The organism is Pseudoflavitalea rhizosphaerae, assembly GCF_003991355.1.
In the GTDB taxonomy this organism is placed as follows: Bacteria; Bacteroidota; Bacteroidia; order Chitinophagales; family Chitinophagaceae; genus Pseudobacter; species Pseudobacter rhizosphaerae.
Map to the genome: position 1 here is coordinate 461372 of NZ_RCSU01000001.1, position 230686 is coordinate 692057.

The following is a 230686-nucleotide window of genomic DNA, read 5'->3' on the forward strand; positions in this document are numbered from 1 at the left end:
ACTCCACCGCCAAAGGCGCAGTAATGGCTATGACGCTCTCCGTTGCCAAAGATTATGTGAAAGATAATATCCGCTGCAATTCCGTATCGCCTGCCCGGGTGCATACACCATTTGTAGACGGGTTCCTCAAAAACAATTACCCCGGCCAGGAAGCCGAAATGTTCGAGAAGCTGTCCAAAACACAACCCATCGGGCGCATGGCTTCTCCCGATGAGATCGCCGGCCTGGTGCTGTATCTCGCCAGCGATGAAGCCGGATTCATCACCGGTTGCGATTACCCCATCGATGGCGGCTTCATAAAACTGAACAGCTGATGCGCGTTGCTATATTTGTACCCTGTTATGTAGACCAGTTCTATCCCAAAGTAGCAATCGCCACAATGAAGCTGCTTACAGAACTGGGCGTGGAGGTTGAATTTCCACCCAATCAAACCTGCTGTGGACAACCAATGGCCAATGGCGGTTTTGAAGATTACACAAAAGGTTGCAACCGGAATTTCGTGCAGAATTTTTCGGGGTACGATTATATAGTAAGCCCCTCCGGCAGTTGTGTACTGCATGTGAAGGATCACCTGCATGATGATAAAGATGAAGCAACGGCCACCACTATACGCCAGCGCGTATTTGAGCTCTGTGAGTTCCTCACAGATGTATTGAAAGTAACGGCTCTGAACAGTCGCTTTTCCGGAAAAGTGGCGCTGCACCAGGGTTGTCACGGACAACGTGGATTGCAGCTGGGCTCGTCCAGTGAAAGGATGCTCCCCTTCTTTTCCAAGCCAATGCAATTGCTGCAGCTGGTAGAAGGAATTGAAATGGTTCCTTTGAACAGGGGCGATGAATGCTGTGGGTTCGGCGGCACTTTCTGTGTTACAGAAGAAGCTGTTTCCGTTGCCATGGGCAATTCAAAACTGAAGGATTACCGGAAGAATGGCGCAGAAGTACTCACCGGAACGGATATGAGCTGTCTCATGCACCAGGAAGGATTGATAAGAAGACAACAATTACCTATCAGGGTAATGCATATTGCTGAAATACTTGCGGGCGAACCAACATAACAGGGAGTGGCCAGTCGCTCGCCTCTGGCGAGTGACTTGTATTTAGTCGCCTCCGGCGACGCGGTGTTCGCCGGAGGCGAACAATTAGAAGTCACTCGCCAGAGGCGAGCGACTGGCCACTCCGAAATGAAATGATAAATAAAATGAGTTTCACCCATCATTCACATCCCGATGCTGCAAAGGACTTCGTCAAAAACACGGAGCGCATGCAATGGCATGATGAAGCCCTCTGGTTTGTGCGAGCAAAACGCGACCGCATTGCGCATACTGTTGCCGATTGGGAGGAACTGCGCAACCAGGCTTCCGCCATCAAGGGGCATACCCTCTCTAACCTGGACGTATACCTGCAACAGTTCGAGGAGCAGGCACTAGCCAATGGCGTGCAGGTACACTGGGCAGCCGATGCCAAAGCACATAATGAAATCCTGCTGCAATTGCTGAAAGAACATAATGCCAGGAAGATCGTGAAGAGCAAGAGCATGCTTACCGAGGAATGTCATCTCAATCCATTCCTGGAGGAACATGGCATTGAAGTGGTGGATACCGATCTCGGCGAACGCATCGTTCAACTAAGAAAAGAACCACCCAGCCATATCGTGCTGCCCGCCATTCATATCAAGAAGGAGGAAGTGGGTGAATTGTTCCATGAGCATCTTGGTACCGAGGCTGGCGCATCGGATCCGCAGTATCTCACCAGCGCTGCGCGTGAACATCTACGTCAGAAATTCCTGGCGGCCGATGCCGCCATTACCGGCGTTAATTTTGCTGTGGCCGAAACCGGCGCTTTCGTGGTTTGCACCAATGAAGGCAATGCAGATCTTGGCGCACATCTCGCCAAGTTACATATCGCCTGTATGGGCATCGAGAAGGTGATACCGAAAACGAATGATCTCGGCGTATTCCTGCGATTACTGGCAAGAAGCGCTACCGGCCAGGCCATTACCACTTACAACAGTCATTTCCGCAAAGCCGCTCCCGGCGCGGAGCTGCATATTATCATCGTAGACAATGGCCGCACTACACAACTGGGCCGCGACGCTTTCCGCAATTCACTGAAATGCATCCGTTGCGGGGCCTGCATGAATACCTGCCCCGTTTACCGCAGGAGCGGCGGACACAGTTATCACAATGCGGTGGCTGGTCCTATCGGTGCGATACTGGCCCCGAATATAGATATGAAACAATATGCCGATCTTCCTTTCGCCAGCACACTTTGCGGAAGCTGCTCGGATGTTTGCCCGGTGAAGATCGATATCCATAACCAGCTTTACCAGTGGCGTCAGGTGCTCACCCGCGATGGTCATGCTCCGGCAACCAAAAAAGTCGCGATGAAAATTATGGGCAATGTACTGTCATCCCCTAAAAAATATTCCATTTCGGGTAGGCTGGCCCGTAAGTTCCTGAAATGGTTCCCGGGCCTGTCTGTAAACAAACGGATCAACCCCTGGGGCAAACAAAGGGAACTTCCGGAAGTTCCGGAACAAAGTTTCCGCGAATGGTTCCGGCAACAGCAAAATAAAAAACAACAAAAGTGAGCAGGCAACAAATACTGGACGCTATCAGGAAAAACAAGCCGGCATTGGTTGCTGCGCCCGCCTCCTTTCAGTACCTTCCATCTGTGGAGGAACTGGTACCAGCCTTCATTGCATCGCTGGAACCTGTGGGTGGCGCCGTGATCACATTGAAAGCGAGAAATGAAATTGCAGCAGCCGTGCAGGAACATTACCCGCAGATGACGCACATCGCCGATTTCGTGAACCATCCGCGCAACAGCAACCAGGCCTTGCTGCACGATGCCGCCAGCATTGAAGTAGCCGTACTGGAAGGCAGACTGGGCGTGGCCGAGAACGGCGCCATCTGGTTGCAGGAATCAGATTGCATCAGCAGAGCATTGCCCTTTATTACACAGCACCTGGTGCTGGTGCTGGAAAAAACCAAAATAGTGGACACAATGCATTCTGCGTATGCGCAGATCGATACCACCAGGGAAGGGTTCGGTGTTTTCATCGCCGGTCCGTCAAAGACCGCCGATATCGAACAATCCCTTGTCATCGGCGCTCACGGAGCAAAAAGCCTGCTGGTGCTGCTCATTGGATAAATAAACAAAATCAAACACTACTAAACAGATAGAAAAATGAAACTGATCCGTTTTGGAAACCCCGGCCAGGAAAAACCCGGCGTTGTGATCGACAACAAACGTTACGATGTAAGCCAGCTTGTGCGTGATTTTGATGAAGACTTCTTTGCCGGCAATGGCATTGACAACCTGAAAGCCGCGCTGGACAAGAACCCCGGCCTTCCTGAAGTAGCCGCCGGTGTTCGCTGGGCCAGCCCCGTTTCCAGACCATCAAAGATCATATGCATCGGGCTGAACTATGCCGACCATGCTGCCGAAAGCAATATGGCCGCACCCGCCGAACCCGTGGTCTTCTTCAAAGCCACTTCAGCCCTCTGCGGCCCCAATGACGATGTGATGGTCCCACGCAACAGCATGAAGACGGACTGGGAAGTGGAACTGAGCGTGGTGATCGGCAAAAAGGCAAGCTATGTTGATGAAGCCGAGGCAATGGATCATGTTGCCGGCTACTGCCTGCACAACGATTACAGCGAACGCGAATTCCAGTTGGAGCGCGGCGGTCAGTGGGTGAAAGGGAAAAGCTGCGATACTTTTGCTCCACTCGGCCCATGGATCGCCACCAAAGATGAGATAGAAGATGTGAACAATCTTCGTTTATGGCTCTCCGTGAATGGGAAGATGATGCAGGACGGCAATACCAGCAACCTCATCTTCAAAGTGCCTTTTTTGGTACATTATCTCAGCCAGTTCATGACCCTGCTGCCGGGAGATGTGATCTCCACCGGTACGCCTGCGGGTGTGGGACTCGGACAAAAACCGGAACCTGTTTATATCAAGGCAGGTGATGTGATGGAACTGGGAATAGATGGATTGGGAACGAGCAAACAAACGGCGGTTGCCTGGAAGAAATAGACAGCGTGCCGGCAGTCGCTCGCCTCCGGCGAGTGACTTGTATTAGTTCGCCTCCGGCGAACACTGTGTCGCCAGAGGCGACGGAACAAAAGTCACTCGCCGGAGGCGAGCGACTGCCAGCCCTCCGAACTCTTAAAATAATTCTATGGACCTTCAACTTCAGCATAAAGTAATCCCGGTAACCGGCGGCGCCAAAGGCATCGGCGAAGGCATTGCCCTCGTACTCGCAAAAGAAGGCGCCATCCCCGTGATCATCGGGCGCAAGTCCGCCGATAACCAGAAAGTAGTGGACACTATCACTGCCAGTGGAGGCAAAGCCTGGCAGGTGGAAGCAGAGCTAACCGACCCTGCTTCCAGCGAGTACGCCGTCAAAGCCATTTTAAAGCAGTTTGGGCGCATCGATGGCCTGGTGAACAATGCCGGCGTCAACGACGGCGTTAGTCTCGAAAACGGCAACTATGATGCTTTCATGGCATCGCTTCATAAGAACCTCGTGCATTATTTCCTGATGGCGCATTATGCATTGCCCGCACTCAAAGAAAGCAAAGGCGCTATCGTTAATATCAGTTCCAAAACTGCAGATACCGGTCAGGGCGGCACTTCGGCCTATGCCGCTTCCAATGGAGGACGCAATGCACTCACCCGCGAATGGGCCGTGGAGCTGCTCCCCTTCGGTATCCGCGTGAATGCCATAGTGGTGGCGGAATGCTATACCCCGCTCTACCAGACCTGGATCAACAGCTTGCCCAATCCTGAGGAAAAACTGGCCTCCATCGTTCAGAATATACCGTTAGGAAACCGGATGACCACGGCAGAAGAGATCGCCAATACTACAGCCTTCCTGTTGTCTGAAAAAAGCAGCCATACCACCGGGCAGCTGCTTTATGTGGACGGAGGTTATGTGCATCTCGACAGATCGCTGTGACCGGATTCCGTTATATTGCAGCTTCATTCAAAAGCGGACGTATGCAACCAATTCGTACAGCACTCTGTTCATTCGGCATGTCGGGCAAAATTTTCCATGCGCCCTTCATCCATCAGAACCCCCATTACCAGCTCTATGGTGTTTGGGAAAGAAGCAAAAAGATCGCTGCCGATCTCTATCCCGGCATCATCAGTTACGATAATTACGAAGCCATCCTGGCCGATCCTAATATCGACCTTGTGGTGGTGAACACACCCAATATCACCCATTTCGATTATACGAAAAAAGCATTACTCGCCGGCAAACATGTAGTGGTGGAAAAACCTTTCACCGTTACCGTTGCCGAAGCCATCGAACTGGAAGAGCTGGCAGTGAAGCAAGACAGGATACTATCGGTATACCAGAACCGAAGGTTCGACAGCGATATCCGCACCGTACGCCGCGTGATCGAAGAAGGCTCACTCGGACAAATAGTGGAAGCGGAGATCCATTACGACCGGTACAACCTGGTGCTCAGTCCCAAGCCCCATAAGGAAATTGCCGTACAGGGCACAGGCGTACTCTATGATCTCGGGCCGCATGTAATTGACCAGGCCCTCGTACTCTTCGGAATGCCCGATGCACTCTTTGCAGACATCACCCATCAACGCCCCGGCTCGCAGGTGGATGATTATTTCGAGATCATCTTCTTCTACCCACACATGAGGGTAAGACTGAAGAGCGGTTATGTAGTGATGGAACCCATTCCCGCATACGCCATCCACGGCACCAGCGGCTCCTTACTCAAACCCAGGGCTGACCCGCAGGAGATAAAGCTCAATGCCGGCCTGCTCCCCGAAGATGATACCTGGGGCGTGGAAGACCCCGCAGCAGCAGGATTACTGCATACAAACATCGATGGACAACCGAAAAAGATCTCCGTAAGATCGGAAGCGGGAAATTATGGCGCTTTCTATGAGGGCCTGTACGATGCCATCCAGAATAACATTTTCGAAGACAAATTCGTTCCTGCCAGCGCAGGCACCAATGTGATCCGTATCATCGAAGCGGCTTACAAAAGCAGGGATGAAAAAAGAATCATCGAATTATAAAAAAGCTAGTATGAAACCTTTTCGCATTCTTTTCTTTGCAGCAGCTTCGCTGATGCTTGTGCAATCCTGTTCAGTAGCGCAACCCAAAGGCGCACAAACCAAAACAGTATTGCTCGATTACTATTTCAACAATGAATACAAAAAGGATAAGTCCGGCAATATGGTGCGCTTCCACTATACCTGGGAAGATCCCACCAACAGTGGTTTCAGCATGTGGGGCGAAAGATTCCGCGTTGCCGGCGCCTTAACGGACTCACTGCCTGTTGCTCCCTCCAGGGAGAACCTGGCCAAAGCCAGTGTTTATATCATTGTGGATGCCGATACGGAGAAAGAAACCGCGCAGCCGAATTATATACAGTCAGAACATATCACGGCCATCACTGAATGGGTGAAGAAGGGCGGCGTACTGGTGATGCTGGCCAATGATTCCGGCAATGCGGAATTCAAACACTTCAATCAGCTCGCCAATAAGTTCGGTATCCACTTCAATGAAGACAGGTACCACCTTGTGTTCAACAACAAATATGAGCAGGGTGCATTTGATGTTCCTGCCAATCACCCTTTGCTTCCCAATGCCAGGAAGATCTTCCTGAAAGAGCTGAGTACGCTTACCGTGCAAAAGCCCGCCAGGTCTGTATTCTCAGATAATGGTCATGTGATCATGGCAGTTGCGGAATTTGGAAAAGGGAAAGTACTGGCAATCGGGGACCCCTGGATCTACAATGAATATATCGATGGCAAAAGACTGCCCGCAGAATATGAGAACCCGCAGGCCGCCACCGATCTCGCCAATTGGTTATTGAAGCAGGCTAAATAATATTTCGTTTAAGGGGCCAGGTAAGCTCCGTCTACCGGATAGTAAGCTCCCGTAACAAAACTGGCTTTGGAAGAACTGAGCCAGAGCACCAGCTCGGCCACTTCTTCCGGCTTGCCCAGTCTCCCGATCGGATGGAGGGCTACCAGACCTTTCATTTGTTCCTCAGACATTTTTGCCAGCAGCGGTGTTTCAATGAATCCCGGGCCAACGGCCACTACACGGATCCCTTTGGCCGAGTATTCGATAGCAGCGGCTTTGGTGAGGCCCACCACGCCATGCTTGGCAGCAACATATGCAGGCGATCCGGCAAAGCCCACCGAACCCAGGATGCTGGCCATGTTCACGATCACACCACCATTGGATTGCAGCATCGCCGGGATCTGGTATCGCATTCCATAGAATACTCCGCTGAGATTGATGGCAATCACTTTATCCCAGCCATCTACGGGGTACTCACCGGTAGGCGCAGAAGGACCGCCAATACCAGCATTATTACAGGCAATATGCAAACCTCCGTATGTATCCACTGCTTCCTTTACCAGCATTTCATTGTCTGCCGGTTTGGAAGAATCCGCTTTCACGAATTTCGCTTTGCCCCCGGCTTTCACAATCACATCCACTGTTTCCTGTCCACCCTTCTCATCCAGGTCTGCTACAATCACCGATGCGCCGTTGGCCGCATAGAGTTCGGCCACAGCCCTACCAATGCCGGACGAAGCGCCGGTCACAATTGCTGATTTGTTGCTGAGCAATGACATAACCATTGATTTAATTGATGAAAAAATGCGGGTAGAATTTCGGGGGGAGGGGCCACACTTTGAGAAAGTTACAACATTTCCATCAATTAGCTATTACGGGAAGATTATGGTCTGCGGAAGACATTCGATCCTCCCAAGCCTTTCATCATAAGATCGATCTCATCATCATGTACATCCTTGCGCATGAAAGCGCCCATCTCTTTCCGGTAGGCTTCCCTGGCCTCTGTCATGGAGTATATTTTTTCTTTTTTTGCAGGTGCAGGAGCCACTAACAACCTTTCGTCCACTTCAAGTTGAATTTTAGTTGCAAACCAGGTGGTATACATCCTGGGAATGGCCAGTCCCAGTATCATCCCGGGCAGGCCGGCAAAGATCTCAGGGCCGCCCTGCGGAACGATCTCCGGACAATAGAAAGCCACCACATAGATACTGTCCATCATCACACCAATGGCTTTGCGGCATTTGAATCCTGCGATCACACGCGTTTCATCATCTATCTTCCAGCGAAGCCGCGTAACGGAATCCTCGAATATTTTATCGGAAGTAATGGAAGAACCTTTGAAAGTGGATACACCAGCGGAAATATCAGTAAAAATGGAAGTTCCTTCGCCACCCATGAAAGGATCTGAGCCAATGCGTTTGTACAATGTTTTATCGCCATTGAACAGCAACTGTTTTTTGGTTACATAGAACTCCTGGCCACCGTCACCTCCCATCATCATCACACGGTCTTCCTTCCCTTTGAACATCTCTTCGAACATCCTTTTGGTATTCACTTTCACTTCAAACTCGATGCTGCCTTTGGTGAGAAAATCCTGTGCATTGACGCTAAAGCAGGTGAACAGAACGAATATATGTAGTATGAACTTATTCATGATCGAAAGGATAATTGATTAGAGTTTACCAAGAAAATTCCAGGAAAGTGAAACCATAAAATAACGACGCAACACAAAGCCATTGCTTTCACTCCAGTTGGCGCCATCGATACTCCGCTGATATCCCGTAGCCTTGTTGAGGATATCGTTCACGGAAGCTTTCAGCACAAGGCTTTCATTCTGCAGGAATTTTTTCTGGATATTCGCATTCCAGGTTACTACATTCACACTGCTGGCAAAGGAACCATTACCGGGATTGAAAGAACCCATCAGGTCTGTTCCGATTTCCAGTTTCCAGGGAAGCGAGACAGAGCCGGCAAAATTATGCGTGTGGTGGAAATTATTGGAATTCACAGCGCCCTTCAATTCCGAGCGCCCCCTGGAGAAACCGAAATTGGAATTCAATGACAGGTTGAATATTTCCTTGAAGTCATACCTGAAATTCGAATTGATCCCAAAGCTGGTATTGAACATCCTGAACAACTCCCCGTTCTGGATATTGTAACTGCCAAAATTTGAGAAATTGAAACCACCGCCGATATTGATGCCTTTGCTACGCCATCCTTTAGACAGGTTCACCATGGCATTCACGCCCGGCAACCCATCCACATTCATAAACTTGCTCACCCTGCCCTGCTCGCTGATAGTGGTGGCATTGGTGATCACATTGGTATTGAGCGAACCTGACAAATTCACCATCAGCATCAACTCTCGCCTTAAATTGTATTTATTAAATGAAAACGACAGGTTATTGTTGAATCCAGGCACCAGGTCCGGGTTACCTTCCTGCACCACAAGTTGATTGGCAGTTCTGCGCAATGGCTGCAACTGCTCCATGGAAGGCTGTACGGTAGCGCCGGAGTAATTGATATGAAGACTGGTGGTGAGACTGAAATTGTAAGAGGCCCTGAAGTACGGCGCCAGGTTGGTAAAAGTTCTTTTCCTCGTTTCATCCGCATCCAGGTTGAATTGTTTCAGCCCGGTGAGGAATACCTTCGATCCTACACCTATCAACCACTTCCTTGTTTTATAGTTGATGCCCGCTCCTGCTATCTGCGTAAGGGATGTGAAATCGAAATTATTACTGAGACTGTCTACGCGGTCGTCATACTTTCCATTGCTGCCATTCATCGTATTGAAGCGGCTTTCAGACATGCGGACCTTCAGGCCATACTCGAACTGCGTGTACCATTTCTCATTAAAGCGATTGGTGAGACTGGCCCTTCCGCCATAGCCTTCATAATTTTCAGTGGAAGCCTGCAGCCTGTCGAGCGACTGCGCCCTGGTCTGCTCACCAGTCACTCCATCGAAGAAAGCATTTTCAGTCAGGGCGCGATTGTTCGCACGCGTATCGGAATATTCCTGCTCGAAAGTAACATTGAGCTTACCCGCGATCTTCGGCATATCCCTTAAGATACTCACGGAAGATTTGAGCGACTGGTCATCGGTGATCTCATTCTCTTCCGAGGCGCTGCTGTTCACAACGATATTCCTGAAATTGGCGGAGGAGGTAGCGGTGTTCCTGTCGATCTCCTTTCTTCCTTTGCTACCGGCCACCTTCACCATCATGCTGGTAAAGGTATCCAGCTTCACTCCTACTTGTCCTGACAGGTTATGACCAAAACCTTCGCTTCTATCCGAACGGCTGTCTTTATCGAGGAAGCTTAATGTGTCTGTACTTTTTGTGAAGCGTGTGCTGTTACCCCATCCATCGCCGGTATGTGTGCGAAGGCGGTAATTGCCCATAAGTTCGTTCTTGTTATCGCTCCCCCATTTGTTGGAAAAATGTGCGCCACCATTGAGAATAGAAGGCAGGCCACTTCCGCTGTACTGACCGATACTTTCCGATTGTGATTTGTTGGCTACCATCATGCCTACACCGTCTTCGATATAATCCATCGATTCCCCTCCTGCCCGGCTCAGCACTTCCGAGCTGAAATCGCGACTCATACTTTTGGATGCGATGCCAAACACACCTGCTTTCAGTGGTCCCCTGAAAGCGCCCACCATGAGTTCATGTTCGTAGTTACCATCGCCATTGGCGCCGGTGGATACTTTCCCGAAATAGCCGTTTTTGGCGCTGCTCTTCATTTTGAGGTTGATGGTTTTTGTTTTTTTACCATCATCAAAACCAGTGAGCGTAGCCATATCGCTTTTCTTGTCAAATACCTGTACTCTATCAACTGCATTGGCGCGGAGATATTGTGCGGCAAATTTTGGATCGTCTGTAAAGAACTCATCTCCATCCACCAGGAGTTTTTTCACTTCCTGTCCCTGTGCCGTAACGGCCCCGCTCCTGCTCACCTCAATGCCCGGTAATCTCTTGAGGAGCGCCTGCACATTGGCGCCGGGTTTTACAGCAAAACTGTCTGCCGTGTATTCAAGGGTATCACCCCGCATGCGCATGGCGCGTCCGGCAGTGACCACTACTTCCTGCATCAGTTTCGCTTCCGTGATCATGGAAATATAACCGAGATCGATGATGCTGGTATCACTGATATCCAGTTCCTGCAAGAAATCCGCCATGCGCGGATAAGAGATCAGCAGTGTATACTTTCCGGCAGGGATCTTCGAAATGGAAAATCCGCCATCCGCACCGGCCCGCCAGGAGCGGTACAGCGTAGTATCACTGAGATCGATGAGCGCAACAATGGAATTGTGTAATTTCTTGTTTTCAGAGGAGTCGATCACTTTCCCTTTCAGAATATTCTGGGAAAGCGCAGGTGTGGTCATACAGATAACAACCAGGAGCTGCAAGGTTTTGGCTATACGTTTTTGCATTCAGTTTGTGCTAAGGGTGGCCAAATATAAACGCATTCCCTGATCTACGAAACCCTTCATGGATGGTTTAAGAAGTTTAAAGATATTATTAACAAACGCCTTAATTTTGACCGGCGTATGGCTGTACACATTACATCCCTCAATTCCGGCAGCAATGGCAATTGCTATTATATCGGCAATAGCACCGAAGCAGTGCTGATTGACGCCGGCATCAGTTGCAGGGAAACAGAAAAAAGAATGAAGCGTCTGGGACTGGAGATATCTGTTGTGAAAGCCATCTTTGTTACCCACGAACACGCTGATCATATCACAGGCATTTCTGTATTGTCTAAGAAACATTCCTTGCCTGTATATATTACCGATGCCACCATGCGGGCCAGCCGCATCAGCGTGGCTCCTTCCCTCTTACACTCATTTACTGCCGGCTCCACCATCAGCATCGGAAATTTACAGGTGACTGCTTTCAAAAAATACCATGACGCTTCTGATCCCCATAGTTTTATGGTGAGCGATGGGCAGGTGAATATCGGCATCATCACGGATATAGGACATGCCTGTAAGGAAGTGGTGAATTGTTTTACGCAGTGCCATGCCGTTTTCCTGGAAAGCAATTATTGCGATGACATGCTGGCGAACAGCGATTATCCCTGGCATCTCAAAAAACGTATCAGCAGCGATCATGGTCACCTCAGCAATGCAGCGGCCCTGGAGTTGTTCACTTCTTACAGGAGCAGGCACCTGAGCCATTTGATCTTATCGCACCTTTCAAAGAATAATAACAAACCCGAACTGGTGAATGAATTGTTCAGCGCGCAAGCCGGAGGAACGAAGATTGTAGTAGCAAGCCGGTATGAAGAATCCGAACTGTTCTTTGTAGATGGGAAAGAAGTGGAAGGGAATGAAATGCTACAGCTGAATAAGACCACCAGGATACAATCAAAAGACAATAGCCAGCTGTCCTTGTTTTAATTACTGCAATATTTACTTTGGGTGTTGGCAGTCGCTCGCCTCTGGCGAGTGACTTATATTTAGTCGCCTCCGGCGACGCGGTGTTCGCCGGAGGCGAACAAACAGAAGTCACTCGCCAGAGGCGAGCGACTGGGCACACGCTAAATTTTCTGCAACACAAAAAAATGGGCCAGCCATACCCGGCCAGCCCTACTTTCTGTAAAACTATCTCGAACTGCAACAAAAAAATTACCTGTTGATCTGCTCCGTGTAAGTGCTCTCGAATATCTTATCCGCATTGTTTGCTTCAAAGCCATCACGACGATGCTCCCTGGCAACATCATTCGCATCCAGGTGCGCAAACTGCGGCAATACCCTTCGCTCTGCAAACTCCACGTAACTTCCTGCGATCGCCATTTTTTCTCCGTTGGCAAACTCCACTTCATTCACCGGCGCAACGGTACTGCTCTGCAACAGCAAGCCATCAGCACTGGTCTTGATGACGCCGCCTGAAGTATTCAGTTTAATACCGATGGATTCCAGCAGTTGATTGAACTGCTCCAGTTTATTGAAAGGTGACTGTAACGCATGAACGCTGATAGTATAATGGTTGAGATAGTATCTGTTGTAGATCACCCACGCAGCATACTCGCTCTCCTGCAGCAACCTGCTGTAATCCGCTTTGGTGGGCGTATTCCAGAGTGGCTTGTGCAGGAATTCACCTACCGCTTCACCATCCTGGAGATCGAGGCCATCCACCGGATCGGCAGTGATGCCATCTGTGTATTTATGAATGATAGCCTGTGCTTCAGCCGACAGGTCCTGCACACGCAGCTCACTCACAAAGATGCGCGGATAAGCCGGCGTTGGAGGAGCGTACCAGTAAGCATCCAGTTTCTTCTCCTTGAAGAAATAGGGGTCCATCTTTTTATACCCGTTGGCCAGGAAGATCTTTTCCAGTGATGCCATGCCCAGGTGCGGAACGCCGAGGGTCCTGAAAGCGATGTGATCATTCACGATCTCATCCTGAGAAGCAATGATCCCCTTATTGATCAATGCTTCCGTGATCTTCTTCACATCAGGAACATTGTTCATGTACCGCTCAAACAAAATACTCATGAAGCGGTCCAAAGGGGTTTGTGCATTGAAGTTCATATAAAAAGTATTTCAGGATACAAATTTCGTTACTTTTATAGTTAGTAATAATTCATATTGGTAAACGAATGTTAAGTATCATTAACCAGATAGAATTCCGTCATCTCTCCTATTTCAAGGTCCTGGCGGAAGAACTGCATTTCCGGAAGGCCGCAGAAAAGCTTTTCATCTCCCCTTCCGCCCTGAGCCAGCAGATCAGCCAGCTGGAAGATATCCTCAAGACCGAACTCTTTGAGCGAACCAATAAGAAAGTGAGCTTAACCGATGCAGGTAATCTTTTATACACGGAAGTAACACAGTTGTTCAACAAACTGAACAGCACTGTCAATAACCTGGAATTATTGAAGAAGGGAAGCAGCGGGCAGATCGGGATCGGCTTTGTTGCGTCGGCCGTTCAATCCATTTTACCCGGACTGCTGAAGCGGTTCAACAAAGAATGTCCCGGTATCAAATTCCAACTGGAAGAGCTAACCAATAAGGAGCAACTCGCGGCCTTGCAGCAAGATGAGATCGATATCGGCTTCATGCGCTCCAACCAGGTATCGGAAAATATGATGATCAGGAGTGTGCTGCGCGAAACATTTTCGCTGGTGCTACCGGTGAACCATTCCATGACTTCACGCAGGTTCAGAAATATCGGGCAATTGAAAGATGAAAGCTTTATCCTCTTTCCCAATGATCAGAGCCAGCTATATTACCAGCAGATCTTGCATCTCTGCGCCGATCACGGCTTTGTTCCGAAGATCTCTCATAAAGCCATTCATGCCCCTGCCATTTTCAAGCTGGTGGAAAATGAAATGGGACTGTCCATTCTTCCAACATCCCTGGCCAGCGGAAATGTGCCGGGCGTACGTTTCATTGAATTGAAAAATATCCCGCAACAAACAGAGCTGTATGCCGTATGGAAAAAAGAAAACAGTAATCCTGCACTGAAATATTTCCTGCAGTTGATGGAAGAGAGAAAAAAATAGGGCTGGCCCCAGCAGGAAGCCAGCCCGGATCATCAGACCTGATCCATTATTTTTTCACCGAAAAGGTATAGATACTTGTTGTACGATACGTTCTGCCCGGCTCCAGTAATGTACTGGGAAAGCCTGGCTGATTGGGCGAATCGGGGAAATGCTGCGTCTCAAAACAGAAAGCGGTGCGGAACAGGTCAGGGCCGCTTCGCAACTGATTCTTTCCCTGCATGAAATTTCCTGAATAGAATTGCATACCCGGCTCTTCCGTGTATACCCGCATGAAAATACCTGTTTTATCTCCGAGCGCATTGGCCACTTCACGCATGCCAGTTCCCTTCAATACATAGTTGTGATCATATCCTTTTCCGATCAGCAATTGCACATGCGGTTCATTGATACGCTGACCAATGCTGGTGGGTGTATTGAAATCGAAGGGTGATCCAGCTACCGCCTCCGGCTTACCAATCGGGATCAGTGTACTGTCAACCGGCGTATAAGCATCTGCGTTGATCTGTATGATATGGCTATCCACCGTTCCACTTCCTTCGCCGTTGAGGTTCCAGAACGCATGGTTGGTGAGGTTCACAACTGTTGTTTTATCTGTAGTGGCCTCATATTCCATTCTCAGCTCATTGTTATCTGTGAGTGTATAAGTGACTTTCGTATTAAGGGTTCCGGGAAATCCTTCATCACCATCAGGTGAAACATAAGTGAAAACTACTGTATGCTCATTGGACTGTTCTGCTTTCCAGACTTTGCTTTGAAAACCATTGCGGCCACCATGCAAAGCATTGGGACCATTGTTGATGGTTAACTGATATCCCTTACCGTTGATAGCAAAACGACCGCCTTTGATGCGGTTGCCGTAACGGCCGATAGTGGCGCCGTAATATGGTTCCGTACTGGCCGCATACTGCGCAGCACTGTTGAAGCCCAGTACGATGCCCGTAGGCTTTCCATCCTTATCGGGCATGGTAAAACTGATCAGCCTCGCTCCTTCGGGAATGAATACTGCTTCAAACTGGTTTTTGTTACGGAGTGTGATCGTTTTCTTTCCTGTAGGTTGCTGTGAACAACTGATCATCATACTTAGCGCAATTAACGTAAAGATTAATTTCATCTGGCATTACTTTTTCCGCCGGCTCGAATCCCGGATCACGGGAATGGGCTCCAGCATGATCTTTTGCTGAGCGATCGTTTTGGAACTGCTGTCCAGCAACTGCAGTAGCAGGTCTGTCGCTTCTTTACCCATCGTCACTGTCTGCTGATCGAAAGTAGTAAGCGATGGAGTAATATGCTCGCCGAACATTTCATTCGCAAAGCCCACCACGCCTATATCCTGCGGTACTTTTTTGCCCATTGCCTTCAGTTGTTTGAGTGCGCCTAGGGCGGTAAAGTCTTCCACGGCAAAAATGGCATCCGGTGGTTCCGGTAAGCGCATAAGCAGCTCCGTTGCCTGCTGACCTGATCCGATGCTCACATAACCTTCTACTACCAGCGCCGGATCGAAGGGGACCTTATGCGCCTTCAATGCAGCCTGGTACCCCTGCAGCCTTTTTTTAAATACATCCATATGCGCAGGGCCGGAAATATGCGCGATCCTTTTGTATCCCTGCTTCAACAACTCTTCTGTAGCGGCATATCCACCCCTGAAATCATCCACCACTACAGCGGGAATGTCCAGCTCCTCTTTGGCGCGGTCGAAGAACACGATGGGAATTCCCTGTTCCCTGATATCGAGGAAATGATCATATTCTGTAGTGTCTTTGGCAATGGAGACCAGGATGCCGTCTACCCTTGCATGTAAAAAAGTTTCCAGTCCCTTTCTCTCCTGCTCATGCGATTCATTACTCTGGTAGATGAGTACATTGTAACCTTTCTCATTGGCGAGCTTCTCAATGCCATGCACAACCGAACCGAAGAAATTGATCTCTGCGCTGGGTATGATCACGCCGATCAGGTTGCTCTTTCCGGAGCGAAGCGAAGAAGCGATATTGTTCCGCTTATACTGAAGCTTGCGGGCTGTTTTCTCCACCAGCTTCCGTGTTTTCTCACTGATAGCAGGATGCCCGTTCAAGGCGCGGGACACGGTGGCCGGCGCAATGGACAATTTCCGGGCAATATCAGCTATGGTTACTTTGTGTGACAAGTATGCAAACGTTTGCACGAAAATAGGGTTTATTTGAATTTTTGCAAGCCGGAATCTGCATTTGACAACCATGTTTATTGTTTGGCAAATCCGCCTGAACCCAGGAGGATCGCGATTAATACAGCTTCCGGCTATAATAATTCGTATATTCATATTCCCTCCTATCTCTCACCATTAAAACCTGTACTATGCTATTGAAAGATCAGCTGCAACAGCTAAGCACGGAAAAAGGCTATCCATGTGTAACCATCTCCCTGGCCACCCACCGGACCTTCCCCGATCACAATGCAGACAGCATAGCCCTGAAGAACCTGGTGAACGAAGCAACCAACAGGTTGCTCAAAGAATTCGATAAAAGAGATATCAGTCCATTGCTGGAAGTCTTGCAGCAAATGGAAAAGAAGATCGATCATACGTACAACTCAGATGGTTTGTACATTTTTATCTCGAAAAATGTAAACAGCTATATCCGCACCATCTGGCCACCCACAGAAAATCGGGTGGATATCGACGATAAGTTTGCGCTGCGCGATATCATCAAGGCCTTCAATCGTTCCGCTGACTATCTCATCCTCTACCTGGAGCAGGCCCGCGCACACCTCTACGAAACGCTGAACGACAGGTTCCAGCATGAAGTGAAGGAGAATGGCTTCCCCTTCCCCGCCAATCCATATTACAGCACAGACCGCCTCAAAGGCAGCGATCCCAAACAACTCGATACTTATACCCGTGAATATTTCAATATCATCGACAAGGCGGTGAACAAAGTTTGCGCCGGGACAAAACTCCCTGTGGTAGTTGCCACCACGCGCGAGAACTTCGATCTCCTGAAACAGGTAGCAGACAGGCCATCTGTTTACATAGAGCATTTCTCCACCAATCATCACCATGATCAGTTCCAGCAGCTCGCAGCGGAGGCCTGGGAGCTGGTGAAACAGAACCAGCACAACACACGAGCAGCCGCTATCGATGAAATGCTGCAGGCCGTGAACGCAGGCAAAGTAGTAACGGACCTGCAGGAGATCTGGCGCGCCGCCGGTGAAGGCCGCGGCGACCTCCTGATCACGCACAATGATTATCGAGAGCCCGCCAGCATGGTAAACAATTTACTGGAAGTGAATGAAGATGCAGGAACACCCGGGGTAACAGATGATATCGTGAACGATATCGTATGGGAAGTGATCTCGAAAAATGGAAGAGTGTATTTCACCAGTCAGGCCGAATTAGAGCAACTGGGGCCGATTGCGTTGAAGGTGAGGTATTAAACGAAATATTCTTAATTGCACCAAATAGGGGCTGACTAAAAAGGCAGAGAGCTGGCAGTCGCTCGCCTCCCGGCGAGTGACTTCTATTTGTTCGCCTCCGGCGAACACCGCGTCGCCAGAGGCGACTGAACAAAACTCACTCGCCGGGAGGCGAGCGAGTGGGCTCCCCGAAATGCTAAGATGGTAGCTTTTTAGTCAGCCCCTTTCCTGTTATTTTATCGCTGCCACATTCTTCAATACCTGCACCAGGGAAGAAGCACTGGCAAGTTCTTTCGCAGTAAAATCCCTTATAAAACGAAACACTTTCCCTTCCCTGTCGATTATCAGGAATTGAGGGAAAGCCTGGAGTCCATAATACCGGATCAGGTTGTTTTGAGCTCCTTCTCCATTCGTATACAGGTTTATAACATGCGGGGAAGTGTATTCATCTTTATACACACTTTTCATCCAACTTGCCCGGGATCTGTCTACACATACGCTCACAAATGCTATATCCTGCTCATTACGCAATTCAGCTTCCGCATTCCTGAGCACCTTTTCATAAACACCGGCGCAGGCACCGCAACCTGTAAACCAAAAATCAATGAATATCACCTTCCCTTTCAGATCTACCAACTGCACCAGCTTACCGCTGGTATCGCTCAATTGAAAATTAAAAGCGGGGCGACCTTCCAGTTTTGCATATAGTCTGTTCAGTTCAACAATGTTCTCTTTACCGGAAATATTACTTAACTCCGCATCAAATCCTGAAAAGCCTTCAAAGGAGGAATCGAGACGAAGTGCTGTGATCAGCAGTTTCTCTCTCAGATCTCCATGGTAATTATCAACGATCCATTGTATTACCTGTTCCACATCTTCTTCGCCAGACTGCAGGAACGTTTTAAACCTGGCCTTTTTATACAAAAAATGAACATAGCTAACCAGTGAAGTGGCAACTGTATCAGGAACGGGACCAAGCCTGACTTGCAATGAATCCATATAGGATAGATAAGATTGAATGTACCTTTCCCGCGCCACATCATCCAGCTTTTCCACATCGCTTTTCCAAAAATTTTTAATCCGGTAGAAAAAAGCTCCGGGTAACAACTTACACATGATCTGTGTTTTGAATAACTCATAATAATAGGCAGGCAAAACAGTACGATGTTGCTCAAGTGTAGCAATAGCGCGCTCTAATTTTTCCTGAACTGGATTAATAAAAATTCCCGCGCTGTTGATATACAGGATGCCTGAGGTTGGTTTTAAATAAGCGGCAGCTATTGCCTGCCAGGCAATACATTTTTCCGCACCAATGCCGCTAATATGCAGATCATAATCAAAGGTGAAGGATTCAGTTATGTGCAATTCCGGATGCTTCCTCGTAACAGTCATTTTTATTGCGTCACCAATCTCGAAAGGATATTCAGGAATGAACGACAAATAAGTATATACCGATCCATACATCCTATGGCCAGGTGGAGTTTTTTGCGAAATATAAAACTTACCACGCCGGGCGCTGGAAGAGATATCAAAACGGAAAACACTGTCCTCATCCCGGCCGGCTGCATGCATAACAGGATCGCCGTAATAAGTATCAGTACAAAACAGGTAAAGGGAGTCAATTACCAATTTGTCTTTGAATGCTACACTAACCTGGAATTGCTTCTGTGCAAAAACTGCCTGGCTTAATGTCAACGCGAAAAATAAAAAAAAGATATATGTCTTCATACGCGATCAGTCATTTTGTGGAATTCCATTGATGTTGACTTCCAGTTCAGGGATCCGTAATACATACCGCTTATCATTGGGCGGCAGTGAGTATACATTACCGTTATAGATATGCTTTACTGTAGTCATAAAGCGGGGATCCATATTCAGTCGTCGCAGATCTTCCCATCGCAGTTGTCCCGTAAAAGGAAGTTCTTTTCTGCGCTCCTGCAATACCAATTTCAATGCATCATCTTCCGTAGCAGCCGTGAATGGAGTAAAAACCGCCGACTTATCCCATCGTTTTGCAAGTAATGTATTCAGATCATCGAGAGCGCCTGTTACATCTCCCTTTCTTGCTTTGCATTCGGCGCTTATCAAATACACTTCATTGGTGGCAATTCCTGCAAACTGGGTATAAGTTCCGGTATAAGCGCCGGTAAATCGCGCCCTTCCCTGATTGTCTTGTATGAAAAGTAGTTTTTTACGGAGATCAGACTCATCGTAAGACCGGTATAATAAGCTATCAACATACGACACATTGAATGCAGGCCAGATGGAAGAATATGTTTGGCCGGCGGCATAAAAGATCACTTCCGGATTGTAACCTATATTGGAGTAGGCAGGAAAACGGTAAGTATTTCCGGGCTGAATGATGCTACTATTGTAATCCAGGAGGCTGTCATTCTCCTGCAATGTTTTGCCCGCATACAAAGCAGCGCTATCATAGCTCTGCATCTGCAAATACACTTTTGCCAACAGTGCCTTCGCAGCCACACGCGAGGGCCTGGTGCAATACAGCTGCGTGACGGGCATTAATGCAGCAGCCGTCTTCAGGTCCTTTATCACCTGGTCGTATGTTTCCTGTACCGTTGACCGCATGGTAACGATGTTGGGATCGGAAAGAAGCCGGAGCTGAATACCAGGATCTTCTTTCGCCGTAGTTGCAACATAAGCTTTGCAATACAATTGCGAAAGGAGAAAAAACATAAAACTGCGGTGAAAAAGCGCCTGACCTTTCATGTTATTCACATCTCCGTTTGCCGGGAATGCACCATTGGCCAATCCTTCAAGCACCAGGTTCACTGCAGCTATCCTGGTATATGAGCTTGAAAAAGCGCCATGCGTATTATGCTGGTAGGCCGTAAGTGAGAAAAGATACAAATTGCGTTCATCCTGATTAAGGGACCCAATATTTTGATCCGGTATGTAAAAATTATCGGAAGCTACCTGGCCAAATACCGGGTAGTTCGAATTGAGGGTGGTGGTATTATCCAGGATTGCCTGGTAATCTGAAAGTGTGGCTGGCATAACATTCGATTTATTATTTTTTACATCCAGCCAGTTATCAATCTTTTTACATCCGCAGGTGAAAACTATCATTACTACTATCAATATTCTGATCATATCAATTTTTTTAGATTTACAAACTAACCCGGAAGCCTGCGCTCAGGGTAAACGGCGCTGGCAGTACCGGTGAGCCCAGGGTTTCAGTAATATCAGGATCCACCCCAAGTTTATTCGCCCGCCAGAGTATACCTATATTACTTCCGTATAAATAAAGCTGTACACTCTCAAAGTGTTTTCTTTTCCGGTTTTTGTTAGTGAGGGTATAACCAATACGCAGATCCTCCAGCCGGATATGATCCGCTTTATTGACCAACAACTCCGAGTACCTGTAGAAATTATTTCTCTGTGCATTCGATGGATATACCAGCGATGGCACCTGTGTTTCCAGCTCATCACCTGGTTGCTGCCAGCGTTTATCAAAATCGCTGTGGCGCCCCGGGCTACTGCTTACAATATCTGCATAATTGAGTGAGCCGGTGGAAGCCCTGAAATAATAACCCAGCTTATACACTATGTTGAATGAAAGCGAAAATCCTTTCCAGTGAAAATCGTTTCGAAAAGCACCAAATAACCGGGGTCGTGAAGTACCGTTAAATACAAGGCTGTCGGGATGATTGTTATTGGCGATAGCCGTATAATCCTTGCTTACTTTGCCGTTCAAATAACCCCGGGGATCTCCCGTTTGCGGGTCCAATCCTGCCACATGATAACTAAAGATGCTATACAAGGGCTTTCCGGGAATTCCGATAGCTGTAGGAGAAGTACCCTGTATATTCAATTTGGTGCGATCATATTCAACAACTTTATCCCGGATGGTATTTACAATCAGTGTTGGCTGCCAGGTGACTGCTCCGAAACGGACCTTTCCCTTTAATTGAATATCGAAGCCATAGGTCCTGGTACTTGCTGAATTCCCAAAGAATTCCCTGAATCCAATGGAAGGAGCGATCGGTTGAGCCTGGATGAGATCAAGCCCATCTTTTCTGAACCATTCGATGGAACCACCAAACTGATCGCCAGTGAAGGAAAAATCCATTCCTATATTGAAGGTCCGGATCTTTTCCCAGGTGAGATAAGGGTTGGGGGCTGTCAGGTCGAAGATCGAGGTGGCCCCGGTGAGCGAACTGGTGAGAAAAGTTCCGGTTGTATATGCAGCCCTTTGATAAACATTGCCACTATATCCATAACTGCCACGAAGGCGCAGATAAGGCAGCAATATTGAATGGTAAAAGGGTTCACGGCTTAACTCCCAGCTCATACCCGCTGACCAAAGCGGGGAGAACTTATTATTGATAGCTGCACCAAATAAATTGGCGCCATCACGCCTTCCGCTTACTGTAAGCACATACCGGTTTTTATAAGACCATGCTGCATTACTATAAAATGAAATAAAGCGATTAAGCATGCCATATATATTAGCTTCCGGAGCTTCTATATAAGCAGATCCCGAAGGATTCACAGGCAAACCCGCGGAGTAATTAATATTGGTTGCAGACGTACCGCGCTCTTCATCATATCCATACAATTTTACATTATGGCCGGATGTTTTCAACTCCCGCAATTCGATACCGGCAATGGCAGTTACCGCATGGTCTTGATGGAATTTCTGGTCGAAATTCAATTGCGCCCGCAGGTTACTGGCACTCCAGTCGGCTTGTGAAAGATCAAGCAAACCACCCCTGGGCACCTGGTAGGTAAATGTGCCGGTTGCTGCATTCCGGATAGAAAAGCGATTCACCAGGTCCCTTGCTTCATATGATTCCTGGCTACGGTAATCGTTATTGGTGATCTTTTGTTGTTCATTTTGGAACTGGATATCGGCGCTAAGAAAAGAAGTGAACGAATATTTCATACCGGCCTTCAACAGAATGTTTTCATTCCTGCTGTATCGGTCCATATGATTCAATTCATCCAACGGAACGTATTGCCAGTTCATGAATCCAAGAGCAGCAGCACTTTCCACATATTGTGTACGATAATCCTTTACCATCGGAACCGGATTTCCCTGATCGTTCACCAGTTGTGCATAAGGATAGGTGGAGAGATAATTGATATCAGGGATATTATTATTTTCAGCACGGTTGATGCCATAATTAATACCGACATTAAATTCCATTTTTTTCACCGGCACATAACTCATGAATGAGGTCAATGCGAGCCTGCTCAGCCCAATGCCCTGTAAGTTTGCAGTATTCTTATCAAAGCCGCCAGAAAAAGCATAAGCCAGGTTATGACTGCCACCTCTCATTTCCACGCTATACTGCTGGGCAACTGATCGCCTGTAGAGGTACTTTTTAAAGTCGTCCCGAATATCCTGCTGTTTTAATGCATTCAATTGTGCAGCAGCCTCCTCATCAGTAATGGCTCCCGATCTCCTCAAAGCCATGATCTCAACCGATGGGGTAATTGCCGGCCATGAAAACGAATTATTCAGACTGGCATCATAGTAACCTTTGCTAAATAAATATTCTTCCGCCGCAATAAAACTGCCGGCTGGCAGAAAGCTTCTGTTATACGAGAGATCGGGCTTGCTGCCTTGCGTAAGATTAGCTGTAAAGCTTACCTTCATGGGCTGATTCAGCATACCCTTTTTGGAGGTAATAACAATCACCCCATTCCCCGCCCTCGCTCCCCAGATAGAGCTGGCAGACGCATCCTTTAGAATAGTAATACTTTCAATGTTATTAGGATTTATATTGCCAAGGTCCCCTTCGTAAGGGAAATTGTCAAGCACAATAAGCGGGTCCTTGCTCAACTGAAGATTGTCGGCCATCGAGCTCTCTCCACGCACGCGTATGCCAAGATTTCTGTTCAACGGATTGGTGCTGGCCATGGCCGACTGATGCTCCGTATAGGGTAACCCGGAGTTGGGGAAGAATACGCCGTTGGCAACACCTTTGAGGCGGTCGAGGATATTGGTGCTGACGCTTCTGTTCAATAATGTATTGTTCACCTGAGTAAAGGAACCGGTTGCGCGTTCAATGGGGACCTTCTGGTAGCCGGTGCTAATCACAGTTACTGTTTCCGATTCAATGATCTTTGTTTTACCTACTAATTTAAGTTCCGATTTTCCATTCAGTTTTGTTTCAAATGATTCGATACTGACGCCTGTAATGACCAGGGTTGCCTGATCGTCCACATCTGTTAATTCGAATTCTCCATTATTATCCGTTGTTGTTCCTTTATTCGTTCCTTTTACCTGCACACTTGCTATTACGGGTTCTCCCTTCTCATTTGTTACCCGCCCGCGAATGACAACTGGAATCAGAGGAATTAACTGTTGGCTCAAAGAATCAAATGTTGGTGGTCTTTTCCTGACAATCACCATTTTTCCGACAATAGAAAATTCCAGCGGTTGCGATGCAAAAACCTCTTCAAGAAATCGCCTGAGCGGCATATTCACAGCTTTAATTGTCAATGGCCTGGTGTTGCCAAGCCACAACTTGTTGTAAATAATTCCGAAGTCTGTCTGGTTTCTGACCGCGGTAAACACCTCACGAAGTGTAGCGTCCTTACCAGAGAATGTGATGGTTTGTGAAACAGTCTTTCCGGACACATGCAATCCCACAGCCAATAAAAGAATAGCAGTCATTCGCATAATGCGCAGTAGTTGGGTTAAAAACATACCTTTGCCTTGGTTTTAGGTTACTAAATCAGTGACAGAAAACTTACGCCGGGTCAGGAGTCCAATCTGGGCCCGGTTTCTTTTTTTTGATTACCTTATTTTATGTACAAGTTTTTTCCTTTCTTTTCATATTTTACTTCGAGGTTATTTAATAACAGTAACACTTCGGAGAGTTTAAGGTCCCTGGGAACACGTCCTTCCAATACCAGGTCAGGAACTTTTCCTTCATAAACAATTTCTATATCATACCAGCGGGATAACTGCCTTAACATTCCCGCGAGACTGGTATTATCAAAATTGAAAAAACCATTCTTCCACGCGATATCCTTATCTATTTCAGCCCTCACCCTTCTACCGTTCTCAAATGCCTCACCAGGTTTTATGATCATATTATTTACTTTGATGGCCCCTTCAATTAATGTTGTTCTGAAAGCAGGTTCATCTTTGTAATTATTTATATTGAGACTGGTGCCAAGTACTTCCACCTGATTATTTCCTGATCTGATGAGGAAAGGTTTTGCTTTATCTTTTGCTATTTCCAGATAGGCTTCCCCAGACAATTCTATCTGCCGGGTGGAAGTATTGAATGAAGTGGGAAATGTGATGGAGCTCGCAGCATTCAACCACACTTTAGTACCATCCGCCAGGCTCAATTTATACTGACCTCCTTTGGGAGTTGATACAGTATTGAACACCATCTTCTGTGAAGCTGTATAGTCCAGTTCTCCATCGTTATTGCCTATAGACAATTCCCCTTCAGCAATCGTATTTCCTGTACTGGAATCCAATTTTACTTTCCGGCCATCGGACAATGTCAGGATAGCTTTATCTTCTCCCGGAAATTCATCTTCAAAAACGGAGGATGACTGGTCAGCCGCCAGTTCCGTTTTTCTATTTTCAGAGGTATTAAAATAGATATAGGTAGCCGCTCCGAAACTGATCAATAGTACGGCTGCCCAACGAACCCAGGCAGCCTGCAGAAAATGTACACGGCGTGCAGGTATTTCAGGTTTAATCTCTTTTAAGAATTGGTCATACCTGTTTTCTGCATTTTCTCCGAACGTATGTAATTGGGCAAGCGCAGCGATAATATGGTCCGTATCACCCAGCTCATTGATCAGCAATTCCCTTTCAGGAGACAACTGTTGCCATTCATTAATATATGCCTGCTCTTCCGGCAACAAAATTTCTCCATTCACGATCTTTTGCAGAATAGTGAAGGTCAGGGAATCTGTTGAGCTGAAAATGGGATTATTCACATCAATACAACAGGTGAACTATCCTTTCGTTACAAGAAAATAGTAAAAAATCAAAGTAGTGGTTGAAAATCCTTTCTTAACCAATGCGGACTTAAGCATATTAATTGCCCGGAACTTGCGAATACGCAGATTTTCATTGGTAAGCTGTAATTGAGATGCCACTTGAGCTGGAGGGATTTCTTCGAGATAAAGTAATTTCAGCACTTCCCGATACATGGATGGTAATTTGTCGATTTCTTCATAAACAGAAACCATCAATTCAGAAAAAAGCATCCTGCTTTCAACAAAAGCCGGTTCATTGCTCTCCCGCCTTGCCATTTCTTTTTTGTACTTGCTCCTGATCTCAACATGCTCAAGAATATTTAATGCAGCGTTTTTTGCTGACACAAACAAATAAGCTCTCAATTCTGCAATGGATTGAAATTTCTGCCGGTTTTTCCAAATTTTCACAAAAGCCTCCTGGGTAATGTCCTCCGCCTGTAATTTGTCTTTTACGATCTCATTACAGAAGAAAACAAGTGGCTTATAATGGGCCATGTAAACCTGCCGGATCGCCTGCTCATCCTCTTCACGAAAGAGTCGAATCAGATCCTGATCATTATATGAAATATTCTTTTCCAAAATTGCTGGTGATAAAGACCTGTATCTCAAAAGAATTACAAATTTAAGGATACTTAGCTTCTTTTCAGGAACACTTTGCGCACAAGGGACATATTCGATTTATTTATACTTTTTCCGGAAATGGTAAACCGGTTTTCCTTTTCAGGGCCGGCTTTGATTCCGTTCTGCTTCAACTTTGCGCGCAAATAACCAACATGAAAAAGATATTTGTTGCGCTTGTATTGCTCACTGCAGGCAGCACATCACTGACTGCCCGGCAACTGGCTGCCATCGAAACAGCGCCGCCTGTTACTGAAGATGGCAATGCCATTGTAAAAGGGACCATCAGAACTGCAGATGGAAGCCCGGCCGCCTATGTGAGCGTAGTATTGAAAGGCACCAGCAAATTCACTACCACAGATGAAGACGGCAATTTCCAATTCACCCGGATAAACTCCGGAACTTATACACTGGAGATCTCACTTGTTGGACTCGAAACAATCGAAGAAAGTTTTTCAGTGCAAGAGAAAGAAACCCTTGCCCTTAATATACAACTGAAAGAAAATTCAAAACAACTGGAAAGCGTAATCGTGGAAGGCCGCAGGAACCTGAATGGCCGCCCCGTTACCATCGGGAAATTGCCCATTGCGCCGCTTGACCTTCCACAGGCCATTACAGTGATAGGTCAGCACACACTGAAAGAGCAGCAGTCAATGCGCCTCAGCGATGTGATCAAAAACGTGAACGGCATTTATCTCGGCACTGCCCGTGGAAGTACCCAGGAAACCTTTTATGGAAGAGGATACAGTTTGGGAGCGAATAATATGTTCAAGAACGGGGCCAGGCTGAACACAGGAACAATGCCAGAGATCAGCGGACTGGACAGAGTGGAAATCCTGAAAGGATCTGCAGCCATCCTCTACGGGAATGTTGCACCCGGCGGTATTCTCAACATGGTCACCAAGAAACCGAAATTCAATTTCGGTGGAGAAGTAAGCATGCGCGCCGGCTCCTATGATCTTTACAAGCCCTCCATCGATGTATACGGCCCCCTCAGCAAATCAGTAGCCTACCGTATCAATGGCACTTATGAAAAAGCGAACAGCTTTCGCGACGACGTAAGCTCTACCCGCTATTATGTAAATCCATCTTTTCTCTTTAAGCTGTCTGAAAGAACAGAACTGATCCTGGAAGGAGATTATCTCTATCATAAATTCACACCAGATTTCGGTATCGGCTCTATAGGCGACAGCAACCTCGCCCCTGCTGCCCGTAACCAGTTTTTCGGAACGCCCTGGCAATATGCAAAATCACAGCAGACAACCGGGACCGCCAGTATCAAACACCAGTTGAATGATAGCTGGACCATCAATGGGACCCTGTCTATTCAAAACTACAACCGCGATTATTTCTCTGCCGAGCGCATTCAATGGTCCGGCAAACAGGAAACATACGGCGATTGGAAGCGCCCACTCGGCAGAACTTATACCGAAGAAAATTATTACCTGGCCCAGGCCTTTGTGAATGGTAAATTCAAAACCGGGATTTTTGATCATACCTTACTGGCAGGCATAGACGCAGATCAGATCAAGACCATTGGTAAGGCATTCCAGATTGAAGGCGGTACTACATATGATGTGATCAACCTGTTCGATGCTTCCAAATATACCCGGCGCACAGACATGCCCAACACCTGGGATACGGCAAGAACAAAGGCTCCTGTTGTCCGCTTTGGCGCTTATGTTCAGGACCTGATCCAGTTGGGAGAAAAATGGAATCTGCTTGCAGGGGTCCGCTGGAGCATTCAGGATGCCAAAGGCATAGATACCATGCGTTACAACATGATCAACAAAAAGGATACTGCATTTTCAGGAAGGACCAGAACAAATAAAGCCTTCTCCCCAAGGGTTGGGATCGTATACAAGCCCATTCCCACCACTGCGGTATTTGCCAGTTATTCCAATTCATTTACCATCAACAGCGGATCCGATCTTGATGGCAATCCGGTTAAACCCTCCATTGTGGACCAGTTTGAACTGGGCATCAAAAATGATCTGTTCAATAACAAACTCTCCATTAACGTAACAGCCTACAGGATCATCAATCATAATCTCGCCCAGATGGCGCCATTCCTGAAGGACGGAACAGCCAACAATAACAATCTCATTAAAGAACTGACAGGAGAAACCACCAGTGATGGCGTGGAACTGGATATTACCGCACATCCCGTTCAGGGAATGAATATCATAGCCGGATACAGTTATAACAATATGCGTTACACGAAAACCGATTCTGCCGGAAGTAACTTTGTTGAAGGCCAGCGCCTGGTGAACAGTCCCGCACATACCGCCAATGCTTCCCTCTTTTATACTTTCTCAGGGAAAGCCCTGAAAGGCTTGAAGCTTGGCGCTACAGCAGTTTATATCGGTGACCGGGTAGCAGGATGGAATAATACATTCGCCAACCAGAAAGCGGGTATCAACAGGCGTATACCTGTTAATGGATATTCAACCCTTGACCTCACTGCAGGATACACCTGGAAGAACATTTCAATACTGGCCAAAGTAATCAACCTGTTCAATGAACTGAACTATATCGTTCACGAAAACTACAGCGTGAACCCGATCGCACCGCGACAATTACTGGCAACCATCGCTTACAGGTTTTGATCATATTCGAATGCAAAAAAAGTTCGCCCTGCTTTTCAGAGGCAGGGCGAATTTTCTCTTACAGTATTCAGGAATGGTACAACAACATCACAATAACAGCCCCGGAAATAGTCAGCAATATATTGGCTACTGCATAGGTAACGGTATAACCCAATGCCGGGATCTTACTCTTCACTGCATCCTGAACCGCCAGCAGCGCCGCTGATTCATCATGTGCGCCCGCGCAGGCGCCCAGCGCAATGGCTGGATGGAATTTGAAAACATATCTGGCGAGGTACAAAGCCAGCAACATCGGCAGAATACTGAGGATCACACCGGCGATGAACAGGTTCAGGCCTTCCTGTTGCAATCCCATTACAAAGCCGCTGCTGCTGCTGATACCAACAATGGCAATGAACATATGGAGTCCCAGTTTCTGCAACAACCATACACCCGGCGCAGGAATATTACCGAATACCGGGCGCCTTGTGCGCAACCAGCCGAAAAAAAGTCCTGCTATCAGCGAGCCGCCGCTGGTACTGATGCTGAGCGGGATATCGCCTGCCTTCACAGACAATGCACCCACCAGTGAACCGATCACGATACCGATGCCCACATAAACGATATCTGTTTCGATTCCTGATTTCTCTTTGTAACCGATCTTCTTTACTGCATTGTTCAGGTCTTCCTTCACACCCACAAGTTCCAGCATATCACCTTTTTCAATAGTAGTTCGATATGTTATAGGAATTTCAATTCCCGCTCTCGTGAGCTTGCGAACCCCCACGCCATGCACAGAATCCCTTCTGCGTAATGCACCAAGACTATGACCAAGGATCGATTTCTTTACAGCGATCACATTAGCCACTTCTATCGGGAAACTCAGCAGTTCAGAATCCATGATCTCTTCTCCGAGAAATTCTTCCGCACCCACGATCTGCGATCTTTGTCCACTTACTGCAATCACATCATTCAATTCCAGTTTGGTATCCGGCGAAACTTCCACCACTTCTCCTTTGCGGCGGATACGTTGTACATACACCGGCTTTTGGCTGTTCACCATATAATCTTCCAATGCTTTCACACTGATGCCTTCCCTGAAAAGTTCGCTGGTGAGTTTGTATGCGCGGAAAGCCACCTTATCATATGCGGTAGTAATATTCTCTCCATCCTCTCCGGCCGAACCCATTTCAGCTTCCAGCTCTCTGGCTTTCTCTGCTACATTTCCGCCAAGCAACACAGGACCGATCACAGAGAGAAACCAGGCGGTACCAGCCGTTCCGAAAATATAAGTGACGGCATAGGCCACCGCAATCTGGTCTGTCCAGTCTTTCCTCAGTCCTTCAGTAATATTGAGCTTGCTGATGGAATCGCCTGCCACCCCGATGATGGCGCTGCAGGTATTGGCGCCTGATAATAATCCTGCTCCTGTGCCGGGAGAAAATCCAAATAATAACGCCAATACATAAGCGAGAGCAAGACTGGTAATACAAATAGTTGCCGAGAACAATGCCTGGCCCAGTCCATCTTTCTTCAATCCCTGGAAGAATTGCGGGCCGATGCTGTAGCCCATGGAAAAAAGGAAAAGAAGAAAGAAGATCGATTTGCTTTCAGCCGGTATACTGATATCCCATTGCCCCACGAGTATGCCTACCAGCAGTACCGAGGTAACAGTGCCCAGGGTGAATTTTCCAACTTTCAGTTTACCGATGAAAAAACCCGCTGCGAGTACAAAAAAAACAGCAATCTCGGGATAGTGCCTAAGCGTTTCTTTAAGCCATTCCATGGATGGTGATTTAATTGAAAGCTTACGGCCAGGGATGTTCGAGGAGGTTGAGAATCAGTCCGGCAGGGCTGCCCGGGACGTTCGTTCAACAAATTACAGTTTTATACAATACTGTTAACAATTATTTTGGTACCTTTGCCTCACTTATTACTTCCTCCCTCCTATTTTGACTTCATTCCATTCAATATTTGAGGTATGAGATTGTAAGCCGGGTAATGTGCCGCAACAGGCTGGCAGCTTACCAATCTTTATTCATTTTAAATCAGTATTCAATTGTTATTCGAGCAATTACCAATTGCAGCGCCCATATTGAAGGCGTTGGCAGAACAAGGGTACAGTAACCCTACTCCCATTCAGGAACAGTCGATCCCCGTTATACTGCAGCAGAAAGATATTCTGGGCTGCGCACGTACAGGCACCGGCAAAACCGCAGCATTCGCCATTCCCATCATCCAGTTACTGGCTGAAGAAAAAGCGAAAGCGCCCGTAAAAGGAATCCGCGCTCTGGTACTCACTCCCACCCGTGAACTGGCATTACAGATCCAGGAAAGCTTCGATGCTTATGGTAAGTATACCAATCTCAGGCAGGTGGTGATCTTCGGCGGCGTTTCCCAGCAATCGCAGGTGAACGACCTCCGCAAAGGCTGCGATATTCTCGTAGCCACTCCGGGCCGGCTGTTAGACCTGATGCAGCAAAACATCATCAGCATCAGCCAGATCAGGATCCTGGTACTGGACGAAGCAGACCGCATGCTTGACATGGGCTTTATTCACGACGTGAAAAAAGTGATAGCGAAGATCCCCGCACAAAGACAAACATTGTTCTTCTCCGCCACCATGGCGCCGGAGATCAGGAAACTCTCCGATACCATTCTGAAAGAACCGGTATACGTGCAGGTGACACCTGTTGCATCTACAGCAGAAACAGTGGAACAAACACTGTACTATGTAGACAAAAAGAACAAGAATCCCCTGCTGGTGCATATCCTGAAAGATCCGGCCATCACATCATCCATTGTATTCAGCCGTACCAAGCATGGCGCCAACAAGATCGCGAAAGCGCTTTCCAATGCAGGCATCCGGGCGGAAGCCATTCACGGCAACAAATCACAGGCAGCGCGTCAGCGTGCGCTCCAGTTGCTGAAAGAAAGAGAGATCCGCGTACTGGTGGCCACAGATATCGCAGCACGTGGTATCGATGTGGAAGAACTCAGTCATGTTATCAACTATGATCTTCCCAATATTCCGGAAACTTATGTTCACCGGATCGGAAGAACCGGACGCGCAGGCGCAAGCGGTCTCGCCATTTCATTCTGCGACCAGGAAGAAAGAGAGTTCCTCCGCGATATCCAGAAGCTGATCAAAAAGAATGTTCCTGTTATTGCAGAACATCCTTTCAAACCAGGCAGCCCTATCGTGAAAGAACCAGTGTTAGCGCAGGCTCCGGCCATTGCCAAAACACAGGCAGGCTCCAAACCCCTGCAGCACCACAATCAGCAAAGCAGGAATAATAGAAACCGGAACAAATCCAGGCAGGTGCAGGGTGAAACACGTAACACCAATAACGGCCGTCAACAACAGCCACAGGTGAAACAGCAACAGAACCAGGGTCAGCAACCACAACCGCAAAGACCGGTTATTACACAGGCCACTAACGGCAATGCACAACAGAAAATAGTGGTACAGAAGGCGCAACCTGTGATGCAACAGCAACAAAAACCAGCTGTTCAGCAACAGGGCAACAGGCCTCAGCCTGCCCATCAGAAATCTGGTGAGCGTCCAAAACAGCAGCAACAGGCCCAGCAGCCTAAACCGAAATACGACTACAGCAACAAGCCTGCAGCCAATACGGAATTGAACCAGGCCCCTTCTTCCTTCAAACTGAAGAACCGCTTCGGTAATTCAGAAGACGAAGCGGAACGCTGGTAATCACTGAATGTTCTTGCAAAAAAAGCTCCGTTGCCGGAGCTTTTTTTTGTTGCAGGAATGGATAAATGGAAAAGTGAATAGCTGAACTGCAGGAAATTTGTAGTATTTTGATACATCAACCTGAACTGTATGAGCGAAACTACCCGCAGAACCTTTCTTACTACCACAGCTGCACTCTGTGCAGGCTCTGTTACTGCCGCCGGCCCATTCCCGGTAGCTGGAAAACAACATCCCGTAGCGCATCATGTTTTCTTCTGGCTGAAAAATTCAGGTAATGAAGCCGACAGGAAAAAACTGACAGAAGGCATAAAAACACTGAAGGCCATCGATACTGTTGGCGAACTCCATGTTGGCATAGTTGCCTCTACAGAAAAACGTGATGTGGTTGACAATAGCTGGGATGTATCAGAACTGATCTTCTTCAAAGACCTGGCAGCACAGGCTGCTTACCAGGTGCATCCTGTTCATCAGGCTTTCATCAAAAATTATGGACATCTCTGGAGCAAAGTGATCGTTTACGACGCAACCGAAGTTTAATCGCTCACAACACTCGCCGGGAGACAGGCAACTGCCGCACTCCGTTAATTGAAAGAAAGCAGATTGCCTTTGCGGATCACAGTCTGAGGCGAAAAGAGAACGGATATATCCAGCAAAGGATCACTATTCAAAATAAGCAGGTCTGCCCGCATACCAGGCCGCGGTCATGCAATCCCGTTACCCTGGCACTGTTCACCGTGGCCGCCTGAATGATGGCTGCATTGCTGAGACCTGCATCCGAACGAAGATGTTTCAGCTCATCCAGCAGAGGCACAACTTCATTGCCGGCGGGATACTTTTCCAAGATCCATTCAGTGTCTTGCTGTACCCAGCGATGCGCCCATATGTACAGGAGGTTATAATGCTCTTTATACAAAGCAAGAAAAGCAGCGTGGTCTCCTTCGCAGAAAGCAGCCCAACGGGTGGTATCATAAAGGTTGGCGGTCATGCCGGTTTTTGGGAACGGGGGCTAAATGTATAAAGAAAATCCTATATCAGAATAAGGCGCTTCAGGATAATAAATCTGCAGTTCGTAGTAAAGCTGTGCGGTACAGGGTTAGAGATATTATATTTGGTACCATGCAACCCTTATTCCCCTTCACCCTGATCGCCATATTGGCGATGAGCCAGTTCCCTCTGGCAGCAACTGCTCAAGAGGCTTCCACTGAAAATGTGGCGGCAGTCACATTTTTTACACCGGGCTTCAGCTATGAACTAAAGACCGGGCAGTATCAAACATTGTATGCAACTGCATTCATGAATATTGCCGCATCTTTTTTCGCCAGCACTGAAACGGGCACTGAGTCCAGCTTCTATTTCGATCCGGCCATCAACCTGCAATACCGGTTCTATTACAATTTCGAGAAAAGGGAACAACGCAACAGGCGCACGGAAAAGAACAGCGCCAATTTCTTTGCTCTTTCCGGCGGTACTGTTTTCTCCAAAATGCGAATGAGTAGCAGCTATTTTGAAGAAGGTTCACGGAGACCGGTGTACCATGTTGCCGGTATCTGGGGCATGCAGCGCAATATGCAGGGCAGACTGAACATGAACTTCTACGCAGGGCTCGGTTACCGTTGGGCAACATCTACGTATCCACTATCTGATGGAGGTATGGGAAAAGAAAACCATGGGCGGCTGACCGTTCCCTTTGAAATTGGATTGGGCATCTGGCTGGGCCAAAGAGAATAAACTTTATTTCTTTAAGAATAGATATCCCAGATAATTGTATGGTATCACACCTCCCAGTGCCGGCACTGCTGCAATAGGACGTCCTATTACCAGCCGCTTTTCTGAAACTTCAAATACTGTAAATGACAAGCCATCATTTCCATCGCCAATTATCAATTGTTTCTTAAGTGGATCATAGAAATACTTAGCGTTGTTGTATTTGGTAAAAATACTTTTATCAATATCACAAGTGGCATTAAGATCCACAAAGAATTTTCCATCCTTGAATGTCAACTGATCATCCAAATCGCATTCCAGCCAGGGACTGAATAAAATAAATTCACCATAAGTTCCTGGCCTGGTATGTTCGTCGGCTAATGCGGGTTGCCAGGAATTATTTTCCAGTAACCATTCAGGAGAATCATTGCTGTTCTTTTTACAGGAAAAGCTTACAAGAATAAGGATAAAAAGAAACGCAGGCATTAATTTTCTTCTATTCATATTTCCATTTTTCTATCTGTCCTCAAAAATGGCATAAACAGCAAAAGATGCCAGCCAGTGGTCTCCGCCATAATTGCCGGAAGTTACATGCGGCAAAGTATGATGCAGGAATTCTTCTGCGGTTGCATTGAAGAGCTTTTTGTAAGGGTGGCTGGCGGGCAAATCTTTGGCGATTCCCTTCATACACCAGGCACGGCTCAGGCTGAGCCCGTCAAGGTGCACGATCTGGTAATCCGTACGGTCGCTCACCTGCGGCATTTTGGTGATATTATCGATGCCATCCTTTGTATAGAAACTGTTGAACCATTTCAGGAATTCTTCTTTTGGCAATACCCTGCGCATCAGGTCTGCGATCTCCAGGCTGGGCGACAGAAAATCTGTACCATCTGGTTCCATATAAGCGGGTGTATGTTTGTTGCCGAGATAATAATCTTTGCTACGTTGTTTGATCAGCGCTGCAAACTCAGGCTGATTGAGCGCATTGGCCCAGTCGAGCGCAAACACCAGTCCGAATGCCGTATTGGGATGCACTCCTGTACGGTTGGGATAAGTTTGTTTGGGAAGATATTTCGTCCAGAGTTCTTTGATGGTTTGCGTAAGTGGTTGCAGGCTGGTATACCATTGTTTGCCGAGGGGATCCTTCCAGGTGAAGAGTTCTTCATCCAGCTTCAGCAGCCACGCCCATCCGTAAGTACGTTCCCAGGAAGACGACACTTTGTATTTTGAGAAATAAGCAGCTTCTTCTTTCATTTTTTCAAGCTGGAAACTGTTGCTGAGGATAGCGATGATCTTATCACGGTCTGGCATATCCGGAAATGTTTTCAGCAATTTCACCAGCATCCAGTGGCCATGCACGGAAGAATGCCAGTCGAAACATCCGTAGAAAACCGGATGCAGCTGATGGGGAAGCAGCACGTGGTCAGTAGCAGAGTCGGAAGTATGACTGGTCTTATTGGGCCATTCATTGTTGATGCAATGTAAAGGCAATGAAGCCAGTTTTGCAGCTACTTCCTTACTGAATAAATTCCTGTTACCTGTTTGCGCTTGCATAGATACTTGTAAAAGTACGGCAACTGACAGGATGAGCGTATGGATTTTCATCCGGTAAAAATAAGGATTGACCGCAGCAAATCAATAATAAAAGAAGCTGGCCATTTGTGCAGCTTTCATCTCCGTATCCGCACCATCCAGCAGGTAATGAAGTTCGCGCAGGGCGGGCCTTTCCAGCAGCAGGTCCATACCCTGGTTAAAAGCAGGCACTTTGACCGGCTCACCAGGTTTCAATGCTGCAGACTTGAAATAGAGGCCGGCCACCACTTCACAGAATAATGTAAAAGTAAAAGTATCGAACATGAATGCTGCATTGCGCATTCTAACCTGGTAAGTATTACACTGCACACATTGCATAACATACACTTCATCATCGGTTTTGTACCACATCCTGAAATTGCACATGCTGTTCTTTTTTTAAAGATGCCAACAAACCGTCAATCCGGTTTGCAAATCAGGGAAAAACAGTTTTCGCAATTGGGAAACTTCACTATCCGTAATTATTTGAGCCTCCCGAAGGCTGGGAATGGCGCCATGCCAGTTCAGCTTATCTTGTCAAAACGCGCAACGAAAAGGCCCCTGCAATATTGTACCTCTACTACTTTCAAATTCCCGCAGTCTTTTTTATTTTGCGCCTGATTTTTATTTAGCACGAATAAACCCTTACCAAATGAAACAAATTCACGTACTTCTGCTGGCGTCCTTCGCCTTCCTCTTCTCCTGTTCCAAAGACGACAACAATGGGCCGTCTGACCAGGAGCAAGCAGCAGAACTTCAGGCCAGCATTGCTGCCAAATGGGAGCTTGATCCTGCTGCGATCGAATCCTTATTATCGAAAAATGTAGTAACGCAACCTGTTACCGTCAATTGTTTCGTCAAAGTTTTGAAAGGCAGTCTTAATAACAACGTTCAAACCGATGATGTAGATCCCGGCCCCGGTACACCCATTCTCACTTTCATGGAATTCTATAGTGATAGTTCATTCATCATATCTAATAATGGAAGTCTTTTGCTGGAAGGAAAATTCAAAGCCGTTTCGGGTGATTCCATCCTGCTTACGCCATTAGGCTCACTGGGTGGCATCAAGATCGTGGATGGAAAACTTGAAGGCAGGCTGCATGCTGATGAACTTCAAAAAACAGTGAATATCATTGGCACAAAGGTCGCTTCAATTACTGAATCTGCCCGAACCACCCTGTTTTGCAGGGAATGGTATCTCGCCAGGGAAGAAGATTATGAAGATGCTTATGACGATTATACTGATTACTTAACCATCCGCATTAGCAATAATGGTACTTATCTTGTAAAACTTTACAAGGATAACGAATTACAGGAAGCATTGGTGCAGGGTTGGAAATGGTATGATAACGACGAGACTAAATTCCATTATTTTCCTCTTGACAATCCGCAAGATTTAGGTACCGTCACGGTTCGCGATCTGACCAAAGATGTACTGAAAGCTACTGAATACTATGATTCAGATGGAATTCCGGGCGATGAAACATTCAACTGGACGTTTTATCCCGTAAAAAAATAAACCTGTGGCGGGAAGCAAAGGCACAGGCTTTATAAGCTGATCCCTCTCTTCCATGGGATGAAATCATCCTGGCTCAATCTTACGGCATTCACTACTTTTTCGCCACTGGCTACTGCTATTACGTACTCGAGTATGCGCTCGCCACATTGCCCGATGGTTTCATTGCCGTCAATGATAGTACCGGCATTGATATCGATAATATCCGGCATCCTGTTGTACAAAGCTGTATTGCTCGATATCTTCACCACCGGTGCAATCGGATTACCGGTAGGCGTTCCCAATCCGGTAGTGAAAAGCACAACAGTTGCGCCGGCGCCCACTTCAGCAGTGGTGCTCTCTACATCATTGCCTGGTGTACAAAGTAAATTGAGTCCTGCCTTGCGCACTACTTCAGGATAATCCAGCACGGCAGCTACCGCAGATGTACCACCTTTTTTTGCTGCACCTGCTGATTTCATGGCATCGGTGATCAGGCCATCCCTGATATTTCCGGGCGATGGGTTCATATCGAAACCTGAACCCGCCGCTACAGCGCTGGCTCCGTATGCGCGCATCAGCTGGATAAAACGTTCTGCATCGCGCACATCGGAACAACGATCACTGATCTCCTGCTCTACGCCACAAAGCTCAGGGAACTCGGAGAGGATCACAGAACCACCGGCACTGACCAACAGATCGGAGGCATGGCCGATCGCAGGGTTGGCGGAGATGCCGGAGAAACCATCCGAACCACCACATTCCAGTCCGACCACCAGTTTGCTGATGGGGGCAGGTTTGCGGGTTTGCTGATTGGCGATGATCAGCCCTTCAAATGTGCGTTTCATCGCAAGTTCGATCAGGTCTGTTTCCTTACCCACCGCCTGCTGCTCGAAAATATAAAGCGGCTTATCAAATGAAGGTGATCTCTTTTCGATCTCTTCCTTAAGCATCGCCACCTGTGCATTCTGACAACCGAGACTGAGCACTGTAGCCCCCGCTACATTGGGATGAGTGATATAACCCGCCAGCAGTCCGCATAAAGTTTGCGCATCCTGCCGGATGCCGCCACAGCCACCTGTATGTGAAAGGAACTTAATACCGTCTACATTCTTGAAAACAGGACTTTTTGCAATTGCCTGCGCAGGTTCATTCAGACTGATGGTTTCCACATCCACGCCGTTCTCCATGGCAGCCACCAGTTGTTTGGTGAATGCACGGTATTTTGGCGGATGCGCATATCCCAGTTCTTCCAGCAATGCATCTTTCAGTACTTCCACATTCCTGTTTTCGCAAAACACCAACGGCACTACCAGCCAGTAGTTGCCGGTGCCCACACTGCCATCGCTCCGGTGGTAGCCCATGAAAGTCCTGTCTTTCCAGGATGGACCGATTTCCGTTTTCGAGTGCACTTCTTTCCTGGTTTCAGACAGCGCATAGGCTGCTGATGCATGTTTGAGATTGGAGGTGGTGATGCGGGAGCCTGCGGCAAGCGGCTCAGTGCTCTTACCTACCAATACGCCATACATGATTACAGCCGCACCTTTGTTTAAGTCAGCAGTAATAAATTTATGTTTGGCGGCCACATCATCCATTAACGTATATTCAACACCGTTATATAAAATCTTCTCGCCCTTTTTAAGGTCCTGCAGGGCTACCAGCACATTGTCCTTCGGATGCACTTTCAATACTTTCTGCTTCATGGTAATTCCATTTATCCCCTGATTGGTTTCATTTTGCCGAATGATGAGAGTTGGGTGGACAGCACCACTCCCGGATCGGCCTTACTGAATGATAATATTTTCTGAACGCTCTTGTTATTGGTTTCGATGCACCAGTTCCGGTAAGATTCCGTGATCACCAGTAACTCATCTTTATATCCGGTGATCTTTTCCAGTTCCTGCTGTTGTTGTGGACTGACGGAACTCAGCACCATGCGGTCTGCCACTGAATTACAAAAATGGTTGGATGCTTCCAGCCAGTCGAGAAAAGCAGTTTCCAGCCCGTTCTGGTGCGCCAGCTCCAGCACAATGGCATCAAGTCCTTTCGCTTGTTCCGCGCCTGTGGAATGAATGATCACCAGACCGCTGCCGGCTGCGCCATTGAAATGTTTGAACCGGTGATACATAAATGCCAGCAGTTTCCCGGGGAAGGATTTTGGTGGCTGCCAGTGTACATTATCTTTTTTCAGAACCAGGTCTGCAGCATTGGTCTGTGCCACTACTACCTGCATTCCAGGATTGGCAGCACATCTCAGGATCAGGTCCCAGTGCAGGCTTTCATTCAAAGCACGACTGATAGCAGCATTGATGACGAAGCTGGCAGTTGTTCCAGTTTTTGCAACAGCTCTTTCGCAAATAGTGTACAGACCATCCTGCGCCATCAGTTGATCCGTTTCATCACCTGAAGTAACGGCAACGATGCGTCCGTTGAAGATACCCTTCCTGTTGGCTTTATCGATGCACCAGGCAGGTAGTCCACACAGGAGCGCACCAGAACCAAACTGCAGCACCCTTTCCGGCAATTCGAATATCGCGGCAGGAGGAACAGACACTGCTTTTGTTTTTATCTTTTTGAGGTTCCTTTTGTTCAGCGAAAATGGTATGGTCCTTTTAACTGTCATGGTCTCCCTCCTGTCTGCCGCATCAATTCCATTTCTGCCGCACATTTGATGAATGCTCCCATTCCTTTGGGATCATTGGTGATTACCGGTTCTTTGACATAATATTCGTAACTGCCATCACGATAAGGATTGCCGCCCAGTCCGGATACCGCTACAGTTCCTTTCAGGTTGAATCCTCCGTTTGTATCTTTTTCTATGAATTCATTGATAATACCTTCAAAGCCTTTCTGAACGGCCTTGCTGCAGGAAGCAGGCAGGTAATTCATCCTTACGCCTTTGGCCAGCGTGTAAACGATCATGCTGCTGGCGGAAGATTCGTGGTAATTACCGGGAGCATTCTTCTTGTCTACCACATCCCACCAGGTCCCGGAACCGGCGTCCTGGTATTTAACAATTGCTTTGGCATAACGGTTCAAAATACCGATGATGGAATCCCTGCCGGGATGATTGGCGGGAAAATAATCCAGCGCATCCACCATTGCCATGCCATACCAGCCGAGTGCGCGGCCCCAGAAATTGGGCGATTGCCCAGTTTTCTTGTTTGCCCAGCGTTGTTCACGTGATTCGTCCCAGCCATGATAGAGCAGGCCGGTCTTTTTATCGCGTGCATTGTGTTCCATCAGTACAAACTGGCGGGTGATATCATTGAAGGCTTCGGGCTCATTGAAGAGTTTTGCGTATTGCGCGTAGAAAGGCTGACCCATGTAAAGCCCATCCAGCCACATCTGCCAGGGATAGACCTGCTTATGCCAGAAGCCGCCGGATTTGGTGCGGGGATGGTGACGAAGCTGGTCTCTCAGCAGGTCTGCCGCTTTCCTGTATTTCTGATTTCCAGTTTCTTCATACAGGAAAAGGATATTCTTTCCATTGTTCACATGATCTATATTGAACTCATCTTTCTTATATCCCTTTATCTTTCCACTCTGGTCGATATAGAAGTCCATCATCTTTTTGATATAATTGAAGTACTCTTGTTGCTGGTTCTGTTTCCAAACAGCTTCCATTCCTTTCAGGATCACGCCCAGGTCGTATCGCCACTTGGCGGTCTTATCCCCTTCGAGCGCAAAGGAATCAGGCCAGATGTGCATTACGGTCTGGCTCAGCTTCTCTCCCCAGGTATTGGCGCTGGCGCGGGAAGACTGCCACTGAATATTTTCCAATTTTATACCACTGGTGTCTACCGCTTCAAGGTAAGAACCCGTTACAAAGCGCATATTCCTTAATGTTATATTCTTCACCGGCATTTCAGGAAGCCCGCGCAGGAAAACGGCTTTAGGCGCGCCATTCACCACCACATTACTGATGCTGATATTTCGGAACTCAGGGGTTCCTTCGCTTACAGGTAACAGTTGGGCGCGCGGGGTTTCCCTTTTCTCACCGGAAAGAGGAACAGGGTCCTTTGCCATATAATACATATCGAAGAGAATAGCTTCACCAACGATATCTCGCATGGCGATCTGATCGATGAAGATATTCTCTACCAATCCACCACGACCACGCGCAGATTTGAAACGCAGGCCGATATCCGTTCCAATGAAAGTGCAGTTGCTGACATGGATATTCCTTACGCCGCCGCTCATTTCACTGCCTACCACAAATCCGCCGTGCGCGTGATAGACCACGCAGTTCCTGATGATCAAATCCTGTGTGGGTATTCCTCTTTTTCTTCCGGCTTCGTCCCTTCCGCTTTTCATGCAGAGGGCATCGTCGCCCACATCAAATACCGAGTTTTCGATCAGTACATTTTTACAGCTTTCCACATCAATACCATCACCATTCTGTGCATACCAGGGATTTCGCACTGTGATATTACGCACAACAATGTCTTCACTCATCAGGGGATGCAAACACCAGGCGGGCGAGTTCTGGATGATCAATCCTTCCAGCAGGATGCGTTTACAATTGGTCAGCACCAGTAAATTAGGACGAAGGAAATCTTTTACATTATTGTAGAATGCAGCATCCTTTCCGGGTTCGATTGCGCCGGGATTCTTCAGCAGGGAACCTTTATAGGAGCTGATGCTGGGATACCAGGTACGTTTGTCTTCACTAAGCATACCACCGGAAGCAAGGAGGGATTTCCACTGGCTCCCGGTGAGCTTATCCCGCTTCACCATTCTCCAGGCATCGCCGCCGCCGTCGATGATACCATTCCCGGTAAGCGCGATATTCTCCTGTCCGGTTGCCGATATGGGGCTTTGATTTCGCATCTGTGGCAGCCCTTCCCAATTGCCTTCCACCAGCGGGTACTGGCTAAAGTCTGTAGTAAACTGCAATAATGCATTGTATTGCAAATGCAGGTTCACATTGCTTTTCAGTGTAACCGGCCCGGAGATCCATAATCCCGCGGGGACCACTACCACACCGCCGCCTTTTGCCGCAACAGCATCGATAGCATTGTTGATGGCCTTAGTACAAAGTGTTGATCCGTCTGATTTGGCGCCGAATGCCGTTATCAGCACAGTGTCTTTCTTAAAGGATGTTTCCCTGATCACCGGTAACTGTTGCGCCTGCAACACACCGGCGCCAGCCATCAGCAAAACCCATATCGAAACAAATCTTTTTTTCATTATTCCTTTATTTGAGATCAATGTTTTTATGAATGCGGAACCAGTCGATCAGCGCATGTCCTGCATCGTTAGTAGTAAAAGTCCTGGAACAGAATAATCCCAGTTTCGCTCCCACCCATTTGCCGGGTTTGGCTGTAAAAATGCTTTCTATCAATGTGAATTGATTTCCATCTGTGCTGTAACTGAACCGGCAGATACCGCCTTTGGTAACCATTACGCGGAGATAAAGATCTTTGGAACCGATCTTTGTGAGTTCCCTGTTTTTCGGTCCTGTTTTCTTCTCTGCATTTTCGCAAACAGTATACACGAGGTATTGACCATCTTCACGGGCCTGCAATTCCAGAGCGGCATAATCCAAACCCAATACTACCAGTCCTGTTTTTTCCTGTAGTTTTTTGGGCGAAGGATGGAAGCTGAGTTTGGTGGTGGCAGTGAATTCTTCCGCCGGGAATTTCTGTAACAGGAGATTGGGCAGGTCCCAGAGATTCTTTGCATCATCGGGTTGCTGCACAGAATAAAGGCGCAGTCCGCCTTTGATCGCATCGGAAAAACTCCAGGTAGCAGCGGGGTTTGCCTGCCATTGCCACTGCAACCCCAACGATGTATCATTGAATTCATCGGAGTCAGGTGGCGTGATGGTGCCATAAGGAGACTTCCCTGAAGGTTTTTTATGAATTAAAACCGGTTCTCCTTTTCCATCTCCGTCTTTATCCATGCCGATCACCGGCCAGTTGTTCACCCAACGCATCGGTTGCAGGTGCACGATACGGCCATAAGCATCTTTGTCCTGGAAATGCAGGAACCAGTCTTGCCCTGTTGGTGTATTCACCCAGGCGCCCTGGTGCGGGCCATTGATGGGAGAACTGCCCTGGTCCATTACCACTTTCCTTTCGTAGGGACCATAAATATTTTTTGAACGTAGCACCAGTTGCCAGCCTGTAGACACGCCACCTGCCGGCGCGAAAATATAATAGTAGCCATTGCGTTTGTAGAACTTCGGTCCTTCGATAGTAGGATCCGTATCATGGCCATCATACACCAGTCTTCCCGCGTCCAGCACTTTAGTGCCGGCGGCATTCAACTTCTTCACCACTATGATGCTCTTGATGCCTGCCCGGCTGCCGGCATATGCATGCACCAGGTATACATCACCGTTATCATCCCACAAAGGGCAGGGATCGATCAATCCCCTGCCACCTTCTACCAACACAGGCTCCGTCCATGGACCGGCAGGATGTTTTGCTTTAATGAGATAGACCCCGAAATCAGGATCGGGATAATAAATGTAAAACTCGCCATTGTGGAAGCGGATGGATGGCGCCCATACGCCGTTACCATGTTGTGGCTTGCTGAATACCTCCGGCGGGATTTGTTTCGGTAATGCATAAGCGATCAGCTTCCAGTTCACAAGATCGCGTGAATGCAGGACCGGCAATCCAGGCGCCGCATTGAAACTGCTGGCCGTCATGTAGAAATCCTCCCCTACCCTTACGGCATCGGGATCAGAATAGTCAGCATGCAGAACAGGATTCTTATAAGTACCATCACCATTATCGGCTACCCAAACCTGTGATACGGAAGATGCCGGCTTCTGTTGAGCCGGCAATGCAAATGGACAGGCCAGCATCATCAGCGCAAGCGCCTGCTGTAGTATGGTATGTTTCATGGCAGTTTCCAATCGCCTAAAATATTTTCAAGGGTGTATAATGAAGCTTCGTCTTCTGTGAGTTGATGGCTCCAGCCTACGCGTTTGCTGTTATTGGCGCCGGGGCCATTATTATTGAATTCAGCGTAAACTGTGGTGCGCTCCGCATCGGGCTTGCCCCAGTTATGCCAACCCTCCGGTCGGACCATGGTGCCCAGCCGGCAACTGATGAAAGCAGTTTTGGCGAATGGCCTCCAGGGCCTGCCGAGGTAGTAAGAATTTGCCGGAGCATCACCAGTGATATTGCACTGAAAGAATACGTATCCGAATTTCTTGTTCTCCGGGGTGGAAGCTGCAGTTATATACCCCCCTTTCTTACAGAAGATAGTACAATTGACGAACACGGCAGTGGATGCACCGAAGATAAAATCCACCGTTCCTTCGATATAGCAGTTCTCATAATATTGTCGGCTCTCATAGCCATAAGTGTAGAGCGTATCCTGGAAGCCGAGGAAGCGGCAATTTTTAAACATCGCCCTGTCGCCCGCAACCAGAACTGCTACTGCCTGCCCTACCGGTCCGGAAGAATTTTCAAAGGTGATATTCTCTGCTGTGAAATCTTTTCCGTAGATATAAAAACTGGAAGAGCCGGAAGTACCGATCTCTTCGCCGAATACATTTTTCTTGCTGGCAAAATCATCGTAGGTAAGGATGGTGCTGTCTTTGCTCTCTCCGATAAAATGCACCAGGCTCTTGCTTTCCGCCAGTACCAGTTTTTCTTTATACACACCATTCCTGATGAAGATCACGGTTTCTTTGCGGCGCATATCAGGTACCGCATTGATGGCTTCCTGGATGGTTTTGAAATTGCCGGAGCCATCCTTCGCTACTACAAAATCATATTTCTTCCCGGCCTGGTTTTGCTGTGCATGTACCGGATGCATCAATAGCAGTAGTATGGCGCTTACAAATAGATTCATATTATTTGATTTGTGACACTACGATCCTGGATGCCAGTTCAGGTTCCAGCGTTCTCAGATCGGCCAGCACCAGCTGTGCCACCAGCCTGGCGCCAAGTTCGTTGAAATGCGTATTATCATTCCTCCCATTGGGATAGTTGGGATGCTCACCCGGAGCCAGTTGCAGGAAGAGCCATTTTGAATTTTCCTTTCCGAACTGCTGGTAAAGCGCGCGGCTCCTGGTATCCAGATCGATGAAACTCACTTTCCGGGCATCCGCAATTTCTTTCACCAGTGGTGAGTAAGCCTCATGGGTTTGAATGGCATTTCCTGCTGCATCGAACCTGCGGCGGGATACGGGGGAGATGAGCACAGGTATTGCCCCTTTTGACCTGGCCTCACTGATGAAGCGTATAAGATTGGCGCGGTACTCATCAGGCGTTGTATATCTTTCTACTTTTTCCTTTGCTTCATCGTTGTGACCGAACTGGACCAATACATAATCACCTGCCTTCACATTATCGATCAAACGCTGCCAGTGACCTTCAGAGATAAATGTTTTAGTGCTTCTCCCGTTTTTTGCACGATTGTCTACAGCAACTGTACTATCGAAAAAATGGACAAAAGGCATTCCCCATCCGTTCTCCGGGAACACTTTCGATTCTTTCACTGACATGGTGGAATCACCAGCCAGGAAAACAGTGAGTTTCTTTTTTTGTTGCAGGCTGAATGCCATCAGCAACAGGCAACAGGGTAGCAATAGTTTCATCATCTCATTTATTTTTCGTCTACAAGGCTATTGAGATAGACCTCAATATTGGTGTATTGTTTGCTCAGTTTGAAAGAGGAAGCTTCTGCGGCATTGGATGGGTCCAGTCCGTTTTTCTTTTCCCACTCATCGGGGATGCCATCCTGGTCTTTGTCTTCCTGCGCGGGCAGTGATTGCAGCTCCGGCCATCCGCCTACTTCCGTCTGAGAATTGATGATACCATTCTTTTCCGGTCCATCATTCATTTTTCCATTTTTTATCCCATCGATGATGCGGGTATCCACGGCATCGCGTTTGAAGCTGGCTCCTGCTTTTGCCAACACCAGTTCTCTTGCACGTTCAGCCGATTGTTCCGTAATGCTCACAAAAGGAATGGGCTGACCGCTGCGCGCATCCTGCCAGTGTGGCCCCTGCACGCCTCCTGCCCAGTTATCAGCCGTAACAGCGGGAAAGCCTTTTACAAAATTACCTGCTACATAGAATTTACCGCTGGGTGTATCAGCGGGATTGAGTATGCGGTTGGCTACCGATTTGCGTGTAGCCGGACCGGCCTCATAATAATTGCTGACCATATTGTGATTGCCGCCTTCGCCACCATAACTGCTGTTGAAAGACCAGTTCACAATTACATTATTCCTGAAGTCCACTTGTTCAGGTTTCTCTACATTCAGAAAACGCGCGCCGTTGAAGCGCGGGTTACGGCTGGTATTATGTGCCAGGAGATTGTGGTGGAAGCTGGCGCCCTTGCCGCCCCAGATGCCGCCATATCCATGCGCTCCCTTGAAATGCACGCTATGGTGCAGGCTTTCGGCAATGATGCACCATTGCATGGTGAAGTTCTCGTTATTGTAGAAAGATGCGTTCTCATCCACGGCCCAGCTCATGGAGCAATGGTCCACGATGATATCCTTGTGGCCTGTGCCATTGAAGGCGTCATCGGCCTGTTTTCGTTCATCACCCAGCCGGAAACGCAGGTAACGTACTATCACGTTATCGGCATTGATGCTGCAAACATAGTTCCGGATACAAATACCATCACCGGGCGCTGATTGCCCGGCGATGGTAATATTTCCATATTTGATTTTAAGTGGTGATTCCAGTGCGATGGTCCCCGATACGGTGAATACAATGATGCGCGGGAATTTTGCGTTGATGGCTTCACGCAGGGACCCGGGACCGGCATCATTGAGATTGGTGACCAGTAACACGCGTCCTCCTCTTCCCCCGGTAGTGAATTTCCCGAAGCCTTCTGCGCCGGGAAAGGCCGGAACACCGGAAGATATATTTTGCTCCGCCGTTTGCCGGGCCATGCAGCCCGTTACAACAGCACAGCTCAGGAAGAGGAAGAGAATATATTTCACACGGTACATCATCATTTTCGTTTGTTCATGAAAGTTATCAATAGCCTGGATTCTGGGCCAGCCTTCCCTGGTAAGAATCCATAGTGGCCTGATCAAATGGGAACAATTCACTTTTGTTGGGTGTGAAGAAATAGGCGATGCCATCGATATAATGTACACTACCGGTTCCCACGTTCAACGTGTTGTTGGTCCTTACAAGGTCTTGCCTCCAGTTCACATTGCTATACCCGGTTGGCGCTGTGGCTTCATTGGGCTTGTACAGGGAACCATAGATCTCATATTCTTCTCCATTGTTCTTATAATACAGCCGCAGGGGAATATCAGCATATTTCCCTGTTGCATCCCTAAGGTCGCGGAGTTCCTGGCGGATCTCTCCGTATACCGGGTTCATTCTTTTATCCAGCAGGTTCCAGCGGATGAGATCATATTTGCGGATCCCTTCACCACCGAATTCCAGCCAGCGCTCATTCACAATGGCATTGAAGAAACCGGCCTTATCTGCAGGTGTGGTCCCGATCTTGTCTTCGTTACCCCTGTAAGCGCGCTTGCGCACTTCTTCAAATGCAGCGATCGCTTCAGCAGTGGGCGCTCCATTGATCTCGTTCACAGCTTCCGCATACATGAGCAATACATCGGAAAAGCGAATGAAACTCCAGTTATAACCTACATTGAGGGCTTGTCCGGGCAGTAGCGGGTTTCTCCAGTCCCTTCTATATTTCCCATTGGTAACGGCAGTAAGGGCCTGCGGCCTTTTCACATTGGTACCCTGCACCTGGTAGAGGCCGAAAGTGGATTCAATCCTTGTATCCACAGAATCGAAAGCATAAAAATAAATAGGCAATGCAGCAATACCTCCACCACCGGGACCATAACGGGAAGCCCCATCCGTACGCACACCATCATAGTTGGCCATGCGACTATCTGAATTATTATTACCTCCTCCCGCACCGGCTTCGAAGATGATCTCTCCCTGCGGATCGTATTGGAAAGCGCTCAGCGTTTTCCAGATGCTGGTGAAATTAGGATTGAGGGTATGCTGGTCTCTTCTCGCCATAAGATCTGCACATTCATCTCTTGCGATCCCGTAAAATTTGAGATAATCCGGTCTGCGTTCCATCGTTCTGGTATCATTGCGGAGAGAATATCCGCCACGGAAGAGTGCCAGCTTTGCCCGGAGCGCTTTTACAGCGCCTTTTGTGATCCTTTCATTCCTCACAGCCACTTCTGTTCTCCAGGGTACCAGTTCTGCTGCAACGCCCAGGTCTGCGATCAGCTTATCGTATGTACTATCCCGGTTGGAACGGGGAATATACAGATTCGTCCTTTTGTAGGCCGGCTCCATCGGTGCAGGCACATCTCCCCAGTTCCTGATCAGCTCAAACAAATATTGTGCTCGGAGCGTCAGCGCTTCGCCATACAATCTTCTCAGGTCTCTTTTTTCTATTTCAGTTCCATTCTCATATTGTCCCATAAGAGGAATCTGCTCGATACAGAGATTGGCTTTTTCAAGGCCACTGTACAACTGGTTGAAAGGGTTACGGATCTCGTTGTTGGAGAAAAGCAACTGGTACCTGCCGACACCACGGCGGCCGTTGTCCAGGCCACCGGTGGTCATCATATCATCTGAATCGTATGGATAGTACAGATTGAGACGGATGCCATATCCATTATCCCCCATCAGCTCATCGTACACACCGATGATTGCGGTAGTGGCGTTGGATACATCGGAGAAGGCCTGCGAGAGATCGTATTCCGAAGCCGCTTTTACTTCCATGTATTTCCGGCAACTGCCGGCAAATGCAGCAACGGCCATCAGCAGGCCCAGCAGTTGTACATGATAAAATCGGGTTTTCATATCAAAAGCTTTTTTGTAATGATTAAAATGTAAGGTTCAATCCGAATACCCAGGTGGTGGAACGTGGGTAAGCCGCAAAATCAACACCAGGGGTCAAAGGATTATTCCTTCTGGCCGTTACTTCGGGATCATATCCGCTGTAGTTGGTCCAGTTGTATAAATTGTTCACGGTGGCGTACACACGAAAATTGGAGATCTTCGCTTTGGTGCTGATCTTTTTCGGGATGGTGTAACCAAGCGTGATATTATTCAACCGGAGGAATGAACCATCTTCTATTGCATAGCTGGTAGCGAAATACCTGTTGGCATTGGTAGGCGTCCAGATCTTCGGATTGGGATTGAGTTTGGCAAGTTCCGTTGGATCGGTCACCAGGTTGCCGTTATCATCGATATTCCTCCAGCGGCCTTTCATTACGGAAAGCAGGTTGGAATGAGGGAAGCTGCCGTCTGACCACTCGATCTTATTGGCATTGTATACATCATTACCTACCACAAAGTTCACAAACACGCTGAGGTCCCAGTTCTTGTACTGGAACTGGTTGTTCCATCCGCCAGTGAACCTGGGATTGGCATTACCGATCACAACGCGGTCTGAATCACTGGTGATCCTGCCGTCCCCATTGATGTCCCGGATCTTCATGGTGCCTGGTCTTACAGTACCGGTGATGGCATTGGGATTGGCGATGCCTGCCTTCAGCGTGTATACGCCGGTGCCGGCATTGTAATCGAAATCTGAAATCTGGAACATGCCCTCAGTAACAAAACCGTACATGAGGCCAACAGGCTGACCTACTTTCACAAGGAAATCATCGGCGCCATCAGATCCCTGCCAGCCGGCACTTCGTGTTTGCTGATCAATACCGCCCAGGTTCTCTACGCGGTTCCTGTTGAATGAGATATTGAAATTGGAGTTCCAGGTAAAGTCTTTACGCTGCACAGGAATGGCATTCAATTGAAACTCCCATCCCCTGTTGGAGGTAGCGCCGATATTTTGTAACTGTGATGTATAACCGTTTGTTGGAGGAATAGCTACAGAGAGCAACAGATCATTCCCTTTGTTGTGATAATAATCAACCGAGAACTGGATCCTGTTGCTGAGGAACCCGAGATCGAGGCCGATGCTCCGGGAAACGGTCTTCTCCCATTTCAGGTTTTCATTGGCGAGTGCAGGAGGCTCAAAGCCAGGGAGGATGGTATGGTTCAGCGCATACTCACCGGTAACGCCGTAGAGCTGCATGTACAACAGGTCGCCAATACGGTTGTTGCCGGCTACGCCAAAGCCGCCACGGACCTTGGCATCTGAAAGCCAGGCGATATCACTGAACATCTTTTCTTCAATAAGGCGATAGGCAATGGAGCCTGAAGGGAAGATAAGCAGTCCGTTATCATACTTGAATTTGCTTGACCTGTCGGCACGAATCGTGAATTGGGCCAGCAGCCTGTTGTTCCAGTCGTAGTTCACCCTGCTGAACAGCGAGAAGATGCGGCTGGGCGGTGTTTCACTGCTCACTGGCCGGGGTTGCTGGAATCCTGACGGAGGAGATCCCAGTCCCATATTGGCGAGGGCTTTTTCTGCGGAGATATCTGCCGGGAAATACCTGGTTTCAGTAGAGTTCGATTTGGCTTTTGTTTCATAGATCTCCTGCCCTACCAGCACATCGATGGCATGTTCTCCAAACTTTGGCAAAGTGTACTGCAGTGTATTGGAATTATTGAAAGTGGTGGAATTCTGTTGCGCGATACTGGCAACAGGCAATGAAGCATTATTGCGTGCAGTATTGGTGTATTTGTTGTAGAAAAGATCAGTACGCTGGTTATTGTTATCGAAACCCCAGGTTGACCTGAATACCAGGTTCTTCATGAGATTATAGGAGAAATAACCGCTAAGATTAACCGCTTTGGTATATTGCCTGCGGTACTCTGCCTGCGTGAGCAACACGGGATTGGTCATATTGGCGGAGGTCCTGTAGAGTTCTTCATCGAAATCATCCACAGATGGAACATTGGGAGAAGCAAAGGGCCTGTATTGTATGCTGTGACGAAGACGATTGGTAGTGCGTGTACCACTGTTGGTGGTGCCTGCGCCGCGAATGGTCTGGTCGAGATAGCGTGTGGTGAAACCGATCTTCGCTTTGTTGGAAATCTTATGATCGATCTTGAAGTTCACGAGTTTCCTGTCGAAGCCAGATTCCAGCAGGATACCATCTTCTTTGTTGCTGGTGAGGCTGAGATTGAAAGTGGTGGATTGTGAACCGCCGCTGACAGCCACATTGTGGTTCTGGTAACCGGCCTTCCTGCCAAACACTTCTTCCTGCCAGTTGATGAAGGGTATGTCCTTGTATACATTTAGCGTATCCCAGGTGGAACCATAAACACGGTTAAAGCTGGTATCGCCGATGAGTTTATTCCTTTCATATTGCCACATTACAAAGTCATAAGGATTGAGCACATCCATTTTTTTCGAGATCTCCCTCCATCCGAATGCACCATTGTAGGTGACATTGGTTTTACCTGCTTTACCGGATTTGGTGGTGATGATCACTACGCCATTGGCGCCGCGGGCGCCGTAAATGGCGGTGGTGGCCGCATCTTTCAATACGTCTACACTTGCAATGTCCTGCGGGGAGATAAAAGAGAGCGCATTCTCTACCTGGATCCCATCCACGATATAAATAGGTGCATTGTCCTGTGTAATGGAGCCGCCTCCGCGGATACGGATCAGTACATCTGCACCCGGGGTGCCTTCGGTGCTGGTTACCTGAACGCCGGCAAGCCGGCCGGTGAGAGCTTCAGCAGCGGAGGAAAGAGGAACATCGCGCAATTGTTTGGAGTTGACGGAAGAGACGGAACCTGTGAGATCGCGTCTGCGCACAGTTCCGTAACCGATCACCACCACATCTTCGAGTGCGGTGGCAGTCCGGCTTAAAGTAATGTTGATGATCTTTCCTGTTTCGGCAGTCACTGTCTGTGATGAATAACCGAGAAGACTGATGGTCAGTGTTAATTTCCTGGGGGCGTTTGCAGGAATGTTCAAAGTGAACTCGCCCCTGTCGTTTGTTTTGGTGCCGCCGGTATTTCCCGGGAGTGTTACAGAAACATCTGATAGCGCAGCGCCGGTACTGTCGTCTGTGACCCGGCCTTTGATCTGGTTGGTCTGCGCCAAAGAAATTGTCTGTAACCCTGCAACCAGGAGCAACAGCAGAGAAAGGTGCTTCATATGGCTTTTTTTATATTGAGCAAACGTAAAAACAGTCAATCTTTAACTGTATAATTGTCGCGGATACAGTTATTTCTCTTATCAATGCTAATCAGATATTTTTATACCTGAACGGTGCCTGTATCTTTTTATTTACGCAATCGTTCCCGGCAACGATGCCAGCCAGTTGCGAATCTCAGGCAAGCTGTAACTTACTATCCTGCCGCAACTGAAAAGATGTATATTTAACTCCTGTAAACTGCGTTCCAACGCAATTGACCGCTTATGAAATTTGAAGCAGTAACCATCAAAGACATTGCCCGGGCCCTGGGCCTGAGCACTTCAACGGTATCGAGAGCGTTGAGGGATAGTTATGAGATCAGCCAGGAAACCAAACAGCTGGTGCTGGACTGTGCAGAGAAACTCAATTACCAGCCGAATCCCATCGCATTAAGCCTGAAAGAAAAACGCAGCCGCTCCATCGGCGTGGTGGTCTGCGAAGTAGCCAATAATTTCTTTTCACAGATCATCAATGGTATCGAATCCATTTCCTACAGCAAGGGCTACAATGTGATCATCTCACAGAGCCACGAATCCTACGAGCGGGAAGTGATCGATCTCCGGTATTTATCTTCCCGTTCCGTAGATGGATTGCTGATCTCCGTGTCTACCGAAACCAATGATATCAGCCATTTGAAAGCACTGCACGAACGCGGTCTTCCTATCGTATTCTTCGATCGAATCACCGAAGAGATCAAAACGCACAGTGTGATAGTGGACAATTTCAAAGGCGCATATGAAGCTACGGAGCACCTGGTGAAGAATGGATACCGACGTATTGCCGCCATTGCCAATTCCGAGTTCCTCAATATCACCAGTGAAAGACTGGCTGGCTACAAGGAAGCCTTGATCACAAACGGGCTTACACCCGGCGATACTTATATCAAACATTGCTTCTACGGCGGCATGGTTTTCTCGGAGATCGAAGATGCCGTGAACCGGCTCTTCACCCTGAAACAGAAACCTGATGCGATCTTCACTACCAGCGACAAACTCACAACGGGTCTGCTCAAAACACTGAAGCGCCGCGGGCTTTGCGTTCCGGATGATATTGCCGTTGTTGGTTTTTCCAATACAGATATCGCAGAATTGCTAAATCCATCGCTTACCGTGGTGCGTCAGCCGGCTTACGAGATCGGACAGGCAGCCACCGAGTTGTTGATTCAGCTGATCGAGAGTAAAAGACCGATAAAGCAATTCGAGAAACGCGTTCTCACGCCACAATTGATTACCGGAGATTCATCTGCACCCAAAAAGAAAAAATAATAGCCTTGAAGTATACCGCATTCATTGCCGACGATGAGGTCCGAAGCAGGGAGCTGTTGCAAAACCTCCTCGAAGAACTCTGTCCCGAACTGACCGTTACCGGAGCTGCCGCCACTGTTGATGAAGCAGTGAAAAGCATACACCAGTTACAACCGCAGATACTTTTTCTCGATATAGAAATGCATCCCGGTACGGGTTTCGACATATTGCAGAAACTAAGTGCTTCAGTTTCCGCGCAGGTGATCTTCACCACCGCCTACGATCAATATGCCATCAGGGCTTTACGCATCAGTGCTGTGGACTATCTGCTCAAGCCAATCGACGTGCAGGAGCTTCAGAGCGCTGTTCAGAAAGCCATCCGGCAGATCAACAACAAACAACCCCAACAACAATTGCAGCACCTGCTGCAAAACCTGGTTAAACAGCAACAGGATTATACCATTAGCCTGTCAACTTCCGAAGGACTTGAATTCATCCCAATAGCATCGGTACTGCACCTGGAGGCCAACGGCGCCTATACCGTTTTTTACCTGAAAGAGAACAGGAAGATCATGGTGAGCAAGAACCTGAAAGAATATGAATCGATCCTGGCGGAGCATGGGTTCTTCCGTGTACACAATTCACATCTCATCAACCTGAAAGAAGTGAAACGCTACCTGAAAACAGATGGTGGTTATGTAGTGATGAACGATGATACCAACATTTCCATTTCTCCACGTAAAAAAGAGGAATTGCTTCAGCTCCTGTCCGGAAGGGCCTTGTAGCATCCCATAATATTGTCTTTTTCACAAAAGAAATCCCCGGCGCAATGCCGGGGATTCATATTTGTACCAAAGATAAAAGCGGTTACAGCTGGATCATCTTCGACATTTTCTTTCCATCGATCACATAGTGAAGGATGTAAGCGCCGGAGGAGATGCCCTGGATCTCAACCTGCTGCTGCTGCACATTGCGGCTCATCAACAGGCGACCACTCACATCATATACCTGGATCATGGCGGGAACAGAGCCGTTGAAGAACAACACAGTTCCGCTGCCCTTGCGTATTATGCTTACACTGGATGTAGTTTCGCTTTTGCGGACCACTGCCAGTTTAGAATAGGTACGGATGCCATTCACTTCGTTTGCCTGTATGCGGTAGAACCTGCTGGTAAAGTTCAGATCGCTGTGCCGGAAGCTGAATACACGCGTATTCTCAGGAGCTGAAACAGATCCGGCAGTACTCCAGTTACGGCCATTGTCGCTATACTGCACATCAAAATTCAACAGGCCTGTAATATCGCCCATGGCCCAGTTGAGGTGAACATAATTGTTCTCCAGTGCGGCAACGAAATTAGTGAAGGTAACAGGGAGTACAGCTCCGGCCTGGGTTGCAGTGATCTGATCATAGATCTGACCTGTGGCAGTGTAAGACACGAAATTTGCTCCGGGGTCCACCGTACTGGAACTGGTAGTGGTCCAGGCAGAACCTGTCCGGTAAGCCACCTGTAATGAGCCTTCCGGGTTACCCGCCAGTTCGGCATCATCATAGAAGATGCCCACTTCTCCATTGTAAGTTGGAAGCGGATTGGAAAAATTGTACACCCGGGTAATACTGAGTGCACCACCAGGTCCTGTAATGGAACTGTAGCTCTTGGTGAGATTGGTGTTGCTGACAGTAGTATTTGTGCTGGGTTCAAGAACCAGGCTGTCTACAAAGAAGGTTGTACCACTTTGGATGACCATCGATTCTGTAGGCCCTACACTCAACTGGGAACTGCCCTGCAGCCAAAGCAACGCGCTGCATATGCTAAGTAATAGGTATCGCATTTTCTGAATTTTAGGTGAATGAATAAACTACAGGCAGGATCATTCAACCCTTTGAATGGTGAGACCTGCGCCCTGAGAGCCGCTCAAAAGGGTTGCTGCACCTAATAATCCAAAGAACTGGAGAGAGAGCTGATCACCGGCAGCCAATGTAACTACAGCTTCAGCAGCAAATTGGCTGAGCGATACACCCGGATTAATCGTGAGCGCCGGAACACCCGTTCCATTAACTGTTACCCGGCTGTTCAACAACAAACCGGCAGTGAGGTTTGCCCTGTAAGCAATCCGATAACGTCCCGCCTGTGTAACAGTGAATACTTCATTAGCACCGTTTACTGTAACATTGGGCCCCAGGTTCTGCGCATCGGGTAATGGGATATTACTGCCACCCAATACTACCGCAATTATGGAACCGGATGTATTGGCAGCAAATCCGGTAGACTGACCGAAAGATAACAGATCACCAGCTGTAGCCAGCCTGAGCCAGGCTCCGCTGATGCGAATCCATAAGCCGATAGCCGCATCTGTCTGATACACCATCAACCCTTCAGCAGGCGCACCTATTGCCACACGTTGAGCTGCTGTCATTCTTGGAATCAATACCCCTTTTGTAGTTGAAGTCACATCTAAAATGGAACTTGCCGCAGGTGAAGTAGTCCCGATACCCACCTGGGCATTCAGGTTGACAATTGTTGCCATAAACAATGTCACGAGGATGCATAGTTGTTTTTTCATAGCAAATATCAAATGGTTAAAAAATACAAATACAGCATGGTAGTGTAAAAACCATTACTGTCAAGGCATACGTGTAACCTGAACATTGCTACTTGCAGAAACCCGGAGCCAGTTGGAGGGGAATTGAACACTTGTCATTCAATTGGAAATGACGAGCTAAGATACAGAGTTTGTTTATAAATAAGCATATTATGAAAATGAAAATCCTTCAATACCCGCATCAGGTCAGTGTTTTAGAGCCACAGGTTTTGAAAACTGATTTTGTTTAAGAATGTTTCAACAACAACTATATAACTTTCACACCAGCAACACTGTATTAGTTGTTATTACCATTTTCTTATTCAATTGAGCAAGAAATTACGCAGTGCTTTGGACAATGTGTAATTCTTAACAATGAACAGCTCAGCCATTCGCTGGCACAGGAATTATATCATTATAACATGTAAAAGCCATGAAACTTATGAAACAACTACTCTTCCTGTTGGCAGCCGCCTTCATCATCAGTTGTAATAACAGCAACAGAACAGCATCTGAAAGTACAGACAGTACCAATTATATAGCAACTGCTCCCGTTCAGAACAATAATAACGATACAATTGCTTCTTCGGGTCATCAACCGGATGCTTCCACTACGGGCCCCGCGATCGATAATACACCACTCGATAGAAACAGCAGCGTCTTTGCTACTGAAGCAGCATCTGGCGGTATGATGGAAGTTACGCTTGGTCAGTTGGCGCAACAAAAAGCAAGCAATCCCCGTGTACAAGCTTTTGCCGCCATGATGGTTTCCGATCATTCCAAAGTGAACACCGAGTTGCAGAATATTGCAGCAGCAAAACATTTCCAATTGCCTTCATCCCTGGAAAAACACCAGCAACAGATCTACGAGATCAGCAAGAAAGAAGGAAAGGAATTCGATAAGGCATATATGAAGATGATGGTGAATGATCACGGGAAAGATGTAAAAGCATTTGAGAAGGCAGCAGCCAGTTCTTCAGACAGTACCATCAAAGGTTTTGCATCAAGAACACTGCCAGTGTTGCAAATGCACCTGGATTCAGCAAGGGCCATCAGCGAATCAATGAAATAGCAGAATTAATCAGAACAGGATCAGCGCCTGCGGATTAAACAGGCGCTGGTCTAATTTATGCATTGGCTGTGCTCAGTTGTTTCACCGTTTTGCTTGCTCCCAGTTGATACCAGGTATTGAATGCATCATCGAATGCTTTGAATACAGCATCAATGATCATTACGGCATTTTTACTTTCTTCTTCCGATGGCTGATAATTGTTGTAGGAGGCGCTTTCCTGTTCTTCATTGGTTTTCTCCATGGCATGGTCAGCCTCAGCATGCGCATGTAACTGACCGAAATACTCCAGTTCATCCTGACGCCCCATGGTATGCACCAGGCTGAACATAGGCTCATTGAAACAATCGAAGGTTGCTTCCAGCGCCTCGATCAGGACCAGCTTATAAAAAGGAGTATCGAACTGCTTCGCCAGGTGGATGCTCCTGTACACCACTTCACGGGTGGCTTCCCAGGGCTCAGACCAAACCAGGGTGAACAATTCAGTGGGTGGAATGGACAGGAATTCTTTGCCAAAGCTGATACGCTCCAGGTCTTTCAGGTACCATTGCCAGTGATAGGAATCTTCTTCGCAATGCACATTCACGCTTTGCTGCATAGGATTGTCACTGCCTTCATCCTTCATTTCATTGAGAATGTCTTTAAAGCCCATCACAAAAAACAACATGGCCGGCGTAAAGGCCAGTCTAGATTCCATGGTGAGTGATTCATCTCCCACCATCTTAACCAGGGCGGATTGTTTCAGGTCTTTCTTTCTTGCTTCCAGTGTTTGAATGATTGCTTGCATCATTTTTGAATTTTGCCACCTAAACTAAAGCAAGCATATCTTATGCGAATGCAGATAGGTAGTGATACGGCTGGAATGATCGTCAAACTGCCGGGTTTTCTCTCCCGGACCACCTGCAGGCATTTGAAAGCCTGTCCGGCGTTCAGGAACTTTCGTTAAATTGTATGACCATCCCCTTCACTCCTCATCCGGAGAATTTGACAGCATTCATTCATCGAATTAATACTATCATTCTTATGATCCTTGAGAAGAATACACCCGCTCCCGCGTTCGAACTGTACACAAAGCCTGATCAGCAATTGAAGCTGAGCGATTTCAAAGGCAAGAAGCTGATCCTGGCATTTTATCCTGCTGACTGGAGCCCTGTTTGCAGTGATCAGATGAGCCTTTACAATGAAACACGCCGCCTGTTCCATAAATACAATGCAGAAGTATTGGGTATTTCTGTAGACAGCAAATGGTGCCATCTCGCTTTTACAGAGAACAGGAAGATCCATTTCCCCCTGCTGGCGGATTTTGAGCCAAAGGGAGCGGTCAGCAAATTGTACGGCGCTTATAATGAAGACACAGGAGAAAGCCGCAGGGCTTTGTTTGTAATAGACGAGAACGGCATCATTCAGTGGAGCCATCTCTCGCCGGACGGAGTCAATCCGGGAGCCGATGGCATTCTGGATGCACTGGAAGCAATGGACAATCAAAAAAAATAAACACTATGTCTGCACTCAGGGTCCCCGTTTCAGAAAAAGACCATTATACCGGTGATGCACAAGCAAAGAATGTATTGGTTGAGTATGGTGATTACCCGGGAAAAAAGTGGATAGTTATAATGAAACTTATGGATCGCTGGCTGAGTTGCTGAAATGAATTTAATAAAAAAAAGCCCCGTCAGTGTATACTAACGCGGCCATCTATGCGAAATAAAATATTACAGGTTATCTTTTGCAATCACAGACCAGTCTTTATTCCTGTAGCCATTCTCAATCCATTTGTCCATTTCCTTAGCCACAGCGGGTATTACCGTAAGTGTTTTACCGCCCCTCGCGGCTTCTTCCATCATCAAACGTGCATCCTTACGCGCCATCTGCAATTCCCAGCTGGGATTATCGTAATCTGCCGCCAGGATCCTTTTGAGACGAGCGGGAGCTGCTGCGCCGGGATTCCATTCATTGAACAGATCGGTGATCACGGAAGCAGGCAGGTCCATTGCTTTGGCCGTGGCCAGCATGTCTGAGAAACCACCGGAGAGCGTGATCAGGAACATATTACCGAGCAGTTTTACACCTGCGGCTTTGCCGATTCGGTCGCCGAGATTGATCACTTTACCCGTCATGCTTTCCAGCCAGGGCAAAACTTTCTGAGCAATAGCCTGATCGCCGGAGATCAGCATTACGCCAGATCCTTCGAGTGCATTGGCAGGCCCCATGAATACAGGCACATGCACATACGTAATATTTTTGGCGGCCCATTCCTGAGTACGTTTAATGGCGCCTTCCACGGAAGTGGTGGTATGATCGATGATAACGGTGCCTGGTGAAAATCCGGGTGCGGCCTGCAACAACACTTCATCCACTACACCATCGTCTGACAAGGTTATGTGCACGCGTTCTGCACCGCGGACTGCATCCACTATTGAACCGCATGCTTTTGCGCCGGACGCTTCCAGCGCCTTTGCTTTTTCCGCCGTTCTGTTCCATACCTGAACCGATTCTCCTTTCTTCAGTAATGCTTTTGTGAAGTTGGACCCCAATAGTCCCATCCCTATGAATGCAATCATGATTGAATAGTTTGTTCCAAATGTAATGAACTTTTCAGTTAACGGGCTATAGCGGCAATGGGACCATCTTCGATTGCTTCATCGGCTTCACTTCTTTACAGCATGTTTGATTTCGATCCACACAGGAGCATGATCGCTGGTTTTCTCCCAGCCGCGCACCTGTCTGTCCACATCTGCTGACAATAATTTCTTATCGAAATGATGGCTCAGGAGAAAGTGATCGATACGCAATCCAGCATTGCGTCCCCAGGCATTCCTGAAATAATCCCAGAAAGTATAGATCTTTTCTCCGGGATGCATTTTTCGCAGGGCGTCCGTCCAGCCCTGCGCCACCAGTTTGGCATATGCCTCCCGCGATTCAGGGAAGAAGAGCGCATCTTTTGTCCAGCTTTCAGGTTTGTACACATCCATTTCAGTTGGTATCACATTGTAATCACCTGCCAGTATCACGGGAATATCTTCTTTGAGTAATTTCTTTGCATGTGCTGTGAGCCTTTCGAACCAGGCCAGTTTGTAATCGAATTTCGGTCCGGGCGCCGGATTGCCATTGGGAAGATAGAGGCAACCGATGCGAAGTCCGTTTATGTTTGCTTCGATATAACGGCTGTGCAGATCTTCCGGGTCGCCGGGCAATGCTCTTCTTACTTCAACTGGTTCTCCCACTTTGCTGAGGATGGCAACGCCGTTCCAGCTTTTTTGTCCGTGCCAGATGGCCTGGTAACCCAGTTCTTCGATGGCCTGCAACGGAAATTTTTCCTGCGGGGCTTTCAATTCCTGGAGGCAGGCAATATCCGGAGCCGATTCTTTCAACCAGCGTAACAACACCGGCAGCCGGCCATTCACTCCGTTCACGTTGTAGGTAGCGATCTTCATGTGTATAAATTACAGAATATTTATGAAGAGGATTGATGCAGTAAAAATTCTACAGCAAATTTCATGCACATCAATACTGCATGGATCAATAAATTATAAGTTCAATAATTGGGGTGTGACAGAAAAAAAATCGAATGTGCAAAAGACGTTCATAAATAGTAAGCGTAAAACAAGGGATATTCTGCCCGGAAAAGAGTTATATGATATGTACAACTCCTAGTTGAAAAATAGTACTTTTTATGATAAAAACCAGCCAGGTCTTTAGCCCCGGGAACTTTTTCGTTTTCCCACAGGTGCCACATGCACCAACATACGCATTTGTCAACCGAATTGCGGCCTACTATACATAACACCACCTTCCACTACATCCGCTCATTCCCTGCTTAGTTGTAGATAAAACGAATCACAAACTACAACTTCTTAAAAAATGTCCAATACCAATTCAGAAACAGGCCGTTTCAACAATCAGTTGCTCGTGGAGCTTTACAAAACCAGGTTCAGGGCCATCGCTTATAAAATGTCGGCTTATGAAGATATTGAAGGAGCGAAATTAATTGCGTCAGAAACCTTCCACACCATTTACGACAAGTGTGAAAAGGGAGAACTCATATTCAATACAATTGATGAAGGTTATGCATACTGGCTTAAAAGTGCAACAAACAAAGCATATAATCAGTATGCCACTAAAACAGAAAGGCTGGGAAGCCCGCATCTTCTTTCGAAAGATGATCTGGACTTTGCCTCCACCGAGGATTTCAGGATCGTTGTGGAGGAACTGAAGAAAATGCTGCAGGGCCTGGACGAGAAATACAGGCTGGTATTGACTTACCGGTTCCTGGAGGGAATGAGAAGTAAAGAAATTGCTGAATTGATGGGTCTCTCTCCAGAAGTGGTCCGTCAACGTCAGTCAAGAGGGCTCAGGATGCTGCGTCAAAATCTGAAAGACAATCCCAACAGGCAACAGATGATGGGAGATTACCTGTATAAGCTGCTATTGTTATTGATTCTCCATCAGCAAGTAGAAATAAATCAGCCGGACCCTGTCACAAACAGGCCATTTTCCCTCTTTAGTAATATAGTTACAACTAGCAGGGAAAATGAACAAGTATGAATTATTAAGAGAGATTTCCGTTAAGATCATGTCCGGTATTCCGCTTACTCCAGGAGAGGAGCTGGAATGGGATAGCTGGAGAAGGCAGGAACATATCCGGCAGTACCTGGCATCGAGAGCGGCGGAAAGATGGAAAATATTCAGTGAGATCGAGGTGGAACCATGGAATGAATTCAGTGAACGAATGGGCATAGTTGCTCATACAGAAAAAGTGAGGCCAGTCTTTGCCTGGCAGCAATGGTGCATTGCTGCCGCCATCATACTTTTTTGTTCTTTCATTGGCTGGTATCTTTTACATAACTGGCACAAGCAAACGCCGGCAACCATCAGTGAAAAAGCCATCATTCTGGTGCTTCCGGACCAAAGTTCAATAAACCTTGATGCCCGGAAACCATCCACATCTTTCGACCATGGTAATTTCAGGATCTGTTTTGACAGCGGACAGGTATGTTTCCGGAAAAGAAAAACAATCATTGCAGATACCGGTACATATAGAGTGATCACGCCTGCGGGGAAAACCTGCAGGATCTTATTGAGCGATAGCAGCCTGATCACGCTCAACAACAAGTCAGAATTGATTTTCTCTCCAATGTACGATTTTCGGAACAGGGATCTTGAATTGAAAGGAGAAGGGTTCTTTGATGTCAGGTCCAATCCCAACCTGTCATTCCAGGTCCGTGTACGCAATACCGTACATGAAGTATTAGGAACATCATTCCTGATCAGTGGTTTTGAAAATGATCCACTGATTACTACCACCCTTTATGCAGGCGGATTGAGAATCACTTCCGGGAAAAACCAGGTACTGTTAAAAGACAGTCAACAGGTAGTTATCGATCCTGTCAGGCATGTTATTCATCCGGTTGGTCTGCCTGATCTTGGGAATGCCAGCGCATGGCGTGGTGACTATTTCTCTAACCGGAAAACAAAGATCCTGTTGACTGACCTGTTCAGAAAGATCGAGCGCTGGTACGATATCAGGATCATTTACGACGACAATATCACCAACGAGTCTCTTACCATTGGGAGGATCAGCCGGAAGATGCCCGCAGACTCTGTGCTGAACCTGCTGAAAGGACCGGGTGCATTTGATTTCGTCAAAAAAGAAGACGGTTATCATATAAGATATTCCCGGCAACCATAAACCTATCCTCTAAACATCCCCGAACTGTACAGGTTAAGGCAGTATGACAGATAACTTATCTGTGTCCCCTACTCAGTTCTTATGATGTAATTAAGCTGACTTTATCCTTGAAAGGTGACTCTTTCAATGCACATTATTGTGCCATTATTAAACCTTAGTCGCTTATCACTATGATGCTGTCAGCTGCATTTGCAGCTGGCAGGCCAGTGGCTTCTTTCCAGAAACCAGTTGGAGCTTAGAAAAATCAGATTAATTCATCAACTTAACTGACATGAAATTACTGACACAGGGACCTTTCCTGTTAATGCTTCTTTTCGGTTATACAGGAGCGTTTGCCCAGCCACATAAATGGCCGGACACTTCTCAAACGATCACTGTAAAAAAGCAGGTCCGATTTGAAGAACTGATGGATAGGGTCCGCGCCCAAACGAATTTCGACCCCATCTACCCAAGGATCCCTGACGACACACTTTATTTTGAAACTGAACGAATCAGCATCGGTTATCTGATCCGGAAGGTTTGCGGAAAATTCAGCCTGGAAGTTGAATTCATGCCGCCATTCTATATGCAGTTCAGCAGGACCAGACGCGATCCCGGAACAATCATCCTGGAAGGAAGCGTTGTAACAGAATCGGGAGAGCCGCTTCCGGGCGCCTCTGTTCAAAATCTTACAACCAAAACTGTGATCGTTACAAGGAACGATGGTCTGTTCTCACTCAGTTCAGTTGGGAAATCAACCAGGTTCATGGTCAGCTGTGTGGGATACAGCCCGAAATTCTTCACGCCTGCATCATCAGAACATCGCACCATTGTATTGACTCGCGAATACACGGTGATGAACAGCATCAACAACAAAGCAACAGCACGTTCTATTTACAACAAAAAACCGGGCGACTGGCGATCCGTAAAAGGCACACAGCTTCCGAGAACTTACAATGTATTGCAGGGTATGAAAGGACTGATGCCAGGCTTGCAGGTATCAAACTCCAGTGGGTTTCCCAACAGTACACCGGATATACGTTTCCACGGGGATGTTGCCATAAGCAATGAACCAGGCAAAAGCAATCTGAGCAAGAATGATCCGCTTGTGCTGCTCAATGGCATTCCATTACCGGCAGGTGTTTTACCAATTGGACGCAATACTTCGGCAGCAGGTGATCCCACACTGGTCCATGAAGGCAATGGAATAAACATGCTTAGCCAGTTAAATTTAGAAGATATCGCAGAGATCATTGTACTGAGGGATGCTGCTGCGATTGCAGCTTATGGGCCACGTGCCGCCAACGGCGCCATATTGATCAATACCAGGATCGCCAATGGCGCAGAAGATCCGCAGGTCACTTTCAAATATGCTGCAGGCCGGCACAGTACTTCGAAGACCCCTCACATGCTGACCACCGAACAATACAGGTGGCTCCGCGAAACATACCTGGCCAATGGCGGCCCGCTTACAGACACTTTCAAAGCGCAGGAACTCAAACTCTGGAATCCTGACAGAAATATAAACTGGAGTGAAGAGGTACTGGGCAATACGGGTCAATCACAAAACCTCCACGTTTCCGTTTCAGGCGGCGACTCCATTCAAAAGGTCACGGCAGGTACCGGGTATTATGAACAGCAAAGCGTTCTCCCGGTGAAATTTCCCCTGACCAGGCTCACGCAATATCTAACGGGCATCTTCACACCTGATAAAAGACTTACACTGAATATAAGTTTCAATGCTGCTACCAGCCGGGATGAACTTCCCTTCAACAATCCTATGTCCCTGATCAGACTGGCCCCGAATGCGCCATATCCCTTTAAGGGCAATCAACTTGTTTTTGAAGAGAACAACCTGCCTTTCATTAATCCATATGGCGCTTTTAAAAACACATACATTGCTCATACCTCCTCTGCCCAGCTAAGCAGCTCCCTGGATTATATTCTATCACCCGTGTTTAATTTTCAACTGACTGCAGGTGCTCATCAAACGATCATTAATGAAAGGAACCAATATCCTATTGCCGCTCAACCTAACCTGATCGATTCCTCTTATTTCGAAAAATCAACTACTGCATACAATTCTGCGATCATCGAACCGCAGTTGCATTTTCACAAGAGAGATTCCCTTCGTCATTTCCGGATAAATAACTGGACTGGAATAACCCTGCAATCAAAATCCGTTCATTGGTCCGAGTACCAATCCACCAAATTCGCCAGCGATGCGGCTATGAGAAGTGATCTTACCAATCAACAGGGAATCACTAACAGGGGAAATGGCAAACAGCAAATAACAGGTTTGTATAACCGTAGTTATATGAACTTTAACAACAATCATGCTTTTTCGCTTTCCGGCAGACTGGACGAAAGCAGGATCAATGGCATTGGAAAACCTTTGTTCAGCTGGTCAATGGGCTACGACTTGTATTTCGCACAGAAGGGAAAAGAAAGACCCAGGATGATCAGGGGAGGAAATCTGAAATTTTCTATTGGCAAGGTGGCGGCAGACGGATCGCAGAATTATGGATATGTGAACAGAAAGGATAGTACCGGCAGACCAGAGTCGCCGGACAGAGCCACCAATATCAACAGACAAGTAACACTAATATCACAATTAGGACTCCAGCTGAATATTTTGGATTGGCTGTCTGTGGCAGGTACTTATTTTCACAACAGAACCTCATCCGGTTTATCAACAACCAGGTATTCGGAAAATGACAGCCTTTTTGCCAATAGACATGCTGTAATAGTAAGGAACAGCGGATTGGAACTGGAGTTGCAGGCTGAGATACTGGAAAGTAGCAGAAAATTTTGGAATGCGAGACTCTTCATAACCATCCCCAGAAACAAATTGCTCAAATTTACAGATATACAAAATTCAGACTTTAATCAATTACTCAATGAAGGTGAAGCCATCTCATCCATACTGGGATATAAAGTCTATAGTATTGATCCTGCCAACAACCAATACGTTTATGTTGATGTAAACAAAGATGGAATTATGAGTTACCCGGAAGATGCTACGATAGTCAGTTTTAATCAGCCTAAATGGTTTGCAAGCCTGATCAACAATATAAAGTTGAATGATTTTGGTCTGGACCTGGTTTTGGAAGCAAGATCACAAACTCTGTTGAATCCGGTTTTTACTTCATTCGAAAACACCTCTCCGGGTCGATTCCCTGCAGGTGGCCTGGCTAATCATTCGCAGGCATTAATGGCCCCATCTGTAGTAAAGTTTTTTGGGAATAGCCCTTCAGCTAGGAAGTTGATCAATGATGTAAAGAGAAGCGACCTTATGTATGGACAGGCAACCTATATAAATCTAAGCGCACTGAAAATTAGTTACAGGATACCAGTTCACAAAATGCCAAAATTGATACTCACTTCGGCAACTGTTTATTGTGAAGTACAAAATGCATTTACCTGCAGCAAATACAAATTTGCAGATCCGTTGATTGCAAGTCCCAATGCCATGCCATCGCTTAGATCGATCATTTTCGGAGTTCATTTCACGCCATGATCAACGAATATCAATACATATTACTATAGATGACTGTTGTAACCAGGGGATTGAAATACCCCCACTCATATTCTAACATACCTCCACCTCCGCCAGTTGAACTAAAGTTATAGCCAGGGTGCGCAAGTCGCAGCCTCGCCAACTCATCTGCCAATGACCTCACAGAACCTACCGGGATTGTATAGTCCCAGTCATAATACCAGGTATAATTCACCAAAGCTTGCTGCTTCTGTTCAAATGCAATATCTCCAGCTTCAATTTTGTTATGCGTGAACAGACAGGCCATCATTAGAACAATAGCCAGGGATAAAGTTCTCATGGTGTATTTTTTAAAATTATGAAGATTATGATATCAGCAAGAATAATGGGTACAATAGATTTCCTGGAGTTGCCGGATTGGAGATGGATTATTTTATAAAGACACGGCAATTCGTTTAAAAGACACCTGGCCAGAATAAAAAACGGCAGAAATCTCTTCTGCCGTTTTTTATTCTATCCTGTTGTCGGATGGAACTCATATTGCAGTCCTCTGATAAAGTCCCGCAGCTGCAGGGGCGGGCGCCCTAATATTTTTTCGAGATCATTACTGGTATGGGATAATTCACCTGAGCTGATGCCAGAAGCCATGCTGCAGAGCAATGCTGCCAGATCAGCATCGATGGGTAATGATTGTAAAACCGCGCTGTACTCTTCTTCAGAGATACTGATATACCGGCAACAAAGCCGCTTCTCCTGCCGAAGCATTTCGCAAACATCATAGAACGACCAGGCTCCTGAACCGGTGATCTCATAGATCCTGTTCCTGTCGCTTCCACTGGTGATCAGTATCGCCAGCGCTTCAGCAATATCGTTCCTCGATACAAAACTCACACGCGCGTATCTGGCCGGATAACAGATATCACCTCCTTCAAACACTTCCCCGGCCAGTTGCAGGATCAGCTCCATATACAAACCATTCCTCAGGAACGTGTACTGCATTCCGGATTCCCTGATGGCAGCTTCTGTTGCAGCAGCCTGTCGCGAGCAGGTAAAGTCCGCTGTTGCATCGGCCTGCAGACTACTGGTATAGAAAATATGCTGCACGCCTGCCCTCTTTGCAGCTTCCACAACATTCAGTTCCTGTCTCACACCTGCATCGCCGGTGCTGGTGGCGGATATCTGTAACAGTGTATGTATACCGTTGAAAGCAGCTTCCAGCTTATCCGGCTCTTCATAATCGGCCTGGCGTACCTGCACAAGGTTGTTCCACAAACCATGAGCAGATGGAGGGTTCCGTACAACGGCTACAAGCCGGGACGGAGAGATCTTATCTAGCAGATAGTCAATGGTGGCCCTCCCCAACTGTCCGTTTGCTCCTGTAATGGCTATCATTTTTTTTAACGCAAAACTACCGGCGGGGAAAGCAGCAAAATAGAATAAAACCGACAGCTGCTCAGATTTTCCACTCCGGGTAATTTTCCACTACCTCAGTGGCCCTCTTCAACCAGGCATTAGGCGTAACGCCGGCAAATTCGCGGAACTCACGGATAAAATGGCTCTGGTCCGCATATCCATATCCGTAAGAAATGTCGGATAATTTATCATAGCCGTTATTGCGCAGGGAGGTAAGTGATGCCTGGAAGCGGCAAACACGCGCAAAGAGTTTGGGAGACATACCGATATTGGCCCGGAACAGGCGTTCCAGCGATCTTTCAGACAAGTTCAGTTCTTCCTGCAACAACTTCAGCAGGTTGGTGCCGGGGTCCATCAGGAGTTGCACGGATGCGTAAGCCGCCGCCCGGCTGCTTTTATAGGGATTGCTCCTGATCCTGCGCAGCAGGTATTCACAGAGCAATTGAATGCAGTGATCGTTATCAGCGCTGTTCAGCAATAGTTCGGATACCCGGTCCCGTTGCAGCAGGTCAGCATCTACATACTTATTGGTAATATCGATGGAGTCGATGCCGAAAACGGATTTCACCGCATCCGGCTGCAATACCACCCCGATATTCCTGAAATTACCCACGCTGGTATTGTAATCATTCCGGGTGGATTGCCCGTAAAGAAAGAAAAAGGGAAAGCGGTTGTCATTCACATCGTAGAAGCTGCGTGAAAACTGCAACACCAGTCCGGGTGCTCCATCAGCCACTATCTTGTAGGTTTTGACGGAACCATCTTCTTCACTGGAATCAAATACCCAGAAATACCGGACATATGGTTCGAGTTCAGGAGGCGGCGCTATCTGATAATAATTCATACCGGTATTATTTCGAGCGGGTCCAGACGGTTGTTCTGCCGAACATGGAAATGCCTACATATCCGCGGATATTGAGTTTATCTCCATTTAAGGTCATTTTGCAACTATAGGTCTTCCCACTTTTTGGATCGTATATTTTTCCATCAGTATAAACACCATCATCATAAATAAAGTTGGTGAGGATCACAAGATCTTTCAGATTTCTTGCCCTGAGGTCCGGATTGGGGTTCTTTTCGTCCTTCCGGGGAGTTTTCCCATCCTCCATATACATCCTGGCGGACCAGATAAGTTTCCCGAAGTATTTATTTCCTGTTTTATAGATTTCTATTTTTCCATCTTTCTCTTCACTGAGCCATTGTCCCAGCGCTTCGTTGGCCTGCTGGCTCCGGGCGGCCAGGGAAGTGAATGCAGTGAATAAGGAGAGCAATATGAGTTGTTTCATACACGGACCATTTAGTTAGTAATTTACTGAAATAGGTGTAAACCGACTTCAGTAATTACTGCCACTGCTATTCTGACCGGCAACTACGGTCCAATACCGGAAAACGACCAATGAACAACAATAAACCTCCTTCCGTGCAGCAATTGCATAGGCATCATACTACCCCAATATACTTTTGAAACAAAATTGAGTTTATGAAGAGAAGTTTTTCATTCCTGTTACTTATAATGGGAATTTGTTTCATCGCATGCTCCTGTTCAAAGGACAAAGACAAAGAGGAAGGCAATTACGGCAATCATCCCCGCACTACCATTCCTGACGATCTCGTTGGTTACTGGCTCGCCGGTTCCACTTCCATCGGAAATTTCTGGGGATATGATGGCAGCTACCAGGGCGCCGCATTTGAACTGGCCAACGGTTATATGCTGTTCAAGGATGGACGCGCACGCGAATACTTCTATTACACCAACACCAGTTATGGATGCAGAAGCCAGGTACTGGGATACAAGGAAGGAACAGTGGAAATTGATGTAGCTAACCAAACATTCAAATTCTATCCCAACAGTGGCAATTACAGGAATTACTCAAGCTGTAACAGTTCAGGTAATGGTAAAACGAAAACTTATGGAAAAGAAGAATTGTACCCGGCCGTGAAAACATTTTATGAAGAAGTGGAATTCAGGAAAGAAAATGGAAAGGTCAAATCCTGGCATATTCATTATGATGACGGGTCTTCGCTGGATTTTGTAAAGACTCAGGAGCCAAAGAAACAATAGCAGGTTGGGGGCTGACTAAAAAGGTCAGAGAGCTGGCAGTCGCTCGCCTCCCGGCGAGTGACTTGTATTTGTTCGCCTCCGGCGAACACCGCGTCGCCAGAGGCGACTGAATAAAACTCACTCGCCGGGAGGCGAGCGAGTGGGTTCCCCGAAATTCTAAGATGGTAGCTTTTTAGTCAGTCCCTCTACTATGCCATACGCTTTTACTGCCTGAGTCACACTGCCTCCCCGGAATTTGGCGTACTTTCGCGCCATGAACAATGCTACGTTTTCCATCGAAACCACGCTGAATAATTTACGGATCAATGAATTGAACGAGATGCAGCTCGCATCCCTGGAGGCCAATAAAACACCCCAGGATATCGTATTGCTCTCTGATACCGGTTCTGGCAAAACCCTTTCTTTCCTGCTTCCCATTGCAGAAAAACTGGACCGAAGCAAACTATACACCCAGGCGCTGATCATTGCACCTTCCCGCGAACTGGCCCTGCAGATAGAGCAAGTATTCAAAAAAATGGGAACAGGCTTCAAGATCACCTGCTGCTATGGCGGGCACCTGAGGGAAACAGAGGAGAACAACCTGAAGCAGGCCCCGGCCCTGATTGTTGGAACACCCGGCAGGCTTGCCGATCATATCCGCCGCAACAATATCGATACAACTCATATTGAAACCCTGGTGCTGGATGAATTCGACAAAGCCCTGGAACAGGGTTTTGAAGATGAGATGTCTTTCATCATCCAGTCCATTCCCGCATTGAAAAAAAGGATCCTCACTTCCGCCACGGAAGCAGTGGAAATCCCGGGTTTCGTGGGACTGCAGGATGATGCGGTAAGAATCAATTTCCTTACCGGCAAGAAGTCGCCCGCACTGGAAGTGAAAATGGTTTGGAGTGATGATAAAGACAAATCAGAAACCCTGTTCAAACTGATCTGCGCACTTGGTAACCGCTCTACTGTTATATTCTGCAACCAGCGCGAATTTGTAGAACAGGTAAGCGCCATGTTGAAAGAAAATGGAATAGTGAACGTATTCTACCACGGTGCGATGGAACAAAGGGAACGAGACAGCGCCCTTTGCAAGTTCCGCAACGGCAGCTCCAATGTACTTGTAACAACCGACCTTGCTGCTCGCGGCCTGGATATCCCCAATATCCGCTACATCATTCACTTCCAGCTTCCGGACACAAAAGAAACTTTCACACACCGTAATGGCCGTACAGCACGTATGGACGCCAGCGGAACGGCCATCCTCATACTGGCGCCACATGAAAGGCTACCAGAATTCATCACGCCCGCGCCAACTGTGATAGAGCTGCCGGAAAAAGCGGAAATACCCGATAAGCCGGTATGGACTACCCTCTTCATCGCAGCAGGGAAAAAAGACAAGGTGAATAAAGTGGACATCGTTGGCTTCCTCACCAATAAAGGACAACTGAAGAAAGAAGATGTGGGATTGATAGAGGTGAAAGATTTCTTCTCCTTTGTAGCCATCCGTAAATCCAGGGCCAGCCATACTTTGAACCTGGTGCAATCAGAGAAGATCAAGAATAAGAAAGTGAAAATCGATATCGCGAAATAACCTAACCGTCTAATTCATAAACCAGCTATAATTGGACAATTCAATCAGTTTAAACAAATTCATCAGCGATACGGGCTATTGTTCCCGTCGTGAAGCAGATAACCTGATCAGGGAAGGGAGAGTACTGCTCAATGACCAGGTTGCAGTGACGGGTAACCGGTTCAGCCCCGGTGATATAGTGGAAGTGGATGGCAGCCTGATCACACCTGATAACAAGGGGAAACGTGTTTACCTCGCATTGAACAAACCCGTGGGAATTACTTCCACTACTGAAGAAAATGTAAAAGGGAACATCATTTCATTTGTAGGTTATCCCAAACGCATCTTTCCCATCGGAAGGCTGGATAAGGATTCGGAAGGATTGATCTTCCTTACCAATGATGGCGATATCATCAATAAGATCCTGCGTGCAGGGAACAGTCATGAAAAAGAATATATCGTTCGTGTGAACAAGGCCGTTGATCCTCCTTTTGCACAAAGGATGTCTGGTGGCCTGCCGATCATGGGCACTACTACCCTTCCCTGCAAAGTTCATATGATCAACCGGCAGACATTCCGGATCATACTAACGCAGGGGCTTAACCGCCAGATCAGGCGTATGGTAGAATACCTGGGTTATTCGGTGGTGGGCCTTCAGCGCGTAAGGATCATGAATATCAGTCTCGGCAATCTGCCAACGGGTAAATGGCGTAACCTGAGCGATGCCGAAGTGAATATGCTGAAAGAAGCAGTGTCCCATTCAACAGGAACTGCTGAGAAAAAAGAAAAGAAGAAATCCTTCAGCGGTCCGCCCGCAGCGAAACAATCCAATAACAAATCCGGTCACGGCCATCAAACAGCTTCCCGCAAGAATAAACCTGCAACTCAAAAAGATAAAGCCGGAAATAAGGAAAGGGACGGATCGAAACAAAAAAAAGAGAAGCCCGGGTTTAAAGAAAGACCAGGCTTCAAAGACAAGTCATTCTCTAAAAACACTGCCTTCAAAGAAAAAGGGGCCTCCGGAAGCAGAACCCGGGGATCAGGAAAAGTGAAAAACAATAAAGGCAGGAACCGTTCCGGCAGACGGTAATCTACCCTGCATTTTCCGTCAAACCGATATAGGTAGTGAAACTCAACAACAGGAAATAATTGATATCATACCCATGTTCCTGCAGGAATTCCCTGATCAATTGAAGAGAACTCGTTAAAGTATTCTTTACAGTATTATTGGAGAGGCCCAGTTTCTCCGCGATCTCAGGAATAGTAAGCCCATCATGGCGGCTCAGTTCATAGATCCGTTTTCGCTGAGGCGATAGATTTTCCACTGCCCTGGCAATGGCTGCCATCAATTGATGCAGGTGCAGGGTCTCTTCAGTATCATTATGCTTATGTTGTGCATTGCCACCAATTACATTTTTCGCATTTTCTTCCGTAACGGAGCGTTTCATGTAATTGAATATGATATTGGAACTGATGCGGAATACCCAGGCTTTGGGGAATTCCACCTCCGGCAGCTTATCGCGCTGCAGCCAAACCCGTAAGAAAGTTTCCTGTATGATCTCGTCCACTTCCCTGTCAGAAACGGAAAAACGTTTCAGGAAAGAAGCCAGTTGCGGTACATAAGCACGGTAGATCCTTTCAAATGCAGCCTCATCCCCTTCCGCGATCTGCCGGAATAACCATCTTTCGTCAGTATGTTGAGTATCCAGGGACATTGTAAGACCTCATTAATAAGTGGTAAATGTAAAAATAAAAACAGGATCCGGGCCTTCGTCCATAATCTCAGAAAAAAAATTATCTTTTTTTTGTTCCTGATTAGTCCTTCTTCCCTGTTCAGTTTACTCATGTTACAGTGAAGGCTTTCAGATCAAAAAAACAACAGCATCCATGGCATCATCATCGCTTGAAAACCTCTTATCGAAGTTCGCTGCCAACGGCCTAAGCGAAGAGGAGCGGCGGCACCTCGCCTCCCTTTTGCAGCAGGAATCGGTACAACAGGATATGGTAGATATTGTTCAGGACTGGATGTTGAAAGAAGTTGCGTCCGAACTTTTTGATGAAGCGCGGTTCATGCCAATGCTGAAAAAACTTCTTGAATCTGACAAGCCGGTCAGAAAAGGAATGCTGCAACAATTGCGCAAACCATGGCTGCGTTATGCAGCAGCGGCTGTATTGCTGGCAGCGCTGGTCTCAACCATTTCGATCATCGTGCAGAAGAATAGCAAGGAAACGATACAGCGCACCGCAAACGATCAGCAAGCCCCTACCCCCGGCGGCAATCATGCAACCCTCACCTTGTCTGATGGAAGAAAAATAATACTCGATAGCGCGCAGGGTAATATCATGCAGCAAGGCCGTTTCCTGGTGACCAATGAAAATGGAAAACTCGACTATGAAGGCGCCTCAGGAAAAATAGAAAACCATACATTGTCTACCCCCCGCGGCGGACAATACCAACTAAGATTGCCCGATGGCACGCAGGTTTGGTTGAACACCGCGTCCAGCATCAGCTTCCCCACCAGTTTCAATGGAGTCAACCGTAGTGTGACCATCACCGGTGAAGCATATTTTGAAGTGGCGAAGAACAAAGACATGCCCTTTATCGTGAATGTAAACAACAAGGCTTCCGTGGAAGTATTGGGCACACACTTCAATATAAGATCCTATCCTGAAGAATCGGCCATCAAAACCACCCTGCTTGAAGGAAAAGTGAAAGTGCTGGCGGCAGGTGATAACAAACAGTCTGCAATATTACAACCAGGAGAACAGGCCAACATAAAGAATGAACAACTGCAGGTGCATCAATACATAGACGTCGATGCAACAGTGGCCTGGAAAGCAGGACTCTTCGATTTCTCAGAAGCAGATCTGCCCATAGTGATGAGGGAATTGTCGAGATGGTACAATATCGAAGTCCGTTATGAAGGCCCGCTCCCCACTGATCTGTACGAAGGGAGGATCCCGATGAGCGCCAGCCTTGAAGATGTACTGAAACTACTTGAAAAAAATGATGTCCGCTTCCGCCTCAAAGGGAAAACCCTCACTGTGCTGACCGGTAAGAATAAATAAACCATTCCATTATTCCATCAACCTTATCCGGCAACGCCCGCTGACATGCGGGTAAGATTCCTGTAAACTGCTTATTTGCACAAGACCTAAAACCAAAGTTCATGCTTCGGACTGCTAAAAAAATGCTACGGCTCTGTTGCCTGCTGCCCTTCATGCTGGCATTGTCATTCACCGCTGCTGCACAAACGGTAACGCTCAAGGCAAATGATATGCCGCTGAAGAAAGTATTTGCCGCCATCGAAAAACAAACCGGCTATACATTCTTTTACAAAACCCGGCTGTTGAAAGAGGCCACAAGGGTTTCAGTGAACTTCCGGAACACACCACTCGGCGAGGCCCTGGAACAATTGTTTGCCAATCAACCCATCACTTACAGTATCGCCGGCAAGATGATCACACTGGAAGCAAAGCAACCGCTTTCCATCAATCCCACACCTGTAGCGCACGAAGGTGAAGTGGTGGTGTTCCCCTCCATCGGCGGCACCGTATTCGAAGAAAGCACCAACAAGATGCTGGAAGGTGTAACCGTTTCCGTGGCCGGCTCCGGCAAAACCACCATGACGGATGCCAGGGGGAATTTTTCGCTGAAAAGTGTGAAGTCGGATGATGTACTGGTCCTCACCAGTATCGGTTATACGAAACAGACAATTCCCGTCAACGGGCAACCGCTTTTTTATATTTCAATGAAACCCGCCATCACGGTGCTTGACCAGGCCATCGTACAGGGATATGGCACTACCACCAGGCGATTGGGCACGGGTAATATCGGGAAAGTATCCGGGGCAGAGATCGCTAAACAGCCGGTGCTCAATCCCATACTGGCTTTGCAGGGCAGGGTGCCGGGATTGGTTGTAACGCAATCAACGGGCTTTGCCAGTTCACCGGTGAACGTGCGCATCAGGGGGATCAACAACCTGAATAAATTTACCAATCCCCTTTATGTGATCGACAATGTGCCGGTGAACGAGAATTTCAACCCGCTCAGCAATGCCTATACTACCAACGGCATGAGTTCTCTTTTCTTCATGAACCCTAACGATATCGAAAGTATAGAAGTATTGAAAGATGCCGATGCCACAGCCATCTATGGCTCGAGAGGCGCCAATGGTGTGATACTGATCACCACCAAAAAAGGAAAAGCAGGTCCCACACAGTTCATGGCCAGCATCAACCAGGGCATCACACGTATAACAAGATACTGGGACATGCTGGACACCGAACAATACCTTCAGTTGCGCCGCGAAGCGCTGGCCAATGATGGCATTACACCCAGCGGCACCAACGCGCCGGACCTGGTGCTCTGGGACCAAAAAAGAAATACCAACTGGCAAAAAGAGCTTTGGGGAAATGCAGGTAAAGTCACCAGCATCACGGCCGGCTTTTCCGGCGGCGACCAGCAAAACACGTTCAGGGTGGGCGCAGGATATAACCGGGCCACCAATATCACCGCCATATCAGGGTCCACGCAAAGGGCAACACTGGCCCTGGCCCTTAACCACAAATCACTCAACCAGAAATTATCCTTCACCTTGTCTGCCAATTATGGCTACAGTTTCGTGGATGTAGTATCGGGCACCGGCAATGCAAAACTGGCGCCCAATGCCCCGGCAATACTGGACAAAAACGGCAATCCCAACTGGGCTGAATGGAATGCAGACGGATTGCTCGACATCTATCCCTTCAGCAACCTCTTCACGAGCAATCCGCAAAAATCGAATTCACTCAGCGCCAGTGCATCCATCTCCTATGTGTTACTGAAAGGGCTTACCATCAACCTCGGCATCGGCCATAACCTGAATATCGATAATAACAGCAACTACCAACCGAAAAGATCTCAGAACCCGTATAAGGCACAATCCGGTATCGCCACTTTCAATACGGCCAAAGGCGCCGGTTTTTCCGTGGAGCCGGGCATCAGCTACAATACCGTTTTCGGAAAACATAACCTGGGACTGTTGTTCGGCGGCACTTTGAATACTTCCGAATCCCATTCCTCTATCCAGACAGGACTTGGCTATACAGACGACAACCTGCTGTATTCCATCAACAATGCGGTCACTACTTATTCTCAGGACAACTATGCCCAATACAAATATGCCGGCCTCTATGCGCGTGTTTCGTATAACTATGACGGTAAGTATGTAGTGAACCTGAATGCGCGGAGGGACGGTTCATCCAGGTTTGCACCGGGAAAGCAATATGGAAATTTCGGCGCTATCGGCCTGGCCTGGATCGCATCGGAAGAGGAATGGATGAAGAATATATTGCCCGAAGCCATCAGCTTTATCAAGTTCAGGGGTAGTTATGGGATCACGGGAAGCGATGGTGTGGGCGATTACCAGTACCTCTCTTTATGGTCTTCCGTGATTGCCAATAACAGGCTGCCTCTCTATGATGATGAACAGGCTTATGCCCCCTACAACCCTCCCAACCAGGTATACCAATGGCAGACCGATAAGAAAATGGAAGTCGCTTTTGAACTGGGTTTGCTGAGAGACAGCCGGCTGGTGCTCTCCGTGGCCCATTACCGGAACCGCGCGGGAGATCAGATCATCGACTATCCATTGGGGTTATATACCGGCTTCGGTAAAGTGATCACCAATATGCCTGCCCTTATCGGGAACAACGGATGGGAATTTGCTGTCAGCGGGCGACTGATCAGCACGCCGGACCTGAACTGGTCCGCCAGTTTCAATATCGGCCTGAACAGGAACAAACTGCTTTCCTATCCTGGCCTGGATAAATCCCCTTTTGCCAATACCTATATCATCGGCAAACCGCTTTCTGCAGAATTCAAGATCCACTATACAGGTATCAGTCCACTTACCGGAGAATATACCTTTGAAGACTACGACAAAAATGGCATTGCCCAGCAGGGTGGCGCCACTGGCGGAGGAGACTCTTACATTGCTGTTGACCGCGCTCCAAAATTCAGCGGAGGCTTCGGAACCAATATCAGTTACAAGACTTTGTCCGTTAGCCTTTTCTTCAATTTCACCAAACAGATTGGAGAGAACCTGTACAGCCGGCTGGCCATGCAATCTGCAGAGCTCAACAACAACCAGTCGAAGGAGGTGTTCAACAATCGCTGGCAGCAACCCGGCGATATAGCGCGGTATCCAAAATTCACTACCCAATTCAAGGCTTCCAATTCGAGCTTTGCTGCATCGGACGGGGCTTTCACGGATGGATCCTACCTGCGGCTCGGCAATGTGGCCGTTTCCTGGTCGCTGCCACAGCGATGGCTTTCCAGGGTGAGGTTGAAGAACTGCTCCATGAATGTAAACACCCAGAACCTTTTCATTATTACAAAGTACAAGGGTATGGACCCGGAGATCCAGAATTTCGGTGGCATGCCTCCCACTAAAGTGATCAATGCCGGACTTTCTTTCACCTTCTAATTCACCTGACATGATTTCAAAAACTAAATACATTCCACTATTCCTGTTTGTTTCTATCATTTTTCTGCCCGGTTGCAGCAAGCTGGTGAATATCGACGAACCTGTGGATAGGGTCACTGCCGAAAAATTGTTCTCTACGGATGAAGGCGCCAGGTCTGCTATGGCCGGCGTGTATTCTTCCATGATCAATGGACCCGACGGCACCAATTTCATAGGTGGATTATTCAGCTTGTTTGCAGGGGGCGAGAGTACTTATCTCGGCGCTTTGTCTGCCGATGAGATGGTGATGGGGTTTTCAGTTTCTCCTTACAACACCAATCATATTGTTGTGGGCGAAGGGCTCACTGGTCCATCTGATGCTCTCTGGGCTTCCGCATACGCTGCCGTCAATGGCTGTAATGCAGTGATCGACGGCATTGCAGCTTCCACCTCTGCACAGTTGAGGCAGGAAACAAGGACCAGGCTTACCGCTGAAGCCAGGTTTGTGAGAGCCTTCTCCTATTTCTATCTCATCAATTTCTTTGGAGACGTGCCGCTGGCGCTTTTATCCGATCCATTTCAAATGAGGAATCTGAAACGTTCACCAGTAAACGAAGTTTACGATCAGATCATCAAAGACCTGAAAGCGGCACAGGCTGACCTGCCCGCGGATTATGCCATCAGCAAGGGCCGCCGCATCAGGGCCACCAAATGGTCTGCTACAGCATTGCTGGCAAGGGTGTATCTCTACACCGGGAATTATCCCGGCGCAGTGGAACAGTCAACAGCGCTGATCAACAATACAACGCTGTTCGGCCTGGAAACCATGAATAGTGTATTCCTAACCGGTAGTAAAGAAGCTATCTGGCAGCTGCAGCAAAACATTAACAATTCTCGTGGCGGCAATTCAACGGATGAAGGATATTTCTTCCTGCCCAACCCCCTGAACGAAGGCCCCATCGGCATTTACATGGCCAGCTCATTGGTGAATGCATTTGAAAGCGGCGACCAACGTAAAAACGACTGGGTGGGCGTTACCCGCTTCACACTCTTTCCACCCGATGAAACAGTAGCATATTATCCTTACAAATATAAGACCGGCACTCATAACCTGGAAGTGGGCGGTGCAGCGGCTGAATATTATATGGTGCTGCGCCTCGCGGAACAATACCTTATCAGGGCTGAAGCAAGGGCCAATGGCGCCGGAACTCACAATGATGCCATTGACGATCTCAATGCACTCCGAAACAGGGCCGGTCTTGATGACCTCCCCTATTCCATCGCACCGGATCAATTGAAGGCAGCCATTGCACAGGAATGGAGGATCGAATATTTCTGCGAGTGGGGGCATCGCTGGTTCAACCTGAAAAGAACAAAAACCGCCCGCGAAGTTCTATCCGTGATCCCTTACAAACAACCCTGGGCCGGTGATCACCAGTTACTGTATCCGGTTCCCCCAAACGACACCCTGTACAATGCAGCCATCCATCAAAATCCCGGTTACTGATATCATCAAAACTACAACCATGAAATTTCCAAAAATATCCAGCTGGCTTATGATACTGTGTGCAGGAACCGCCATCACAGCCTGTTCCAAAGATGATGCAGTACCGCACACTGCCGTTATCACTATCGCGAATGCCATGGGCGGCGCCTATGCCTTACAGTTTGCTGAAATGCCCACCAATGAGCCTTTAACGTATAATGAAAGCAGGCGGTACAGTTCACATAATGGCAACTTCCATTTTAAACCTTTTGTTCGGGATGAAGCCACCTATGAGCCCATCAAACCGGCCCTGTACGAACTCAATATCCCCGTTTCATTGAACAGCATCCAAACCCTGTTCCTCGCCGGAAACCTCCACCAGCCGGATACATTCCTGGTAAAGGATGAACCTCTCACATTCGCCATTGAAGACAGCAGCATGAGTTTCCGTTTTGTGAACCTCTCACCCGGAAGCGCACCCGTAAGTGTGAATTTGCAGGGAGCGGCCAATGGGTCAGAAGTAAGCAGCCTCGGCTATAAGAACATCACGGCATTCAGGAAATACAAGGCCGATGCCAGCGTCGGCCAATATGTGTTTGAATTCAGGGATGCTGCAACTGGCGAATTGCTGACCACCTTCCCTGTTTATAGCATCAACGAAACCGGTAATGAGAATGCGCCCAATCTCTGGCGCCGCAGGAATTTCACCATCGTGTTCGACGGAAATCCCGGCACAGGACAGGATTGGCCGCAGGCCGCCTTTATGGTAAATTACAATTAATATAACGCAGAAGCCCATACGATGAGCAGCATTTTAAGAACAGAGAACCTGGCCCACAAGTACAGCGATAACTGGGCCATCCGCGACATCAATATCGAAATTGCGCAGGCAGGCATCATTGGATTGCTGGGCTCCAACGGAGCGGGCAAGTCCACCACCATGAATATCATTTGCGGTGTGCTTAATCAAACAGCAGGGAGTGTATATATCGATGACATCGATCTCCGGAGAGATCCGAAAGCTGCCCGCAGGCAGATCGGTTTCCTTCCGCAGAACCCGCCGCTGTACCTCGATCTCACCATCGATGAATACCTCGTGTACAGCGCGCACCTGCGCCTGATGGAAAAAGAGAAAATAAGACAGGCAGTGGAAGAAGTGAAAGAACGTTGCGGCCTGGGACATTTCAGTTCACGACTGATCCGCAATCTGTCCGGGGGCTACCGGCAACGCGTGGGCATTGCACAGGCCATCATCCATAAACCCAAACTGGTGGTGCTGGATGAGCCCACCAATGGTCTCGATCCCAACCAACTGATAGAAGCCCGCAAGCTCATCAGGGAAATTTCTCAGGATCATACAGTATTGTTATCGTCCCACATCCTTTCTGAGATCAACCTGCTTTGCCAGGAGATCATCATGATCGAATCAGGACGCATCATCTTCTCGGATTCCATGGACGCTTTCAACAATTATGTACAAGCCAAATCCATTTTGCTGCGAGTAGACAACCCGCCTCCCATTCACGAACTCAAACAGGTAACAGGCGTGGCGCAGGCCGAATACATCACTACCAATCAGGCCAGGGTTTGGTTCAGCAATGGCCAGGACGATATTGCTGAAAAGCTGGCTGGCGCTGCTCTTGCAGGCGGATGGAAACTGCGCGAGATCAGTTTCGATAAACACCTGCTGGACGATATCTTCAAAGAGCTGTCCACCCAGCGGACCCAATGATAGCCTTCCTGCTTACCGATCAATAAATAACTTCTCATGAAGCTGATACTTAGAATAGCTCAGAACGAGCTAAGGAGTCTTTTCTATGCCCCTGTAGCATGGTTTCTCACCATCGTATTCATGGCGCTCTGCGCGTTCTACTATACGGGCAACCTGTACAGTTTGGCTAAACTGGCTGAACATATCTATTCCAATTTTCCATTCTGGGCAGCCAAGTCAACCGAATCATTTACAGAAAGTCTTTACCTGAGCAACAATGGCATATTCGTTCATGTACTCACGAATATTTATCTCTTTGTTCCACTCCTCACCATGAATGTGATCAACAGGGAATTCAATGGCGGCACTATCAAACTGCTCTACTCTTCTCCTGCCAGCGTTCACCAGGTGGTATTGGGAAAATACCTGGCGCTGATGGCATACAATCTGCTGCTGGTAGGTATTGTAAGCATATTTATTTTGTCCGGTTTCTTCAGCACCATCCATCTCGACTATGGCAGACTGTTATGTGCGTTACTGGCCTTCTACCTGCTGCTCTGCGCACTGACATCCATCGGATTTTTCATGTCCGCCATTACCAACTACCCGATCGTATCCGCCATCGCCAGTTTTACGGTACTGGCCATCCTCAGCAGGATCGGCTCTCTCTGGCAGGAGTACCACCTGGTAAGGGATATCACCTGGTTCCTATCCATTTCAGGCCGCACAGAAAAGATGGTGAAGGGACTGATAGTATCAAGAGACATTGTGTATTATCTCGTGATCATTGGTATTTTCATTGGCTTTACTATTTTAAAACTGAAATTCAGCAGACAATCCAAACCCTGGTATGCCAGGGCCCTTGGCTATACCGCGATACTCGCAGCAGGCCTGCTGACCGGTTATATTTTTTCCCTGCCCCGCTTCACTTTTTATTATGATGGTACGGCCAGGAAGATCAACACCATCCATCCCAATACACAGGCCAATTTCAAACGCCTGTCGGAGGGTCCGCTCACAGTAACGCTTTATTCCAACCTGATCGAAGGGAATCCATTCGGATTTCCCAGGTCGAGGAACGCATACATCAACAATATGTGGGAACCCTATCAGCGTTTTAAAAAAGATATCGAATTCAAATACGAATACTATTATGATTATGATCCTTCGATGGACGATAGTCTGGTCTACAAAACATTTCCGGGTAAGAACCTGCCGGAGATAGCAGCGCTGAATGCCAAACTGCAGAAGATGCCCTTATCGTTTTTCAAAACACCGGAACAAATGCGCCGTAGCATCGATCTCAGTACTATGGGATACAAACTCACCATGAAACTCGAATACAAGGGCAGATCCGAATTCCTGCGTTGCTATGAAGACGGATGGCCCGATGAACAGAATGTGAATGCAGCTTTCAGCAGGCTACTGAATGATGAGATGCCCAAAGTATCCTACATAACCGGCGAACTGGAACGCAGCATTTACAAAAAAGGAGAAAGGGAATATCATTCCCATAGCATCATGGAAGAGAACCGGGGCGCACTGGTGAACATCGGTTTCGATGCAGATACGGTGAACCTTTCCACGCAGAACATCGATCCAAAAACAGATATCCTGGTGCTGGCCGATCCAAAGATGGAACTGAGCACCGTTGTGCTGGACAAGATCAGGAATTATATCCGCAGCGGCCGCAATATGCTGATACTGGGAGAGCCAGGCAAACAATACGTATTGAACCCCTTGCTCAAAGAAACAGGTGTGCAACTGATGCCCGGAGAGATCGTGCAGCCCGGACCGAATGAAACGGCAGAGAAAGTTACGCCGAGGATCGTACTGCCCGGATTGAGTCTCGCAGCAGATGCACTGCTCCTGCGTTACAAAATGTACTGGGAAAAGAATGTTCCTGACGACAGCCTCACCATGCTCACGCCCGGTGTAACAGCTGTTAAAGCCGACTCCGGCGCCGGCTTCAACATAAAACCGCTTGCCCTCACTTCGCCGGGCCGGGCATGGCTGAAAGCCGGCAAGCTGGTGTCCGATTCCATTGCACCCAAATTCTCTCCGGAAGAAGGTGATCAGCAAGATGCATTCGCTACCGGCATTCAACTGACCCGGCAGATTAACGGACATGAACAGAGGATCATCATAACAGGCGATGCCGACCATATCAGCAACAGTAGAGGATATGGCCATACCGTATTCCCCTGTTACAGCTGGCTTTGCTACAATCAGTTCCCTGTGTATACCCCTATACCTTTTGCGAAGGACAATTACGTTACCATCCGGCCCCGCAGGGCTGCGATCGAAAAATTCGTTTACCAGTGGGCGTTACCAGGAGCCATGTTGCTATGGGGAACCATATTGTTAATCAGAAGGAGGAGAAAATAAAATAACAAACATGAAGGTAATATTGAAAATAGCCGGCAATGAATTGAGGACCTTATTCTATTCACCCATTGCCTGGTTTACATTGATCGTTTTCTGGGTGCAGGTTGCAGTGATCTTCACCGGCTCCATCAGCTCCACTGCCAATTACCAGGAGATCATGGAACAGAACAGTCCCCTGTATAAAGGGATGCCTGCCTCGTTGACCATGGGGATCTTCATCAGGAACGGATTCTTTCAAACCGTCATCAGGAACCTGTACCTTTTCATTCCACTGCTCACCATGGGTTTGATCAGCAATGAAGTCAACAGCGGCTCCGTGAAGTTGCTGTACTCCTCTCCTGTTCAGGTGCGGCAGATCGTACTGGGAAAATACCTGGGCATTGTTTCTTATTGTTTGTTGCTCCTGGGTATTGTTGCCGCTTTTGTGATCACAGGTATGGCCAATATACGGCATGTTGATTACGGCATGCTATTATCGGCACTGCTTGGCTTTTACCTGATCGTTTGTGCCTATGCCGCAATCGGATTGCTCATGTCCGCACTGACCAATTACCAGATCGTGTCAGCGCTCAGCTGTTTTGTGACGCTTTTCTTCCTCGGCTATATTGGTTTTCTCTGGCAGAAATATGATATACTCAGGGACCTCACTTACCAGATCTCTTTACAGAACCGTACGGAAAAAATGGTATTGGGACTGATCACCACCAAAGACCTGATCTACTTCATTATCGTGTCCGGCATGTTTGTAGCTTTTACAATGATAAAACTGAAGTCGGGCCGTGAAATGAAACCCTGGTACATAAAGACTGCCCGCTACCTCGGCGTTCTCTCCGTAACCGTGTTGATAGGTTATTTGAGCTCGAGGCCGGCGATCACCGGTTACTTCGACACTACGGCCGGCAAGATCAACACCATCCATCCGCGTACCCAGGAACTGCTCAAACAATTTGGCGACAGTACCCTGGAAGTAACGCTGTACACCAACCTCCTGGGTTCCGGCTTCGGTTATGGACTGCCGGAAAATCGCAACAGCGATTACCTCGGTGGCCTCTGGGATCCATTTCTCCGGTTCAGGCCCGATATAAAATTCAAATATGAATACTATTACGATACAGACCCCGAAGCAACGGACAGCGTGTATTACAAATCCTTCCCGGGAAAAAGCCTGGCGCAGATCGCAGCGGAAAGTGCAGATGCCATGGATATCGATTTCTCCCTGTTCAGGTCACCCGAAGAAATGCGAAAAACGATCGACCTGAAACCGGAAGCCTACCGGCTCGTATTGAAACTAAGCTATAAGGGACGAACAGAATTTGTGCGCACATTCGACGATCCTGAATTCTGGCCAAACGAGACCAACCTGGCTGCGGCTTTCAAGAGGCTGACCGAACCAAAAGCATCAAAGGTTTATTTTGTAAGCGGACAACTCGAACGCAGTATCCATAAATCAGGAGAAAGGGAATACGGCGTTCATTCCGGATTGAAATTAAGCAGGTATGCGCTGGTGAATATTGGCTTCGATGCAGACACGATCAATCTTGACCAGCGCGATATTCCTGCCGATGCAGATCTTCTGGTGATCGCTGATCCCAAAACAGCATTCAGCGATATCGTTTTCAACAAACTGAAACAATACATCGATAATGGCGGCAATTGCATGATAGCCGGAGAACCTGGCAAACAACCGGTATTGAATCCGTTATTGCAGCAACTGGGAGTGCAGCTGATGGATGGACAACTGGTGGCGCCCACTGAAGATGAAACGCCCGATAAAATTGTGGCCTTCCTTTCTTCCGATGCCAGCGGTCTTTCAGAGAAACAGTCAGACATCATGCAGTACAAAGCAGCTGCCAGGGACAGCAGTTTCCTGCTGATGCCGGGCGCTACAGCCATCCGGACCATCCATAGCGATACATTCGATATTCAGCCACTCGCCGGCACTTTACCGAACAGCGCCTGGCTTAAGACCGGCAGGCTGATTGTGGACTCCACACTGCCTGACTTCAATGCAGCAGCAGGCGATCTCAGGCAGGCAAGTTTTCCCACCATTGTGCAACTCACCAAACAGCTCGGCAACAAAGAGCAGCGCATTATCGTGTACGGAGACGCAGACCTGATGAGCAATACCAGGCTGGGCCTCAACCTGCCCTTTGTGATGGAGCCCTATAGCTGGATGGTGTACAACCGCCATCCCCTCTACCTGCCCAGGCCTGCGCCAAAGGATCTCTTCCTGGATATTTCAGCAAGAGGCGCGCAGATACAGCGGATCGCTTATGTATGGGTGTTACCCGGCATTGCCATCCTGCTGGCGGCCATTTTACTGATCAGAAGAAAAAGACAATAATATGCACAGCTATCTCACCACAGATGAACAAACCATTGAAGACCTCGGGATCTTCGGCAGGCATAACAGCAATACCATTTATGCCATTTACAATCGCGCCAGCACAAGAGGCGGCGCCGCATTGCTGGAGGAAATGTTCCGCCATCCACTGGCAGACGCTGAAGCCATCAACAGGAGAAGCAGTATTATCGGGCATTTCGCCCGGCTTGGTCTCAATTTCCCATACAATGTTTCCTTGTTCGATATGATGGAAAAGTATTTACTCGATCCCGGCGAAAATACCAGACAGGCCCGTCAACAGGGTGTTACAGGCGAGAAAGAAATTCAAAACGGTGTAGGAGCCGTGATCGAGTTCATCCATATCACCAGATCCTTTGCAGAGAGCCCCGGAATAACCGGCATTTCAGAATACAATGATGAAAGGGAATCGATCCTTCGATTATTACAGCATCCTGAGCTGGAACCGGTATTGCGTGAAAATGGAAAAGGGAAATTGTCATATGCAGCTGTAACCGCCTACGACAGTTTGTTCAGGGGCAAGCAAAGTGCACAGCTCGCCCGGCTGTTGCAGCATATCTATTTGCTGGACCTCTACATTTCAGTGGCCGCTGTAGCATCCGCGCGGAAATTCATCTTCCCCAAAGCTTTGCCGAAAGGGACCTGCACATTGAATATCCGGGAACTCTATCATCCCGGCCTGACCAATCCTGTAAGCAATGATATCAGCATGCATGCACAACGCCATGTGATCTTCCTCACCGGCGCAAATATGGCAGGCAAATCCACTTTCCTGCGGGCGCTGAGCACTGCGCTGTACCTGGCCCATATGGGATTTCCGGTAGCTGCGCAACAAATGGAGTTTTCGGTTATGGATTGTATTTATACCACCATCAACCTGCCGGATAATCTCGGCATCGGGGCCAGCCATTTCTATGCCGAAGTACTGAGAGTGAAAAAAATGGCTACAGAACTGAAGGCTGGCAAGTCCTGTTTTATCCTTTTCGATGAGCTCTTCCGCGGCACCAACGTAAAGGATGCGCATGAAGCTACAGTGGCCGTCATCAAAGGATTTTCCGGCAAACGGAATAGCCTCTTCATCGTTTCTTCTCATATCATGGAAGCGGGGGAAGATCTGGAACAACAAAATGGTACAGCCTTCCTTTTTCTGCCTACACGTATGAACGGATATGTTCCGGAATACACTTACAAACTGGAAAGAGGTATCACGGATGATCGTCATGGTATGTTCATCATCCGGAATGAAGGCATTCTGGATACATTGAAGAACGGAAAAAAAATACAACAAATACATTAGCGAATCAGTTCAATCTCTCAACTCGGTATAGTCATGAATTTTAGTATCGACAAACAAACACAGGATGAACTGAACCTGATGGGAAAATTCCGCCAGGGTTCTGTTTACCATTTATTCAGTCGTGTTAAAACGCAGGGGGGAGAGCGGTTGCTGGAGCAAATGTTCCGGCAGCCGCTTACCAGCCACCAGGAGATCAATACCCGCAGCAGCATTTTCCGCTCTTTCGGGGAGGCGGCAGTGGTATTCCCTTTCGATCCTCAACAGGTATCGCTGATGCGTGAATTCCTGGATGCCGGCAGCAGCAAAAGCGCAGGAAGGATCCTCGTGAATGCTGTGGTAAAAAAAACAATGGCATCATTGACCCGCGACACAGCCTATAAAAAGAATTTGCGGGGATTGCAGGCCGCTATCGTAACACTGAACAAATGCCACAGCTTTCTTGGGTCACTGCAAACGATCAATGCGCCTTTTTCGGAACGCGTGAAGGAGATCAGTCAGTTGCTATCCGGCAAAGAGCTCACGGCTATCAGGGATACAGATATTTACAGGGCCTTACCATTAAAAAAACTGGTTTCGTTCAACTATATCCTGAAAGTGAAATTCAGCAGGGAAATGGAAAACATTCTCCATTTCATTCATGAGACCGATGTATATATCTCGGTGAGCGATACAGCCCGTCAAAAGGAGTTCGGCTATGCAACTGCTTTCCCGGCTGAGAACAACCTGCTTGACGCTACAGGGCTTCGCCATCCCTGTATCGATGCAGCAATAGGGAATAATATAAAAATGGATAGCAGCAGCAATATCCTCTTCCTCACCGGGGCCAATATGGCGGGCAAATCAACACTCATGAAATCTGTGGGCATCGGGATGTATCTCGCGCATATGGGATTTCCCGTGGCTGCGACAAAAATGGAATTCTCAGTAAGGGAAGGACTGTATTCATCCATAAATGTGGCGGACAATATCGGATTGGGCTACAGTCATTTCTATGCAGAAGTAGTGCGGGTGAAACAGGCTGCAGACGCCACTGCCGGCGGAAAGAGGCTGATGCTCCTGTTCGACGAACTATTCAAGGGAACGAATGTGAAAGACGCTTATGACGGCACACTCGCTGTTACGCAAGGCTTTGCTGAATACAGGGAATGTTTGTTCATTGTAAGCACCCATATCATTGAAGTGGGCGAAGCATTGAACGAGCGGCACAATATCCGTTTCGTTTACATGCCCACTGTTATGGAAGGACATAAACCCAGGTATACTTATCGGTTGAAGGAAGGCATTACGGAAGACAGGCAGGGAATGATGATCATCGCCAATGAAGGCATACTGGAAATGTTGAATGAAGAGGCATCCGGGCAATAGAAATGCGTGCTGTGATCAAAATCAGAACTAGTGTTTGGGGATCAGTCCTTTTTTTTATAATAGCAAGAATGAAAAATTGAAACATTAAATTGCAGCCCAAATACCCATTATGAAAATGTTGTTCAGGTGCTTTTGCAGCCTTCTACTCCTGCCTCCTGCGTTTCAGTCCTGTAATTCTGCCGGTCACCCATCCCCTCTTGCTGAGCAAAATACAGCATTCGACCTGGAAAAGATCTACTTTACAGAAAACGTGCCTGTGCTCTATTCCAGCAATATCGAAGTGGAAGAAGGCGTCAGGTACGATAGCGCCCGCGATGGACAACTCACAGACAACATGCTACGCTACAGGATCAGCAATACCATCACCGAAGCCCTGAAACTGACGGTTCCGCAGCAAGAATTTGGCTACCTGTTCAGAAGCCCGCAGATGGATAAACTGGCTAAATTCCAGAATATCTATTTCCAAAAACTCTCTACCTTAACGGACAAAAACAAAATACCTGTTGCTTATTATGCCGAGTCCGAGTTCAAGGATGCGAAAGAAAGGAAACAAGTGATCGAAGCCTTCAAAAAAGAATACGGTAATCCTGTCTATTCATTTCTCATCAGCTCTGAATTCAACCAATGCTCATATGAATGGCAACTTAAAGACCGCACTATCCAGATTGAAACCTCCAATGGCATCAGTGTTACTTTCGGCGGCAGAGACACGGCGGCAAAGCAGACAAAATATTATTCGCTCCGCATGCTGATCATCAACAATCAATTCAAGTCCGCCATCCATGATGCGCATATCTATGAGTTCCCTGATAAGATCATGTACGATGGCAAACTACATTCCTATAAAGATTTCCAGTTTGAGAAGAAGCAGGTATTCAGGGACCCATTCCTGCTGAACAGCACAAATGAAACATATGTCAGGGATGAATTCGGGGAGTTCGACATCAACCGTGCGGCAGAAGACGAATAAGATTGAGGAGCCTGGATTTTGGAGAACCATCTGATTTTTCATACTTTTCACTTACAGCTACACTTCAACGCCAATCATCAACCATGAAGAATATTTTCCGACACGAAGTGAGTGAAGAGATCATTCAAAGGATCAACCCACTGCAAACAGAAAGAGTATATAATATACCTGAATGAAGCAACGATAAGTTGATCTTAGACGTTACGCATAAAAAATGGGGCTGACTTTTGGTCAACCCCATTTGCATTAATTGTTTGCCGCTAATGAGATCATTGATACACTCTTACCCAATCCACTTCCATCGTCTGCGGGAATATGCTGTCATCGACTCCCATCTTCCCACCCCAATTACCACCAATTGCCAAGTTCAGCAACAAATGGAAAGGTTGGTCGAATGGCCATTCCTTGTGCGATTTTTTCTCGTTATGAAAAGTGAAATAATGCTCTTTGTCTACATAGATCCTGATCTCATTTTCACTCCATTCCAGGGTATACACGTGGAAGGCTTCGGATAGGTCTTTGCGTGAGGTCTTTGTACCTTTCTGAGTTCCGATCACATGGTTGTAAGCTTCTGTATGCACGGTCCCGAATACAGAATCCGGCAGGTAACCTACATGCTCCATGATATCGATCTCACCACTTTCCGGCCAGCCTCCGTATTTCCAGTCGGTTGGCAGCATCCAGATGGCTGGCCATACACCGCGCCCTTTGGGGAGTTTCGCTTTTATCTCAAACCGGCCGTATTTCCAGTCACCTTTGTTCTTGCTCACCAGTCTTGCAGAAGTATACTTCGATCCGTTATAATCCTCTTTGATAGCAGTGATGCTCAATACGCCGTTCTTTACCGAAGCGTTCTCCAGTCTCTTTTCCGTGTAGTACTGTTTTTCATTATTACCCCAGCCGGCGCCGCCAACATCATAACTCCATTTGGAATTATCGGGCAATCCGGTGTAATTGAATTCATCGCTCCAGACCAGCTTTGCATATTTGCCGTTTTCGTCTTTTTGGGCTTTCATACATAACCAAAAAGTAACAGCAACAAGCGTCAGAATTATGGTGATCTTTTTCACTATCTACTATTTAGTATAAAATAATCTGTTACTGGTATCCCGGGTTTTGATGATCTTTCATGGCAGGGTTACGACCTATAGCGCTTAATGGAATAGGCAACAGGTAGTTCTTGTTCTTGTCGAACTTCCATTGCGGTGCGCCTGAAGGAACGGCATTGATCCTTTCATAAGTATAAGCGCCGGGGCTGCCGGTGATCTTCATTCCGTGCATTACATGATTGAGATTCACTTCAGCAATTTCCCAGCGGATCAGATCGAAATAACGCTTACCCTCAAATGCCAGTTCTACCCTTCTCTCCCTGCGGATCAGCTGTCGCATTTCATCCTGCGTGGCGCCGGGGTATACATCTGTGAAGGTTGGGATGCCGGCTCTTGTTCTAACCTCATCCAAAGCGGCGTATACAGAGGCATCCGGGCCTACTGCTTCATTTTGTGCTTCTGCATAATTAAGCAGTACTTCCGCATAACGGAAATAATAATAGTTCTGGGCGCTGGTACCACCCTGGAAAATATTAACGGTAGTGTCCATGCGCTTTTTGGTGCAGTAACCGGTATTGGTATTATCTGTTGCATCTGCCAGATCGATGGAATTGTTACCGGATCCTACAGCGCTTAAGAATACTTCTCCGTTAAATGTGTTGCCATTGTACAATATCGATTGTTTGAAACGCGGTTCCCTGTTAGCGTAGGGATTATCCTCATCGTAACCAGAACCCGGATCATCGATGGCCATACCGTTTGCCATTGCATATTCATCTACCAATTCCTGTGTTGGAGTGGAGCCACCCCAGCTAAGCCATCTTGCGCCCACATTATTGGGGCCCTGGTAGCCGATGATATTGCTGCCTTTCTTTATGGTAAGGTATTCACGGTACAAAATACCTTCATTGTTAGCATTTCCGGTGGTAAAGAAAAGCTCATCGTATTTGGGGTACAGCGCATATCCCAATTGCATCACCTGCTTATTGGTAGCTGCTGCAGTTGCCCACCTGGTTTTATCATTGGTGGGGTTATTGCGTTTGCTGGCGAAGAAAACTTCCACCCATCCTTTAATGGTCAAAGCAGCTCCTTTTGTAATTTTTCCTTTTCCATCATTACCATTATTGGCCGGCAATGCCGCTGCCGCTTCCCCCAGTTCTGTTTGAAGAAACTGGAAAGTTTCATCAAAACCTGCGCGGGGGTGAAAGATGGCATCACCGTCCTGGTCCCGCCTGTCTGGTTTTGTGATGATGGGAACACCACCATACAACATCCATAGCTGGTGATAGAAAAATGCACGAAGCACACGCGCTTCTGCTATCTTTTTGTCCTTGAAATCCTGGGAAAGTGTTGTTGATTCTTCAACCCCCTGAATAAACACATTACATTTCCTCACTCTTGAATACAATGTGCCCCAGTCCAGCCACATGGTGGCGGAAGACCAGTCATAAAAAAGAACTGTAGATGGGTTGATGGTCGTTTTGTTCCGGGCTGTTTGCGAACTGATATTCCAGTTGAAGCCAGTCATGAGGTCATCCGTCCAGGAATCGAATGGCTCAAATATGAAATTATTCAGGTCAGGCAGATTGCTGTATACATCATTCAATACAAGGTCTGCCGATGATTCGGTGGCATAGGCCGTTGCGCCGTCTACCGCTCCTGTATTGGGTACTTCCAGGAAGTCGTCCTTTTTGCAGGCGGTAAATAAGGTAGCGCAAACAACGCCCACCATCAGAAGTCTGCTACTATATATTGTAAGTTTCATTGTGAACGTAATTTTGAGTTAGATTAAAATTGTACCCTCAGACCGGCAGTGATTGCTTTTTGTGTAGGGAAGTACCATCCTCTTTCATTGCTGATCTCAGGATCAAAGTTTTCAAATGGCGTCCAGGTGATGAGATTCTGACCTGAGAGGTAAACAGAAACCATGCTCATACCCCACTTTGCGGTTAGGCTGGCAGGTAAGGTATAGGTAAGAGTTCCGGTTCTCAGTCTCATGTAGGCAAGGCTCCTTTGCCAAAAGGTGGAGGTTTGCGTGGTGTTGGCGCTCGGAGTAGTGGTCATCCTTGGATATTTCGCATCACGGTTATCCGGTGTCCAGTAATCGAGTGCAGTAACAGGCGCATTTTTGTTGTTGTCGAATGCCCACGCAGCGCTGCTGAAGATCTGGATTTCCCTTTGACCCACTCCCTGGAAAAGCAGGGAAAGCTCAAAGTTCCTGTATCTGACATTGGGAGTAAATCCGTAGATAATACCCGGGTAACCGGTTGGGTGGCCCATAGCTATGCGGTCGTTATTATCTATCACACCGTCAGGTTTACCATTTGGGCCGCTGATATCGGCATAGCGGATATCTCCGGGAAATAACTCTCCGGCAAATGGTTGTTTTGGAATTTCGTCTTTCAATACGCCAGGGCTTTTAAAATCATCTTCATTAAAGTACCCCAGCGCCTTGTATCCGAATTGTACCCCCAACGGTCTGCCGGTTCTCCTGAGATTCGGGTTATCGAAAGTAGCAGGATCCTCAAAAATCTCCACCATCTTATTCCTGACATACGTGAAATTACCGGTGAAGCCTACACGCCAATCTTTATTGATATTGTAATTACTGGAAAGCGTCAGCTCAAAACCACGGTTTTCCATAACACCTGCATTCACCTGGGCCAGGCCTACACCATATTCTACAGGCACCAAAACATTAGGTTCAATCAGCATGTTTGCCCTGCGTTCATAAAAATAATCGGCTTCAATATTCAACAGGCCATTCCACAATCTGGCTTCAAAACCGATATCGGTTTTTGCAGCCTTTTCCCAGGTGATATTAGGATTAGGTTCATTCCTTTCGTACAGACCTTGTGTTTGTGTACCATTCAGGATAGCTGAACTGCTATACAAGGTATAGCCTGTCTGGTATTGGTAAGGCTGATAGGGATTGCCTGGAAGGTTGGCGGACTGTCCCCAGGAAGCTCTCAATTTCAGTTCATTCAGCCAGGTTATATCCTGCATGAATTTCTCTTCCGACAAACGCCATCCTGCTGAAAACGCCGGAAAAAAGCCGAATCTTTTACCTGGAGCAAATGAGTAATGACCATCATACCTGCCTGAAGCTTCGAGTAAGTATTTGCTGTCGAATCCATAAGTTACCCTGTACACAAGGGAGCGCTGTTTGGTGCCCATCGAATTACCATCGTTGGAAAGATCAGATTCCCCGCTTCCTCCAGCAAACAGTTCCTGGATCGGGAGATTATAGTTCTGCCTTCCTGCGCTGAATCTTTCAGAAGTTGTTTTTCTTGCTTCAAGCACCACTAAACCAGTAACAGCACTTCTTCCAAAATTCCCGGCGTAATTGATGTATCCCTGATAAGTGAATGCCTGGGTCTGCCTGTACTCCTGGCTGAAGGAAGGCAGGGAGCCAGGTAATATTTCATTATAAACAAGTGGATTTTTAGAAGTATCAACCGAATAATGCACAAATCCCTGGTACCAGCTTCTCCTGTTACTTACAATGCCGCTGTTGTCGGAATTGTAAGGGTCATAGGGATTAAAATCATAAGAGCCTACAAACTTTACACTCAATCCTTTCAGGGGAAGTTTTTGTTCGATAGCAACCTGGCTGAGCAATGTGTTACCTGTAATCCGTTGGTAGCTTGGATTGTCGTAGAAATTAGCATAGATATAAGGATGCAGCCCGTTGCTGTATATCAAAGGAGTGCTGTTGGTATTGGTATTGATCAGGTTCTCAAACAGGGATTGGTTATTATACCCGGCGCCGGTAAGGTTCCTTTTTTCAACGCGTCCATTCAACGACAATGAAACCAGGGTGGTTTTGGTGGCCTGCACCTGCATATTACCGGAAACATTATAGCGCTGGAATTTGATACCGGGGAACATGCCTTCCTGGTTCAGATAGCCAAATCCCATCGCATACCTGACAGCATCCGTACCACCGCTGAGTGAAAGACTATGACTGGTAATGAGTGTATTTTTAGAGATCATATCACCGATCGGATCTATATTGGGGTATTTGTCAGGTTCAGATCCATCCCGAAACTTCTGCAATACTTCATCACTGAACACTGGACCAGCGCCTGCATTTTTGGCTCCTTCATTCTTCAGGAGTCCATAATGATAGGCGTCTACAAATTTTGTTTTGACTGTGGGATTCTGAAACCCAACATAGCCTTCATAAGCGAACACCGGTTTACCTGCTTTACCCTGCCTGGTGGTGACCAGTATTACGCCATTGGCGCCACCCAAACCATAAGGTGCTACAGCAGCGGCATCTTTCAAAATGGAAATGGTTTCGATATCAGCCGGGTTCAGCTGGCTGAAATTCCTTGGCACTCCATCCACAATCAGCAAAGGGGCCGTATTGCCATTGGTTCCAATACCCCGGATCAGAATGCGGGAGGCATCATTACCCGCCTGGCCACTACCCTGGGTAAAGAGTACGCCGGCGGCCCTACCTCCCAATGCGTTGGTCAGGTCCCCTACGGGCTGGCTTTTCATATCGTTGCCCCTGATACTTGCAACGGAGGATGTAAGGGAAGTTTTCTTCTGAGTGCCATAGCCTACAATAACCACTTCATCCAGTTTACCATCAGTTGATTCCAATGCAAATTCCTGCGGACCACTGGCGGTGATCACTCTTTCCAGCGTAACCATACCGATAAAAGATACTACCAGTGTGCTTCCGCTTCCTGGTACAGCAATCGAAAAGGAACCATCGGCGCCGGAGAGGGCAGATACAGCACCACCTTTTACAGCAATGCTGGCGCCTTGTAATGGCTCGCCGGTTAACTTGTTGATTACCTTACCGGTTACCTGTAATGCTTGAGAAAAACCGCTAAGAGGGAGAAAAAAGATTAGTAGAACGGTGCATAATAGCAATGTAATATTACGTCTCATAAGCAAACAATTGTTGGCAGCTAAAGAATTAAGTTTCGATACAGATATAAAGCTATTCAAATTTGCTTTGATACTACTTCCAGGCACTACGTCATCACTACGCCACAATCAACAAAAGCTGGAAAATGCACCACTTCAATGATACTTCATTTGATATTTATGGGATCTGCTGAGACGGTACCAACCGTTGAATAGTTGCCGGAAAGCGGGAGAATTAGTTTGGCGGGATGATATGGAGGTGGAAGATAAATGATTGCCGGAAAGAGGCATACCTGAGGGTAAGGGGGCGGCGTGAGTATGCGGGGCAGGATAACTGAAAGTAAACTGAAGGCTGGCCAACCACCAGCCTCCTTATACCAGCGCCGGATCAGGAAAGCACAGGTTTCCTCTTCCTGATGATATCCACAATTCCTTCATTTTCGATAATGGTCATGCCATGCCGGTCTGCTGTTACACCTTTCTTTAGGGTGTAAGTATATCCAGGCACTGTGCCATTCATTACAGTTGGCAGGTAAACAAACTGGAGATTGGAGCAATGTTCCTCCAGGGGCACTGCAACTTCTATGATATGGGTGGAAATGATGAAACAGCATTTCCTGTATGCGGCAAACGCTTCGGTAACGGAAAGCGTGGCATCGTAGGCGTCCTTCACATTGGTGCCTTTGAACAGTTCATCAAAGATCACCACCATTCGTTTGCCGGAACTTACAGTCTCCGCTACCATCTTTACCCTTCTCACCTCCGCATAAAAATGACTGAAGCCCTGTTCCAGGTTGTCTGGCACGTTGATGCTCGTATAAAGGCCGTCACGGACGGAGAATTCCATGGAAGCCGCCGCCACGGGAAATCCCATATGAGCCAGGAAAACCGCAATGGCAAATGACTTCATAAAAGTCGACTTACCGGCCATATTGGCCCCGGTAAGAAAGAGAACGTTGTTTTCATGGCTCATGCTTACCGTGTTCCCAACCGCCTTTTTAATACCCGGATGACGGCAGTCGTTTATTCGCATGCAATCCGATGTTGCCGGCAGAGCATGGGCAAATACCCATCCCCTTTCCCTGGCTGTGGCTGCCACAGCAATACATAGATCGAGCCGGTACACGGCTTCCAACACTTTTTCCATTTCCTGCCTGAGATGGAAGCGCAGGAGGTTATCGTACCGGATGAGCCTGCCCAGTGGCAGGCGCCGTTTACCCGATTCCACTTCTAACCACTTCAGTTCAGGTTGGTGCAGGACCCGGCAGGCAGCATCGAAACTGCTATCCGGCAATCCACCCTGCGCGCTCATGATATCGCTGAAGCATAACCGTAAAGCGTTCAACGCTTCTACACCCTGGTAAAAGCTTTCTGCAAACTGGTGAAAGTCTTTGTTCAGTCCTATTCCCAGTGCTATCCGCTTGCCCAAAACGGTAAGCGGCGCGGCGAGGCGATGCCCCGACCCACCGGAGCCAAGATAGTTCTCCAGCAGTTCCATGGAAGCACCGCTAACGGGGAACTTCCTGTTGATCTCCACAAACCGGCTGAAAAGCGCTGCCCTCTTGTTGATGGCATCGGCATCTGTCAGCGGACTACGGAAATATGACTCCAACAGCCGCTCGCCGCCTGCTGTCTTCACTTGGTTGAACATGCCAAATACAGCATTGGGTTTGTATTTCCCCAACAGGTTCAGGTCTTCGATAGTTTGCTTGTCTATTAAAAAGCTCATACTTGTTTCATTTAAAATTGGCCGTTCTGCAAAATATCCAGGATGCCTTCGTTATTGATGATCACCATACCATGGCGGTCTGATGTTATGCCCTGCTCCAGCTTGCGGGTATACACAGGCTGACTGCCTTCCATCAGCGTAGGCAGGTACACAAACTGGATATTACTGCACTCTTCCATCAGTTTTTCTCCGGCCTCCATGATATGTGTAGACACCACAAACATGCAATTGGACTGGCTTGCAAATGCTGCCGTGATGGCCACAGTGGCCTCATAAGCGTCTTTTACATTGGTGCCCCTGAACAACTCATCAAAAATGATGAACAGGTTTTTGGCGTGTTCCAGTTCCGTGGCCATTTTCTTCACCCGCAATACTTCCGTATAAAAATGGCTATAGCCCATATTGAGGTTATCAGGCAGGTTGATGGTGGTGAGCAATCCGTCACAAACAGAAAAACGCATGTGCGTTGCCGGTACAGGGAACCCAACATGCGCCAGGAAAACGGCTATTCCCAGCGATTTCATGAATGTAGACTTCCCGGCCATATTGGCGCCAGTGAGAAACACGATATTGGAATCCGGTTTCATTTCAATATCATTGGCTACCGGCTTTGCCAGTTTCGGATGATATAATCCTTCTATTTCCATGAGATGCAATTCACTGGCTAACGGTTCCGGAAACACGAAACCACGGTCCCGGGCTACCGTAGCTGTTGAAATGTACACATCAAGCGTATAAACGCTATCCAATATCTTCCTCACTTCCGTAATATGCACAAAACGAAGCAGGCGGTCGTACCCTGTTGCTTTTTCATAATCGATCTTCACCGGTAGTTTCTCCTGCAGCATTTCTTTGAAATGCGGCTGCCCCAGAATATCCTGCACTTCCCGGATAGCAGTGGCATAGGGAGTATCCTGCGCTGCTTCCTTCAGGGAGTCCGTGAATTGCTGAAGGAGGATGAAGAGTTCAATGATGGAGGTGATGCCTTTCAGCAGTTGCTGATAAGCGGTATCTGCTCCTATCACCTGGTTGAACTTCCGGCCCAGGGTATTGTTCTGAGCAGAAAGCCGGCTTCTTTCATCAGTGTCTGCCAGATAACTTTCTGCCGCATCAAACAGCTCTCCCCTGAAAGGGAAAGCTGCCTGATGACGGAGAAAAAAGCGGATGGTGCTGCTTCTCGCATTGATATCTTGCAGGCTGGCCAGCGGATACCGGAAAAACTGTTCAAGAATGGCAGCGCCGCCGCGGGTATGGGTACGGTTAAAGATCGAGTATACGGCATCGTTATCCCTTCTGCCAAAAATATTGAGATCGTCCAGTGTTTGTTTATCGATGATCAAACTCATAGCTACATGTATTTATCTTCCTTTCCTTCTCAACCAGATAATGGTGCCGCAGCACATCAGGGCAATGGGGAACAACCATTTCAGGCTGAAGCCGGCAATGGCCCAGGAGGTCTTGCCCAGTTTCAATGCATTGTCTGGCAAAGGCGGACGGCGCATATCGATGGGCAGTTCATCATCGGTGAGCCAGAAGAAGGCGCCACTGATGAAATTGAAATTTGCGGGAGATACATCTTTCCGGTTCATCATCAGCTCTCCATTGCTTAAATAATCGGCATCTCCCACTACCACTATTTTCTGTTCCCTGCCATTCACTTTCCTCGACAAGGCAATGGCGGTTGCATAGGAGCGCTCTGCTTCTCCTGCTGCGGTGTTCAGCTTAATGGTATCGTCTATAAAATTCTTTGTTTCCAGTTCATTCCAGCCGCCGGTTGAGTCGCTCGTAAACAACGGCACCACTTCAAAACCTTTATCGGTGGCATATTCCACTCCTACTGCGGTTTTCATAGGCAGCACCTGTTCATACCTGCGGATGGCGCCAAAATGGAAAGCGATCTTTTCCGACTGGCGGGTAGGATTGAGCAATAAAAGGTCCGGCTGGAATTTTTTGCTGGGTTTCACCAGCATACCTGGCAGGAATTTCACGCCAATGGATTCCATCATTGGGTTCATTACTTCCTGCCTGCCGGGTTCGCCGGCAATGATCAGGTTACCACCGCGATCGATGTATTGCTGCAGGTAGTTCATTTCTCCGGGGGAAAGCGGCTTGCGGGGCTCGGCAATCAGCAGGATGCGGATATGTGCCGGGATCTCTTTATCCAGCATCACATTTTCGAAATCGAATCCCTGGTTGATCAGCGCATGCCGGAAGGTTTTTTCCTGCGCGAACATATTGTAGCCCCTGTCTGCTTCTGCATTGCTGGACCTTTCACCGTGCCCTGTCAGGAATCCAACGGTAGGCAGCTTGTCTATTACCAGTCTCTTAAAGGCAGCAGTGATCTCAGTTTCGGAGGGCAGGCGCATCATATCGTTGTAAATGCGAAGGAAGGTTTGTTTTCCATTTTCTCTTTCCAGGCTGCGTACAAACCTGAATCCTTCAGGCGCCAGGTCTACTTTGGAACTGAATTTGGAATAAGGGTAGATGGGGAATTTATAATCGAACAACTTGGTGAGGGTATCCATCAGTTGTTCGCCATTGAGGGTTGGATATTGTTTATCCAGTTGCTTGTTCTCTGTTTTTTCGTAATAGTATTCATACTTCAGCTTTATACCGGGTTTGAACCGGGTATATTGTTTGAACCTGTCTACATCATATTTATACTGGCTCGGTTGTGCAATCCAGTTATTCTCTTCCAGCATATTGGTGTAGGTGGTGATGGTGAGCCCGTCTTTGAGGTGGCTCAATACTTCCTGGCTGCTTTTGGTAAGGGTATTGGTTTTGGTGCGGGTGGCGTCATAGAAGGTCATCAGCTTTGGTTTGGCGCTGAAATACCCCAGCAGCATGGCTCCCACAAAAATACCTGCAAACCTGCCAAGCGTTACATACCAGGGTTTCTTCTGGCGACCGCTCTGGAGTTTTACTATACAGAAGCCGATGAACAATGCAATAACGATCAGGAAATAAAGCAGGTCTTCACTGGTGATCAGGCCGGCAATGAAATTATCACAGCGGCCTGAAATGGCCAGCCAGTAGGTGATGTCCCGTACAAATTCGATTTCCTGCCCTACGGATTTCACATAATTGAGTACTGCAAAAATGCCGAGGGTCCCCATGGCGGACACTACGGTGTAAGACGTGAGTGAGCTCATAAAAAGGCCGATGGCCGCATAGGCGCAGGTGAGCAGGAACAGTCCCAGCAGCCCAGTCAGGATCAGCGGTATGTCTACCATTTTGATGGTAACGGAAGCAAATATGCCATACACCGCCAATATTCCTGTCATTACAAATGCATACACCACCAGCGCCAGGTATTTTCCGAAAATGATCTGGCGGCTGTTGAGTGGGGAGGAATACAGTAATTTGATGGAACCACTGCTGAACTCGCGGCTCATGATACCCATGGTCAGCAGGGGGATGTACAGGAAGATGTATTGCTGCACAAGGGTGAAAGTGCCCTGGATACCACCGAAGGTACTGGCCGTAGCACTCCATAATTTCCATCCGATCAATTGCCGTCTCATCATTCCACTGAAAATATTATGGAATATCAGGCCGGTCTGGAAAGCAAAGATCACGATGATCAGCCAGGCAATTGGCGAGAAGAACAACTGCTTCAGTTCCGCCTTTGCTATCTTGATAATAGGTTTCATAGTAATTAAAGGGTTTACTCAGATTTATTGGTTGACAATGCGGCGAATACGTTTTCGAGCGACATCTTCTCCAGTGAGATTTCCAATAGCCGCCATTTCTGTTGCACGCTGGTTTCGATGATCCTTTCCATGGTATCATGCGCCTCTGCATATTGAACCCTGTAGCGGATACCTCCGAGGTGTTCTGCATTCAGTACGCCGGGTATAGCCAGTAACTGTTCCATCGGCGGCGGTGCAATCATCGATAACATAATGGTGCTGGGGAGGATGTAATTATCAAACTCTTCAATGGAGCCGGCAAAGGCAACGGTACCCTGGTTGATCATCCAGATATTGTCGCACAGCGCCTGCACTTCCTGGAGGATATGGGTAGACAGCACAACCGTTCTTTCTTCTGCGATCTCGCGGATCAGGTTGCGCACTTCCAGGATCTGGTTTGGATCGAGGCCATTGGTAGGTTCATCCATCACTACAAAACCGGGTTTATGGATGATGGCCTGTGCAATGCCCACCCGCTGCTGGTAGCCGCCGGAGAGGTTCCGGATCAATCTTTTCCTGAAATGGGTGATGCCTACTTTTTCCATGGATTCATCTACGGCTTCCTTCACTTTTTTTTCTTCCATCAGCCGCATATGGGCGGTGTGTTCCAGGTATTCCTCTACTGTGAGGTCTACCAGCAGCGGAGGTTTCTGTGGCAGGAAACCGATGTGTTGCTTGGCACGCACAGGATCCAGCCGCATATTGATGCCCCTGATAAAGATCTCACCCTGCGTTTGTTTCAGCACACCGCACATGATATTCATGATGGTGGATTTGCCGGCGCCATTGGCGCCGAGCAATCCATAGATCCCATTTTTTGTAAGTTCGAAATTGATGTTCTTAACTGCCCATTGCACGGCATAGCGGTGCGAAAGGCCTTCCACCTTTACAATAGATTCGTTCATATGTAATAGTTATATACGGATTGATTAACCGGGATATCTTCTGAGAACGTATTCGAAATAAGAGCCCCATTTCCAGGCCATGTCTACCACATTGCCCACATTGGGTACGGTGTACAGGATACCTGTGGCACCAGGATTGGCAGCGCCCAACACTTCGTTCTTCAGGCTGCAGATTGAAAACCTCCCATTATCCAGGAGTACGCCAATCTCGCCGGAGACGGCATCGGATACGATCTTTTTGATATTGCCTGTACCGAAATCGTGGTAGAGGGCGATGATCTTCGTATTCACATCATAGAAGTACAGTTTACTGCCTTCTCCGAAGAATAGATAGGTTGAATTGAATATCCTGTGGTAAACGGTATTGTCGCTTACGATGCCATTGCCTGCAAAGACTTCCTGCTGGTGTTCGCTTACTTCAACAGCTGTATACTTCATTGCCAGGCGGTAGTTCTGCATGATATACTCGCCCGTTGCATCATTCCTGATGATGTTGATGAAATAAACGCCATTGGCATAGTCGCCGCAGTATTTCAAAGTATACCCTGCCTGGTTGTTCAGGCTCACCCATCCGGCAGGAGGTGTAGCGCCTGTAGCATCTCGCAGATACATCTTTCCACCAACATAGCTGTTATCGCCACTGGTGGCATAGAGCCCAATAAAACGTTTGTTCAGGTCGTCATAGAGGTACACGATCTCTGATTTATCATAGGCTGTTTCCACCAGTTCGGAAATGTGCGCGCCGCCGCCTTCGAAATAAATCGGCACATCAATGAAAAGTCCATCATGGATGCCGCCCATCATTCTCGAATTGCGTTTCCAGTAGATATTCCCATCTGATCCATGCATATAATTCACGGAACCTCCATCTATATAATTCAGCGGCGTGGATCCATTGGGGAAAACAGAACCAGGGAATGAATTGCGGAACGACAACACTTTCGAAAAATCATCTCCATTGAGAAAGACCGGCGTATTGTCCTGCAGCACCAGTACCTGGTCTTTCGAATAATCGGTGAATGCACGGGTAACCAGTTTCCGTGGATTGCTGCCCAGCGGATTATTGGGAAACATATTATCATAGAGATCAGGATAATATTTGTACTCATAGTAAGTAACATTGTTCGGGTCTTTCTTTGCATCGCGGCGCACAAAGCTTAGTCCTGATTTTCCATTATTGTTCAGCAGGAATAACCAACCGGCCTTATAGGGCGATACCACCTGCACCTGCATGGCAAAGCGGGTAGTGATGCCCGTTGCCTTTTCCTTTACATACAGATAGATCATTACATACCCGGAAAGGTCTGGCGGGTACCGGAGGTTCCGTTCCCTGGACACCACGGAGTCTACCTGCCGCCATTCATATTCAAAGGCGGTGGTATCGCGGTCAGGATATTTCCAGGTGATCACCGGGTCCACCCGCAGGGTATCGCCCAGGATCACCGGGGTAGCTGAGGTGGTTTTAATGCTTTGGATCTGGTTGTAATCGATCAGGTCATAATTGCCTTTATCTTTGTAACAAGACTGAAACCCTGCCACCGCAAACACCAGGATCAGCCATAGTTTGATATACTGTTTCATGTAATTTGAATTAGTGGGTTAACTAGCCGCCAATCATTTCAACGGTCATTTCTTCTCCATTCTCTTCATACACGGTCCTTCCCGCATCTTTTTCCTGCAGGAGATAATTCTTCAGCTTCATGGTGTAATAGCGCACTTCATCGATATTGGCGCCATCAATCTCAGAGAGGCCGGTTACCTGGATGAAGAGGCTGTATTTCTTATCGGAGTATTCTCCGAGGTAGTACCATTCCACATTCTGGTTCCACCAGTCGGGCCTGGCAATTACATTGGAGATATTGAGGATCGATACACAATAATCGATCTGTCCGTACTGTAGTTCATCGGTAGATTCGATCTTCAAAACCAAACGAACCGGCTTCACTGCCAGGTCAGGCAGTTTTTTAACGGTGATCCAGGCTGTATCCGTTGTTTTGTTTGCCTTTAGAGTAAAACTGGAAGGCAGGCTGTAATGGGCCGGTGTGGCGGTTGTCAGTTCATCGGCCACGGAGATCTTGTACTGCCGGTCCTTGTCGGAAGGGTTCCCCACCAGCTCAATCACCAGTGGGGTCTGCGCTTCATCTTCATTGGGCAGGGCAAGGAATGAGAACATGGAAGAGTCTGCATAGCTCTTGTTGAATTGTATATGGTTGCCGGACCCGTACCGCATGATATCATCTTTTTTACAGGATGGCATCAATGCGAGCAGTACCAGCATGCTTATTAGGTTGCGGAATATTTTCATGATGCTGCTTTTTAAAGTAGATAGGCTGTTTCACTCAGGGGTAAGGGAGCATACCAGTCTTCGGGAGACATGATGATGTCGCTGTCTCCATTGAAGATGTTCCTGTTCAGGCGCTTGAACAGGAAGAATGTTTGACCCTCCGTGAGATTTTCACGGATGATATCATTCACCAGCCTGTTCATGAGTTCTTCCGGACTGATATTGTCATTGATCTTTGTTTTGGCGCCCCTGCTAAGCCGGAGACTATTAAGTATGGTTACGGCATCGGTCACATTTCCCTGGCGTGCATAGCACTCGATGAGGATATGGTACATTTCCGTGAATCGCATCACCGGTAGTAATGGTCCCTGCCATTTGGCATTATTGGTGGCATTGTAAGAAGTTCCCTGAGGCCGCATCCAGGTGATGTAACGCTGGTCTCCGTAGCGGTTGTACCAGCCTACAAGCCTGAAATCATCTGCATCGCCTTCGAAGAGCTTGTTCATGTAAGCGGGTGGTATCCGGTAAGCCTGGTTGGCAATGCCAGAGGATTGTATCTGTGCATCGAAAAAATTATAGTTCTGGGTATTCGAAAAAGAGAGCACCAATTCCTCTGGTCTCTTGGGATAAATAAAGTCAACATCGGTTATTTGTCCCTGGTAGCTGGAGCTGGTCCAGGTGAACCAATTCCTTTTTTGTGCATCGTATACGATCTTTGCGTTTTGAAATGCCGGACCATATTCTCCTTTGTACATGTATACACGAGCCAGTAGTCCGGTGGCCGCAAAGTAGTTCATCCTTTGTGCTCTGAAATTGAAGAAATCGCCTTGCGGCAGCGGGACCCAGGAGCCCGGATTCCTGATCCTGCCCACGCCTGAACGCATCACATTGCGCAGGTAAATGGTATCTACTTTTTCAAGCAGGTTGCGGGACTGTGTAAGGTCTTCAATGATATGGGTGAAAGTAGTGGCCATGTTGCCACGAACCGGTTGCGGATCGGGATATTGGGTCACATAAGGAATGGCCTCACCACCATAACCGGTAACCGGCGCCGGGGCAAAAAGCCGCAGCAGGTCAAAATGGACCATGGCCCTGACACCATACATTTCTCCCAGGATCATATTCTTTTCGTTGGCGCTTTCTGCAAAAAAGCTGCTGTCTTTATCGATCACCTGCTGGATGATATTATTGCAGTTGGCTAGAGTCCTGTAGGCGCGCTGCCAGATCGCATCCATAATGGACTGCGCATTGGATACTTCCCAGTTGAAGCGGGCAGCTTCGCGGCTGTCGTAAGGTACATTGTTGATATCATAATTATAGGCCATGGCGCTGACCAGGCCATAGCTGAGGTTCTTGCCATATAGCTCTGGGTCAGACAACAGCTTGTACACGCCATTCACGGCAACGCGTACACCTTCGCCGTCTTTGAACATCGTTTCCTCCAATACCTTGTTGCTGGAATTGACGTCGAGGAATTTCTTGCACGACATATTTAGCAGTACAGGCAGCAACACCAGTAGTTTCCAGTAATGTTTTGATTGCATAATGAAGCGTTTTAGAAAGATGCGTTGATGGTGAGCGTGAACGTTCTGGCGTAAGGGTAATCGAGCCCCATTTCACGTTTAATGGAAGAGAAGCGCGCCACATCGTTCATCAGCAAAGTGGTTCTCAGGAAGCTCATGCCGAATTTCCTTTTCAGCCAGGCAGCATTGAAATCATATCCCAGGGAAAGCGAATTGAACAATACTGTATTGTTCCGCTGCAGGAAACGGGAAGTGGGCCTGGTTACAAAATAGCGGTCCTGTATCGCTTTGAGGGTGGAAACATCGCCTGGTTTCTGCCATCTTTCCGTAAGCACCCGCTTGTCTGCATTGAAATAGGCAAGGTTGGCATTCTCCACATTGTCTACCAAAGTCTGATTGTAGAGATCTCCGCCGAACTCAAACATGAAAGTGGTGAACAGGGTAAATTGCCTGTACCTGGCATTGATACCAAAGGTTCCCTGTGCGCGCGGCTCGGCATCTCCGATGGGCTGCTGGTCCATCGGGCTCCAGTCATAAGTGATGGAGCCATCGGGTTTCATGAATACTTCTTTCCCATTGGCCGGATTGATGCCCAGTGAACGCATACCGTAGATGGTTGTGAGGGAACTTCCTTCCTCATACTTCATGATCGGTTTGGCAAATTTGGCATTCTGCTCATTGTAGAACAGGATCAGTGATGGGTTCTTGCTATTGTTGTAACCACCATAATATTCATCGATGCGGTTATTGTAGCGTTTCATCGATTGCGCAATTTTCATGATCTGGTTCCTGTTATGCGCCAGGTTGCCGATCAGTACAAAATTGAAGTCCTTTGTATTGATCAGGTTCAGGTTGGTTTTGATCTCAAATCCTTTGTTCAATACTTCCCCGATATTATCCCTGTACACTGTGAATCCTGAAGACGAGGGAATGGATACATCCGTGATCAGGTCATAGGTTCTCTTCCTGTAGTAGTTGACCTCCACATTGTATCTTTTGAACAACGTGATATTGGCTCCGAAATTCCAGCTCACCTGTTTTTCCCAGGTAAGCCTTTTATTGCCCATATAAGTAAGGCTGGAACCGATGCCGGTGGGATACCAGTCGTCCAGCATGATCTCATACGTGTTCCTGGCCATGAAGGGGGAGAAATTGGATTTACCTGTTTGCCCAATATTGGCTGTGAGCCTGAACATATTGATGGCAGGGTTTCCTTTGAGGTAGGTAGTATTGTGCAGGTTGATGCCGGTGCCTACGGACCAGAATGGCGCCCATTTGTTTTCTGTGCCGAACTCCGATGAACCATCCATACGGAATGACCCATCAAAGAGCCAGATATTATTCAGGCTGTAATTGATTGTAGCAAATGTGCCCAACAGCCTGGTGATATTATCGTTCAGTTCCGGTTTCCTTGTGATCTCGTAAGCATAGGAAGGCGAATTGAAAGTCCGGTTTGCAAAGCCCTTGTACAAAGCAGTAACAAACTCAGAGCGGCTGGACCTTCCGTTCACACCGGCAGAAACATTGATATTGTGTATATCGATATTCCTGTTGTAAGAAGCGAACAGGTTACTGTTCCAATTGACATTCCTGGTGGAAGTCTGGTTCAGTTCGCCTTTGGTGAAGAGGTCCGCTCTTCCGTACAAAGCCGATTCCGGTGAAATGAATTTGTTGGTGGAAGCGTCTTTGTATTCCACGGCAAACTGTCCTTTGATGAAAAGGAATTTGGTAACAAACCAGTTGGCGGTAAAGTTGTTGGTCCATTCCTGGTAGCGGGCCCTGTCGAAACTCCCTACAGTGGATTCATACATGGGGTTGAGTACCTGTCTGCCATTATAGTTGGGAAATTCCTTTACATACTTACCGGTGTTCTCATTGTACATATTGAAATATGGCTGCAGGCGGCTGTAGTCGCTGAATTTTCCGTAAGGCGATTCTTCTGATGTAACCACATCAAAATAAGTCTGGTTGCGGAACTGCAGTTTGGTAGTCTGGTATTGCAATGTAAGTCCTGCTCCCAATCTCTTTCGGTAAGAATCTTTCATCACCCCATTCTGGTTATCGTATTTCAGGTCCAGGCCAACCCGCATTCCCTGGGAGCCGCCTTCGATGTATACATTGTGCCGGTGGTTCATCATGGTGCTGAGGGGTTGCGACAACCAGTAGGTATTCACACCTTTCAACACTTCGTTCTTTTTCTGCTGCATTTGCCACAGTCCTTCTATCAGGTTGGATGTATAGTAGGGATCTGTAACCGGAACATTGGGCTCGTAGATCTTTGCTGCATATTCCGCATCCAGCTTCTCTTGTGCATTCATCATGTTATAACTGCTCAGATCAGGCGCCGTGATGGAATAGTTGCCATTGTAATTGACGCGGAATTCACCTGGTCTGGGCAATACAGTTTCTATCACTACCACGCCATTGGAAGCACGTGAACCATACATGGCTGTTGCTGCCGCATCTTTGAGAATGGTGATATTGCTGATGCGGTTGATGTCCAGATCATATACCTTTTCCACCGTTACTTCAAACCCATCCATGATGAAGATGGGGGTATTGGGGTTGTTCTTCAATGCAAACTGGGAAGCGGCAGAGCTGCCGGACTGTATCTTGTCGAGTTCTTTTACGCCAGGAAATCCAGACTGGCCGCGGATATAAAATTCAGGCAGCACATTGGGATTGGAACCCATGATATTGTTTTGCATGATACGGAAAGAAGGATCGTATACCTGTAATGCGCCGATCACATTGTTGGCTGTTACTTTCTGGAGATCAGCCTTGGTGATCTGAGTATAGGTGCCGGTGAAACTTTCTTTTCGTACATTGCCATAGCCTGTTACCACAATATCCGTGAGCGTAGATTCTTTTTGCTTCAGGGTTATTTTCCCGTTGGCTGGGAATTCCTTCACTTTGATCTCCCTGTTCTGGAAATTGATGTGTGAGAAAATTAGTACATCATCCGGACCTGTATTGATGGAGAACTTTCCTTTGCTGTCTGATGATACGCCTGTATTTTTTCCTTTGATCCGGATACTGGCTCCTTCAACTGCACTGCCATTCTCTCCCAGTACTGTGCCGGAAATGAGTTGCCGTACAGACGATTCCAGGGTTATTCCCGGCAGAATGATTTTTTCCGTTGAAGCAGTAGCATGGTGAGATGGGGTATTTTTCTCTACCAGGAAAATAGTGCGATCGATCATCCGGTACCCGATGGGTTGATCTCTCATGATCAGTTCCATAAAATCAGCCAGGGGCATATCCACTGCGGAGATGGTTACCGGGTCTGTATGCCTGAGCAAACTTGATTTTCCGAATACAGTAAATCCTGTTTGTTTTTTGATCAGGTTAAAAACCCTGGTCAGTGGCAGGTCTTTCCCTGAAATAGATACCGTTTGCGATCTTGTACCTGCTGAAACATGCAGGCAGCCAACCAGTAAGATCAGGGCAGTTAATTTCATTATGGTTTTGATTTTTCTCCCAGGTCCCTGAAACCTGATGCAGGAAAGATTCAACCTGGAATGTGTTTTGGTTAAAACCCGGAAAATGCCTGATCCATGATCCGACCGGACATAGTTTTCCCGGCTACGTAAAGCATTTTTTTGCATACTTTCGCATTAGTTTTGGTTAAGAAAAGATTCTCGTTTCGAATGTTTGAATAGCCGGAACTGCTTCGTGAAAACGATGCCAGACCGTTACACCTTCCACGTGTAACGGTTTTTCAATTCCGGTAAATCGTTCAATATGTGATTGGCTAAATACTCATATTACTTTCTGTTATGGCGATAAGATCAGTTTTCTTCCACTGTCGAGACGGATATTCACACCCAGTTTCATTTCCTGCAGTGCCAGCAAAAGTTCTCCCAGGTTCACATTGCGGCTCATTTCACCAAAGAACATCACATCAGGCACACCGTTCTCATATACTACGCTGATATCATACCATCGTTCCAGTTGTTTCATCACCTGCCGGATGGAAGCGCCTTCGAAATTGAAATAGCCATTCTTCCAGGCCATCACTTTTTCAATATCAGCATGCTGTACCAGCATTTGTGCCTGACCAGCACCGGCAGGCTTTACAAGTCCCTGCTGGCCGGGACGCAACAGTTGTCCATTGCCAGCTACATCATCCGTTGCAATACTCCTGTTAACCGCTCTGACTCTTACGGCGCCCTGCAAAAGAGTGGTAATGGCTGCACCTTCATCCATATAGCCGTCTATATTGAAATGTGTGCCCAGTACTTCCACTTCAGCAATATTGTTCAATTCAACAATGAAGGGTTTGCGTGCGTCTTGCGCCACTTCAAAATAAGCCTCTCCGGTAACTATCACCCGGCGCTCACCGTTGGTGAAAGCGATGGGATATTGAATGGAACTTGCTGCATTCAACCAAACGCCTGTTCCGTCAGGCAACCTGAGTTGAAACTGTCTGCCCTTGGGGGTAGACATAGTATTGTATACAGGCGCAACTTCAGATGATTTGTTGGTGAGATAGCTGAGCCTGCCATCTATCAACTCCACCCTTGTGCCGCTCTGTGTTGCCACCAATCCATTACTCAGACTGTCCAGCACCACTTTTGTTCCATCTGCCAGCGTCAGGATGGCGCCGGAAGTACCAGGCGCAATATCCGAAGGCGAAACAAACACAGTCTGCGACTCAGTACCAGCGAATTTCCACCAGGCCAGGACGCCTGCCAGCACCAATACTACCGATGCCGCGGAAATCCATCTGAAGAGGTAATTAGTACGTTTAACTTCTACAGGATCCATATCAACAACACTCCTCTCTGATCCTGCTTTCATCAGCACTTCCCTGAATTGCTGTTCAATATCCATTCCTGCGGTAAGATCAGGGAAGTCTACTGCTTCCAGTTGTTCCCGCAATGCTGCATCCAGCACAATAGCGTTGGCTGGCTCCCGCACCAGTTGCAGAAATTCTTCCAGTTCTACCCCGGTCAGCTCATCCCTGATAAACTTTTGCAAAAGGTCATTGAATAGGGTCATCCTCTCTTGATTAATAATTGTAGGAAGGTTGGCTAATGAATTAAATAACAGGTCAACGCAATGGCGTCTACTATAACAGACACAAACTAACAATGATAGGACCCTGTGTTGATGGAAATATTTTTTACAGGTACAGCACCATCCAAAGGAATATGGCCACTGAAAAGGAATATTTATCGAGATAATTGCGGAGCGAGAGAATGGCGCTTACCATATAATTCTTCACTGTCCGTTGTGAAAGTCCGGTAGCAACAGCAATTTCAGCATGGGTGAGCCCCTGGAACCTGCTCAGCTTGAAAACCTTTTGTTGTTGCGGCGTCAGCTGACTGATGCCTGCTTCGATGATATGGGATGCCTCCTTCAGCTCCAGGCTGGCTGCAGGATCAGATAAGGAATCGGCAAAATATTCCTTCAGGTATTCATCAAAGGTGCCGGTGAAAACTTCACGTCTTAATTTATTGAGGATATGGTTCCTGGCAGCAGTAAGCAGGTAAGCCTTGAACTCCCTGACTTCTTTCAGGAGTTCCTTTTTCATCCACAGATGGGCAAATACTTCCTGGGCGGCATCTTCCGCCACTTCGGGCGACTTGGCAAAGATCAGGGCAACAGAATAAACACGGGGCCAGTATTGCTGGAATACTATCCTGAACGCCTGTTCGTCTCCCCGCGCAACCCGGTTTACCAGCTCCACTTCGTTATGATTTGTATAATCAGCCAACCAAAACCAATTTTTAAGAGTACAATTTGCAACTATACTAAAAAAAACGTGGAAGCAGTCAGAATATTTTGACTAATAAGGTAAGCAGGAAGCCGGATCAATTGAAAAAGGCGCCGACTTTCGCGGCGCCTTTTTCATTCTGCTACTCTCAATCTATTTTTTTATGAACTTACCACTCCATTTATATTCCGCTCCCCTTATTTCGATATAATAAGTACCGGGAGGTAAAAGGGTAAGGTTCAGCTCTTCTGTTTGTCCGCCTTTCACAAGCTGTGCCCTGGCCTGGTGAACGGTATTACCCAGCATATTGGTAACCCGGATCACTGCCGCAGTATTTACCGGACTTTGAATATTCAGTTTAAGAATATTGGTCACAGGCACGGGATACAACCTCACATCCATGGCTTCGCTATTGAAGCGGACAAATCGAATATCAGAGTATTTCACTCTTCCATCCAGGTCCTGCTGGCGGATGCGATAATAATTGATCTTGCTCAGCGGATCGCGGTCCGTAAGGGTATAGAGTTTTTCATTCACAGGTGCGGGGTTGAAAGGAACGAAGCCAATGCTGTTCCAATTGCGGCCATCAGCAGAGCGTTCGATATGATAACCGCTCACGTTGATCTCGTCGGCCACTTTCCAGGCGAGCTTCACGTCATTGCCTGATTTGGCGGCTTCAAAACTGATGAACCGCACCGGCAGCGGCGCCATATTGGTCACCAGGTTCAGAACATTCCTGCCGAGGCCACCGTTGTCTATGAAGGATGCTGTTCCAATTGGCAGCCCCAGGTCAGTGAGAACTACCTCCACACAGGAGGGGCATACCCAGCCGGCGGGCAGTGAAAATTCATACAAGAGCACAGTACCACCGGTACTGATACTTTGTACATTTTCCACGGTGCCGGTCACCTGGAAATACCAGTAACCATCATCGGGCATACCAAAGGCAGTGAGATCGAACATAGCGAGGTCAAGGCCCGCATTGATGAAGTCGCGCGGTTCAGCGCCTGTAAAAGCTGTCGCCTCGTCAGTCACTTCCGGTGTGGTGGCCGGCGGCGCTACTGTTGGCGCCGGATTGGTAGCTGATTTTGGAATGCGCCAGGTGATATTCATGGCGGACCAGGCATTGTTTGGCGCGATATCAAACCCCGGTGCGGTAGCTGTTCCTATGAACTGGATCTTGTTGCCTCCAACATTCATTACAGTAACATCCAGCATCTGCGCCTGCTGCACCTGGAATATCATTACCAGCAATGCCAGTAGTGATAGTTTCTTTATAATTCTTTTCATACTGTTCTGTTTTAAGAACGGGCCGGACGGCATTTGAAAGCCGCCCGGCCTGTTTATCATGGTAATTGTTCCCTGATGATATAAGATGTAATACCGAATGTATTGCCCGGATGCGTTTTCACATTGCTGATGATGATCGCATGATCGGAAGGTGTAGCCGTATAGAAAATATTGCCATCGAGATTCACATCAAGCAGGCTGTACACACTTACATACCCGGTGTAAGCAGGTGACTGAGTAGTATTGCCGGCATGATTGAGTACAGCATTGGCAACCGGCGTTACATCCGATGGCGCAGCGGAATGCCTGATGGTCTGATCCGCATTCACATTACCTGCCCAGAGCGCCATTACTCCACCGCCCAGGTCTTTACGCGCATGCGTGCCGTAAGTAGCCGTAGACGCCTGTGTGAAATCGATGGTGCCGGTGCCGGAACTGAAATCGACCGGGCTGGCAGACATGATGCCCAGGTGGTTGCGATGACGGATAGCCACATAATAATTGGCAGATGGCGCATTGAAGAATGATAACGGCGTTGTATAGCTGCTATCAACGATATCGCCGTTGCTGAGCAGGAAGCCGGCCCTTTCTTCCACCACGGTGGCAGGATTGGCGGCATCCCTCAGTTCTACCCTCACCCAATCCACCACCTGCGCCACTGCATCATTGGGACTAACGGAAGGCGTAGTGTTCAATCCGTAAGGATCGGTATCCGGCAGCACTGCTGCTGTTTTCAAACCTGTGTTCATTGAACTGCCATTCCATGCCCCCTGTAAGATCGCTTTGGCATTGAGCCTGAGCGACTGCGGCCCTACAGCCAGTGTGAACACTGCATTGTGACTCAGTGAAGTTACATTTGCGAAGCTCACTGTATTACCGGCATAGGTATTTGCAGGAATCTGCGTGATGGTTCCTGTAGTGAAGTCGCCGTCGCCATCTGTATCGATCAACAGCGTGAAATCCGCCACATCATTTCCATTATGTGTGATGCCTGTGAGATCGAATTCCATGCTTACAGACTGGATCTGGTTATTGAAATTGGTTATACTTGTTTTCCACTCCTGCGTCAGACGTTGGCTGAATAGTGCAGGCAGGTCTGTATTAGTAGTGGTGAGCGCTGTTGAATTGCTTCCCCAGATCATATAGGCGGCATCATTGGTGAATGTGCTGGTGTTAGCAGGGTTATCGCTTGCGATATTACCCAAACCAATTGCCAGGATGGATCCTGCCTGAATACTTTTCGCCTGTTTCTGGTTCAGTCCTTCGATATCATCACGGCCGATACCGGCTATATTCTGGTTATGCGTTGCATTGGCGGCGCCGTCCCATACTACTGTTCCGGCAGTGCTGAGGTAATTGCGGTAAGGCGTTGTCTGATCCATCGTATAACCATTCCTGATAGCCAGGTAAGTAGACACGCGCTGACGTTCAACATCCGTGAGCACCCTGTCGAACATGATCACTTCTGTAACCGGACCGCTCCAGTACTCAGCACCCCAAACACTGTTACCGATCCTTGCTCCGGTGGTTCCGGTAGTCCAGGCTTTATTGGCAGGAGTAGCCACTGGCAGCATTTTACTGTACAGGTTGGCCTGGCCGCCTGCACCTGCCCATGTACCGAACATCTCATTGGTTACATTAGGCAACCAGAAATTAGGAGCGGTGATGAGATCATTGTTCCAGCCAACAAAATAACCAGCCTGTGCTCCTGCGGCGGCCAGACCTGATCCAAGGTTCTGTCCGTTGGAGCCCCAACTGATGATATAACGGGTAGTGGTGGGAGCAACTGATGGTTTACCTACACCAATCACTGTTCTGGCTGTAGTGCCTGTTGGCAGTTTGGTTACATCCAGGTTCATGAAATCGGCAGTGCCATCGAAACTCACAACAGGATTGTAATTGATATTGTCAGTTACATTATTGTTGAATAATGGTTGAAGGCCTGCAGTAACCTGGTTGGCATTGTTCACTTCATTACCATAGTCCACCCAGAGGTCCACCGGCGTACCGTCTGTATTGTTTTGAATTCCCTGGTCTGCGCGCATCCAGAGACTGGTAGCGCCTACACCACCGGGTGATTTGATGAACGCTGCGATAGTGAAATACTGTCCATCGTTCAGATCTGCTTTGGCTGCCCAATGTTTCTTTCCATTGATGGTAATATCATACAATGGAATATAAGTATCGGTGTTGTCGAAGACATCATCATTACTAACTACCAGGTAAGATTCGCGCGGATTAGGTAAAGCATCAAAAGGAATAGCCACTTCCACTTCACCTACTGTACCCGATTCCTGTACTTTCCAGATGCGGGTCATGCGGTAGTTGACGTCAGGCATTCCTGTAATGGAAGTCTTGAATGTTGCAGCGCCATTGTCATCACCCCAGATGAGGTAAGACTTATCTGCCGTGAAACTGTTGGTGTTGCTGGTATTGTTTTCAGAGAAAGCGCCCAGAGCGATGGCAACACGCAGGCGACTGCTGTCGCTATTGCGGCTTTGCTTTTGCTCCAGTCCTTCCAGGTCATCACGGCCGATGCCGGTGATACTGTTCTTGTATACGGAATTGACAGTGGCATTCCAGATCACAGAAGCATCTGTTGCCAGGTAATCCGTAGCAACGGTTTGACTGAGCGAAACACCATATTTGATGCTCATATAAGTTTCCACCTGTTGTTGCTCTGTTGGCGTAAGCGTTCTGTCGTATACTACGATATCGCCCAGTGATCCATTATAAAAGAGCCCTCCGCCATTCAATACGTTGTCACCAATATACGCTGTTGGCTGCGAAGCGGTATTGAGTGGCTGGTTACCTACGGCGATCAATGAACTTGTGATACCTGCACCATTCCATCTCATCTGAGTGGCGGCATTGGTGGTGCCGGCTGCGTTGGTGAACACGGTAATACCAGGAACAAGTGTATTGGTGGCCGTGTTACCGTAACGGCTGTTGGAAATTTCGAGGGAACGTTGGTTCCCGCCAATTTCCATGGTATACCGGGTACCAGTACCCGCAGCTGCCTGATCACCCCAACTGAGCAGTCCCCTGCCGGCAGTTGCTGCGTTGCCTGTTGCAGCGATCACTGTCCTGGCTGAAGTGCCCAGCGGCAGTTTGGTCCCATCCAGTATCATTCGCTGGCTGGCGCCATCGAATTTCACAACGGGGTTGAAGTTGACATTGGAAACCGAGTTGTTCGCAAATCCAGGTTGATTGGCGGTTGTAGCTTGTACAGCATTGTTGATGTCCGCACCGAAATCATTCCAGTCACTGATGCCTGCACCATCTACAGTAGAAGATGTTCCGTAATCTGCGCGCAGCCAGAGCGTGTTGCCTGCAACACCTCCCGGAATTTTCAGGTCGTTCGCGAAAGTGAAGTACTGTCCACTGCTGAGGTCAACTGTTGCTGCATAGTGAACTTTGTTCTCTATGGTAACAGGGTCCAGTTTTATCAGCACATCTGTACCATCGAACACGGCATCATTACTTACAATTATATATGCAGCGCCAGGGTTCGCCAGTGCACTCGCAGGAATTGCCACTTGTACATCACCGATAGTGCCGGTTTCCTGTACTTTCCAAACCCTTGCCATACGGTAGTTGACGAGCGCTGTACCGCTGACTGCCGTGCGGAAGTTAACGGCGGCATTATCATCTCCCCAAACCAGGTAAGATTTATCATTCGAGAATATATTGGTATTAGCGGAATTGGTTGAATCGATATTACCTAAACCAATGGCCACCTGTAATCCTGCATTGATACTGCGCGATTGTTTCTGATTCAGTATCTCTTCATCATCCCGGCCAATACCCGCGATATTGTTCTTATGCGTTGCGTTGGCAGCCGCGTCCCACACTGTGGTAGTACCATCTGTGGCGATATAACTGGTATTACCGCTGTTGAGGGTAAGACCATATTTTATTGCCAGGTAAGTATTCACGCGTTGGACCTCGCCTGTAGTAAGTGCTGTATTGTAGATGATCAGTTCCGGAAAGCGGCCATTGAAGTTGGTAGCGATATTAAACGGATTGTTGCTACCGGTGTACGGTGTATTTACATTACCCGTTGCCACACTGGCGCCGTTCTTGAGTATCTCCTGCTTGTTCGCTGCAAGTGAATTATCGCTGAGGCCCGTCCAGATATTTACCTGGCCATTGATATTACCTGCATTGTAGGTAAGCCTGCTGGCCGGATACGGAGGATCCCAGTACACTACATTATCTCCCCAGGTAGCATGCAGGTTGAAGGAGGTGCCGGCGCCTGCTGTAGTCTCATTGAAGAGGATGGCATTGAGCGCTGTGGCCTGGCTGTTCACCGCGAAAGCCGCGGCGGCAGTATAAGTACCTGTTTTCAGGATGGATTCACCAGCCATGGTATAACCAACTCCGCCAAACTTCATTACCGGGTTGAAATTGATATTGGCAGCGCTGTTGTTCAACCAGGTAGGTTGAAGAGCAGTGTTCGCCTGCTTCAGGATATTACTATATGCGCTGATATCATTCCAGTCGCTTACCAGCGTATTGTTTACAGTGGAGGAGCTTCCCACATCTGCGCGCAACCAGATGGAATGACCGGAAACGCCGCCCGGAGATTTCAATGGAGCGCCGAAGGTGAAGTAAATTCCATCTGCAAATAAGGAGGAAGAAAGTGTTACCGTTCCATCAGCAGCAACCGGCACTTCCTGATCGATGGTGGCGAAATTCTCATCGGTACTGATCAGGAGATAATTGTCAACACCCAGTGGTTTTACCTTCAGTGTGATGTCCTGATCAGTCCAGTTTGTTTTCTGCACTTTCCAAACCCTTGCCATCCTGCGGGTCACATTGGCGCTTCCACTAATGGTGACCGTAAAATTGGCCGCACTCAAACCATTATCGCCAAACACGAAGAAAGACCTGTCGTTAGTAATGGTATTGGTATTGCTTTCATTGGTCACTGCTATGGATGAGCCCAGCGCCAGTGTTACGAAGCCAGTATCCACAGAGAGGGACTGTTTGGTGTTCAACGCAGTGCTGTCGTCCCTTCCGATACCGGTGATCCGTTTATTGTAAATACCATTGGTTGTATGGTCCCAGTATGTAATTCCATTGCTTGCCAGGTAACTGGCTCCCGGCGTCTGATGGAGTGTGATGCCATATTTAAGCGCCAGGTAAGATTCTACAGACTGACGCTCTGCATCGGAGACCACACGATCATACACGATCACTTCGGAAATATTCCCCTGCCAGAAGAATGCCCTGGACGCAATGGTGCGGGAACCGATGGACACCAGGTCGGCAGCAGTGGATGGACTCAGGCTGATAGATCCCTGACCATCCAGCTTAAAGTTCTGGTACAGTTTTACACCGTTAGCCAGATTATTTTGTGTTGCGGTGAACAGGTAAGGCCTGTTTTCTACAAAGATACTCGTGCCTGACGCGCCCTGAACGGCCGCATTGTTTTCGAGATAATTCATGGCGCCTCCTGCCATCCTGAATTCCATGCCCACAGCTGATCCTACTGCACCGCTGCCAATCAAATCCCTGACAGTGCTGAAACCGCCTCCTGATCCTGCTACAAAGATGGTAGAACTGTCAGGATGTACACGTGTGGTAGTGATATCCAGGAAGTCGTCTGTACCATCGAATTTCAAACCGTAGTTGAAGTTGATGGCTTTTGCATCGGTTGCAGGTTGAGCAGTAGTGACGCCCTGCATGGCTTCGTGCCCATATCCTGAATAATCCTTCCAGGAGCTGCCGGAAGTCTGGCCATCATCGGCACGCAGCCAGAAGTTGAGGCCTTTGTTTACACCATTGGGTCCCTTGATGTCTTTTGCGAATGTGAAGTATACGCCATCTGCGAGATCGCTGGTATTGAGCGTAACGGTACTGTCTGCATTCATTACATAACGGGTGTCTGCTGCATCGAACACTTCATCGGCACTAACGATCAGGTAAGTACCGGCATTACCGCCGCGCAATTTGAATGTGACAGACTGATCATCCCAGTTGGCCGTTTTATCTACCTTAAAGATCCTTGTCATGCGGTTGGTAAGCCCTGACTGACCTGTAATCGCTGTCAGGAACTTTCCGGATGCGCCATTATCGCTGATGAGGAAGAAAGATTTGTCGTTGGTGATGGTTGCAGTGTTGGCTGCATTGCTTGTTGCTACGGCATTGCCGAGTGCAATTGTTACCAGCCCTGTATCCACACTCACTGATTGTTTTTGATTGAGCTCGGAAAGATCATCTCGCCCGATACCAGTGATATGCTTGTTGTAAACACCATTGGTAGCAGCATTCCAATACACCGTTGCATCAGAAGCTGTGTAACCGGTAACACCAGTCAGATTTAGCGTAACACCATATTTGAGGGCGAGATAGGATTCGATACGAATCCTGTCAGCCACTGGCATGCCGGCATTGGTGATATCTTTATAGATGATCAGTTCAGGAATATTACCCGTGAAATAATCCACACCATGGTACACACCGATATTGGTAGAATAGTTGCCACCGTTGTTGACACCGAAATTCCTGTGTGTATTGTCGGATGCAAGTGTATTGCGATCGCGGTAGAAGCTCATATGATCAACGCTCTTCACGAAGCTCCAAACATTGGCTTTGTTGAGGCTGCCACCCCATGGAGCAGTTTGTCTCCAGCCCCAGGGCGCATCCCATTGTGCATTGCCTGCATTATGTGGAGATGCAATAACAGCATATCCGTTAGTGGTCATCTGGTTGAACAGTGCGCCATTATTCGCAACCGGAATGGAAGACACACCGAAGATGGCGATATTGTTCATATTGCCATTGCCCAACACGGAAATGGAAGGATCAATTGTATTTCCAAGTCCGAAGTATTGACCCGGCGTAAAGGTAGCAGTAGGGTTGAAGTTCATGCCATTGGCAGAAACACCTGGCCTGTTGGGAATTCCGGGAGCAGGCAGGTTGATGCCACGTCCGCTGTAATCATCCCATTTCACTCCTGACAATCCATAGTCACCACGGTACCAGGCGCCGATTCCATTCACTACCCCACCCGGACCTTTGAGTTCGTTGGCGAAAGTGAAGTAAGCATTGTTCGGAAGCAGACTGGTATTCAGCGTGATGGTCCGGCCGGTCATGGGCAGTGCAAGGTCACCGGCCCCAAAGCTGGCGTCTGTACTGACCAGGAGATAACGGGGAGCAGTAGCCGCCGAATCCGTACTGAAGGTGATATCCTGATCGGTCCAGTTCGTCTTCTGTACTTTCCAGGTACGGGCCATCGCTACGTTCACGCCGGGGATGCCCGTCACGTTCACAGTATATTGTTTAGCTCCACTGGTATTGCCTGTAACGAAGAAAGACAGGTCCGTTGCAATGTTTCCTGCGTTGGAAGCATTGCTGACAGCAATGGCATTACCCAGCGCAAGAGTGAGGTATTTATCCCCGGTGCTAACAGATTGTTTTTGCAACAGCGTACTGCCATTGTCTCTTCCAATACCTGTAATATTGAAATTGTATCCGTTGTTCAGCGTGGCATCCCAAAATTTGGAGCCGTCACTGGCGAGATAATCAACCGGCGTTCCGGGGGTCAATGTAATTCCATATTTCAATGCCAGGTAAGATTCTATCTGCTGGCGTTGTGTATTGGAAGTAGTTGCAGAATTATTATACACGATCAGCTCTGCTATCTTTCCATTGAAAAATCCACCTCCGGGATGAGAGCCTGCATAGAATTGGCTGTTATTGCCGGCGATGCTATTCAGGGGACCAACATGGCTTGCCACCGTGACCCTGTTCCGGTTGCTGCTCATGCCCGAAGGAGATCGAAGGAAACTCCAGAGATAAGGCGTATTCACAGTACCACCCCATGGCGCCTGCACCCTGTAACCATAAGGAGCATCGAAATATACAATACCATCTCCCCAGGGCACGTGTGCAAGGACTGGTTGTCCGTTACTCACCATCTCGCCAAACAATGCCTGATTCTGTATGCCATCGGTGATGGATACAGCATAGATCTGAACATTGTTCACACCTGGTCCGGTGAAGAGGGAGGGACTGATCAGGTTATCGTTGCTGCCATCGAATTTCAGGGCAGGATTGAAGTTGATCACGGAAGGCAAAACAGAAGCCTGCCTTTCAGCAATTGTTTGTCCGGCGCCGTTACCATTGCCACTGGCATCGTTCCAGGCATTACCATTGGCGGAGCCGTCATCAGCACGCAACCATAAGGCGATACCTGCACTCACATTTCCCGGCCCTTTGATTGTGCTGGCAATGGTGAAGTAAGATCCGTCGGGCAACTGGGATGAATTGAGCGTTACTTCCCCATTGGCATCCAGCGCCAGTTCCTGGCTGATAGCACCGAATGCAGGATCAGAACTGATGAGCAGGTAATTATTGCTTCCGCTTCCTTTCACTTTCAGCGTGATGTTCTGATCTGCCCAGCCAGCTGATTTCTGTACTTTCCAAACACGCGCCATCCGTTGGTTCACATTGGTTCCGGTAACAGCTGTGGCCAGTTTGATACTTGCATTATTGTCTGCAAAAAAGAGGAATGTTTTATCTGCTGTTACAGTATTGGTATTGGCAGGATTGGAGATCATCACGGTATTGCCCAGGGCAATGGTTACGATGCCTGTATCTGCACTCAGTGATTGTTTCTGGTGCAGCATGGTGCAATCATCTTTACCGATCCCCGTGATCCGGTACTGGTAACCTGTATTGGCGGATGCAGTCCACATCAGCGTAGTGCCATCGGAAGCAACATAATCTGTAAGGCCGCCATTCAGTGTGATACCATACTTCAGGGCCATATAGGATTCCAGCCTTTGTATTTCTGCCGGAGTAAGATCACGGTTATAGATGAACACTTCCGGTACGAATACTTTACTGAAATTACTGAAGGTAGAGCCGCCTACATCCAGGCTCCAGGCAGTTCCGTTTGAAGCCGCACCAGAGCTCAGCAAGATGCCATTGCCTTTGAACTCATATGCACCGCTACCGGCGCTTGCGCGTTTGAGCGAATATAATTTTGTGTGATTGGTGATGGCGCTGGTATTCCTTTGCCAGCTTTCGATATGCAAGCCGTTTTCGCCGTTTGCATACCAGCCGATCAGTTTGTTACCGGTATAGCTGCTGAACACCCTGCCGTTCTGCGAACCTTCCAGTTTACCAAGTCCCATTATGGTGTAGGTTGTAGTAACGGCAGCACCGGCAGGAACATTATGAGCATCATTGCCATCATAATAAAATGCCTTGTTGAAATTCACCAAACCTGTAGTATCGTCGGGATCTCCCACAACAGTCATGTTGTTGCCGTTTCCACTTACATCTCCCCATTTTGTTCCATTCACACCCATATCGGCCCTGTACCAGGCGAGGATGCCATTATTGATGCAGGCGGGCGCTTTCGTTCCCAGGGGAATGCTGTTGCCAAATTCTGAAGTACCGCAATTATTTGCCGGGATCCGCAAAGTGGCCGTCCAGAAACCAACGCCTGTAGCGCCAGGGCCTGTATTGTAATTGATGGTTTGCGTGGTAGCGCCGGCAGACAGACCAGAAATTGAAGTAACGAAGTACTGCCCGCTTTTTGATGAAGTGCCCGCATCGTTGGCGTAGATATCTACCGTGTATTGAGCGCCCACACTGATATCGGGGATGGTTAGTTGTAGTTGATATTGCCCGGCGCCTAAACTTGTTGAAGACGCCAGTACTGGTGTGCGGCCTGCAGCGCTGGTATAGGAACAGTTCCCGCCCGGCAACGAAATACCGGCTGCTCCATTATTATATATAGAGTTGTCGGAGATAACTACTTTGTTCGGCGCTTCATTATTGATGCCTGCGCCTCCATTATCACGGACCACAGAACCTGTTACCTGTATATCCGTAACACCCGCGCCACCATAAAGCCATATGCCATGATTGGCATTGCCGATGATCGTATCCCCGGTAATATCGATGTCCGATACAGCATTGGCTGCATTGATCACAATACCCGATCTTGTACCATTTTTAAAGGAAGAGTTTACTATATCCACATTGGTCCGGGGCATATTGTAATAGAACTCGATGCCATCAACGTTGTTGGTAAACTTACAATTGTTCACAAGGAAATTGGTACTGGCAGCCACTGCATATACACCATCTATATCAAATTCATTGAATTGATTATTTTCCAGCGTTATGTCAGTGGTGGCTCCGATGAAGGCCAGGCCAATGTCTGAATCCCTGGTCACCGTAAGCCTGTCTCCATCGAAAACGCTGTTTGTAATGGAAACGGTTTTGGCTGTGCTTTCGAAACGGACAAATTGACCGCCAACAGCTGCACCAGGCGTAGGATGACTGATATTACACTGATCTATGGTAATATTTTCCGCAGCACCATTGAACCATATGCTGTAAATATCCACATCCTTCAGCGTCACATTTTCCAGGGTGACACCGTTGGTGGTATTATCGAAACGGATAGCGTAATCACCTTCATCGGCTGTAGCCAGTACATTGAGATCGATGAATGAGTTCCTGATCCTGATATCGGTGTTCACAAAATCAGAATAGAAACCAAGCGCCACTCCGCTATACATTGAATCGATGGAAATATTATTCAGTTCGATATTGTTGGCTGTTTCAATAACGCCACCCGTATTATCCAGCACAATACCATTTAGGAATCCGCTAATGCTGCTGTTAGTGAAGGTCCAGCCATTCACGGATGCATCCCTGAACACAATAGCCTCTCCTCCCCTGGTATTATTCTGTGTTGTCAGGTGGATATTATCCATTACCAGGTTGGTATGCGTTCCTCCGGAAAAATTGAAAGCCCTTCCGTTATAGCTGCCGCTGACCGGTTCAACATCTGATGACCAGATATTCCGTATCGTAAGATTGGTGGAGCTACCTGCAACATTGACCAGCGCATTGAGTAAATTACCCGTACTGCTGCTGGTTCTGATGTTCTCGATGAGAACGCCTGTGGTATTGGCGCGGACGAAGAAGTTGATATCTCCACTGTTGGTAAGTGCAAAATTCTTTACCACCACATTATCGGCACTGATATCAAAGGGGTTAATGATCTGGTTAGTCCCGTTGGAATTGATGGTGATCTTATTTTCGCCATCGATACTCACAGTCTGAGTGATCTGAGGAAGAGAACTCAACAATGTGATCTGACCATACACCACAAATTTGATGGTGTGTGGCCCTGCTCCTGCTGCATTTACATCCAGCATGGCCTGCCGGAGGGATCCGGACCCGCTGTCATTTGTATTGGTAACGATAAAGTCAGCAGCGTTAGCAAGCAAAGTAAAAAAGAGAAAGAAGAGGGAAAGAACTGTTTTTTTAAGGTTTAACAATAGGCATAATGGCTTATGGGACCGGGTTTTGACCCGACCGCTCAAATTGGTTGTGGTTTTCATATGAACCTGTGATTAGTGTTTTTGAAGACTGTCCGTCAGCACAGTCACACGAACACATAAAATTAGAGGATATAAGTTTTCTTTAGTATAGATCGAATTCGATATCTACGTAGAATAAATTCTATAGTGTTCAAAAAGTACGTCAACAAAAAAGCCCCGGCGAACCGGGGCTCAACAAGATCAGCCTTTCAGCATTTCCAATATTCCTTCATTCCTGATGATCAGCATTCCCTGCCTGTCTTCCGTAATACCCTGCTCCAATTTATACGTATAACGGGGTCGTACGCCTTCCATCACAGTAGGCATGAATACGAACTGTATATTATTCTTCTGCATCAGCGCCTCTCCCACTTCTATTATATGGGTTGATACGATGAACAGGCATTCCTGGTATTCAGCAAAAGCTTCCGTTACTGCCAGCGTACCATCATAAGCGTCCTTCACATTGGTGCCTTTGAACAGTTCATCAAACATCAGCAACAATCGCTTTCCGCTGGCAGCAGCATCGGCAGCCTGTTTTACCCTTACCACCTCTGCATAGAAATGGCTATAGCCCAAACCGATATTGTCCGCCACATTGATGGAGGAATAAAGTCCGTCCCTTACTGAGAACTTCATGGCGGCTGCTGCAACAGGGAACCCCATATGCGCTATGTAAAGCGCTATCCCCACCGATTTCATCAAGGTGGATTTACCAGCCATATTGGCGCCTGTTAAGAAAACCACATTCTGCTTTTCATCCATGTTGACGATATTCCCTACCGCTCCATCGATACAGGGATGCCTGAGTTCACCGGCAGACAGGATATTGGCCTCCGGGGCCAATGCTATAGCGTACCTGAACTTTTTCTGCTTTGCCACATTACTAACGGCAATGTTCAGATCAATTTCATAAATGAACTGCATCAGGTCTTCGATTTCACCCTTCATCCTGTTTTGTAACAAATGCTCATAAAATGCAAGCGTCTTAACCGGTAATGCTGCATATATATCCAGGTTGCGGAGATTGGCCAGGTGTTTATCGTTCAGTATCCTCCTGACCTTCTCCATACGCTGATCGAATGCCCCCAGCGAACTCCTGACCGATCCCAGGAATGTATCACACCTGTTGAGCGTAACGATACATGCCTGCAGGCCCTGTACTGATTTCCTGTATCGCTCATCGCGGGTAAGGCCCGACAAAACCTTTTTGAAAGCTGTTTTCACCAGTACCATTCCGGCATTGCTGCCGGAATCGCTGTCGATATACTCTTGCATCTGAACAAGCTGCTGTTCATCGAAAGGGAATTGCAGGTCCGCTTCCTGGAATTTCAGGAATACATTACTGCGTGCATTGATCAGGTCTGCATTTGTAAGTGGATGCCTGAACATTTCATCCAGCAGACGTTCCCCTCCCCTTGTTTTCACTTTATTGAAAAGATGGTAAACAGATCCCTGGCGGAACTTTCCCATCAGGTTCAATTCGTCCAGCGTTTGTTTATCTGTATTGAAACTCATTTTTGTATTATTTTATCAGCGTGTGCCCAGTCGCTCGCCTCCGGCGAGTGACTTTTATTGGTTCGCCTCCGGCGAATACTATGTCGCCGGAGGCGACAAAATAGTGGTCACTCGCCAGAGGCGAGCGACTGCTGCACCCTGAAGATTTATTGGACTGCGCGTTTGCGGCCATGCTCCAGTGTTTCAAGAATACCTTCATTGCGGATGATGATCATACCATGCCGATCGGCTGTAATGCCGGTTTCCAATTTATAGGTATACTCCGGAGTAATCCCCTTCATCCTGGTGGGCAGGTATTGAAATCCTACAGAAGGATGCTTCGATAATTGTTCTCCGGCTTCCACTATATGGGAAGAAATAACAAACAGGCTGTTCTTCCTTCCGGCAAAGGCCAAACTGACCGCCACTGTTGCTTCATGTGCATCTTTTACATTCGTACCGCGGAACAATTCATCAAAAACAATGAAAAGCGATTTGCCCATGGCCAGCTCTGAAGCCACTTTTTTTACCCTCAGCACTTCAGCATAGAAATGACTGGCCCCGATCCCCAGGTTATCAGGCAGGTTCACCGTGGTATAAATGCCATCCATAACCGAAAACTCTATTGCCGCTGCCGCCACGGGGAATCCCATATGTGCAACATACAAAGCCGTACTCAGCGAACGAAGAAAGGTGGATTTCCCTGCCATATTTGCGCCGGTGAGGAAGATGAGGTTCTTCTCCGGATGCAGCGATACATCATTTGCTACGGGGTTTGTCAAACCCGGATGATACACGCCTTTCACTTTCAGGATGGCCTGCCCTTTCTCCAGGGCCTTCGCGAATACATATTTTCTTTCCCTCGCCACCCTGGCTACGGACAGGTATACATCCAGGTTATAGATGAACGTTAGTAATTTTTCGATCTTGGCCTTTTCCCGCACCCTGAATAGCAGGTCGTAGGCAGTGACGGCGCCAAATGCGATCCTGCTTTTCGCTTTTTCCCGGAATACGGGCTCAAAAGCCGCGTCTGTGAGGAGTTCTATGATTTTGATCCTTTCTGGCTGCCAGGCCTCGTTGGCAAGTACTTCCGTTCTTTCCACGAAAGCGCTGACCAGTTGCATCAATTCAATTACCGACATTACACCATTGGCTACGTCTTTCTCACTCAAAACTGATTGTGAACCGGCTTGTTTTCCCTGATCATCAGCCACCAGGTATTTCTCCGCCATGTCGAATATGGCAGCTCCGAAAGGGAATGGTATATTCTTTTCAGCAAAATGTTTGATAATGCTGCTTCTGGTATTGATCATTTTCATATCGGAAAGCGGCGTGCGGAACATTTGTTCCAATACTACCTGTCCTCCGCGGGTATGGGTTTGATTGTACAGGTCATAAATTCCACCCTGCTCACGTTTTCCGAAGATCCGGATATCCTCGATCGTTTGTTCGTCTGTATACAGGTTCATGATTTTTTATTGGCGTTTACGGCGTACGAGCAATATGATTCCTGTCAACAATATTATTCCCGGCAACACATACACGAACATGATATGCATCATTTCTGCAGTTGAGGGAGTAATGGTCAGCAAATTGTCTTTATGGGGTTCCGCGGGCGTGTACACCGGAAACCTGTTGGCGTCGAGCCAGCTGTAAGTGGCGCGCACCAGCTGATTTCCACCAACCCGGAGATTACTCATGAAGTCGGCATCCCCGGCTATTAAAATCCGTTGCTCCCTGTTGTTCACTTTTCTGGTGAGGGCTACAGCGCTATTGAATTCATCCATCCGGAAATCCCCTTCCTGCGCATTGAACACGGGCGCTGACGAATCGGTGACCAGCGTACCCATTTTAACCCAGGTATTTCTGCCGGCATGCGTCAACACCGGATGAACGGCAAATGCACCGGAATCGATACTTGCAATACCTGAAACACCGGGCATAAGCACTCTTACAGTATCCCAATTATTACGCAGGAACAGCAACATCTGCTCTTCCGCCAGCCCGGCTGTGAACCTGGAATAGAATGGCATGGTATGATGAGGCATTTCATAACTGGTAACCTCCACCAGGGTCCCATCCATGATTTTTACGCCCATTTGCGCCAGTACAGGGTTCAGCACCTGTTGTTTGCCCGGTTCGCCCAATACAATCATATTCCCCCCGGCATCCACATATTTCCTGATCTTATCCTTTACCGTACCGGAAAGCATCACTTTGGGATCAGCCAGTACCAGCATACTGGCATCTGCAGGTATACCACTCGTTTCCAGGGAAACCGAATCCACATCAAAACCAAGGTTGATCAGCGCCTCACGGTTGATCTTATCGATGGTATGGCTATAATATTCACGCTCCCCTGACTTATAAATATTTCTTTCCAGGTTACCTGTGGTATAGTAAACCTTGCTCTTCTCATTGGTGGTCAAATGCGTGAGCACTGCTGCAATATTGCTTTGATCAGGCCAGAACCGGGTATCCGGGAAGGTCCTGAGAATAGCAGAACGGCCTTTGTATTTCACTACCATCACCAGCCTCTTCATTTCATCTGTCAGGCCCGGAACGTCATTAAGAAGGCCGGGCTTTTTAAACCTGTTTACACTGATCTCATAAAAGCCAGCCATTTCTTTCGCAATCTCATGGATATTCTTTCCCGGAAAATTCCTGAACATGGCGCTGTCGCCTTTCGTAATATCATAGTAGTACTCATACTTCAGTTTGATATTTGGTTTGAAGCGGATATATTTTTCCCAGAGCGTCCACAAATATGTATTCCGGGCTTCGGGTAATCCCATGTCAATTCCATCTCCGAGAAGATTCGCATACAGGGTCACTTCTATCGGCTCGTCCCCCATATCTTTCAGGATCTGCTGTAGTTTCGGATGAATAGTATTTTCCTGGGTGGCCGTTGTATCCAGGTAACCGATCAATCCTGGTCTGGATGTAATATATCCGATCATAAGTGCCACAATCAATACTGTTACATACCTGCCTGCTTTCACAAACCAGGGCTTCGATTCCCTGGTCCCTTTCAACTTGAGCAGTGTAAAAGACAGGAACAGCCCAACTATCACGATAAAATATGCAAGATCACTGGTGGTAACAAGCCCCTTTAGCATTTTTGTTGTTCTGCCGGTAATAGAAAGGAAATAGGTCAGGTCACGAACAAAATCATAACGCTGCCAGAGCCCGCCGATATGACTCAGAATAAACACTACCGTGAAACTGGCTACAGCCGCTACTATCTGGTAATTGGTGAGGCTAGACATGAACATGCCGATGGCAGTATAAGCACACATCAGCAGATAGAACCCCAGCGCGGAAGAGAGCAGAATGCCAACATCAGTAGAAACGATACTGGCTCCCCCTGCAATCATAAAAATCCCCAGCACACACAGCAATATCAGGTTATAGATCATAATAGCGATGTATTTGCCGAATACGATTTGCCGCAGTTTTACAGGTGAGGAATAAAGCAGTTTCACCGTTCCTGTATTCACTTCCCGGCTGATCAGCCCCATCGTCAACAGGGGAACAAAGAGAAAAAGATTCTCCAGTACGTTGGAAAAAATCCCGTCTTTATCCAGGAACAATAATTGTGTAAGTGATCGTCCGAAATCCTTGAACAATGGGTTATTCCGCTGCGCCAGGTCCTGGTACTTCGATATCATTAGCAGCGGCTTTGTAAAAAAGATAGCCCCCTGCACCGTGAATGCGATGGTGAGGAACCATGCCACGGGAGAATAGAAAAGATTGCGAAGCTCGGTCTTCGCTATACTAAGCGTTTTTTTCATACGGTTACAGATTAATTGGGGGATTTTGAGAGTTGTTTGAAGATATCATCCAGCAGGCCTTTCTCCAGGTGGATCTCCTGAAGATTCCAACCCAACTGCACACTGGCCTTTACAATTTTTTCCGTGACGGTCTTATCTCCATCGAACCAGATCCTGACCTGCCCATTGCTGATGTATTCCATCCTGGAAATGCCAGTTACCTGCTGCAGCTCCGGTATGGATGGAGGATTTTCAAACCGCACCAGCAATGTATTCGGTTGTGCATAATTGTTAAAGGCATCCATTGAATCAGAAAAAATGATCCTGCCAGCTTCGATCATAATGATCTCCCTGCAGAGCAACTGTATCTCCGATAGAATATGGGAAGACAGCAGCACTGTATGGTCAATGGCAATTTCCCTGATGAGTTTCCTTGCTTCAATCAGTTGATTGGGGTCAAGGCCATTGGTAGGTTCATCCATTACTACCAGCTTGGGTTTGTGCACGATAGCCTGCGCAATGCCTACACGCTGTTTGTATCCGCCGGAAAGATTACCGATCAGTCTTCTGCTGAAATGTGTAATACCTACCCGTTCCTTCGCTTCATCAACAGCCGCCCTCAGTTTTGATTTTTCAACTGACCTTAATTTTGCTGCATAGGTGAGGTATTCGTCCACGGTGAGGTCTGTATACACGGGAGGTTGCTGCGGAAGGAAACCGATATTGGCTTTAGCATTTTCCGGATCTTTCCTGGTATCACTGCCATTGATGTATACGGTGCCTTCAGTTTGGTTCAGCACGCCGCAGAGAATATTCATGGTGGTGGATTTGCCCGCTCCGTTTGAGCCCAACAATCCGATCACCCCGGTTTGGCTAATCTCTATATTTATGTCACGGATCGCCCAGGAGCTGCTGTATTTGTGCGACAGCCGCTCAATTTTCAATATACTGCTCATAAAGATGCTTGATTATTTAGATAGGTAAAACGCCGGACCTCTACCTCCGGCAGGTTTTAATTTGGACTGTAAGATTCATACAGGGCAACGGTTTGCGATGAAGGAACATCTGTTGCACCCATCAGAACAATAGTAAGGTTGCGGTATCGTCTCCTGTTAGGCTGTAAATTTGTTCCGGAAGCATCGATATCAGCCAGTGTATAAGTTTGCAGCACATCGCCGGTAGCCGCATCCCTGAACTCGAACACGTAACTGCTTACCCCGGCATTGGCTTCATATTTTGTGAATGGTGTTACCCGCTTGTAAGCAAGGGAAGCTTGCTCTGACCCATTTGGTTCTCCCTGCACATTGATGCTAACAGGTCCGGCTCCTTTCAACAGGTTCACAAAGCGTATACCCATGGTGCTGTCTTCCACCGGATGCGAAAGCGGCATATCAGTAGTAAAAAGCGTATCGGGTTCTGTGATGGTGCCCGCCAGGAAAAGCGTATTCATCGTACCCGGCTTCAGGTCAAGAATCACTTTAATTACCGGGCTGCTATGCACGGTGGTATCCGGATAGCGGTAAACAGCCAAAGGCTGTAAACCGCTATAGGAACCGGATTGATTGAATACAGAGTACGTGGCGTAATTGATCTTCATGGCTGCTGTATAACTTTGCAAAGGTTGTCCTCCGCTGAAATTAGGTACCAGGTAGGGAGTGCTGCCCACCATTCCGTTAACCAGTGTAAGAGAGGCTGCTCCGGTAACTGTTTTTTCCTTGGAGCAGGAAGTAATGATCAGCAGGAGAAATAACCCTGATATATATGCGAATAATTTTTCTTTTTTCATAACCGCGAATTTTATTAGATCACAGGAGATGAGCGTCATTCTTTAATAACCCTTATTTTGTTTGAGTGCGGAATTCACTCTCAGCTCTGAAGGTGGGATTGGATACAATAGCTGGTCATCTCCCTTCCAGGGTTGTTTCAATGGGATCTGGGAAAGCAGTGATGCAGCCTTACCGGTACGTTTGAGGTCCAGCCAGCGATGGCCCCATTCTGCAAATAATTCCGTTTGTCTTTCCTTTTCAACGGCTGCTTTTACCTGTTGTTCCGTTAATCCTTCAGGTAGCAGGTCTATATCAGCCCTTTGCCGGACCTTATTGAGATCATCGATAGCGGCAGCCGGACCGCCGCCTGCCCCATTGGCCTGTGCTTCTGCATGGATCAGGTACATTTCTGCAAGGCGGAGCCCCGTGTAATATTCGGAAGGGTCCATGCCCGGCACAGAATTGTGTAAGCCCAGTTTGTATTTATGGGGGAACCAGGTGATGCCCGGTGGCATTCCTGATACAGTAGAATTATCTGTTTGGTCAATCCATTGTATCCTGCGTTTATCGTTCGGCTCAAAAGCATCCAGCAATTGATCTGTTATGCAATAGAATGCCGGGCCGGTCCCCCAGGGAGACGGGATGAATGCATTACCTTCCTTTGTGGCATTTCTCGTGATAGGATGATCTGTTGTCTGCTTCAGTTGCCAGATAGCTTCCTTACTGGTGGGAGCAAATACATTATCGAGGTTATCTTCAAGATCAAACAATCCCTGTTGATCGATCACAGCCCTGGCTTCGATCAGCGCCTGCGGATAGTTTTTCAGATAAAGATGAACGCGGGCCAGTAAAGCGGTGGCCGCCCATTTATTTGGACGGATCCTTTCCTGCAAAGGACCGGAAGCTGAATAGTCTTCCGGTAATGCAGACTGTGCAGCATTCAGATCATCGATGATCTGGTTGTACACTTCCTGCTGCGGTGTCCTGGGCATCCGCTGGGTTTTATTGAAATCCACCGTCAGGGCCAGCGGCACATCACCAAACAAATTGGTAAGGTAGAAGAAGGAAAAAGCGCGGATGAATTTAGCTTCGCCTGTCAATCTTTTTCTTGCATGCGCACTAAGCGTGGAAGCTTCTGATTCCTCTATCCCTTCGATGATTGAATTGGCCTGGTAAATGATATTGTAAGCAGACACCCAAATCTCTTTTGTAGGGACATTGTCTGCAAGCAGGTTATTGGTGTTGACCTGGAAATAAGAAGCGGATACTGCGCCATAATACGCATACAGCTCATCAGCAGAAAGGCCTCCTGCAATAGAAACGCCACCATTGCTGAAATAGTTATCGGAATTCACCATCAGAGAGTACATGGCGGCAGCGGCCATTTCAGCCTGGTCGTCCGAACTGAAAACATCTTTTGTAGTGATGCTATTGATAGGGTCCTGCACTTCCAGTAATTTCTTACAGGAAAAACTGCATAAACAGCAAAGGAGCCCGATGAATACAACCGCTATCTTTTTTATGAACCTGAACATAAGTGACGGTTTAAAAGTTGAGAGAAATGCCAGATGCAATGGTCAGCGGCATGGGCAGCGCACTGAAAAGGGAACCGGGGTCCAGTCCTTTGTACCTGGTGATGGTGAACAAATTTTGCAGGGTCAGGAAAACGGAGCAACTATGAAGGCCCGCCCGCCTGCTGAGCTTATCCGGCAAACTGTAATTGATGTTTACATTATTCAACCTGAGGAAGGACGCATCCGTATAGGCTCCGGTAGAATTGCTGAACTGGATATCGCTATTGGAAGTAAGCGAAGTTAGCCGCGGGTATGCTGCAATGTCTCCAGGTTTTTTCCAGCGCCCTTCATAGACTTCCACCGGTATATTTCCCATCACTCCTCCCCATCCTGTGAAGGCAGCCACTCCAAGCCCCTTTGTATAATTGAAGCTCAAGCTGAGATCCAGGCGCTTATAACTTAGCTGAACACCTGCCCCGCCATTGAAATCCGGGTTGAGGTCAACGGGTACATAACGGTCATCCGAACCCGAACCCGGAGGCCGGCTGTTATTGATGGAGATCATTCCATCATGATTGAAGTCGGCATAACTGCGCTGCCCGTCAAGCGGGTTGATGCCCAGGTAATTCAGCAGGTATACTGCATTGAGGGATTCTCCCACTTTGAATATATTGTAAAAAGGAGAGAACTCGAAGTCAGGATAGGAAACCAGTTTGTTCCTGGTAAAACCCAGGTTGAAATTGGCAGAGAGCCTGAAATCCTTTCCCTGGATGATATTGCCTCTCAGATTGAATTCCCATCCTGTATTCAGCACATTGGCGGGAGAATTGGCGGTTACAGAAGTGAAGCCTGTATAAGCTGGGGTAGGCATACCCGTTATCTGGTTGTCACTGTTGTTCCTGAAATAACTAACAGAAAGATTGATCAGGTCTTTCATGAACCAGAGATCGATATCCGCTCCCATTTTTTTATTCGTGGACCATTGATATATCTGGTTCACGGCCTGGAATGGAGCCAGCGGTGTTACATTATTGTAATTAAAAGAATTGTATGGCACCGTCCAGCGGGTCATATGATCATAGGCGCCTGCACCACGGCCGCCTGTGATGCCGTAATTGGTAGCCAGTTTCACAGTACTTATCCAGGCGGGCATGAACTTCTTCACCCATGGCTCTTCCGTTGCAATCCAGGCAAGTCCTGCCGACCCGAAAGTTCCGTACTGCCTTCCCGGACCAAATGTGGAGGACCCTGATCTGTTACCAGTGATATTCAGGATGTATTTGTTTTCCCAGATATACCTCACGCTTCCATGAACATCCAGGTATCTTTCCTGTGAGAAATCATCCTGGTTACTGGTAAAGGGGGCAAAACTGATGGACGAAAGAAGCCCGTCGTTCGTATACCCAAATCCACTGGTGGTTTGCGCGTTGGTAGCGGAATTCTGCAATGTACCTCCCAGTAATACTTCCAATCTTCCGTTACCGATAAATTTCGTGTAAGTAAGCTCCGGGTCCACATTCCAGTTATTGAGTCTTGTGCTGCCCAGGATCAGGGTACCCATGGGTGATAATAAAGGGTTTTGCGATGCAATGGAAATAACAGAATTGTTATTATTGTGCATGATATTGTAGCCTGCACGGATACCAACAACCAACCCTTTCATCACAGTATAATTCAAACCAATGCCACTGGTCAGAAAATTGGAACCGGATACGGAAGGGTTCAGTACTGCTCCGAAAGGAAAAAGATAACCGATCCCTGCTGCATTCCAGTCTTTATAATTAAGTCGCGAATCTTCATCGTATACCGCCGGTGCATTGGGAGGCAAGGTGGTTAAACCAGGCATCGGGATGGAGTTCACGGAAGTATAAGCGTAATTAGCCGAGAATGAAATATTCAGTTTCTGGTCCTGGCTCTTATGATTGAGGCTCATGGTTACATTGAAACGTTTATTGGAACCATTGAGCGTGGTGATCTCTTTGCCGTTATCAAAATTACCTGCCAGTCTGAAACTGGTACGGTCATCGCCTCCGGCCAGGGAAACCCCGGCAGCAGTTTGCTGTGCTGTTCCCCACAGTTCATCCTGCCAGTTGGTGTAACGGTTGTTATCGAAACCGAGAATATCCGGGGCAGACGCAAGTGACAAACTGATACCATCATTCTTCAATGCTTCCCTGCGCATATCCAGGTACTGACGGGTATCCAGCATTTTCCAGCGCCTGTTAACCACACTAATATCCTGCCTGAGGTAAAGATCAAGTTTCGTTTTACCTGGCTTTCCCTTTTTAGTGGTGATCAACACCACCCCATTGGCGCCTCTCGATCCATAAATGGAAGTGGCATCGGCATCTTTCAATACGGTAATACTTTCTATATCCCGTGGATTAATGCTGAACAAAGGGCTCTGTCCTCCTGTAACAGCACTGATCCCCGCCTGTACAAAACCTGGTGAACCACGTTCATAACTGGCGTTGGTGGTGGTGTTGGTCATATTGAGTACAATCAGCGGCACGCCATCTATAACATATAACGGATCAGAAACGATATTCGGATTAAGTGTATTCCTTCCCCTGATCTCGATCTTTACAGGAGAGCTTGCGTATCCTTTCGTTGGCGTGACGGTCATTCCGGGCACCCTGCCCTGCAATGCCAGCAACGGGTTCATTACCGGTTGTTTGCTGATCTCTTCACCGGAAACCTTGATGATATTTCCAGTAGCAAACCGGGTGCTTGTTTTTCCATATCCTCTCACTACTTCTTCATCGAGCATACTGATGGCAAGCGGCAATCGGATCACAATGGTTCCCATATCTTCCTTTATCAGCATCTCTCTGGAAGAATACCCTATAAAGCTGAACACCAGCACACTATTCACCGGGATTGCAGGTATATTGAACTGACCTCTCACATTGGTGATCACACTTTTTCCGGTCGACTTTACAGTAACGGAAGCTTCAGAGAGCGGCTGATTGTTCTCTCCGAATACCACGCCTTCAACAGCCATCATCTTTACTACCGGTGTGGTATCAGCGAAAACAGGTGGAGGCAACGACTGTTTCCTGGAAATAACGATGGTCTTTTTCTGGAACAGGTAACGGAAGGGTTGATCTTCCATCAGTTTCAGCAGGAATTTTTCCAGTGGCAGATCCACCGCATTGATGGTAACCGGCCTTGCAATTTTCAATAAGTCTTCATCGAAAAAGAATACATAACCCGTTTGTTTTTCAACCGAATTGAAAACTTTTTCGATCGGGATGTCCTTTCCGGAAAAACTGACAGTTTGAGAGTGAGCGCCGGCGGCGGCCTGCAGGCATACGCACAGCAATAAGATGGAAGTGAATTGCATCACTAGCAGCGTTTTGGTGAAGCAACGGCGCCCCCATAGGGCTGACCTTGCAATCAGATCCTTAAAATGCATACTTTTGCATGGTTTGGGTGATTGAATGACGTACCTGGCGGTATGTTGATATTCAGGTTACCCAAGCTCTTTCCGGAAGTGGTCCAACACTTCCGGTTTTCATTTGGACAACCTTTTATGTTCAGCCCCTCAGGGCATTTTTTTTTGATACTATTTTGTAACAACCAATGTTCTTCCTTCTATCCTGAATTTCACGCCCACTTCCTGCAAGATCACCAGCACCTGCGACAGGTTCAGGTCTTTTGTGATCTTTCCCCGGAATGAACGGTCGGGGACTTCTCCTTCAAACTTCACGTCGATATCGTACCATCGTGATAACTGCCTCAACACAGCAGAGAGATTGGTATGATTGAAATTGAACTGTCCGTTTTTCCAGGCTATTACCTGTTCAAGATCCACTCCTTTCTCTACTGTAATTCCGGCTCCCTGCATACGCGCCTGCTGACCGGGCTGCAATACAACTTCTTCTCCTTTCCTGCTGTCTGATCTCACCTTCACGGCGCCTTCCAGCAATGTGGTATTCTGCGTGTATTCGTCGGGATAGGCATTCACGTTGAAACTGGTGCCCAGCACCTGGATGGTTTGTCCGGATGACCTGACAAGAAAAGGTTTCCTTTCATCCCCGGCCACTTCAAAATACACTTCACCGGTGATGTCCACCATCCTGCTGTCGCCCGCAAATGATACCGGGAAACGAATGGAAGACAGTGCATTCAGCCAAACCTTTGTGCCATCAGACAATGTCAGCGCCGCCGATTGTTGTCCAACTGCCGTGGAAAGGGTATTATAGATCAGTACGGGAGTGGTATTGCCGGAATAGGTGATGGCGCCATTATTATTCGTCACATTCGTTTTCCCTTCCAGCGCCAGTTCCCCGGTTGATGAGCTATCGAGAACAATCCGGCGGCCATCCGAGAGCGTTAGTATAGCGCTGGTAGTGCCTGGCAAAGCATCATTCTTCAATTCAGTACTGACAATTTTTGTTGCCGACTTTTGTTGCTGGTACAGGAAATATCCTCCAGCCCCTATCAATAACAGCACCGCTGCAGCCCATCCCCATCTGAAACGGCGTACCAGCGGCACAATGGCGCCTTCCGTTTTTTTATCTTCCTCCAGTAGTTGAACGGCCTGTTGCAGCTTCTCCATTACTTCAGCTGGCATTTCCGGATAGCCCGCATGAAAACTTTGCAGGGAGCGGCATTCAGACAGCAGTGAATGAAAAGTGGCAGCGTCTGCATCACTATACCATTGCAGGAATAAGATCTCGTCCTCTTCTGACAGCGTACCGGCAGAATATCCTTCTATGAGCGATATGATTTTTTCCTTTTCCATAACAGGTTAACCATATTACTGACAACCGGGGAATGAAAACAGACACCCCCGGATGAATATTTTTTTAATAAAAGAATAATAAAAGAAGGAACATCATATCTCCCGCATGCAATCTGATGTATTCCTTCACAAAGTCCATGGCGGCATACAGGTGTTTCTTTACAGCGGAAACACTGATGCCCAGCGTTGCGCCGATCTCCTCCAGCGTAAGCCGCTCCTGGGTTTTCAATAAGAAAATTCGCCGTTTCTGCTCAGTTAATAAACTGATAGCCTTCTGTGCAGTTTGATAATACTGTTTGAATAATAATGCCTGGTCCGGCGAAGCCCCTGCATTGGAGATGGTTTGATCTGAAAGCGCCTGAACAATTTTTTGTCCTGTTTTCTTTCTTTTGAGCAGATTGAAGAGCAGATTTTTAGCCAGCACATATACATAATCCTCAAAGGAGCGTACCATACTTAATGTCTCCCTGGATTGCCAGACTTTCAGGAAAGCTTCATGGATCACTTCCTGCGCATCCTCCGTAGAACGCGCAATGAAAAAGAGCGAAGTGAATAAGCGTGGATAATAAAAAGTGTACAAGCTGCTAAACGCCTGCTGATCGCCCTCTGAAGCCTGCCTGATCAGCTTGTCTTCATCGGGGATTCGGTTTGAAGGGATGATATCAGGATGCTGCTGCGGCATGAAGCTGGTGAATGCGAGCAGGCAATATACAGATTTTGTGATAGAGTGATCTGTATATTCTCAAAACGGGCCGCTGCAAAATGAAGACAGGATCAACTTCCCTTACCAGCGCAAAGTCGCAGGAACTCGTCTTTTCTCCTGTTGGATACTTCAATGGTAGACTGATCGCTCATGGTTACGAAGCCTCCCTGCGTACGGCTATATTTCAGCATATGGTGAAGATTGATCAGGTGGGAATGATGCACCCTGAAAAAATCATGAGCACTCAACAGGTCTTCAAAGTATTTGAGTGTTCTGGACACCACGTATTTCTGACCGGAAGTATGATAGATAAAGGTATAATTGATGTCTGCCTGGCACCTGATGATATCAGCCACTTCCAAAAAGATATACCCGTCTGTTGTAGGCACACTTATCCTTTTGGGTTTCTGACCGGCAAGCACATGCGATAATAGTACATTCACCTTGCCTGACAGGGCTTCTTTTTCTACCTGAAGCATCGCCTTTTGCATGGCGGCTTCCAGTTCGGCAGCGGCCACGGGTTTCAACAGGTAGTCAATGGCGCTGAACCGGATAGCTTCAATGGCATATTGCTCATAGGCCGTGGAAAAGATCAGGCTGAAATCCCGGTAAGAGAGTTTGCGCAATATATCAAAACCCGTTTGATCTTTGAGTTGCACATCCAGGAACAGGATATCCGGCTGCAGCGTTTCTATTCCTTTAATGGCAGCATCTGCCTCCCGGAAGGAGGTAACAGAAGAGATCTTCCCGCTGAATTTTTCCAGCAAGTGTACAAGACTGTCTATGCAATGTTGTTCATCATCTACGATGGCTATTTTCATGTGCAGTTCCAATTAAAATCTCAAAATAACCGGCAGCCTTATTTCCACACAGGTGCCTCCGTTGTTTGCTTTATCGGTGATCTTCAGGCTGCCATTACCATTGTATTGTTTATTGATGATGGCCAGGCGGCTTTCTGTGATTGCGATGCCAAGCGACTTCCGTTCATGCCCGGCCTTACTGTTCCTGCCGCAGCCATTATCGTCCACTACACATAACAGTCCCGCTCCCTCCCGGTGAATGCCGATCCGGATGAGCCCCTTATCTTCTTTGGCTGCAAACCCATGCCAGATGCTGTTCTCGATGAAGGGCTGCAACAGCAACGGGGGCATCATTACATTGTCTTTCTCCAATCCGTCATCTACAGCGATCTCGTAGGTGAACTGTTCTTTCAATCTTTTCATTTCAGTTTGCATGTAAAGTTCCAGGAAAGACAATTCTTCCTGCAGGGTGATCTCTTTCTGCCGGGAATACTCCAATGTCATCCGCATCAGGCTGGCAAAGGAAGACAGGTATTCCCTTGCCTCTACGGCAGGATGCTTCAGGATATAATCACCAACTGAGTTGAGCGAGTTGAATATGAAATGAGGGCTAAGCTGGGCTCTCAGCGCTTTCAATTCAGTTTCCGCCACCATCACATTGTGTGCGGCTTCCTGTTGTTTGAACAACATATCCCTGCGCCGTTTGTACAGGATAAAACCAAAGATGCCCGCCAGCAGGAGCCCGCTGCCACCCAGCAGCACTGCGTTCTTCATGGTGGTCTGCCGTTGGATAGCTGCCTGCGCCATCGTTTCTTTTTTCTCGAAATCGAAGCTCATTTGTTTCCTGGTAAGCGCTCTTGCTTTTTCCTCGTTGAAAATAGTATCATGAAGGATTACATGCCGCTTGTACGCGGACAGTGCTTGGGCAGCATCGCCCATTCGTTCGTAAGTATGACTGATCATTTCGAGGGCTTCGCTTTCACGTAAGGGAATGCCGCTTTCCTGTGCAGCCAGCAGCGCTTCCTGCTGCAGCGCCAGCACATCCGGCAGGTGTGAGCGTCCGGTGAACATACTGTCTTTGCAATTGCTCAGGGCTATCAGCGCAATGGAGAGATTCCCCTTGTCGTTCTTTTCCCGGTAAATGGCCACTGCTTTTTCCAGGTAAAGGATGGCGCTGTCCGGCTGCTGCATACGGCTGAGAACGATGCCGGTATTGGTAAGGTCCGACGCCAACCGAAGCTGATTACCGATTGCCAGGTTGATGTTCATTGCCTTCTCATAAAAACCGATCGCTTTCCCTGGTTCCCCCATGAGATCGAATAAAGAACCGATATTTGAATAGCCAAGTGCCATACCGCGCCTGTCTCCCATCGAACTATATAATTGCAGCGCCTGTTCTTCGTATTTCATCGCCCTTGAATATTCACCCTGGTTCTTGTACACAAGTCCGATATTGAGTTGGATGCTGGCCTCCAATGAACCGTTGTCCGGCGCATTCACTTTGCTGGCATTGAAGAAGGCGTCCAGTGCCCGGCGATAATCGTTCAGCGTCAGGAAAACTGTACCCATATTGTTGAGGGAATGACGGACCCCTTCCTGGTGACCAAGGTCCCTGAAAACAGACAGTGCTTCCTCATGGTCGCGCAGTGCTTCCACGTACTTACCGATGGCATAATAATTCAACGCCCGGTTATTGAGGGTTTTCGCATAGCTGAGCCTGTTACCCGATTCATTGTAAAGTGCCAGCGCTTTGTTACTGGCATCCATAGCAAGAGAGTCTTTTCCCAGGGCCCAGTAATTGGTCCCCTGACGGCTATAGGCCACGGCCAGTCCCTGTTTATTTTTCAATTTACCTGCCAGCAACGCTGCTTCGGCAGCCATCCGCAAGCCTTCTTCCGGATCTGCGGAATGGTACAGGAAAGACAGTTCATTCAACCATTTCAGCCGGACGGTATCGGCATGCCGGTGCTGCGCCAGGAGCGCCTTCAGTGAATCGATGGCAGGAGGTAATTCCTGGGCAGCGGCTTTACTGGCAAGGGACAGGAAGACCGGTATGAACAGGGGCCATTTCATGATAGAGTCAAATATACAGTTGTTGTCAACAAATAAGTGAAACCACCCACTTAATCATTGCATGTTCTCAGTTATTCATTCTGGCTTGCCCGGTCCTGGCCAGGTTGATAATTTCGAACAAATAGCCTACCGATGACAAGTTTACTCAAAGCCCCGGTCCTGGTCCTCTGCCTTTTAGTTTCCATTTTGAAAGCTGGTGCGCAGGAAACCGGCAAGAACCCTACATTGAAAGAATCCGTTGAATCCATCCGCAACCTCTTCAAAAAGAAAAATGGCGGGGGAGAACAGAACGGTAACCCTCTATCCGAACAGTCATCATTGAACTATCAACACCTGAAGGGCGGCAGCATATCCCCGAATGTAGTTTACATCGATGCAGACAGGATGACCAACTTCAGTGATGGAAAAGCCATCATACACAAAGGCAACTCCACTGCCATGATCAACAGCAAGGGAGAACAGGTGATCCCTTTCAACAAATACAGGTTCTTCGCAATCGACAATACCTATGTGGAGTACCCCACTGAAGTATTTGCCAATGGCCTGTTCCAGTACGCAGCCAATAACAATGAAGGATATACGCATTTCATGAATGCGGCTGGCAAAGAAATAACCGGTCCATCCATTGAAAACAGTTCTGCTTTGACGTACACCAACAATAAATCCCTCCTTGTAAAAAGCAAAACGCTCTATAACAAGCCTAAGGACCGGCAGGGGCACTACCCTCAAGTATTTTACTATATCACTAAAGAGAATAAACTATTCCAGCTGGAAAAAGCACTTACCTATATCCGTGATGGCATCGGAATTATAAACGCTTATGTAAACGGCGGCTGGAAACTGGGATATGTTCGTCTGACCGGAGAAGCCGTTACCGGTATCATTTTCGACAAAGCAAACCCCTTCAACAATGGCATGGCGGTAGTGGGGCAAAAAGACCAGTATGGCATCATGAAATATGGATACATCAACGAAAAAGGAAAGCTGGTAGTTCCATTCATGTTCTCGCAAGAGCCCGGCAGTTTTTCAGGAGGCTTTGCCAAAGTGAAGCCCAAAGACAAAACCGGGTTCGAATACGGGTACATCAATAAACAGGGTAAGCTCGTTTTGACCCAGACCACGGCAGATAAAAAACATTACGGCGGAACCTTCAATGAATTTGGAAACTTTCAGCCATATGGGATCTGCGTAACGCAGGACCTGCGTTACGTAATGGATACCTCCTTCAGGATACAATCCAAAGATGCTTTTTTTGCAAGTTTCGGCATCAAGGGCATCGCCCATTTCAAAGGCGCCTATTACGACAAGGGGAGTGGGAAAAGAACAACCAGTCCCGCACCATTTAACGTGAAAGGAGAACCCAACCCAAAAATCTATTTTTCCATTAATCCATCCGCCAGTATCGGCTTCATCAACCTCAGCACGAAAACAGTAGTATTGCCTGCCTTTTCAAGGATCGGTTATTTTGATCCCGTTTCCGGCCTGGCTTATGCAGAGATAGACAATATCGTCACCAAAGGAGGTCATAAAGGAATTGAAACTACCAAAGGTTATATTAATGAGCGCGGTGAATGGGTGATCCTGCAAAGCAAAGGAAGCCAATGGTAAATCTTTAGAAACCAAATTATCCAATATAGTGAAAAACGTTGCTCAGATTTGATTGCAAACAATTAAAATACTTTTTGTAGATTGAATTCATATGTCTGCGAACCGGCTATACAAAATACTGGCCCTGGTTTGGTTGATGAGTATAACAGTGACCAGCCCCGCCTTTGGGCAACAGCTGAAACAGGAGGATGCCTGCCTGCTATATTGCAATACCTGGAACTTCCTGAAATATACGCACCCGCAGATGGCTGCGGGCTGCGTCAATGCAGATTCACTTTTCCTCGCAGACATGCCCAAAGTGCTGGAAATAGCCAACCGGCAGGGATTGAACACGCTGTTGCTACAACTACTTGAACGATTCCCCGTTCCGGCTGAACAGGCCGCCGAAAGTACTGATGCCGGTGATCTTCTAACCAGTAATTTCAATCTGGACTGGTTCCTGCACAACCGCCTTCTCAGCCCCGCGAACCGGTTGAAACTACAAGCGCTCTGGCGGCACCGTTATACCGGGAAAGCCAGTTATTATTTGCCTGCACTGAGTTACGATGCAGAAATACCCCACGAACCCGCCTACCCTTTTGCCAAAGCTGAAAGCATCCCGCCCCTTTATCGCCTGCTGGCCCTGGCCAAGCTGCAGGGAGCCGCAGATTATCTCTTTCCACACAAGTACCTGATGCCGCGAAATTTTAACGAGGCGCTCAAAGAAGCCTTCCCGGTGATGCTATCTGCCAACAGCCGTGAACAATATGAACGTACGCTGCTGAAATTGACAGCGCTTTTCCGGGATACGCACAGCTTCGGTTTCTACAAGCAGTTAGAGTTTAAAAAATCCATTTTTAAAAATGCGTGTTACCCGCCCTTTACATATCATGTATTTGATGATGGGGTTCTGGTGACCGGCCTTATCCTGGAGCAGTCCTGCATCAGTGCAGAATTGCAAAAAGGCGACTACATTACCGCGATCAACGGCCAACCCGTAAAGCAAAAAATAGAGGATTTATCGGCACTGCTTTCCGCTTCCAATCACCAGGCACTGGTACACCGCCTCTCTGATTACGTGCCTAATTTACTTTGGGGATCCGACTCTGCTACCTTTCATCTAAGCGTCCGGCGCGGGTGGCAAAAATTTCTTTGCCACCTTGACTTTCCCGGTAACGGACAACCGAAAGACCTGGCCAGCATCAGCCGGCATCTGTCTGCAGCGGCCACGAAGAAATCCGTCAGTGACCAATTAACCTTACTGGACGATAGTATCGTTTACTTCAGGACCAATGATACTTACCGGCTGATCGCCAACTCAGCGGATGAACAGATCGACCAGCATATGGATTCATTGCTGGCCACCGCCGGTAAAATGAAAGGAATCATTTTTGACATGCGTGGTTACCCGGACTGGGGCGGTTTTGTATATACTTATATCTTCAGGAAATTTGGCTCCGTACCACATTTTTACGCCCGGTACTATGAACTGAATAAACAAAAATTAGGCACTTATATCCTCAGACAGGACACTGCCACCTATTATGCGCCTGGTCTGCCGGTACACAATGCGCCTTACCAGGGTAACGTAGTAATCATCGTCAACAGTGAAACCCTCAGCCAGAGCGAATGGAACACCATGAACCTGCAAGCCGTATTCCCGAACGCCATCACTATCGGTGAACAAACTGCCGGCGCCGATGGCGACATCAAAAAGCTAAACCTGCCGGGTGGGTATGTGTTTGAATTTACAGGTAATGCCATCTTTTACAACAATGGCCGCGAAGCGCAGCAGAATGGAGTCCGGATCAACCGGTTGTTGCCCCGCACCAGGGAAAGCCTGCTTTCAGGCAACGACAACCAGTTGGAAGCAGCGATCAGCCTGGGATAAACTTTGAATTATAGTATCAAGTTAAGCAAGAAAAAAGGCGCAGTTGGAACTGCGCCTTTTGTGACTCCGTCAGGATTCAAACCTGAAACCTTCTGATCCGTAGTCAGATGCTCTATTCAGTTGAGCTACGGAGCCTTTTGATTCTCACCGACTTCTTTTTGTCATCAGCGGGGTGCAAAAATAAGGGAATTTTTAATTTCAATAAACAGATTTCTAAGTTTTTTTGATAAAATATTGATCCCCATACTCAAAGCCAACTACTCTATCTCCGGAAATGCAGGCCGGACAAGGGCAAAAGCCATTCAATTTTTTTCTGATTATTTTTACTCCATGAAGCTCCAACTCTGGACGATCGGCAAAAAACACGAAAGCTACGTAGAACAAGGCATCAGCGATTTCACCAATCGTATCTCCAACTACTACCCTGTTCAATGGCATATCATTCCCGGCCCCAAAAATGCCGCTACACTCAGTGAATCCGACCTCAAGAAAAAAGAAGGCGAGATCATCCTCAACTTACTTCAGAAAGATGATTACCTGGTGGCGCTCGACGAACGCGGCAAACAATTCAGTTCAGAAAAACTGGCGCAGTTCATAGAAACACGAGCGGCTGATCGCGTGAGGAACCTGGTCTTTCTGATCGGCGGAGCATATGGGATCGATGAGGCAGTGATGAAAAGATCGAATTACCAGTGGAGCTTGAGTCAACTCGTTTTCCCCCATCAGCTGGTAAGATTGATACTGGCAGAACAGATCTACCGCGCCTGCACCATCACACGCAATGAAAAATATCATCATAAATAAACATATCCACCAAAATCTCAGGTATTCCACACGGGTATGAATATTCTACATTTTAAGTAGATTTGTTCCTTAACAGTTACTCAATGAGCATTACGCTAATTATCATTATCATTACCTGTATTGTGTCGTTCACCGCATTCACCAATGGAAAAGTGTACGACGATCTTATCTTCTATCCCCCATCCGTAACTTACGATAAACAATGGTACCGCTTCTTCAGCTGTGGACTGATCCATGCAGACTGGGCCCACCTTATCTTCAATATGTGGGCATTGTATCTTTTCGGCACACAGCTGGAACAGGCTTTCCTGGAGGTATTCGGACAAATGGGCAAAATTTTCTATCTCCTTCTTTATATATCATCCCTCTTCTTCTGTCTGCTGCCCACCTATGCCAAACACAAGGACGACAGCAGCTATCGCAGCCTGGGTGCATCAGGAGCGGTATCGGCAGTGATCTTTGCAGCCATCCTGTATGTGCCGCTCATGAACCTGCGATTCTTCTTCATACCCATCGATATCAAAGGATTTATTTTCGGCGCGCTGTATCTTATTATCTCTTCTTACCTCGACAAAAGAGGCGGGGATAACGTGAACCACTCTGCGCATATCTATGGAGGATTGTACGGGATCGCCTTCTTTATCGTGATGGCCTATGCGTTTTCCGACTATCCCGTATTGCAAATGTTCATCGCGCAGATCCAATCCTGGTTAGGCAGTTTCTAATGTGATCGTAAGGATCTTCTTTGTGGAGTTCGTGACCTTGAAGCGATCATCTATCCGCATGCCCACTACCCAAATGATCTTTTTGTTCATCTCCAGTACCCAGACTTTTTCCTTGGCAGTGGCGCTGAGCTTTTGATCTATGAGGAAACGGGCTACTTTCTTTTTCTTCTGCATGCCGAGCGGATAGAAATAGTCGCCTTTTTTCCAGGGACGAAGGATAAATGGGAACCGGATATGCTTTGAATCGAGCGCAGCGATGGTCGGATCCGCACTCAATAAGAAATGCTCAACTGTGCTTTCTTCCAGTATGATCTTTCCATTCCTAAAGCTGGTGGTTCCCGTGCTTTCAATGAGCAGATGTTGGGCATCATCAGCTACCAGTGGTGCAATGATCAGCCATTTCCGGTTACGGATGATTCTATGGGTAGATGATTGTACGTATTTCCCGGTTTCACTGTTCAACAAAGCAACTACTTCGGTTACCTGTGCTGGTGAGAAGTCATATTCTTTGATGATTTCGTACACGATGGTGTTCAATGGCTCCGCCTTCGCCAGTTTTAATACCGGGATATGTGTTTCATTTCCTTTTATTTCCAGTAACTTCTTTGTATGCATGTTGATGGCCTGATGGTACAGGCTTTCTATTTCACGGAATCTTTGAATATTGGCCGCGAGGTTTTCTGATACCTGGGGATAAATTTCCTGCAAAACCGGGATCAGCTGATGTCGCAGATAATTGCGTGCGTATTTATCCGAGGCATTGGAGCTGTCTTCCACCCATTGTAAATTTTTTACTTCAGCATATGCCTGCAGATCAGCACGGGATGCAAACAATAGTGGACGGACCAGTTTATCCTGTTTTGGTAAGATCCCCCTCAAACCGGCAATACCAGTGCCTTTGAAGAAATTCATCAAAATGGTTTCGATGTTATCATCGCGGTGATGGGCAGTGAGAATAAAATCTGCTACATGAGCATCAAGCAGAGAGAAGAACCAGTTGTAACGAAGTTCACGTGCAGCCACCTGAGCAGAGATCTTCTTTTCTTTTGCGTAAGCCTCTGTATCGAATTTTTGAACCAGAACTTTTTTACTGTATTTCGAAGCGAGCTCGCGGACGAATTGTTCGTCACGTTCGCTTTCGGCGCCGCGGAGTTGAAAATTACAATGAGCGAGGATCACATCAAAGCCGGTTGCAATGCAGAGATCGGTCAGCACCACGGAATCAAGACCGCCGCTTACAGCCAGCAACAGTTTGTTGCCGGGCAGGAAGAGCTGTTCTTTATGAATGAATGATTGGAATGATAAAAGAAAATCCATTAATTAAGTATAAGACATCAAATTCTTGCAATTAACCTCCTTAAATCAATTATTCATGCTACCCAGTTATTTTCTCAGGTACTCTTCGACCATTTTTCCTAGAACTTTTTTTAACTCAGGCATATTGGGATACAAGTTCATTTCAGCTTCATTTATTAAGTCTATACAGCTCTTTTCTATTAATTCGTTCCTTTCTGAATTTGACCTAAAGGTTTCTCTTATACCTGGCAGCCCACTAACAGAAGAAGGCCTAATGGGCTTGTTTTTGTATTCTTCAATTAGGGTTTCGGCTCTTCTAGTAAAGCGTTGCGTATATTGATTTATCATTTGAGAAGATCATTAATTACTCTAAAATCAAGTCTGAAAACAATGGATTTTTTAACCTTATGTGATCATACTTCGCATCTTTTCTCTACTCATCCATCAACTCATCATAAGCCATCCTCAATTCATTCATCGCATGCCTGTCGCCCGCTTTCTGCGCTGCCGCCAATCCCTTTTCATACCATTCCAGCGCCTGCGTCCTCTCTCCCAACCTTTCCATCAATTTCGCCAACTGGTAATAGCTGCCAATATACCCGGGGTCCCGCTGCAATAATGTCTCCCACACACGTCTGGCCTCAGCATCCTGCCCCATCGCCAGCATTTCCATCGCCAGCGCATGGTTCAAAAAGCTGTCTTCAGGACTGGAAGCCAGCATCTGCCTCAATTTATCGATCCTTTCCATCTTTTTCCCACAATTAATTTTTACTAATCCTTTCAAAACTATCTTTGCGACACTTATATTTGTTCCAGCATTGGTTGCATAAACAACCATTTAAGGGAAACTTAATACAATCTTAAATACTTCGCTAATGAAGATCTTAGTATGTATCAGCAAAACGCCGGACACAACGGCAAAAATAGCCTTCACTGATAACAATACGAAATTTGCACAGGATGGCGTTCAATGGATCATCAATCCATACGATGAGTGGTATGCACTGGTCCGTGCAATCGAACTGAAAGAGAAAGACCCTTCCACCGTGCTGCACCTCGTGAATGTAGGAGGCGCTGATGCTGATGTTGTCATCCGTAAAGCGCTTGCGCTGGGTGGAGATGAAGCGATCCGTGTGAATGCAGACAGCCAGGACAGTTTCTATATCGCCAGCCAGATTGCCGAAGTGGCCAAATCCGGCGGCTATGACCTCGTTTTCACCGGCCGTGAGACCATCGACTACAATGGTTCATCCATCGGCGGTATGGTGGCCGAACTTCTGGGTCTCCCCTATGTATCCCTCGCTACCAAATTTGAACTGAATGGCACAACGGCCACGATCACCCGCGAAATTGAAGGCGGAGAAGAGATCTGCGAAGTGCAGTTACCTGTTGCGGTTAGTTGCCAGAAAGGAATGGCAGAACAACGCATTCCCAATATGAAAGGCATCATGGGCGCACGCACCAAGCCTCTCAAAGTGGTGGAGCCTGCTGCTGTAGATGCACTCACTTCTATCGTGAGCTTTGAGCTCCCTCCTGCAAAAGCAGGTGTGAAACTGATCCCTGCAGACAATCCGGAGGAACTGGTAAGACTGCTTCACGAAGAAGCCAAAGTGATCTAAGCCTTTCAGCAACATCATTCTTTTACTTCAATTCAACACAACGATATGTCAGTTTTAATCTTCATAGACCAGGCCGAAGGCCATATCAAGAAAGCTTCCCTGGAAGCCATGAGTTATGGCGCAAAAGTGGCCGCCCAACTGGGAACCACAGCCGAAGGTATTGTGCTGGGTTCCATAACTGAAGACCTCGCAGCATTGGGTAAATATGGCATCAAAAAGGTGCATCATGTAAACAATCCTGCACTGGACCATTTCGATGCGCAAATTTTCACCCACGCCATTGCAGAAGGCGTGAAAGCCACCGGCGCCGATGTGGTGATCTTCAGTAATAACGTAGACGGCAAGGCCATTGCGCCACGCCTCAGCGCACAACTCAAAGCAGGACTGGTTTCCGGAGCAGTTGCCCTGCCCGATACCAGCAATGGATTTGTAGTGAAGAAAAACGTTTTCTCCGGCAAGGCATTCGCCAATATCGCTATCACTACTCCTGTAAAGATTATTGCTCTCAACCCCAACTCATACAAAGTGGAAACTACTGAAGGCGTTGCCGAAGTGGCCGCCCTCAATGTGAATGTTGAAGCGCCTAAAGTGAAAGTGACTGCCGTGAACAAGGTGACAGGTGAGATCCCGCTCAGCGAAGCCGAGATCGTAGTGAGTGGCGGCCGTGGTTTAAAAGGACCCGAGAACTGGGGCTTTATCACAGACCTGGCCCATGTACTGGGAGCAGCCACAGCCTGCAGCCGCCCTGTGGCTGATGCGCACTGGCGCCCGCACCATGAGCATGTTGGTCAGACTGGCCTCGCAATTGCACCGAACCTCTACATTGCCGTGGGCATCTCAGGCGCTATTCAGCACCTGGCGGGTGTGAACCGCAGCAAAGTGATAGTAGTGATCAATAAAGATCCTGAAGCGCCCTTCTTCAAAGCCGCCGATTACGGTATCGTAGGTGATGCTTTTGAAGTGATGCCCAAGATCATTGAAGCCGCAAAAAAAGTGAAAGGAATGGCCTAAATCCATTTCTCCAATAATATCAGAATCTAGTTAAGCGGTTGTTATGCAACCGCTTACTTTTTTGGACAAAAAGCCTTAGTTTCGTGTCTCCGTATGAAGAAAATAGAGTTGGAAATAGTTGCACTATCACATAGTATAACCCAGACGCATTCTTACGCTGTAGTGCTGGGTGAGGTAAATGGGCTCCGCCGTTTACCCATTGTGATCGGGGGCTTTGAAGCCCAGGCCATTGCTGTGGCGCTGGAAAAAATGCATCCAAGCCGTCCGCTCACTCATGATCTCATGAAGAATTTCATGAATGCTTTCACTATCGATCTGCAGGAGATCGTTATCTGTGACCTGCAGGAAGGCATCTTCTACTCCAAACTTATTTGCGTAAGCGAACACGATACCGTGGAAATCGATTCCCGTACTTCCGATGCGCTGGCCCTGGCCGTTCGCTTCGGTTGTCCTATTTATACCTACGAGAACATCCTGGAAAGCGCCGGCATCCTCATGGAAGATCCTTCCGGCAAGAAGAAAACGCCAAGAGAAGCCGTAGCCGCTGAAGCCAGTTCCGGCAGCAGCAGCACTGGTCATGATGATCTCAAAGCTATGAGCATCGACGAACTGCATACCCTCCTGAACGAAGTACTGGAACAGGAAGATTATATCCGGGCCATCGCCATCCGTGATGAGATCAACAGCCGGAAAAAAGGCAGATAATATCCCATACAGGAATGATCAGCTTTCCCAATTGTAAGATCAACCTCGGCCTCCATATACTTGGCAAAAGGAATGATGGATACCACGATCTGGCAACGGTGTTCTATCCATTGCCCGTGAAAGACGTGCTGGAGATCGTGAAAGCTCCTGCCCTCCAACTTTCCGTTACAGGGATTCCTGTTGGCGGCCCCCCTGAAAAAAATCTCTGTGTGAAAGCCTGGGAACTGCTGAAGGCAGATTTTCCGGACCTCTCCCCCGTTACTATCTGCCTCCATAAGAATATTCCCATGGGCGCAGGACTGGGGGGCGGATCCGCCGATGGCGCTTTCATGCTCAGCCTGCTCAACAATAAATTCAACCTGCAGCTCAGCAAAAAGGAACTGCTGCAATACGCGCTGCAACTCGGCAGCGACTGTCCGTTTTTCATTCATAACCAGCCCTGCCTGGCAACTGGTCGTGGTGAAGTACTTACACCTCTTGCGTTAGACCTTGGTAATTATTCATTCCTGCTGGTGCATCCGGGAGTTCATGTAAATACCGCCTGGGCATTTTCGCAGGTACATCCTACCGGTAATGGCACAGCGCTGGAAGCTATCGTGCAACAACCGGTGGAAACCTGGAAAGATCAACTCATCAATGATTTCGAAGCGCCTGTAATAAGCCATCATCCTGAATTACAGGAGATCAAACACAGGCTCTATGATGCAGGCGCGATATATGCTTCCATGTCTGGAAGCGGTTCTGCTTTCTATGGCATTTTCCCGAAGGACCAATTGCCTGGGATCGAATGGCCATCTGCATACAGCGTGTTCTTCAACCGCTGATTTCGCCCTTCCCGCATTTTTTTGTACCTTCGCTTCAAATCAGTTCATATCAGAACTAATATTCACATATCAGCATTCCTTCATTTCAATCTCGATTTCCTCAACCATCGAGGTTAGTTGCTGGTGTTCCGGTGCCACTTCGCACCGGGCAGTTTCCCCTGTCTGATCAATTCATCTTTTCTATCAGTATTCTTTGCAGGATACGCCCGTAAAATCGATTCGTATGCAAGCAACAGTTTCATCCTCTGCCAGAGAGCAGCACTACCTGAATTTGGAAGATAAATTCGGCGCACACAATTATCACCCTCTTCCCGTTGTTCTTGAACGCGGACAAGGTGTGCACGTGTGGGACGTAGATGGCAAACGTTATTTTGATTTCCTCAGCGGTTATTCTGCCGTTAACCAGGGACATTGCCATCCCGGTATCGTTGCTGCCCTGATAGAGCAGGCGCAGAAATTGACGCTCACCAGCCGCGCCTTCCACAGTTCACTTTTGGGCGAGTATGCGCAATTCATCACAGAATATTTCGGGTACAATAAAGTGTTGCCTGTGAATACCGGTGTGGAAGCAGTGGAAACAGCCATCAAGCTTTGCCGCCGCTGGGGATACGAAGTGAAAGGGATCGAAGAGAACAAAGCAGTGATCATCGTCTGTTCCAATAATTTCCACGGCCGCACCAGCACCGTAATCTCGTTCAGCTCCGACCCTTCAGCAAGAAAAGGATTTGGTCCGTTCATGCAGGGATTCGTGAGTATTCCATTCAATAACCTCGATGCATTGAGCGAAGCTTTGAAAGATAAGAATGTTGCCGGCTTCCTCGTGGAACCGATCCAGGGCGAAGCAGGTGTAGTAGTACCTGATGCTGGTTATCTCGCCAAAGCAAAGCAATTCTGCGCAGACGCCAATGTATTGTTCATTGCCGATGAAATACAAACAGGTCTCAGCAGAACAGGAAAAATGCTGGCATGCGATCATGAAAATGTAAGACCCGATATCCTGGTCCTCGGAAAAGCACTGAGTGGCGGCATCATGCCTGTATCAGCCGTGCTGGCTGATGACGAGATCATGCTTACCATCAAACCCGGAGAACACGGCTCCACATATGGAGGCAATCCGCTGGCCTGCAAAGTGGCCATCGCAGCACTTACTGTGCTGAAAAATGAAAAGATGGCGGAGAATGCGGAAAAGATGGGCGAACTGCTCCGTCAGCAATTACGCGATCTCCGGTCGCCCCATATCAAACTGATCCGCGGCAAAGGATTATTGAATGCTATCGTGATCAGTCACAAGAATACCGATGCTGCCTGGGATCTCTGCCTGGCGATGAAAGAGAATGGTATACTGGCCAAGCCAACGCATGGCGACAAGATCAGGTTAGCCCCACCGTTAGTGATCACAGCAGATGAGATCGAAGAATGTGTGCAACTGATCGGAAAAAGTCTTAAAGTGCTTGACTAATTAAATGGAATAATGAACAAATTACTGAACGGCTACCGGCCGTTCTTTTTTTGCTCTGGCAGTTTGGTGTCCGGGAACACTGCCATCAACAGCATTACAATTGAAGAGACGGCTACCAGCCAGATCCCTGCTTTTTTCTCAGGACAAATACCACGATAGCAACCTGTATACACCAGGAAGCACCTGATGGCAAAAGCCACTATGATAGCCGTGAAGAGCAGGTTCCAGCGCTTGGCCCATACACGTGGGATCAAAAAGAAGATGGATGCAATGATGGCAAAGGTCACAAAGAATTTTCCCGGCCTTCCGTAAAGATTGTTCTCGGAAAAGAAACCGGTGAAGTTCTTTTGTACATCAGGGTGATAGGTCCAGGGAATAAAGCAGGCGATCACAAGTGTAATTGCCGCCAGAATGCCGATCCATTGCGAGTATTTCATGGCGGCAAAAATAATTGATTTTATTGATCAGTTGCCGAGACGGTCGGCCAATACTTTTTCGAAATCGTTTCCCCCAATTATTCTTCCCTCCGGGTCAAGCAGGAAAAGAAGCGGCACATAGGAAATCCTGTATAACCTGGCAACCTCACCTTGTTCGCCCTGCACATCACTGCCCTGCTTCCAGGGTACTTTATCAGCTTCAACAGCATTGATCCAGTCCCTTGCATTTTTGTCGATCGATACACCAAGGATAGTAAAGCCTTTATCCTTGTATTTATTATAGACTTCCGTTAGTTCAGGTATGGCTGCCCGGCAGGGTTTGCACCAGCTGGCCCAAAAGTCGATCAATACATACTTTCCGCGGTAATCAGACAGCTTCCAGCTGTTACCGCCGGGATCCTGCACCTTGAAATCAGGAGCTATCCCCCCGGGGCGCAGCGCCATTTCGCTTTCAACAAACCGGCTGTATCTTTTGGCACGTTCCAGCTCACGAATGGAAACATCAAGTTCTTTCAGTAAGGGATACAATAAGTGACGTCTTTCCGAGTCGTATATCAACAGGTCCAGGCTCAATGCAGAAGAAGGATGTTGCTGAACATACGCAGTCACATCCGCTATATTCAGTTTTTTCAAATCCTGTCCATGCTTCTGCTGCCACGCATCCCACTCCTTGTTCAAAGGGCCTGCTGTTACGATTGCGTCAGACAATTTCTTGCCGGCTTGAACATGGACCACTCCATCTTCCAGATAGATGGTTCTCGTCATCATCCCGCCATCTGTAAATACCAGGAGATTAGCCATCATCACTTCCTGGTAATTGCCGGAAAGTTGAAATTTACCATTCCTTATTTTCGTTTTTTGAATCAATACCGGTTTATCTCCCTGTGTGATCAGGGAAATATTAGTGCTGTCAGGCAGATCAATGCTGCCATCGATCGTAAATTTTGCTTGTGCGTTCCCGAGCAGGGGCAGGAGCAAAAACAGGAAAATGGGAAATCTATTCATATCAACAAGACAAATCCCCCTGCCAATCGAGTGAATACGCCTTTACATTTATTTTTTCACTATTTCCAATCTCAGGGAACTGTTAATTAAAACCTTTCTTATGCGCCTTTAATCTGATCTTAATGTTGATTTATTATCCTTCGATTATTTTTGTGACACTTTAGCAAAAAACCTGTGAGCTTCAGATCATTCATATTATTGTTTTGCACTTTGGTATTCGGGATCGTTCTCACAACCGAAGGCAATACCCGGCGCTATCCAGCGCCCGGCAAGCATGTATTGGCATTGCTTGAAGAAGAGCAGGATGCCCGGGATTATTTTACAGAGACTGATCTCGATTTCACCGAGATCAATGCACAACGCCCCGGACGTTACCGTTCCAGGTTCACAGCCTCTCCCACTTATTTCATCATCAGTTCTGCTTCCCGCGCTGAGGACGCTTCCATCAAAGATATTCACGTCAGCAATCGCTACGTGTTACAACAACAGGCACATACATTACCCTTTTACTACCTGTTCCTGTTCCGGCTAACGCCATTCTGATCCCATTATATCCAATTCAGTTCTCTTCGCCTGCCATTCCATGACAGGATTATCATCATTATATACTTTAATGCTCAAGGAATTATTGCAGGCTACCAACGGTCTCCAATAAACGCCCAATTTTTATTTTATGAAGTCGATTCATTTATTCGGATTTCTGTCCGTGCTCTATCTGGCCGGATGTACAGCAAAAGGAAGTACTGAAAAAGAAAAACGCCTGGTGGAAGTACCCGTCTTTGAGCTGCAATCACGGGATACGATGCTGCACAAGAGCTATGTAAGCAGCATCGCCGCGTCCCAGAATGTGGAACTGCGCGCTAAAGTGAGCGGCTTCCTGGAAGGGATTGCCGTGGATGAAGGGCAATTTGTTCAGAAAGGGCAACTTCTCTTCCGCCTGAATGATGCGGAATTCAAACTGCAGCTGGCAGAAGCCAATGCCGCACTTACCAGCGCCGAAGCAGAACTGAAAAGCGCTGAAGTGGAAACAGACCGGGTAAAAAGACTGGTAGATAAAAAGATCCTTTCCCAGTCTGAGCTGGAGCTGGCCAATGCCCGTCTTACTGCCGCCCGCGCCAAAGTGCAGGAAGCTGAGGCAGGAAAAGAGAAAGCAGCCCTCCATCTCTCTTATGCGAATATCCGCGCACCCTTCAGTGGTGTGATAGACCGCATTCCACACAAAATAGGCAGTCTCATGAGTGAAGGCACCCTCCTCACCACCGTATCCGATGTTCATCTCATGCACGCTTATTTCAACGTATCCGAAAGCGAATACCTGCACTACGTGAAAGCAGGCGCAGCACGCAACCGCATGGGAAAGCCCGTGCAACTGCAACTGGCAGACGGAACCATGTTCCCGCAAACAGGAAAAATAGAAACGATGGATGGAGAAATAGAAAAACAGACAGGCTCCATCGCATTCCGTGCACAATTCCCGAACCCCGAAAAGCTGCTCAAACACGGCGCCAGCGGCAAAGTGCTGCTCACGAGTTTGGTGCCCCGGGCCATCATGATCCCACAGAGAAGCGTATTCGAGATCCAGGACAAGAATTATGTTTTCGTTCTGGAAAACAACAATACTGTAAAAATGAAACAATTCACGCCGGATACACGGATCGATGATTTCGTACTGGTGAAAGAAGGTCTCGAAGTAGGAGACCGCATCATCTACGAAGGAATCCAGAACATCCGTGAGGGAGTAAAAGTAGCTCCCCGTTTCATTTCAGCAGACAGCCTGCTGAACGTTCATTAATCCCAAAAACAAATTATCCGGCGCATGTTAGAAAAATTTATCAGGCGACCAGTGTTGTCGCTGGTCATCTCTTTGGTTTTTGTTCTCCTGGGTGTGCTCGCATTGTTCACATTGCCCGTGACCCAGTACCCCGATATCGTTCCACCCTCCGTAGTGGTGACCGCCAATTATAATGGCGCCAACGCCGATGTATGTACGAAAGCCGTTGCCATTCCCCTGGAACGCGCCATCAACGGCGTGCCTGGCATGACCTATATGAACAGCGTCAGCAGCAATAACGGCGTTACCCTCATTCAGGTCTTCTTCGAAGTAGGCACAGACCCGGACCAGGCCGCGGTGAACGTGCAAAACCGCGTAACCACCGTACTGGACGAGCTTCCCGAAGAAGTGATCAAGGCTGGTGTGACCACAGAAAAAGAAGTGAACTCCATGTTGCTCTACCTCAATATCATGAGTGAAGACAGGAATGTGGACGAAGAATTCATTTACAACTTTACGGACATCAATATCCTGCAGGAGCTGAAACGTATCAATGGCGTGGGTTTCGTGGATATCATGGGCGCACGCGACTACTCAATGCGCGTATGGCTGAAACCCGACAAACTCCTCGCCTACAATATCTCCACCGAAGAGATCATCACTGCATTACGCAACCAGAACATTGAAGCAGCGCCAGGCGTTACCGGAGAGAACTCGGGAAAAGATAAACAGGCCAAGCAATACGTACTCAAATACACCGGCAAATTCAATACACCGGAACAGTACAAAGATGTGGTCCTTCGCGCGGACGATGATGGCTCCATCCTGCGCCTCCGCGATATAGCAGATGTGGAATTCGGCACCGTGAGCTACGATATGGTGAGCTTCACGGATGGCAGCCCCTCTGCCAGTATCATGATCAAGCAGCGCCCCGGATCCAATGCCCGCGACGTTATTGCCGAGATCAAATCGAAAATGGAAGAGCTGAAAGAGACCAGCTTCCCGCCCGGAATGGTGTACAACTACGCCTACGATGTAAGCCGCTTCCTGGATGCCAGTATCAGTAAAGTATTGACCACATTGATGGAAGCATTCATACTTGTATTCATCGTTGTGTTCATTTTCCTCCAGGATTTCAGGAGTACGCTGATCCCTGCACTGGCAGTACCAGTGGCATTGATCGGTACACTGGCATTCATGCAAATGTTCGGTTTCTCCATCAATATCCTTACACTATTTGCTTTGGTGCTGGCCATCGGAATTGTGGTGGACAATGCAATTGTGGTGGTGGAAGCCGTGCACGTGAAGATGAGTGAACACCATCTGGGAGCAATGGATGCTACCCTGGCCGCCATGAAAGAAATTGGCAGTGCGGTAGTGGCTATCACCCTGGTGATGTCGGCCGTATTTGTACCGGTGGCATTCCTTTCCGGACCTGTGGGTGTTTTCTATCGCCAGTTCTCACTCACGCTCGCCATTGCCATCGTGATCTCGGGTGTGAACGCACTAACGCTTACGCCTGCACTCTGCGCGCTATTGCTCAAACATCCATCGCCCTCCAAAAAGAAAAACCTGTTGCAACGCTTCTATACCGTATTCAACAAAGGTTACGATGGCGCCGAAAGGAAATTCGGAAGAACAGTCAACCGCATTGCAGGCCGCCGCGCTATCACCCTCGCCATGCTGGCGGTTTTCTTTGTGGCTATCTGGGGAAGCGCAAAACTCCTGCCCTCAGGTTTCATTCCGGCGGAAGACCAATGTATGGTATACGTGAATGTGACTACGCCTCCCGGCTCCACCGTTGAGCGTACAGAAGAAGTTTTACATGCCGTTCAGCGTGCATTGCAGCCTGAGAAGACCATCGAGAATATCAGCACACTGGCCGGTTATAGCCTGATGAGCGATATCTCCGGCGCTTCTTACGGTATGGCCATGATCAATCTGTCGGAGTGGGATAAACGAAAAGAAAGCATCCCGGAGCTAATTACACGCTTCAGGGAAAAAACGGCACATATTTCCGATGCCAGTATCGAATACTTCGAGCCACCTACTGTACCGGGCTTCGGTAATGCCGGAGGTTTCGAGTTGCGCTTACTGAACAAGAACCGGAATACAGACCTGGCGCAAATGGCAGCGGTGAGCGAAAAGTTCCTCAATGCACTCACGGACCATCCGGTGATCGGTAACGCCACTACCAGCTTCGATCCCAATTTTCCGCAGTTCCTCATTCATGTGGACCAGGAGATGGCAGCCAAACAAGGCGTGACCATAGACAATGCGATGAGCACCCTGCAAACCCTGCTCGGCAGTTACTATGCCACCAACTTCATCCGTTTCGACCAGATGTACAAAGTGATGTTGCAGGCATTGCCGCAGTACCGCGCCAACCCGGAAGATGTGCTCAGTCTTTATGTGAAAAACAACAAAGGGGAAATGGTGCCCTTTTCCAATTTCATCAGGATGGAAAAAGTGTACGGACCTGAGCAGATCTCACGCTTCAATATGTACACGGCTGCCATGATCAATGGTGATGCCGCTCCCGGCTTTACCAGCGGAGAGGCCATTACCAGCATTCAGCAGGTGGCCGATTCTTTGTTACCGAAAGGCTATAGTTTTGAATGGAGCGGTATGACGCGGGAACAGATCCTTTCCGGTAATGAAGCCATCTGGATCTTCCTGATCTGTCTGCTTTTCGTATACCTGGTACTGGCAGCCCAATATGAAAGTTTTCTGTTACCCCTTGCCGTTATATTAAGTCTTCCGGCCGGTATTGCAGGAGCCTTCTTCTTCCTGCTGATCACAGGGCTGGAGAACAATATTTACGCGCAGGTGGCGCTGATCATGCTGATCGGATTGCTGGGTAAGAATGCGATCCTCATCGTGGAAGTGGCCATACAGAAAAGGAAACACGGCATGAGCGTGCTGGAAGCCGCGCGTGAAGGCGCGGTGAGCAGGCTTCGCCCGATACTCATGACCAGCTTCGCATTCATTGCAGGCCTGATCCCGCTTTGTATCGCGAAGGGCGCCGGCGCAATGGGCAACCACTCCATCGGTATCGCATCAGCCGGAGGTATGCTGGTGGGCACTATTGCCGGTATCTTCCTGGTGCCCGGTTTGTTTGTGCTTTTCCAAAAGTCGAAAAGAAAAAAGAAAAAGAAAACTGTAGCAGCAGCGTAAAAAAACTCTAATGACAAGATCATCTAATCATATCGTATCTCATCGTGCACTTACATATTTGTGCATGGGCGCGGTGGTTTCGCTCGCTCTATTTCAGAGCGGGTGCAAGGTGGCGCAGCCGGACCCGGTTCCCGTGGTAAAACAGCTCCCGGAGCAGTTTTCGGGCTTCACAAGCCAACAGGACTCTGGCCGTTTGGTTTTCAGGGAACTGTTTCCTGATCAGCAACTGATCGCATTCATCGATTCTGCATTGAAGAACAATGCCGATCTCAATATCGCTTACCAGCGTATCAGGGTGGCGCATGCGCAGCTCGCCAACAGGCGCAGGGCTTTGCTGCCTTCCGTGGATGCACGCATCGCCGCCAGTGCAGATCGTTATGGCGATTACACCCTCAATGGCGTTGGCAATTTCGATACCAATCTTTCTCCCAATATCGATAAAAACCAACAGATCCCGGTGAATCCAACCACCGACTACTTCGTTGGCCTGCAAAGTAGTTGGGAGATCGATCTCTGGGGCAAACTGAGCACACTCCGCAAAGCAGCACAATCCGATCTGCTGGCACAGGAACAGGCCAGGCGTGTATTGGTCACCGGCATTGTATCTGTAATTGCCCAGGGTTATTTTGAACTGATCAGCCTGGATAATGAGATCAGTATCGTTCGCCGGAATATCACTTTACAGGAAGAGGCCGTGGAGATAGTGAAAGCGCAGAAAGCAGGTGGCCGGGCAACGGAGCTGGCCGTTCAGCAATTTGAAGCGCAGTTGCTCAATACCCGCGCCATCGAGCAACAGTTGCTGCAACAAAGGGTGCAGACGCAAAATCAAATGAACTCAGTAGCGGGCATGTACACTCGAAATATACCGCGAGCCTCCTTGCTGCCATCTGGCATTCCAGCATTACAGGCAGGAATACCATCAACCCTCCTGCTTAAAAGACCAGATATCATGCAGGCGGAATTCCAAATGCAATCCGCATCGCTGAATGTGAAAGCGGCCAGGGCGGCCTTCTTCCCATCGCTGGTGATCAGTCCTTATATCGCCTTGAATGCTTTTACCCCCACACTGCTATTCAATGCCGGATCAGTGGCCTGGGGCGCAGCGGGCTCGCTTACTGCCCCATTACTTAACCGCCGGCAAATACAAACGGATTTTGTGATTGCCAATGCTGCCAATAAGGAAATGGTGTTCAACTACCAGCAAAAACTGGTAGAAGCATTCAATGAAGTAAGCACAAATATCAGCGCTGTTCAGCAGTCGCAGAATGCCTATAACATGAAAGCACAGGAAGTACAGGAATTACAGGCCGCAGTACAAACTGCCAGGGAGCTGTATTTGACGGGATATGCCAATTATATGGAAGTGATCACCGCACAGAAGAATATGCTGGAAGCGGAATTACAAATGGTGATTCAGAAGAATGAGATCTTTGCATCGCTGATCAAGTTATATGCTTCCCTGGGAGGTGGATGGGAGTAATCCGATAACAGGGGCAGTTAGAGCATGGCTGCATTCCTGCGGCCATGCTTTCTTAAGATTATACCTTGATCGTTGCCAGGAAAGTCATATATGAACCCAATAGCGGGTAGCAGGGGAAGATTCATTCAGTAATTTCTTTCGAAACTCCTATATTTGTTGCGCCTCGGTTCTTAAACGTCAAATCAGCCTCCTTTCTATTGACGGATTACGATTTGTTTTTTATGTATGCCGCACCAGAATTACTGGTTTAGCTACAGATAATGTGCAGCTTTTCTCGATTCTCGGATTTTTTAGTTATTCAGTTTTATTCAAGTTTAAGCAAGCCTTTGTTAGTTAACTTTTAAAATTTAACGTTATGAAGCTTTCTGAATTTATTCTGTTAAATGAAGGGGATAAAAAATCCATCGTAATGAGCAATGCAGTGGTTTTGGCCCAGAGAACTTATCCTGACTGTATCGTTTTCCTCTTTCAGCTGGATCATTATTATGTAGAGGCTTATTGCAACAAGTCTAACCACAGTATCGAAGAGTACCGGATATTGCCAGACACCAATGCAATAAGCCATTACCTGGAAGCCATCGAGGTTAGTGATTTGATCAAATGAATAGATCCTAATGCAGCTGCCTTCCAGGTTTTGAACCTGGAAGGCAGTTTATTTTTTTCAAAACTGATAAAAAAGGGTTATCTTCCATTCGTTAATTTGAGCCTCGCATTAGTATTCATTAATTACATTGCCTAGTTTTCTGCATTATAGTTAGTTTCTTACTTCTTGCCTTACTCGAAATTTTTAATCAATTTAATTTTTAAAATGAACATTTTTGTTTCAAACTTAAGCTTCGACGTGCAGGATGAAGATCTGAAAGATTTTTTTACTCCTTATGGAGAAGTAACATCAGCCAGGGTTATTACTGACAGGGAAACTGGCAGGTCAAGAGGTTTTGGATTTGTAGAAATGCCTGATGAAGCCGCTTCTAAAAAAGCGATTGCGGACCTTGATGGCGCTTCTGTTGAAAACAGGACTATCAGTGTATCAATTGCCAAACCAAAGGAAGACAGATCTTCCCGTGGCGGTGACCGCAATTTCAATAATGGAAATAGTTATAATAAGAATAGATACTAAATTCATTCCGCTTGATCTTCAAAGCCCCGAAAGGGGCTTTTCTGTTTCAGTATATTAGTACGCCATTTTATTGTACAGCACTGCAGGCAGATCATCAAAAATACACTTGGCTTATTGCAGTCGAATTCTGTACATAATTACTGCTTGTTGGCAAATACAGTTCTTCCCTTTCGTAAAATTCCAACAGACTTTACAGGTAACAGGGGGACTATAAAGCTTCTGTTGCAGAAACTACCCAATCCAATTCTATTTTGATGTTGCCTGATTTCTGAACTTTTTTCAATAGTTTGCAACCAGTACTCTGTCCAAACTGAACGGCATTTGACCGAAGCCCTGCCCCATAACGAAAAAGAGCTGTTTCAAAGGATCGCATCCGGAGAAGAACAAGCTTTTACGCTCCTCTTTTTAGCGTACAGCAAATTGCTGTACCCATTTGTGTCGGAATTGCTGGGCTCTCCCGTTCAGGCAGAGGAAATGGTCCAGCAGACCTTTCTGAATATCTGGCTGAAACGCGATAAACTCCGCGAAGTGGAACACCCCCGTGCCTATATCTTCCGTATTGCAGCGAATGAATGTTATATGAGCCTGCGCAAAAAGATCCTCGCCAGGAATTATCTGCAGCAATTACCGGAACAGACTGAATCCGGCGAACATCCTATCGCACAATTAAGCTTACAGGAAGTAAAAGGACTGATCGGCGAAGCGGTTACTCAATTGCCTCAAACTCAAAGACAGGTATTTTGTCTAAGCCGCGAACAACAGTTATCTGTGAATGAGATCGCGGAGCAATTGGAACTTTCCCCTCAAACTGTCAAGAACAATCTGACCAAGGCCCTGAAGCAGATCCGTCTTCACCTGGAACAATCGGGCTACCCCATTCCCGTTATCATCGGCACTTCTATCCTTCTCCAATAAATTTTTTTGAAAAATGGAGGTACTATTCCATTTTTCGCGCATCCTATATTCCACAATCCTATTTTCATGGACCAGGAAAGGATCAAATACCTGCTGCAACAATTCAAAAAACACCAGCTGACTACTGCCGAAGACCAGGAGCTGCAATCCCTGTTCAGCGATGAAGCTTCTGCGGACCTGGTCCGTAGTACCCTGGAATCCTTGATGGAGCAGCTTTCCATGCCGGGGCAGACAACTGCACAGCCCGATTGGGAGCTCAAAGCTGAACAAATACTGGCTACAGACAGAGTGCCGGCAGTCGCTCGCGTCCCCGCGAGTGACTTATATTCCGTCGCCTCCGGCGACACTGCGCTCGCCGGAGGCGAGCAAAAAGCCGTCACTCGCGGGGACGCGAGCGACTGGTCCCTGAGTAAATATCGCAAACTCATATTCAGAACAGTAGCCGCAGCCGCTTTATTGGTCTGCATTTCAATGGCCGCCTGGTTCTTATTAAGTCGTGGAGAAAAAGCGCCAACGGAAAGTATAGCCATGAAAGAAACGCCACCCGTCAGCATCACACCGGGTATGAATGGTGCTATCCTTACACTGGACGATAATTCACAGCTGTCTCTTGACAGTGCGGGCAATGGCCTCATCGCAGACCAGCAGGGGGCTAAAGTGGTATTGCAGAACGGTGCGCTCGTGTACGAAGGAAAAGAAGCAAAGGCCGTGGCCTGGAACCGGATGTCTACTCCAAGGGGAAGACAATTCCATCTTACACTTTCAGATGGCACACACGTATGGCTGAATGCCGCCAGCAGTATCCGCTACCCCACCAGCTTCCAGGGGAAAACAAGAAAAGTGGAAATCAGTGGGGAAGTGTATTTCGAAGTGGCGAAACAAACAAACAGTCCTTTCATCGTGAGTATGCGAAATGGCAACAGCGTGGAAGTGCTGGGCACCAGTTTCAACCTGAATACTTATGAGGACGAAAAAAACATCCGCGCCACTCTCCTGGAAGGCAGTGTACGTGTGACTTCCGGCAGCTCTAATCCAGTGGTCCTGGAACCAGGCCAGCAGGCGGAAATGGGAACAGAATGGATCCACGTACATGCAGCCGATATACAGAAAGTGATGGCCTGGAAAAATGGCGTCTTCGATTTCGAAGGAGCCGGACTGGATGAAGTGATGCGCCAACTCAGCCGCTGGTATGATGTGGAAGTGATCTATGAAAAGAACATTGTACCCAATATAAAATTCGGTGGAAAGATGAGCAGGAACATGCAGTTCGAAAATATGCTGAAAGCACTGGAGATGTCGAAGGTAAATGTAAAACTAGACAACCGGAAGCTCATCATTCAGCCTTAGTGGCCTTGAATAAAACCAAAGCCTTTTCCTTACTATTGATCAATCACCTTTTCCTGTGGATATAATAACAAAGCCGGAAGTGTTTGCACCACTCCCGGCGGTTGTTCAGTAAAACAAAATAGAGTCGAACCTATTCTTTCACCAAACACTGCAATTTATGCAAAAAACTGCTGCGCCGGCCCCGGCCTTTATACCGGGACTGGCAACATCAGCCACGCAGGGTATTTCCCGTGTGCAACCACAGGCAATGCCCTACGGGCTTACAGCGCAACTGCTGCGAATTATGAGATTGACCACATTATTCATTCTGGCTGCCTGTTTGAGCGTGTCTGCCAGCACTTCCTCGCAGACCATCACCCTCAAAGGCAAAGATCTTCCCATGAAGAAGATCTTTGCCAGCATCGAAGAACAGACCGGCTATGTTGTGTTCTACAACCAGGGACTCCTGGCAAATACACACCCGGTAACGGTTTCAGCTTCAGCTATGCCACTGGACAAATTCATGGGCATGGTGCTGAAAGACCAACCCCTCCTTTTCATGATCAGCGATAAAACAATCGTTCTATCCGAAAAGATCATCATCAGCAAGACTGTAGCTGAACCTGTTCTGCCTCCGGTAGACATTTCAGGCACCATCCGCAATGCAGCCGGCGATCCCCTGGCCGGTGTGAGCATCACCATCAAAGGCAGTTCCACCGGCACCACCACCGCTGCCAATGGCACTTTCACCATGAACAATATTCCGGAAGATGCCATATTACAGGTTTCCATCGTGGGATATGAATCGATGGAGATCGCTATCAGAAAAACGAATAATGGACATACAGCACAAACCACCGATAAGAAACAGGCAAGACAATTATCCATCGGCGCTGGCAATCAGCTAACGCTCAACATCACACTGAATGCGCAGGTACTGGACCTGAATGAAGTGGTAGTAACAGGTTACGCCACACAACAACGCCGTGCAATTACCGGTTCCATCTCACGCGTACGAGCAAAGGATATCGAAAAGATGCCCGTGCAAACACTCGATGCAGCCATCCAGGGCAGGATGCCTGGCGTGCAGATCCAGAGCCAGAGCGGTATTCCGGGTGGCGCTATCAAAGTGGAGATCCGCGGACAGGGTTCCATCACGGCAGGCACCAACCCGCTTTACATTGTGGATGGCATTCCCATAAACTCGGATAATTCCACCACTACCGTAAGTTCCAACCCGCTGGCCGTGATCAATCCAAAAGATATCGAAAGCATTGAAGTATTGAAAGATGCTGCCGCTGCTTCTGTGTATGGCGCACAGGCAGGCAATGGTGTGGTGCTCATCACTACAAAAAAAGGAACAGCAGGCGCCACCAGGTTCAACCTCACGCTGCAAACGGGTTTCGTGAAACCCATCAACCTGATGCCGCTCATGAACACACAGCAATACCTCGGTGGCCGCATCGAAGCGATGATGAATGCAAATCCAACACGCGATTACGCATGGGCCAAAACACAGGTGCTCACGCAATCCAAATTGCCCACTACCATGACGGATGAGGAAATGGCCGCACTGCCCACGTACGACTGGCACCGCGCTGTTTACCAAACGGGAAAATCCAACAAGGCTGATTTCTCCGCAGCCGGCGGCAGTGGCAAAACCACTTATCGTATTTCAGGTTCTTACGAGAACACTACAGGAAGCATCGTAGCATCAAAATTCAAACGAGGTACAGTGAACCTCTTCCTCAACAGCCAGATCAGCAACAAACTCAGCTTCAGCGGTAATATCAATCTTACCAGCATCAAACAAAACGGTCCCTCTGGTGGTGCAGGCTCCAGCACACTCTTCTCCTCTCCTGCCTACGCCGGCCCGATGATGCTACCCTTCATTCCCATTTACAAGGAAGATGGAACGCTTAACTATAATTACAATGGCTTCCCCGGCATCTTTACACAGAATCCTGTACACACATCTACACTGAATGACCAGGAAGACAAAACAGCCGGACTCCTCGCCAATCTGCAGCTGCAATACAAAATCATCAAAGGGCTTACCTACAAAACCACTGTTGGCCTCGATTACCGGAATATCCAGGGACGCCGTTATGTTGATCCCCGCACACAGGAAGGCTATGTAAAAAGAGGTGTGCTCAACACTTACCAGCAAACACCGAAGTCTTTCGCCAATACACATACGCTGAACTATCAACGTACTTTTAACGACAAGCATGACATAAACCTGATAGCAGGTGGTGAATACCGCTCCTTCGAAAGTGAAAGTAATTCCGTAAGCGGTGAGGGTTTCCCGAATTTTGAATTCAGGCAAATGCAATCCGCTGCCCTGATCACCGGCGCATCCGGAAGCTGGACGGGCGTTAAACGAATGGGCACATTCTTCCAGGCCAACTGGTTCGGATCACAACGCTATATGGCCAGCGCCATCATCCGTTATGATGGCAGCAGCCGCTTCGGCACCAACAATATGTTCGGATGGTTCCCCGCTATTTCAGTTGGCTGGGATATGGCGCAGGAAGACTTCCTCAATAAATATAACTGGATCGATCAGCTGAAACTGCGCACAGGTTATGGCGAAACCGGTAATGACCAGATCGGCAATTTCGTTTCCCGTTCCCTCTTCGGCGGCGGCATCACCTACAACAATGAACCAGGTATCCAGCCCAATTCACTCGGCAATGCCAACCTGCGCTGGGAACGCAATGCTACCATCAATATCGGTCTCGATTTCTCATTTCTCCAACGCAGGATCTTTGGTTCCGTGGAAGTATACAAACGCACCAGCAAGGACCTGCTGCTCAGTCAACCTGTTCCCTGGATTGCAGGGTATGAAGAGATCTACAACAACGTAGGTGAAGTAGTGAACAAAGGACTGGAACTGGAGCTCGGTGTACACCTGGTGAAGTCTTCAGATTTCAACTGGGTATCCAATTTCAATATCTCTTTCCTGAACAACAAAGTGACCAAACTCTACGATACGCTGCAGGAACTGCCCGGCGATCCCAGTGTGCGTGTGGGCTATTCACTCAAGACCAATTTCTACACCCAGTATGCAGGCGTGAACTCCGCTACCGGAAGGCCGCTGTTCTACGACAATGCTGGCAATCTCTCCTACACTCCGCCTGCACAAACCGCCAATGCCTATACGCCTTTTGGAAGAGGAAATCAGCTCTCCGATTATTATGGCGGATGGAACAACACTTTCAACTACAAAGGATTTGAACTCGGCATCTTCTTCCAGTACGATTTCGGAAGAGAACTGTACAACAACCAGAGCCGCAATATGGCGCGCAAAGGCGATATGAATATCAATGGCATCCTCTGGTATTATGATAACCGCTGGACCACACCCGGACAGATCACTTCCGTACCGCGCAGCATCAACAATGCAGCAGAAGTGAATTCCGCCCGCGGAGACCTGGCCTCCACACGCTGGCTCGAAGATGCAAGCTATATCCGTCTGAAGAGCATCAACTTTTCGTACAGGCTTCCCCGTAAGCCCGTTGAAAAACTGGGCATGCAGGAGATCTCCGTATTTGCACAATGCCTGAACGTTCATACCTGGACCAAATGGTCTGGCTATGATCCTGAATTCTATCTCGACGGAGATAATTACACTACCTATACAGGTCTGATCCCGCAAACCAGGTCATTTCAATTTGGTATCACCGCAAAATTCTAACACATGGTTTCCACAACATCACTATATAAGATCCTGGCGGCCTGCTTCATCGGAAGCACGCTGTTCTCCTGCAAGAAAATGCTGGAGCTGAACCCCAAACAATCGATCGATTCCGGTATCGCTCTCAATACCGAACAGGGTGTGAACGCCGCAACCACAGGCATTTATTCGCGACTGCAAAGCTCCAACCAGTACGGCCGGAACTATTACGCCATTGCAGAAGCGCTTGCAGATAACGTATACCATTCCGGTAACTCATCACAACTGGCCAATGAATGCAGCAATGCGCCGGGCTCACATTTCACCAACTGGCAATCCTGTTACTACGCCATCAATCAATCCAACCTCGTGCTGGATGCATTGAAAACACTGCCTGCAAATCAGCTCTACAAAGATGGCATCGCTGCACAGGTGTATTTTCTCCGTGCACTTTTCTATCATGATCTCGCACGTACACAGGCATACGACCCCACGGCCATCTACGCTCCCGCCAATAAAGGCGGTGTGCCCATCGTTACCAATGGTGTGAATGATATCGATGAGATCAGCTTCGAAGCCCGGGCAAGCATTCCCGATGTATATAAAAGGATCTATGATGATCTCGACAGTTCCTATGCCTGCTTCAACCGCAACAATGCACAAACAAGCATCCACAAAGCCACCAAATCCGCTGTGGTTGCACTTTACACACGTGTTGCCCTGTATAACGGAGATTATCAAAAAGCGGTGGACAAAGCCACGGAATCACTCACACTCAGTGGCAGTAAGTTCATGAGTAATGCCAATTATATGAGTGGATGGAGAGCCGAAGTAAACCCTGAATCCATCTTCGAAATAAAATTCAATGTGAGTGAAAATTTGGGCAGCGACAATTCCCTCAGGGGCATGTTCACTACCCGTGCATTCCTTACCGATGTTACTGCAAGTATTCATGGTGTGATAGTAGCTAAACAATCCTTCTATGATCTTATGCCCGCCGGCGATGTTCGTAAAGGTCTGTACATGTTTGGACTGGGCGCCAACTCGGCCAAACTGGAATGCACCAAGTATATCTCGAAGAATAAAGTGGCCAACCTGGACAATATTCCGGTGATCCGTGTATCCGAAGTGTATCTCAACCGTGCGGAAGCTGCTTACAAAACCGGTACACCTGCCGGTGAGGCACAGGCGCTGGATGACCTGAATACTATCCGACAACGTGCCGGCTTAACCGCAGTAAGCCTCAGCGGCCAGGCCCTGCTGGATGAGATCCTGCTGCAACGCAGACTGGAACTGGCGTTTGAAGGGCATCGATTCTTCGACCTGAAAAGGAATGGCATGGACATTATCAAGGAAACTGGCGATATCCTTTTTACCGACTACCGCATATTGCCCCGCATCCCCATCCGGGAAGTGAATGCCAACAGTAAACTCGAACAGAATGAAGGGTACAAATGATCACCAGACAAAAAATCATTACATGAAAAAGATCACTCAAATCATTACGATGCTGGTGATGATGTTATCACTCAGCTCCTGTTTCAAGAACTATGATGAGCGCTATCAATATACTGCGCCCACTATCGAATTTGAAAATGCCGTTTCTGTAAGCAAAGCCGCCGGCAAGAACTATCCCATCCTGCCCACCAAACAAAAACCGTCGAGCGGGGTGGTGAAATACAGGGTAAATTTCTTCGGAACACAACCCACTGAAGATGTAACATTATCATTCCGCGTAGTCAGCAGTGAAAGCACAGCCGTGGAAGGAACCGATTACCATTTGCCAAATGGCACTACATTTACAGTGAGCAAGGGAACCAGTTTCGGTTATGTGGAAGTGGAAGCCCTGAACACCATGGCCGGCACACCACTGTTGGTACTGGAGTTAACAGGGACCGAAAAAGTGAAGACAGCCGACCTGTACAAAACCATCGGAATCTCCTTTGCACCTTAACCATGGAAAAGAATATCAACTTCAGCCAACTACATGCTGCCGCCGGCCGTGAAATACAGGCCGGTGGCCAGCGTTGGCTCTTCTTCGGAGGAACGGCCTATCTCGGATTACAGCAACATCCGCGCATGCTGGAGTTCTATATGCAGGGCATACATCAGTATGGGATCAACAACGGCACTTCCCGTAACAACAATGTTCAATTTGCAGTGTATCCGGAAGTGGAAACGGCGCTGGCTAACCGCTTTGGAAGCCAGGCAGCCCTCGTCACTTCAAGTGGCTACCTGGCTGCGCAGATGGCCGTGAAATACCTAGCAGGTACGGCAACAGTTTTGTACGCACCCGCCACACATCCTGCATTGTGGCTGCATGAGAACCCTGGTGTTTCAGGCAGCTTCAACAATTGGGCAACTCAAACAGTAGTGAAAATCAACAAAAGTGAACAAAACAATTTCCTGGTAATCAGTAATACACTCAATAATCTTTTGCCTGAGCGCTATGATTTCAGCCCATTCAAAAATATATTACCGGAAAAGAAGATCCATTTCCTGCTGGACGATTCCCATGGCATCGGTATTTTGACCGAACAGCAATGGGTACCCGAACATCCGGGATTCAGCACCACAATCGTGGCATCGCTGGCAAAAGGTCTGGGCACGGATGCAGGTGTGGTATTGTCGGATGAGGCTACCATTGCGCGTTTGAAGCAATCACCCATTTATCTCGGTGCATCACCTCCTTCGCCTGCTGCCATGCAGGCTTTGTTACTGGCGGCACCCGTTTGCCAGGAGCAAAGAGAGAAGCTGCTGCAGAACATGCAGTACTTCCAGGAACATTGTAAAGCAGTTTGTCAGTATATCCCCGGCTTTCCGGTCTATTATTTTCCGGAAGCCGGGCTTTTTGAAAAGCTTTTGGAAAAAAAGATCGTCATATCATCTTTCCATTATCCGCTGCCGACAGATCCTGAGTTGAACAGAGTGGTGATCAGCAGCCTGCACACCCAACAGGACATCGATAAGCTCCTGCTGGCTATTCATCAAGCACAATCCTAACGCTATGCGATATTTTCTCTCAGTCCTGTTTTTCTGTTTTGGTCATTCCCTTTTTGCACAATCCTATACATTGAGCGATCTCATGGCCACACCATATCTCTCCAGCCTCACAGCTGCATCAAAGCAATCCACACTACTGTTCACTGCCAACCAGCAGGGAAAGCGGAACCTGTTCATGATTGCCGGGGCTGGCCAGCCTGCACGTCAGCTCACACAGTTCAATGAAGATGATGGATTAGAGCTCAGCAGCGTGAACATCAGTCCTGATGGCGAATGGGCCGTATTTGTCCGGGGCGGCGATCATGGCGCCAATTCGGCTGCAAAGCCTACCAATGCCGCCAGTTATATCACTCCGCAAAAGATCCAGTTGTTCAGTGTGAACCTGGCAAGCGGTGAAGTGAAGAACCTGGGCGATGGAGATTTTCCACAATTCCATCCCGGATCAAAGAAGATCGTATTCCTCCATAAAAATCAACCCTGGATTGTCCCTACGGATGGCAGCCAGGCAGCCAAACCACTATTTCAGGTAGCCGGCTCCGTCAGAGGTATGCAATGGAGCCCCGATGGAAAATCTCTCGCCTTCACCACCCGCCGTGGCGCTTACTCTTTCATAGGTATTTATAACGAAGGAAAAGCACGCATCCAGTGGATCTCCCCATCTTTCTCACGAGATGATCAGGCGCGATGGAGCCCGGACGGGCAACAGCTTGCTTTCATCCGTCAACCCGCCAGCGGCGGCGCACTGGATTCATTGCTGAAAAAGAAACACAGCACCTGGTCCGTAATGATATCCGGCCTTGATGATGAAAGCGCAAAAGAGATTTTTAAGACGCCAGCCACCCTCAGAGGTTCTGTCCCATCCTGGCAGGGAGGCTTCAATCTCAAATGGCCTGTGAAGGACCGTATCGTTTTCCTTTCTTACCAGGATGGATGGCCTCACCTGTATACCGTTCACCCACAAACGAAATTGGTACATCAACTTACCAAAGGGAAATATGTGGTGGAAGATATTAATTATAGCAGCGACGGGACCAAAATTGCTTTCTGCGCCAATACCGGCAATACGCCAGGCGATAATGACCGCAGGCATATTGGCATCGTTCCTGTAACCGGTGGCGATATCCGCTGGGCCACCAGCGGCGATGGCATAGAAACTGCCCCCAGCTTCACTTCCAGCGATCAATCGATCGCGTATTTCAGCAATACTGCTCAACGCCCTCTCCTGCCCACCATCCTGAAACTGGAACCCAATGCAAAACCGGAATTGCAGGCCGAAGAGCTGCTGGGTAATTTCGATTACAACAAACTGATCACACCCAAACAGGTACATTTCAAATCACCTGATGGTGTAACCGTATATGGTCAACTGTTCGCACCGCAAAATGCTACAGCCAAATCACCTGCCATGATTTATGTACATGGCGGTCCCCGCAGGCAGATGTACCTGGGCTGGCACAATATGGACTATTATTTCTACGATTACCAGACCAATCAATACCTGGCAAGCCTTGGTTTTGTTGTGCTCGCCGTGAACTATCGTATGGGAACGGGCTATGGATATGAGTTCCAGCACCCGGACAATGCAGGAATGAATGGCGCATCCGAATACATCGATGTGCTGGCTGCCGGCAAATGGCTTGCCAGGCAATCCGGAGTTGATCCCAAAGCCATCGGCATCTATGGCGGCTCCTATGGCGGCTATCTCACTGCCATGGCGCTTGGCCGCAACTCAGATATATTCAAGGCCGGCGTAGACATTCACGGAGTGCACAACAGGAAAAAGAAACTGAACGAAGAAGAGTATGCGCCCGACTTCAATGAAGCCGCCCGCATTGCCTGGGAATCATCTCCATCCAAATGGGTGAATGGCTGGCGCTCCCCTGCCCTCATCATCCACGCCGATGATGACCAGAATGTGGCCTTCTCCCAAAGTCTCGATCTCGTGAACAGGCTCAAAGCCAAAGGCGTTCCCACCGAATACCTGGTGATCCCGGACGATACCCATCACTGGATGCTCTTCTCCAATCTGGTGAAAGTAAAGGAAGCCACCACCCGGTTCCTGCAACAACAGTTGATGAAAAAATAAACCGTCCCGTTACATGAAATATTTACCCCTGATCATAGCCGTTATATGGCTATCTGCCTGCAGTACGCAACAACGCATCGCCAATGCCATACATCCGGAACGCGATACAGCCCTTGCCAATGCCTTCACCGGCATCTGTATTTATGATGAAGCCTCCGGGAAAATCATCGTTCAACACAATGCAGACAAACAATTCATCCCGGCCAGCAATATGAAACTGTTCACCAGTTATGCATCGATGAAATACCTGCCGGACAGCCTGCCGGGCTGGTTCATCCATGAAAGCCGCGACAGTCTTTACCTGCAGCCCAATGGCGACCCCAGCTTCCTCCACCCGGCATTTGAAACACAAAAAGTATTCGACCTGCTGAAAGCAACCCGCAAACCGGTTATGCTGGTTATTCCATCAACTCAATTCACACCGCGCGGTTTCGGCTGGGCCTGGAATAATTTCCAGGAATTCTATATGCCTGAAAGGTCCGCTATGCCTATCTATGGTAACGTGGTGCGCTTTACCAGGGAACCGGAAGGCCTGCGCGCCATGCCAGCTTATTTCCAAACCCGGCTTACAGTGAATGAGCTCAATGGTAAAGGAGTGAACGTAAGAAGGGAGGAAGATGGAAATGTTTTCACCGCCAACAGCTCCACACTGAATTCTCTTATGCGTCCGTTCACACAGAAAGCAGACCCCGGATTTGTATACAAACTACTGGCTGATACTTTATCGAAACTGGGCATCAGCAGCCCGGCAATCCGAAGTTCCGCCCCCGGCATCGATTTCAGGCCATTCTACACGCAGCATACAGATTCTGTTATACAATTCATGATGCTGCACAGCGATAATTTCTTTGCCGAACAATTATTGCTGATGGCAGGCCGCGAGATCACCGGGAAACTGGCAGACAGGTCCACGATCAATTCCCTGCTGAAACAAGACCATAAAGATCTTCCCGATCATCCGCGCTGGGTAGACGGCAGCGGACTCAGCAGGAACAACCTGGTATCACCACATGCCTTTGTAACACTGCTCAATAAAATGAAAAAGGAGTTCGGGTGGAAACGACTATCCAACATTCTCGTAAATGGCGGTGAAGGCGGCACACTCAAAAGCTATTATTCAGAATATCCCGAAAACATATTTGCCAAAACCGGCACGCTCAACGGGCAGGCAACACTCAGTGGTTTCCTGATCACGAAAAAAGGAAGAATGCTCACGTTCTCTTTTCTCGTGAACAATCACCAGGCCCCTCCCGGTGCCGTTAAGAGTGCAGTCAGGAACACAATCACCAAAATCATTGATCACTATTAATTGTTGAATAATGAAAAAAAGCATTTCCGGAATTGTGCTGGCAACTGTTCTGGCCAGTCCCCTTTTGTTCCCCGGCGCATTACAGGCCCAGGAATCCGGCAGTTCCGCTTCACTGGAAGCCAAAGTGAAAGAATTGAACACAGAAATTGAAAACCTGCAATTCGATAATGACCGGCTCGCCAAAGCGGTGGATGATCTCAACTGGTACAAAAAAATGGAAGAGATCGCGTATGTAGATAAAGTGCGGATCAGCAGCCTTCCTCCCACCGTAGTAAGAAATCCTACAGGCAAAGGCGTGAAGAATCCCGTCACCATTCAGGCCTATGTATTCATCCCGAAGAATATCGATCATAAAAAGAAATATCCGCTGATTGTTTTGCCGCATGGCGGCGTTCATGGTAATTTCGGGATTGGCAATGCGCATATAGTGAAGGAACTGATTGCACAGGGCTATGTAGTGACAGCTCCCGAATACCGTGGCAGCACAGGTTACGGCAAAACATTCCAGCGCCAGATCGATTATGGCGGACGCGAAGTGGACGACACCAAAGCAAGCCGGGACTATATGGTGCAGAACTATGATTTTATAGACAAGAGCCGTGTGGGCATCATCGGGTGGAGCCATGGCGGCATGCTCACGCTTCTCAATCTTTTCCGTTTTCCTGAAAGTTATGCCGTTGGTTATGCAGGCGTGCCCGTGAGCGACCTGGTGGCGAGAATGGGTTATATGAATGAAGCATACCGCAAGCTCTTCTCCGCCGATTATCATCTCGGCAAGGAAGTGTACCAGAATATTGCAGAATACCGGAAACGTTCACCGGCCTGGAATGCAGAGAAACTCAAAACGCCCCTGCTCATCCACGCCAATACCAATGATGAAGATGTGAATATCCTGGAAGTGGAGCACCTGATCAAATCCCTCAAAGCGGAGAACAAAAAATTCGAATACAAGATCTACGACAGTTTCCCCGGTGGCCATCATTTCGACAGGATCGATAATTACGCCAGCAAGGAGATCCGCCTGAAGATCTACCAGTTCCTGCAACCCATTCTCAAACCTGCAACGCCGTTCAAAGACCTGGATGCGCTGATCAGGGCCAGCTATTTCCCTGTTGCAGTAAAACCGGAAGAGAACAAATAGAAAAACGTACAGTTCACATTAGAAAAAGTCAACAACACTACAGCAAGGGTCGGCCATCAGGTTGACCCTTTTATTTTCGGAGTGGCCAGTTGCTCGCCGCCCGGCGACGCTGTGTTCTCCGGAGGCGAACAAATACAAGTCAACTGGCAACCACCTGATTTAAATGCCTCTTCACATTTCCAGCTGAAAAGTTTGCTATTTTATAATAATCGATACATTTGTTTGAATACCCATAGACCTCATCCTTCCGGAACAGCGCAGGATATAAATTACATTTATGACCCCATAATAAACAGGAAGTACGAGTAGTTGGCATCAATCATACCATACAATGAGAAAGACCTGCTGGAGCGCATTCAGCAAGGTGACGCAGGCGCATTTGAAGCCCTGTATAACCAATACCGTCATAAGCTCTACGGTTTTATACTGCGATTGACTAAATCACCTGAAATGACTGCCGACATCGTTCAGGACGTATTCCTCAAGATCTGGGAAGACCGGGCTAAATTTTCCCATGTCCAATCCTTCTCTCACTATTTCCACAGCATGGTCTACAACCGTAGTATCAACCTGCTAAAGCGGATCGCATTCGAGGATGAGATCGTAAGCCAGCTTTCCAAAGAAGCGGGCAACAGTGAAGAAAGCGATCCTGTACTGTACAATGAACTTCGGCAAAAGCTAAGACAACTGGTGGCAAAACTCCCCGAACAACAACGGACCGTTTACCGGCTGAGTAAAGAAGAAGGACTGAAGCAGGAAGAGATCGCCCGGCAGCTTAACATCAGCCTTAGCACTGTCAAAACACATCTTTCACGCTCCATGACCTTTATCAGAAGCGGGCTCGGCTCCGGTCTGGTGATCTTTTGCTGGCAAACGGCATTGCAGCAATAATTTTTTTTCGGGCTTGTCATACTTTTATTTCTACCACTTGTCTATTTCTATAATACAATCCTATGCATCAGCAAACAGACGATCTGTTAAGAAAATATTTTAACGGCACGATTGCACCAGAAGAAGAAAAAGAATTATTCAGACGGTTAAGGTCCGACGCAGAGAACAATGACCTCTCAGCTATCATTGCAGAGGCCTGGCAAGGCTATGAGCCATCAGAAGAGATGCCAGGCAATATCGATGCGCAGATCAGGAGAAAATTATTTCCCGTGCCTGCGCCTGTACATCGTGTCCATTTTTTAAGAAGATGGGGCTGGGTGGCAGCAGTGGTACTGGTAGCTGGCGCGGGAGCATGGTTCCTTACCAACAGGCAACCCGGATCCTCAACCGAAATTGTTCAGCAAACTGTAACCATTCAGCCAGGTAGCAACAAAGCAATGCTGACACTCGCGGATGGAAGTACTATTATCCTTGACAACGCATCCGATGGTTATCTCGCTGAACAGGGCCTTACGAAGATCCGAAAAACAGCGAATGGACAATTATCCTATGAAAGCGCCAACGGCAAAGCGGCAGGTTTCAATACCATCGCCACACCACGTGGCGGTCAGTACCAGATCACCTTGCCTGACAGTTCCCGCGTATGGCTCAACGCCATGAGCTCCATACGCTTCCCTACTGCCTTCGACGGAAAAGAAAGGAATGTGGAGATCAATGGTGAAGCCTATTTTGAAATAGTGAAAAACAGTAAACAGCCCTTCATCGTAACCACAGGCAATTCTACTATCAGGGTGCTCGGAACCAGCTTCAATGTGAATGCCTATAAGGATGAAGAAGGGATCAGAACAACCCTCATCAGCGGCAGCGTAAGCGTGGCAGCAGGCAATCAAAGATTGGTATTGAAAGAAGGACAACAATCGGAAGTAGACGGGGCAGGCAATATCAAAATTGCACCACAGGTGGACCTGGAAGCGGAACTGGCCTGGAAGAACGGCTATTTCTATTTCAAAGGACAGGATATCGAAAAGATCATGCGCCATATTTCACGCTGGTACGATGCAGATATCGTAATGCTGGCCAAACCAGGAAATAAATTCAATTCAAAAATATCAAGGAACGTTCCCATTACAGAACTACTGGAAGTGTTTGAGCTTACAGGAAAAGTAAAGTTCATCATCGAGGGAAAAAAAGTGACCATTACCAAATAGCACGCAACGAAACGGCATAAGAACAGAACACCAAAAACTAATTGTTTAAGTCTGTAAAACTTTTTGCTAATGTATACCTGATAACAACAGGGTTCACCAATAAAAAACCGGTCGTGTTTGCGGCACTCCCGGTTGACGATTGAGTTTACCCAAAAAAGTAATCTGCTGTAAGACGCTCTTTTGTTAACCCAACCAAAACAAAGTTATGGAATTAACCTGTCTTTCTGCACGGCCAGCCGCGTCAGATAAGAACCTATTATGGGGCTGCTTTCCTGTTCAAAGCCCGTCAGTGCTTAAAATGTTGCGGATTATGAAACTAGCTGCGCTCTTCTGGCTTACCGCTCTCATGCAGGTTTCTGCTAATGGTCTTTCGCAAAACGTTTCCCTGAATCTCAAATCGGCTCCCCTAAAGGCCGCTTTCCTGGAAATTGAAAGACAAACCAATTTCACATTCACGTATACGGATGATCAACTGGAGCGTGCCCTGCCGGTAAATCTCCAGGTGGCCAACACTCCACTGAAGTCAGTGCTGGACGTTCTTTTCCGTAATCAGCCACTGAACTACGTGATCAAAAATTCCACTATTGTTTTAGCAGACAAACCGGTGATACCGCTTAAAGACAGGTTGCTGATCACAGGCAGCGATCCCTTCAACAAGATCACGGGATTGGTTACCGGGCCGGACAACAAACCCCTTGCCGGCGCCACTGTTTCCCTGAAAAAAGGTTCACCCAGCACTACCACCGATGCTAATGGTAAATTCACTATCAATGCAGAACCGGGTGATGTACTGGTGATCAGTTTCGTGGGATATGACACAAGGGAAATAGCGCTCACAGCAGCCAACATCAATGGCACACATCATTACAGCCTCAACGAAAAAATTTCCGATCTCAAGGAGGTGGAGATCGTGGTGGCTTATGGAAAACAAACCAGGGCTTCCTATACAGGCGCTGCTTCCGTAGTGTCAGGTAAAGACCTGGAAGGCAAGCCCAGGGCTTCTTTCCAGGAAAGCCTGCAGGGCAACGTGGCCGGTCTTCAATCCACTACCGGTACCGGACAACCGGGCGCCAGTGGTAACGTACGCATTCGCGGCATCGGTTCCTACAGCGCTTCAAGCTCTCCCCTCTATGTAGTGGACGGTGTGCCTTTTATTGACGGCCCCACTACCGTACTCGCCTTCTCTTCCAATACGCTGGCTGGTATCAATCCGAATGATATCGAATCGATCACAGTTCTGAAAGACGCATCCGCCACTTCCATTTATGGTTCCCGTGGCGCCAACGGCGTGATCCTCATCACCACAAAAAGTGGCGCAGCCGGAAAAACGAAAGTGCAGATCGGCGTACAGACAGGCTTCAGCCAGATCGCTATGTCAGACAGGAACAAACCGCTCAATACCCGCGAAATGACGGAGCTGCTGATCGAAGGCGTCCTCAACAACAACACCACGCTCGCTGGTATCACTACCAACCAGGCCGCTTATCAATACCTGGTTGACCAGGGCCTGAAACCCAATGTGAATACGGATTGGGCCGATGTGATCCTGCGTAGAGGCAAATTCAGTCAATACGATATCTCTGCCTCCGGCGGCAACGATAAAACAACCTTCTTCACTTCCGCCGGCTATTACAAACAGGATGCCACCGTACGCGACCAGGGATTTGAAAGAGCGAATGTTCGTCTCCGTTTGAAACATAAAGCCAGTAATCGCTTATCCATCAACGTAGGCATGGCGCCAAATTTCCAGAAACTAAGCACCATCGGCAATGCTGGCCTGGGAGCCAATCCCATCCGCTCACTCAACAGGCTGGTGCCCTGGGCTGCACCTTATAAGGCCGATGGTTCCTATGCGGCCATCACTTACAACCCCGAGATCGTGCGTAAGGAAAACAGGTACGATACCCGCATCTATGCATTCCTCGGAGATATTGGCGCTGAATTCAAGATAATCCCGGGCCTCTCAGTAGAAAGTAAGATGGCCATCGATATGAGTTATACCGATGACTACAGGTTCTGGAGCCCACTCTGGGTAGATGCTGCCAGCGTGAAAGGAAGGGCCGCTGAATATACCAGCCTCCTGGTCAACTGGAATATCACCAACCTTCTTCGTTACAATAAATATCTCGGTGATTTCAGCCTGAATGCCACATTGGGCCAGGAAGCGCAGAAGTTCACCAGTAAATACATCAGCACACAGGCAGACGGCTTTGCACAGTCCGACCTCTACACACTCTCCAGCGCCGCCACGCCTTTTGTGGCATGGAGCAGCCAGGCAGCATCTTCGCTGGTTTCCTATTTCCTCAATACCAGTATCAATTTCAATAGAAAATATTACCTGAACCTAACCGGACGTATCGATGGTTCTTCCCGCTTCGGCAGGAATGTACGCTACGCAAAATTCGGGTCCGTCGGCCTGGCCTGGAACCTGGACCAGGAAGAGCTGATACAGGACCTTGGTTTTATCGATATGCTGAAGATCCGCGCCAGCTACGGCACCAGCGGTAACCAGGCTTCAGACCTCTATGGCGTACTGGGCGTATATACCACTTCCGGTTCCTACAATAACAGTCCCGCCTACTCGATCTCACAGATCGAGAATGCCAACCTGACCTGGGAAAAGAACAATCCCTTCGATATCGGATTCGAGTTCGGCATTCTGGACAACAGGCTCACCGGCTCATTCGATTACTATCGCCGCGTGACTTCCGACCTGCTGATGGACGCTCCCATTTCCGCTACCAATGCAGCAGGTACAGCAGCTACACAGAACCGGAATATCGGCTCCTTTGAAAACTCCGGCATCGAAGTTTCATTGAGCTCCGAGAATATCCGCGCCGCCAATAAGAATGGTCTCAGTTGGAAAACCAGTTTCAATATCTCTACCAACAAGAACAGGATGCTGACCCTTAGCGGCTCCAACCAGATCATCAGCGGCGTTTTCAACCGCGAGATCGGTGGCGACTATTACGAATACTACCTGCCCGGCTGGGCCGGTGTTGATGAACAGACCGGCGAAGGATTATGGTGGGTAGACGGAACAAAGAAAGCCACCACCACCAAATTCACAGAAGCGGCTGCCTTCAACCAGGGCAGCGCAACACCACGCTTCTTCGGAGGATTAACCAACACTTTCGTATACCGCAACTTCAGCCTCTCCTTTATGTTCTATTTCAATTACGGCAACAAAATTTATGATACCTGGGGCACTTTCACCTCCAGCGACGCCTCTTCAGGTGTTACCGATTATGGCGTAATTGCAAGAGTTGATTACGACAACCGATGGCAGAAACCCGGCGACAAAGCCAGTTCTCCCAAAATGGTGTACCGCGGAACCCAGACTGGTCTTTCCGGCCAAAACTCTTCCCGCTTCATTTACAATGGCTCGTATATCCGTCTGCGTGATGTATCACTCACCTACGATGTTCCAGTGAAGAATACCGTTTTCCAGAAACTGCAGGTATACCTGAGGGGCAATAACCTGCTGACCCTGGTGAAGGACAACAGGCTGAGACATGATCCCGAGACCTATATCGGCGGTATCCTCAACCAGAACCTGCCTATCGCAAGGCAATTCCTCGTTGGACTCAATCTTACTTTCTGATCATTGCAGCATGTTTAAATCATACAAGATGAAAATATCACGCTTATACATAATCGCACTACTGGTGGTATCCTGTTGTACAACGGCATGCAACAAAGAGTTCCTTGAACTGAAGAACCCCCAGTCTTTGCCCCTCACAGGCACCATCAGGGACCTCGCCACGCTTACCACCGCTGCCAACGGCGCCTACCTGCATTTCAAAGACGCCAACTATTATAACCGTACTTTCACGTTCGTTCCTGACCTGCTGGGAGACAACGTGTTCATCAGCCGCTCCAATGGTGGCCGGTTTCTTGACCACGACAACTTCGCCGTAACCGTTACCGATGGTTACACCACCAGTTGCTGGAATGCCATCTACCGCGTGATCGGTAACGCCAATCTCGCCATCGCGGAAGGTGAAAAACTCGATCCCACTGCACCCATTCAGCAGGTGATCGGCGAACTGTACGCCGTTAGAGCACTTGCTTATTTTGACCTGGTGCGCTTCTTCGCACAACCCTATAATTTCACCAATGATGCATCACACCTGGGCGTGCCCGTTGTTACAGAACCACAAAGCGGGATCATCTCACCTGCAAGGGCAACCGTAAAAGAAGTGTATGACCGTATCACGGAAGACCTGAAGAAATCCCTTACGTTGATGAATGTGTCGAAGAAGAATGGTTATATGGTGCCTACTGCCGCACAGTCGCTTCTGGCCAAAGCCTATCTCTACATGGGCAACTGGGAACTGGCCGAGCAATATGCAACGGAAGCCATCAATGGGCCATTCACCCTCATTCCACGCACCAGTTATGTGGCCAGCTGGGCTACTGATTTCAGCTCTGAATCTTTATTCGAAGTGGTGAACCTGCCCACGGACAATGCCGGCACCAACTCACTGGGATACTTATACGAACAATCAAGATATGGAGAAGGCCTGGCTACGCAAGACCTTTATGATCAATACACCGGCACCGATGTACGTCGTTCCCTGATCATCGTGGGTGTGCGCAATGCCACTTTCGAGAATCCCGCCTACTTCGTGAAGAAATACCCGAGAGGCGTAACCACCAATGATGATCATATCAAAGTGCTTCGCCTGTCGGACGCTTATTTGATAAGAGCTGAAGCAAGGGCGGAGCTGGGCAAATCAGATCCTGCCAAAACAATCCTGGCGCAACAGGACCTTACCACCATCGTGCAGAGAGCAGACAATTCCGCCGCCGCTATCACGCTTACCGGCGATGCGCTGATCAACAGGATCATCCTGGAAAGAAGAAAAGAATTTGCATTCGAAGGGCATCGCCTCTTCGATCTCAACAGGAGGAAAATGGACGTAAAACATATCCGTTCAACGGATGAAACCCTGTACACTTATCCGAATAACAGGTTCATCATGCCAATCCCGTTCGCAGAAATGAAGGCCAATAAGAACATGAAGCAGAACCCCGGATGGGCTCAATAAGAAAACCTTTCCATCATCATCGATCGTAAAAATATCAGCAATATGAAAAATATTAATTGGATCTGGATCATAGCCCTGCTCTGGTTTGCATCCTGTAACAAGAACGATTACAAACCCGACCCGGTAGAGATCCCTGAACTGCCCGGCACCACTACTGAAGACCTGGTGCTGGAAGTGGTGGACAATGATATCGAAGCATTCATGACGCGCTACAATGTTCCCGGACTTTCACTCGCCATCACCAAAGATGGCAAACTCGTGTATGCAAAAGGCTATGGCTTTGCCGACAGGGAAGCCGGTCTGAAAGTGGACACCGGCAGCCAGTTCCGCCTCGCCAGTCTCAGCAAATGGATCACTTCCTCTACCATTATGAAACTGATCCAGCAGGGAAGACTGGGCTTCAACGATAAAGTGTTCGGCGCCGGCGCTGTGCTGGGCACTACCTTCGGCACTGCGCCCTATCCCGGTAATGTAACACAGATCACCGTAGAGCAATTGCTGCACCATACCGGCGGCGGCTGGGGCAATAGCAGCAATGACCCCATGTTTGCCAACCCAACATATTCACAGGCGCAATTGCTGGGCTGGATACTGAACGACAGACCGCTTTCCAACACGCCCGGCACCGTTTCCGATTATTCCAATGCAGGTTTCTTCATCCTTGGCATGATCATCGAGAAGATCACCGGAAAATCCTATCAGCAATATGTAACCGATTCTATCCTCAAACCGATGGGCATTGCCAATATGAGCTTTGCCAATACCAGTCTTGCAGGCAGGAAGCCAAAGGAAGTGAAATACTACGGTACAGGTCCATACAGCTATGCAGAAGGTGTGATCCCCCGCATTGGCGGCGCAGGCGCCTGGCTGGCATCACCGATAGACATGATGCGTTTCCTGGTGCAGGTCGACGGGTTCAATACTGTACCCGATGTGCTGGACGCCAGTGCGCTCAATATCATGTCGTCCAAAACCACGGCCAGTGGCAATTATGCCTGCGGCTTCCTGGTGAGCACAACCGGTAACTGGTATCATGGCGGCACCTACAATGGCACGCGCAACTGGATGGTGCGGACCACAAAGGGTTTCAACTGGGTGATCCTGATCAATACATCGGCCACCGGGAATTTCAATTCGGATCTCGACAAACTGGTTTGGCCCGCCGTGAACAATTCATCCACGGCATGGCCCGATAAGAATTATTTCTAGCACGGTTATGCAGTAATCACGGAATCCGTTGAGAGTGCCGCCATCGCGGCCTCTCAGCTTCCGTACTACCCTTTTTTCACTGTCTGAAAGACGGATGGGGACTGCCTTGCCATTACCTACTCAAACCGGAACATCATGATCAAAAACCGTTTACTCGCACTGGCGCTGTCCGCGCTGATCCCCGGGCTGCATGGCGTGAAAGCCCAGACCCCTTCAGCATTGCCACAGGGAATAGACAAATACATCATCCGGGTGATGAAGACCTTTGAAGTTCCCGGCCTTTGCATTGCCATCGTAAAAGACGGCAAGCCCATTCTCACCAAAGGTTATGGCACAAAGAAACTGGGCTCCACAGATCACGTTGATGAACATACGCTTTTTCCTATCGCCTCCAATTCAAAAGCCTTCACGGCCACCATCCTGGCCATGCTGGTGGAAGAAAAGAAACTCGACTGGAACAGGCCCGTGATCGATTACCTGCCCTGGTTCCGCATGTCGGATGCATATGTGACCAGTCAACTGACCGTGAAGGACCTCCTGGTGCACCGCAGCGGCCTCGCCCCTTATGCCGGCGACCTGCTGCAATTCCCTCCCACCAGGTACAGCCGGGAAGAGATCGTGAAAAAGCTGAAAGACCTTCCCCTCACCAATAGTTTCAGGAATAATTACGCATACGATAATATCCTCTACCTGGCCGCAGGCGAGCTGATCAGGCAGGTTACAGGAAATGATTGGGAAGACGAAGTGAGGGCGCGTATCCTGCAACCGATCGGTATGAAGGAGACCCTTAGCCGCATTTCTCAATTTGAAAAAGCTGGCAACCGATCATACTCGCATGCGCGTTTCGACGGGGCCGTGAAAGAAGTGACCGGCTTCCTGCAATACGGCATCTCCGATCTTACTAATCCGGCAGGTGGCATTGCCTCCAACGCAAACGATATGGCCAAATGGCTGACCCTGCAACTGGATTCCGGCAGGGCGCTCAATGGCAAAACAATTTTCAAACCCACTACCACTACCACTTTGTGGAAAGGCGCAACCCCAATGCCGGTAGCGCAATTGCCTGCACATATCAAACCCGCGCAAATGGAATACCAGATGTATGCGCTGGGTTTTTACACCTACAATTATCGTTCTGAAAGAGCGGTTGTGCATGGAGGTAAGCTGGATGGTTTCGTATCCCGCGTATTCATGATCCCTTCCCAAAAACTGGGCATCGCCATTTTGACCAACCAGGAATCCGGCGGGGCCATCAGCGCCATCATCAATCATATTTGCGATCATGTTCTGCACGCACCGGCTTTCGATTGGGTGGCCGGCTACAAAAAAGCGCAGGATACCGGTTTAGATAATATCAGGAAAACAGAACAGGCGGCTATCTCGCAACGTGCAGCAGGTTCACGTCACTCCCTTCCACTTGAAAAATATGCAGGCTCTTACAAAGATGCCTGGTACGGCACTGTCAACATCACTAAGGAAGGCGAACGCCTGGTGATGAACTTCACCCATTCGCCGGGAATGATTGGCGATATGGAGCACTGGCAGTTCGATTCCTTCATTGTAAGATGGAGGCACCGGGAATTCAAGGCCGACGCCTATGTGACTTTCTCACTGGAGCCTGATGGCAGCATCAGACAGGTGAGGATGAAAGCCATTTCTCCGGTTACTGATCCCAGTTATGATTTCCATGACCTCCTATTGAAACCCATTTCAACAAATTAACCAGAACAAAATTTTCAGCTTATGAGACAATGGTATGCCTACTGCCTGCTCATCGCATGCTTTCTATTTTTCATGGCGGGAAGAAGGGCGCCCGAACAGTTCTTCGTTAAGCCCATAGCCAGCGGCAATGGTAGCGGCAGCAGCTGGGACAACGCTTCTGCCGATCTCCAGGCCATGATCGATGCAGCGGCGGCAGGAGATGAAATATGGGTGGCAGCAGGAACATACAAACCCGCTTCCCTTCCCGGCGGCAGCAATACATCCGGCCCCCGCGATGTAGCTTTCGTTTTGAAAAGCGATGTAAAGATCTACGGCGGATTCAATGGAACTGAAACCACAATGAGCCAGCGTAACATCGCTACCAATACCACTACCCTCAGTGGGGATATTGGCGTTGCTTCCGATGCATCGGACAATGCTTATCACGTGGTGGTATCCATCAACAATTCAGCAGGCACAGCTCTGGACGGCGTTACTGTTTCCGGTGGCAATGCCAATGGCGAAGGTTTCTACTCCATCGATGGCCGTTCCGTTTACCGCTATTGCGGTGGCGGTATCCTGGCCCGCGGCAGCTCCGCCACTTTCGGCAATATCACAGTAGCCTCCAACCAGTGTGCTACGGCCGGATCCGGCAATGGCAGCGGCGGCGGCATCTTTTCCTTCAATAGCAGCCTGGTGATCAAAGACGCCAAACTACAGCAGAACAAAGCCAGCTCTTCAACATCTGCCGGCGGCTTTGGCGGCGGCCTTTGCATGATCGGCACTGCCGATTCTGTGAACAATACCAGTTTCAGCAATGTAACGGTAACGGGCAACGAAACCACCAATGCAGGTGCAGGCATCTTTGTGCAGGCATGGTCCAAACCCGCTTTCACCGATGTAAGCTTCACGGAGAATATCGCCGGAACTTCTGCCGGCGGCTTGATCATTCTCGGTAGTTCTGCTGGCAATAATGTGGCCACGCTCACCAATGTGAGCTTTAATAAGAACAAAGCCAATGGTGGCAGCGGCGGAGCGTTATTCCTTTCCAATTATGTAAATGCTACCACAAATAACCTCAGCTTCACAGAGAATGAATCCAGTGCACTGGCCGGCGCATTGTATTGCATCGGAGGCGCTGACGCATTCAGCAACCTGGAGTTTACCAATACAACCTTCACCAAAAACAAATCAGGCACTTCTGGTGGAGCGATGTATATCAGCAACTACAACAATTGTATTTTCAATAAGGCAAGCTTTACTGAAAACAGTTCCGGCGCCACCGGCGGAGCTATGTATGTGATTGGCGCATCCACTGCCTACAATACCTTCAGGATCACCGATGCGGTTTTCTCGAAAAATAAATCCACTACGGCTGGTGGTGCGGGTTATATCTCCAGCTACAACAAATATGTGATCGACCGCGTAAAGTTCCTGGAGAACGAAGCCACTGCCAGCGCAGGCGGCGGACTGTTCATTTTCAGCGCTGCTACCAGTCCCAATGAAGATGCACAAATATCAAACTGCCTGTTCTATGGCAACAGGGCCAACCTGGCCACGCTCGGTGGCGGCGGAATATTTGTTTCCAACAACTCCAGGCCCATCATCATCAATTCCACTTTTTATGCCAACTACTCCCTGTTCGACGGTGGCGGTATCGGCATCAACAATAGCGCAACAGCAATCGCCACTGTCTACAATTCCATTTTTTACGGCAACACTACCGGCAGTTCAGCAGCCGATATCTTCCAACCCGCCAGTGCAGGTTTCTTCCTGAAGAGCTCACTCACGCAGAGCACAGGAACAAATGGGGTGGATGGCGTGATCGTTGGATCCAATCCTTCTTTTGTGAGTACAGATCCGGCTTCCTCCGATTTCCTTCGTTTGGCTTCCGGCAGTCCGGCTATCGACAAGGGCGCTAATGACTTACTGCCCGCGGCCTATAACAAAGACCTCGCGGGTGGTTCCAGGATCAATGATGATGTGATCGATATGGGGGCATACGAGTCCGGCACCAGTCAAACGCCTACTGAATCACAGACCATCGATATCGTCAACACCATCATCAAAACCTATGGCGAAGCAGACTTCGATCCGGGCGCAACAGCCAGCTCCGGCCTCCCTGTGTACTACACCAGCAACAATACCAATGTAGCTACAATCGAAAATGGAAAAGTGAAGATCAGGGCAGCAGGTACAGCCACCATCACTGCCAGGCAGCCGGGCAATGATATCTACATGGCCGCTCCCGATGCCACTACCACACTCACTGTGAACAAAGCGCCGCTGCTGATCAAAGCGAATGATGTGATCATGGTGCAGGAACAGGCGCTACCTGCTTTCACGGCCAGCTTCACCGGCTTCGTGAACGGAGAAACTTCCGGCGTACTTTCCGGGCAGCCGGTCTTCAGCACCACCGCCACTTCCAGCTCTCCGATCGGCAACTACCCCATCACCGTATCCGGCGCTGCTGCCGTCAACTACGAGATCAGTTATACAGATGGCACACTCTCCATCCTGCCGATCGCTGTTGACAATGCAAGGCTCGATGCCTGGTTCTCCAACAATACCACCTTGCAGGTACGGGTGGATATGCCAATGGAAACGGAAGGCACCGTATCGCTGTTCACCAGCGCCGGTCAGCGCATATACCATACCGGTATCTCGCTGAAACAGGGCAGGAACCAGTTCACTGTTCCTGCAGACAGACTGATCCCGGGCATCTACATCATCAATGTAAATGGTGCAGGACTGAAGCTGGATAAAAAATTCATCAAACGCTAAAGCCTTTACAATGACTCGTCAATATATCAAGTCAGCCAAAATATCCTTTTCAATGCTCCTGATCGCTGCTTGTGGTTTCATACCACAGGCAGCCAGGGCACAGGAAGGAGCCGAAACCAAAATGGTGAATACTGCCGTGCCCATGCTGCGCATTGCTCCCGATGCACGCGCCGCCGCGATGGGTGAAACAGGCATCAGTACTTCGGCAGATGGTGCTTCCATTTTTTACAATGCAGCCAAGACCGTATTTGCAAAAAACGAAGGAGGCTATTCCCTCAACTACGTGAGCTGGCTGAAACAGATCACACCGGGTTTCTACATGCTCAGTCTCTCAGGTTACCAGAAACTGGACGAAAAGCAGGCCTTGAGCGGTTCCATCCGTTATTACAATACAGGAAAAGTGGAAGAAAGGGATAACAACAATACCCTGCTGCAACTGGCCAACCCCAATGAGTTTACTATCGATGCCGGTTATGCGAGAACATTGTCGGACAAGATCTCGCTGGCCCTCACCTTCCGTTATATCCGCAGCTCCATCGGAAAGACCATCGACAATAACGGGAATGGCGCCGGCAGCGCTTTCACCGGCGATATCTCTGCATTCTACAATGGTTTGGACCAGCACGGACAGGGCTTCACCGCCGGACTGATACTTGCCAATGTAGGCGCTTCAAAGATCAGCCAGGGCAATGGTCATTCCGGTTTCATCCCTGCCAGGATCGGCGCAGGCGCAGGTTATACCTACCCGTTAGATGAGAACAGCAGGCTATCTTTTTCAGCCGAGCTCAACAAGTCCCTCGCGCCGTTGATCCCTGATGGTCCCAACGGAATGGAAGAATATTCGAAGTACAGTGTATTCAAAAGCTACAGCGAAGGTCTGGGCAATTCAGCCCTGAGTATTTCCGCAGGCGCTGAATACAATTACATGGAGCTCTTTTTCGCCCGCGCCGGTTATTTCTCCGAAAGCAAGGCCTATGGCGGCAGGAAATACCTGAGCGCAGGTATTGGCGCCTCTATGAAACAGTTCGGATTCAATTTCGCTTACATCGTTCCAACGGGGAAAAATGCGGGTGCTTATGCTTTGTCTAACACCCTGCATTTTGGTCTTACGTTCACCCCTGCTTTATCCAATCAATAAATTCCTTATCATAAAAATCAGTAACTCATGAAACGTTTTTTTGCAGCACTGGCATTGGGTTCCTGTTGTATTGGCGGTAACGCCAATGCACAGGTGTCGCCCAATGCCGGCGCATCGCTTGACACATTGTTCAGCCAGTACCTGAACGATGGGCCGGGCGCCGTGTTGATCGTATCGCGTAACGGGCAACAGCTCTTCCATAAGGAATTTGGTTATGCCAGCCTTGAACACATAGTGCCCGTCACCAACGAAACTGTTTTTGAAGCGGCTTCCGTTTCCAAACAGTTCACTGCCGCGGCTGTGCTCCTGCTGGTCCGGCAGGGACGAATATCTTTGGACGATGATATCCGCAAGTATGTTCCAGAACTGCCGGATTATGGCAAAAAGATCAATCTGCGCATGTGCCTCACACATACCAGTGGGCTTAAAGACTGGCGCAACGTGACATATCTCTCTTCATTACCAACCGGGCTACGTTTGTTCAACCAGGAAGACGCCATCAATATGATCTGCCGGCAATCCAATCTCAATTTCAAACCGGGCACTCGTTATTCCTATACGAATGCAGGTTTCGACCTGCTGGGTATTGTGGTGGAGCGGGTTACTAAAAGGTCTTTTGCGTCTTTCGTAAGAGACAGTCTGCTCATTCCTGCCGGCATGAAGCATTCTGCTTTCAGGAATAAGTTTGAAGACATCATCCCGAATATGGCATCGGCCTATTATGGTTCGCGTACCCATCTCCGTCATGGTTACACCACAGATGAAACCTATGGCGCTGCCGGACTGATCACCTGCGCCGATGATCTGCGCAAATGGAATGAATTCATCAACAAAGGGAATCTTGCACAGACACGTCTCCAGCGTTATGTACTCACCAGTGGAGATACAATCAGTTACGCCATTGGCGGTGTGCATGTGATGGACTTCGATGGCATCCGCGAGATCAGCCATTCCGGTCTTCTCAGCGGTTACCGAGCCCTGGTACTCTATTATCCTCAATACGATATCTCTGTTTCCTACATGACCAATAACAAGAATATCATCACAGCAGATTTGCAAGTGAAGATCTTCGAGATATTGTTTGGCAAGAAAAGAAAAGCGGCGCTTCCGGCAGTGCAAACGAATTACCCCGATGTAACTACGCTCGGGAACAAAACCGGCGCTTACTTTGGCATTGATGACGAATCCGAATTCTACAGCTTCCATATCACCAACAACAAACTTTTTTGCCACGAAGCATTGTTGCAGCCTGTTGGAAAAAATGAGTTCATTTACGAAACCACGGTTTATCGTTTCTCTCCCGGCGGTGATACGCTGATCGTCAGACGCGGCGGAGAAGATACCTATTTCAAAAAAGCCAGCGGCTTCAAACCAGATGCAGCAGCCCTTAAACCCTTTTCCGGATCCTTTCAGAGTAATGATGCCATAGTGGAACTGACATTTGAAGTACGCGGGAACAAACTGGTGGCCTTCCGCAACAGCTACGACTCCGTTATACTAACGCCCGCGTATCAGCGGGAAAATCAAATAGCATTCAGGGGGTTCGATCATGGTCTCAGAGCCATTTATCTTTTCACCCGATCCAAAAAAGGCGCGGCTAACGATCTCATGATCAACCTGCCCCGAGCCAATTATATCCCTTTTACCAGAAGAAAAAACAAATAATCTAAATCGATAAAAATGAAACTGACCTGGTATTTAAAAGAGCTCAGAAGAAAATATCCTTTCACGATCTCCGGCCATACAACCATTGCAGATACCGTGATCATGACTGAAATTGAACACGACGGTGTAATTGGTTATGGAGAAGCTTGTCCTGGTTATTATTTCACCGAAACACTGGACGACAGCATCAATTTCCTCTCAACCGTAAAACTGGAACAGTTCAAAGATCCGCAGGCCATCGAAGCGATCCTTTCCTATGTAGACAGTCTGCATCCCGGTCATACTGCCGCCAAAGCAGGCGTTGACATTGCGTTGCACGACCTGGTGGGCAAGCTTACCAATCGTCCATGTTACCAGCTCTTCGGTTCCGATCCGGGCACCATGCCTGCCACTACCCTCACTATCGGTATCGATACGCCTGATATGATCCGTAAGAAAGTGCTGGAAGCAACCGATTTCAAATTGCTGAAAGTAAAACTCGGCAGCGATAACGACAGACAGATCATCGAAACAATCCGCTCCGTAAGCCAGCAGCCGCTCACTGTAGATGCCAACCAGGGCTGGCACGATCGCAGCCAGGCGCTGGAAATGGTCCATTGGCTGAAGGAGCAGAATACCATTTTCGTGGAGCAGCCGATGCCGAAAGATCAGTGGGACAATCATGCCTGGCTCACCCAGCACAGCCCGCTTCCCATTGTTGCCGATGAAGCAGTACAAAGACTGGCGGATGTAGACAAAGCCAAAGGCGCATACCACGGTGTGAATATCAAGATGGTGAAATGTACAGGTATGCATGAGGGTTATAAGATCATCAAACGCGCCAGGGAGCTCGGCCTGAAACTGATGGTTGGCTGCATGGGCGAATCCTCTGTGGCTATCCTGGGAGCAGCAGCCATTGCTCCTCAGTGTGACTGGGTGGACCTGGACAGCACCTGGCTTATCAGTAATAACCCCTACCAGGATCCCGTGCTCAAAGAAGGAAAGATCATCCTGAGTAACCAGCCCGGACTTGGCCTTCAGCAACATTCAAAAAAATAGCGAAACATGGTTTTACTGGCAACCGCACCCCTGATCAGCAGTGATATTATCGTATTTGCGATACTGGTAGTTTTCATGGCATTCGTTCAAAAAACGAGCACAGGCAATAACCGCTTCTTCAAGAGATTCTATTTTTTCTGTCCACCTCTTTTGGCCTTGTATTTTTTCCCGGGCATATTGAATACCGCCAATATCGTTTCGGGAGAGAATTCAAAACTCTATGATCTCATAGCACAATACCTTTTACCTGCAGGTTTGGTTTTGTTCACCCTGAGTGTAGACATGAAGGAGTTATGGAAACTCCGGAAGAAAGCCGGGGCGATGTTCCTGGCCGGCGCCATTGGTGTAATTATCGGTGGCCCGCTGACCATTCTCATAGTTAAGAGTTTTGCGCCCGGCCTGGTGGGAGGCGAGGGTCCGGATGCCGTATGGCGCGGTCTTGCTACTGTTGCCGGTAGCTGGATAGGAGGCAGCGCCAATCTCGCTGCGCTGAACGAAGTGTTCAAACCCAGTCCGCAACTGTTCTCCACCATGGTAGTGCTGGATGCAGTGATGGCTAATATCTGGTTGGCCATCCTGCTCTATGGCGTGGGTAAAAATAGAAAAATAAACAAGTTTTTTCGCGCCGAAGATAAGGATGTGGAAGAGGTGAAAGAAAAAATGCAGGCTTATCAACAGGCCACTGCAAAGATCCCATCGCTTTCTGATTCACTATCCATCCTGGCAGTGGCATTCGGAGGATGCGGACTGGCCTACCTTATAGCAGGACCGTTGGTAAGTGCCATCCAAACCAATTTTCCTTATCTCGAAAAATTCAGTCTCACTTCCAATTTCTTTTGGGTAGTGATCCTTTGCACTAGCATCGGTGTGATACTTTCGTTTACTCCTTTGCGTAAGCTGGAAGGCGCAGGCGCTTCCCGCGTGGGCACTGTGTTCCTCTACCTGTTCATCACAGCCGTTGGATTGCAGATGGATATCCTCGGCGTTTTCAGGAATAGCGGGCTCTTTCTCGTTGGGTTCATCTGGCTTTGCTTCCATGCACTGGCGATGATCATTGTGGGAAGAATGATCAAAGCCCCTTATTTCTTTTTTGCTGTTTCCGGAGAAGCGAATCTGGGTGGCGCAGTTCAGGCATCGCTCATCGCATCTGCATTTCATCCTGCATTGGCGCCCGTTGGCGTACTGCTCTCTGTGCTCGGCTATGTACTGGGTAATTATGGTGGTTATATATGCGGATTATTGATGCAATGGGTGTCCTGATAAATTGCTTGTTTACAGGTGAACCAGGGCTGGCTGTAAAAGGCTGGCCTCTTTTTCTTTCGCTGTGGCCAGTTGCTCGCCGCCGGCGAAAACCGACCATTTTTTGTCGCAGTCAACCCCTATGAAATACAGGAAAAGTGGTCAACTTAGCAGCATAAAATATAACATATGCGCAAATTGATCATTTCCATGCATACTTCACTCGATGGATTTACAGCAGGCCCGAACGGGGAAATGGACTGGATCAGGTTCGATGATGCATTGTTTGATTTCGTGGGAGAGTTTACAGACCGCTCCGATACGGCATTATACGGGCGCGTTACCTATGATATGATGGATGCCTACTGGCCTACTGCCGGCTCACAACCCAATGCCAGCAAGCACGCCAAACAACACTCCGCCTGGTACAATAAAGTAACGAAAGTAGTTGCGTCAAAAACGTTACTGTCCGATCCTTCTAAAAAACTGGAAGTGATCGGCACCGAGCTGAAGGGGAATATTGAAAATCTGAAAAACGGAACAGGCGGCGATATCCTTGTTTTCGGAAGCCCTTCCATAGTGCGACAACTGGAGGAATACAAACTCATCGATGAATATTGGCTGATGATGAATCCAATCATACTGGGAACCGGCATTTCCATGTATTCAAAAGATATTCAGAAAATGGAATTGGAACCAGGTGAGACAAAAAGATTTTCTTGTGGTGTTACTGCATTACAATTTAAGAAGAAATAATAAAAGCCGGGCCCTTTCAGGCCCGGCGCTCATGTATAACAGTTCCGTAACTGTCTGTAGTGTGTGATCAACTTCCGAAGATCTCTTTCAGTTTTTTGTCCATTGCTTCATCATTCTCGCCACCACCGCCATAGCGGCCTACGATCACACCATTGGGATCGATGAGGATCTTGGTGGGCAGCGAATGGATGCCGTAATAATCGCTCACATCTTCGGGATTCTCTTCACCGGCCATTTTCTTCTTCATGTCCAGTCCGCGCAGCACATGTTTCCAAACGCCGATGCCATCCTTTTCCACGGCTTTCTTCCAGGCTTCGTGATTGCTATCGTCGTCGGAAATGCCGATGATCTCGAAGCCCTTATCTTTATATTTTGCGTAAAGCGATAACAGATGCGGATTGCCTTTGCGACAGGGAACGCACCAGCTGGCCCAGAAATCAACCAGAACATATTTACCTTTGAAATCAGCAAGACTGAGTTCCTGACCATTGATATCTTTCTTCGTAAACAAATGCGCCTTGCTGCCGGGCGATCCCATGCGCAGACCATCGATCTCTTTTTTCAGTTCCTGCCCAATCGTACTCTGGCGGATGGCTTCGGGCATCTTCGCATACATCTCCTCGGATTCCTGCAATTTCATGGAGCTTACATACCATCGCATATTGGAGGCCGTTACCCAGGAGGCCGGATGCTGTTTCATCCAGTGGATGGTATTGCTCCTCATTTCCTCATAGAACGGGTCTAATTTATCTTTGGCTTCTGTAGCTTTTTCTTTTAATTTCTCCAGTGCAGCCTCATCCTTTCCTGCTTTTCTTGCAGCGATATAGGCTTCATTGGCCTTGTCGTAAGCCTCGCTGAAGCTTTTCATTTTTTTGCGAGTTCCTTCAACAATCGATTCCAGCTCAGCATTCTCTTTCTGCGATACTGATCCTGTGAGCGATGCCGCTTTAAGGCTTCCCTTCGTGATCGCCAATTGCATTTTTCCTGGTTCGATAAAAAGCCTCGCCATATCTTCCTTTCCCGTCCAGGATCTTACCTTTTCAAGCAGCACCGTGGCAGATACCGGATTCGGTAATTCACCGCTAAAACTGAATTGTCCATTTTTCACCAGGGAGCTGTCCATTTTTTGCGATCGCCCTTCTGTGCTATACATCAGGTATACATACCCGTTATGATTACCTTTCAGGGTACCTTTGATTTCGAAAGGTCCCGATTGCGCCTGCACAGCCATACCAGCCAGTGCCAACGCAGCCATTATTATGATATTCTTATTCATGGGATTATTTATTGCAGGATTTCAGCGAGTTTGGTTTGCAGTTCAGTGCCACGCAGGTCTTTGGCGATGATCACGCCATTGGGGTCCAGCAGGAAAGAGGAAGGGATAGCCTGGATGCCGTAGTACTCTGCGATCTCATTGTTGTATCCCTTGAGATCAGACAACTGCTTCCAGGGCATGCCATCTTTCTCCACCGCTTCTTTCCATTTGGCAGCATTATCATCCAGCGAGATGCCCAGCACTTCGAAATTCTTTCCTTTGAATGAATTGTAAGCCTTGAGCACATTCGGATTTTCAGCCCTGCAGGGTCCGCACCAGCTGGCCCAGAAATCAACAAACAGGTATTTGCCTTTGAAGTCGGAGAATTTCACTGGTTTTCCATCGAGATCATTCTGTGAGAAATCCTTGATGGACTGTCCGAGTGAACTGCGCTTGATCACTATCAGTCTTTCACTGAGCTTCTGTCCGGACACAGATTGTTTAGCTGCCGGATCGAGCTGACGATAAAGGCTGTCGATCGGTGCAAACTCTCCCATCACAGCCATATCAGCAAGCAGGGCCACAGAAACAGGACTGGCCGGATGTTGCAGCACATACGTTTTGATGCGTGCACGTTTAGCCATTCTGAAAGAATCGATCCTGGCTTCCAGCATTGCCTTCTCTTTATCATCTTTTGCCACATGCAGCTGCTGGTAAAGAGGCCACTGACCATCGGTTATATCTTTAACCGATTCTTCAAATGCCATATGCTCATCCTGCGAAGCAGAGCCCGTCACCTTGCTGTAATAGAAAGAGTCCACAGTTCCTTCGATCTTCACCGGTGCATTTTCCATGAAGAATTCCATGTATTGACCGCTGGTGCCGATGAACACTTTTCGTGGGTCCGTTACCGTTCCCGACCAGGAGAATTTTCCATCTTTCACAAGCACAGTATCGCTTTTGGCCGGTTCATCATTCAGACCGGAGATGTAAACCACCGAATCTGTGAGGCCGCTGATATGAGCGTCTATACTGGCTTTTTTGGGCGCTTCGGCTGTCTGGCAGGCGTATGCGCAGGATAAGATGAGCGCATACCCGATTGTTGTTTTCATTTTTTGCATGGCTGAATTTTTCGTTTAGGTTTCTATCGCGAATAACCCGGGTTCTGATCTCCGAACTGCGGATTGTTCAATAATTCAGTGCGTGGCACTGGCAGGATGTACTGAACCTTGTCCGTGATGAGCGGTTTCAATTCTTTCACTTTTTCAAATGGCAGTCTCAGCATGGCCAGCCATTCCTGTCCGTCCTCACCGGTAAGATTCCTGGCAGTTTCCATCCAGATCTGTTCCAGCATCGCATCGGGAGTAGCTGCATTATCCACTGCCGTGAAATCGGTCACTTCGGCTTTCGTCATCACTTCTTTCAGCACCGTTCTTGCATTGGCAACAGTACCGCCTGACCTCACGATAGCTTCCGCTTTCATCAGGTATACTTCCGATAACCTGAATGGATAAGCGCTTTCTGTGACCTGTGAAGGCGTGCTTCCCTCAGCGATATATTTGGTGAAATAATAAGAATCGTCCCTTGAATCATTTTCTGATCCTACCATCCAGCTGTTCCTGGGATCGTTCTGCAGCAGGTCTTTGAATCCCTGTAACGCCACATAAAGTGAAGAAGCCCCCGGCCAGTATTGTTTACTCACATTGTAGTAGTAAGTTTCCTGGTTCTGCTGCGGACGCACGCCCAGCATCACTTCCTTGCTGGCCATTCCTTTTGTTCTGAACAGGTCGATCAGTTTAGGCTCCAGGTTGAATTTTCCACTACCGATGATCTGATCTGCCAGGGTGATGGCTTCTGTATAGTCCGCCGTCTGTCCGTGCATCAGGAGCACACGCATTTTCAGGGCCATGGCGGTCCATTTGGTAGCATAGGAATTATCAGTCAGGTCCGGACCATTGGCAATGGCATAATCCAGGTCTTCGAGAATGCTGGTATATGATTCTGCAACCGTGCTGCGGGCTTTGGGAACATTGCCCAGAGCAACGAGCTCTGTGCGAAGCAGTACACCGAACTTACTGTTGAGGTCCCACCATTGCCCGTAATAGCTGAGCAATTTGGTATTTCCATATGCCCTTAGGAAGCGGGCTTCCGCCAGGATATTCTTCTTGCTGTCGCCGGTGAACTTGCTGTCAGGCAGTTCATCTACTGCGCCAATCACGCCATTGGCGGCATTGATGATGGAGTAGGAATAGGTCCAGAAATAATCTCCCTGAACATTGTACTCATTCCTTTCTTCATTCGTTTCTCCATAACCATAACCGAGAAAACCGGAAAAGAAACCGGGATAGGTTTCGTTGGCGCCCCAGTCAGTAACATTGTTGCCCGCCTGCACATTGGCAAAACGGTAGTATACGCCGTTGAGCGCTACCACGGCGGTTTTCTGATCAAGTATGGTATTGCCGTCCACTTTTGCATTTTCTGGTAGCTTCCCCAGTTCCTTGCTGCAGGAAGCAAAGAGCAGCATCGAGGCTGATAAGATATATGTAAGCTGTTTCATTCCTTCAAATGATTTAGAGTTAATTAAAATCCGATCCTCACACCCGCACTGTATTGACGTACTGTGGGGAAGGTCCCGGAATCAGTGGCGCCATTGATGAGACTGTAAGGATCGCCGCTCACTTCGGGATCAGGACCGGGATAAGAAGAAATGGTGATCAGGTTGGAGCCGGATACGTATATGTTCACATCTCTCATCCTCCATTTTTTCATCAGATTCTCTGGCAGCCTGTAAGAAAGGGTTACTGATTTCAGTTTAATGAAACTGGCATCGTACACATCATTGCTGGCCGTGTAGGCTGTGGAGTTACCGCCTATAATGAGCCGGGGCCTGTCTGCATTGGGATTTTCGGGTGTCCACCTGTCAAGGATCGCCGTACTCTTATTGGTTTGGCCGCTCACGAATTTGTTCTGCACGTCCTGGAGATAAAGTACTTCACCACCATAGGAATACGTAAAGAGAACAATCAGGTTGAAATTCTTGTAATTGATCGTATTGGTGAATCCGCCGTAGAATTTCGGTTGTGCATGACCGATCACATCTTGTTTATCGAAACCGGTACTGTCTCGTTCATACATGGCATCACCGATATTTACGAAACGATTGAAGTAGATCCAGAAAGGATTGGCGGCCTTGTAGTCATCTATTTGTTTTTGATTCTGGTAAAGGCCCTGGAAGATCTTTCCATAGAACAGGCCGATGGGTTCTCCTTTCCTCACGATGCTGTTACCGAGATAATACTGCGCCAGTGCAGGATCGCCATTCGGATCAGTGAAATCTCCATCGATGTCAAGTACTTTGGACCTGTTGCCGGAAATATTGAAAGCGGCATTCCACTGGAAGTTCCTGCCACGAACGATATCTGCGCGGATATCGAATTCAAGTCCTTTGTTCTCGATGGTAGCGAAATTGGAGATCACGCTTGCATAAGAGGAACTGGGTGGCAGGATGGTGCTCATCAGCAGACCATCTGTTTTTTTCTCGTAATATCCGAATGATCCGCGGATCCGTGCATTGAAGACACTGAAATCAAGACCGAGATCTTTCTGCAAAGTGGATTCCCATTTGATATCATCGTTGCCAAGTTGTGTGGGGATCATGGCATTCACTCTATTGTAGGAACCGGGGGTATACAGTGTATAGAACAGGTTGTCTCCGATATTCTGCGTACCAGTCAAACCTCCGCTGGCTCTTATTTTCAGTTCATCCAGCCATTTCACATCTTTCAGGAAATTCTCTTCGGAGATCCTCCAGGCCACGCCACCGGAAGGAAAATAACCAACGCGGTTCACTTTCGGGAATTTGGAAGAAGCGTCTGAACGACCAGTGAAAGTGAAGAGATAGCGTTCTTTAAGCGAATAGTTGGCGCGCATGAAAAAGCTCAGCAGGGAGCTTTGTCCTGATGTGCCGGTGGGCGCCAGGGCGATGGCTGCAGATGAAAGATTATTCAGGAATTTATCATCAGGGAACCCCTGTCCGCTGGCAGAGAAAGAATTGAAACGGTCTTTCTGCCAGGTTGTTCCACCCACAACATTCAGACGATGCTGCTCATTGAATTGTTTATCCCAGGTGAGGGTGTTCTCGTAGAACATGCTGGTGTTCTCGGTTTGCGACTGCGAACCGGTACCTCCATTGGAACTGCCGATACCATTGGGAGATGCAATCACGGCGGTGCTGGGCACATAATTCAACTGGTGATAGTTGGTATAGTTCACAGACACTACACTGCGGAACTTCAGGTCCTTCAGGATATCCACTTCAGCAGCGAGTGAACCCAGCAACGTGGATGTCTTTCCTTCATTTATCCCTTGCAGTAAGGCGAGCGGGTTCTGGTAACCTTCGTAATCATAGCCACCGATTTTTGAACCGGTGAACTGGTATACACTTCCATCGGGGTTGAATGCAGGCAATGTAGGCGGTGCATAGAGCGCCTGTGCGTAGATACCGTTGGTGATATTGTTTTTGGTGAAGCCGTAATCCAGATTGGCGATGATGCGCAGGCGTTGTGTGATCTCGTTATCGAGATTGATCTTTCCGGAGATACGCTGAAAATCCGTTCCTTTCAGTGCGCCCTGCTGTTTCTGGTAGGCCAGTGAAGTGTAGTAGCGGGAACCTGTGCCACCGCCACGTACGGAGATATCGGCATTCTGCGTGATGCCGGTGCGCATCACCTGATCCAGCCAGTCTGTATTGGCCGTGCCAAGGTAATTGGGATCGTTGAGGATGGAAGTTGCGCGTGCATTGGGAGCAAGACCTGCATTGGCGCGCTCATCGTTGAGGTTCTTCGCAGCTTCCTTTATGATCATTTTGTATTGATCAGCATCCAGCAGGTCCTGCTTGATAGCTTTGGTGAAACCGGTGTAGTAATTGGCTTCCAGCACGGGCTTCTGGTTCTGTTTACCTTTTTTGGTAGTGATGATCACTACGCCGTTGGCGGCTCGTGAGCCGTAGATGGCAGTTGCAGAAGCGTCCTTCAGGATATCAATACTTTCAATGTCGTTGATATTTAAGCCGGCAAGACTGTTGAGTCCCCTGGCGAAAGCGCCTGATACGGAGGAGTTGGGATCATCGCTTCCGAAACGTTCGATAGGGTTCACGGCTTCGGCCTGGTTCTGCAGGTAGCGGTTCTGGATCTGCACCTGTATACCGTCGATGATGTAGAGGGGATCATTGCTACCCATGAGTGAGGTACCGCCACGGATGCGTATCTTGGCTACTCCGCCGGGAGAACCATCTGCCTGTACAACCTGCACCCCTGCAGCTTTTCCGGTGAGCGCCTGGTCGATACTCACAAAGGGAGCGTCCCGTACTTCTTTCACATCCACGGAAGACACGGAGCCTGTGAGGTCTTTTCTTTTGGTAGAGCCATAGCCCACCACGATGTAATCTTCAAGGGAAGATATTTTCAGCTTGAGAGTTACATCGATCTGGGTCTTTCCTTTCACAGGCACAGTTTGTGTCTCGTGCGAAACGCTGGTGAACACCAGTGTACCGTCTTCAGGGACTTCGATGGAATAACGTCCGCCAATATCGGTTGTAGTTGCCCGTGAGGTTCCCTTTACCGTTACGCTGACGCCCTGTATGGGAACTCCCTTCGTATCCACTACCCTTCCTGTCACAGCTTTCCGCAGTTCGATCTCCAATCCGGGCGGACGGACATAGGCCGGCAATTCATCTTTTTTGATGAAAACGGTATTGCCGCGGATGGTGAATTTGAGGGGAAGCCCTTTGAGCAGTTCATGAAGGGCTTCGGTAAGGGGAACATTGTTCAGGTCAACCGAAACGGGTTTCACCGCACTAATATCTTCCTTCCGGAAAAAGAAGAGATAGCCTGTTTGTTTCTCAAAAGCAGAGAGCACCTTGTGGATGCTGGTAGCTTTGGCTGTGAAAGAAACAGTCTGGGCCGAGGTATGGGCATTTACCTGGAATACGGCCACAATCAGGAAAATGATGGTCAGTTTCATCGCATTCACAGTTGTTCCCACGGTGGACCGCCGGAACGTTCTGTACACAAGTCCTTCGTCCACCGAGGCAGTTTTGGTAAAGCAGGCGGAATAATTCCGGTGCCTGACAGCATTTAATTGCATACTTTTGCAATGTTTTGGTTAAGTAATTAAGCAGTTCACGCTATTTGATCACTGACCTCAACGAGAACCGGGTAAAGGGTCCAATCTTCCACCCGGTTTTTTCATTTCGATCAGGGTAACACAACTATTTTATTCCCTTCGATCCTGAACTTCACATCGTAATCTTTCATATATTCTTTCATCTCAGCCAGTACATCCGCGAGTGGCAGTGATCTGCCCATCTTTCCGGTGAATTTGCCTTTCTCCGGTATTTCTCCTGCATATTCCACTTCCACATTGTACCATCTGCTGAGCTGTCTCATTACTGTTTTGAGGTCTGCATCGTTGAAGGAGAAAGCGCCTTCTTTCCAGGCCACTACTTCATCCAGGTCAACCTGCCTGATACGCAGGCTCTTTCCATCTTCCGTATTACTGTGCTGCGCCTGCTGACCGGGCCTCAGTACTACAGGATTTCCATTTTCTTCAGGACTGTTCTTCGATACCACTTTCACACTACCTTCCAACAAGGTGGTATTGATGGAGGGCTCATCATCATAGGCATTCACATTGAAATGAGTGCCCAGCACTTCCACTTCTATTCCCTTGCCGGTCTCTACTTTGAATGGCTGGTTCTTATTTTCCACCACTTCAAAATAAGCTTCACCTGTTACCTGCACTTTTCTTTCACTCCCATTGAACACTGTTGGGTAACGCAGTGATGATGCGGCATTGAGCCAAACCCTGGTGCCATCGGGAAGTGTAATATTGAACTGTCTCCCCCTTGGTGTGGTCATCGTATTATAAGTAACAGCTACGGTGGCGGACGCTGAATAGTAAGTGATCTTTCCATCTTCCAACACTACATGCGATCCGTTTTGGCGGGCCACCATTCCATTGCCCATACTGTCCAGCACCACTGTTGATCCATCGGCCAGGGTAAGGATAGCTCCATCTTTTCCCGGTGGTACTTCCTTCTGTACAACAGGCTGATGGCCGGTGGTTTGCCTTTCCATTTTTTCATTTGAACTCCAGTAACCGAGACCAGCGATAATAATAACCGCCGCAGCGGATGCATAACGGAACCAGGCATGCTTGTACACTGGTATTATTTTCTTTTCTTCCTGCCTGTCTGCACTGGTGATATGCCCCAGCACATGTTGCCATTGTTGCGGGTTATAGGCTGGATCGGCTTCACGGCTTTCCAGCCAACGCTGAATGCTTAGTTGTACTTCAGGTGCCGACAATTCAGTCAGCTCCCGCAGTTCAGCCAGTTCAATGTCATCGATGCTGCCTGTAATATATCTTTCTAACAGGTACGCTGCTCTCTGTTGCATATTGGTATTTTGAGGGTTGGCCATGGCCGCCCTGTTACTATGTAACCAAAGGAAGGAAAAGGTACTATCCGGTTAAGAAGAAATTTTCAGAATGGCGTGTAGCAGACAGACCGGGACCCAGAAGCCTTTGTCGCGCATATGCTTGCGGATAAAATCCAGCGATTGTGCGATGGTGTTCTTAACGGTGGAAACGGAAATGTTCAGCTGACTGGCAATCTCTGATTGTTTGAGGCCCTGCTCGCGGTACAATAACCAGATCAACCGGCGCTGGCCGGAAAGATGGTCCACTGCATCATGAATGGCCGTTCTGATCTCTTTGAGCTCTGTGAGGACAGGTATTTCGTTCTGGCTGTCTTCCGCCCGACTGGCCAGCACCCGTAAATGTTTTTCTTTTCGCAATTGTTGACGCAGGTGATTGAAACAGATATTACTGGCGATGGAGAAGATCCAGGCGCGGGGAAATTCGATACCCGGCAACTGGTCGCGGTTCATCCATACGCGAAGGAAGGTTTCCTGTATGATCTCTTCCGCTATGGGAGCGGATTTGACAAGACCGGTTACATGCAGGTGGAGGCGGGCGGTGTAAAAATGGAAAAGTTCTGCAAAAGCGGATTCATCGCCATCGGCAATCCTTATCAGCAAATCTTTCTCATTATGTAATTGCTCAGCAGCCACAGGCACAATAGTTTAGTTGTTTTCTTCAGAGGAGTTAAGGTTGCCACTGGCCAATGCCCCGTAGTGGTTGGGGAAGGTTGAAATGGTTCAGGCTAAAGTACAAAAAAAGCCCGTGATCCAAACATCACAGGCTTTTTCATTTATAAGGGACTTTCCCCTCTGCTTAATTTCTTTTTTGTTTTTTCACTTCATAGTTGACGGCCTTATTGCTTTTCTGGTACATTCTGCGGTCAGCATCCTTCATCGTTCTTACACTGTCGATGCTCTTCACATAGGTTTTCATCCGCACATGCTGTTCCTTCAACCTATCGGAATTGTAGGAAGCGGCCCGCGCTTCCAGCTTTCTCATACTCATAGCAGCTTCCGCTTTTGCGCCCTCATAGTTACCGCCATCCACTTCAGCCATCAGTTTGTCGAATTCTTCTGCCGATTCAAACAATGCCAACATTTCCTGTACCAATTTATCCTCACCTTCTTTATACAGAGACGCACTGCCGGTGGATTTCACCAGCACGCTTTTTTCAAGGCTTACTTCTTTCACCTTTTCTGCATCTGTGTATTTCAGGTGGCAGTTGAAAGCCAGTTGTTCATTGATTGCTGGTGAAGCGGTCAGTTTGAGGAGGATGGCTTTTTCATCCTTCGCATAGATATCGTTGAAACGGATTTGCACTTTTCCATCTTTGATCTCATGAGGGTAGCCGTACACTTTTTCACATTTCACGCCAGCGGGCAGTTGTATCTGCACAAGTGCATTCTGCGCTACCACACTGAGCAATCCTTTCAGTTCACTGGCAAATAAGGCAGGGATTTTATCAGGACTATCTATAAAATAATAATTGGCCCGTCCTGTTTCCGCCAGCATGGTGAGCAGATCTTCATTGTAATCCGCTCCCAGTCCGAAAGTGGAAAGCGCGATGCCTTCCTCCGTATATTTTTTTTCTACTATTTTCCTGAGATCATCCGGAGCGGTAACGCCGGTATTGGCAAGGCCATCAGTGAGCAGGAGCACACGGTTCACGTAACCTTCTTTTTTAGTGGACTTCACCTGCGTGTAACCTTCAAGCATACCACCACTGAGATTGGTGCTGCCACGGTCCATGATCTTGTCGATGCTTTTCCGCAGGTACTCTTTGTTTTTGATGAGCTGTGAGTGACTGGTCACCTCTACATTGTCATCATAGTTCACAATAGACAAATAATCTTCGTTGTTCAGTTGGTTCACCAGGAACTTCGCCGCTTCCCTTGCGTAGCGAATTTTATCACCCCGCATGGAGCCGCTGCGATCCAGCACCAGTGAAACATTCAATGGCGTACGTGGTTTCTGTTTCTTTACTTCCCCGCTCACCACCTGCACATAAAGATAAATGGCGTCATTGGCGCCACGTAAGTACCAGGCATTGCCGGGCCTGACTGACCAGTTGATGAGTTTGGAAGTATCAAAATCAAAGGGCTGATCCGGATCAGCGATTGTTGCCCTGTTCCCCTTCCGTGGCTGGCCTGCCATGAGGAAGAGAATGCCCAGGATGAAAACGGCTGCTGTGATGAAGATTGTGCGCATGAGTATTGGTTAAGTTAACAGACTGGTTTCCCGGAAGGATGTTGTAACCAGCAGGATTGCATAAACCAAATATGCCTTTAACATTTATTTTGCGGGATAATGCGCGCGGGGAGCAGTCGCTCGCCTCTGGCGAGTGACCACTAAGCAGTTCGCCTCCGGCGAACCAACCGGGTGCAGCACCTGATTGGTCGCCAGAGGCGACGGAATATAACTCACTTGCCAGAGGCGAGCGAGTACTCCCTGATTATACTACAACGGATCGCCTTTTTCCATTTTGGCAAGCATATCCTCATAATGCTTTATCCCATATTTATTGTCTTTGACAAGCTCAAGCACTTTCTTCTGCATGGCGATGGCCTTTTCTTTAGCGCCACTCCTGTAGAGCAGGGTGGCATATACAGAGGCGGGGCCTTCCGAAGGATTCTCTTCCCAGGCCTGCCTGCTCCATTCCAGCGCAGTTTTCATCATCTTCCTGTTATCACTACGGCCGAGGCTTCTCGCAAAAGAAGTCAGTTCTTCAGGATGAATTTCATTTTTATATTTTTTCACGAATGGGATCACTTCTTTAGCGAATTCCTCTTTTTTACCGGAGAACTGCAGGTGAAGCAGGTCCACTTTTTTGATGAGCATATCAGCCATGCCGGGAAACTGCTGGCGGATCTTTTCCTTCACCGCAGAAGCCCCATCATCTGATTTACTCATCAGCCATTCGTTAGCGCCAGATTCCATCATGGCTACGCGTGTAACTTTACGCTGTGCAAAACCTTTGCCCATGATAGCGTTGATCTTCGCAGGGCTCTCCATGAAGATCCGGAAGCTCGCATCGGAAGAATGATTGGTGAATTCATCCAGGAACTCCAGGTTCTCTTTTGTGAACAGGTTTGTCTGTTGCTTCAGGTAAGCCTGAGATAAGCGGGCAGCATTCACACCATCATATTTTTTCTTCGCTTCGATAGCCATTTCACGCAGCTTCGCCGGATTACCCTCCGCTTCCTTCACTGCATTTTCCATTTTTGTATAATGCTGAGTAGAAGGATCGAGGGCCTGCCCTGATACTTTTATGAATTCTTTCCCTTCTTTGGTGGAACCTACATACAAATGCACCAGCTTTCCATCAGGATTGAAGTACAGGAATGTGGGATAGGCCAGCACATTGTATTCTTTGGCAATAGCAGCAGCATCTTCATACCATTTCTGAATTTCCTCATTGTCTTTATTCGTTTTGTCCATCTGCACTTTTACATTCACGAACTTTTCATTGAAAAACTCACCTACTTCTTCTAAGGGAAACACTTGCTGGCTCATCATTTTACAGGGGCCGCACCAGGTGGTGAAGCAATCCATGAAGATGAACTTGTTTTCTTTTTTCGCTTTCTCTTTTACTTCCTGCCAGGTGAGGCCATGCTCGAAATGAATTCCTTTTTCCTGTGCAAACACAGGCAGGCTCAGCATTACAAAGAGAATAAAAGTAGTACAGGCGGCTAAGATCGTTTTTTTGTTTTCCATGATTTGATTTTTTTCAGGATGAGTGATCACCTTTCATTGGGTACAATACCCGGACTGATCTCCGGCGCTCCCGGAGGGATTGGATATAAGTAGAGTTAATCATCAGGAGCCAGGGTATAGGTAACTGACTTGAAAAATATGTATAATTGTTTTTGAAAGTGCAGCTTTTTTGTTAATTCTTTTCAAGTCAATGAACCTGGCCGAAGTACAGAACAGTTCTCTCCTTCTTTCATCGAGCACAATATTCAAAGCCTCTGCGGGGGTAGCGGCTGAGAGATCTGCATATTCCAGAGGCTTAAACCCTTTCTGCCTGAACTGGTTTATCAGACTACGCCCCGGGCTATGCGTAACCGCAGTTCACTTTCATCGCAATGCGAAAGGGTTTCATTGATTTTGTTATCGTAAAACAACAAAAAAGCACCCGGATAAAACCGGATGCTTTACCAATACCGTCTTTTCGGACTTAATTGGTTAGAAATATTTGTTCAGGAATTCCTTAGTTTGTTCGGGCCTGTATTTCATTCTCACCTGCCAGATCAGTTCTTCCACATTCACCACTTTTACATTTTCATTCAGTCTTCTGGCGCACCAGGTGGCGGGGGTAACGCCGCGCTGATCACCGCCATTATTCTCTGCCAGCGGATCAGTGGAATTGCCGATATCCTTAAAAGAAGACCAGGCATGCACCATGGTAAGTGTATGTGTTTTTTCATTACCTGCCGCCAGAGAATTGATCTTCGAAGCGATATAAGCCGGTGTACCTTCACTGGCATGATTCTGCGCACCGTGGTTCCAGATGCTGTACCTGGCGGTGATCACTGGAATATCCACTCCCTGTTTGTTCCTGAACCACATGATCTCACCATTGCCACCTGCATAGGGTGTATACTGGACCGCCACGATACCGGCCAACTGATCATTATTGTTGATATAGGCCTGATAGGCTTCTTTTGATTTTGCGGACACCACATCTCCGCAGATCAGTCCCAGTACTTTTGTACGATGCTGGCGCATATGCGAACCGATCTTCGTAGCGATCATATTCAGTAATTCGGTCCTGTTCTTCAACTCCCCGAAATTATCGGGATAGTAATATCCGCCACCACCGTATTCCACCAGAGATGCACTCTGATGCTGCGCGCCCATCAAGCGTTCCAGCTGATATGGTGATAACATGCCCAGGTTGGCAACAGGCAATCCGTAAGACATATTGATGCCAGCACCGGCAGGATTGCCATAATATGAACTATTGTTGAAGTCGTTAATCATCCACATTACATTGTCTCCATCGGTGAGCAGGAAGCTCGCATAGTGTTTGGTGTCATCGTATTTGATGAACTGCGGATTGGTCACTTTGGCCAGGCCGGCTTGTTTGTTCTCATAGCCTGCACTCATCATGGTGGCATTCCAGGCCCAGTCGAACGGCACCATCAGGTTGCCGCTTTGTGAAACCATGTCCACGAATGTTTTTTCTTCCAGCCCCTGCTCCCATCCGATCACCGGTGATAACGGTTTCAGCCATGCGAGGATATCTTTGATCAATGCCTGGTTATTGCCGGAAGCAGGCTGGTTGTACTTCTTATTGTAGTTCACCATCATCAGTTTGTTGGCAATGGCGTATCCGCGCTGGTTCCCTGTCATTACAGGCATCATCACCAGGGCATTGTTGTTACAATTGTCTTTGAATTCAGCCCAGGCATCTGCCGTTGTTTTATTAGTGGCATCATACTTCATGGTATATCCCAGCGCTTTTACGCGCGCTTCATATTTCACATCTGCAATAATGGAATGATGAATATGTGCGGCCACGGTAGCGGCATTGATGCTCTCTTCATTGTTCACATCGCAGAGGATATAACCTTCGATAAAGGATTTGACATTACCGTGATGTTCTATCAGCTCCCAGGTACTCTGGTTACCGTTATGGCTCATGCCGGTTTTCTTCACCACTTCGGAATAGTTAGAATTGGGATCCTGTGTCCAGACCATCGTTTCACTCCTGCCTTCGTTCACGGCCAGGGCCGTAACACCGATGATGCTCTCTGCAAGGATATGGTTACGGAGACTGTTATTATCGTCGTTGTTCTCATTGCTCCGGCTATCCACTACCAGCCAGTAATTCTTTCCTGGCTTAAGTTTGGGCATCCAGTACTGACCTTCATCTGCAAAGGCGTCGAACTGTTCGTTGTAAAGTTTCTTTTCATCCTGGGCAGGACGTTCGCCGGAAGGGCGGTTGTATTTGTAACAGCAGGTCAGCATTGAAGATGCGATCGCCAGCAGTAATATATTTTTGATGAACATGATCTTTTGTTTGATGATGAGCAATACGGCTTATTTGGTGTAACCGGGATTCTGATCGAGACCTTTGAGTTTATTGATCTCATCCTGCGGGATGGGTCGCACCAGGTGGTCCTCGTTCAGGTTGTCTGCTGCAATGGCCTGCGGGTTCCAGGCAAGTACACGATCGATGAGCTTGCCTGTCCTTTTCAGATCGAACCACCTGTCGTACTCACCCATCATCTCGCGGCCGCGTTCATCGAGGATGATATCAAGGTTCACGGCACTGAAGGTCATCAAAGGTTTGGCTGCATCATTCACGGCGGCTCTGCGGCGGATATCGTTCACGCGTTGCAATGCCTTTCCGGGATTGCCATCACCAAGATGCGCTTCCGCAGAAAGCAGGTAAGTGTCTGCCAGACGATACACAACAGCTTCACGGCTACCACCACCCTGCCATAGGATCTTCGTGTCTTTGAATTTCTTTACGATGGGCATCCTGTCTGAACCATTGGCCAGGTCGGGATAGGCAGCCACCTGTGGATACCAGCGGTATTTGCCATCATTCGTTTTGAAGGAAATGAATTCTTTCGCTCCCTTATTGTCGCCTGAATTATCGTTCCATACGGGGAAGTAGAGACCAAGCTTACCGAAGTCAGCGTTTGCAGGATCATTGATGAGGAAGGAGCGCTCAAAAGTGGCATCATAACGGCTATCAATAGCCGGATCAGTATATAGTTCGTGTGCTTTGGGATTGATCCAGAATTCACGCTGCATATAGGAATAATCCTTCTGCACTTCGATGAACATATCAGGATAAAAGCAGGTAAGACAGAAACCGAACATTCTTTGAAGCGGGTTACCATCGCCATTGTAATTCCTGTCGGCTGCATATTGAACAGCAAAGATCACTTCACGGTTGTTCTGATTGTTCTCATCGAATACGCTCGCAAAATTGGGTAATAGCTCATAAGGTTTGCCGGCATCATCGATGATCAGATCGAAATAAGATGCAGCTTTATTGAAGTCCGTTGCCTCTTTGAATGGTTTGTATGCACGTGTAAGATAGAGCTTGCCGAGCAACTGCAATACTGCCGCATTGTTGATCCTTCCACGTGCAGAACTTTTTACCGGCAGTACATTCTTTATCGACTCCAGCTCTGCAATCATGAAACTATAGAGACTGGCTTCCGTTTCCTGCGTCACTTCTGTAATAGGCTGTAATTGCTCCTCTCTGATCAGCGGTACTTTGCCGAAGGTTTCAGTCAAATAGAAATAGGAAAGGGTACGAAGGAATTTCGTTTCGGCCACCATGGTATTGTAATCAGCCTGCGTTACACCTTCCCAATCTGGTTTCAGACGGGTAAGGATGATATTGGATTCCTGCACCATCTTGTACAAGTTATTCCAGTAACCGCCCACCACGCCAGCCGTTGAATTGAAACTGGCGTCATAGGCATTGAACATATTGGCATCGGGATTGGCTTCTGCCGCCATGTACAGGTCTGTGCCCCAATACTGGATCTTGCCTTCGTTATAATGATTACGGAGTTTGGAATAGATATCAGTGAGCAGGCGATCCAGACCTGCTTTTGAATTGTAGAGCTCATCCGTGGTATGGGATGGGTTATCTGTATTGAGGATCTTGTTACAGCCTGCCTGGGTGAGCAGCACCGCCACAGCCAGTACCGGAACAAAAAATAGCTTCTTCATATCTGCTGATTTGAATGATTAGAATGTGATGTTCAATCCGAGCGTGAAGCTCATCGGCATGATGGATAATTCACTGTAAGGATCTTCCCCGATGGATTCCGGATCCGAGCCCAGGTACTTGCTGAACGTGAATGGATTATTAACGGTTCCGTACACACGAAGATTCTTCATTTTCACCCTTTTCAGTTTATCTGCATCGAAAGTATACCCGGCTGAAAGGTTCTGCACCTTCACGAATGTTCCTTTCACTTTACTCAGCACCTGTGTATGCAGTGATACGGCGCCAATGCCGGGATATTCGTTACTGGGATTGTCCGGCGTCCAGTAATTCACATCCAGTTTGTTCCAGTGCTCATTGTCCCAGGCGGTGAACATGAACGTGAAAGGATCATCATAGAGGCCGCCTTTGCGCACATACACGAAGGCTGACAGATCCCAGTTCTTCCAGGTGAAAGTATTGGTGATACCGCCTGTCCAGTCGGGATTTGGCGAACCGAGCACTTTCATATCGCGCTCATCGAAGGCGTTATCGTTGTTCCTGTCTTCGATCTTGATATGTCCCGGCGCTTTGCCGTAACGGGCGGCAGCATCTTTTTCACTGGTTTGCCAGATACCGGTGAAATTGAAATCGTAGATCACATTGATAGGCTGGCCAATGAACCAGCGGTTGGCAATATCATCTTTCTTATCGCCATAGAGGTCGCGGATCTTATTCCGGTTCCTGGAGAACGTTAGATCGGTCTTCCAGGTGAAGTTTTTAGTGGATACGTTCACGGTAGTAAGTCCAAGCTCGATACCTTCATTGGAAGTAGATCCTATATTTTCGAGAAAGGATTGATAACCGTTGATACTGGCTACTTTTCTTTCGAAGATCAGGTCGCGGGTGATGCGTTTGTAAACATCGAGCGTACCGCGGATGCGGTTGCGGAGAAATCCGAAATCCAGACCGGCATTGAACTCTGAGGTCATTTCCCATTTCAGGTTGGGATTGCCGATCTCGTTACCCAGGCCAAAACCCACGGTGCCTTTGTCGCCAAAAAGATAACGGCTCATCGCAAGACGGGTCCGGGTTACATCATGACGTACATTGTTGTTACCTGTAAGACCATAGCTCAGTCTGAGTTTGAGATCATTCACAAAGGATACCTCTTTCATAAACTCCTCTTCGGAGATCTGCCAGCCAATGGCCGCAGATGGCATCATTCCCCATCGGTTTGATTTAGCCAGACGGGAAGTACCATCATAGCGGGTAGTGAGGGTAAGCAAATATTTTCCCTGGTAGGTATAGTTCACACGGCCCATGAAAGAAACCATGGCAGACTCCCAATAATCGGATTCCACGCCAGTGATCTGGTCAGCAGTTTGAATGGCGTGCCAGCCTGAATTGTAGGGCAATCCTTCGCCGCGCATCCTGGAGCTCTCGTGCTGGTCCTGCTGAATGCTGAACAAACCGATGGCATGCAGTTTATGGTCTTTACCAATATTCTTTTTCCAGGTTACAATATTATCCCAGACCCAGTTGAAATTCTTGCCTGTTTCCTTGTAGGCATCAGGGGGATTCACACCACTCTTCGCCTGCGTATACAATCCTTTGAAAGTACCGTAGGTATAGGTATCATATTGACTGGCAAATTGTGATTTGAAACTAAGGTCTTTTATCGGCGATATTTCGATGTACCCTGAAATATTTGCGTAGTATTCTTCGCGTTCGCGGATATCGTTTTCCATATCGATGATCGGATTCACTTTGCTGCTGGTGGGCTGTACTTTAAACAGCCTGTTGCCATTCTCATCATAGGGGCTTACAATCGGCGGAATGAAAAAAGCATTCACCAGCGCTTCAGAGGAGCCTTCATCGATATTCACCTTTGAGCCGTAGGTATTGAAGCCCATTTTCACCTTGCTGCTCATGCGATGCTCCAGACCGAGATTGGCGGTCATTCTTTTGAAACCCTCACGACCGGTGATACCGTCTTCATCGAAATAACCAAGTCCAAAAGTGTAACTGGTTTTCTCCGATCCACCGGAAGCGTTCACACTGTGGCTATGGATCACTCCTGATTTGAGTACTTCCCTGGTCCAGTCGTAATACTCTCCAAAACGGACCCTGTCTTTTTCGGCGGCAGTGAGGAAATCAGGACGGGATAAGGAAGAAGGTCCGTATTTATTTGTCCAGAGTGCGATGCGGTAATCAACATATTCGAGGCCATTGCCTTCTGAACCGATCATATCAGGAATGCGGGCCGGCACTTTGATGCCTGCATAGCCATTGTAGTTCACATCGAAACCATCTTTCTTCTTTCCCCCTTTGGTGGTGATGATCACCACGCCGTTGGAACCACGGGAACCATAGATGGCGCTGCTGGAAGCGTCTTTCAGCACATCTATCGACTCTATATCTGAAGGATTCAGGTAGCGCATGCCATTGGTGGTGGGAATTCCATCGATCACATACAATGGCTCGTTGGAGAAATTGAATGAATTGGTGCCGCGAACCTGTACATTAAAGCCGGCTCCCGGTCTGTTGGAGGTCTTGAGTACATTCACACCGCTTACGCGTCCGTTGAGGGCCTGCGTGATATCCGGCATCATGGATTTTTCCAGGGTGCTTCCATCGATGGTCTGAATGGCGCCGGTAACATCCTTTTTGCGGATGGTGCCATAACCGATCACCACTACTCCTTCCATGGTGCTGGCGCTTACATCGAGTTTGATCTTGAGATCACCTTCTATATCCGCAACAGCGAGCGTTTGTGAAGCGAATCCCAGGAGGGAGATCTCCAGCTGTGCATTAATAGGCGCTGTGATAGAGAAGGCGCCAGAGGCGTCTGAAGTGGTACCGCGACTTGTGCCTTTGATACTGATGCTGGCGCCGGCAAGCGCTTTACCGGCAGTATCCAGGACTGTACCCTTTATATTCTTAGAGGCAGGCTGCTGCGCCAGCAATGCAGCAGGGCATAGCAGGCAAAGCAACAGCAATATATTGAAACAGCGTATACGCATGATAGTAATAAGTTTCATGATGAAGTCTTTACAAATTGAGAGGAAATCAAAGTGGCATCCATTTGTGCGATCCCTGGATCTTTGCAGTGAACCTGCCTGTTTTGTCCGGGATATTGGAAGGGTCAGCAGGCACTTTCAGGAAATCCCAGGCGCAAAGCAGGCCGGCTTCGGTGCCGGTTACATCGCCATTCATGAGTGTTTTGATCTGGTCCTGCGTTTTGGCTGCATTCCAGATCCTGAATTTTTTCATATAGCCCGTCATGCAGCGGGTAGGATGGTATGGGTCCATGAAGGCACGCATCTTTTTGCGGCTGCTGGGCAACATGGGCCTTGGGCTGCCTCCGCTGAGGATATCATTGTTCTTCTGCCAGAAAAGTTCCCCGTTCACGAACATCTTCATATGATAAGGTCTGTCTTCCCCTGCGCCGGCAGTAGCATTGATATCCCATACGAGCGCCACATGGTTCCATTCTCCATAATTGGTGGGATAGGCGCGGGCCTGTTCCAATACGCCGGAACCGCAGCCTATACTGGCGCGGAGATTTCCTGAACGCTGGTAGTGGATATTCCAGCCTTCGAATTTGTTGGGGCCATCAGGGCCTTCACTGGTAGTGCCCACAATGCTGGCCATTTCAAAATCGAGGAAGTTCTGATTGTACTTCACCCAGAGCTCCACGGTGAAAGTATTGGAGGCAGAGTATTCAGCATGATCGCCGAAGTCGATGCTTCCTTTCTGGTCCAGGCCGTTAACGAGTAGCTGTCCATCAGATCCGGCAGGGAGCGTGAAATTGTAAGAGCCCAGGAAACGTGTGATGGCCTGATCAGCCTTGAGGCAAACATTGTCCGCCTCATACTGCAAAACGAACCTGCCGGCCATGGCCTCAGACAGATTTGTTTTTGTTTCATCCAGAGTGGCCTGGAGATCGTCAACACTGGACTGAGGGAACATGTAATCATCTTCTCCTACCCTTGCGGTATCCAGGATGCTCCCCATCTTATCGATCTTTTCTTTGATACAATCGAACGAGAGCTCGCGGGTGGTGTTGAATTTCTTTTTACATCCGGAGGAGCCAATAATTACCGGAATGGCAAACACCCATAACAGGTAAGGCATCAGGGATTTTTTCATATAGCAATTATTTTGATGCAACTGGGGTTAAGGAGCCGCAATTACCCTGCGAATATTTTGATAAGACGATTAATAAAGGGGTTAAAAAAGGGATTAATACAGGGACTATTTCGCTAACCGCCTGGATTTTTAATCATTGGATGACAGATCAGTTTCCGGTAATGGCATTTTTTCAAATGGGATGGCGTAGGCAACACCTAATGATTTTTCATAATTTGAAGCGAAAGCCTCGTATTTTTTCCGGGCGCTTTCAGCTCCTTTCCATCTTTTCAAAGTAGCCAGTTCATATTGAATGGCCGGTTCATTGAAAGGGTCCATTTCCAACACCGTTTCTGATAACCTGATCACTGTTTTGTGATCCTGTAACTGATAGGCATCCTTCATCTTTATAAAAATGAAAGGCAGCACTTCATCCTCATAACCCTGCCGGAGGGGGTCGAGGGAGGGATCGTCCAGGTCTGTGAGCAGGTTGCCCCGGGTAAAGAGAGCGGTAATATCCTTTCCGGTATCCGATTTGATCTCTTTGAGCAGTTCAAGATAATCGCAGAAAACACGATCATCCATTTCAAAAACATAGCTGTCGTTCACAAATACGAGCCGGATGCCCTCCAGATCAGCCAGCGCATTCCTGAGATGATTGATATTGACCCCGCGAATATTCTTTGTTTTGACCACTTCCTTTTCCGGCCAGAGGGCCATGGAGATCTCCCGGGATGTGATGCCGCCTTTTCTTGTTTTGAGGAGTATGAGAACAAAGAGCTGGCGGATCTTTGGACTGAACAGGTATGTGATATCTGTTCCTTTTTTATCAAACACAGTGAGCGGACCTAAAATATAAATGGCGTTTTGTTGAATGCATCCGGGAGTCGACTGTTCTTCTCCTGCTTTCTGGATCTCCTGGCCGGTTTGCTGCACTTCTGTCGCCTTGTTTCCTTTTCTTTTTTTGCGGTTCAGGAAAAAGAGAATTCCGGACAACGCCGCCAGGCCTGCCAGTACGGCCCAGATGAGGCCGGAACGGGAACCATATTTTTCTTCTGCCGGCACTACCGGCGGATAAGCCAGCGACAATACTCTTATGTTCGAGCGTTGCGCATCGGCAAATTCCTGGACCACACAGTACATTTCTCCCGATTTGTTGTTCAGGTAAAGATTGATATCGGATTCTATTTTCTCGGAGATCAATGGTACACTGGAACTGACGATCTCATATGAACCATCGGCTATGGAAAACCGGTAGAGCTGAAGGGCCGTCCGGGAAATATGGTGCGGATAGCAGATCACATAAAAGTACTTTTTGTCCGGAGAAAGGATCAGGTTATTGGCCGGAACGAAATTGGAATCAGTGATTTTTCTCTCCCAGAGTTTTCGGATGGTCCTGTCTGTAAGATTGACCCTGTAGAGATCATAAGTATGCTTCCCTCCTACCACCTGTTGCCCGGAAGCATTCCCGAATCCTCCAAAAATGAAGACCTCATCCGGCTTTCCTGCATTGCCGGAAGCGGAAAAGAAACGGGGCGTGATGGAATCGCCCCTGAAGAGGGTACGTTCCCACTGGTCCTTCGTTTTATCATAACGGAAGAAAGTATTGAACCAGGAAAATGAGCCATAGCCGCCGAACAGGTAAAACTGTTTGGAAAGACTATCGAACAATATATTATGATGATGTCTTTGCTCCGGAATAAATGCTGTTCCTACTACTTTCCATTCAAGTGTTGAAAGATTCAGGGCGGCGATGGTGGGATCATCTTTTTGAACATCATTCGCTTCATATAAATAAATGCTGTTCTCCGAAGGAAGATAGATCGTTTTGGCCAGGATCATTCTCACAGGCAGCTCATTCAGGTATTTCACTTCTTTCAACTGGTCCTTTGTGATATCGTATACCTGCATGGAGTTCCGGCTGAGCATGTACAACCTGGAAGAATCAGGTACGTAACAAACACCTGTAACCTCATCAAACCTGCGCGCCACGCGCTCTTTCCAGAAAAAACTCTCATTGATGAGCCAGTTGGGAAAATCCACATGTCCCATCACTTTCCCTCCGGCGCTATGCACTTCATCTCCGCTCCATTCATTGAGCGGGAACCGGAAATCCTGGTCATCACCAGATACCCTCAGCTCCCTGATAGCCATGGCTGGCACATCATTGAGGTATTCAAATTTTCCGAAGAAGAGGCCTGGCCTCATGGTTTTGCCGAAGCCAAACCCTCCGGCCTTGTACAATTGGTTATTCACCCACATATGCATGCTGTCTGACTGAAGGAGGAAGTCCAGCCTGATGGTCATCCACTGTCTTTGCTGCAACTCTGAGGGAGTAAGCCTTATCCTGATCTTATTGCTTTCATTGCCGATATTCAGGTGCAGGTAACCGGTATCTTTTCCGGGATACAAATAGCTCAGTGTATAGAGGCGTCCGGCATCATCTTTCACCGTGAGCACATAGCCGAAGTGTTTCTTGTCCCAGATACTCAGGTCAAAACTGATGCTGAAATTATTATTGAACTGAGGAGGCTTGCTGAACACCTGGTATGCGGTGCGTTTGAGCAGGAGGCTATCGTTGGAATTGAAGAGAAGCCCCTGGGCCAGCAGGCAGGATGGCAGCAACAACAGCAGCACAACCAGGGCGCAGCCCAATTGGCGATACCGCATAGTGAACAAACCGGACAGGGTCAGAGGCAAATGACCAGGCTTCTCATAAAGCATACCTGCAAATAATTTTGGCGCAAAAATATGGCTCAAAGATGCTTAATTTGAAGCAGGTATTAGCGAAATATTAGTGCAACTTGTTCCGGAAACATAACAATCCTATGTAACAAAAGCGGACACAGTCATGATTTAGCGCCCTTCTATCTTCCTTATTATCAACAAATAAAGAGCATGGCATTGAGTTTGTTCACATAAAAACCGTTTTAAATCAAGCGTACACAATGCTGAGAAACTATTTCATAATCGCCTGGCGCAATATTATCAAGAATCGCTTTTATTCCACTATCAATGTGATTGGCCTCTCAGCAGGCATTGCCTTCACCTTGCTGGTAGCTGCGTTCATATGGAGCCAGTTGCAGGTGAATAAACACCTGAAAAATGCCAACAGGCAATACATCATACAGAGCAAATGGAAGGATCCCGGCATGGGCCAGGAACTGACCACCATCGAAAAACTACCGGAAGCGCTTAAGCGCGAATATCCCCACCTCGTAGCCAATTACTATCACTGGGATGGCGTTACCACTAATGTATCCAAAGGAGATAGGGTTTTCCGGGAAGGCTTGCAGGTGGGCGACAGCAGCTTTCTCTCCACCTATGGATTCAAGCTTCTTCATGGAAATGCATCCACCGCACTCGCCGATCCTTTCTCGGCAGTGATTACAGCAGAAAAAGCCAGAAAATATTTCGGCAGAACCGATGTAGTGGGCGAAACCCTCAGCATCGAAAACTTCTCCGGCTCAAAACATGATTTCATGATCACCGCTGTAATGGATGATCAACCTGCCAATTCCGTGATCACCGTGAACGATGACAATGCCAATGGCATCTTCCTGCCCTTTGCTACCTCCCGCTACCTCAACAGGCAGGTGGAAGGATGGGACAAATTCTACCTTGTGGGTTATGTGGAATTGCAGCCAGGTGTTCAGGCGGCCGAAGTGGACAGGGCCATGCTGCAACTGGTTAAATCACATGCACCGGCATACGCGGCGGAGAACCTGCAACCTTATGTGGTATCGCTCAAAGAATATTACCTGTCAGCCAATAATGGACTGATCAGGAAAATGCTCTATGCATTATCGGCCACAGCCATTTTCATTTTACTGATGGCCGTCATCAACTTCATCAATATGGCTGTAAGCCGCTCCTCATCACGTATGCGGGAGATCGGGATCAGAAAGGTGATGGGAGGATTGAAACAGCAACTGATCGGGCAATTCCTGGTGGAATCCATCCTGCTGGTTTTCTTTGCTATGTTACTGGCCTTGTTCCTCTATGTGGTAGCAACTCCTTTCTTCAATACGATGTTGGGAACTGAATTACCGGGATTAGGCAAATTCCCGGTATACTTTATCGCATACCCATTGCTGTTAACACTGGTAATTGGCATAATGGCGGGCATCTACCCTGCCTTCGTTCTCTCATCACTTAAATCAGTAGACGCAGTAAAAGGGAAGCTGGCCAGTATCAGGGAAAATATCCTGCTGCGCAAATCATTCCTGGGTTTCCAGTTCCTGACCGCTGCCGTTGTATTGATTGCAGCCTATATCATCAACCAGCAGATGAACCTGTTCTTTGGCCGCAGCCTTGGTTTCGATAAAGAATTTGTGATCGCTGCGCAGGCGCCCAGGAACTGGTGCGCTGAAGGCGTTGAAAAAATGGAAAATATCCGTAAACGATTTGAATTGATGCCACAGGTGCAAAATATTTCGCTCTCCTACGAAGTGCCTGATGGAAAGAATTCCGGCACCATCGATATGTACAATGCCGGTGCAGACTCCACTTCATTCAGCACCGCTCAAACGCTTTTCACGGACGAGCGCTATGCGCAAACCTACAATATCCCCATGGCCGCCGGTGTATTCTATTCCGCTGACGGTTTTGCTACAGATCCTTTGAAAATAGTAGTGAATGAATCGCAGGCAAAAGCACTGGGCTATGCTCAGGCTGCTGATGCAATTGGAAGACAGGTGAAATTGGCAGGATGGCAACAGATCTTCACCATTGCCGGAGTTACAAAAGATTTCCATTTCGGCTCCATGCAGCAGGCCATTCAACCAGCCGCCTTCTTCCAGGTGAAACTGATCTCAGTATACCGTTACTTTTCATTCAAGATCAAACCGGGAAGTATTGCAAATTGTATTGAAGCGCTGGAAAGAGAATGGGCCGCACTGATGCCGGGATCTGCATTCGAATACCAGTTCATGGACGACAGACTGAAGTTGCTTTACAAATCCGAGTTGCGATTGCAGAAAGCTTCCATGGCCGCCACTGTGCTCTCTGTGATCATTGTGTTACTGGGAGTAACCGGACTGGTTTCTCTCAGTGTTCAGAAAAGGACGAGAGAGATCGGAGTGCGAAAAGTGCTGGGCTCACCGGTAAGCAGTATCATTCGCTTATTCCTGAAAGAATTCCTTGGCGTGATGCTGATCGCCTGCATAGCAGCCTGCCCGATCGCTTTCCTGATGATGCAAAAATGGCTGAACGGTTATGCATACAGGATAGATATTACAGTTCTGCCATTCCTTGTCTGCATCGGCAGCCTGCTGGTGGTAACCGCCTTGCTGATCATTGCACAAACCATCAGGGCAGCAATGGCCAACCCGGTAAACGGTTTAAAAACAGAATAAAAAAATCCCGGCGAACCGGGATCATCCATTCTACACATATCACCATTTTTATAGAGTACCTATTGCAGGGCAGCTTTCTTGTTTGCATTCAGAAAATAGACCCAGCCATTGAGCGACAGGAAGCCTGCTACCGTCAGCAAGGCCGACAGCACGTATTCACTTTGACGGAAAAGAATAAAACTTGCAATACCTACAGCTACAATGAGTATGAAAGTAATAAAGGAGATAAACGTTTTCATATGCTTCCATTTTTTCAGTTATTGAATGAGCACATTTACTTCTTTGACTGAAAAAGGGAATGAAGTTTACTAAAGAAAACCTATCGTTTATTTAATGAAATGTGAATGAGCGGGACTGCCAATACCTGGAAGACTATTCTTCACGGGCCTTAACCAAAAAAGCGAAAAGAAAAAAGAAATAAGGGGATTGGGGAGGATGGCTGTTTGAAATCGCTTCAGAAAAAAAGGCGCCTCAACCAATGAGGCGCCTTTCGCATTCCTGCCTGAAGAAGGGAGGCCGTTAAAACAAAACAGCCTCTTCTTGTAAAACTGCGTGTTTGCTATCTGGTTATTTCCGCAGGGTCCCGTAAAAGAATATGCTCGGATCAGCAATGCTGTATAGTCCGCCCAGGTTGGTTACATTGGGGTTTGAACTGGTTACATAATCGATCCTGAATGGTCCGGCATTAATAAAGAAATTCTGAACATCGATCAACTGAGGTATGCGCGGCGACCAGTTGCCATCGTATGTAAAATTGGACAGCGTGATCACCCCATCTTCATACGTGTATTTGAATGTGCCTACCGCACTGAATGTGGAAGACCCGTTATTGCTTCTGACCGTGAGGGTGGCATTGGTTGAATTAGCCAGGATGAACCTGAAATCTACAATGGTCCTCGGCGGATTCAATTGAGCGAACTTAGTAACGGCCGATTGCCATATCGAATTGAATCCGGATGTTACGCCTGCAGGCAATACACCGGTTACAAACAATTCCTTGTAAGTACCATTGTAAGCAAAGAGCAACGGCATTGGCAGGATTGGCAGCGTATGCTGGCTCACTGTGTATTTGGCGCCGGTAGTAGTGTACAGCACCAGTTCACCGTTCTCCAGCTTTGCTTTTGAAAAGCTGATACCTGCCACTTCAAAACCGGGAGCAATATTCAGTCCGATATCTTCGAAATTGAATTTACCATTGCTTTGCACCACTCCACCTTCATTATTTACATACTGGAACTTTACGGCTTTCGCCAGGTAGTCGTAAATAAATTCCACTTTGTTGCCGATGCCATCGATGTTGATATAATTATTGCTCTTCTCTGCAAAGAACTGGTTGAAAGCATCCACATTATCTTTGTAAGCACTGCTTAAGAAGCGAGCCTTTTCATCTGCCGTGGCTTTCACCAGGAACATATCATTCCTGTATTTGAACCCTTTCATTTTCACCGTATCTCCGCTGGTGCCCTGGTATTCCCATTCCACATCACTCTTTAAACCAGATCCTGAAGCGCCTCCATAGGAAGATGGTGAAGGGTCCTGCAGCATGGAGATATAATTATAGGTATCGAAGATCAGCGTGGCATTCATCACCCATTTGATACGCCAGGTGGATGTATTGGTAGTAGTAGTGGTGCTGGCATTGAGATCGGCCACCATCGATACATTGTCCTTTTTGAAATCCATATAGAAGCCATATCCACCTTTGGCCGTAGTAGTGAGCGACACTTTCCAGCCATTGGGCGCGCTCAGCAGAAGATCATTGAGCTCATCGATACGGGACCCCATTCTTTCTTCCGGACTTTCATCAAATACCCTGGCCGTATCTTTTTTACAGGCAGTGAACAGCAATGCCGCCGAAAATATATAAAGCAGTTGTTTCATGATTTTACTTTTTTAGAATTTTCCATAGAAGTAATTGTCCGGTTCGTCTTTCACATAAAATCCTCCATAACGCAGGTAATTCTTTGGACCTGCATCAAGGGGTATCCAATCGGCTTTGAACACATGTGATTCCAGGTAATCCAGCATCGGCTTGTATCCTTTTAGTACTGAGACTATGCGTCCATTACCATACTGACCTTCAGTGCCCCCGTTATCGAAACGTGTGAATACGATATCCCCGTCTGCATTGATACTGACATTGAAATCATACCAGGCGGTGAATGGACTATTGGCAGAGCTGAGGTAGTTCTGCTGCAGCTGCATTACTGTATTGGAAAGAAATACCACATTGAAGTTGGAAGCTTTCCGGCCGCTCAATGCAATACTGTCTTTCACCGCCTGCCATATTTCCGCAAACTTTTCAGACTGACCGAATTCCACATAATGCGGGCCATCATCAGGCGCCACATTGAATGGTATTGTTACCTGGTTATTCCGGATGGCATAGGTGAATGACTTGGTCTGATCGTTATACACTTCAGTCAATACTTTAGATACTTCATATTGCAGCTCACGGAAATTGATATTGAAGTTCTGCCTGAAATAATCCACTACCAGGGCTTCTTTCTTTTTCAGTTTCGCCTGACCATCGGCGCCTGCTGCTTTTGCATAGGCTTCAAACCAGAACTGGCCTTCGATCAGCAGATGGGCTGTCATTTCTGCAAAGTCTTCCGTAAATGAACTTCTCGCATACCTGGATACAAAGCCCAGGCGTTGTGCATCGGCGGCAGTATTGGCGGAAGCCGTCCAGTCCTCATTATAGTCTGATTTTGTCACCAATCTGAAATCCGGCTGGATATCGATGATCTGGTTAAGGATATGCGTGAACTCGTGGTGGATGGTGCGCATCTTGCGGCTCACCTGTGCGGGGTCGCTGAAGTTGAGATCATTGAGCTCATACAATACAACCCTGCGGCCACCGTCTGCTGTTCCCAGCACGATGGTACCATTTGAGTTGTAAGACGGAGATCCGTACAGCACGAATTGTTTCGGCGTATATCTTCTGATAAAAGAAGCGCCGGCTACTTTCTCATAAGTTTTAAGAAATATATTGATGATGGCTTCCGCCGTCGGTTTCACTTTCTCAAGCTTTACCGGTGCAATGTCACGCGCCACATCTGTGAGGCTCCTTTCAAACCTGTACACCAGCTCGATATTATAAGGACTGGTCATATTGGTGGCAATCCAGGCGTCTATCTCTGCATCTCCCTGAATATTCAGCTTATACCTGTCCATATCCACCTCTAGCGAATCGGATTTCCTGCATGACTGTGCATTGAGCAGCACAAGTCCTAATAAACATGCATTGAAAATATGTTTCAGTTTCATTGTTAACGGGGATTTAATGGTAAACCAGAGAGTTTCACTTCCTGCGGCAACTGGAACATCCTGCGCGGATCACCCGGCTTCAGTTCAGTAAATGTTTCTGTACCGTTGCCATCGATATGATTGTGCCTCACAGTTATCTTGTGACGGAGAATATCCATCCAGCGAATACCTTCCAGGAGAAATGCTTTTTTCTTGGTGTCGAGGAGAGCTGCCATCATAGCTTTATCATCATCTTCTTCACCTGTGAATGTTTTCGCCTTTTCTACAGTGATGCCATGAGCAGAAACGGTAAATCCGGAAATGCGTGCTCTTGCAAAATCATTCATATCGTTGATGGCATGGGTATAGCTCTTCTTATGAAGGTAAGCTTCTGCACGGTTGATCAATACTTCATCTACTGAGAACAACGGCATCATGATATAGGGCTGTCCAGTATTCTGCTGCACATTGGTGATATGAAAATACTCAAGATATTTACCGGGATTATAATTGGGCGCGGTCCAATGGTAAAGTGTAGTTCTGAATATTGGTCCGAATACAGTAGGGCCTGACCAGTTGGCTTTCACCTGCTCACCAAATCCATAACGATTGGCGCCTGCGCCGGTACTGCGATGGTAAGTTGAATAAGTATTTGCGATCAACAGGTTGAAGGGAGCTTCTGCTTTCGTGAACATCTGCCTGATCTCATCACTGTTCCAGCTGGCCATGGTACCAGTGTATTGCCTGAGATTATTGTAAAAATTGCCTTCAGGAAAAACCGCTGTGGCATGTTCAATTACTTTATCCCAATCGCCTTTGAAAAGATAGAACCTGGCAGCAAAAGCATGTGCGGCCTGTGGAGTGAAATGATATTTCGGAACTGTCCATGCACCTGCCTTGAGCAGGGCAAGTCCGTCTGTAAGATCTTTTTCTATTTTTTCATATACTCCTTTCACTGTTCCCCTGTCGTATTTGGCAAACACTTCGGTTTCCGGTGTAGTTACATAGGGAACACCCATTCCTTCATTTGCGCCTCCGGGTTCGTAAGAAGCTGCAAAATGCATCACGAGCATATGATGAGCATAAGCGCGCGCAACAAGTGCTTCTCCTTTGTACACGTCAGCCTTCGTACCCATATTATGTTCTTCGATGGCCTGCAGGGCATGGTTAGCCGAAGCGATAGCTGAATAACAGGCGTTCCAGTATTCTGCCGGCGTGCTGTTACCCGACCCTGAAGGATCGAGCCAGAAATAGAGATCAACCATCGGCTGGTTCTGGTTGGACGACAATGCCGCTGTTCTGTCTTCCGAATTATCGGAAGCAGATTCATTGAACAGGTAATGTCTTCCGGGATAGGCTGAGACCAGCAGTCCGGCTACTTTTTCCACCGTATTTATTTCTGCCCTGTTATCGGGGTTCTCATCCAGGTATTTGTTACAGGAGGAAAACAAGGCCCCGCATGATAACAGTGTTCCTAAGATTATATTCCTTTTCATCAATAAGTCAGTTTAATTGTTTGCTGTCTGTTTTCGATTCACCATTAAATTCCCAGCTTCACAGCCAGCGTGTATTGTTTAGGGATCGGCATGGCCACACCACCGTTGTTGAAAAACTCGGGATCTGCGCCATATAGGTTTTTATCTGAATACAGGAGCGCAATATTGTTGCCCACCAGCGAGATCTGCATGCTTCTCAGTTTCAGGCGCTGCAACAGTTTGGCGGGGATCTCGTAATCCACGGAAACCCTTTTCAGACGGATGAAATCACCCTTCGCTACTGATTCGGTAGAATAGTTGTACGCGTTATAAGGATATTGTCCGGATACAACGGAACCGCCATTCTGAACAGCATTGTCCACATGGTACACACCAATCAGGGATGGAATATTGGTTCGTTTCTCATCTCCTGAAACCAGCCACCTGTCGTACATCCTGTTACTCATCGTATACATATCGGAGTACCTTGAAGCAAATGCGGGTTGCAGCCTTACATAGTTGCCGGCAGCAAAAGTGATGAGTGTTGAGATCGAAAATCCTTTGTATGAAAAATGATTATAGAAACCGCCGGTAAGAGTGGGATCTGTTGGACCATGGTACACTGTGTAGTTCTGGTCTTCATCCTGGAGACGCACATAAGTGGTTGTGCCTTTTCCATCGGCTGTATAGAAAACAGGATATCCATAAGTGGGGTCCAGTCCTGCAAAAGGAATGGAATACAGTCCGCGTTGTGAATTGCCCATTCTCATACCGCCTTCCGCGCGTACATTGGTCCAGATATTGGGATTGATCTCCAGGTTGGTGATCTCATTTTTGTTCACGGCGAAATTGAATTGCGTTCTCCAGCGAAAACCGCCCTTGATATTTACTGGATTACCGGCTACGGTGAATTCAAAACCATGTGCTTTCATATCCGCATAGTTGGCAGTTTTTGTGAACTGTCCGCCAATACCGGAAGTGTTGAGGCTACCGATCAGGTCGAAAGAATTACGTTTGTACCAGTCGATGGTAAAATCCACTTTATTGAAAAGAGAGAAGTCGGTACCGATATTGAGTTCGTACATTTTTTCCCAGGTCAGGCCGGAGTTTTCGAGACCGCTGATATAGATGCCTGATTCTTTTTCAGTTTCATATGGGCGGCGTGCCACCTGGTTGTAGAAAACGGCTGCGGAGTTGCTGGCGCTGCCGATGCTAGCCGTCATACCATAAGTACCACGGATAGTGGCGCCGGAAAGGATCCTGCTGACGCGATGATTGAAGAATGGCTCATTATCGATATGCCAGGCGCCTGAAATATTCCAGGTGGGCAGCCATCTGGCCACTCTCGATTTTCCCATTTTATTGGAACCATCGTAACGGAAAGTTCCGTTAACGCTGTATTTATCTTTATAGGCATATGCCGCACGGCCCATGAAGGCCGCAAAGCGGTCACTGGTTGTATACATTCCGAAATAGGGATCACCACCTTCGATCATTTTTTTGAAGTAGCGGTAATTCGGATTTACGAGACCGCCGCTTTCGTATTGATAACCGATACCTTCATAGTTTGAATTCTGACGGTCCGTACTGCGCACTTCCATCGAACCAAAAACATTGAGGCGATGATCATCACGGAAAGTATTATCATATTCCAGGTTCTGCCTGAAATAAAAATTCTTCAGGTTATCAACTGTGGTATTGAAGAATCCACCTTCCGGCAATACTACCTGTGGTAAAGAATTGAGATCATCCGGATCTGTGTAGAGGTTGGTATTGTCCTTTGAAATGGTAGCATCGTAATCCGCACGGAAAGACTCGGCCATATTCGATTTGTCTTTCACGTAGTGATGACGCGTATTAGTTGCATAGCGGAAAGCTCCGTCGATGGAGTATTCGAGTTTACGCAGCACTTTATACTTGAGGCCCATCTGCACCTGCAGATCAATGCCTTTCAGGGTCAGGTAATTGTTATCGAGCTCACTTAAAATATTGAATGGAGCAAAATTCCTGACAAAATATTCCCTCTCACCGTTCTGGTCATACGCAGTCATGAGACGGCTGGTGTTCAGCGCGTAGGAATAAGGGTTGATATCAAAATCACGTGAATACAAACCATACACGGGATCGGAGGTCCTGGTAAGCGTACCGGGTGTACGCTGGTCCCTGATGGATCCGTTCACCAGTACTTCTCCACGGAACTTCTCATTAAGGCGGAAGTTGTTACGGAATTTAGCGGTGTAACGACTTACATTATCGCCAAGCGTCATACCATTATCCTTCATCATTGAAGTGGAGAAATAGGTCTGCGAATTCTGAGAACCTGAACTAACGCTGAGAGAATGCTCCTGCAGCAGGGAGTTACGGAAAAGGATATCGAACCAGTCAGTATTGGCTTTGGCATATCTTTCCAGGAAATTGAGGATATCCTGCTCTGTATTCTTTTGTTTGAACTCTCCTGTTACTTCGTCCTCTTCATACATCAGATTGTACATCTTGTAGAAGATGCCACCATCCTTTCCTCTTGAGCTGGCGCTGTGATTGTAGTATCCTTTCTCTTTCAGCTCCATCAGTACCGAGAGCTGATCGGCCGAATTCATGATATCGAACTGATCGTAAGTAGGTTTAAGATAAGTGGTAAATGTTCCTGAATAATTGATCTGGGGTTTACCGTTGGTATTCCTTCCTTTTTTAGTGTTCACCACTATTACACCATTCATGGCGCGTGCGCCGTACATGGCTGTAGCGGCAGCGTCTTTAAGGATGGTGAAAGATTCGATATCATCCGGGTTGATACCAGCCACGGAAGAACCGATCAGCGTATTGGCATCACCGGTAGAGAGGGCTTCATTGGAGATATTCACCACATCTTCCAGGATGATCCCATCCACTACCCAGAGTGGCTTGTTCTCGCCGGAAAGTGAAGTGGCGCCGCGGACGCGGATCTTAGGCGCAGCACCGAAGGTTCCGGACACGTTCTGTACGCTCACACCGGCCACCTGGCCTTCCAGCATACGAGAAACATCCGGAACACCGCTCCGTTCTGCATCTTTTGCATTCACTTTGGAAGAAGCGCCGGTAAAGAGTTTGCGGTCAACATTCTGATAACCGGTCACCACTACTTCAGACAGTTTCGATTCGGCGGGGCTAAGCTCAATACTCAATACAGTGGTAGTGGGGGTAAGTTTCACTTCTTTGGTGGTGAATCCCACGGCGCTGAAAACGAGGGTGGCTTTTTCATTCACGCCCCTCATTTCGAACTTCCCGTCTTTATCAGTGGTGGTACCTGTGTTGGTGCCTTTGATCACGATAGACACGCCCTGGATGGGATTGCCTTCGGAGGATCTCACTACACCGCTCACATTGATATTATCGGAAGCCGGGGAAACGGAAAGGGGAACAACAGCTTGCTGCTGTGTTTTAACCGGCTTGATCACCACACTGCTGTCAACGATGGTGTAGGTCAGCGGTTGTCCGGCGAGCGTCAGCTTCAATGCCTGCTCCAGTGGGGCATTGGTTACGGAAACAGTCACTTTGCGGGCATGCTGCAACATCTGCATGTTGTAGACGAACTGGAATCCGGTTTGTTTTCGCATTTCGAGGAAAACCTTTTCCAGTTCGGCATTCCTGAGATTGATCGTCACATTCTGAGCCCAGCCGGCGGCTGAGGACTGGAGAGTAGCCACGATTGTCAGCAATAAAATCAGCCTCATGATCAATAGAGTTTTGGCCGGAAGCCGCCCACGCATAAAAGGGCCACTCCCATAAGCAGTAATTGTCATACTTTTGGAATGTTTGGTTAACGTTTACTGAGTGATACCAGCGAATGTTCGATCCAACAGCTTGCCGGTAATGCGTCAACATTACCGGCTTTTTTTACGGATCGTTTTTCTACTTTTTTTTGGTCTTTTTCATTTATAAATTGACTTTCTCATGTATCAATGAACAATGATCGTATTGCCTTCCATAGTGAATTCTACAGCCCCGGTGAGTTCAAGCAGGCTGAGCAGTTTGGAGAGTTTGTCTTTGCGGGATACAGTGCAGGTGAAATCCATATTCACCACATTCCCCCTGTATTCCACATCAACATTGTACCATCTTGAGATCTGGCGCATGATCTGCCTGATATTGGCGCCATTGAACCAGGTCTTGCCATTCTTCCAGGCGGTTTCCTCCGCCACATCCGCCTTTTCCACAAAGAGATGGCCATTCCCGTTATTGAATACGGCGTGCTGGCCGGGTTGCAGCAGCTGATCGTTACTACCGGTGGCGGATACGCGCACACGCCCGGATACGAGCGTAGTGACCAGTTCGTCCTCATCTTCATATCCATTGACATTGAACTGGGTTCCGAGTACGGTAACATTTACACCCCTGATCTTTACTTCAAAGGGATGTTTGCTATCTTCCGTCACTTCCATATACGCTTCACCTGTAAGCTCCACTTCGCGTTTGCTGCCGGAGAATACAGTGGGAAAGCGAATGGATGAAGCGGCATTGAGCCACACTTTGGTGCCGTCTGACAGTGTAACGGTGAATTCGCCGCCTTTGGGTGTGCTTATTTTGTTGTACGTAACAGTTCCTGCATTTGCCTGCGCCTGGTAGGCCAGTTCGCCATTAGCGAGTTGCACAACGGAGCCGCCCTGGGTGGAGATCACACCATTGCCGGCACTGTCCAGTTCAACGAATGAATTATCACCCAGTGTGAGAATGGCCGTGTTGCGGCCGGGGTCCTTTTCAGGAATCGCTTTCCGGGTAGCGGCAATGCGGGCCGGCTCGTCCTTTTTATTGCGGGAAAGATAGAACCAGGCACCTATGCTGAGCAGCAATATAACTGCTGCTGCGGCCCCGATCCAGAATCGTGGGCGAATCCTGGATGCAGGCCCGATGGTAGTAATGTTTGTTTTATCTGATGATATGATCTTACCGAATGTACCGGTATTGGAGTTGCTGGTACTGACGAAGCCGGAAGCCCGTTCCTGTTGCATCAGGCTGGTAATATATTCCACCAGCTCTTCCCTGTTGGGGCTTGACAACAATATTTCCAGTTCTACTTTTTCATCACTGGTGATATTGCCTTCAGCGAATTGTTTTAATAAGTAGTTGATCCGGTTTTGGTCCATTACCTGGAGTTAATAGTAGTTAGTAAAGACACAGCTTCAACACGTCTTCCTAAAATAGACCGGCCCCGGAAAAGAACGTCACGAAAAAAATCAGGAATTTTTTAAAAAAATTTGAGAGAGAGTAAAGACAAAAGAATAAAAATGGAAACCGGCCCGTAACCCGAAGCGATCAGCTCTTCCCTGATCTCGCGGAGCGCCAGCGATAACTGGTTCTTCACGGTGCCCACCGGCATATCGAGATGCGCTGCGATCTGTGCGGGTTTCATATCCAGTTCCCGGTTGAGCCGGAACACTTTCCTTCTCTGTTCAGGCAGGTTATTCAAAGTACGGTGGATACAATTGTGGATCTCCTGCAGGCGGGTACGCTCGGAGGATGAGACCAACCCGCTGCCATGCAATGCTTCTCCAAATGAGTCCCTTCGTTCACGCTGTTTCAGTTCTCGCTCCACATGGTCCAGGTAAACCCTTGAAGCGATCCGGTAGATCCATCCGGCTATATTCCCGATCTCCTGCAGACGGTCGCGGTTCACCCAAACCCTGATGAAAGTTTCCTGCAGGATATCTTCCAGTTCAGTGTCAGACCTTGTATATTTTAAGAGGAATGGACGCAGCAGCCCGGAATAGTGCTGGTAAAATTCATGGAATGCCTTCTCATCGCCATCGGAAATCTTAGGCAAATCTATCTTCTCATGGTATGGGGTTCCAGGCGGCAATTGCGATGGGTTGAGGTGCAAATATGCAGAAAAGGAAACATTTTTCCCACCCGGAATACGCCAGGTATCCAAACTAACTGACAAACCTTTCTTGTATCAATAGACAGGTTTCCTTCCGGCAGCATTTCACAAACAAAAGAAACCAACCTTAAAATACTGAAAGACTAAAAACTTACCAGCCCCTGATCGCTCCGCCCCTGAATACTTTTTCGGCAGCTTTCACCACGGCGGAAGCAGCAATACTTTGATAACGATCTGCAATGGACC

Annotated in this window: 160 protein-coding genes and 1 tRNA gene (2 of these 161 cut by a window edge); 73 read left to right on the forward strand and 88 right to left on the reverse strand. The window is 47.9% G+C overall.

The annotated features are described in order from the left end of the window. The 8 genes from D9Y29_RS01705 to D9Y29_RS01740 form a co-directional block, all read left to right on the forward strand. On the forward strand, positions 1-314 hold the final stretch of the coding sequence (locus tag D9Y29_RS01705) for an SDR family NAD(P)-dependent oxidoreductase (protein WP_127124701.1). Its footprint begins 451 nt before the window's first position; the window shows 314 of its 765 coding nt (coding positions 452-765); the start codon falls outside the window, past its left edge; it ends in the stop codon at positions 312-314. Further along, a complete protein-coding gene (locus D9Y29_RS01710; protein ID WP_127124702.1) occupies positions 314-1054 on the forward strand; it encodes a (Fe-S)-binding protein in 741 nt (246 codons plus the stop codon). Before D9Y29_RS01705 ends, D9Y29_RS01710 begins: the two co-directional genes overlap by 1 nt. Before the next feature lie 143 nt (positions 1055-1197). Further along, a complete protein-coding gene (locus tag D9Y29_RS01715; protein ID WP_127124703.1) occupies positions 1198-2589 on the forward strand; it encodes a lactate utilization protein B in 1392 nt (463 codons plus the stop codon). Beyond that, positions 2586-3152: a LutC/YkgG family protein gene (locus D9Y29_RS01720; protein WP_127124704.1), complete on the forward strand. Its 567-nt coding sequence runs from the start codon at positions 2586-2588 to the stop codon at positions 3150-3152. The genes D9Y29_RS01715 and D9Y29_RS01720 overlap by 4 nt, the downstream gene beginning before the upstream one ends. A 36-nt stretch (positions 3153-3188) precedes the next feature. Continuing rightward, a complete protein-coding gene (locus D9Y29_RS01725; protein WP_127124705.1) occupies positions 3189-4043 on the forward strand; it encodes a fumarylacetoacetate hydrolase family protein in 855 nt (284 codons plus the stop codon). A gap of 145 nt (positions 4044-4188) precedes the next feature. After that, positions 4189-4968 (forward strand): L-fucose dehydrogenase, encoded by a 780-nt coding sequence (locus D9Y29_RS01730; protein WP_127124706.1) that lies wholly within the window; start codon positions 4189-4191, stop codon positions 4966-4968. Between the two features lie 41 nt (positions 4969-5009). Further along, positions 5010-6059, forward strand: coding sequence for a Gfo/Idh/MocA family oxidoreductase (locus tag D9Y29_RS01735; RefSeq protein ID WP_127124707.1), 1050 nt, complete (start codon positions 5010-5012; stop codon positions 6057-6059). 10 nt (positions 6060-6069) lie between these two features. Continuing rightward, on the forward strand, positions 6070-6876 hold the full coding sequence (locus tag D9Y29_RS01740; protein ID WP_127124708.1) for a DUF4350 domain-containing protein: 807 nt from the start codon (positions 6070-6072) through the stop codon (positions 6874-6876). A gap of 8 nt (positions 6877-6884) precedes the next feature. Here the strand turns inward: D9Y29_RS01740 and D9Y29_RS01745 are convergent, their stop codons facing one another. The 3 genes from D9Y29_RS01745 to D9Y29_RS01755 form a co-directional block, all read right to left on the reverse strand. Further along, positions 6885-7634, reverse strand: a complete 750-nt coding sequence (locus D9Y29_RS01745; protein ID WP_206513685.1) for an SDR family NAD(P)-dependent oxidoreductase — start codon at positions 7632-7634, stop codon at positions 6885-6887. Between the two features lie 104 nt (positions 7635-7738). Further along, on the reverse strand, positions 7739-8509 hold the full coding sequence (locus D9Y29_RS01750) for a GLPGLI family protein (protein WP_127124709.1): 771 nt from the start codon (positions 8507-8509) through the stop codon (positions 7739-7741). Between the two features lie 18 nt (positions 8510-8527). Then, entirely contained in the window at positions 8528-11290 is a 2763-nt protein-coding gene (locus D9Y29_RS01755; protein ID WP_127124710.1) for an outer membrane beta-barrel protein, read from the reverse strand. A gap of 117 nt (positions 11291-11407) precedes the next feature. Between D9Y29_RS01755 and D9Y29_RS01760 the strand changes: the two genes are divergently transcribed. Beyond that, complete coding sequence (locus tag D9Y29_RS01760; RefSeq protein ID WP_127124711.1) at positions 11408-12259, forward strand: MBL fold metallo-hydrolase; 852 nt, start codon at positions 11408-11410, stop codon at positions 12257-12259. A gap of 228 nt (positions 12260-12487) precedes the next feature. On the opposite strand, the gene D9Y29_RS01765 is transcribed toward D9Y29_RS01760, so the two are convergent. Beyond that, the gene (locus D9Y29_RS01765; RefSeq protein ID WP_127124712.1) at positions 12488-13393 is read right to left on the reverse strand and encodes a DUF1338 domain-containing protein; all 906 of its coding nucleotides are present in this window, start codon (positions 13391-13393) and stop codon (positions 12488-12490) included. A gap of 68 nt (positions 13394-13461) precedes the next feature. Here D9Y29_RS01765 and D9Y29_RS01770 point away from each other — a divergent pair, with 68 nt between their 5' ends. After that, on the forward strand, positions 13462-14364 hold the full coding sequence (locus tag D9Y29_RS01770; protein WP_127124713.1) for a LysR family transcriptional regulator: 903 nt from the start codon (positions 13462-13464) through the stop codon (positions 14362-14364). Between the two features lie 46 nt (positions 14365-14410). Here the strand turns inward: D9Y29_RS01770 and D9Y29_RS01775 are convergent, their stop codons facing one another. Both D9Y29_RS01775 and D9Y29_RS01780 read right to left on the reverse strand, forming a co-directional pair. Beyond that, positions 14411-15475: an aldose epimerase family protein gene (locus D9Y29_RS01775; RefSeq protein WP_127124714.1), complete on the reverse strand. Its 1065-nt coding sequence runs from the start codon at positions 15473-15475 to the stop codon at positions 14411-14413. Between the two features lie 6 nt (positions 15476-15481). Next, positions 15482-16504, reverse strand: coding sequence for a LacI family DNA-binding transcriptional regulator (locus D9Y29_RS01780; protein WP_127124715.1), 1023 nt, complete (start codon positions 16502-16504; stop codon positions 15482-15484). A 188-nt stretch (positions 16505-16692) separates the two neighbouring features. Here D9Y29_RS01780 and D9Y29_RS01785 point away from each other — a divergent pair, with 188 nt between their 5' ends. Then, positions 16693-17769 carry a baeRF3 domain-containing protein gene (locus tag D9Y29_RS01785; protein WP_127124716.1) on the forward strand — a complete coding sequence of 359 codons (1077 nt, stop codon included), beginning with the start codon at positions 16693-16695 and terminating at the stop codon, positions 17767-17769. A 210-nt stretch (positions 17770-17979) separates the two neighbouring features. On the opposite strand, the gene D9Y29_RS01790 is transcribed toward D9Y29_RS01785, so the two are convergent. From D9Y29_RS01790 to D9Y29_RS01810, 5 genes are all read right to left on the reverse strand, one after another. Then, positions 17980-19476 (reverse strand): TlpA family protein disulfide reductase, encoded by a 1497-nt coding sequence (locus D9Y29_RS01790; protein ID WP_127124717.1) that lies wholly within the window; start codon positions 19474-19476, stop codon positions 17980-17982. Positions 19477-19482: 6 nt separating this feature from the next. After that, positions 19483-20862, reverse strand: coding sequence for a RagB/SusD family nutrient uptake outer membrane protein (locus tag D9Y29_RS01795; protein WP_127124718.1), 1380 nt, complete (start codon positions 20860-20862; stop codon positions 19483-19485). Between the two features lie 16 nt (positions 20863-20878). Beyond that, a complete protein-coding gene (locus tag D9Y29_RS01800; RefSeq protein WP_164735197.1) occupies positions 20879-24403 on the reverse strand; it encodes a SusC/RagA family TonB-linked outer membrane protein in 3525 nt (1174 codons plus the stop codon). A 122-nt stretch (positions 24404-24525) separates the two neighbouring features. Further along, complete coding sequence (locus D9Y29_RS01805; protein WP_127124720.1) at positions 24526-25689, reverse strand: FecR family protein; 1164 nt, start codon at positions 25687-25689, stop codon at positions 24526-24528. Between the two features lie 18 nt (positions 25690-25707). Continuing rightward, positions 25708-26310, reverse strand: a complete 603-nt coding sequence (locus D9Y29_RS01810) for an RNA polymerase sigma factor (RefSeq protein WP_127124721.1) — start codon at positions 26308-26310, stop codon at positions 25708-25710. 194 nt (positions 26311-26504) lie between these two features. On the opposite strand from D9Y29_RS01810, the gene D9Y29_RS01815 reads away from it, so the two are divergent. Further along, positions 26505-28958, forward strand: a complete 2454-nt coding sequence (locus tag D9Y29_RS01815; RefSeq protein WP_127124722.1) for a TonB-dependent receptor — start codon at positions 26505-26507, stop codon at positions 28956-28958. A gap of 67 nt (positions 28959-29025) precedes the next feature. Here D9Y29_RS01815 and aspT read toward each other — a convergent pair whose 3' ends face one another. Then, positions 29026-30723, reverse strand: a complete 1698-nt coding sequence (gene aspT / locus D9Y29_RS01820; protein ID WP_127124723.1) for an aspartate-alanine antiporter — start codon at positions 30721-30723, stop codon at positions 29026-29028. Positions 30724-30996: 273 nt separating this feature from the next. On the opposite strand from aspT, the gene D9Y29_RS01825 reads away from it, so the two are divergent. Together D9Y29_RS01825 and D9Y29_RS01830 are read left to right on the forward strand one after the other, a co-directional pair. Then, positions 30997-32652: a DEAD/DEAH box helicase gene (locus tag D9Y29_RS01825; protein WP_127124724.1), complete on the forward strand. Its 1656-nt coding sequence runs from the start codon at positions 30997-30999 to the stop codon at positions 32650-32652. Between the two features lie 129 nt (positions 32653-32781). Next, positions 32782-33189, forward strand: a complete 408-nt coding sequence (locus D9Y29_RS01830; protein ID WP_127124725.1) for a Dabb family protein — start codon at positions 32782-32784, stop codon at positions 33187-33189. A 127-nt stretch (positions 33190-33316) separates the two neighbouring features. On the opposite strand, the gene D9Y29_RS01835 is transcribed toward D9Y29_RS01830, so the two are convergent. Continuing rightward, entirely contained in the window at positions 33317-33637 is a 321-nt protein-coding gene (locus D9Y29_RS01835) for a hypothetical protein (RefSeq protein WP_127124726.1), read from the reverse strand. A gap of 131 nt (positions 33638-33768) precedes the next feature. On the opposite strand from D9Y29_RS01835, the gene D9Y29_RS01840 reads away from it, so the two are divergent. Continuing rightward, positions 33769-34380 (forward strand): hypothetical protein, encoded by a 612-nt coding sequence (locus tag D9Y29_RS01840; protein WP_127124727.1) that lies wholly within the window; start codon positions 33769-33771, stop codon positions 34378-34380. Between the two features lie 3 nt (positions 34381-34383). Here the strand turns inward: D9Y29_RS01840 and D9Y29_RS01845 are convergent, their stop codons facing one another. From D9Y29_RS01845 to D9Y29_RS01855, 3 genes are all read right to left on the reverse strand, one after another. Further along, the gene (locus D9Y29_RS01845) at positions 34384-34860 is read right to left on the reverse strand and encodes a hypothetical protein (protein WP_127124728.1); all 477 of its coding nucleotides are present in this window, start codon (positions 34858-34860) and stop codon (positions 34384-34386) included. Between the two features lie 12 nt (positions 34861-34872). After that, positions 34873-35910, reverse strand: coding sequence for a DUF2891 domain-containing protein (locus D9Y29_RS01850; protein WP_206513686.1), 1038 nt, complete (start codon positions 35908-35910; stop codon positions 34873-34875). Between the two features lie 81 nt (positions 35911-35991). Next, a complete protein-coding gene (locus D9Y29_RS01855) occupies positions 35992-36315 on the reverse strand; it encodes a hypothetical protein (RefSeq protein ID WP_127124730.1) in 324 nt (107 codons plus the stop codon). Between the two features lie 265 nt (positions 36316-36580). Between D9Y29_RS01855 and D9Y29_RS01860 the strand changes: the two genes are divergently transcribed. Further along, on the forward strand, positions 36581-37447 hold the full coding sequence (locus tag D9Y29_RS01860) for a hypothetical protein (RefSeq protein ID WP_127124731.1): 867 nt from the start codon (positions 36581-36583) through the stop codon (positions 37445-37447). 29 nt (positions 37448-37476) lie between these two features. Here the strand turns inward: D9Y29_RS01860 and D9Y29_RS01865 are convergent, their stop codons facing one another. Genes D9Y29_RS01865 through D9Y29_RS01905 form a run of 9 tightly spaced genes read right to left on the reverse strand, consistent with a single transcriptional unit; the run spans position 37477 to position 52422 of the window. Continuing rightward, positions 37477-39126, reverse strand: a complete 1650-nt coding sequence (locus D9Y29_RS01865; protein WP_127124732.1) for a UxaA family hydrolase — start codon at positions 39124-39126, stop codon at positions 37477-37479. An 11-nt stretch (positions 39127-39137) separates the two neighbouring features. Continuing rightward, positions 39138-40046 carry a mannitol dehydrogenase family protein gene (locus D9Y29_RS01870; protein WP_164735198.1) on the reverse strand — a complete coding sequence of 303 codons (909 nt, stop codon included), beginning with the start codon at positions 40044-40046 and terminating at the stop codon, positions 39138-39140. Next, positions 40043-42616, reverse strand: coding sequence for a glycoside hydrolase family 88 protein (locus D9Y29_RS26740; protein WP_241237826.1), 2574 nt, complete (start codon positions 42614-42616; stop codon positions 40043-40045). The genes D9Y29_RS01870 and D9Y29_RS26740 overlap by 4 nt, the downstream gene beginning before the upstream one ends. 7 nt (positions 42617-42623) lie before the next feature. Then, positions 42624-44282, reverse strand: coding sequence for a glycoside hydrolase family 43 protein (locus D9Y29_RS01880; protein WP_127124734.1), 1659 nt, complete (start codon positions 44280-44282; stop codon positions 42624-42626). Continuing rightward, entirely contained in the window at positions 44279-45241 is a 963-nt protein-coding gene (locus D9Y29_RS01885) for a pectinesterase family protein (RefSeq protein ID WP_127124735.1), read from the reverse strand. The genes D9Y29_RS01880 and D9Y29_RS01885 overlap by 4 nt, the downstream gene beginning before the upstream one ends. Position 45242: 1 nt before the next feature. After that, positions 45243-45992, reverse strand: a complete 750-nt coding sequence (locus D9Y29_RS01890) for a rhamnogalacturonan acetylesterase (RefSeq protein ID WP_241237827.1) — start codon at positions 45990-45992, stop codon at positions 45243-45245. A gap of 5 nt (positions 45993-45997) precedes the next feature. After that, on the reverse strand, positions 45998-47365 hold the full coding sequence (locus tag D9Y29_RS01895) for a pectate lyase family protein (RefSeq protein WP_206513687.1): 1368 nt from the start codon (positions 47363-47365) through the stop codon (positions 45998-46000). Between the two features lie 22 nt (positions 47366-47387). Further along, positions 47388-49205 (reverse strand): RagB/SusD family nutrient uptake outer membrane protein, encoded by a 1818-nt coding sequence (locus D9Y29_RS01900; protein WP_127124736.1) that lies wholly within the window; start codon positions 49203-49205, stop codon positions 47388-47390. A gap of 22 nt (positions 49206-49227) precedes the next feature. Further along, positions 49228-52422 (reverse strand): SusC/RagA family TonB-linked outer membrane protein, encoded by a 3195-nt coding sequence (locus tag D9Y29_RS01905; RefSeq protein WP_127124737.1) that lies wholly within the window; start codon positions 52420-52422, stop codon positions 49228-49230. Between the two features lie 264 nt (positions 52423-52686). Here D9Y29_RS01905 and D9Y29_RS01910 point away from each other — a divergent pair, with 264 nt between their 5' ends. After that, entirely contained in the window at positions 52687-53727 is a 1041-nt protein-coding gene (locus tag D9Y29_RS01910) for a LacI family DNA-binding transcriptional regulator (protein ID WP_127124738.1), read from the forward strand. A 5-nt stretch (positions 53728-53732) separates the two neighbouring features. Then, positions 53733-54491, forward strand: a complete 759-nt coding sequence (locus D9Y29_RS01915; protein ID WP_127124739.1) for a LytR/AlgR family response regulator transcription factor — start codon at positions 53733-53735, stop codon at positions 54489-54491. Positions 54492-54573: 82 nt separating this feature from the next. Here the strand turns inward: D9Y29_RS01915 and D9Y29_RS01920 are convergent, their stop codons facing one another. Together D9Y29_RS01920 and D9Y29_RS01925 are read right to left on the reverse strand one after the other, a co-directional pair. Continuing rightward, positions 54574-55536 (reverse strand): T9SS type A sorting domain-containing protein, encoded by a 963-nt coding sequence (locus D9Y29_RS01920; protein ID WP_127124740.1) that lies wholly within the window; start codon positions 55534-55536, stop codon positions 54574-54576. A 39-nt stretch (positions 55537-55575) separates the two neighbouring features. After that, a complete protein-coding gene (locus D9Y29_RS01925) occupies positions 55576-56268 on the reverse strand; it encodes a BclA C-terminal domain-containing protein (protein ID WP_127124741.1) in 693 nt (230 codons plus the stop codon). A gap of 460 nt (positions 56269-56728) precedes the next feature. Here D9Y29_RS01925 and D9Y29_RS01930 point away from each other — a divergent pair, with 460 nt between their 5' ends. Then, complete coding sequence (locus tag D9Y29_RS01930) at positions 56729-57358, forward strand: DUF4142 domain-containing protein (protein ID WP_164735199.1); 630 nt, start codon at positions 56729-56731, stop codon at positions 57356-57358. Between the two features lie 55 nt (positions 57359-57413). On the opposite strand, the gene D9Y29_RS01935 is transcribed toward D9Y29_RS01930, so the two are convergent. Then, on the reverse strand, positions 57414-58145 hold the full coding sequence (locus D9Y29_RS01935) for a hypothetical protein (RefSeq protein WP_127124743.1): 732 nt from the start codon (positions 58143-58145) through the stop codon (positions 57414-57416). A 233-nt stretch (positions 58146-58378) separates the two neighbouring features. On the opposite strand from D9Y29_RS01935, the gene D9Y29_RS01940 reads away from it, so the two are divergent. Then, on the forward strand, positions 58379-58849 hold the full coding sequence (locus D9Y29_RS01940; RefSeq protein WP_127124744.1) for a redoxin domain-containing protein: 471 nt from the start codon (positions 58379-58381) through the stop codon (positions 58847-58849). A 218-nt stretch (positions 58850-59067) separates the two neighbouring features. Here the strand turns inward: D9Y29_RS01940 and D9Y29_RS01945 are convergent, their stop codons facing one another. Both D9Y29_RS01945 and xth read right to left on the reverse strand, forming a co-directional pair. Beyond that, complete coding sequence (locus tag D9Y29_RS01945; RefSeq protein WP_127124745.1) at positions 59068-59916, reverse strand: NAD(P)-dependent oxidoreductase; 849 nt, start codon at positions 59914-59916, stop codon at positions 59068-59070. 87 nt (positions 59917-60003) lie between these two features. Beyond that, on the reverse strand, positions 60004-60789 hold the full coding sequence (gene xth, locus D9Y29_RS01950) for an exodeoxyribonuclease III (RefSeq protein ID WP_127124746.1): 786 nt from the start codon (positions 60787-60789) through the stop codon (positions 60004-60006). Positions 60790-61216: 427 nt separating this feature from the next. Between xth and D9Y29_RS01955 the strand changes: the two genes are divergently transcribed. The 3 genes from D9Y29_RS01955 to D9Y29_RS01965 all read left to right on the forward strand — a co-directional run bounded on the left by D9Y29_RS01955 (position 61217) and on the right by D9Y29_RS01965 (position 66543). Continuing rightward, on the forward strand, positions 61217-61900 hold the full coding sequence (locus tag D9Y29_RS01955; RefSeq protein ID WP_127124747.1) for an RNA polymerase sigma factor: 684 nt from the start codon (positions 61217-61219) through the stop codon (positions 61898-61900). Further along, positions 61887-63044 carry a FecR family protein gene (locus D9Y29_RS01960; RefSeq protein WP_127124748.1) on the forward strand — a complete coding sequence of 386 codons (1158 nt, stop codon included), beginning with the start codon at positions 61887-61889 and terminating at the stop codon, positions 63042-63044. Before D9Y29_RS01955 ends, D9Y29_RS01960 begins: the two co-directional genes overlap by 14 nt. A 271-nt stretch (positions 63045-63315) precedes the next feature. Continuing rightward, on the forward strand, positions 63316-66543 hold the full coding sequence (locus tag D9Y29_RS01965; protein WP_127124749.1) for a TonB-dependent receptor plug domain-containing protein: 3228 nt from the start codon (positions 63316-63318) through the stop codon (positions 66541-66543). A 10-nt stretch (positions 66544-66553) separates the two neighbouring features. On the opposite strand, the gene D9Y29_RS01970 is transcribed toward D9Y29_RS01965, so the two are convergent. The 4 genes from D9Y29_RS01970 to D9Y29_RS01985 all read right to left on the reverse strand — a co-directional run bounded on the left by D9Y29_RS01970 (position 66554) and on the right by D9Y29_RS01985 (position 69221). Beyond that, positions 66554-66862, reverse strand: a complete 309-nt coding sequence (locus D9Y29_RS01970) for a hypothetical protein (protein WP_127124750.1) — start codon at positions 66860-66862, stop codon at positions 66554-66556. Positions 66863-67035: 173 nt separating this feature from the next. Then, the gene (locus tag D9Y29_RS01975; protein WP_127124751.1) at positions 67036-67914 is read right to left on the reverse strand and encodes an SDR family oxidoreductase; all 879 of its coding nucleotides are present in this window, start codon (positions 67912-67914) and stop codon (positions 67036-67038) included. Positions 67915-67975: 61 nt separating this feature from the next. Beyond that, positions 67976-68779, reverse strand: coding sequence for an AraC family transcriptional regulator (locus D9Y29_RS01980; protein ID WP_127124752.1), 804 nt, complete (start codon positions 68777-68779; stop codon positions 67976-67978). Between the two features lie 7 nt (positions 68780-68786). Beyond that, positions 68787-69221, reverse strand: a complete 435-nt coding sequence (locus D9Y29_RS01985) for a DUF2147 domain-containing protein (protein ID WP_127124753.1) — start codon at positions 69219-69221, stop codon at positions 68787-68789. A gap of 194 nt (positions 69222-69415) precedes the next feature. On the opposite strand from D9Y29_RS01985, the gene D9Y29_RS01990 reads away from it, so the two are divergent. The 3 genes from D9Y29_RS01990 (at position 69416) to rluF (ending at position 72645) form a co-directional block, all read left to right on the forward strand. After that, complete coding sequence (locus tag D9Y29_RS01990) at positions 69416-69997, forward strand: hypothetical protein (protein WP_127124754.1); 582 nt, start codon at positions 69416-69418, stop codon at positions 69995-69997. Between the two features lie 253 nt (positions 69998-70250). Continuing rightward, a complete protein-coding gene (locus tag D9Y29_RS01995) occupies positions 70251-71576 on the forward strand; it encodes a DEAD/DEAH box helicase (protein WP_127124755.1) in 1326 nt (441 codons plus the stop codon). A gap of 31 nt (positions 71577-71607) precedes the next feature. Next, on the forward strand, positions 71608-72645 hold the full coding sequence (gene rluF, locus D9Y29_RS02000) for a 23S rRNA pseudouridine(2604) synthase RluF (RefSeq protein WP_127124756.1): 1038 nt from the start codon (positions 71608-71610) through the stop codon (positions 72643-72645). 1 nt (position 72646) lies between these two features. On the opposite strand, the gene D9Y29_RS02005 is transcribed toward rluF, so the two are convergent. Beyond that, positions 72647-73270, reverse strand: a complete 624-nt coding sequence (locus D9Y29_RS02005; protein WP_127124757.1) for an RNA polymerase sigma factor — start codon at positions 73268-73270, stop codon at positions 72647-72649. A gap of 172 nt (positions 73271-73442) precedes the next feature. Here D9Y29_RS02005 and D9Y29_RS02010 point away from each other — a divergent pair, with 172 nt between their 5' ends. The 10 genes from D9Y29_RS02010 to D9Y29_RS02055 all read left to right on the forward strand — a co-directional run bounded on the left by D9Y29_RS02010 (position 73443) and on the right by D9Y29_RS02055 (position 89583). Next, complete coding sequence (locus D9Y29_RS02010) at positions 73443-74624, forward strand: FecR family protein (RefSeq protein ID WP_127124758.1); 1182 nt, start codon at positions 73443-73445, stop codon at positions 74622-74624. 101 nt (positions 74625-74725) lie between these two features. Then, complete coding sequence (locus tag D9Y29_RS02015) at positions 74726-78025, forward strand: SusC/RagA family TonB-linked outer membrane protein (RefSeq protein ID WP_127124759.1); 3300 nt, start codon at positions 74726-74728, stop codon at positions 78023-78025. Positions 78026-78035: 10 nt separating this feature from the next. Further along, on the forward strand, positions 78036-79511 hold the full coding sequence (locus D9Y29_RS02020) for a RagB/SusD family nutrient uptake outer membrane protein (RefSeq protein ID WP_164735200.1): 1476 nt from the start codon (positions 78036-78038) through the stop codon (positions 79509-79511). Positions 79512-79530: 19 nt separating this feature from the next. After that, entirely contained in the window at positions 79531-80271 is a 741-nt protein-coding gene (locus D9Y29_RS02025; RefSeq protein WP_127124761.1) for a DUF4397 domain-containing protein, read from the forward strand. A gap of 21 nt (positions 80272-80292) precedes the next feature. Then, complete coding sequence (locus tag D9Y29_RS02030; RefSeq protein WP_127124762.1) at positions 80293-81222, forward strand: ABC transporter ATP-binding protein; 930 nt, start codon at positions 80293-80295, stop codon at positions 81220-81222. Between the two features lie 36 nt (positions 81223-81258). Next, positions 81259-83589, forward strand: coding sequence for an ABC transporter permease subunit (locus D9Y29_RS02035; RefSeq protein WP_127124763.1), 2331 nt, complete (start codon positions 81259-81261; stop codon positions 83587-83589). 10 nt (positions 83590-83599) lie between these two features. Continuing rightward, positions 83600-85933, forward strand: a complete 2334-nt coding sequence (locus D9Y29_RS02040) for a Gldg family protein (RefSeq protein WP_127124764.1) — start codon at positions 83600-83602, stop codon at positions 85931-85933. A gap of 1 nt (position 85934) precedes the next feature. Beyond that, the gene (locus D9Y29_RS02045; protein WP_127124765.1) at positions 85935-87248 is read left to right on the forward strand and encodes a MutS-related protein; all 1314 of its coding nucleotides are present in this window, start codon (positions 85935-85937) and stop codon (positions 87246-87248) included. A 33-nt stretch (positions 87249-87281) separates the two neighbouring features. Further along, entirely contained in the window at positions 87282-88613 is a 1332-nt protein-coding gene (locus D9Y29_RS02050; RefSeq protein ID WP_127124766.1) for a MutS-related protein, read from the forward strand. Positions 88614-88722: 109 nt separating this feature from the next. Beyond that, positions 88723-89583, forward strand: a complete 861-nt coding sequence (locus D9Y29_RS02055) for a hypothetical protein (RefSeq protein ID WP_127124767.1) — start codon at positions 88723-88725, stop codon at positions 89581-89583. 269 nt (positions 89584-89852) lie between these two features. Here D9Y29_RS02055 and D9Y29_RS02060 read toward each other — a convergent pair whose 3' ends face one another. The 26 genes from D9Y29_RS02060 to D9Y29_RS02185 form a co-directional block, all read right to left on the reverse strand. Next, positions 89853-90599 (reverse strand): glycoside hydrolase family 16 protein, encoded by a 747-nt coding sequence (locus tag D9Y29_RS02060; protein WP_127124768.1) that lies wholly within the window; start codon positions 90597-90599, stop codon positions 89853-89855. A gap of 82 nt (positions 90600-90681) precedes the next feature. Continuing rightward, the gene (locus D9Y29_RS02065) at positions 90682-92397 is read right to left on the reverse strand and encodes a RagB/SusD family nutrient uptake outer membrane protein (protein WP_127124769.1); all 1716 of its coding nucleotides are present in this window, start codon (positions 92395-92397) and stop codon (positions 90682-90684) included. Between the two features lie 23 nt (positions 92398-92420). Next, positions 92421-95540: a SusC/RagA family TonB-linked outer membrane protein gene (locus D9Y29_RS02070; RefSeq protein WP_127124770.1), complete on the reverse strand. Its 3120-nt coding sequence runs from the start codon at positions 95538-95540 to the stop codon at positions 92421-92423. 367 nt (positions 95541-95907) lie between these two features. Further along, complete coding sequence (locus D9Y29_RS02075; RefSeq protein WP_127124771.1) at positions 95908-97248, reverse strand: MutS-related protein; 1341 nt, start codon at positions 97246-97248, stop codon at positions 95908-95910. A gap of 11 nt (positions 97249-97259) precedes the next feature. Next, positions 97260-98594: a MutS-related protein gene (locus D9Y29_RS02080; protein ID WP_127124772.1), complete on the reverse strand. Its 1335-nt coding sequence runs from the start codon at positions 98592-98594 to the stop codon at positions 97260-97262. A 12-nt stretch (positions 98595-98606) separates the two neighbouring features. Further along, complete coding sequence (locus D9Y29_RS02085) at positions 98607-100901, reverse strand: Gldg family protein (protein ID WP_127124773.1); 2295 nt, start codon at positions 100899-100901, stop codon at positions 98607-98609. Positions 100902-100915: 14 nt separating this feature from the next. Next, the gene (locus D9Y29_RS02090) at positions 100916-101845 is read right to left on the reverse strand and encodes an ABC transporter ATP-binding protein (RefSeq protein WP_127124774.1); all 930 of its coding nucleotides are present in this window, start codon (positions 101843-101845) and stop codon (positions 100916-100918) included. A gap of 24 nt (positions 101846-101869) precedes the next feature. Further along, positions 101870-103426 (reverse strand): PKD-like family lipoprotein, encoded by a 1557-nt coding sequence (locus tag D9Y29_RS02095; protein ID WP_127124775.1) that lies wholly within the window; start codon positions 103424-103426, stop codon positions 101870-101872. Between the two features lie 22 nt (positions 103427-103448). Further along, positions 103449-104150 (reverse strand): DUF4843 domain-containing protein, encoded by a 702-nt coding sequence (locus tag D9Y29_RS02100; RefSeq protein ID WP_127124776.1) that lies wholly within the window; start codon positions 104148-104150, stop codon positions 103449-103451. An 11-nt stretch (positions 104151-104161) separates the two neighbouring features. After that, a complete protein-coding gene (locus D9Y29_RS02105; RefSeq protein WP_127124777.1) occupies positions 104162-105673 on the reverse strand; it encodes a RagB/SusD family nutrient uptake outer membrane protein in 1512 nt (503 codons plus the stop codon). 11 nt (positions 105674-105684) lie between these two features. After that, positions 105685-109113 (reverse strand): SusC/RagA family TonB-linked outer membrane protein, encoded by a 3429-nt coding sequence (locus D9Y29_RS02110; RefSeq protein WP_127124778.1) that lies wholly within the window; start codon positions 109111-109113, stop codon positions 105685-105687. Positions 109114-109429: 316 nt separating this feature from the next. Continuing rightward, the gene (locus D9Y29_RS02115; RefSeq protein ID WP_127124779.1) at positions 109430-110656 is read right to left on the reverse strand and encodes a FecR family protein; all 1227 of its coding nucleotides are present in this window, start codon (positions 110654-110656) and stop codon (positions 109430-109432) included. A 124-nt stretch (positions 110657-110780) separates the two neighbouring features. Continuing rightward, positions 110781-111374, reverse strand: a complete 594-nt coding sequence (locus tag D9Y29_RS02120) for an RNA polymerase sigma factor (protein WP_164735201.1) — start codon at positions 111372-111374, stop codon at positions 110781-110783. A gap of 153 nt (positions 111375-111527) precedes the next feature. After that, a complete protein-coding gene (locus tag D9Y29_RS02125) occupies positions 111528-112664 on the reverse strand; it encodes a T9SS type A sorting domain-containing protein (protein WP_164735202.1) in 1137 nt (378 codons plus the stop codon). 56 nt (positions 112665-112720) lie between these two features. After that, positions 112721-123982 (reverse strand): right-handed parallel beta-helix repeat-containing protein, encoded by an 11262-nt coding sequence (locus D9Y29_RS02130; protein WP_164735203.1) that lies wholly within the window; start codon positions 123980-123982, stop codon positions 112721-112723. Positions 123983-124225: 243 nt separating this feature from the next. Continuing rightward, on the reverse strand, positions 124226-125542 hold the full coding sequence (locus D9Y29_RS02135) for a MutS-related protein (RefSeq protein ID WP_127124783.1): 1317 nt from the start codon (positions 125540-125542) through the stop codon (positions 124226-124228). Positions 125543-125688: 146 nt separating this feature from the next. Continuing rightward, positions 125689-126990, reverse strand: a complete 1302-nt coding sequence (locus D9Y29_RS02140) for a MutS-related protein (protein ID WP_127124784.1) — start codon at positions 126988-126990, stop codon at positions 125689-125691. A gap of 6 nt (positions 126991-126996) precedes the next feature. After that, positions 126997-129315, reverse strand: a complete 2319-nt coding sequence (locus tag D9Y29_RS02145; RefSeq protein WP_127124785.1) for an ABC transporter permease subunit — start codon at positions 129313-129315, stop codon at positions 126997-126999. A gap of 11 nt (positions 129316-129326) precedes the next feature. Continuing rightward, complete coding sequence (locus D9Y29_RS02150; protein WP_127124786.1) at positions 129327-130250, reverse strand: ABC transporter ATP-binding protein; 924 nt, start codon at positions 130248-130250, stop codon at positions 129327-129329. A gap of 56 nt (positions 130251-130306) precedes the next feature. After that, on the reverse strand, positions 130307-131080 hold the full coding sequence (locus D9Y29_RS02155; protein ID WP_127124787.1) for a DUF4397 domain-containing protein: 774 nt from the start codon (positions 131078-131080) through the stop codon (positions 130307-130309). Between the two features lie 42 nt (positions 131081-131122). Beyond that, positions 131123-132595, reverse strand: a complete 1473-nt coding sequence (locus D9Y29_RS02160; protein ID WP_127124788.1) for a RagB/SusD family nutrient uptake outer membrane protein — start codon at positions 132593-132595, stop codon at positions 131123-131125. A gap of 10 nt (positions 132596-132605) precedes the next feature. After that, complete coding sequence (locus tag D9Y29_RS02165) at positions 132606-135992, reverse strand: SusC/RagA family TonB-linked outer membrane protein (RefSeq protein WP_127124789.1); 3387 nt, start codon at positions 135990-135992, stop codon at positions 132606-132608. A 150-nt stretch (positions 135993-136142) separates the two neighbouring features. Then, positions 136143-137324: a FecR family protein gene (locus tag D9Y29_RS02170; protein ID WP_127124790.1), complete on the reverse strand. Its 1182-nt coding sequence runs from the start codon at positions 137322-137324 to the stop codon at positions 136143-136145. Positions 137325-137388: 64 nt separating this feature from the next. Then, entirely contained in the window at positions 137389-138006 is a 618-nt protein-coding gene (locus tag D9Y29_RS02175) for an RNA polymerase sigma factor (protein WP_127124791.1), read from the reverse strand. A gap of 92 nt (positions 138007-138098) precedes the next feature. Then, complete coding sequence (locus D9Y29_RS02180) at positions 138099-138848, reverse strand: LytR/AlgR family response regulator transcription factor (RefSeq protein WP_127124792.1); 750 nt, start codon at positions 138846-138848, stop codon at positions 138099-138101. A 12-nt stretch (positions 138849-138860) separates the two neighbouring features. Continuing rightward, positions 138861-140900, reverse strand: coding sequence for a tetratricopeptide repeat protein (locus D9Y29_RS02185; protein ID WP_127124793.1), 2040 nt, complete (start codon positions 140898-140900; stop codon positions 138861-138863). A 132-nt stretch (positions 140901-141032) separates the two neighbouring features. On the opposite strand from D9Y29_RS02185, the gene D9Y29_RS02190 reads away from it, so the two are divergent. Both D9Y29_RS02190 and D9Y29_RS02195 read left to right on the forward strand, forming a co-directional pair. Next, entirely contained in the window at positions 141033-142508 is a 1476-nt protein-coding gene (locus D9Y29_RS02190) for a WG repeat-containing protein (protein ID WP_127124794.1), read from the forward strand. Positions 142509-142599: 91 nt separating this feature from the next. Next, positions 142600-144378, forward strand: coding sequence for a S41 family peptidase (locus D9Y29_RS02195; protein WP_127124795.1), 1779 nt, complete (start codon positions 142600-142602; stop codon positions 144376-144378). Positions 144379-144439: 61 nt separating this feature from the next. Here the strand turns inward: D9Y29_RS02195 and D9Y29_RS02200 are convergent. After that, positions 144440-144513 (reverse strand) — tRNA-Arg (locus D9Y29_RS02200). Between the two features lie 99 nt (positions 144514-144612). Between D9Y29_RS02200 and D9Y29_RS02205 the strand changes: the two genes are divergently transcribed. Further along, the gene (locus D9Y29_RS02205) at positions 144613-145182 is read left to right on the forward strand and encodes a 23S rRNA (pseudouridine(1915)-N(3))-methyltransferase RlmH (RefSeq protein ID WP_241237828.1); all 570 of its coding nucleotides are present in this window, start codon (positions 144613-144615) and stop codon (positions 145180-145182) included. 83 nt (positions 145183-145265) lie between these two features. Then, on the forward strand, positions 145266-145907 hold the full coding sequence (locus D9Y29_RS02210; RefSeq protein WP_127124797.1) for a rhomboid family intramembrane serine protease: 642 nt from the start codon (positions 145266-145268) through the stop codon (positions 145905-145907). On the opposite strand, the gene tilS is transcribed toward D9Y29_RS02210, so the two are convergent. After that, positions 145893-147224, reverse strand: coding sequence for a tRNA lysidine(34) synthetase TilS (gene tilS / locus D9Y29_RS02215; RefSeq protein WP_127124798.1), 1332 nt, complete (start codon positions 147222-147224; stop codon positions 145893-145895). The two genes, D9Y29_RS02210 and tilS, sit on opposite strands and share 15 nt — an antisense overlap. Before the next feature lie 412 nt (positions 147225-147636). Continuing rightward, positions 147637-147951, reverse strand: a complete 315-nt coding sequence (locus tag D9Y29_RS02220; protein ID WP_127124799.1) for a tetratricopeptide repeat protein — start codon at positions 147949-147951, stop codon at positions 147637-147639. A gap of 127 nt (positions 147952-148078) precedes the next feature. Between D9Y29_RS02220 and D9Y29_RS02225 the strand changes: the two genes are divergently transcribed. The 5 genes from D9Y29_RS02225 (at position 148079) to rocD (ending at position 152821) form a co-directional block, all read left to right on the forward strand. After that, the gene (locus D9Y29_RS02225; protein WP_127124800.1) at positions 148079-148822 is read left to right on the forward strand and encodes an electron transfer flavoprotein subunit beta/FixA family protein; all 744 of its coding nucleotides are present in this window, start codon (positions 148079-148081) and stop codon (positions 148820-148822) included. 45 nt (positions 148823-148867) lie between these two features. Further along, positions 148868-149833 carry an electron transfer flavoprotein subunit alpha/FixB family protein gene (locus D9Y29_RS02230; RefSeq protein ID WP_127124801.1) on the forward strand — a complete coding sequence of 322 codons (966 nt, stop codon included), beginning with the start codon at positions 148868-148870 and terminating at the stop codon, positions 149831-149833. Between the two features lie 93 nt (positions 149834-149926). After that, positions 149927-150538 carry a bifunctional nuclease family protein gene (locus D9Y29_RS02235; protein WP_127124802.1) on the forward strand — a complete coding sequence of 204 codons (612 nt, stop codon included), beginning with the start codon at positions 149927-149929 and terminating at the stop codon, positions 150536-150538. A gap of 14 nt (positions 150539-150552) precedes the next feature. Then, positions 150553-151362 (forward strand): 4-(cytidine 5'-diphospho)-2-C-methyl-D-erythritol kinase, encoded by an 810-nt coding sequence (gene ispE, locus D9Y29_RS02240; RefSeq protein ID WP_127124803.1) that lies wholly within the window; start codon positions 150553-150555, stop codon positions 151360-151362. A 223-nt stretch (positions 151363-151585) separates the two neighbouring features. Further along, positions 151586-152821: an ornithine--oxo-acid transaminase gene (rocD, locus tag D9Y29_RS02245; RefSeq protein ID WP_127124804.1), complete on the forward strand. Its 1236-nt coding sequence runs from the start codon at positions 151586-151588 to the stop codon at positions 152819-152821. A 32-nt stretch (positions 152822-152853) separates the two neighbouring features. On the opposite strand, the gene D9Y29_RS02250 is transcribed toward rocD, so the two are convergent. After that, positions 152854-153258, reverse strand: coding sequence for a hypothetical protein (locus D9Y29_RS02250; protein ID WP_127124805.1), 405 nt, complete (start codon positions 153256-153258; stop codon positions 152854-152856). Positions 153259-153285: 27 nt separating this feature from the next. Continuing rightward, the gene (locus D9Y29_RS02255) at positions 153286-154263 is read right to left on the reverse strand and encodes a TlpA disulfide reductase family protein (protein ID WP_127124806.1); all 978 of its coding nucleotides are present in this window, start codon (positions 154261-154263) and stop codon (positions 153286-153288) included. A gap of 174 nt (positions 154264-154437) precedes the next feature. On the opposite strand from D9Y29_RS02255, the gene D9Y29_RS02260 reads away from it, so the two are divergent. The 27 genes from D9Y29_RS02260 (at position 154438) to D9Y29_RS02390 (ending at position 193953) form a co-directional block, all read left to right on the forward strand. After that, positions 154438-154806, forward strand: coding sequence for a hypothetical protein (locus D9Y29_RS02260; protein WP_127124807.1), 369 nt, complete (start codon positions 154438-154440; stop codon positions 154804-154806). A gap of 130 nt (positions 154807-154936) precedes the next feature. Next, positions 154937-156055, forward strand: coding sequence for an efflux RND transporter periplasmic adaptor subunit (locus D9Y29_RS02265; protein ID WP_127124808.1), 1119 nt, complete (start codon positions 154937-154939; stop codon positions 156053-156055). A 24-nt stretch (positions 156056-156079) separates the two neighbouring features. Then, positions 156080-159211 (forward strand): efflux RND transporter permease subunit, encoded by a 3132-nt coding sequence (locus tag D9Y29_RS02270; RefSeq protein WP_127124809.1) that lies wholly within the window; start codon positions 156080-156082, stop codon positions 159209-159211. 10 nt (positions 159212-159221) lie between these two features. Beyond that, complete coding sequence (locus D9Y29_RS02275; RefSeq protein WP_127124810.1) at positions 159222-160691, forward strand: efflux transporter outer membrane subunit; 1470 nt, start codon at positions 159222-159224, stop codon at positions 160689-160691. 355 nt (positions 160692-161046) lie between these two features. Beyond that, the gene (locus tag D9Y29_RS02280) at positions 161047-161295 is read left to right on the forward strand and encodes a hypothetical protein (RefSeq protein WP_127124811.1); all 249 of its coding nucleotides are present in this window, start codon (positions 161047-161049) and stop codon (positions 161293-161295) included. Between the two features lie 204 nt (positions 161296-161499). After that, positions 161500-161811: an RNA recognition motif domain-containing protein gene (locus tag D9Y29_RS02285; protein ID WP_127124812.1), complete on the forward strand. Its 312-nt coding sequence runs from the start codon at positions 161500-161502 to the stop codon at positions 161809-161811. A 321-nt stretch (positions 161812-162132) separates the two neighbouring features. Continuing rightward, the gene (locus D9Y29_RS02290; RefSeq protein ID WP_164735204.1) at positions 162133-162726 is read left to right on the forward strand and encodes an RNA polymerase sigma factor; all 594 of its coding nucleotides are present in this window, start codon (positions 162133-162135) and stop codon (positions 162724-162726) included. A gap of 66 nt (positions 162727-162792) precedes the next feature. Further along, on the forward strand, positions 162793-164073 hold the full coding sequence (locus D9Y29_RS02295; RefSeq protein WP_127124814.1) for a FecR domain-containing protein: 1281 nt from the start codon (positions 162793-162795) through the stop codon (positions 164071-164073). A gap of 157 nt (positions 164074-164230) precedes the next feature. Further along, positions 164231-167752 carry a SusC/RagA family TonB-linked outer membrane protein gene (locus D9Y29_RS02300; protein WP_127124815.1) on the forward strand — a complete coding sequence of 1174 codons (3522 nt, stop codon included), beginning with the start codon at positions 164231-164233 and terminating at the stop codon, positions 167750-167752. Between the two features lie 3 nt (positions 167753-167755). Further along, on the forward strand, positions 167756-169189 hold the full coding sequence (locus D9Y29_RS02305) for a RagB/SusD family nutrient uptake outer membrane protein (protein ID WP_127124816.1): 1434 nt from the start codon (positions 167756-167758) through the stop codon (positions 169187-169189). Positions 169190-169211: 22 nt separating this feature from the next. Further along, entirely contained in the window at positions 169212-169685 is a 474-nt protein-coding gene (locus tag D9Y29_RS02310) for a hypothetical protein (protein WP_127124817.1), read from the forward strand. Positions 169686-169687: 2 nt separating this feature from the next. Further along, positions 169688-170734: an aminotransferase class I/II-fold pyridoxal phosphate-dependent enzyme gene (locus D9Y29_RS02315; RefSeq protein WP_127124818.1), complete on the forward strand. Its 1047-nt coding sequence runs from the start codon at positions 169688-169690 to the stop codon at positions 170732-170734. Positions 170735-170738: 4 nt separating this feature from the next. Further along, positions 170739-172820, forward strand: a complete 2082-nt coding sequence (locus D9Y29_RS02320) for a S9 family peptidase (RefSeq protein WP_127124819.1) — start codon at positions 170739-170741, stop codon at positions 172818-172820. A gap of 13 nt (positions 172821-172833) precedes the next feature. Next, positions 172834-174129 carry a D-alanyl-D-alanine carboxypeptidase/D-alanyl-D-alanine-endopeptidase gene (locus tag D9Y29_RS02325; RefSeq protein ID WP_127124820.1) on the forward strand — a complete coding sequence of 432 codons (1296 nt, stop codon included), beginning with the start codon at positions 172834-172836 and terminating at the stop codon, positions 174127-174129. A gap of 10 nt (positions 174130-174139) precedes the next feature. Continuing rightward, positions 174140-175270, forward strand: a complete 1131-nt coding sequence (locus D9Y29_RS02330) for an alpha/beta hydrolase family protein (protein WP_127124821.1) — start codon at positions 174140-174142, stop codon at positions 175268-175270. Positions 175271-175579: 309 nt separating this feature from the next. Next, on the forward strand, positions 175580-176161 hold the full coding sequence (locus tag D9Y29_RS02335; protein WP_127124822.1) for an RNA polymerase sigma factor: 582 nt from the start codon (positions 175580-175582) through the stop codon (positions 176159-176161). Between the two features lie 62 nt (positions 176162-176223). Then, positions 176224-177369, forward strand: coding sequence for a FecR family protein (locus tag D9Y29_RS02340; protein ID WP_127124823.1), 1146 nt, complete (start codon positions 176224-176226; stop codon positions 177367-177369). 310 nt (positions 177370-177679) lie between these two features. Then, complete coding sequence (locus tag D9Y29_RS02345; RefSeq protein ID WP_164735205.1) at positions 177680-180973, forward strand: SusC/RagA family TonB-linked outer membrane protein; 3294 nt, start codon at positions 177680-177682, stop codon at positions 180971-180973. Positions 180974-181001: 28 nt separating this feature from the next. After that, complete coding sequence (locus D9Y29_RS02350) at positions 181002-182423, forward strand: RagB/SusD family nutrient uptake outer membrane protein (RefSeq protein ID WP_164735206.1); 1422 nt, start codon at positions 181002-181004, stop codon at positions 182421-182423. A 42-nt stretch (positions 182424-182465) separates the two neighbouring features. Beyond that, positions 182466-183632 (forward strand): serine hydrolase domain-containing protein, encoded by a 1167-nt coding sequence (locus tag D9Y29_RS02355; protein WP_127124826.1) that lies wholly within the window; start codon positions 182466-182468, stop codon positions 183630-183632. Between the two features lie 135 nt (positions 183633-183767). Further along, positions 183768-185354 (forward strand): serine hydrolase, encoded by a 1587-nt coding sequence (locus tag D9Y29_RS02360; RefSeq protein ID WP_127124827.1) that lies wholly within the window; start codon positions 183768-183770, stop codon positions 185352-185354. Positions 185355-185375: 21 nt separating this feature from the next. After that, positions 185376-188117: an MBG domain-containing protein gene (locus tag D9Y29_RS02365; RefSeq protein WP_127124828.1), complete on the forward strand. Its 2742-nt coding sequence runs from the start codon at positions 185376-185378 to the stop codon at positions 188115-188117. 52 nt (positions 188118-188169) lie between these two features. Continuing rightward, positions 188170-189255 (forward strand): type IX secretion system outer membrane channel protein PorV, encoded by a 1086-nt coding sequence (gene porV, locus D9Y29_RS02370; RefSeq protein WP_164735207.1) that lies wholly within the window; start codon positions 188170-188172, stop codon positions 189253-189255. 27 nt (positions 189256-189282) lie between these two features. Next, positions 189283-190920 (forward strand): serine hydrolase domain-containing protein, encoded by a 1638-nt coding sequence (locus D9Y29_RS02375; protein ID WP_127124830.1) that lies wholly within the window; start codon positions 189283-189285, stop codon positions 190918-190920. 15 nt (positions 190921-190935) lie between these two features. Beyond that, entirely contained in the window at positions 190936-191958 is a 1023-nt protein-coding gene (locus D9Y29_RS02380; RefSeq protein WP_127124831.1) for a dipeptide epimerase, read from the forward strand. Between the two features lie 6 nt (positions 191959-191964). Continuing rightward, the gene (locus D9Y29_RS02385; RefSeq protein WP_127124832.1) at positions 191965-193218 is read left to right on the forward strand and encodes a DUF819 family protein; all 1254 of its coding nucleotides are present in this window, start codon (positions 191965-191967) and stop codon (positions 193216-193218) included. A 168-nt stretch (positions 193219-193386) separates the two neighbouring features. Continuing rightward, positions 193387-193953, forward strand: coding sequence for a dihydrofolate reductase family protein (locus D9Y29_RS02390; protein WP_127124833.1), 567 nt, complete (start codon positions 193387-193389; stop codon positions 193951-193953). A 67-nt stretch (positions 193954-194020) separates the two neighbouring features. Here the strand turns inward: D9Y29_RS02390 and D9Y29_RS02395 are convergent, their stop codons facing one another. The 14 genes from D9Y29_RS02395 to D9Y29_RS02460 form a co-directional block, all read right to left on the reverse strand. Next, positions 194021-195229, reverse strand: a complete 1209-nt coding sequence (locus tag D9Y29_RS02395) for a TlpA disulfide reductase family protein (RefSeq protein WP_206513688.1) — start codon at positions 195227-195229, stop codon at positions 194021-194023. Positions 195230-195237: 8 nt separating this feature from the next. Beyond that, positions 195238-196320, reverse strand: a complete 1083-nt coding sequence (locus D9Y29_RS02400) for a TlpA disulfide reductase family protein (RefSeq protein ID WP_164735208.1) — start codon at positions 196318-196320, stop codon at positions 195238-195240. Positions 196321-196352: 32 nt separating this feature from the next. Next, positions 196353-197765: a RagB/SusD family nutrient uptake outer membrane protein gene (locus tag D9Y29_RS02405; protein WP_127124835.1), complete on the reverse strand. Its 1413-nt coding sequence runs from the start codon at positions 197763-197765 to the stop codon at positions 196353-196355. Positions 197766-197788: 23 nt separating this feature from the next. Further along, complete coding sequence (locus D9Y29_RS02410) at positions 197789-201352, reverse strand: TonB-dependent receptor (protein WP_241237829.1); 3564 nt, start codon at positions 201350-201352, stop codon at positions 197789-197791. Positions 201353-201462: 110 nt separating this feature from the next. Next, positions 201463-202689 carry a FecR family protein gene (locus tag D9Y29_RS02415; RefSeq protein WP_127124836.1) on the reverse strand — a complete coding sequence of 409 codons (1227 nt, stop codon included), beginning with the start codon at positions 202687-202689 and terminating at the stop codon, positions 201463-201465. Positions 202690-202737: 48 nt separating this feature from the next. Continuing rightward, positions 202738-203340: an RNA polymerase sigma factor gene (locus tag D9Y29_RS02420; protein ID WP_164735209.1), complete on the reverse strand. Its 603-nt coding sequence runs from the start codon at positions 203338-203340 to the stop codon at positions 202738-202740. A 163-nt stretch (positions 203341-203503) separates the two neighbouring features. Further along, the gene (locus tag D9Y29_RS02425) at positions 203504-204898 is read right to left on the reverse strand and encodes a vWA domain-containing protein (protein WP_127124838.1); all 1395 of its coding nucleotides are present in this window, start codon (positions 204896-204898) and stop codon (positions 203504-203506) included. Between the two features lie 249 nt (positions 204899-205147). Further along, positions 205148-206404, reverse strand: coding sequence for a thioredoxin family protein (locus tag D9Y29_RS02430; RefSeq protein ID WP_127124839.1), 1257 nt, complete (start codon positions 206402-206404; stop codon positions 205148-205150). Positions 206405-206506: 102 nt separating this feature from the next. Then, the gene (locus tag D9Y29_RS26985; RefSeq protein WP_127124946.1) at positions 206507-206731 is read right to left on the reverse strand and encodes a RagB/SusD family nutrient uptake outer membrane protein; all 225 of its coding nucleotides are present in this window, start codon (positions 206729-206731) and stop codon (positions 206507-206509) included. A gap of 144 nt (positions 206732-206875) precedes the next feature. After that, positions 206876-208705, reverse strand: coding sequence for a GxGYxYP domain-containing protein (locus tag D9Y29_RS02440; RefSeq protein ID WP_127124840.1), 1830 nt, complete (start codon positions 208703-208705; stop codon positions 206876-206878). Positions 208706-208735: 30 nt separating this feature from the next. Continuing rightward, positions 208736-210394, reverse strand: a complete 1659-nt coding sequence (locus tag D9Y29_RS02445) for a RagB/SusD family nutrient uptake outer membrane protein (RefSeq protein ID WP_127124841.1) — start codon at positions 210392-210394, stop codon at positions 208736-208738. A gap of 18 nt (positions 210395-210412) precedes the next feature. Beyond that, positions 210413-213415: a SusC/RagA family TonB-linked outer membrane protein gene (locus D9Y29_RS02450; protein ID WP_127124842.1), complete on the reverse strand. Its 3003-nt coding sequence runs from the start codon at positions 213413-213415 to the stop codon at positions 210413-210415. A gap of 28 nt (positions 213416-213443) precedes the next feature. Then, on the reverse strand, positions 213444-214526 hold the full coding sequence (locus tag D9Y29_RS02455) for a LamG domain-containing protein (protein ID WP_206513689.1): 1083 nt from the start codon (positions 214524-214526) through the stop codon (positions 213444-213446). Positions 214527-214655: 129 nt separating this feature from the next. Next, entirely contained in the window at positions 214656-217265 is a 2610-nt protein-coding gene (locus tag D9Y29_RS02460) for a Kelch repeat-containing protein (RefSeq protein ID WP_127124843.1), read from the reverse strand. A gap of 188 nt (positions 217266-217453) precedes the next feature. Here D9Y29_RS02460 and D9Y29_RS02465 point away from each other — a divergent pair, with 188 nt between their 5' ends. Beyond that, positions 217454-219862, forward strand: coding sequence for an ABC transporter permease (locus D9Y29_RS02465; RefSeq protein WP_127124844.1), 2409 nt, complete (start codon positions 217454-217456; stop codon positions 219860-219862). Between the two features lie 59 nt (positions 219863-219921). Here D9Y29_RS02465 and D9Y29_RS02470 read toward each other — a convergent pair whose 3' ends face one another. From D9Y29_RS02470 to D9Y29_RS02505, 8 genes are all read right to left on the reverse strand, one after another. Then, positions 219922-220101 carry a hypothetical protein gene (locus D9Y29_RS02470; protein ID WP_127124845.1) on the reverse strand — a complete coding sequence of 60 codons (180 nt, stop codon included), beginning with the start codon at positions 220099-220101 and terminating at the stop codon, positions 219922-219924. Positions 220102-220429: 328 nt separating this feature from the next. Next, positions 220430-221743 carry a DUF4302 domain-containing protein gene (locus D9Y29_RS02475; protein WP_127124846.1) on the reverse strand — a complete coding sequence of 438 codons (1314 nt, stop codon included), beginning with the start codon at positions 221741-221743 and terminating at the stop codon, positions 220430-220432. A gap of 12 nt (positions 221744-221755) precedes the next feature. Then, the gene (locus D9Y29_RS02480) at positions 221756-223132 is read right to left on the reverse strand and encodes a substrate import-associated zinc metallohydrolase lipoprotein (protein ID WP_127124847.1); all 1377 of its coding nucleotides are present in this window, start codon (positions 223130-223132) and stop codon (positions 221756-221758) included. Positions 223133-223134: 2 nt separating this feature from the next. Then, positions 223135-224607: a RagB/SusD family nutrient uptake outer membrane protein gene (locus D9Y29_RS02485; protein WP_127124848.1), complete on the reverse strand. Its 1473-nt coding sequence runs from the start codon at positions 224605-224607 to the stop codon at positions 223135-223137. A 44-nt stretch (positions 224608-224651) separates the two neighbouring features. After that, positions 224652-228296, reverse strand: a complete 3645-nt coding sequence (locus tag D9Y29_RS02490) for a SusC/RagA family TonB-linked outer membrane protein (RefSeq protein WP_241237830.1) — start codon at positions 228294-228296, stop codon at positions 224652-224654. Between the two features lie 225 nt (positions 228297-228521). Next, positions 228522-229706, reverse strand: coding sequence for a FecR family protein (locus D9Y29_RS02495; protein ID WP_127124849.1), 1185 nt, complete (start codon positions 229704-229706; stop codon positions 228522-228524). 101 nt (positions 229707-229807) lie between these two features. Then, the gene (locus tag D9Y29_RS02500) at positions 229808-230383 is read right to left on the reverse strand and encodes an RNA polymerase sigma factor (protein WP_164735210.1); all 576 of its coding nucleotides are present in this window, start codon (positions 230381-230383) and stop codon (positions 229808-229810) included. A gap of 208 nt (positions 230384-230591) precedes the next feature. Further along, positions 230592-230686, reverse strand: partial view of a hypothetical protein gene (locus D9Y29_RS02505; protein ID WP_127124851.1) — the end only. The gene runs 97 nt beyond the window's last position; 95 of the gene's 192 nt are visible here — the last part of the coding sequence; its start codon lies off the right edge, out of view; its stop codon occupies positions 230592-230594.

Excerpts from the sequence above, each read along its gene's own strand:
- D9Y29_RS01710 (WP_127124702.1), top strand. The coding sequence starts at position 314 with ATGCGCGTTGCTATATTTGTACCCTGTTATGTAGACCAGTTCTATCCC.
- D9Y29_RS01715 (WP_127124703.1), top strand. The coding sequence starts at position 1,198 with ATGAGTTTCACCCATCATTCACATCCCGATGCTGCAAAGGACTTCGTC.
- D9Y29_RS01725 (WP_127124705.1), top strand. The coding sequence starts at position 3,189 with ATGAAACTGATCCGTTTTGGAAACCCCGGCCAGGAAAAACCCGGCGTT.
- D9Y29_RS01730 (WP_127124706.1), top strand. The coding sequence starts at position 4,189 with ATGGACCTTCAACTTCAGCATAAAGTAATCCCGGTAACCGGCGGCGCC.
- D9Y29_RS01735 (WP_127124707.1), top strand. The coding sequence starts at position 5,010 with ATGCAACCAATTCGTACAGCACTCTGTTCATTCGGCATGTCGGGCAAA.
- D9Y29_RS01740 (WP_127124708.1), top strand. The coding sequence starts at position 6,070 with ATGAAACCTTTTCGCATTCTTTTCTTTGCAGCAGCTTCGCTGATGCTT.
- D9Y29_RS01745 (WP_206513685.1), bottom strand. The coding sequence starts at position 7,634 with ATGTCATTGCTCAGCAACAAATCAGCAATTGTGACCGGCGCTTCGTCC.
- D9Y29_RS01750 (WP_127124709.1), bottom strand. The coding sequence starts at position 8,509 with ATGAATAAGTTCATACTACATATATTCGTTCTGTTCACCTGCTTTAGC.
- D9Y29_RS01755 (WP_127124710.1), bottom strand. The coding sequence starts at position 11,290 with ATGCAAAAACGTATAGCCAAAACCTTGCAGCTCCTGGTTGTTATCTGT.
- D9Y29_RS01760 (WP_127124711.1), top strand. The coding sequence starts at position 11,408 with ATGGCTGTACACATTACATCCCTCAATTCCGGCAGCAATGGCAATTGC.
- D9Y29_RS01765 (WP_127124712.1), bottom strand. The coding sequence starts at position 13,393 with ATGAACTTCAATGCACAAACCCCTTTGGACCGCTTCATGAGTATTTTG.
- D9Y29_RS01770 (WP_127124713.1), top strand. The coding sequence starts at position 13,462 with ATGTTAAGTATCATTAACCAGATAGAATTCCGTCATCTCTCCTATTTC.
- D9Y29_RS01775 (WP_127124714.1), bottom strand. The coding sequence starts at position 15,475 with ATGAAATTAATCTTTACGTTAATTGCGCTAAGTATGATGATCAGTTGT.
- D9Y29_RS01785 (WP_127124716.1), top strand. The coding sequence starts at position 16,693 with ATGCTATTGAAAGATCAGCTGCAACAGCTAAGCACGGAAAAAGGCTAT.
- D9Y29_RS01790 (WP_127124717.1), bottom strand. The coding sequence starts at position 19,476 with ATGAAGACATATATCTTTTTTTTATTTTTCGCGTTGACATTAAGCCAG.
- D9Y29_RS01795 (WP_127124718.1), bottom strand. The coding sequence starts at position 20,862 with ATGATCAGAATATTGATAGTAGTAATGATAGTTTTCACCTGCGGATGT.
- D9Y29_RS01800 (WP_164735197.1), bottom strand. The coding sequence starts at position 24,403 with ATGCGAATGACTGCTATTCTTTTATTGGCTGTGGGATTGCATGTGTCC.
- D9Y29_RS01815 (WP_127124722.1), top strand. The coding sequence starts at position 26,505 with ATGAAAAAGATATTTGTTGCGCTTGTATTGCTCACTGCAGGCAGCACA.
- aspT (WP_127124723.1), bottom strand. The coding sequence starts at position 30,723 with ATGGAATGGCTTAAAGAAACGCTTAGGCACTATCCCGAGATTGCTGTT.
- D9Y29_RS01830 (WP_127124725.1), top strand. The coding sequence starts at position 32,782 with ATGAGCGAAACTACCCGCAGAACCTTTCTTACTACCACAGCTGCACTC.
- D9Y29_RS01835 (WP_127124726.1), bottom strand. The coding sequence starts at position 33,637 with ATGACCGCCAACCTTTATGATACCACCCGTTGGGCTGCTTTCTGCGAA.
- D9Y29_RS01840 (WP_127124727.1), top strand. The coding sequence starts at position 33,769 with ATGCAACCCTTATTCCCCTTCACCCTGATCGCCATATTGGCGATGAGC.
- D9Y29_RS01845 (WP_127124728.1), bottom strand. The coding sequence starts at position 34,860 with ATGAATAGAAGAAAATTAATGCCTGCGTTTCTTTTTATCCTTATTCTT.
- D9Y29_RS01850 (WP_206513686.1), bottom strand. The coding sequence starts at position 35,910 with ATGCAAGCGCAAACAGGTAACAGGAATTTATTCAGTAAGGAAGTAGCT.
- D9Y29_RS01855 (WP_127124730.1), bottom strand. The coding sequence starts at position 36,315 with ATGTGCAATTTCAGGATGTGGTACAAAACCGATGATGAAGTGTATGTT.
- D9Y29_RS01860 (WP_127124731.1), top strand. The coding sequence starts at position 36,581 with ATGAAACAAATTCACGTACTTCTGCTGGCGTCCTTCGCCTTCCTCTTC.
- D9Y29_RS01865 (WP_127124732.1), bottom strand. The coding sequence starts at position 39,126 with ATGAAGCAGAAAGTATTGAAAGTGCATCCGAAGGACAATGTGCTGGTA.
- D9Y29_RS01870 (WP_164735198.1), bottom strand. The coding sequence starts at position 40,046 with ATGACAGTTAAAAGGACCATACCATTTTCGCTGAACAAAAGGAACCTC.
- D9Y29_RS26740 (WP_241237826.1), bottom strand. The coding sequence starts at position 42,616 with ATGAAAAAAAGATTTGTTTCGATATGGGTTTTGCTGATGGCTGGCGCC.
- D9Y29_RS01880 (WP_127124734.1), bottom strand. The coding sequence starts at position 44,282 with ATGAAACATACCATACTACAGCAGGCGCTTGCGCTGATGATGCTGGCC.
- D9Y29_RS01885 (WP_127124735.1), bottom strand. The coding sequence starts at position 45,241 with ATGAATCTATTTGTAAGCGCCATACTACTGCTATTGATGCATCCGGTA.
- D9Y29_RS01890 (WP_241237827.1), bottom strand. The coding sequence starts at position 45,992 with ATGATGAAACTATTGCTACCCTGTTGCCTGTTGCTGATGGCATTCAGC.
- D9Y29_RS01895 (WP_206513687.1), bottom strand. The coding sequence starts at position 47,365 with ATGATGATGTACCGTGTGAAATATATTCTCTTCCTCTTCCTGAGCTGT.
- D9Y29_RS01900 (WP_127124736.1), bottom strand. The coding sequence starts at position 49,205 with ATGAAAACCCGATTTTATCATGTACAACTGCTGGGCCTGCTGATGGCC.
- D9Y29_RS01905 (WP_127124737.1), bottom strand. The coding sequence starts at position 52,422 with ATGAAGCACCTTTCTCTGCTGTTGCTCCTGGTTGCAGGGTTACAGACA.
- D9Y29_RS01910 (WP_127124738.1), top strand. The coding sequence starts at position 52,687 with ATGAAATTTGAAGCAGTAACCATCAAAGACATTGCCCGGGCCCTGGGC.
- D9Y29_RS01920 (WP_127124740.1), bottom strand. The coding sequence starts at position 55,536 with ATGCGATACCTATTACTTAGCATATGCAGCGCGTTGCTTTGGCTGCAG.
- D9Y29_RS01925 (WP_127124741.1), bottom strand. The coding sequence starts at position 56,268 with ATGAAAAAACAACTATGCATCCTCGTGACATTGTTTATGGCAACAATT.
- D9Y29_RS01930 (WP_164735199.1), top strand. The coding sequence starts at position 56,729 with ATGAAACAACTACTCTTCCTGTTGGCAGCCGCCTTCATCATCAGTTGT.
- D9Y29_RS01935 (WP_127124743.1), bottom strand. The coding sequence starts at position 58,145 with ATGATGCAAGCAATCATTCAAACACTGGAAGCAAGAAAGAAAGACCTG.
- D9Y29_RS01940 (WP_127124744.1), top strand. The coding sequence starts at position 58,379 with ATGATCCTTGAGAAGAATACACCCGCTCCCGCGTTCGAACTGTACACA.
- D9Y29_RS01945 (WP_127124745.1), bottom strand. The coding sequence starts at position 59,916 with ATGATTGCATTCATAGGGATGGGACTATTGGGGTCCAACTTCACAAAA.
- xth (WP_127124746.1), bottom strand. The coding sequence starts at position 60,789 with ATGAAGATCGCTACCTACAACGTGAACGGAGTGAATGGCCGGCTGCCG.
- D9Y29_RS01955 (WP_127124747.1), top strand. The coding sequence starts at position 61,217 with ATGTCCAATACCAATTCAGAAACAGGCCGTTTCAACAATCAGTTGCTC.
- D9Y29_RS01960 (WP_127124748.1), top strand. The coding sequence starts at position 61,887 with ATGAACAAGTATGAATTATTAAGAGAGATTTCCGTTAAGATCATGTCC.
- D9Y29_RS01965 (WP_127124749.1), top strand. The coding sequence starts at position 63,316 with ATGAAATTACTGACACAGGGACCTTTCCTGTTAATGCTTCTTTTCGGT.
- D9Y29_RS01970 (WP_127124750.1), bottom strand. The coding sequence starts at position 66,862 with ATGAGAACTTTATCCCTGGCTATTGTTCTAATGATGGCCTGTCTGTTC.
- D9Y29_RS01975 (WP_127124751.1), bottom strand. The coding sequence starts at position 67,914 with ATGATAGCCATTACAGGAGCAAACGGACAGTTGGGGAGGGCCACCATT.
- D9Y29_RS01980 (WP_127124752.1), bottom strand. The coding sequence starts at position 68,779 with ATGAATTATTATCAGATAGCGCCGCCTCCTGAACTCGAACCATATGTC.
- D9Y29_RS01985 (WP_127124753.1), bottom strand. The coding sequence starts at position 69,221 with ATGAAACAACTCATATTGCTCTCCTTATTCACTGCATTCACTTCCCTG.
- D9Y29_RS01990 (WP_127124754.1), top strand. The coding sequence starts at position 69,416 with ATGAAGAGAAGTTTTTCATTCCTGTTACTTATAATGGGAATTTGTTTC.
- D9Y29_RS01995 (WP_127124755.1), top strand. The coding sequence starts at position 70,251 with ATGAACAATGCTACGTTTTCCATCGAAACCACGCTGAATAATTTACGG.
- D9Y29_RS02005 (WP_127124757.1), bottom strand. The coding sequence starts at position 73,270 with ATGTCCCTGGATACTCAACATACTGACGAAAGATGGTTATTCCGGCAG.
- D9Y29_RS02010 (WP_127124758.1), top strand. The coding sequence starts at position 73,443 with ATGGCATCATCATCGCTTGAAAACCTCTTATCGAAGTTCGCTGCCAAC.
- D9Y29_RS02015 (WP_127124759.1), top strand. The coding sequence starts at position 74,726 with ATGCTTCGGACTGCTAAAAAAATGCTACGGCTCTGTTGCCTGCTGCCC.
- D9Y29_RS02020 (WP_164735200.1), top strand. The coding sequence starts at position 78,036 with ATGATTTCAAAAACTAAATACATTCCACTATTCCTGTTTGTTTCTATC.
- D9Y29_RS02025 (WP_127124761.1), top strand. The coding sequence starts at position 79,531 with ATGAAATTTCCAAAAATATCCAGCTGGCTTATGATACTGTGTGCAGGA.
- D9Y29_RS02030 (WP_127124762.1), top strand. The coding sequence starts at position 80,293 with ATGAGCAGCATTTTAAGAACAGAGAACCTGGCCCACAAGTACAGCGAT.
- D9Y29_RS02035 (WP_127124763.1), top strand. The coding sequence starts at position 81,259 with ATGAAGCTGATACTTAGAATAGCTCAGAACGAGCTAAGGAGTCTTTTC.
- D9Y29_RS02040 (WP_127124764.1), top strand. The coding sequence starts at position 83,600 with ATGAAGGTAATATTGAAAATAGCCGGCAATGAATTGAGGACCTTATTC.
- D9Y29_RS02045 (WP_127124765.1), top strand. The coding sequence starts at position 85,935 with ATGCACAGCTATCTCACCACAGATGAACAAACCATTGAAGACCTCGGG.
- D9Y29_RS02050 (WP_127124766.1), top strand. The coding sequence starts at position 87,282 with ATGAATTTTAGTATCGACAAACAAACACAGGATGAACTGAACCTGATG.
- D9Y29_RS02055 (WP_127124767.1), top strand. The coding sequence starts at position 88,723 with ATGAAAATGTTGTTCAGGTGCTTTTGCAGCCTTCTACTCCTGCCTCCT.
- D9Y29_RS02060 (WP_127124768.1), bottom strand. The coding sequence starts at position 90,599 with ATGAAAGCCCAAAAAGACGAAAACGGCAAATATGCAAAGCTGGTCTGG.
- D9Y29_RS02065 (WP_127124769.1), bottom strand. The coding sequence starts at position 92,397 with ATGAAACTTACAATATATAGTAGCAGACTTCTGATGGTGGGCGTTGTT.
- D9Y29_RS02070 (WP_127124770.1), bottom strand. The coding sequence starts at position 95,540 with ATGAGACGTAATATTACATTGCTATTATGCACCGTTCTACTAATCTTT.
- D9Y29_RS02075 (WP_127124771.1), bottom strand. The coding sequence starts at position 97,248 with ATGAGCTTTTTAATAGACAAGCAAACTATCGAAGACCTGAACCTGTTG.
- D9Y29_RS02080 (WP_127124772.1), bottom strand. The coding sequence starts at position 98,594 with ATGAGTTTGATCATCGATAAACAAACACTGGACGATCTCAATATTTTT.
- D9Y29_RS02085 (WP_127124773.1), bottom strand. The coding sequence starts at position 100,901 with ATGAAACCTATTATCAAGATAGCAAAGGCGGAACTGAAGCAGTTGTTC.
- D9Y29_RS02090 (WP_127124774.1), bottom strand. The coding sequence starts at position 101,845 with ATGAACGAATCTATTGTAAAGGTGGAAGGCCTTTCGCACCGCTATGCC.
- D9Y29_RS02095 (WP_127124775.1), bottom strand. The coding sequence starts at position 103,426 with ATGAAACAGTATATCAAACTATGGCTGATCCTGGTGTTTGCGGTGGCA.
- D9Y29_RS02100 (WP_127124776.1), bottom strand. The coding sequence starts at position 104,150 with ATGAAAATATTCCGCAACCTAATAAGCATGCTGGTACTGCTCGCATTG.
- D9Y29_RS02105 (WP_127124777.1), bottom strand. The coding sequence starts at position 105,673 with ATGCAATCAAAACATTACTGGAAACTACTGGTGTTGCTGCCTGTACTG.
- D9Y29_RS02110 (WP_127124778.1), bottom strand. The coding sequence starts at position 109,113 with ATGAAATTAACTGCCCTGATCTTACTGGTTGGCTGCCTGCATGTTTCA.
- D9Y29_RS02115 (WP_127124779.1), bottom strand. The coding sequence starts at position 110,656 with ATGACCCTATTCAATGACCTTTTGCAAAAGTTTATCAGGGATGAGCTG.
- D9Y29_RS02125 (WP_164735202.1), bottom strand. The coding sequence starts at position 112,664 with ATGAAAAGAATTATAAAGAAACTATCACTACTGGCATTGCTGGTAATG.
- D9Y29_RS02135 (WP_127124783.1), bottom strand. The coding sequence starts at position 125,542 with ATGAGTTTCAATACAGATAAACAAACGCTGGACGAATTGAACCTGATG.
- D9Y29_RS02140 (WP_127124784.1), bottom strand. The coding sequence starts at position 126,990 with ATGAACCTGTATACAGACGAACAAACGATCGAGGATATCCGGATCTTC.
- D9Y29_RS02145 (WP_127124785.1), bottom strand. The coding sequence starts at position 129,315 with ATGAAAAAAACGCTTAGTATAGCGAAGACCGAGCTTCGCAATCTTTTC.
- D9Y29_RS02150 (WP_127124786.1), bottom strand. The coding sequence starts at position 130,250 with ATGAGCAGTATATTGAAAATTGAGCGGCTGTCGCACAAATACAGCAGC.
- D9Y29_RS02155 (WP_127124787.1), bottom strand. The coding sequence starts at position 131,080 with ATGAAAAAAGAAAAATTATTCGCATATATATCAGGGTTATTTCTCCTG.
- D9Y29_RS02160 (WP_127124788.1), bottom strand. The coding sequence starts at position 132,595 with ATGTTCAGGTTCATAAAAAAGATAGCGGTTGTATTCATCGGGCTCCTT.
- D9Y29_RS02165 (WP_127124789.1), bottom strand. The coding sequence starts at position 135,992 with ATGCATTTTAAGGATCTGATTGCAAGGTCAGCCCTATGGGGGCGCCGT.
- D9Y29_RS02170 (WP_127124790.1), bottom strand. The coding sequence starts at position 137,324 with ATGGAAAAGGAAAAAATCATATCGCTCATAGAAGGATATTCTGCCGGT.
- D9Y29_RS02175 (WP_127124791.1), bottom strand. The coding sequence starts at position 138,006 with ATGCCGCAGCAGCATCCTGATATCATCCCTTCAAACCGAATCCCCGAT.
- D9Y29_RS02180 (WP_127124792.1), bottom strand. The coding sequence starts at position 138,848 with ATGAAAATAGCCATCGTAGATGATGAACAACATTGCATAGACAGTCTT.
- D9Y29_RS02185 (WP_127124793.1), bottom strand. The coding sequence starts at position 140,900 with ATGAAATGGCCCCTGTTCATACCGGTCTTCCTGTCCCTTGCCAGTAAA.
- D9Y29_RS02190 (WP_127124794.1), top strand. The coding sequence starts at position 141,033 with ATGACAAGTTTACTCAAAGCCCCGGTCCTGGTCCTCTGCCTTTTAGTT.
- D9Y29_RS02195 (WP_127124795.1), top strand. The coding sequence starts at position 142,600 with ATGTCTGCGAACCGGCTATACAAAATACTGGCCCTGGTTTGGTTGATG.
- D9Y29_RS02210 (WP_127124797.1), top strand. The coding sequence starts at position 145,266 with ATGAGCATTACGCTAATTATCATTATCATTACCTGTATTGTGTCGTTC.
- tilS (WP_127124798.1), bottom strand. The coding sequence starts at position 147,224 with ATGGATTTTCTTTTATCATTCCAATCATTCATTCATAAAGAACAGCTC.
- D9Y29_RS02220 (WP_127124799.1), bottom strand. The coding sequence starts at position 147,951 with ATGGAAAGGATCGATAAATTGAGGCAGATGCTGGCTTCCAGTCCTGAA.
- D9Y29_RS02225 (WP_127124800.1), top strand. The coding sequence starts at position 148,079 with ATGAAGATCTTAGTATGTATCAGCAAAACGCCGGACACAACGGCAAAA.
- D9Y29_RS02230 (WP_127124801.1), top strand. The coding sequence starts at position 148,868 with ATGTCAGTTTTAATCTTCATAGACCAGGCCGAAGGCCATATCAAGAAA.
- D9Y29_RS02235 (WP_127124802.1), top strand. The coding sequence starts at position 149,927 with ATGAAGAAAATAGAGTTGGAAATAGTTGCACTATCACATAGTATAACC.
- ispE (WP_127124803.1), top strand. The coding sequence starts at position 150,553 with ATGATCAGCTTTCCCAATTGTAAGATCAACCTCGGCCTCCATATACTT.
- rocD (WP_127124804.1), top strand. The coding sequence starts at position 151,586 with ATGCAAGCAACAGTTTCATCCTCTGCCAGAGAGCAGCACTACCTGAAT.
- D9Y29_RS02250 (WP_127124805.1), bottom strand. The coding sequence starts at position 153,258 with ATGAAATACTCGCAATGGATCGGCATTCTGGCGGCAATTACACTTGTG.
- D9Y29_RS02255 (WP_127124806.1), bottom strand. The coding sequence starts at position 154,263 with ATGAATAGATTTCCCATTTTCCTGTTTTTGCTCCTGCCCCTGCTCGGG.
- D9Y29_RS02265 (WP_127124808.1), top strand. The coding sequence starts at position 154,937 with ATGAAGTCGATTCATTTATTCGGATTTCTGTCCGTGCTCTATCTGGCC.
- D9Y29_RS02270 (WP_127124809.1), top strand. The coding sequence starts at position 156,080 with ATGTTAGAAAAATTTATCAGGCGACCAGTGTTGTCGCTGGTCATCTCT.
- D9Y29_RS02275 (WP_127124810.1), top strand. The coding sequence starts at position 159,222 with ATGACAAGATCATCTAATCATATCGTATCTCATCGTGCACTTACATAT.
- D9Y29_RS02280 (WP_127124811.1), top strand. The coding sequence starts at position 161,047 with ATGAAGCTTTCTGAATTTATTCTGTTAAATGAAGGGGATAAAAAATCC.
- D9Y29_RS02285 (WP_127124812.1), top strand. The coding sequence starts at position 161,500 with ATGAACATTTTTGTTTCAAACTTAAGCTTCGACGTGCAGGATGAAGAT.
- D9Y29_RS02295 (WP_127124814.1), top strand. The coding sequence starts at position 162,793 with ATGGACCAGGAAAGGATCAAATACCTGCTGCAACAATTCAAAAAACAC.
- D9Y29_RS02300 (WP_127124815.1), top strand. The coding sequence starts at position 164,231 with ATGCAAAAAACTGCTGCGCCGGCCCCGGCCTTTATACCGGGACTGGCA.
- D9Y29_RS02305 (WP_127124816.1), top strand. The coding sequence starts at position 167,756 with ATGGTTTCCACAACATCACTATATAAGATCCTGGCGGCCTGCTTCATC.
- D9Y29_RS02310 (WP_127124817.1), top strand. The coding sequence starts at position 169,212 with ATGAAAAAGATCACTCAAATCATTACGATGCTGGTGATGATGTTATCA.
- D9Y29_RS02315 (WP_127124818.1), top strand. The coding sequence starts at position 169,688 with ATGGAAAAGAATATCAACTTCAGCCAACTACATGCTGCCGCCGGCCGT.
- D9Y29_RS02320 (WP_127124819.1), top strand. The coding sequence starts at position 170,739 with ATGCGATATTTTCTCTCAGTCCTGTTTTTCTGTTTTGGTCATTCCCTT.
- D9Y29_RS02325 (WP_127124820.1), top strand. The coding sequence starts at position 172,834 with ATGAAATATTTACCCCTGATCATAGCCGTTATATGGCTATCTGCCTGC.
- D9Y29_RS02330 (WP_127124821.1), top strand. The coding sequence starts at position 174,140 with ATGAAAAAAAGCATTTCCGGAATTGTGCTGGCAACTGTTCTGGCCAGT.
- D9Y29_RS02340 (WP_127124823.1), top strand. The coding sequence starts at position 176,224 with ATGCATCAGCAAACAGACGATCTGTTAAGAAAATATTTTAACGGCACG.
- D9Y29_RS02345 (WP_164735205.1), top strand. The coding sequence starts at position 177,680 with ATGAAACTAGCTGCGCTCTTCTGGCTTACCGCTCTCATGCAGGTTTCT.
- D9Y29_RS02350 (WP_164735206.1), top strand. The coding sequence starts at position 181,002 with ATGAAAATATCACGCTTATACATAATCGCACTACTGGTGGTATCCTGT.
- D9Y29_RS02355 (WP_127124826.1), top strand. The coding sequence starts at position 182,466 with ATGAAAAATATTAATTGGATCTGGATCATAGCCCTGCTCTGGTTTGCA.
- D9Y29_RS02360 (WP_127124827.1), top strand. The coding sequence starts at position 183,768 with ATGATCAAAAACCGTTTACTCGCACTGGCGCTGTCCGCGCTGATCCCC.
- D9Y29_RS02365 (WP_127124828.1), top strand. The coding sequence starts at position 185,376 with ATGAGACAATGGTATGCCTACTGCCTGCTCATCGCATGCTTTCTATTT.
- porV (WP_164735207.1), top strand. The coding sequence starts at position 188,170 with ATGCTCCTGATCGCTGCTTGTGGTTTCATACCACAGGCAGCCAGGGCA.
- D9Y29_RS02375 (WP_127124830.1), top strand. The coding sequence starts at position 189,283 with ATGAAACGTTTTTTTGCAGCACTGGCATTGGGTTCCTGTTGTATTGGC.
- D9Y29_RS02380 (WP_127124831.1), top strand. The coding sequence starts at position 190,936 with ATGAAACTGACCTGGTATTTAAAAGAGCTCAGAAGAAAATATCCTTTC.
- D9Y29_RS02385 (WP_127124832.1), top strand. The coding sequence starts at position 191,965 with ATGGTTTTACTGGCAACCGCACCCCTGATCAGCAGTGATATTATCGTA.
- D9Y29_RS02390 (WP_127124833.1), top strand. The coding sequence starts at position 193,387 with ATGCGCAAATTGATCATTTCCATGCATACTTCACTCGATGGATTTACA.
- D9Y29_RS02395 (WP_206513688.1), bottom strand. The coding sequence starts at position 195,229 with ATGAATAAGAATATCATAATAATGGCTGCGTTGGCACTGGCTGGTATG.
- D9Y29_RS02400 (WP_164735208.1), bottom strand. The coding sequence starts at position 196,320 with ATGAAAACAACAATCGGGTATGCGCTCATCTTATCCTGCGCATACGCC.
- D9Y29_RS02405 (WP_127124835.1), bottom strand. The coding sequence starts at position 197,765 with ATGAAACAGCTTACATATATCTTATCAGCCTCGATGCTGCTCTTTGCT.
- D9Y29_RS02410 (WP_241237829.1), bottom strand. The coding sequence starts at position 201,352 with ATGCAATTAAATGCTGTCAGGCACCGGAATTATTCCGCCTGCTTTACC.
- D9Y29_RS02415 (WP_127124836.1), bottom strand. The coding sequence starts at position 202,689 with ATGGCCAACCCTCAAAATACCAATATGCAACAGAGAGCAGCGTACCTG.
- D9Y29_RS02425 (WP_127124838.1), bottom strand. The coding sequence starts at position 204,898 with ATGCGCACAATCTTCATCACAGCAGCCGTTTTCATCCTGGGCATTCTC.
- D9Y29_RS02430 (WP_127124839.1), bottom strand. The coding sequence starts at position 206,404 with ATGGAAAACAAAAAAACGATCTTAGCCGCCTGTACTACTTTTATTCTC.
- D9Y29_RS02440 (WP_127124840.1), bottom strand. The coding sequence starts at position 208,705 with ATGTTCATCAAAAATATATTACTGCTGGCGATCGCATCTTCAATGCTG.
- D9Y29_RS02445 (WP_127124841.1), bottom strand. The coding sequence starts at position 210,394 with ATGAAGAAGCTATTTTTTGTTCCGGTACTGGCTGTGGCGGTGCTGCTC.
- D9Y29_RS02450 (WP_127124842.1), bottom strand. The coding sequence starts at position 213,415 with ATGAAACTTATTACTATCATGCGTATACGCTGTTTCAATATATTGCTG.
- D9Y29_RS02455 (WP_206513689.1), bottom strand. The coding sequence starts at position 214,526 with ATGAAAAAATCCCTGATGCCTTACCTGTTATGGGTGTTTGCCATTCCG.
- D9Y29_RS02465 (WP_127124844.1), top strand. The coding sequence starts at position 217,454 with ATGCTGAGAAACTATTTCATAATCGCCTGGCGCAATATTATCAAGAAT.
- D9Y29_RS02470 (WP_127124845.1), bottom strand. The coding sequence starts at position 220,101 with ATGAAAACGTTTATCTCCTTTATTACTTTCATACTCATTGTAGCTGTA.
- D9Y29_RS02475 (WP_127124846.1), bottom strand. The coding sequence starts at position 221,743 with ATGAAACAACTGCTTTATATATTTTCGGCGGCATTGCTGTTCACTGCC.
- D9Y29_RS02480 (WP_127124847.1), bottom strand. The coding sequence starts at position 223,132 with ATGAAACTGAAACATATTTTCAATGCATGTTTATTAGGACTTGTGCTG.
- D9Y29_RS02485 (WP_127124848.1), bottom strand. The coding sequence starts at position 224,607 with ATGAAAAGGAATATAATCTTAGGAACACTGTTATCATGCGGGGCCTTG.
- D9Y29_RS02490 (WP_241237830.1), bottom strand. The coding sequence starts at position 228,296 with ATGAGGCTGATTTTATTGCTGACAATCGTGGCTACTCTCCAGTCCTCA.
- D9Y29_RS02495 (WP_127124849.1), bottom strand. The coding sequence starts at position 229,706 with ATGGACCAAAACCGGATCAACTACTTATTAAAACAATTCGCTGAAGGC.